The sequence below is a fragment of the Phycisphaeraceae bacterium genome (genome assembly GCA_019636735.1).
Taxonomy (GTDB): Bacteria; Planctomycetota; Phycisphaerae; order Phycisphaerales; family SM1A02; genus VGXK01.
Genome location: JAHBWY010000004.1, coordinates 57,672 through 288,357, shown reverse-complemented (window position 1 = coordinate 288,357; position 230,686 = coordinate 57,672). Strand labels below are relative to the sequence as shown.

Here is a 230,686-nt window from a genome sequence, read left to right as displayed (position 1 = left end):
CCACGGCCGCACGACCGACGCCGAGCCGATCGCGAAGTCCGCGATACAGCGCGCCTCGGAAGAAGATCTCTTCGACCACGGGCGCCATGACCGCGCCGACAAAGAAGAGGAGAAACAGCCCGCCCGCGCCGCCATGGGCCGCGAGTTCGGTGGCGGGGTGCGAAGGACTGCCCACACCCGAATCGCCGATCAGCCATGCGATGAGGCGAGCGACGGCAAATCCGCCAAGGAGCAGGATTGTTCCAAGGGCATACGACACCGCACCGCACCCCAGAAGGCGCCACACGCCCGAGTTCCAAGTCAGGCCAAGCGCGTCCCGAAGCGAGCGCCACGAACCGCCGCGCACGAACCACCATCCGCACGCGGCGACCGTCGAGATCACCTGTCCTCCCAGCGCCGCGGCAAAGGCGAACGCCAGAGCCGTCGAGTCACTCTCACCACTCTTCGTCAGGAACGCCGCGAGCACTCCGAGCAGAAGCGCGGCAAGCGTGACTCCCAGATAGACGGCGAAGACCTCGAGCAACACCGTGCTCTCCTGGCGCGGCGCGCCCAGACCGCTTCGAACCTTGCCAAGCACGGCGAGAATGCCCAGAGTGAGAAGCGCCGCAAAGCCACCCAGGATGACGACACATCCCCATCCCATGAACACGGCGATGCCGACCAGCGTGATCAGGCCGCGACGCTCGAGCGCCGGGCGCAGCGCTCCCTCGTGAAGCGCCTTCACACGCGCGAGGTCAAGCACCGGACCGAGGTGGCGTGCCGCCACAGTGAAGTCGTCGTCGCTGGGATCGGCCCAATCGGCGAGCACTGGCGCAGGAAGCCCTGCGTTCGCACGCTCGGCGCTCTCCGTTCCCTCCTCCGGGTGCGTGCCGATCTCGCGCGGACCACGGTTCTCTTCGTGGGCCCCGGCTCGGAGAACGGCGGCCGTGACACGGAAGAGAGGGGCCGCGTCACCAGGCGTCGTCAGTTTCGAACTCGCCTCAACTGCGCTCGCGAAGGCCGAGACCGCAAGATCCGGCCGGTCATCAAGGGACATCAGGATGGCGCGGGCGAGTCGCATGGCCACAGGGCCTTCAAGCCAGACCTCGGTCTGCTCGGGAAGCCCCCTGGCGATGCCATCCCAGATCTGGCGATTGTCGAGGCCTGCCGAGAGGAGCCGAGCCATCATGGCGGCCTGGGGATCGACGATGCCGATCGCAGGGCCCCCGTCGCCCTCGGAGGCAGCCCGATCGAGGTGGGCCAATACCGCCATGGCCACCGAAACAAGCAGAGTCAGCACGACCGCAAGGGCGGTCAGCCCGGGCCTTGCGGCGGGCCATCGGCCAGTGTCAGGGTCACTCGTCTCCATGCGGACCGCAGGGTAGCGACCGGATGAGGACTTCATCCCCTTGACAGAATCGGCCATTTCCCTATCCTGCCCGATTCCCCCATGCCCCGCCAGACTTTCCATGCCCAGCCCGGACAGGTCAAGACCTCGTGGCGTCATGTCGACGCTTCAGGTCAGGTCCTTGGCCGTCTCGCCACCGAAGTTGCGACCGTGCTCATGGGCAAGCATCGCCCCGAGTACACACCCAATGTCGACACCGGTGATGCGGTCATCATCACCAATGCCGCCAAGGTCGTCCTGACCGGTCGGAAGGCCGAGCAGAAGACGCTCCGTCGCTGGTCGGGCTACCCGGGTGGCCTCAAGGTGCACACTTACGGCGACCTTCTCGAGAAGAACCCCGAGCGCCTCGTGACGGCGGCCATCGTTCGCATGCTGCCGCGTGGGCGCCTCGGACGCAAGATCGCTCGCAAGCTCCGCGTCTACGCGGGCGAGCAGCATGAGCAGACGGCCCAGCAGCCGATTCCGCTTGAGACCTCCGCGTCGAAGCGCTGAGACCGCATTCACTCGTCGGCGAGGTGTGAAGCCCCGCCGCTCCAATTCATCCCGCGACTGAACGATCACCGACCATGACGACCTTCACCACCGCAAATGAAACCCCCGCCGTCGGCCCGGATCCGCGCGGCTGGTGGTGGGCCACGGGACGCCGCAAGACGGCGATCGCCCGACTTCGTCTGCGGGCCGGTGGCAGTGGTGACTTCACGATCAATGGTCGTCCCCTCGAAGAGTTCTTCGTCGAAGAGCGCGATCGCAAGGCCATCCTCGCGGTGCTCGACAAGACGGGGACCCGTTCGAAGGTCGAGATCAAGGCCACCACCACCGGTGGCGGCTTTACGGGACAGGCCGGTGCGGTGATCCTCGCCCTCGGTCGAGCGCTCACCAACTTCGACTCGAGTCTCGAGCCAACCCTGCGCGAGCATGGCTACTTGACCCGCGACGCCCGCAAGGTCGAGCGGAAGAAGTACGGCCAGGCTGGCGCTCGTCGTCGATTCCAGTTCAGCAAGCGCTGATCGGCGCCTTCGTCCTCGGCGCCCATCCGTGGTTCAGGCGAGATTCGCCCGGCGGTGTTGCGCCAACGCTTCGCTGAGTCGATGCTGAAGGAGCGAGGGTGCGAGGCGCTCCTGCCTCGCTTGCTCTGCGAGCGTGAGGGCAAGGTGTCCCGTCCAACCGAAGCGACACTCAATCAGAGGTGACGGGGCCGCCGAGCCTGCAGGCGGAAATCGATGAGGGAGGAGCAAGACCCACGGAGACGCGAGGAGGTCGATGTCGGGAAGCGGCGTGGCCATGCCCGTGTGCACGGCTGCGGCTCGGCGATCAAGCGCAGGCGGCGGCGAGGCGGCCATATCCCGATCGATGATGAGCGCGGCATGCCGCGCAACGCGCAGTCGTCCTTCCGCGGCTTCGACGCCATCGGCTGAATCGAGGGCCGAGGCGGTGAGACGCACACTTCGGCTGATGGCGCGAACAAGCTGGCGCGATGGAAGCTGCGGCAGTCTACCGCCCAGCGCCGCCTCGGCTCGGGCGAGAACGAGCGGCAGGGCAAAAGCCAACAGCGTGCGGCGGAGCAGCCAGGCGTTGCGAAGGTCGGTCTCGATCTCGTCGAGCTCACCACCGGTCGGCGAGCCCCGAAGCGACATCAGCGAGCGTCGAGCCCGCCACAGGAGAAAGCGCATCGCCACCAGACGCCGGCATGCCTGCGGATCGCCCGATTTCGGCGGCAGTGCGGCCGGCGCATGCGCCTCGAGAAACTCAAGCGCGGTCCTCGGCTCCGGCGTCGCATGCAGGCCCCCCTGCACTTCGCGCGGCGCAAGCAGCACCTCGGCCGCCTGCGGATGTGTAAAGAGCGGCAGTTCAGGTGCCGTCGGAATCGATGCCGATCGAAGGGCTGCCCGGCGCCCCGAGTTGATCGCCCGCCAGCACGCGGCGTGATCGCGCCCCAGCCGTCGTGCGATCTGTGCGGGATCGACGCCGCGCCGCCAGGCGCGATAGGCCAGTCGGGTCTCATCGAGCGAGCGCTTTCGCGCTTTGGCGAAGTCGAAGTCGCTCTCGGCGAGGACTCGGCGCACCGAGAGACGATCGCGACCGCACGCATCGGCCACGAGGCCCGTCGCACGATGAAGCGTGAGCGCTCGCCCTTCTCTCCGCTCGCGCTCCGTGAGGCGAGCGGCCTCCTTCAGGATCTCGCGCCGCATCTCGGCGTCGGGCGCGCCTCGGCGCGGCCGCGCCTTCGGGACGAGGTGAAGTCGTTTCTCACGAAAGCGATCGAGGAGCGAGACATAGCAGCCGACTCGGCGGTGCTCGCTCGCGGACTCTCCCGCACCGGCCGCACGGGCCGCGCCCGCGAATGATGGCGCTTCGGCGAAGTCGATCCAGTGGACCAGCAGTCCCACCTCACGGCAGCGAAGGAGCGATCGCTGCGAGACGCCGAGTCGCTCGGCGGCTTCGACGAGAGTGACCGCGCCACCCGGTCGATCGGACGCGCGAAGCCCGAGATCCTCGCTGAGCCGCTCGATGAGTGTCGTGAGATCGGCGAGCACCGCCTGACCCACCAGCGATGGCTCGTCGTCGCGCGCCTCGGGCCGGAATCCCGTGATGCGACGGACGATCTCGCCTCGCTCAAGAAGCGAGATCGGCTCGATGTCGAATGCCAGCGCCTCCGCCGCCTCCATCTGGCGACGCCGCGTCTCGTCGGGGGCATAGCGCAGACCCTCGAAGAGCTCCCGAAGCGCCGCCGTTCGGAAGCGCGGGCGCCGCGGCACTGTTCAGTGCACTCCCGCGGGATGCGCGCTCGTCGTCCCATTGGCCTTGTCGAGCAAACCCGAGGTGAAGGCGCGCGCCTCGGCACGCTCCGCCGCCACACGCACCTTCGGCGTCGAAGGAATCACCCCATGCTGCGCGGCGAGTGAGAGGAATCGTTCGAGCCCCTGCTGATGCCGTGCGGTGAACTCGAAGTCGAGAAGTTCACCGAGGTAGCGCCGGGCGAGCGCCTCGTCCCAGCCCCGCGCCGCGGCGTGACGCGAGGCAATCCAGTCGATGCGCGTTCGGTTGTGGCGCCGCTGATGATCAAGGATGGCGGCGACGGTCTGACGCCGCTGCGCCTGCTCAGCGCTTCGCTGATCCCGCGTCATCCAGATGGCGAAGACGAAGGGAAGCCCGGTGAGCGCAGCCCACGCTTCACCAAGATCCATGCGCACCGGAAAGTGCGACTCGGGCGGTGCCCGCAAGACAGCCTTGTCACCAATGAGCAGGAGCGCATCGCCCACGGTCGACCACTCTGGAGCGCCATCGCCATCTCGCCACGGCACGATCTCGGGCGAGATCCCGTGCAGTTCGCGAAGAAGGATCCGCGCGAGCGCAACCGAGGTGTGACTCTCCGCATCGGCGTGCAGGGTGCGCACTTCGTGGAGGGGCCGCCGCGCAAAGAGACGGACCGTCAGCGTCTCGCCATGGCACGCAAGACATCCCACGGGGACCACTTCGAAGCTTGGCGACGCCGCCGACAGGTCGATCGTCGAGCAGAGCGCCATCTCGACTTCGTCGGCGGCGAGCCGTTCAATCAGACGCGCGGGGACATCATGGACCAGCTCAAGTCCGTGGAGACGATCGAGCCCATGGATCAGCGGCAGCGTGTTCAGATATCGAACGACCCCGAGCCTGAACGGAGTGGTGGAAAGAGACGCCATGGATCGGGAACGATACATCCGGTTCCTATGGGTGCGTCAGACCATCGACCAGCATGACCGAATCGATGGTCAATCCGGGCCCGAAGGCGACCAGCGACGCCGGTGCCACTCCCCCCTGCCGCCGCCAGCGCTCGAGGACGAAGAGAATCGACGCCGAGCTCATGTTGCCCATCTCGCGCAGGATGGCGCGGCTGACTTCGGTCGCGCCGCGTTGCTCGGGACGCAGCGAGTCGGCCGCCGCATCGATGATCGAAGGCCCGCCCGGATGAATGAGCACCTCACGGGCCGACTCGACAAGGTCAGGGAGAACCTCCCGCAGTCGATCAGGGACCTCGCGCGCCAGCGTCATCGCAAATCCCATGTCGGTGATGGTCCATCCCATCGCATCGAGGGTGCCCGCCACGGTGTGCGAGCGCCCGGGAAGGAGCGACGCTGGCGCGGAGCGACCTTGGCGACGATCCGCCGTGCCACCGGTGCACACCTCGCCATCGACGATCACAGCGGCGGCGGCTCCATCGGAGAAGAGGGCGCTCGCGACGAGATTCTGCGGATCTCGATCGGCGCGAAGGTGGAGCGAGCAGAGCTCGACTGAGACCAGGAGCACCACCGCGCCTCGCTCCGCCGACGCATGCGCCGCCGCGGCGCGAAGACCGCAGATGCCGCCGAAACAGCCCATGAACCCCACCTGGCTGCTGCGCACCGAGGGCCTGAGCGCAAGGAGATCGATGAGCCGCCGCGGCACACCCGGCGCCGAGAATCCCGTGCAGGTCACGACGACCAGGTCGGTGACCTCGTGCGCTTCGACCCCGGCGTCGACCAGTGCCTGCCTCGCAGCGCCCGCCGCGAGTTCCGGCGCTGAGGCGTCAAAGAGCCTCATGCGCTCCGCGGTCGAGCTGCGAATGACCTGGGCGAGCGGCGCCACCGCGTGACGGAAGTCGACGCCGCTGCCACGGCAGATGCGCTGCCATCGCGCGAGTTCGGCGCCGCTGAGTTCGAGCAGCGAGCCGATCTCCTCGCAGAGTTCCGATTGACTGGCCCGTCTCGCCGGGAGAGTCGACCCGACGCCGAGCAGTCTCGGGGCAGCTCGCGGCAGTGCCGGCTCGGCGTGAGCGCGGCGGGTGACGGCTGGAGCGGTCAATTCACGAATCGTCACGCCGCCACCACCGATCGCACGAGTGAGCCTGTAAGCATCGGAACGCGCCCCGCCAGCCGAATGCTGCGACGCCAACCCTGCGACTCGGAGGCCCAAAGGCCGATCGCCGCGAGCGCGCGAAGTCGTCGCTTGCGCCATGCGAAGTGGCGGCGATGGTCGAGGTCGTAGCGTTGCAGCGCTCCATGCAGGTCACGCTCCAGATCGATCGCCCTCGCGAGCAATCGCGCCGAGTCGAGCGCCCAGGTCATGCCCTCGCCGGTGAACGGCTGTTCATATCCCGCGGCATCGCCGACGAGCGCCACCGGCACGCCCGCGATCGCACCCACCGTTGCTCGGGGTCGCCAGGGCAGCGGCCCGGTCGCGTGCATGTTCGTTGAGTGCGCTGAGGCCATCGCCTCTCTCTCTTCGCCGGATGAGAGCGGCGCGAGTCGCCCCGATCGGCGACCCCACTGACGGATCATCGACATTGGGCGCCCGGAGGGAGCGAGTGCCGCCGCGTGCAGGTGCCTCGCCCCCTGCACAAGCCCGAGATACCCGCCCTGCACGAGATGAATGTCGATCGTTTCCGGCGCGACCGCGATCGCCGCCGCCACCTGCTCTGGAAGACTCCAGGAAAACCCGAGCCTGCGCATCCGCTTCGCCGCGCCTGCGGTCTCGGCGCGGGGCGTCGGTCCGAGCCCCGCCGAGCGTGCCACGCCACTGCCCACGCCATCGGCGCCGATGATCCACGAGGCTCTGACGCGATCGACGACTTCGCCCGCACCACTCCGCAGGAGCACTTCGCCATCGCGGGCCACCACCGCACCGGAACCCTCGACCAACCGGGCCCCGGAGTTGCGCGCCAACTCGCGCAGCGCCTGGTCGAAGCGATCCCGCGCGACCACCATGCCCGGTTCCGCGCCGAGGCACTGCGAGAGAAGAACTTCGCCGTGGGGATCCCGCATGGTCCATCGGCGGGTCCACGCCCCATCGGCCCGTTGGAGCGCCGCCTCCATGCCCAAGCTGTGAAGCAGGCGGACACCTCGAGGCGCGAGGCAGCACCCGCAGCACTTCGTCTCACCGGTGCGGCGACGCTCGACCAGCATCGTCGGGTGGCCGCGTCGTGCCAGGAGCGCGGCCAGCACCGGCCCGGCCACTCCACCGCCGACAATCACGATCGACTCATGGCGCATCGACGCTCGATGGTAGGGCGACGCCGGCGCACGCGACGCTGCGATCGCTCAGCCGAGCGGCTTGGAGCATCGACGCTCGAATGCGGGGAAGCGCGAGCGCACGCGAGGTCGTGATCAGGCAGACAGGAAGTCGGGAGCATGGACGCCCGAGCTCCTTGCCGACGCGGCGTGCGAATCAGCACCAGCCGCTGGCCGTCGTGGCGCCGAGCGATCGTCGAGTGCAATGCACTCCGCGCACACGGCCATGCGCGTCACGGTGAGCGCTGGACGGCCGCTCGTGGCGCCGGCACGGCGCTCACCGCAGAGACGCTGGAGGCGGGCACCGTGTCGGCGATGTACTGGCGCCGAATGCGCGGCCCGAGTCGACAGAGGAACTCATATGGAATGAGCCCCGCGGCCGCGGCGACGCGCGGCAGGTGATTCGGCGCATCGCGATCGGGTGAAATGAGCTCAACCTCGGCGCCGACGCCGCCCTCGGGCAGCTCGGCGAGCCCGTCGATCTCCGTGAGATCGACAGCCACCTGGTCCATGTTCACGGCGCCCACGACCGGCGCCCAACCCTCGATCGCGCCGCGGAGGCCGAGGGCTCGCACACGCACGGCGCGCGGATCGCGAGCCTCGCGGCAGATTGGATAGCCGTCGGCATAGCCCACCGGAATCAGGCCGATGCGCGAGGTTCGATCGGCCCTCCACAGGCTGCCATAGCCCACTGGAGCACCGGCGGGAACGACCTTGATCTGGCTCACCTGGCTCCGCCAGGTGACGATCGGGCGGAGCTGCTCGCTCTCCCAGAGCACCTCGCCGCTTTCGATGCCGTCGAGCGCAAGGCCCGTCCACGCCAGGCCGAAGCGGACCATGCTCCGGTGATAGCGGCGGTGTCGAAGCGCCGCGTAGCTCGATGCGACATGCACGATGCACTCGGAAGGAATCGACGCGGAGTGAGCGGCGAGGAGCGCATCGAACGCATCCATCTGCGCCCGCGTGCGCAGTGGATCGCAGCGCGGATTGCTGAAGTGCGTGAAGACTCCCGCCAATCGCAGCCATCGGCACGCTGCGATGCGCTTCAGCACGAGCGCGGCCTCGTCCGGCGAGCACCCGCCGCGGCTCATGCCCGTGTCCACCTCGAGGTGGACGGGAACGACCGCCGCGAACTTCTCCGCGATGCGCCGCAGTTGATCCAAGTGATGGAGATCATGCACCGTCAGGTGCAGCGAGCCGGAGACGAGCATTCGGTACAATTCGTCCGAGCGAGAGCAATCTCGCACTGGCATCAGGACAAGCACCGGCTTGCCCACCGCCGTCGCCGAGAGCGCTGCCGCCTGCTCCGGACTGAAGACGGCGAACATGTCGGCACCGGCGGCAGCCATGCGCTTCGCCAGGCGCGCCGCGCCCAGGCCATACGCGTCGGCCTTCACCACGGGACAGAGGAGGCATCCCTCGCCCACCATGTCGCGCATCACCGCGAAGTTGTGCTCAACGCTCGAAAGGTTGACTTCAATGAGGCTCGTATCCGCCATGACCCAGTCCCATTCGACCGGAGCGTCCAGCCCAACCGCACCCGCGGCGGCGCCGCTGCGTTCCTTCGCTCGCCCGTGTACTATCGGCAGTCGCGGGAACCTACCATGACTCGGCAGGGTTGAGGCCCGTCACTGCTCATCCACATTTCCCGTGAGCTCGCACGAGACATTCGATACTTCGCGCACCTTCGCCGACCTTGGACTGCCCGAGGCGCAGCTCAAGGCCGTCACGGAGAAGGGCTTCGTCCATCCGACGCGGATCCAGGCTGCGCTGATTCCCCCCGCGCTCGCCGGCAAGGATTGCCTCGGCCAGGCGAGGACGGGCACGGGCAAGACAGCCGCATTCGCGCTGCCCATGCTCGCCCGGCTTGAGCCCAAGGGCCGGTTTCACGGGCTCGTGTTGGTGCCGACCCGAGAGTTGGCCATCCAGGTCGCCAAGGAGATGCACGACCTGGCTCGCTACGGCGGCCACACGGTCGCGGCGGTCTATGGCGGACACTCGGTCAAGGCGCAGGCCCACAAGCTGGAGAAGGGCGTCTGCATCGTCGTGGGCACCCCCGGCCGCATCATGGACATGCACGCCCGGGGGCTCCTGCCGTACGACCAGGTGCGCTTCGCCGTTCTCGACGAGGTCGACCGGATGCTCGACATCGGCTTCCGTGACGACATCCGCAGGATCCTCGGCTCGATGAAGCAGCGGCCGCAGACGGTCTTTGTCTCGGCCACCATCGCGGGCGAGATTGAGCGGCTGGCGCGTTCATACATGAACGCGCCGGAGAAGCTCGTCACCTTCGAGAAGAGCCTGACGGTCACGCAGGTGAAGCAGAGCTACCTGCCGGTCGAACCATGGGACAAGCGGCGCCTGCTCCTGCACCTGCTTCAGCATGAGAAGCCCGAGTTGACCGTCGTCTTCTGTCGGACCAAGCGCACGGTCGACCAGGTGGCCGAGTACCTCGCCAGGCACCGGATCGAGGCCCATCCGATGCACGGGGACATGTTCCAGAAGAAGCGGGACAAAGTGATGGAGCACCTTCGGGGGGGCACCCTGAGCGTGCTTGTCGCAAGCGACCTGGCAGCGCGCGGGCTCGATGTCGAGGACATCAGCCATGTGGTGAACTATGACCTTCCGGAAGACCCGGAGGTCTACATCCACCGCATTGGACGAACCGCGCGCGCCGGGCGCGAGGGCGTCGCCTGGAGCTTCGTCTGCCCCGATCAGGGCGACCTGCTGACGGCCATCGAAATGCTCGCGAACATCGAGATCCCCCGCAAGGAGTACGACGACTTCACCCCCGGGCCCGTCCCCGCCGATGTGCAGGCGCAGCGTGAACTCGCCGCCAAGCGCCGGCAGGAGAGCGACCTGTCGAAGAACCGCTTCGCGTTGACTCCGCCCGCGCCGAACTCGGAGGAGAGCGGTCCGAGCGCGCCGGTCGATCTCGCCAAGTTCCCCGGGGGAATCGTGCCGACGGCGCTTCCACCGCGCCGGCTCGGTGGCCGTGTCCCCGGCCGCAAGCGCTGAACTCCGGATTCGAGCGGCGCCGGCGAAGCCCTTGCGCCCGTGGCCGTTCATCGCACCTGACCATGTCGATCCACTGCTCCGAAGAAGTTCGAAGGGCCCTCGCGGAAGGCCATCCGGTGGTGGCCCTTGAGACTGCGGTGCTCACTCATGGGCTGCCGCGCGAAAACTGGGGGGCCCTCACGGTGCGCTGGCCAGGAGTGGGCGCGGCGCCCGAGGGAATCGACCCCGATGCGCCACTTCACCTCGCGGCGGCCAGGTGCATGGCCGCCGCAGTGCGGGCTTCCGGGGCAACTCCCGCCGTGACGGCGGTCCTCGACGGCCTTCCTTGCGTGGGTCTCGACGACGCCCAGCTTGACCAGTTGGCCTCGGATGGCTCGGCACGGAAACTCGCCGCGCGCGACCTCGCATCGGCCATCGCCGACAGGGCGTCCGGTGGAACCACCGTCTCGGCCGCTCTGCGACTCGCCCGCGCAGCCGGACTTCGCGTCTTTGCAACCGGAGGCATCGGGGGCGTCCATCGAGCATGGCAGACGCAGCTCGATGTTTCGGCAGATCTCCTTTCGCTGGCGCGCGAGCCGCTCGTCGTCGTCTCGAGCGGTGCCAAGTCCATCCTCGACCTCCCTGCCACCGTGGAGGCGCTCGAAGCGCTCTCGGTGCCGGTCGTGGGCTTCGGAACCGATGCCTTCCCGCGCTTCATCACGGCGTCCGATCCGGCGCTCCGGGTGACGATGCGCGTCGACAGCGCCGACGCGGCGGCCCGTCTTGCGAAGGAGCATTGGACGCTCGGCGGCGCCGGGGTGCTGCTGGCGAACCCCGTCGATCCAGCGGTTGCCCTCGATCCGTCGGTGGCCGATGCGCCCGCCCGCAACGCCAGCAAGGGCGCGGCCCCGCGAGGTGCGGCGGTGACTCCCGTCCTCCTCGGACATCTGGTGGAAGCGACCTCCGGGGCTTCACTCCGGGCCAACCTGGTGTTGCTTCGTGCGAACGCCGCCCTGGCTGCCCGGGTGGCACGCGCCATTCATGCCACATGAGAACCGGCCTCGCGAGCGTATGGTGTGCCGATGACTTGACATCGACCCCGCCCCCGGCTCCACTACTTCCGTCGCCTCGGAAGACGGCGACCTTTTGCATCAGGGTCGAGTCGCTCACCATCGTGACGACGCACTCCGTGCAGCAACGGCACCCGGGTTCATGAGCGGAGCATTGTGGCCCGTTCGCCCCTCGCCGACTGTTTCGGAGCCGATCCAACGGATTTGCGCATGAACACATGCAGTGGGATCCTCGAGATGCCGCAGGGCGCCGAGGGCCGGATCAGGCAGTTCGCCGACGGACTCATCGAAGGGCCGGACGATCCCATCGTTCCTCCGGAACTCACCGAGCGCTATCCCCTTCGGCCCGGCGCACAGGTGCTCGCCGAGATCGTCGATCGAAAGAGCCGACGGCGGCGCCCCGGCCAGGGGCGTCGCACTCGGCGCGTCGTCGATCGGCTGCTCGAGATCGAAGGTCTGCCTCCGGAGGCCTATGCCCAGCGGAAGCCCTTTCATGAGCTGACTCCGCTCGACCCGCAGCCGCGCATGGGTCTTGAGTATCGCGGCTGCCCGCCGTCGTGTCGGCTCATCGATCTCTTCTGCCCGATCGGCTACGGCACGCGAGGTCTGATCGTGGCGCCCCCGAAGGCCGGCAAGACGATTCTCCTCCAGAACATCGCCTTCGGCATCAAGCACAATCATCCGCAGGTCGAGCTCGTGGCGCTGCTGATCGACGAGCGACCGGAGGAAGTCACCGACTTCAAGCGAAATGTGCCTGCCCAAGTGCTGGCGTCCAGCAACGATCAGGATCTCGAGCGACACCTGACGCTCGGCATTCTCGCCATCGATCGCGCCAAGCGCATGGTGGAGGCGGGCAAGGATGTCGTGGTGCTCCTCGACTCGCTCACTCGCCTTGGTCGGGCGTTCAACAACAGCCGCCGCTACGGATCGAGCGGGCGCACCATGTCCGGAGGACTCGACAGCCGAGCGCTCGAAGTGCCCAAGCAGCTTTTCGGTGCAGCCCGAAAGGCCGAGGAGGGTGGCTCGCTGACGATCATCGCGAGCTGCCTGGTCGACACCGGCAGCCGCGCGGACCAGATCATCTTCGAGGAGTTCAAGGGCACCGGCAATATGGAGCTCGTCCTCGATCGCTCGGTCGCCGAGAAGCGCATCTTCCCCGCCATCAACCTTGCCGCGAGCGGAACGCGCAAGGAGCACCTGCTCATGGGCGAACGGGAACTGAAGACCGTCACCGCTCTGCGGCGGCGGCTCTTGTCGGTGCCGCCCCCGGTGCAGATGGAGCAACTGCTGGCGGCCCTGAAGCGCTATGACACCAATGAGCGCATGGTTCAAGGGGGCTAACGGTCCCCGGCCGCATCCCCTCGCGCCGCGCGAGGGAACCTGATACAACATCCGCGTCTTTCATCCATGGCGCGCGAGCAGTTCTCCAATTCCGTTCGTGCCGGCGTCTTCGTACTGACCTGTCTCTTTCTCACGGGTGCAGTCGCTTGGACGCTGCTCCGAGTTGATCCGTTCAAGCCCCGCACCCAGTTCATCGTCCGCTTCACGCTGGAAGATGGCGTCGCGGGCCTGGCGCGAGGCTCCGATGTCCAGGTCGGCGGTCTGAACCACGGGCGCGTCGTCGAGGTCTATCCCGACCTGAATCCGAGCACCGGTGATGTGAACAGCATCTTGGTGCGCATCGAACTCGACGAAGGCATCGCCCTCTTCTCCAATGTCCCGAATCCATCGGGCGTGGACGAAGGAGTCCGCGTCATCCGGGTGGCGAGCCCGCTCGGCAACACCGCCTCGCTGAACTTCGTGTCGGTGGGCATTCCGAAGCTCGACGCGCGAGGCCGCGCGACGAACCAGATTCCGCCCGGAACCATCATCGACGCAAGCTCGGGCTCCGGCCTGCTGGCGGCCATTGTCGGCGCGGAGAACGCCTCCGAAGTCGGCGGCATCCTCCGCAATGTGGCGTCGTTCACCCAGGCCCTCGACCAGGATGGTGTGCCGATCCTGGCGAACGCGCGGGAGGTGGTCGAACAGTTCGCCAAGGACTACGAGACCTGGCGAAAGACCGTCACCAGCGCGCTCGACAACGCCGACCAGTCGCTGGCTCGAGTCAATGCGTTCCTCGCGCCGAAGGCGCAGGTCGAGACCTTCCTCGACGAGGCGGTTGACGCCGCCGCCGCCGCGAGAGCGGTGATGGTCGAAGCGAAGGAGACGGCCATGCCGAAGGTCGAGATGATCCTCGACTACGCCATCGCCTCGGCCAGCTCGCTCGACACCATGCTCGCCCAGGCGCAAGCGGAACTCACGGCGCAGGTCCCGACCATTCGTGCATTCCTCGACAACGCGCGGGAGACGGCGACGCAGCTCAAGCTCGCCACCATCGAGGTGCGCCGCAATCCGTGGCGGCTGCTCAATCCTCCCGGTCCGTCGGAGATCGCCAACGAGAACCTCTATCAGGCCGCAGCGACCTTCGCGATGGCCACCAGCGATCTGAACGCCGCGACCGAGACGCTTCGGGCGGTCCTCGCCGACCCCGGCAATCGGTTCGCGAGCGATCCAGCCTTCCGCCGCTCGATTGAGACGCAGGTGCTGGAGGCCACGCAGAAGTTCGATCAAGCCCGCGTCCGCCTCGGCGAGGTCCTTCATGCATCGCCAGGCTCCGCCGGCGCGGCGCCATGATCTGACGGAGGCCGAGCATGGAGTTCACTCCCGACGCTGACCGGCGAGCCATGCGACTGGGCACCCTGATCATCGCGATCATCGTGGTGGGCATGACCGCGCTGATCGTGCTCGGCGCGCATCAGTGGAAGGCGATGCGAACCTGGAGCGTGGTGGGTGAAGTCGAGCGCGGCGCGGGGGGCCTTCGCCCCGGCAGTCCCGTGCGCGTCGGTGGTGTGATCATGGGCTCGGTCGTTTCGATCACCATGACGCCGCGCTCGCCCGGGGCCGGCTTTCTGACCCGCGAGGAGCGAGGCGATCACCCCTCCGGCACCGTCGAGATTGTCTTCACACTGGATGCCGAAGTTGAACTCCGCTCGAGCGCGATCATTGTCCACGATGTCAATCCGCTCAGCGGCCAAGGCGAGCTCGACATCCTGAATGTCGGCTCGATTCGAACTCCGGCGCTGCCGGGGCGGGTCGGCCACGGTGCCACCCTCACGCCGCTCCAGCCGAAGGGACGCCCCTTCTTCCTCGCTCGCCGCAAGGGAGCCTTTGAGTCGATCCTGGGGAGCGAGGGCGCCGACCACCTTCGCTCGACCATCACCAATCTCGAGGCCGTGCAGCGCGTCATTCTCGGCTCCGCTGCCGATGGGGTGGCGCCGGGCGATCCCGCGGCGCATCACGCCTCCGGTCTCTGGGCCGATCTTCTCGAGGCGATGAAGGAAGCCTCAAGCGCAGTCAGGGCCGACATGGAACCGTGGTCCGAACGGATGGAGTCAATGCGAGCGGCCTATCGGCAGATCCAGTCGCGCATCGAGGCCACCGAAGGTGACCCCTCAGGCCTCGTCCATCGAATCAGCCAGCTCGGAGATGAGTTCGGCGCAGACAGCGGGCTTCGTGCTCTCGGACGGGAACTCGCGCCGCTGTTCAGCAGTTTCGGCGAGGCGGGCGATGACATTGTCGCGTGCTTCACCTCCGCCTTTGCCCAGGCGCGACTCATCGGCTGGGTGGCGCGGGCGCTCTGGCCCGAGGTGAAGAACGATCTGCTGATCACGAAGACCGGCTTTGCAATCACGGGAAGCGAGCTCTGGCGCACCACCGGACCCGAGATGTTCACGACGCTCGTGCGCATCTTCCAGCCCCCATCGGCTCGCGATCGAGCGGGTCTCGACCTCATCCTCTCGGCGAACGCAGTGGCCCTGAGCGCCGCCGATCTGCAGGCCGCCGTGCAGAGTGCCGACGCCGCACTCATTCGTTCCGGCGGACAGATCACGCCAGCCATTCGGCGGCAACTCGAACGGGAGGTCGTTCCAGCGATGGCGCGCTATCGCCGTGACCTCGAGCGCATGCTCCGAGTTCTTGATCGAGCCGCCCTGCGATCATGAGCGGGGTGCAGTCGGCGATCGCCCATGAGGTCCGTGACCTCGACGACATACGCATCGCCCTCTATCGGGATTCGCGCGACGCCGACCTCCGTGGTCGGCATGGTCTCTTCCTGGTCGAGAGCGAGGCGTGCCTCGTGCGCTGGCTCACCTCGATGATCCGCCGACATGAAGGTGAGCTGCTGCCGCCGGCACTCACGATCGAATCGCTTCTCCTGACCCCGGAGATCCACGCACGACAGGCGCCGCTCATCGACCGCGCATTCCAAGGAGGTCCGGCATCGCTCTTCGTCGCGGAGCGTGCCCTCATTGAGCGCATCTCAGGCTTCGACCACCACCATGGTGCGCTCGGACTCGGCCGACGCTCGATGAGTGCACGCGCTGACCTCGCCATGCTGCTCCGAGCCGCGGAGCCGGAGCGAGACCCTCGGCCGCTGCTCGTCACCGATGGCGTAGTTCATGTCGACAACATGGGTTCGATCTTCAGGAACGCCGCGGCACTCGGGGCCGCCGGGGTGCTGCTCTCCCCGCGCAGCGCCGATCCGCTCACCCGAAAGGCAGTGCGCATCAGCATGGGGCATGTCTTCGGAGTGCCTTGGGCCGAAGCTCCGTCGCTGAGCGAAGCGCTCGATCACTTGCGGCAAGGAGATCGCTCGATCGTGGTGGCGGAGAACTCCGCCGACGCCATCGACCTCGATCGCGCGGCACTGCCCGCGGTGTCGGCGGTCATCTTCGGCGCCGAGGGCCACGGTGTCTCTGCCGAGATCATGGCGCGCGCCGACCTGGTCGTGCGAGTGCGCTCGATGCCGGACATTCCACTGAATGTCGCGGTGACCTCAGCGATCGTGCTGCATGAACTGCGCAGCGCCGAGCGGAAGAACGCCGCCGGCGGGTGATGCGCCCTCGGCCGCGGGATCGGCGGACGGCGCGTGGGCGGAGTCGCTCAATCGCTCAATGTCGGCGCCGAGGCCGCGGAGCACCACCTCCATCTGCGCATAGCCGCGATCGAGGTGATAGACGCGGTTGACGATCGTCTCCCCCCGGGCCGCCAGCCCGGCCAGCACCAGCGAAGCGCTTGCGCGCAGGTCGCTCGCCATCACGGGGGCTCCGACGAGCTCGCCGCCACCCGCGACCATGACGGTCGGCCCCTGCCTGAAGAGCCTCGCGCCCATGCGGGAGAGCTCGGCGACATGGAGGAACCGCTCGGGATAGATCTTCTCGGTCACGATGCTGTTGCCCTGCGCCAGACAGAGGAGCGCCATGAACTGCGCTTGCAGGTCCGTGGGGAAACCCGGGTGAGGTTGAGTGGTGATCATGGCCGGCCGCAGCGTGCGCTCGCTCGAGACCCGGACCGTGCAGCGGGTGCGATCTTCATTCTCCGACTTCGTTTCGACATGGACGCCGATCTCGCCCAGATAATGCACCGCGGCGATGAGGGCGTCCATCGGGAACTCATCGATGATGACATCGCCGTTAGTCATGGCAGCGGCCACGGCGTAGGTTCCCGCGACAATGCGATCGGACATCACGCGATAATCGGCGCCGCCGAGCTCATCGACACCATCGATGATGATGCGCGGCGAGCCTGCTCCCTGGATCTTCGCACCCATCCGCGTCAGGAGCCTCGCGAGATCGACAATCTCAGGTTCACAGGCGGCGCATTCGATGATCGTGCGCCCCTTCGCAATGGTGGCCGCGCTCATGACATTCGCCGTGCCCAGGACGGTGCTGCCGTTGGGACCACCGAGGAAGACGGTGCCGCCCTTGAGGCGTTCCGCCGACACGACGAGATTGCCGTTGCGCTGCTCGACCTTCGCGCCGAGCGCCAGCATGCCCTTCACATGGAGGTCGACGGGACGGTCACCGAAGGCGCAACCGCCCGGCATGCTCACCACCGCGCGGCGGCGCCGGGCGAGCATCGGCCCCAGCGTGCAGATGCTTGCACGCATCGTGCGGACGACATCGTATCGGGCGGTGATGCGATTCTCGTCCTGGCTGTGAAGCGTGACAGCCCCTTCGGAGAAGCGCACCGCGACACCGAGTTCATCGAGCAGGCGCGCCATGTTGGCGATGTCAGAGAGCTCCGCAACATTGCGCAGGACGACCGGCTGATCGGTCAACAGCGACGCCGCCATCATCGGCAGCGCGGCGTTCTTGCTTCCCTCAACCGAGATCCGGCCCGAGAGCCGGCGTCCACCCTGAATGCGGAAGAAGTCCATGCGATCCCTCGCGTCTGGAGTGAGTTCGAAACCTGTGGTCCCGGCCGGGGTCGCCGAACGGGAGCGTTGTTGTATCGGCGCGGCGGCCATTGTGGGACCCAAAATGCGACGCTGGACCTACGATGGCCCCGTGACAACGCTCCCCGGACCCCCGACCGACCTCGTGGAACCCTCCCTCCCCGCAGCCAAGATGCAACTCGTGATGCCGGGTTCCCCGGTCACGGGCCGCGTGGTTTCGAACGAACTCTGCATGCGAGGGAAGAGTTCAAGCTTTGTTCGGCATGTCGAGATCGATCTCGCGGGAACCCCGCTCGAGGGGAACTTCCTGGCTGGACAGAGTTTCGGCATCATTCCCCCGGGAGTTGATGCCCACGGACGGCCCCACAAGGTTCGCCTCTACTCCATCGCCAGCCCGACCTGGGGTGAAGATGGCCACGGGCGCATCATGGCGACCACGCCCAAGCGCCTGATCGCGGAGCGCGCCCCGCAGGGTCCGAAGGACGATCCCGGCGATCACGGCCTCTTCCTAGGCGTCTGCTCGAACTACCTCTGCGACCTCCGACCGGGTGAACCGATCCAACTCAGCGGCCCCGCGGGCAAGCGCTTCCTTCTCCCCACGGATGTCGAGCAGCACGACTACCTCTTCCTGGCGACGGGCACCGGCATCGCGCCGTTCCGCGGCTTCATCAAGGAGCTCTTCGAAGGTCCGCCCGAAGGATCACCCGCCGCCGGCTCATGGCGCCCCTGCACCCGCACGGTGCATCTGGTGATGGGAGCGCCGTACACCACGGATCTCCTCTACGACGGACTCTTCACCGACCTCGCGTCGCGTCACTCCAGCTTCCACTATCACCCGGTCATCAGCCGTGAGCGTCGCGCCGATGGCGGGCGTGGCGAATATGTGCACCAGTTCATCGAACGGCGTCTCGACCTCTTCGCGCCGCTGCTCGCGAAGCCGACCACGCTGATCTACATCTGCGGCCTTGCAGGCATGCAGACGGGGCTCTTCCACCTGCTCGCGAGGCAAGGCCTCGACTCGGGCTATCTCACGAGACAAGGGCCGATCGCCGAGGTCGCCCCTCTGGAGTGGAGCGAGGAGCAGATCCGGCGCTTCGTGCGCCCGACCCATCGCTGCATGCTCGAGGTCTACTGACCGGCGGGTTCAACCGCCGCCAGGTCCCTTGCCGCCGGGCTTCGTCATCGCCGTCGGGTCGAGCAGGCGGTCGAGCGTCTTCGCGTCGACGAGCTTCTGTTCAAGCGCCAGTTCGCGCACGGTCTGGCCGCTGGCGAAGGCATCCTTGGCGAGCTTGGCCGCACGGTCGTAGCCAATGACCGGCGCGAGCGAGGTGCACATCATCAAGCTGCGCTCCACCATGCCGGTGGCCGTCTTCTCGTTGACTTCGAGGCCGTCAATGCACCTGTCGACGAACATGCCGCACGCCTCCGACAGGAGGGAGATGCTCTCGATGAGGTTCTCTGAGATCATCGGCATGGCGACATTGAGTTCGAGCACGCTGCCGACGCCGCCGAGGCCGCCAACCGTGATCGCCGTGTCATTGCCGATGACCTGCGCCGAGACCATGATGACGCTCTCGCAGATCACGGGATTGACCTTGCCCGGCATGATCGAACTGCCCGGCTGTGTTGCAGGCAGGCTGAGTTCGCCAAGGCCGCAGCGAGGGCCGGAGCCGAGCAGACGGATGTCACCGGCAATCTTCGAAAGGCTGACCGCGATCGTCCTGAGTGCGCCGCTTGCCTCGACGACACAGTCGCGCGTCGCCTGCGCTTCAAAGTGATTCTTCGCCTCGCGGAAGGGAATCCGCAGCGACGCAGAGAGGCGCTTCGCGACCGTGGCGCCGAACTTCGGATGAGCGTTGATGCCCGTGCCCACCGCGGTCCCGCCGATCGGCAGGTTTTCAGCCATCGCTCGGAGGGCGCTCGACGCTCGTCGTACACCCTCGCGCACCGCCGCCGCATACCCCGAGAAGACCTGGCCCATGCGAATGGGGGTCGCATCCATGAGATGGGTCCGGCCCACCTTGACGATGCGATCCCATGCCTTCGCCTTCCTCTCCAGCGCCACCGCGAGTCGCTCGAGCGCCGGCAGCAGGCGCTCCTGAATGAGGGCGCAACCGGCGATCTGCGTTGCCGTCGGAAAGGTGTCATTCGAGCTCTGGCCGGCATTCACATCGTCGTTGGGGTGAACGGGGTCGCGCGATCCGATCTCACGACCTGCGCGGCGCGAGGCGACATTGGCGATCACCTCGTTGACATTCATGTTCGTCGAGGTGCCGGAGCCGGTCTGGAAGACATCGATGGGGAAGTGACGCATCACCGCGGCGATGCCGTCGGCAGCGTCCGCGGCGAAGGGCTCGAGCAGTTCGTTGCAGGCGCCGACGATCGCCCTGGTCCGCGCGGTGTCGAGCAGGCCCAAGTCCCGATTTGACTCAGCGCAGCACTTCTTGAGGAGCAGGTAGGCCTCGATGAGCTGCGGCGGAACTGGGCGACCGGAGACCGGGAAGTTCAAGACCGCCCGCTGCGTGGTCGCGCCGAAGAGCGCGTCGTGCGGAACGATCATCTCGCCCATCGAATCCTTCTCGATGCGCGTGGGCGACGAAGGGCGTGACACCTTCACCTTGCCCGAAGCGCGAGCCGAAGGCGCGGCCTTGGGATCGTTGCTCGAGCGGGTCGACTTGGGACGACGGGTCATGGCGGTGCTCATGGGGGCGAACAGCCTAGCCGACATCGAACGCTCGGCGCCGCGGTGTGATCAGCTCTCGCCAACGCGGGCCAGTGAGCGCTCCGCGGTCGCCAGTCGATCGCGCTCCGCATCCGAAAGCGATCGGCCAAAGCGAAGGTTGATCTCATCGGCGAGCGGACGAGCCTGCCGCGGCGCTCTCGGCACCAGCGACTCAAGCAGCGTGAGCCACGGCGCCGCCGTGGGCTCGATTCCTGCGGCCAGTTCATACTCCCCTTCCATGGCGGCAGCGCGGAAGAGTCGCGGGCGCAGTGACGGCGCCTCCTGCTGGCGCTCATCCGTCAGCAGTCGGAGCGCCGCTCGCGAATCTCCCTCGGCCATGAGCAGATCAGCCAGACGACCCATCAGCTCATGGCGGGTGGACGCTTCGATGGCACCCGAGGCATTCACCGCGGCGCGCAATCCACTCGTGCGGGCCCTTGCGGTGACGAACGGGAGCGGTGCGATGGTCTCATCGACTGCGAGAAGGTCGCTGGGAGAGAGCCCCTCGAGCACTCGCGCCAGCGCCGCGTTCCATGTCTCCACCTGGTCGGGCTTCGGCGGCATGTCGACCAGCATGGCCACCACCACCGACGAGGGTGGCTGATCGGCGACGGCGGCGACGGCGACGGGGTAGATGCCTGCATCAACCTCGGCTCGCTCCATGAGCGCGCGACGGCGACCGGCGCGGCGCATACCTTCGGCTGCGCCCACGCGAAGGATTTCATCGTCGGACGCGAGGAACTCCTCCACAAGGTCTCGATCCGCATCGCCGCCAGCCGCAGCCACGAGTCGAAGGATCTCCGGCGTCGGCTTCTGCTGCATGGCCCGTCGAGCCGGCTCGATCACGAGGAGTTCCCAGCCCGGAGGCGTCAGGCCTGCATCGGCCACTCGATTGACCGCGAACGCGGCGACTTCGGCGAGCATCGGATCGGCGAGCCTCGCCGTGGCGGGCCCGAACGCCGCCTCCGACGGCCTCACGCCGAGCTGTCGAAGCATCGCCTCGGCCGTTGCGGAGTCGCCTTCGGCGGGAAGAAGCTCGGCGATCCGTTCACTCGCACGCAGCGCGCCAAGGTCGCCAATCACGCGGACCGCTCGGGCTCGAATGGCCGGCACGCGATCGGTGACGCGCTCGAGGACCTTGGTCACGAGCGTTTCGGGAGGTCGCTCGCCGTTTCGCAGCATGCGCTCCACCTGCGAGAGACCGATGTTGCGGACCTCGGGCATCTCGTCATCGAGCAGCAGCACGATGCGCTCCGAGCGCTCGGGGACCGGCATCGTGACTAGGAAGTCGAGATAGGCCTGACGCAGTTTGCCGACGAGCTTCGTACCGCGCTCATTCTCAAGTTCGAGCTGCTTGTGAAGCTGCGCCAACTGATCCTGAAGTGAAACGACCATGAACTCCGGAGTCGGCGCCGCACGCCGCGCCGCCCACCACTGGCGCCACGACTCGGCATTGTTCCCCAGTCGCTGCCCGGTGATGCGATCGAGGGCTTCGCATGCTTCACGAATGACCTCGGCAGGCTCGCGACGCCGCTCATCGAGGAGCGCGATGAGATCGGGCAGCTGGTCGCGCCCGCGCAGTTGACCCATCGCGAAGATGTAGGCGAGGCGCTCCGAGGTCGGACGCGCCGGATCGAGCGCAAGCGCCGCCACGCGCTCTGACGCGGCGTCGCCTTCGCGCGCGAGCAGGCGAGTGACCTTGGGATGCAACTCCCGCGGCGCCGACCCGAGGGCGACGAGCAGCGCTTCGAGCATGGCGCTTGGTCGGCGCGCCTCATCGTCCATTGCGGTCGCAACAGCATCGATCTGCCCGGTGTCGCCGGAGCGCAGCGCTTCGTCGATGATGCGCCGCGCATCGGCGCTTCCACGCGTCACGATGCGAAGGGCGGCCCCCTGCCGGACCTCTGGTGAATTGGCGGGATTCTGGAGAATGCTCCGAAGGAACTGAAGATCAGGATCGACCTCGGCGCCAGGCCGCGGGGGTCCCATCAGCGCCGGTGCCGGCTCGTCGGGGTCCGCCTGCTGCAGCGCCGACGGCACAAGGCTCATCTCCTGCCGGGCGGGAGGGCTGAACAAGGGAAGCCCGGACGCGGGCGGCGCCCCCAGAAGGCACGCCGTCAGCGAAGCTGCGACCACCGCCGGCGCCACGGCCCCGGAAAGAGAGACACCCCCGAGAATGGAGAAAGACAAGGTCCGAGGTTCTTTCGGGAATTGGACCATGCGGCTCATCGATGGTAGCGGCTAGCATCCCCCGCGGCATGGCAAGCCAGGAGTGGAATCGTGAATGGCACGACGCGGAGGAGCACGCGGACCGCGCGCAGGATCTCTTCGAGCGTGGCCGCTTCCCCGAGGCCGAGGCGGAGCTTCGCAAGGCGCTCGCGGTCGATCCCGACCGGGGCGAGTGGCAGTTCACCCTGGGGCTGACCCTCGAGGCGGCGGGCCGGGATGGCGAGGCGCTCGAGTGCTTCCGCCGGGCCATCGAACTCGAACCTGGCGCGGTGGAGCCCTACCTTGCGGCTGGAGCCTGCGCGAATCGGCTGGGCCGACATGAGGACGCGCTCCCCCACCTCGAACAGGCGAACCGCATCGATCCCGCCAGCGAGTTCGGATACGCCCATCGCATTGACGCGCTGACCGAGCTTGGTCGGCACGACGAAGCGGAGACCGTCTACTACATCGCCCAGGAGCGGCTCGAAGAGATGCCTCGCTGCCTCGCGGCGATGGGTGAATCGCTCTTCGCCCGAGGCCTGCATCAGCGGGCCGCGTGGTGCTTCCGCGAAGCGCTCCGTCAGGAGCCCACGCTGCCCCGAGTTCGAGCGCGCCTCGCCGCCGTGGTGGCCGCGGGAGGTCAGCCGCAGCGCGCGGTCCAGCTCCTGCTTCAGGAGCTGCGCGACGACCCGGGCAATGTCGACACGATTCTTGAGTTCGGTGCGCTGCTGGTCGAGTTGAATCGGCTTCCCGAGGCCGCGGAGAAGTTCACCCGCGCGATCGAGCTTCAGCCGGCCAATCCGATGGCCCACTGGTCGCTTGGCGACCTCGCCCTGCGCACCGGTCGGCCGGATCAGGCCGTCGTCGAGTTTGAACTGGTGCAGCGCCTCGACCCCGAGTTTCCATCGATTCAGCTTGAACTTGCCGAGGCGCACCTGCGCGTCGGCGATCTCAACGCCGCCCGCGCGCGGCTTCGAGCCCATCTGGCCATCGACGATGAGCCCTCCGAGAGCGCCGACGGCGTGATCCGACTCGGCACGCTGCTTCTTGAGGCGGGACTCTATCCCGAGGCGGTGTCGATTCTCTCCGGCGCTGCCGAGCGCTTCCCGGGCATTCCGCTCATCTGGAGGCATCTCGCGTTCGCGCGCTTTCGCGTTGGCGATCGCCGAGGCGGCGTGGCGGCCTCGCTCAAGCTGCACGCGCTTGACCCCGACTGCACCGAGGCAGTTCACAACCTCGCGTTGGCCGCGATCGAAGCGGGTGACTTCGCCGAGGCGAGACGCTGGATCATGGTGGGGAGTTCCCGCTGGCCGCACGAAGCTGGTTTCAGGCACCTACGGACGCGCCTCGCGCTCGCTCGAACCGGAGAAGTCCTGAACCGAAGCGTGATGAGAGTTCGGGTGCTCCTGCACCGCGCCCGGGAGTGGTTTGCGCGACTGCTGCGCTGACCGACGCGTCTTTCAGTTTCGACTTTGGGACGCGACCAGCGCACGAACCACGCGCGGCGGCCATGTTCGACTGCCCCGTGGTTTCACCGGATGACTTCAGCGACCGCGTTGTGCGCGGAGACATCGCTCGCGCGCACGGAGCGCGCCGCAAGAGCCCTCCGATGGTCCAAGAGACCTCAGACGACCGCGTTCGTGTAGGGCAAAAGGGCCATGAAGCGCGCCCGCTTGATGGCGAGCGCCACGGCCTTCTGCTCGCTCGCTGAGAGCGCCAGGCGTCGACGGCTGTAGATCTTGCCGTTCGGCGTCATCATGCGCCGAAGGTCATCCACTGCGCGGTAATCGACCCAGATGCGGCCATCGGCGCCGACCTTGGCGTCAAGCTTCGGAGGAGGAGATTGAAACTGCGTCATGGAAGGTGAACCGGCTCAACTCTCTGGCGCCACGGCTGTGACGCTCCACTTCGGACTCCGGTGCGAAGGCGAGCAACCTGCCGCTCGGGAGGCTCCCGAACCTTCGGGAGCAGTGGATCGGAAAGGGTAGCAGAAGGCCTCGATGCCGCAAAGGGGGAGATCGCGTGGCCTACGACACGGTCGGGAGCCACGCGGCGAGCAACTCGATGCACGCCTCGGTGTCCCGCTTGTCGATCATCTCGGTCACAGTGTGGATGTAGCGGGTGCCCGGCCCGATGGCGATGCATCGGGCGCCGCGGCCGGCCCGTTGAATGGCGCCGGCGTCCTGACCGCCCCGGGGAAGAATCGCCCGCTGATGGGCAATGCGGTGGCGCCGCGCCACCGCGCAGACCTCTTCGATGAGACGATGATCGGAGATCATCGACGAATCCTGCACCATGATGGCGGCGCCGGCCCCCTGCTTCGTGACTCGCTGCGTCTCGGGCACGCCCGGCGTGTCGCAGGCGAGATTGACATCGATGCCGACGCCGATGTCAGCCCCGACGGTCTGCGCCGCCACCAGCGCGCCGCGCAAGCCGACTTCCTCCTGCGTCGTGAAGGCGACGATGAGATCGGCGCCGTGGCGCGAACCTCGCTTGGCGATGGCGCGCATGGTCTCGATGGCGATGAAGCAGGCCACGCGATTGTCAATCGCCTTGGAGACGACCTTGCGCTCCGTCTCGAAGAAGGGCTCATGCGGAACGACGAAGTCGCCGATCTGGACGGCCTTCCTGACCGTGGCCGCATCGAGCCCGAGGTCAACGAAGAACTCTTCGACTCCGGGGACCTTCGATCGCTCCGCCTCGGATGAGATGTGAATCGGCTTGCCGCCCGGGTTCATCACGCCAGTGAAGTCGCCGTCGCGCGTGATGAGCACGACTCGGCGACTGAAGAGGTTGCGGGGATCGAATCCTCCGGCGGGGTTCAGCCAGACCATGCCTTCGTCATCGACATGGCGGACATAGAAGCCGATTTCATCCATGTGCGCTGCGAGCAGCACGCGCGGTGCCGCAGCGGTGCGCGCGCTCTTGCGGGAGCCCTTGGTCGAAGAGCGCACCTTCGCACGCCGGGTGCAGATGAGTGAACCAAGGCGATCTTCCTCGACCTCGTCGAACAGACCCTTGATCTCGCCGCGAATGATGTCACGGATGCGTTCTTCGCGTCCGGCAACACCGGGCGCTTCACACAGCGTTCGAAGGAGGTCGTAGCGCATTCGGTCGATGGTACCGCACCGACGCCGCCTGTTGGGGCGTTCACTCGCCCTCTGACGGAGCCGTCGTTGGCGCCGGCCAGGCATCGTGACCGAGCGGCCCGCGGCGGTCATAGGCACCGGGGCCACCATGAAGGCCGTGAAGGCCGTGAACGGTATGAACGGTATGCCGCCGTGAAAGGCAGGTATGCAATGACCGCCACGGCGACCTCAGCCGCTCCGGCGACCAGGACCACCCCGGCTGCCGCGTGCATCATCGCCGCCAAGGCGGCGATCGAAGCGATCGTCGCCAGCGCTGCTGTCTCCGCCAGCGCAACCAGCGACGCCCGCGTCGCCATCACCGCCTGCACCGCGCCCCCCTACCATGGCGCCATGCCCCGGCACTCGCCGTTCCATGACGAACAGCTTGCCTTCGCGACGCGGGAGAATGAGCGCCGCGCCCGTCTCGTGGCTGAAGCGGGCCGGGGCGACGCGCAGGCGGCCGCGTTCGCCGCGAATCGCGCCGAAGTCTCCTGGCTTCCGTTCGGCCCCGATGATGCCGACCCCGAGCAGGTACGGCAGGTGGTCGCCGCCTACGGTCCATTCGAGCCTGAGTATGCGGCCATTCGCCGGAGCGTCGCGCTCGTAGATCCCTTCCACCGCGCTACCCTTCGCGTCACCGGAGCCGAGCGGCGCGACTTCCTGAACCGAATGCTCACTCAGGATGTCGCCACGCTGAAGGTCGGTCAGTCACGGCGGGGCTTCTGGTTGAATCGCAAGGGTCGGATCGACACCGATCTCCTCATCGTTGAGACGGGCGACGAGATCCTGCTCGATGTCGACGCTTGTGCCGCGAGCGAAGTGCGCGAATCGCTTGATCGATTCCTCTTCAGTGAGGATGTCCAGATCGAGGAGGCGAGCACCACTTGGGCTCGTCTCTCGCTGCATGGACCGAAGTCGGGAGCGCTTCTCGACGCATCGGGAGTGACCGGTGCTGACGCCCTCGCACCAGGCGGTGTTGCGGCCGGAGTGGTCTCTGGTTCGCGCGTCATCGCAGCGCGAGAGGACACCTGCGCCACGAAGGGCTTCGAGTTGTTCGTTCCGATCGACGGAGCCATCGCCCTCTGGCAACGCCTGGTCGAGCAGGCTCGCCCCGCAGGATGGGAGGCATGGAACAGTGCGCGCATCGAAGGCGGCACGCCGCTCTTCCGCGTCGACTTCGGCCAGGAGAGCCTCCCCCACGAGACCGGCGTCGTGCGCTCGCATGTGAGTTTTCGAAAGGGCTGCTACCCGGGTCAGGAGATCGTCGCTCGCATGGAGTCGCTCGGCGCGCCGAAGCAGCAGGTGGTCGCCTTCCGCGCCGCAGGCGAAGAGACGCCGGTCAGCGGCGCCCAGTTGCGCCGGCCATCGGAACCGATGGGCACGCCGATCGGTGTGGTGACAAGCAGCACCATCTCGCCACTCTTGCGATCGATCATCGGACTCGCGACCGTGCGAAGCGCCCTCGCGGAACCGGGGAGCAAGGTCGCCGCGCACGCCGATGGTCACGCCCTCGAGGTTGAAGTCCTCGGACCGCCGGCACCCTTGATTGACGCCACGAGCGGAGTCGGAGCCGCATGAGCGCAGCGCCTGTTGATGGCCCCGCGCCGGTTCCTGCGGAGCTCATCCTCTTCATCGGTGGTGGTGTCATCACCGTGCTCGTGACCGTCTTTGTGATCGTGCTCCTGATTCGAGCCAATCGCGACCACACTCGGCAACTTGAACTCGAAGCGCAGGAGCGCCGCGCCAGCCTCGCGGCGCAGCGCGGCGAAGCGCCGCTCGGCGCCAGCGATCGTTCCTCCAGTGGAACGAACGCATCCGGAGGTGCCTCGTGACGCGATGGCCCCATCCAGCCTCAGTTCGGCTGACCGAGGTCGGCCCGCGCGACGGACTCCAGAATGAGTCGAAGCCGATCTCGACGGCGGAGAAGATCCGCTTCATCGACGCCCTCTCGAATGCGGGGTTCACGGAGATCGAAGTCTCGAGCTTCGTGAGCCCGAAGTGGGTGGCTCAACTTGGTGATGCCGCCGAGGTCTTCGCGGGTATCGCGCGGCGACCGGGTTGCGCGTACTCGGCGCTCGTGCCGAACATGGCGGGCCTCGAACGGGCTGTCGCCGCCCGGGTGGACAAGGTCGCCGTCTTCCTCGCCGCGAGCGAGACCTTCTCGCAGAAGAACATCAATGCCACCATCGACCAGTCGCTTGAGCGCGTGGCTCCCGTCATCAGGGCGGCGCGCGACGCGCGCCTGCCGGTGCGCGGCTATGTGAGCTGCGTCATCCGCTGCCCCTACGAGGGAGCCATCGCCGGTGCGGCCGTGCGGCGCGTCGCGTCGGCGCTCCTTGACCTCGGTGCCGCGGAGATCGACCTCGGCGACACAATCGGCGCTGCGGCGCCCGATGACATCGATCGACTGTACGAGGCGGTTGATGGCGTGGTGGCCCCCGGCGACTCAGTGCTGCATCTCCACGACACGCGCGGCCTCGCGGCAGCTTGCGCACTCCGCGCACTTCAGCTTGGTGTCACGCGCTTCGACGCCAGCGCCGGCGGCCTCGGAGGCTGCCCCTATGCGCCCGGCGCTCGGGGCAATGTCGCCACCGAACTGCTCGTGGCGCTCCTCGATGGTTGCGGCATTGCGAGCGGCGTGGATGGCGCCGCCGTTGCCGCGGCCGGCCGCAGCATGAAGCTCGCCGTGGCCTCGGGCGCGAGCTCATAGAGACCGCGGCGGCGGCGGATGCGCTGCCACGCCACGCGCGCCGGCTCGCCCGCCCCCTCGTCGTCGATCAGCACCGCGTAGGGCCTGGCGGGAAACTCGAAGTGTCCCGTGTTGAGAATGATGCGACCGTCAATGCGCCATACTCCGGGACGATGGGAGTGGCCGCAAACGACCACCTGGGCGCCGGGAGCACACCGAGCGGCGAAGGCGCCGGCGAGGTGCGGATAGCGTCGCCAGTACTTGAGGATCAGCAGGATCGCGTGCGGTCGCAGGAGCAGCGCCCAGGCGCTCGCATGACGACGAGCTCGATCGGCGTCGGCCCACTCGCACGCGGCGGCTGCGCGGGCGGCCTCGAAGACTGCATCGGCCGAATCGCGTTCGCTCTCCGGATACTGTGCAAGCACGCTCGCCACTGCAGCGCGCGCATCGGCCGCCCATGGCGACCACGGGGCGACACAAGGATCGAAGGCGTCACCGTGGGTCACCAGCACCCGACCGTCGGCGAGGAGGGCGTGGCGCACGCCGGAGACGCCGAGATCATGGTTCCCCTCGATGCAGCGCAGCGAAGCTCCGGCGCGGCAGCAGGCGTCGCGGAGCCGCTCGAGTTCCTCACGAGCGCGATCGACTGCGCCGGGAAGATGCAGTTCGGCGACATCTCCGTTGACCACCACTTCGCGCGCCCCGTGCAGAAGCGGCTCGAGCGCTCGAACGGTGCACGGCCCCTTGCCAAGGTGAAGATCGGAGAGGACCAGGATGGTGCGATCGCAGGTCACGGGGACGAAGCGCTCCGGGGCGACCTTCGCTCAGGAAGGTCAAGGAGCATGGCCAATTCCTCGGCGCTCACCAGCCGACTCGGTGAAACTTCGCTTCCGGCGGCTCGAGGCGGCGGCCCGACACCTCCGGAAGCCTCAGCGCGGCAGACGATCTCGACCCACGGCAGGTACTCGCGCGTCGCCTCCTGAAGCGGAGCATGTTCGCGCGGGCCCACTTCGAGCTCGACCCTCGGCAACTGCTCACCGCCGCGCCGCCTGACCTCGAGCGAGAGCAGCAGCGCGAAGGCGACACGCGGATCGTCGAACTCTTTCGTTCCATGTGCTGCAGCGACCTCATCCACCCGACCGGGCGATGCCGCGGCGCCAACACGGATGACGATCGGCTCACGCACGCCCGCTCACCGTGCCCCGCAGAAGAAGTGGTTCGGCGGAGTCGAGGCGCACTCGAACAAAGGCACCGGGACGAAGATCCGCAACGCTCGATGCACTCTGACGGCATGAGACAATGAGGTCACCGCTGGTGCGCCCGATGATCTCGATCATCTCGTTCGCGCGAGGCGAACGATCTCCGTTCGCGCCGGGCCGTGATCCGGGCGCTCCCTCGGCGACGCGCAGGCTGGCATGCGAGTCCTTCCCGGCATGACCTGCTTGCCCGCCCTCCCCGCCGAATCCGCCATGCCCGGCATATCCCCCATGCCCGCCCCGCTCGCTCTCGCCACGGCCACGACTTCCCGCGCCGATCACCGCGAGCGCCACCCGGCGCGGCGCTTCACTCTCGCGTGGGTGCGCATCCTCAGCCGCCGACGGCGTGACCGCCCCCCTCTCCGAGTCACCCTCGGCCGCGCCCCGGCGACTTCCGATCCGCTCAACCAGGATCTCGACCTCGCGCCCCACCCATGCGGCATGCACGCGCCGACTCGTCTCGGCCTGCACTTCGAGCATCGTGTTGTTCCTGAGTTTCTTGATCTCGACGGGGACATCATCAGCGAAGCGATCGATGGCGACCGTGCCCGGGCGCGGCGAGTACTTGAAGATGAAGTTGTTCTTGAAGGGCAACTCCCTGATCAGCGCGAGCGACGCTTCGAAGTCCTCATCCGTCTCCGTCGGGAAGCCGACGATGAAGTCCCCCGCGAGCGTCGCCTGCGGCATGCGCTCGAAGATCGACTCGACGAACGCTCGATAGTCGGCGACCTGATAGCCGCGATTCATGAGCTTCAGGATGCGATCGGAACCCGACTGGGCCGGCGCGTGGATGTACGGCGCAATCCTCGGCCTCGCGGCGATGACATCGAGCACATCGGGGCCGAAGTCGCGCGGGTAGCTCGTGACGAAACGGAGGCGCCTCAGTTGCGGCACCTCGTCGTGGATGCGAGCGAGGAGCCTCGCGAAGGTGGTCACTCTCCGCCCACTCGCGTCGATCGCGTCCCGTTCCCCGCCGCCGCTCTGCGCCAGGCGCTCCGCCTCGGGACCTCGGAAGGCCGACAGCCCCGGTCCGACCTGTGGGGCCTCTCGGCCCGACGCGTCGGTCGAGACGCCGTGGGTGTAGCGGTAGTGATTGACCGTCTGACCAAGGAGCGTGATCTCCACGACGCCCGCCTCAGCCAGTTTGCGGCACTCCTCGACAATGTGGTCGGGCGGGCGATGAACCTCGGCACCGCGCGTATTGGGAACCACGCAGTAGGTGCAGAACTTGTTGCAGCCCCGAGTGATGCGTACATAGGCGCTCCAGGCGCGCCCTTCACGGGCATCGGGGTCGAAGGCCCTCGCCAGATCGAGCAGTTCCAGTGAATCCTCCGCCGCGGCCAGGGTCGCACTCCGGCGATGCCGATTGCCGGCAAGTGCAACCCTCTCCGAGGCGGGCGCCTGCCCCGAGCGGAAGGCGTTGTCAATCAGGAGCGGAAGCCGGTCGAGTTCACCCGGCCCGCAAAGGAGGTCCACCTGCGGGTAGCGACGCAGCATGTCCGGCCCATCCCGCTCCGCCATGCAGCCGAGGACGCCCAGGATCACCTGCTCCCCGCGCTTCTTCCGCTGGCCGATGATGCCCAACCGGCTGTAGGCCTTGTGTTCAGCGTGTTCGCGCACCGAGCAGGTGTTGAAGAGCACCACTTCGGCGGTCTGCCAATCATCCACGAAGGAGTGCCCCAGCGCCCGCAAGTGGGAGCGAACCAGCTCGCTGTCGAGCTCGTTCATCTGGCAGCCAAAGGTTTCGAGGAAGACAGTCGCCATGGGTCTGACCCGGAGGGCTCCGGAGCCGCTCGCCCTTCGTGGACGAAAGCGGGAGTGTAGGGTGCCCGCCTGCGATGGCACGCCGACCACCTGGCCGCGCTTCAGGCGCCCAAATCTGCGCCAGAGTCAACGCTCCGGCCGATGAGTCTGCCGTGCTTCGTCCCGGTCATCTGGTGATTCTCGTGGCCGCGTGCCTGCTGGCGATCGGCGTGGTCATGGTCCACTCCGCCGCCATGAAGCTCGGCGGTGAGACGACTCTCACCGGGCTCCTCACCGGCCGCGTTCCGGCGCTCGCGCTCGCCGCCTTCGTCTGCCTGCTGATTGGAACCCGCGTACCTGTTGAACGATGGGGTGAGGCAAGGCCTGCTTTCAATCCCGCGCCGTGGATCCTGATCGTCGCGCTCCTTCTGCTGCTTGCGGTGTATGTGCCAGGTCTCGGGCGTGAAGTCAACGGCGCAACGCGCTGGCTCCAGCTTGGACCGTTGAGCTTCCAGCCAAGCGAGGTGGTGAAGTGGGGCCTGCCCTTCGCCATTGCCGCCTATGCCTGCTGGACTGGTCCCCGCATGCGGGAGTTCCTGCGCGGCTTCGCGCTGCCGCTCATCGTCGTCTCGCTCTTCTGCGGCCTGATCGCGAAGAACGACCTCGGCACGGCCGTGCTCATCATGGTGGTGGCTGTGGCCATGCTCGTGGTTGCCGGTGCCCGCATCATCTACCCCATCCTGGTCGCCCCGGTCCTGGCGATCGCCGCCGCCGGCCTCGTCCTCACGAGCCGCTATCGCGTGAATCGCATCGAAGCGTTCCTCGATCCCTACAAGGATCGCGAGGGGATCGGCTACCACATCATCCAGTCGATGGCTGCCATCAACGGCGGATCGCTCAGTGGCCGCGGGCTCGGCAACAGCGTGCAGAAGTTCGGCTACCTGCCCGAGTCGACCACCGACTTCATCTACGCGATCATCTGTGAAGAACTTGGTGTGGTCGGCGCAGCCGCCGTGGTGCTGCTCTACATCGGCCTGCTGATTGCTGGCGTGGCGATCATTCGCGGCGCTGGTCGCACACCTGACTCCGCCGCGCCGCCTCGAGATTTCGCGCGGCTCTTCGCATTCGGCGTGCTGCTGACCGTTGCGGTGCAGGCGGCCATCAATCTCTCGGTGGTCACCGGGCTCGCCCCGACCAAGGGCATCGCGCTTCCGCTGGTTTCGCATGGAGGCACGGGCTGGCTGCTCACCGCGTTCTGCCTGGGATTGCTCGTTTCCATCGACCGCGTCACCGCAAGACTCTCCCCGGATGAAGAAGACTTCGAGGCGAGCGTTCCTTCGGAGCCCGATGATCGGCGGTTGGCTCGTGGCGCCTTCGGTCAAAGCACGGCCAACGCCTGAGCCATGACCGAGGTCAGCGCGTCCCGAAGCACGGTCGTCTTTGCGGGGGGCGGCTCGGGTGGGCATCTCTCTCCGGGGATCGCCGTCTCCGAAGCCATCGAGTCTCTTGCACCGGGTCAGCCGACGCTCTTCATCTGCTCGGAGCGCACGATTGATCGCGAGGTCCTCTCGGGCGCAGCGCGGAACTTCCAGTCGATTCCCGCGCGTCCGGCGCTGCGTCGCCCCGGCGCCTTCATTCGCTTCCTGCTTTCCATTCCCCGTGCGACCGCGGCGAGCGCCAGCCTTCTCAAGGCCCATCGAGTCGGCGTGGTGGTGCTGCTGGGTGGATTCGTCTCCTATCCCGTCGCACGCGCGGCGCGGCAACTTGGCATTCCGATGGTGCTCCTCAATCTCGACGCCGTTTCGGGTCGAGCCAATCGGCGCGTCGCGCGCTGGACCGATCGAGTGCTCTCGGCGGTGCCCACGGTCGGACTGGGAAATCGCGAAGTCGCCGTTGTCGGGATGCCGATTCGTCGCGCGGCCCGCGCCGGTGCCGACCCGGAGAAGTGCCGAGAGCGGCTGGCCCTTCGACCGGACCTGCAAACGCTGCTGATCACCGGCGCTTCACAGGGTTCGACCTCGCTCAATGAGGCTCTCCCGCGGCTCTTGAGCGAGCGCCGCGAGCTGCTTCGAGGTTGGCAGGTTCTCCACCTGACGGGATCGATGTCTGCAGAGCGGAGCGCGACGCTGAAGTCGGTGTACGCCGCCGCCGAGATCCCCGCCGTGACGATGCCCTTCCTCCACGACATGGGACTTGCCTGGGGAGCCGCCTCGCTCGCCATCTCCCGCGCTGGAGCAAGTTCGGTCGCCGAGGCCGCGTTCAATCGAGTCCCCGCGATCTTCGTCCCCTTCCCACACCACCGCGATCAGCATCAACGCCACAACGCGGAGCCGCTGGTCCGACAGGGCTCGGCATGCCTCGCCCGCGACCCTGTTCTCGGGCATGGGCCCGATCCCGATCTCGGACACATGCTCGATGAAGTGTTAGGAGACCAGAGCAGACTGCGGCGACTCGAGAGTGCGGCAAGAGGAGCGCCACAGGTCGATGCTGCCGCCAAGGTTGCGGCGCTCGTCCTTGGGCTGAATCGCGGACTCGCAGACTTGGACCGGTAGCCGCGCGGGCTGGTTGGCCTGCGAGAGCAGGTCGCAAAAATCACCCTTCTGGCCTCTGATCGCCTCTTTGGGGTTTCCTCTGGATGGATGGTGGGCTACCTTTCTCAAACATTCCCGGCTCCGGGGCCGGCCGTTGTCCGCCAGCAGTCCCGTTTCCAGGAGACTCGGATTGAAGACTCCCGCTGTTCTTTGCGGCATCTTTGCACTTGCGTTTGGAGTCTGGTTGGGGAGTCTCCCCGCCGATGCAACTCCTGCCCCCGACGACGGAGGCGTCTCCGCCATCGGCCCCGATGTCATTGTCGGCGCCATTCCGGGCGTGCAGAAGTGGGGCAGCGCCACCTCGGGCGGCGTGACGGTCGCGGCTTACTCCATCGCGACCACAAGTTGCAACATCGGCGACCAGCAGCTTCTCTGGCAGCCCAGCAACCCCAATCACCCGGTCATCCCCCAGAACGCCTATCGCGTGAGGGACGGACGGATTGAACAGATCGGCATGAGCTGGATCAAGCACGGCTTCTGCGCGTTACAGCAGAGCCTCTGCGGACCGTGCCAGCCGGCGGGTGGAGGTTGCCCGCCTGTGCTCGGCGTCGGCTGCTCCGATCCATACTCCGCATCGCTCAACGGAGACCAGACCGGCCTCGGGCCTCGCTCCCAGGTGAATGCCGCGACCGGCGCGTTTCCCTACCCCTTCTGGAGCCCGTCCATTCCGGCCACGATCGGCCGTCGCCTGCAGATCGCCGAGAACGATCTGAATCCAACCTTCAACGCCGGTGCCGAGTACTTCTTCGAAGCGCAGTATGTCCACCCGCAGGATGCCGCCAACGGGAACGGCAACAACAATGCCAGCTATCGAAAGTTCACCGTGGGCTCATTCAGCAGCGGTACCTACACGCTGAGCCTGACTGGCCCGACGGTCCAGCAGATTCCCGCCATCTTCGCGTGGAAGAGCGTCCACCCCGATGTCCTCATCGAGCCCGTCGATGTGCCGAGCGACGGCCGCTTCCATGTCGGGTTCCGAGCCATCGACATCGGTGACGGGCTCTGGCGCTACGAGTACGCGGTTCACAACCTGAACTCCGACCGCAGCGGCGCAAGCTTCTCAATTCCGATCCCCGCAGGCGTTTCCGTGACCGATGTCGGATTCAAGGACATCAACTACCACTCGAACGAGCCATACGACCCGACCGACTGGGTCTCGACGCTGGCTGGCGGCACATTGACCTGGGCCTCCACGCAGACCTTCGCCCAGAACCCCAACGCCAACGCGCTTCGGTGGGCGACGCTCTACAACTTCTGGTTCATTTCAGACTCGGCACCAGCGCCGGCCAACGCTCAGATCGGGCTTTTCAAGCCGGGCACACCGACGAGCGTGTCGGCGACGGTCCTTGGCCCGTCGCAGCCACCATTCACTCTTGGTGATCTCAACTTCGACGGTGTGGTGAATGGTGCCGACCTCGCGATCCTGCTCGGCGCGTGGCTGACCCCCGGCGCCGACCTGAATGGTGACGGCACCACCGATGGAGCAGATCTTTCGATCCTGCTTGGCAACTGGACCCCTTGAGGTCGTGGCTGTGACGCGCCAGGCCGACTTGTCCGGCCCGGTGGAGTGAGTCGCGACCGAGACACCTTTGGAGAACGCTGAACGATGATTGCACTGCCCCCCCTGGTTCTTTCAATCCTGATTGCACTTCCCTCCGGTCAGGGCGGCGACGCTCCTGAGATGCCCGAGATCATGACGGCGTGGACGCTGCATGACCTCGCCTTGCCTGCGGGCACTCCCGAGAACTTCGAAATCCAGGTGGACCTTGGTGGAACCCCCACGCTGGTCAGCTTCTCGCGCTACTCGGTGCGCTCGCACAATTTCCAACTGCTGGTCGACTATGGTCAGGGTGAACTGGTTGAGGTCGATGCGCCGCCATCGCTGACCTATCGCGGCACGGTGGCCGGCATTCCGAATGCGGTCGCCGCTGCGGCCCTCCATGATGATGGGCTCTCGGCGATGATTCGACTGCCTGAGGGAATCACATGGATGATCGAGCCGGTCGGACGCCTGATTGGTGAGACCACCGACACGCGTCACGCCTTCTACCGCGGCTCCGACCTTCTTCCCACCGGCCATGTCTGTGCCACGGATCTGCTCGGTTTCGAGCCAGCAGAGGTGATGGAGGGGGGCATCGCAACCGATACTCCGGCGTGGACCGAGATCGGTATCGACACCGACTTCGAGTTCTTCCAGAAGAACGGCTCCAATGTCACGCTCACGCTGAATGACATCGAGCTGGTGATGAACAATGTCGATGCGGTCTACACCAACGATCTCCAGATCTCCTATGAGATCACCACGGTCATCATCCGTGCCTCTTCCGACGACCCCTACGCGGCCACCACCATCGGCAACCGACTCTGCGAGTTCCGCAGCGTCTGGAACTCGACCCCGGAGAGTTCCATTGTCCGGGACATCGCCCACATGTTCTCGGGGTTCAACTACTCCGGCGGCACCATCGGCATCGCCTGGCTCGGAGTGGTCTGCAACAAGAATGGCAATGTCTGCGGCTCCGGAAATGGCAATGTGGGCTACAGCATCGTGGAGAGCAAGTACCTCTCCAACACGCCCCTCTTCCTGCGGATCAGCCTGAGCGCTCATGAGCTCGGGCACAACTGGAATGCCACCCACTGCGACAGTGAGGGCAACCCCAACTGCAACATCATGTGCTCCTCCAACAACGGTTGTGGAGGGGTGAATGGATCGAACCTGAAGTTCAACACGCTGTCGATCAACCAGATCACGGCCTACAGGAACTCGAACTCCTGCACGCCGGTGATCGCGGCACCGCTCTCGCTGCCGTTCATCGAGACTTTCCCGGCAGTGTCGGTCAACTCGACGCGCTGGATCTTCAACAAGGGCGGTTTGATCAGTTCAGCGGCGCAGAACAAGCCGAGTTCGCCGTACACACTGCGACTGAGCTCCTCCGGTTCGAATCCCTATCACCCGCATGAGATCCGGAGCAATCGCATCCTGATGGCCGGCACCGGCGAGGTTAGGCTCTCGTACTTCACTCAGCATGTCGGCGTGCCTGTCGACCAGCAGTTCTTTGTTGACTATGTGAACAGCGCCGGGAAGTGGGTCAACATCAACACCATCACCTCCACCGGCGTGAATCAGACGACCTTCAGCTACTGGGAACATGTGCTTCCTGCAAACGCGAAGCACAACAAGTTCCGTATTCGATTCAGGACCACCGGTACTGCGGGCTCCCACATCTGGTACATCGATGATGTCAAGGTCGATTTGCCGCCCGCGTGCCCGGCCGACCTGAACGGCAACAACTCCGTCGAGGGTAGTGATCTGGCGATTCTGCTTGGCGCGTGGGGAACCAACCTCCCCGCGGCTGACCTGAATGGCAACGGCGTTGTCGAAGGTGGCGATCTGGCGATCCTGCTCGGTGCATGGGGCGCCTGCCCCTGACCGAATGGGGGCGAACGGACGGCCAAGTCCGCTCCGCTTGCAGAAGCCTGATTCAACTCTCGGAGGCCGGCCCCCTGGGTCGGCCTCCTTTGCTGCGCCGATTGGCCGCGCCACGGCACCGCTCCTTCAGACTGCCGAGGGGCGCTCGGCCTCCTGTTCTGGGCCGATCTGATGCACGGTGACGCCTCGTCTCGACCGAAAGCCAGGTCGTCGTGGCCGACCTCCGTGGCTCCGATCCTTGGAACCTGACACTCCGCCCGATGCTGGTGTGCCCGTGTGCCCGTGTGCCCGTGATCATCAGCGGCCGTAGGATCGAGGTCCACCCATGGACACCCCGCCGCCATTGGCCCACCAACCGCTCGCCGCGGGTCGCGCTCTGCGACCACATGAACGCCCTCGGACCAGCCGCTTGGCCCTGTTGGCGCTGGGCATGAATGTGCCCTGCTTCCTTCCCCCGTTTCCACTGCTGGCGGTGCTCATGGGAGGGATTGCGTACTGGCGCGTTCGCAAGAACGCCGATCTTGGCGGTGCCGCACTGGCCATTGCGGCCATGCTCCTCGGGATCGTGTTGACGGTCATCTCCACCTCGACCTGGTGGAGCTTCGTCAGGATCACCTCGCAGGGACCCATTGACGCCATCCGCGCTGCGCAGGCGGGCGATGGTGAGGCCTTCCGTGCGCTCTTTGCAGGCGACCCGGCTGAGCTCTCCAACGACGAAGTGAGTCGCTTCGCCGCTGCGCTTCGCGAACGCTACGGGGCGATTATCGATGGCCGCATTCAACGGACCACCAAGGAGATTCCCCGCCAGGGCGATGTCTGGAGCGTGCCCTTCGAACTTCGCTTCGAGCGAGGCCAGGTGCCTGCCACCGCCGCGTTCACCATTCGAGATCCCCACACGGGTCGCTCCACGCTGGCGCTGTGGGCCATCGTCATCGAGGACCCCAAGGACGGAGACCTTCGGGTGCCTGAACAATCCCGTACGCTCTCGACGCCGTGACCGAGTCCGTCCACGCAAGCAAGCCGTCCGCCGCTTCTTCGGACGATCTCGGGGGCACCGCAGAGGCCCCTGCGATTGAGATCCGAGATCTCGTCCGCCGCTTCGGCTCACAGGTGGTGCTCGATGGCATCAACCTCCAGATCAACCATGGGGAGACGATGGTCGTCATGGGCGGCTCCGGCTGCGGCAAGAGCACCCTCCTGCGGCACATGATCGGCTCGCTCAAGCCGACCAGCGGCTCCATTGCCCTGCTCGGCGAACGGCTCGAGGATCTCGATGAGCGCGGCATCGACCGCCTGCGCCTGCGCTTCGGCATCCTCTTCCAGTCCGGGGCGCTCTTCAACTCCATGAGCGTCTTTGACAATGTGGCGCTCCCGCTCAGGGAGCACACCGATCTCGACGAGACGACGATCGAGATCATGACGAAGATCAAGCTGGAGCTCGTGGGCCTTCGCGAGCACGGAACGAAGTTCCCAGCCCAGCTCTCGGGCGGCATGAAGAAGCGGGCTGGCCTCGCTCGAGCGCTCGCGATGGACCCGAAGATCCTCTTCTACGACGAGCCCTCGGCAGGTCTTGATCCGGTCACGAGCGCCGAGATCGACCAGCTCATCCTGGGCCTGACGCGCAAGCTGGGCGTGACCAGCGTCGTCGTCACGCATGAAATGGACTCCGCCTTCACCATTGCCGACCGCATGGCGATGCTCGACAAGGGGCGCGTGCTGAAGGTCGGGTCGCGCGATGAGTTCGATCGACTGCGTCACCTCTCCGATTCGGAGACGAAGAAGCTGAGCGAGTCGGAGCAGCTCATTCGTCAGTTCCTCCGCGGAGATGCGCAGGGGCCGATCACGCAGCGACGCGCTTTGACGAACTACGCCGACGATCTCCTCGGCACCGTGCCTGAGCCTGAGCACGGCTCATCCATCACGCCGAGCCGCTGAACAACTTGGCTGCAGAATCGCCGGGAGCCGCGGTGCGATCTCGCGCCATCGCGGCGGCGAGGCGCCACGACACGCGGCGAGCGAGGCTGTCGAACATGGCAACGAAAAAGGGCCCCGGCCGAAGCCGGGGCCCTGTTCGTTCGTGACCGGTCGGCTCCGAAGAGCCGGCGGTCGATGTGTCTGATTTCAGCGGTAGAAGTTCGTGGTCTCGATCTTCTGGAGCACGCGGGTGATCTCGGCAGACTTGGCCTCCGCCGTGAACGACGCCTGCTTGACCTTGACCGCCTTCACCACCACCGTGTAGGTCACCACGCCGCCCGGGGCGAGCGTCGGGACATTCGGGAACGAGATTCGGCGACCGTTGAGCGTGCCGACACCGCCGACATCATTCGAACCGGAGACGAACTCCATGCTGTCCTCTTCATCGAGGAGGCACCAGAACTGCACCTGGGTCAGCGGAGCGCTACCCTGGTTGGTCACCTTCATGGTGTAGGTGGTGGTCTTGCCGAGCTCGATCGGATCGGGATCATCCCAACCGTTGAGGAGCATGCCCGGGATGCCCTGAACAATGGTCTTCGAGAGGTTCTTGACCGGGTCGGCACAGACGGCGACGACGCTGGTCGTGCCCTCGTGATCGTTCATGGAGGTGGTCGCGTAGGTGACCTTCACGGTCTTCTTCTGGGCGGGGGCGAGATTGCCCAGGTTCCACACCACGCGGTTGCCGGTGGCGATACCACCGTCGCTCGCGGAGACGAAGCGGCCGTGCGGCCCGATGATGTCCTCGATCACCGTGTTCTGAGCAACGCCGTCGCCGACATTCTCGACCGTGATTTCAACATCGATCTCGCGACCGAGGTAACGCATCTCGGGAGCGATACGGGTGATCTTGAGCTCGGGCTTCTTGACGATCGTGGTGATCGTCGTGGTCTCGTGGGCAAGGCCACCCTCGCCGGAGGCCGACGACTTGTGGATGTGCTGGCCGGTCTTCTGCGGCTTGGCGACAACCTGGAAGGCCTTCTTCTGGCCCGGGGCGAGGTCACCCGCCACGAACTCAGAGATCTCTGCGGCCATGCTCGCGGGGAGGTGATGCTTCACGCGGACATTGCGGGCGGCGCCGCTGCCGTTGTTGGTGACCTCGATGTTGTAGGTCGCCACATCACAGAAGCCGATCTCCTGAGGTCCGTTGAGCGTGACCAGCAGCGAGGGCTGCACGATCGGGACGCCCATGCAGAGGGTCGAGGAATAGGTCACGGACGAGCAGGTGGTCACCGTGCCCGTCTTGGTCGCCACGGCCTTGACCGTGATCGCCTTCGACTCGCAGGGACCAAGCGTGCCGACATCCCAGCGGACGGTGCGGCCGCTCTGCATGCCGGCGGGGCTGGCGGACTGATAGTTGAAGTCGGAGCCGAACTCCTCAGTGAGGACGACATTGTCGAGCGTGGTGCCCGTGATGTTCGTCACGACGATCCAGAAGTCGAAGGCCTGGTTCGCGCGAGCCTCGCGCGGCATGCCCTTCTCGATTCCGACGGCGCTCGTCCGAGCGTCACCGGTGGGATAGGCCATGTTGGTCCACGCCGTGGTCGCATCGCCGGAGCCCTTTGTCGGCCACTTGCAGGCGACGGGCTTTGGCGGCGGCGCAGGAGCGGCCGCTGGTGCGGGCGGGGGAACAGGCTCGGGCTCGGCGCAGCAAGCGACAAGCGCGAGACTCGACAGTGCGAGAGTCAGGCAGGTCTTCAGGGTGTTCACGATCACATTCCTTCAATCACGAGGTCTTGCCCGGAAGCCCGGATGGGCCTCCTCCACAGGCTTTTCCGCACCGAGTGCGGCTCACACACAAACGGGTTCGGATCTCACCGACGCCCTCGAGAAGGGTTAGAGGTCCTCGACGGCAGCGAGTCTACGATCGACGATTGAAGGCGGCAACTTTCGTTTATTGACGGATTGGAAGTTTGCAAGTCTCCAGTGCGCAATTTCTGCGGAAGGTCGATCGAAGTCTGGCCTCAACCGGAATGCCTTGACTCCGCGTGAGCTTGCAAGTCTCGCACCAAGAGAGATTTACAGTACTTCGGAGTGGTTCTCTGCAGAATGCGAGCCTCGAGCGTCGTCGACCATAGGCGCGAAAGACTGGGCTCCACGAACGCGTCCTTCCGCCTGCGCACACCACATCGAGGAGCGCTCAGGCGCGATTCCAATTGATCGCGGGACATCTGCCGAGACACACGACGGTCGACGCCCCATGCTGCCGGCTCGTCGAGTCGTTCGCGCGTTTCACGGTGGAGGTCGGCGCGGCGACAGAGTGCGTGGCGTACGGTGGTGCAGCGATGGATGACCTCTCCTCACTTCGCGTGACCGTCATGGGGCTCGGGCGCTTTGGTGGAGGCCTGGGCGCGGCGCGCTGGCTGCTCGATCGCGGCGCGACGGTCACGGTCACCGATCTTCAACCCGAGTCTGCGCTCACGGCGACACTCGACGAGCTTCGCGCTCGCGATCGATCGGGACGATTGCGCATCGCCGTCGGCGGGCACGACCTGCGTGACTTCGAGCAGTGCGAGATGGTGGTCGTGAACCCGGCGGTGCCGAAGCCGTGGGAGAACGCGTACCTGCAATCGGCCATGCGTTGCGGCGCCCGCGTGACCACCGAGATCGGTCTGCTGGTCGAGCATCTGCCGACCGATCGCATCATCGGTGTCACCGGCAGCGCCGGAAAGTCAACCACCTGCGCCATGCTGCACCGCCTTCTGGAAGCCGTCCATGGAAAGGCGTGGCTCGGCGGGAACATCGGCGGTTCGTTGCTCGGCGAGCTCGATCGAATTCACTGCGAGCATTGGGTGGTGCTCGAACTCTCGAGCTTCATGCTGCATTGGCTCGGTCCGGCGTCGGGGCAACCGTGGTCTCCGCGCGTCGCGGTTCTGACGAATCTCTCTCCGAATCACCTCGACTGGCACGGCAGCTTCGATCACTACGCCGAATCGAAGCGAGCCATTCGAGCATCGCAACGCCCGGGGGATCGGTTCATCACGCGCTTCGCTCGTGAGGCGTCCTCCCATGAGGCGGCGCGCCGACTCGGCGCATCACCATGGTGGACCCCGGACGACGGCTGCGGCTTCGCGGATCAGCTCGCGCCACACCTGCGCCTTCGAATCCCCGGTGCACATGCGGTCGCCAATGCCCTGCTCGCGTTGGACGCCGCGCACGCGGCCCTGACCCTGGCTGGCCGAGAGCCCGACGGGAGCGCGAAGTCGATGATGCTCGGCGCCATTGAGAGCTTCGAAGGGCTCCCGCACCGACTCTCACTCATCCTGGAGCGCGACGGCGTGCGCTGGTTTGACGACAGCAAGAGCACCACACCGGAATCGCTGTTCACCGCCGTTGCCGCGTTCGACGATCCGGCACGGATCCACCTGATCGCCGGCGGCTACGACAAGGGCGCCGACCTCGCGCCCGTCCGGGCGCTCGCGCCGCGCCTGGCCGGACTCTACGCCATCGGGACCACGGGCCCGGCCCTGTGCGGGCTGGCTGGCTCGATTCGCTGCGAGACAATCGAGCGTGCGGCTGCTGAAGCCGCATCACGGGCCCGTCCCGGCGATGTTGTCCTCCTCTCCCCGGGGTGCGCCAGTTGGGACCAGTTCCCCAACTACGAGGTCCGGGGCCAACGATTCGCCGAAGTCGTTCGAGCGCTCGCCCCCCTTCCGAGCCGATAGGATGCTCATCATGACTGCCTTCCGACTTGCGACCGCCGCGCTCGGACTGCTCGCCACGCTTGCACTGGGCGGCTGCTACCAACCCGACGGTGGCTGGATGAAGACCTCCGGCCGCGGCTTCACCTACATCTCGACGCCGATGCAGCCCATGACCGTGGCCGTGGTCGACACGCGAACCGAAGAGGCCTTCTTCGCGATGGACATTCCCCCTGGCAAGCAGCTCACCTTCAACTTCCTCGAAGGAGGCGGTGACGACCCGGTCTACACCCCCAACCGCATGGTCTGGGCCGTCTGGGATGCAGGGACCTCCATCGGTCACCTGGACAACCAGATCACCGCACCGCCGTACAGTTGCTGCCGGATCGATGTGTCGATTCGAAAGGCGCCAGAGTGGTCCGATGAGGATCCTGCGGTGCGCCTGAGAACGGATCAACTCGCCGATCGACCGCCCTACTTCACTCCCGCCGGTGGAAAGCTGCCCGATCCTGCGAGCCGCTTCGTCTACGACAAGTGACACGGCGCGTGCGAGACCCTCGGCATCTTGAAGAGACCACCGCGTCCGGCGATCGAGCGCCGGCCTGAGAGGGGCCATGTGGCGCATCGGACACGGCTATGACCTTCATCGGCTCGAGCCACACCCACCACAGGGTGCCGGGCGGCCGATGGTGCTTGGCTCGCTCCTGTTCGACCATGACCGCGGACCGGTGAGTCACTCCGACGGCGACGCTCTGCTGCACGCGATCACCGACGCGATTCTCGGCGCGCTCGGTGAACCCGACATCGGCCAGCTCTTTCGGGATGACGATCCTCAGTGGCGCGACGGTGACTCAACGCTCTTCCTCGAGGAAGCCCTCGTGCGGATGCGCCGCGCCGGCTTCGGCATCGGGAACCTGGATGCCACGATCATCTGCGAGCGTCCGAAGATCGGCGGTCGCAAGGAGGAGTTGAGGAACACTGTCGCGGCCCTGCTTCAGGTCGACCCCCTGCGCGTGAACCTGAAGGGCAAGACGCACGAGCGCGTCGACGCAGTCGGTGAGGGTCGCGCGATTGAGGTGCACGCGGTGGTGCTGCTTGAACGGCGGTAGCGTGGACCGGGCCGCCACGCGCGGCCCCACCGCAGGTCGGCGGGTCTCCGCGGCTGATCCCTGCCGCCAATGAAGGAGCGTCGTGCGGGTGTGGTGGTCCGCACGACGCTCTCGCGTGTCCTCGGCGCTCCGGGGGCGGAGCGGCGCGTCACTTGCGTGCCGTCAGTCGCACGCTCCCCAGTTGCCGAGCACCACGGCCAGGTCGGCGCCGTCAACCACGCCGTTGCCGTCAAGGTCGGCGTCGCAGTTCCTGCAACGCCCCCACTGTCCAAGCAGGATCGCCAGATCGGCGCCATTCACGAGCCGGTCGCCGTTGATGTCGCCCACGCACGGCAGCGGCTTCGGTTCCACGATCGCCAGGTGGTACGACGAGAAGTGCGAGACCTTCGCTGTCGCGCGAATCCCGGCGGGCGGCTCTTCGCTTCTCGGAGGCAGCGGCAAGCCCTCCGGGTCCAGCAGGTCGAGCGCAATGCACCCGTCGGGCTCAGGCTCCACATCGTCGCCGCACACGGCGCGGGCCGTGAGCACCGACGACGGCTCGTCTCCACGCACCGCCACGGTCAGCCGACCCTGGGAGAGCGCCGTCAGCACCGCCAGTCGTGTGGCCTCATCCAGCGCCGCCACATCGAGCGTGATCGTCAGCGTCGCCACCTCGTCGAGCGTCGGCGCCGCGAATGCGTAGGAGGCGCCTGCCACCGGATCGATGATCGCCGCGTCGCCGCCGGCGTCCACGCCCGACTCGGGAGGAAGCGAGGCTGGATCGAGGTAGGTCACCGCGAACGCACTCGGCGTCTCGTGCGTGCCGGGCGGAAGCAGCATTGACTGGCGTGACTCCGCGTGAAGGAGTTCGACCTTCGTGCTGCCGCCGGCCGAGCGCGCCAGCACCTCGGTGGCGCCCTCACCCGTGATGCAGATGTTGCCTTCAACCGTGGCCAGAGCGAAGTCGAGCACCGCCTGGCCGTGGGTCGAGACCGTCAGATCGCCGCCGACACTCTCCAGCGACGGGAAGTTGAGGGGATGCGTCGGTGTGCCGTCAAGCCTACGCTCGGGATCGTTGTTGTCGGTGACCGTGAAGTCGCCGCCGATGTCAACCAGGGCGCTGAGGTCGACCTGGGGATTGTCGTTGTTCGCGATGGTGAAGTCGCCGCCGATGTCGACCAGGGCGCTGAGGTCGAGTTGGGGGTTGTTGTTGTTCGCGATGGTGAAGTCGCCACCGATGTCAACCAGGGCGCCGAGGTCGACCACTGGATTGTTGTTCCCGGCGATCGAGATCGCACCCGTCGTACCGCCCAGCGAGCCGAAGTCGACCACTGGATTGTTGTTCCCGGCGATCGAGATCGCACCCGTCGTACCGCCCAGCGAGCCGAAGTCGACCACTGGATTGTTGTTCCCGGCGATCGAGATCGCACCCGTCGTACCGCCCAACGAGCCGAAGTCGACCACTTCCAGCATCGGGTTGTCGTCGATCTCGATGCCTCCCTGCACCTCCTTGAGCGCCGGAGCGCCGACGGTGATCAGCCCGCTGTTGCCGGTGATGATGATGCTGCCACCGACCTGCACCAGGTTTGGCAGCGACAGCCCAGGGACACCGTCCTGTTTGGCGAGGATCAGATCGCCGGTCACTTCAGTGAGCGAGTCAAGCTCTGTCTGCGTCGTGTCCGCCGTGACCACCACGCTCACCGGCGGCGGAGGCGGGAAGGAGTTGTTCACGAGGCCGATCTCCGGCGAGTTGGCCGTGAAGCCCTCCGGAAGGATGAAGACCGGGCCGGTCTTGGGCAGGGACGCCTTGGCGTTCCAGTTGAGCGTGAGCCACTGCCCGCCTAACCCGTCCCCACTTGCGACACCCGCAGAGAAACTGAGCTTGAGCTGCACCGGCACGCCGGTGGGCACACTGAACGCACCGCTCGTCAGAACGGCAACTCCAGACAGCGGAGCGCCGCCCGCGCAGTAGCCACCGGGGACCTCGTGCCACCCAACCAATCCGATCGACACGCAAACGACCCGCACTGCAGGGCCCATGCCTGCACTCCCCGTAAAGTTTGAGAAGTCCCACTCGTAGTGCGCCTGCAGTTGCACGGTGACCGAGGACGCAGGGCCTGAGAACACCACCGGGGCCTCAATGACGCCGCTGCCATTGGTGTTGAAGCCACCGCCACAACTGTTCATCCCTGGTGTGACCGTGTGCAGGTTCTGGACGATGATCTCGTTGGGACCGCACCATGTGGTCCCCGAGCCAAGCGCGGCCGCAGTTCCAGCGCATCCACCCTGGGTGTTGCAGGATGTCACAATCGGAGAGGTGCTCTGAACCGGGCTGCACGAGTAGAGCGTGGTCCAGTAGCTGCCATTTGATGTCGCTGTGAAGAGCTGGGCGGAAGCCGCCGAGACCAGAGAGAGGGCCGCGAGGGCCGAGATTGACACGGTGGCGCGATGCATGATGTTTCTCCAGCGGGGTCCTGGGCCGGGCGGCGACCGCGTCGCTCGCCCCCCACCCGGAAGAAGAGGCGTCCGTCTGCCGAAGCGCCGCGAATTCTCGAAAGTTCTCCACCCGCGCTCGGGGCGGGCCGCGTCGGCCAGCTCCTGCGGCGGACCGGTCGCATGCGCACACTTTCGTTCTCAACAGCCATCTTCAGGCGCCACTGGCCGCGCATCGCCGACTGGTGCCGCAATCGGGGCCCTGATTCCGCCCCCCTATACTCGCCGCCGATGCGAACGATCGTCACGGGCCAGATCGGCATGGACAAGAAGCCCTATCTGAAGGCGGTGGGCGAGCTTGGCGCTCAACGGGGCGACCCGATCGAACTCTTCCATGTCGGCGACATCATGTACCAGGACGCCCCTGATGTCAGACCAGGCCGGATCCTGGACCTTCCGATTTCTCGGCTCGCTTCGCTTCGGCGAGCGGCGTTCAAGGACATCATCGCCGCCAGCTCGCCGCCATCGGAACACCGCAACGCTGTCATTAACACGCATGCGACCTTCCGCTGGCGGCACGGCCTCTTCAGCGCGTTCGACTTCGACCTCGTCCGCAAGTTCGAGCCGCAGCTTTTCATCTGCCTCGTCGACAATGTCGAGGTCGTGCACCATCGGCTCCACGCCGAGCATGACATCGATGCGACGCTCAAGGACTGCATGGTCTGGCGAGAGGAGGAGATCCTGGCCACCGAGCTGCTCGCGCAGGCCGTCGGGTGCCACAATCGCTTCTACATTCTCAGCCGCGGCCGCCAGCAGGAGACGCTTGAAACCTGCCTTCGCCTGATCACGCGTCCCGAGGTTCGGAAGGTCTACCCGAGCTTCCCGATGAGCCATGTCGTCGACATGCCCGATGTCCTCGCGGAGATCGATCGCTTCCGGGCGGAGCTGGCGAAGCACTTCATCGCCTTTGATCCGGGCGATGTCGATGAGAAGCTCCTGCTTGATCGCGCCATTGCCGCCGCCCGCGAAGGCCGTGACTTCATCGAGGTGGCTCCACACAGCTTCGGAGGTCGTCGAGACTCAGCCCCGCTTCGGGTCAGCGTTCGTGAGGTCCTTGACATCGCAGGAGATGTGGATGGCCAGATCTACATGCGGGACTTCAAGCTCATCGACCAGAGCGACATGATCGTCTCGCTGGTGCCGGAACTGCCCGGCGGGGTTCCTGGGCTCTCCTCGGGGGTGGAGCGGGAGCTCCACCACGCCTTCGAGCACACCAAGGAGGTCTATGTGGTGTGGAAGCCTCGCAAGAACCCCAGCCCGTTCATCACGGAAACCGCCACGAAGATCTTCCCGTCGGTCGATGATGCCCTTGCCTATTTCGAGGCGAAAGGCATGTTTGCCTCGGTGAGCCTTTTCGGACACTGAATCCGACCATCTTTCCTCTGCGGATAGGCCCGCGCCCTCGAGGGCGTTACCATGCGGGGTATCCGGCGATTTCTTCCGCGACCCAGGGAGCGCGATGCCATGAACCAGACTTTGAATGCACACCACGGCTTCGAACCGCGCCTTCATGGAGCATCGCCGCGTCGGCCCGGTTTCACCGTCACGGAACTGCTCGTCGTGGTGGCGATCATCGCCATCGTGGTGGGGCTCGTCTTCGTCGCCTTCCCGAAGATCACCGGCGCAGCGAAGGCGAAGCGCTGCATGGCGAACCAGAGATCGATCGCATCTGCGTCGATGCTCTATGCATCGGACAACAAGACCCGGCTGGTCAGCCCAAGGACGGATCCCTACGGCAACGCCCCCGGATACAACCCCTTCCCGCAGGCGGGCTCCTACCGCCACTACTGGGTCGCCGCGTTCAACGCCGCGGCGCCGTTCAACCAGAACCTGACTCCGGACAACCCGCAGCGGGAAACCCAGGCGGCTCTGCGCAATGGAGCGTTGTGGAACTACCACGGCAACATCGACGGCTATAGGTCTCCGTTCGACCCCACCACGCGACTCCGCAGCTACTCGCTGAACGGCTTCGTGGGCGTCAAGTTCCACGATGATTCGACGCAGGGCGCGCTCTCGTCGATTCCCGCGCAATATCGCCACGATACGACGACCCTGTCGCGGATTCCGCAACCTTCGAGAACGATGTACTCCGTGAGCGAGTGGGATCGCTTCGACCTCTCCGCGAACCGCGATTTCAATTTCAACGGCTTCCTGGTCCACCCCGATCCGAGTACGAACTACTGGTTCGACCTGCCGGCCATGTGGCACGAGGATGTCACCATCTCCTTTGCCGATGGATCGACGGCTGCCATCCCCATCCGGAATCGCGCGCTGCTCGAAGCCGACAGCGATGGACACGACTTCACCGAACCGGCCCCGGCGCTCGACTTCCACGAGTTCCGCCGCATGCTCCTCCCGGGCCTCATCAACTGACGGACTCTCCATGATGCGACTCGTTGCCGTTGCGTTGCTGTTTCTGGTCTCCGCGGCGCACGCGGCGATCCTGCCGCCGTCGACCCGCCCCGGCATGGGGGCGGCGCTCTACAGCGACTCCGGCGGGAGCGGCTGCACCTTCCGCGTCTGGGCGCCGAACGCGTCCAGCGTCGCGGTCGCAGGGAACTTCAACTTCTGGAGTCCCACGCTTCACCAGCTCTCAAGCGAGGGCAATGGTCACTGGTCGGGTGACATTCCCGGCGTCTGGGCCGGTCACCAGTACAAGTTCGTCATCAAGAACGGACCGCAGACGCTGTGGCGGAACGATCCCTACGCCCGTCGGCTGACCAACTCCGTCGGCAACAGCATCGTGCATGACCCGGGCTCATACATTTGGCAGAACGAGGGCTTCCAGATCGCCAACTGGAATGAACTGGTCATTTATGAACTTCACATCGGGACCTTCAATGTGCCCCAGGGCTCGTCGCCACCCTCCACTTTCAATCTCGCCATTCAGAAGCTCGACCATGTCAAGGATCTCGGCGCGAACGCCGTGAAGGTGATGCCCTTCTACGAGTTCGCCGGAGGACTCTCCTGGGGCTACAACCCGGCGTATCCGTGGTCGGTCGAGAGCTCCTACGGCACGCCGAACGATCTCAAGAAGTTCGTCGATGAGGCGCACGCGCGCGGGATCGCCGTCATCGCCGATGTCGTCTACAACCACCTCGGTCCGAGCGATCTCGATCTCTGGCAGTTCGATGGCTGGAGCCAGAACAATCTGGGCGGCATCTACTTCTACAACGACTTCCGAGCCGTCACCCCATGGGGCGACACCCGCCCCGACTTTGGTCGACCGGAAGTGCGGCAGTACCTCCGCGACAACGCGCTGCTCTGGCTAGATGAGTTCCGGATGGATGGACTGCGCGTCGATGGAACGAAGTTCATCCGCAAGGTCGGGCTCTTCGGGCCCGACATTCCTGAAGGCTGGTCACTCATGCAGTGGATCAACGACTCGGTTGATGCCCAGTGGCCCGGCAAGATCGTGATCGCTGAGGATCACGACAACAATGCGTGGATCACCAGGCCGACCAGCCAGGGAGGCGCCGGCTTCGACAGCCAGTGGGATGTCTCGATGAACCACAACATCCGCGATGTGGTCATCCCCCCCGCCGACTCCGCCCGCGACATGAACAAGGTGGTCACCGCGATCACCAGCAACTTCAATGGCTGGCACACGCAGCGGGTGATCTACAGCGAGAGCCACGACGAGGTCGCGAATGGACATCAGCGACTGCCGGAGGAGATCTGGCCAGGGAACGCGGGGTCATACTTCTCCCGCAAGCGCTCGAAGCTCGCTGCGGCGGTGGCCTTCACCTCGCCCGGTGTTCCGATGCTCTTCATGGGCCAGGAGTTCCTCGAGAACGGCTTCTTCACCGACACGCAGCCGCTCGACTGGTCGAAGGCGACGACCTACGCGGGCGTGCTCAAGTTCTATAAGGACCTGATCGCGCTGCGACGAAACCTGGCGGGGGTCACTCGCGGCCTGACCGGGAACAGCGTCAATGTGCACCATGTGAACCACGGGTCGAAGGTGGTCGGCTATCACCGCTGGATGAATGGCGGCGCAGGTGACGATGTCGTCGTGCTTGCGAACTTCAGCAACACCTCCTTCCCCGCCTATCGCATCGGAGTTCCAAATCCCGGGCTCTGGCGGAACCGGCTCAACAGCGATCTGCCGGCCTACGGGAGTGATTACTGGGGACTTCCAGCGCCGAACAAGGCTTCCGAGCCCGTTCCGTGGGATGGCATGCCGCAAAGCGTGCTGATCTCGGTGGCCCCCTACTCCGTCGTCATCTACTCGCAGAGTCCCCCGGTCCCCGCCGACCTGAATGGCGACGGTGTCGTCAACGGCAGCGACCTCGCGATCATGCTCGGCCAGTGGGGATCGTCGGGAAGCGCTGATCTGAATGGCGACGGCGTCGTGAACGGCGGTGATCTTGCACTCCTTCTGGGCGCCTGGGGTCAGGTTCCCTGAGCCCATTGCCTGCCGAAGCCGACTGAGGACGGAGCAGTGCTTCGAGACTTGCGCCGGGCGGTCCGAGTGCCGTTCGGCGCAATGTGACGGAGCGTCTGCGCAGCATCTCCGTGCCGGATGTGACGGGCACTGTCGCCTGGGATGGTCCGGTTTTCGGACGCCTTTCTGCATTGAACTCGGAAAGCAACGGCCCTCCGCGAGCGGCGGCCTTGCAAAGATTTCGCTTGGTGGCACATTTCGCTGCCTGTAGCCTGCGTCGCGGAGGAGATGGAGTCTGAAACCTCGGCGCATTGGGCGGCGGGCTTCCTCGATGGTCGAGGAGCGCTGACTCGGCGGCACACTGACTCCGTGAGATTGACATGACCACGCGTGTTCACTTGATGGCCGCTCTTGTTGTTACGGCCGGTACGACGATGGCCCAGGCGGGGCTGGGGACGACCTACACCGATTCGAGCTTCGACCTGTTCGACAACGGCTTTGCCAACCTTGACATTCTCGAGGTGACGCTCTCGAATACAGACACGCATCTCACCATCACGGTTGAGACGCGCGGGTTCGCGGACTGGACCAAGTACCTCTTCTTCTTCAACACCGGCTCGGCCCAGCAGTCAACTGGGAACGGCTGGAACCGCCCCATCAACTACAACGGGCAGACGATCGATCGATACATCGGGTCGTGGGTCGATGCGCCGAACTCCAACAGCCAGTTCTGGTCCTACGACGGCAACTGGAACCTCGACTTCACCTTCGACAATGATCAGTCCGCGATCGGCTTGAATCGCGTGAGCTGGACCTTCTCGCTCGCGGCACTCGGTCTCGGCCTTGGTGACTCGCTGCTGTTCGATGTCGGCACCTCGGGTGGCGGCGACTTCGACACGACGGTCGACCTGCTTTCACGCGCCGACCAGGCCACCGACTGGTGGAGCAACCCTGCCGTGAGCGGCGAGTTCCTCAAGTATGTGATTGTCCCCGCGCCGGGCAGCGCGGCGTTGCTTGCATTGGCCTTCGGGCTTGTCGCCCGTCGGCGTCGTTGAACACAGTGGCCCATGCCGACGGCGCGATGCAGTGCGGCGCCGCAACGGCGAGATCAGTCTCGCACTCGTGAGAGGGAAGGAAGTTCGATGAAGAAGGAAATGATCGGAATCGTGCTTGCCGCAACAGCGGTCAGCGTCGTGTCGTCGGCAACGGCGAGCGTGATTGTCTTCGGCAATTCCACCGAAACCGGAAACCGATTCAATCCGGGGAATGTGAACACCATCATGTGGGCAAACGCCTTCGTCGACACGACGAACGGCAATGTGCTCGACTTGAAGGGCATCGACTGGGGCGTTCGCCGCGGCCCGGATGGAACGGGGAGCCTGGTCGCAGTCGATCTCGAGCTCTTCGTGGCCGAGATGACCTTCGATGGAACCAGTTTCGGCCTCGGGACCGTGACGAACCTGGGAACCGTCGGCCTCGCCGCGACGCCATCAGGCGGCTTCGTGACCGAGATCGTCAACCTCGGCGTCAACCAGTCGATTGCGCTCGAGACCATCTCCAATCCCGGCCTCGGGGGGCTCTGGGTCGGCATGCGTTTCGCGGGCGCCAATGCGACGAACAACCTGAATGGCTGGCGCGTCGTGAATGCGCCGTCGGTCGGTGCGTCGATCAACGCGTTCGGAATGTCGAACTGGAACGGTCCAAACTCGGGCTTCGATGGCCTCTTCGCCTTCGGCACCCCCCCGGGGTCCCAGCCCAGCCGCCTGCTGACGAATCTCTACGGCTCGGTCGTTCCAGCTCCAGGCGCCGTGGCCTTGCTGAGTGTGGCGGGCCTCGCGGGCCTTCGCCGTCGTCGTTGAGTTGTTCAAGCTCAATCCTGTTCGCACGCGCTCACGCCGGGCGCTCCCATCACGGGGGCGCCCGGCTGTCGTTCGGACCCTCACGCCTCGGCGCGGTCGCGCGGACCGTCAGGGGGCGCGCCCGCCGATCGGCCTGACCTCCATCTTCATGTCGATGAGTGGCGCGTCGTTGAGCTGAAGCAGGCCGGAGCGAGAGTCATCGAGTTCCAGCGTCACATTGATGGTGGCCGCCAGGAGCAGCGCAAGGGAGCCGGTCAGGAACCAGCGGCGCCTCCCAGCAAGACCGCAACTGAACCCGATCAGGCCGCACCCGATGAAGGAGCAGAGCAGCAGAATGCCCAGGACAAGCTTCGGCACCCGCTTTCGACCGGCTGACAGTCTGGTCGTCTGGAGGTCGATGAGTTCGTTCACCGGGTCGAGGACGACCACGGCATACTCGGGATTCGACCTGACACCTTGAATGGCCGCGTTCCAGATGCGCGAGTGCATTGCGTCCGACTCCGCGAGGGCCTCGACGATCCTTCCCTCGACGATCATCTTCGGCACCCGAAGTCGACTGTCCCGATAGTCCCGCAGCGCCACCTGGAGGTCGTATCGCATCGGCTCCTCGAGCAGCTCGGCTCGAAGAAAGGCCGTTCCGATGGCGTTCGCATCCATCGTGATCAGGTCCTGGCGATCGATGAAGCGCTGCGCGGCCGCCGCAAAGCTGAACGCGATCAGGAGGCCGAGCAGGCCGAGCAACGCGCCCTGGATGGCGCCGACCTGAGCAGGCGCGCTGGGATCGTTGTCGGCTCGGTGGCGCGCCCCGGATCGGTACCCGATCTCCACGCAGATCATGAGTACGGCGATCAGCGCCACGGGCAGAACAATGATCTCCATTGAATCGAGCATGACTGGCTCCTCTGACTGACCGGCAGTTGGCCCGGCTGACGGGTCGGGATCTTACGGCCCTACCCTCCGGTGCGTCGCAAGTGGAAACGCACGCTGCGTGGCACAGGGACGCCATCGTCCCCACGGGGACCGGCGGAGTTCGATCAGGTGGACTCCACCCCAAGACGCTGTCGCAGCGCCCGGGCGTCGATGGTGAGCTGAGCCTTGGTCTTTGTCGACATGGCATCGACACTCCGGAACATCATCCGCATGCGTGGGTTGGCTGACAGTTGATCGCGGTGCCGGATGAGGAAGTCCCAATAGAGGACCGTGAAGGGGCACGCCGTCGGCCCGGTGCGATGCGCCGGGTCGTAGCGGCAGTGGTCGCAGTAGTTGCTCATGCGCTCGATGTACTTCCCGCTGGCGGAGTATGGCTTCGTTCCGACGAGCCCCGTCACACCCGCGGCTGCATCCTGGCGTCGATCCGCATGCATGACCATGCCGAGGGTGTTCGGCAGTGTCACCCAATCGATACCGTCAGCGAACATGCCGAGGTACCAGTCACTGACCGCCTTGGGATGCACCCCGCTCAGGAGCGCGAAGTTGCCGGTCACCATGAGCCGCTGAATGTGGTGGCCGTAGGCGCCTTCGATCACCTGCGATAGGCACTCGCGCATGCACGCCATGTCGGTCTCACCGCTCCAGTAGAAATCGGGCAGGCGCCCATGCGCGCCGAGACCGTTGCGCTGTGCATACTCCGGCCCCTCCAGCCAGTAGATGCCCCGAACGAACTCGCGCCATCCGATGAGCTGGCGCACGAACGCCTCGACTGACTGGAGAGGCGCATCGCCCCGCTCGTACGCGCGGATGGCGGCCTCACAGCACTCGCGCGGGTTGAGGAGCTTCAGGTTGAGTGCAGGTGAGAGGACGGAGTGGTAGACGAACGGCGTCGCCGTCCACATCGCATCCTCGTAGGGGCCGAAGTTCGCCAGCCGATGCGCAATGAAGTCCTCGAGGGCTTCGAGCGCCTGGGCTCGCGTCACCGGCCAGCGGAAGGTGTCACCCTCATCAAGTCGACCGGGCAGATCGGGCAGCACCCGGCGCACGGTCGCGACGACTTCGCGCGTGATGCGGTCTCGCGCGAATGCAGGCGGGTGCGGCGGCGGCGGAGAAGGCCCACCCGCTCCAAACGACCTGCGATTCTCCGAGTCGAAGTTCCATGTGCCTCCCTCGGGCTGCGGCGGCTTGCCTCGCATGAGGTACCCCGTGCGCCGACGCTGATCGCGATAGAAGAACTCCATCATCAGGCTGCGACGCCCCTTCGCCCACGCGGAGAACGCCTCGATCGAGGTGATGAAGTGATCGTCCGGCAGGATGGTCACGGGTCGTCCAAGGCGCTCCGACCACGACTCCACTTCACGCACGATGCGCCACTCGCCGGGCCAGGTGCAGAGCACCTCGTTCGGGCTCACCTCGGAGATGACGCGCTCGACTTCGGTCGTGAAATGGTGCGAGTTGTCGGGGTCATCGAGGGTCACATAGCGCACTTGAAACCCACGAGCAGACAGGGTGTCGGCGAAGTGACGCATCGCCGAGAGGAAGAGCACCGTGCGCTGGATGTGACTGGCCACATGCCGCGACTCCTCGGCGACCTCCATCATCAGGATCAGATCACGATCGGGATCGAGGCGCTGAAGGAGCGGCGCATCGAGATCCAACTGGTCTCCGAAGATCACTGCGAGCCGCGCGCCGGGCGCGGCGGCTGGACGCTTCGACCTGGATGGCACTGGACGGCGTGGCACGGCGTGGTTCAGGCAAGCCAATGAACGGCGATCATGGAGACGATCGTGCCTGTCGTCCCAAACGCAGCATCGAAGCCGATTGCTCGTTCATATCCGCAGGCCTCCAGTTACCATCACTTCGGTCTCGCCGCACCATGGTTTCCACGATGCCGAATGTTGGCCGATTCGGTGCGCCACGCGAAGAGAGCGTGGTGAGCCGTCGGCCTCAAGTTCGGGGAGTGTCGCCCGCTTTTCGCCATCGTCCATGGCGTGCGTGGGCGAAGAGGCCCATGCAGCAGGCTCAGAAGCTTCTCCTCGCCCTGGTCGTGGTCATCTTCCCCGCCTCCATCAGCTTCGGCGATGGAGTGGGGTCGGTGCCGGGCCAAGCCGAAGCGGTGCCAACCCCCCAGCCTTTACGGGAATCAACGATTCGCCTTGATCCCGCGTGGACCGAGGCGCTCATGGCCTTCGATCCTGACACCGAGCGCTTCTGCGGCGGCGATGGTGCCGCGAGCTGTCCGCTCCCCGGTGGTCGCACGCTGTGGCTCTTTGGGGACTCCTGCATCGCCGCCGTCGTCGATGGCCGCTACCAGCCAGGGTGGTGGATGACGAACAATGTTGCCGCAGTGACCGTCGATCCCCCGCGCGGCGAAGCCCCAGCGCCGGGCTCCGCCGTGGCTCGCTTCGGCGATCGGCCTGAACCAGGTGAGCCCTCGGGATTTGTGGTGCCTCCTGCGGGCGGACGCGCTCGATGGAGCTGGCCCTGCGATGGAGCGATCGTGGTCGGCCCGGCGGGCGAGGAGCGTTTGCTCATCTTCTACGGCGACCTTGCGAGGCGGGTCGATGAGCCGGCCCCCGGCGAGGTGTGGAACTTCAAGTTCGTCGGCAATCGAGTGGCGATCATCGAGAATCCAAGCGAGGCCCCGAAGGCGTGGCGCGTCGTGCAGCACGCGCTCGAGCCGCGCGACAGCGGGCGCATGAAGGATGGCGCCCCCACGATCTCCTGGGGTGTTGTGGTGATGCGCGATCCGGAGTCGAGTGGCGATCGTCTGGTGATCTTCGGAGTCGATGGCTCGAATCCCTTCAACAAGCAGGCTGTGGTCGCGCGCGTCCAAGTGGCGAAGGCGCATGACTTCTCCGAATGGCGCTTCTGGACTGGATCGTCCTGGTCTCCTCGCGAGTCCGAGGCAGCCACCGTCATCAATCATGTGGTCGATGAGTTCACGATCCACCATGAGCCCGCGCGCGGCGATGCTGAGCGGGGGCGATGGCTGCTGATTCAGGGTGAGCCGGTGCTCGGACATCGAATCCTCGTGCGCCAAGCGCCCACTCCGCTGGGCCCATGGTCTGATGGCCACCCGATCTACACGGTTCCCGAACCCTCGAATGATGAGAAGCTCATCACCTATGGCGCGAAGGCGCATCCCCACCTTTCGGCGCCGGGTGAGTTACTCATTTCCTACTGCATCAATTCGCTCGACTTCGGCAGCCTGAGCCGCGATGTCGAGATCTACCGCCCCCGCTTCCTCCGTGTGCCTGCCGCGCTGCTGCACGGCCCCGATCGAGCAGCCGCCGGGCCACCGGATTCCGGCGACGGCAGAAGAGCGAAGTCTGCTCCGCCCCGCCCCTCCACTGACGAGGCCTCAACGCCATGACACCTCTCGTTGCTCAATCCGCGACCGTTCCCGATCGAGACGAGGTGCGAGCTCGATTTCCATCGCTCGCAGGTCGGATGGCGTTCCTCGAGAACGCCGGTGGCGCGCAGGCGCCCGCGAGTGTGATCGAAGCGATTCGCGCCTACATGCACGCCTGCTATGTCCAGCCCGGTGCCGGATATCGCGAGTCCAATCTCGCTTCGGGCATTGTCGATGACGCCCATCGTTTCATGGAGCTCTTCGTCAACGCGGGGACTGCGGGACGGGCCATCATGGGGCCCTCAAGCAGCGCTCTCTTGCGAATGCTCGGTGAGTGCTGGCGGCCGATGATCAGGCCGGGTGATGAGATCGTGGTTGCGGAAGCGGGACATGAAGCCAACATTGCGCCGTGGGTGGCCCTCGAATCCTCGGGTGCCATCATCCGCTGGTGGCGCTGCCAGGGTGCCGCCAACGGCGCACCGCTCGATGCGCTGGACACGCTCCTGTCGCGGCGCACGCGCCTCGTCTGCGTGCACCATGTCTCGAACCTGCTCGGCGGTGTGGTGGACATCGCCGAAGTCGCCCGCCGTGCGAAGGCCGTGGGCGCACGAACGATCGTCGACGGAGTGGCCTTCGCTCCACACCGCGCGATCGATGTCTCGGCGTGGGGGTGCGACTGGTATGTCTTCTCGAACTACAAGGTCTTCGGTCCACACATGGCGACCCTCTTCGGGCGCCACGAGGCGATCGATGAGTTGACCGGCCCCGGCCACTTCTTCATTCCAAAGAGCACGGTTCCTGCCAAGTTCGAACTGGGCGGTGTGCCCCACGAGAGCTGCGCCGGGGTCCTCGGATTGAGGCCCTATCTCGCCTTTCTGGCAGGTTCAACAGGCGCGCGTCCTGCGCCTCCGAAGGCCGCGGCACCATCGGACTGGGCCGACACGCTCTCGACGATGACCTCTCCCGTTCTTGATCGACCCACGATCGAGCGCGCGATGCAGGCGACGATGGACCTCGAAGCGCCTCTCACCGAGCGCCTGATGTCCGGACTCGAGTCGATGGCCGGCATCGAGATCGTCGGACCGAGCGGCGCAGGGCGCGAGCGCGTGCCGACGGTCAGCTTGCGTCACTCACAGCAGCGCAGCTCGGAGGTGGTCGCCAAGGTCCACGCTCTTGGAGTGGCTATTCGCAACGGTCACATGTACTCGCACAGGCTCTGCGAGGCGCTTGGCATCGATCCGTCAGAGGGCGTGATCCGGATCAGCGCCGTGCACTACAACACCGAGGCTGAGATCGATCGCACGCTCGAGGCGATTCAGCGCTCGATTTCCTGAGGCCTTCAGCGATCAGGACGAAAACTCACGCAGTCTGCTCTCGTTCGCGGTCAAGGTCTCTTGCAGCGCAGGCACTTCTCGGCCCTCGCTCGGGCGCGATTGAGCGCGAAGGGCTGCGAAAGTCGCATCGGTCCGAACAACAACGGCGAATAACGCACCTACACGGTTTTGCCTCTCCTGATCGGCAGTCAGGAGAGACCGTTGGTGCGTGGCCGCGGTCCGGACGATCCGGGGTCCATGTCCTTTCCTTTGTCGAAGTTCTCCGCAGGAGTATCGATGCATCCATCCAGAGCAGTCGTGGCGCTGTTGGGCAGCGCATTCGTCTCACTGAGCCTCACTTCACACGCCGACGATGGGCGGACCTTCAAGGAAGCCGATCCGCCTCTGACGCGTGTTCGCGAGGGCGGCACCCCATTCGATCCCAATCAGAGCTTGATCCCGTATGCGATCTCAACCGGTATCGCGGCTGCTCCTGACACCGGACTGATCGTCTCTCCGCCCGAGTACGACCCGGTGCGAGGAGTCATTTTCAGGTATAGCACCGGGGCGTGGCCGAGCGTGGTGCGGGCGTGCGTCAAGGCGCTCACCCAAGACCCGGCCCACGATGACATCGCGTATGTGGTTGTTGCGAGTCAGGCGGTGGCGAACTCCGCAGCGGCAGCGTTTGCCTCGGATGGAGCCGACCTCAGCAAGGTCGTCTTCATCATCCAGCCGACCGACTCGATCTGGATGCGCGACTATGGCCCGCACTTCATCTGGCAGGAGGGCACCAAGGCCATCGTCGACAGCCACTACTACCCGCAACGGAAGTTCGACAACTTCATTCCCACCCTGGTCGGCCGAGACAACTTCATCGTGCCGACCTATGACATCGGGCTCTATTACTCCGGCGGCAACTTCATGATGGGCCCGAACCGCGAGGCCTTCGTGACGGCCCTGATCAACCTCGACAATCCCGCGAGTCAGGGCTTCAATCTCGACTTGATCAAGGAGTTCTACGGCCGATTCCAAGGTGTCGACACGCTGCATGTTCTGCCGCAGCTCCCCACCACCGTTGACGGCACGGGGCACATCGACATGTGGATGTACATCGTCGATGAGCAGAATGTGATCATCTCGCAGTTCATCCCCGGCTCGAACGCGAGCGCGATCAACATCACGAACAACGCGGTCACCTACATGCAGAACCTCGGGTTCACCGTGCATCGACCTCAGGCGTGGAACGCGGGCGGCACGCACTTCACCTACGCGAATGCCTTCCGGGTGAACAACCGGATCTTCGTTCCCGTCTATGGAACGGCGATCGTTCCGGGCGGGAACTCTGCCTACAACACGCGCGATGCCGATGCGATGGCGAAGTGGCAGGCAGCGGCCGGTCCGGGCGTCGAGATCATCCCGATTCAGTGCAGCAGCATCATCGGTGCGTCGGGCGCCATCCACTGCATCGTGAAGCAGGTCCCGAGGTATGTCGACTCGATGCCGTCGGCGCATGTCATCGCTCCGGCGGGCGGCGAGGTGTGGCTCTCAGGAACCACCGAGACGATTCGCTGGAATGCGACGGACACGAACAATCGGGCGCTCGCCGATGTGGACCTCCTCTACTCCCTCGACAACGGTGTCACCTGGAGCACCATCGCCAGCGGTCTCCCTGACAGCGGGTCGTTCGAGTGGACTGTTCCGGCTGGCAACAGCCAGTTCGCCCGCGTGCAGGTCGTGGTCCGAAGCGTCGGTGGTGCGACCGTCGCCGCTGTGAGCAAGCCATATCGCCACGCCCCGGGCACGCTGAAGGTCTACAACTTCGGGAGCGGTGCAGGCTCGCAGCACTTTGCCACGGGTCACCAGACCAGTAACTGGAGCCCGACCATCAACGGCAACCTTCTGCCAGTCACGCTTGGCCTCACGACGGCGAACTACGCCGCGTTGGCGGCGTCCGATGCCAACGGCGGCAACACTGATCCCAATCGCTTCCAGTCTCCCACGATCAGCACCGGGAATCGGTCGACCCATGTCTTCCGCTTCGCCATCCAGGAGCACCCGCAGCAGATCGATGAACTGCGGATTCTCTGGGAGGGCTACGCCGATCGCTGCACCCAGGTTGAGCTCTATGTCTGGGATTACTCCAAGAACAACTGGGGTGATGGAGGCAATCTGGTCGGGCAGAATCGCTTTGCCGACAGCTTCGCCGGGAACAGTGACGGTGTGCTCAACGCCTACATCCGTGAGAACATCGGCAACTTCGTCGGGCCGGACGGCGTGGTGCGCTACCTCGTCCGCGCGCAGCGGACCACGGATCGCACCTTCCATGACTACACCGCAGTGCATGTCAAGATGATCTCCGGATGCATCACTGACCTTGATGGCAATGGTGTCACCGATGGCGCCGACCTCGCCATCCTGCTCGGCCAGTGGGGCGGCAGCGGAACCGCGGATCTGAATGGCGACGGCACGGTGAACGGTGCCGATCTGGCGATCCTCCTTGGGGCTTGGGGCATCTGCCTGAACTGAGGTCACAGGCCCATGAACCGACGCGCGGCCCGTCCGCCAAAGTGGGCGGGCCGCGTTGTCATGGGCTGGGTGAACGCCGACCTCTGGTGCATTCGATCCGCTGCATGAGCAATGGAGGTAAGGTTCGGAAGATTGCGCAGATTTGAAAAAGCAGCTCCCGCGCTGGAAGGTGTTGGTGTGTTGGAACAACCCCTTTCCAGAGGAGAGCTGCATGGACAGCGTAGCGAGCGGATCGACGGAAGTCGCGGAGTGCGCGACGGAGTCGTTGAAAGCGGCGGTGACGGTGGACGCGGAGAAGGTGCGAAGCCATCTGGACGAGATGGTGCGTTCGACGGTCGAGCAGACTCTGAACGCGATGCTGGAGGTGGAGGCGGACCAGGCGTGCGGGGCTGGTCGGTACGAGCGTTCGCCGGATCGTCTGGACACGCGAGCGGGGAGCTACGAGCGGACGCTGGAGACGAAGGCGGGCTCGGTGAAGCTCAAGGTTCCGCGGCTTCGAAAGCTGCCGCTCGAGTCGATGATCATCGAGCGGTATCGTCGTCGGGAGAGCTCGGTGGAGGAGGCGCTGGTGGAGATGTACCTGGCGGGCGTGAGCATGCGTCGGGTGGAGGACATCACGGAGGCGCTGTGGGGATCGCGGGTGAGCGCGGGCGTGTACCGTTTCGTCTGTAAATCGGCCGCGAGCGTGTGACGGAGCGAGGCCGGTTGAAGAATCGTGAAAGGGCGGGTTGGCCTGCCCCAAAATTCTGTACCAGGGCCTATGAGAGTTGGTGCTGTCCGATGATTCGCGGGGCTGGCCGGTCCTCCGGTCGGGGCTGCGCCCCTCCCTCCGGACCGGCCAGCCCCGCGGCGAACTTCGCCGGGGGTACGTACCCCAGCGACGAGTGCGGCCTTTGATGGTTGTACTCCTCGCGCCATGACGACGCCTGCGAACGCGCGTCCGCCACGTCGGTGAACACCTCCGCGTTGAGCAGTTCGTCGCGAAGACACGAATGGAAGCTCTCTGCGTAGCCGTTCTCCCACGGACTGCCGGGTGCAATGTACAGGGTCTCCGTCCCCGTCAGGTCCGCCAAGCGACGGATCGTCGCGGCAATGAACTCCGGACCGTTGTCGCTGCGGATGTGACCCGGCACGCCGCGCGTGGTGAACAGGTCAATCAGAACCTCGGCCACGCCCGCCGCCGTCATCGACCGGCGCACCTCCAGCGCAACGCACTCGCGCGTGAACTCGTCCACCACGCTCAGCCACTTCAATGCCCGACCACGGTCATCCCGATCGTGGATGAAATCCACGCACCAGATGTGGTTCACCCGTAACGACCGATGACGCACGATTCCATTGTCGCTCTGACCCAGACGCGTGCGCTTGTGCTGTTTCGCAGGCACTTTCAGGCCTTCCTGACGCCAGAGGCGCTCGATCCGCTTGCAGTTGACGCGCCAGCCCTCCAGTCGAAGCATGCCCCAGATCAGCCGGTATCCCCGCCGGGGATGATGTCGCACGAGCTCGTGGATGCGGCGCACGAGCGCCTCATCGCCATCCCGCGCAAGCGCACGGTAGCGCTGCGTCGAGCGCGCCTGACCCAACACCCGACAGACACGGCGCTCCGGCTGCTCCAGCCTCGCCCGCACGTGCGTCACGACGCACCTCCGCCGCGCGGGCGATGCGGTTTTCCCAGATAGTCGTTGGCCTCCTTCAGGATCGAGATGTCGATCGCCTGCTCGGCCACGAGCTTCTTCAACCGACCGTTGGGACACCTGAACAAATGAGCATGAACGGCAATGTATGCGGTTGATCGGCTCTCAAGTGAGTAATGACACGACGGCCTCGGGCTCCACCGGGCCGCTCGAAGCGACTCGGGAGGCCGTGCGGGGCCCTCGCCTACGCCCTTGCGAGGCTCAAACTCCGTCTCCAGTTGTAGGCCACCAGGTGCAACGCGAAGTCGAACGCGTTCCGTCGCAGGCCTCGATACCGCACTCGGCGGTAGCCCGTCCGTTTCATCCAGGCAAAGGGATGCTCGACCACGGCACGCAGCGAGGCCACGATCCGGTTGAAGACGCGAAGCTCCTTCGCGAGCTCCTTCTCTCCACGCTGCCGCTTGAACGCGATCACCGGCGTCACGCCGCGGGCGAGCAGCTTCCGCTCCCGCTCCTCGCTGCGGTACGCCGTGTCCGCAACCACCATGCTCGTCTCGTCCTCCGTCAGCTCGTCGATGAAGTTGCTGTCGTGCGGCGCCGCGTCGCTGAAGCGGAAGTCCGTCACCAGACTCGAACGGTCCGCGGCGATGTGACCCTTGAAGCCGAAGTGCGTCTGGCCCGACTTCTTCGTGAAGCTCGCCTCCGGGTCGCGCGTGCTCGTGCCGTCGTCCCGATGCGATCCGCGCGACTGCTCGATGATCGTTGCATCCACCAGCGTTCCTTCCTTTACCAGCAGCCCGCGCTTCTCGAGCTGCGCCAGCGTCGCGTCGAAGATCGTCCGATCGAGCCCCGCGTCGCGAAGCCTGCGCCGGAAGACCACGAAGGTCGTCTCGTCCGGCGTCGCGTCGGTCAGGCTCAGCCCGACGAAGCGACGGAACGAGAGGCGATCCTTCAGGCACTCCTCGAGCTGCGGATCGCTCAGGTTGAACCACTTCGCGAGAAGCAGGGCCCGAAGCATCGTCTCCGGCTGCCAAGCCGGACGGCCGACGCCGCGCTTCTCGCGGTACTCCGGCAACTTCGCGATCGGCGCAACGAGTTCCTTCCACGACACCGACTTGTCGAGACGGTCGAGCAGCCTCGCCGTCCTCGGTCCTCCGAGGTCCGCCGTCATGCCGTCGACCAGACCGAACTCCGCGTTGACTCGCTGTGCCATCGTGATCCTCGCTGGTCGGCATCATCGCCGAACACGGGAACACTTCGCGGCCGAGCGGCTCACGGTTATCTGAAAGGCCCGGCTTCATCGAGATTGTTCAGAGGTCCCCGTTCTCGATCTCCAGCTCCTTCAGCCGCCGCGCCTCGTCGACCTTCATCCCGCCGTACTGGTTCCGCCAGCGGTGGAATGTCTGCTCGCTCACGCCCAGCGACTGCACGACCTGCCCGATCGTCTTGCCGGCCGCCAGCATCGCGTCTGCCTCACGCAGCTTCACGATGATCTGCTCCGGCGTATGTCTCGTCCGTTTCATCCTTGAGAGTCTCCTGGACCCGACCGGGGTCCGACGGAACTCTCATAGCCGATGGATCAGATTTTGGGGGGCAGGCCAGGGTCATCTGGCTCTTGGTGTCTAGCAACACAAGGAGCTTGAAGATGACCCACCGATCGGATCGTAGCGAACTCGACGACGTCGTGACACTCATCGCCGAACACGGCACCGACAGCATGCAGCAGGCCTTCTCCACGCTGCTCAACATCGCCATGCGCACCGAGCGCGAGCAGGTGCTCGGCGCCCGTCCCCATGAACGCACCCCGGAACGCCGCGGGCACGCGAACGGCTTCAAGCCCAAGTCGCTCAAGACCCGCGTCGGCACGCTCACCGTGCAGGTGCCCAAGACGCGCGGCATCGACTTCTATCCCTCGGCGCTCGAGCGGGGCGTGCGGTCGGAACGCGCCCTGCTCTGCGCCCTCGCCGAGATGTACGTCCAGGGCGTCTCGACCCGACGCGTCACCGCCGTGCTCGAGGAACTCTGCGGGCTCGAGATCTCGAGCGCCCAGGTCAGCCGTGCCACCGCCGAGCTCGACGACGAACTCGAGGCCTGGCGCACGCGCCCGATCGGTGAGGTGCGCTATCTCATCCTCGATGCTCGCTACGAGAAGGTGCGACACGCCGGCACCGTGATCTCGACCGCCGTCCTCGTCGCGACCGGCGTCCTCGCCGATGGCCGACGCACGATTCTCGGGGTCAGTGTCGCCCGAAGCGAGGCCGAGGTCCACTGGCGCGCGTTTCTCCGCTCGCTGCTTGAACGCGGCATGCACGGCGTCCGCCTCGTCGTCAGCGACGATCACGAGGGACTCCGCGCCGCACGAGAGGCGGTGCTCACCGGAATCCCCTGGCAGCGCTGCCAGTTCCACCTGATGCGCAACGCCATGGCCTACGTGCCGAAGATCGGTCAGCGCAACGAGGTCGCGCAGGAGCTCAAGACCATCCTCAACGCCGCCGACCGCGACGAGGCCGACCGCCGCCTCCGCGCGATGGTCGAACGATGGAAGATCGAGGCGCCCCAGCTCGCCGCGTGGCTCGAGGCGAGTGCGCCAGAATCGATGACCGTCTTCACCCTCTCGCCCTATCTTCGCCGCCGACTCCGCACCACCAACGCCCAGGAACGTCTCAATCGTGAGATCAAGCGACGAACCCGCGTCGCCGGTCTCTTTCCCAACGACGCATCCCTGCTCCGACTCGTCACCGCGATCCTTGCCGAGATCGACGAGGAGTGGACCACCGGACGCGTCTATCTCAACCACCAAGCCGCTTGACCCGCCCTCTCCGGATCCCTTCATCCACCCAATTCCTCAATGCGTCGCCACCCCCACTCCGACCAATTTACAGACACGGTGTTGCATTACCCCAAATGGTGCGAAGCTGCCAAGCGCGGATAGCGCACCTCGCCGATCGGGCGCGTGCGCCAGGCCTCGAGTTCGTCGTCGAGCTCGACGGTGGCACGGCTGACCTGGGCGGGCGCATCGTGAATTTCTCATGCAGGACAGAGAGCATGAGAGAAAGTGCGCGAAAGTTTCTTGACAGCGCAGGACGGACCGCTGTATCAAGTGTCCAGTCGGAATGGGGGTTCCGGACGGCGCAGGGAAGTCGTCGCCACGGTGCCCGGGTGTTTGGTCAACGGCCCTGCATGGGGTCCTTGCGGCAGTGGAGCGCATTCATGAACCAGCAAGTTCCGGCTGAGCGGCCACAGAAATCCTTCCGGCTCACCTCGGTGCTCGTAGCTGCGGCAATCGCTCTTCCTGGCGTTGGCGATCCGCCTTGCGACCCGGAGCCGCCCACATCAGGTGGAGGAACCTGTGTCACGATTTTTTTGCCGTGCGAGGACGGCTGGTTCGAGATGGTCATCGGCGCCTGCACGGTTTGTGTACCGCCCTGCGACCTGCTCATCATCGATCCGATCACGTTTGAAGAGCGTGAGATCGAGACCTGCGCGGATCTCTACACCGCGATCGTCGACCGAACTGCGAACCCCAGCAACCCCAATTGCTGGACGCCATTCCTCGACTGTCTGAGCCACGATCTGTGTTGCGCATGGCGGCGCGCGTGCGTGCTCCAACAGTTGGACTGCTCCGAGCTCGAGACAATGACGACGTCTGAAGAGCGATGTGCCTTCATGACGCAGACGGTCGAGGAGATGCTTGAGGGCGACGAATGCTGCCCTGCGGACTTCGATTCGAAGCTCGTAGCCGTGTGCGAGTTTCTCAAGAAGTGTGGCGCGACTTGGAAGGCCACCGCATGTCCGAGCGGGCCATGTGCGTTCTGCGAGGAGGCCACCGAGTGCATCGCGCAGATTCTTGGATGTGTGCCGGAATCAGTGCTCGCTGACCTGTCTGAGTGCATTGGCACTGATCTCCTGGCTGGTTGTGATTGCTGCAAGACTCCTGAAGGTGGCTCCGCCCGCTGGCAATGCGGCGATGCACTTGAATGCGATCAGGATTGTGATGGCGAGGAAGGCACCTGCGACGACCTTCGGAAGCTACTGAGCGACTCGCAGATCTGTTACGACCCGGCGCAGATGACGCGCGCGGACGCGATCGCAATCACCAAGGACTTCCTCGCGGCCTGCGCCTCCGGCAATGCGGAAAAATGCGCGGAGCTCATCGATTGCCTGCAGGAGTACCTCTTCGAGACTTTTGGCGATCAAGGGGATGGCCACGGCCTGACGGACGAAGAGTTGGCCGAGCTTCAAGGCACTTCTGGCTGTGGCATCAACATGGATCCGCCGATTCCGCCTGTGCCGCCCGAGGATGAGGATCTCGACAAGGATGGAGACGACGACGATTGCGACGGCGCGGGCGGTGAGAACGATCCCATTCCTGGTGGCAGGCATCCGATTGATCTCGCGTTCGGCCACAAGAATGGCGCCGCTACGGACCTCAGTGTGAGTGCCGCGGGCGGTGGCTTTCGGCTCGCTCGGAAGTACCGAAGCGAGGACTGGACTGCAGCGAGTGTGAGTGGATCGAAGTGGGCACTCTCCACCGCGGAGTACATGTCGGTGTCAACCCAGAGCGGACACCTTCTCCTCAGGATCGGCCGCGGCACCGCCCGTCCCGAAGTGCCGATTCTTGATGAGAATGACTTGCTTGCGACGATCGGTGGCGCGCTTCCTCTTCCGGGCCCCAGTCATCGAGTAATCGTGCGCACACAGGCTTGCGTCGACGGTGTGGTCTATCCCGTGTGGAGAATCGAGAGCCCGGGCCGGACCTCAATCGACTACTTCCGCGCAAAGGCCTCAGGCGAGACGATCATGGGCGGACTCTCATGTGGCAGCGCTTCGAGTGTGACCGACCCTGACTCGGCGCTTTTGGGATTGCGGCTTCGAACCTTCGACATCTACGGCAACGGCACGATCTACAAGTACCTGCTCATCGCGACTGGGAGCGGCAATGTCGCCCGCCTCGAGCGCGTCTATGTGGACGGGTACCCGGGTTCCGTTCAGGAACCCGCTGCCCAGGTGACATTCACATGGAACTTCAACAGCACATCACCGAACTTCGGTCGTCTCCGGCGCGCTGAAGTCGCACGCGATATCGGCACGAGTACGCCGGTGCTCGTGCCCGTCGAGCGCGTCGAGTACACATACATGGGCGATGACCCGAGCTTCTCTGCAGATCTCGGCACGAGCGGCGATCTCGTGCAGGTCGTCAAGTCCGAGCGCATCGACCCTGCGCCAGGAAGCACGAGCGCAGATCCAATCTGGCGCGACACGGTCTCGCAATATCGATATCACCGAACAGCGTGCTCCTCGTGCGGTGTCGATAAGGACGGACGAATCTTCACATGGCACGGGCGCGACGGCCAGCTCAAGATGGAGATCCATCCACAACAGGTCGAGTTCGTCGCGGGATTGAGCGAAGAAGAACCGCTCTCGACGCGCCTCATGACGACCGCCGCGCAACTACTCACGCTCGCCGACGGCGCCGAGGCCGCGTCCGGCATTCTCGTGGTCGACCTGGCGTCGAAGATCATTGAGGAATACGAGGCCTCAAGCCCATATCGGGTCCTGACTCAATACCTCATTAGCGATTGCGGATGCAGCGGCGGCGCGGGTTCGCCGCAGGGCCGGAAGTTCACGTACGAGTATTACTCCTTCCCCGGTCACGCGACACTTCAGTGGTCCACCCACGAGATCGAGCACATCGCCACCGGAAACCCAAGCGACCCATGGGATCACTACCGGGCAACCTACTACGACCTCGGCAGGCGTGGGCCAACCGTCGCCGGCATGACGGCTCGGCCGCCGTTCCTTGTGAACAAAGCCATTGCGAACGCCGATGACTCGTTGATCTGGGCAATCCATTACGAGTACAACGGCGACGGCCTGGTGACCAAGGTGTTTACGCCGTCAAGCTGCCAGAGCTACGATCCGGATCCTGCGAGCGATCACAGCGCGCCGGGCGCGTTCGTCGCAAGGTCCACTGCCGGGCTCGTGCAATCGATTGAGTACGACTCGAGCAAGAGGCGGAAAGAAGAGTGGTTTGAGCGCGGCTCGACGCCAGCGGAGCGGGCGATCGTCACGAGGACGACATGGGGAACGGGAACGGGGAGCACTCGCACTTGGCTGCCGTCCACGCTCGAGCGATTCCGAGTGGCGACCGACACACCAGGATCGCTCGGCGCCGACGACATCGAGACGTCGGAGTTCGTCTACCAATTCTCAGCAGGTGACAAGATCTCGGCAACGCAGACGAAGACCGAGTGGGATGGTCCTGCGTTCAACGGCCCTGATTCGAGCGGTTCGGCGCTCTTCGTCTACACGCATGAGTTCTTCGATTCGCAGGGCAGGAACTACTGGAGCCGGGCTGCGGATGGCTCGCTCACGCGGCGCGAGTTCGATCCGCGAAGTGGGCGCGTCACGCTCGTTGAACGGAACGCTGACGATGGCAGCTCCTTCCCTTCGACGACCGGCCTCACTGGCACCTTTACGGGATTGAACGGTTCCGGCGGCTCGCTCGTCTCGACGACGAGCTATGACCTTCTCGGGCGAGTTCAGCGCCAGACCTCACCGGCGGGAGTCAACACCTACACGAGGCGCGAGCTTCGAGAGTGTGCGGACCATCCTGGACTTGAGTACTTGGCTGTCGTCACCCTGCCGCATGAACTCGGCGCTTCGAGCCATGCGGGTCCGGCCTCGATCCGATGGGTGGACGCCTCCGGCGCTGAGATTGCAGAGTGGAATTGCCCAATCACCGGCACTTACGATGTCAGTTCTGGTGGCGAACCGTGGCCTCAGGTGATCACGGACTACTCGATAAGCACATCGACATCGAGCCTGCTCGCGCGGGCGAGCACGGAGCGCAATGTCGCTGGCCAGACGATCAGCCGCACCGCGTGGCATGATCCCGCCGGCGCTGGCCCCGATGCAGGCAAGGTCATCACGAAGTACTTCCACGATCCTGTCGGGCGCCTGGACTACACGATCAACGCTGTTGGCACCGTCACGCAGCAGTTCTACGATGTGCTCGATCGAGTGGTCGAGACCAAGGTCGGCATCGCCGACGCGGATGAGCCGGACCAGATGTCGAGCGTGTCAAAGACCGTGTTCGACGGCAGCGGCGACACTCCTGGGGTTGGAAACGGCAACATCACGCGGCAGCGGGTGCTGGCCGAATCGAGCAACGCTTTCGATCGCATCACCAACAACAGCTTCGATTGGCGCGATCGACTCGTGATGGTTGAGAATCCGCTGGCGCCGCACGCCGCGCAGCTCTACGACAATCTCGGCAGGGTGACCGAGCGCGCGATGTTCGACACGCTGCCGGGATCGGTGCCGACGAGCTTCGCTTCCACGGACCCGACGCGCGTCGCGCTCGAGAAGTCCACCTATACGCAACGCGGTCTCGTCGCTTGGACCGAACTGGCGACGAACCCGGGTGCCGCGTCGGGCTCTCGTGTCAATCTGACAACGGCGAACTGGTTCGACGAGGTCGGTCGCACGGTCGGCACATGGGCGCCATCAAGTCCTGCGATGAAGGCAAACTTCGATGGCCTCGGTCGCGCGACCGCGACCTATCTCACGGACAGAGGCGGCGATGCGATCCCTGGAGCCGGGAGTCACATTGATGTCTGGTCGCCATCGACGCGCTTGGCGGTGCTGACAGGCGATCGAGTGATCGAGGTCACTGAGCAGACCTTCGTGGCCGGAACGGAATCATCGCTTGGGGGAATGCCGTTCCTGACGACCCGGCTCCAGCGCATTCATTCGCCCGCGACGGACATTGGTGCTCCGGCGAGCGCCGATTTCATCGCGACATTCCGAACTTCGCACTATGACGCGGCCGCACGCCAGGTCGCAATCGCCGAGTGGGGCACGAATCAGTCGACATTCGCTCCAAGCGGTTCTGCGCCATCGTCATCCGACGCTGCTCCCGACGCAGTTCCGACTTCTGGTGGCGCGCTCGTTACCCAGTTCCTCTATGACCCGCGTGGGCTGGCGAGCACGCGCATCAACCCCGGCCCAGGAGTGGGAAGCGGGAGTCGCGTCGATCGGACATTGGTCGATGCGCTCGGCCGCACGATCGCGACAGTCGAGAACGACGAAGACTCAAGTGTCACGGTTGCGTGGAACACCGGCGGCACCGCATTTGAGTTGAGCGGCATCGATGCAGGGAACGATATCGATCGCACGACCACCTTCGTCCGCAATGGCATCGGGCAGGTCACCAAGCTGACCGCGCATGCGAATGCCAACACTGGCGACGGCAACGATCAGATCACGCAGTATGTCTATGGTGTTACCACCTCCGCCGTGGGTCCGAGCGGCGGTCCAACGATCGCGTCGTCGATGGTGTCGAATGACCTGCTTCTCAAGACCATCTATCCGCTCGGGCAGGACAGCACATCGGAGGCGTCGCGCACCGTGTGGCACAGTTGGAACCGCGTTGGGGAGCGAACCGGCATCATCGACCAGAACAAGACGAAGCACGCCTACGGCTTGGACAAGCTCGGTCGAGTGACGCGTGATGAGGTGACCGCCAGCGCCGCGCACATTGACACCACGGTCAACAAGCTGGAGTTCACTTTCGACGGCGCTGGTCGCATCTCGAAGGTCACCGGTCTCGATGTCACTACTGTCAAGAACGAAGTGGAATTCGCCTACACCGGCCTTGGCCAGATCGCCAAGGTCTATCAGCATCAGAAAGGCGCGGTCAGCGTCGACGGCAGTGGACTTCCCACGATGGATACGCGGCTTGTCTCCTACACCTACGCAGACTCGGCGGTCGCCTCGGGCAGCGCTGGCAGCAACTTCAGCCGACTGGTCGGCCTCTCATATCCGCGCCGAGCCAACAGTTCCGGTGTCAATCCCGAGACGCTCGATTATGTCTATGGAGGTTCGACCTCCCTCTCGGATCGAATCAGTCGGATCTCGCAGGACAAGTTCAATCTGACGAGCAGCTCGAACATCGCGATGGCGAACTTCGAGTATGTCGGGATGGCGACGCCGGCGCTTGTGGACCTCGAGCAAGCGGATGTGCAGCTCGACTTCACGCTGTCACTCGACGGGAAGCGCTGGGCGGTTGGTTACACCACCCAGTCACCGCGCGGGTTCTACCCGGGCTACGACCGCTTCGGACGGCTGGCCCTCCAGACCTGGGCCGATGGGGCGCTGACGACACAGACGGTTAGCTCAGTGGCGGTGCCGACGAAGCCGCAGATCGTGGCGTTGCAGTATGGCTACAACGATGAGTCGAACCGCACGAGCGTCTACGACCGTCGACACGCGAACCAATGGCCGATGAGCCATGCCTACAGTTATGACGGAATGAACCGCCTTGCAGCCGCGAAGCGGAACACCTACGGCAACCTCTCAGGTGGCTCGCCTTCGAATGCCCAGGGAAGCCAGGCGTGGTCGCTCGATCTGTTGGGCAACTGGATCGACGTTTCAACTTGGGACGCGACGCCCAGTCAGCAGACGGAATCGCGCGACCACGACAATGTGAACCAGCTCAATGCAAGGGACTTCCCCGGGGCGACGCCCGATGAAACGCTCGAGTACGACGATGCGGGCAATCTTCTCTCGCGAACCGCCAACAGCGTCACGACCTCCTACAGGTACGACCCTTGGAATCGGCTCGCGCAGGTCAAGGTCGGCACCCGAGTGCAGCTCGAACAGGCATTCAACGGTCTCGGCTGGCGGACGCTCAAGCGCGAAGACACCGATCAGACCAGCGGACTCGATGAGGAGCGCGCGCTGACCTATTCGGCTGGATGGCAGATTCTCGAGGAGCGCGTCGATCGGAACTACACCGGCTCGCCGGGGCTCGACAAGCGGGTGCAGTATGTCTGGGGCCATCGCTATATCGACGAGTGCCTCATGCACCGCGCCGATGTCAACAACGACGGCGACTATGTCGATTCGGGCGAGGGCACCTACTACCACTGCGTGGATGGGATGTTCGCTACCGTCGCCGTCCTTAATCGCTCGGGCGGCCTGGTCGAGCGCGTCACCTATGACTCTTATGGAGCCGGGCGGCACCACCGGCCCGGCGATGTCGATGGAGACGGCTCGAGCGGCGGAACCGATTCGGGAATCGTGGCAAACATCATCTCGACGTACGGCATTGGAGGCAATGTTTCGATCGGCCAGACCGGTTACCAGGCAGAAGCCGACTTGGATCGCAGCGGCCGCATCAACTCAACTGATCAGACGCTCGCCAATGTCAGCGCATCGTCGCTCGCGGCCGGTCTGATCTCAGTGGACACCGTTGCGGACAACTCGATTGGATGGGACGGATATGTCTTCAATCCAGCGGTGGCCAATTATCTGGCCCGCAATCGGGTTTACGAACCGCCGCTGGGAAGGTGGCAGTCCAGAGACCCTGATAGTTATGTTGACGGCGCCTCTTTGTATGAATACGCGCGCGGCAGTCCGGTCATCGGCATTGATCCGACGGGTACAAAGCGCGTGATCGCCTTGTTCAACGGTCAGGACACCTTCTCGCGTCATGGCGAGTCTGAGACTAACGTTGGGTTCTTCATCCATGCCGTGGCGGTATGGGACCGACAGCCGTTCTTGGATGACCGGGACAATATTGTGAAGTTCTTCCAGGAGGACGCTGATTGGGGGCCGTTCCCCGTCAAGGCTAGCGACTGGATTCGCGAGACGCGAGGACCATGTGACACGGTCATCCTGAGTGGTCACAGCAATGGTGGTGACGCTGCGCGCAAGGTCGCGGCGCAGTTGGACCAGGACGCGATTGCTGTCAATTTGCTGTTCCTCTTCGATCCTGTCGGTAAGCCGTGGCATGTTGGACCGACCGGGGTCGAGCACGTATCTGGAAATGTCGCTCGGGCGATAGATCTGAGGCAAACCTCTGATCGCCGGATTGGCGCTGGATTTGGTTTCAAGATCGGACCGGTTCAGGTCGGACCGCTCATGCAGGGATATCGGATTGATACTGGCGAGGACATCGTGTGGGTACCTGGCTGGACTCCCGCTGATGGGCCAAACCCAGACCTAAACAGCCTGGGCGTCGGGCCGATCTATGCGCACACAGCGATCGTGTACGACTCGAAGAATCTAGCAAAGTTGAATTCGGAGGTGAACGCTGTTCCCGTCACGCCTGGTCCGTAAGCGAATGCCGTTTGTAATGGTCGCCCTGAATGCGGTAGTGTGCTTCGGAGCCGCTGCGTGTACTGCGCCGCAGTGTGAAGACCGCCCTCTGGGCCCGGGCGGCGCCGTGTGGGCAGGGGGTGCCCCAGTGTCCGCGACACGAAACTGCTACAAGCGCATCCCGTTCTCAGAGGGAAGGGAGACGTGGATTGAGTGGGAAACTCACGATGGGAGAACTATCCGCTCGGATCAACTCCTTCGTACTGTCGCATCATTCTTTGAGCAGCAAGGACTGCGGCGACTCACGTATCGAGGTCCCCGTCCTCCGGCTCCGTACGGCGCATATTTCACGCCAGAGCGAGATGGTCCCAGACCGCTGTTTACGGTTACTGACTACTGTTGGCGCATGGTGTCGGTCGAGCCTGTCATCCTCGTAGCCAACCTGCACCCCATTCAGTACATCGAAACAGACCAGCGCTGTGATGGCAGCAGCGACTTGGTCGGGGCGCCACCGTCAGCAATCCTGCTCGGCTACGGAATGCTTGCGACAGATCGTGTTCCTGCGAGCGCGAGCATGACTTGGTGTAGTCCCACCTATGGCTTAGGACCGCGCGCGGCAACCGCTCTGGATGACGGAGGGCTCCTGCTCGATTGCCCTCGCGGAGCGCTGCTGCTTAGGCGGGAGAACGGAATGTGGTATGTGGCTGCGCCCGGATCCGAGGTGCGTCCGCCGCCTGCCAAGTCGGCGAACGAGCCCTCGGCTGTCGAGCAATCACCTCGTCCCAGTCCTGCAATTAGAGGCGCAGGAGAATCTTCGGTAGCAGGTCAGTGGATAGGCACCCTCGGTTTCCTACGAATCGAGATAGAGCTAGAAGTTGGGGGGCGCGGACACTGTACCTACTCCTACTCGTTTCTTCCTGTCAAGTTCGAGAGGGATATCACTAGTTGGGATCAGCGAGTAGGCGGAGCGGTCTGTATGCGAAGTGCCGCAGTCGGCAACACCGATCCGCGAGCGGTTGACGATTGGCATGGCACGCACTCAGGTTCGACGTTGGACCTCGATCTGGTGGATCGGAGCAGGCCCGATCGACCATCGCCCCTTGTCGTTCGGCTGGTAAGAACCGCAGAATGAAGGGCGAATGGCTAGTTCCGTAGGAGGAGAGCAAGGGGGGAATTGCGACCGCACGGTCACGACCGATTGAGCGGTCCACTTGATGAAACTCTCGCGCGACATTTCGCATACTGTCAGGTTCGCTCTACTTCAACGAGTCGGTGAAACAAAGCCGACCCACCAGTAAACGATGAACGCCTCGGCTCAACGGTCGGGGCGTTTGTCTTTCATCCGCAGGGAAACCGCCGGTGTTTCGAATACTTGGGTAAGGTTCGGAAGATTGCGCAGATTTGAAAAAGCAGCTCCCGCGCTGGAAGGTGTTGGTGTGTTGGAACAACCCCTTTCCAGAGGAGAGCTGCATGGACAGCGTAGCGAGCGGATCGACGGAAGTCGCGGAGTGCGCGACGGAGTCGTTGAAAGCGGCGGTGACGGTGGACGCGGAGAAGGTGCGAAGCCATCTGGACGAGATGGTGCGTTCGACGGTCGAGCAGACTCTGAACGCGATGCTGGAGGTGGAGGCGGACCAGGCGTGCGGGGCTGGTCGTTACGAGCGTTCGCCGGATCGTCTGGACACTCGAGCGGGGAGCTACGAGCGGACGCTGGAGACGAAGGCGGGCTCGGTGAAGCTCAAGGTTCCGCGGCTTCGAAAGCTGCCGCTCGAGTCGATGATCATCGAGCGGTATCGTCGTCGGGAGAGCTCGGTGGAGGAGGCGCTGGTGGAGATGTACCTGGCGGGCGTGAGCATGCGTCGGGTGGAGGACATCACGGAGGCGCTGTGGGGATCGCGGGTGAGCGCGAGCACGGTGAGCGGTCTGGCGCAGAAGGTGTACGGCCAGATCGAGTCGTGGCGCAGCCGTCGGATCGAGGGCGAACACGCGTACGTGTACCTGGACGGGATCTGGCTGAAGCGGAGCTGGGGCGGGGAGGTGAAGAGCGTGGCGGTGCTGGTGGCGATCGGGGTGAATCAGGAGGGCTTCCGCGAGATCCTTGGAGTGGCGGAGGGGACGAAGGAGGACACGGAGAGCTGGCGCTCGTTCCTTCGGCATTTGAAGGAGCGCGGCCTGAGGGGTGTTCGGCTGGTGGTGAGCGACAAGTGCCTCGGGCTGGTCGAGGCGCTGGGGGAGTTCTTCCCCGAGGCGTCGTGGCAGCGATGCGTGGTGCACTTCTATCGCAATGTGATGACAGTGGTGCCAAAGGGTCGGGTGCAGGAGGCCGTGGCGATGCTGAAGACGATCCACGCCCAGGAGGATCGCGCGAGCGCGGAGGAGAAGTCGAAGGTGATCGCGCAGAAGCTCGAGCTGCTTCGGCTGACGAAGGCAGCGGAGCTCGTACGGGCCGGCGTGCTGGAGACGCTGTCGTACATGTCGTTCCCCCGGGAGCACTGGCGCAGTCTTCGGACGAACAACCCGCTCGAGCGTCTGAATCGCGAGATCCGTCGTCGGACTCGGGTGGTGGGAGCCTTCCCGGACGGCCAGTCGGCGCTGATGCTGGTGGCGGCCCGGCTTCGTCACATGTCGGCGACGAAGTGGGGCTTGAGGCGGTACATGGACATGAGTCGATTGCGGGAGCTCGATGCGTCCCGCGCGGAGTCATCGGCCGCAGCGGCGTAGCTGCGGCCCCACGCTGGCAAGGCTGCGCCCCTCTTGATGGGGGCTCCGCCTTGCCAGCGATCACCTTCCCACGGAGGCTGCTTGATCAATTGTGCGCAACTTGACGGACGCTACCGCAATGGAGCGGGCCTCAGGGGGCTCGATTCAGGCACAATGTTGCGAAGCTGCTCATCTGGACCGGAAGGATCGGAGCCATCGCCCCGACCCATTGACTTCGATCGGCATCATCCACCGCTCGGAGGCGACTTCGTTACCCTTCAGCCTCGGCGAGTTCCACAGGGCGACTGAAGACTCGCGGTGAGGAAGGTGTGTGCTCATGGTCGTGACATCGGTCTGCCTGTCTCTCGCGCTGGTGGCCGGAGCCGCGAACTCCAAGCCTGATCTCATCGATGGGGATCTGCGCCACATGATGGCGGCGGCTGCTCCGGGAGAGCCGATTCGGGCCCTCGTCTTCCTGCACACACAAGCTGACATCAATGCGGTGAAGAGTGCGTTGGCCGCGGAGCGTGCATCCCTTCGCGAGCGCAACCGCCGAGTCGTGATGGAACTGGCGTCAACGGCGCAGGCATCGCAGGTCGGTGTGCTGAATGCGCTGGCTCCGCTCCAGCAGAGCGGAGCCCTGACCGAAGTTCGGCCGCTGTGGCTGGTGAACGCCATCGCCGTCGCTGCCTCAGTGAACGCGATCGAGGCCATTGCGGCGCATCCTGATGTTCGGCGCATCACTGTTGATCCGCCCATCGAAGCCACCGCGCCCGTGCAGGCGGGCGGCCCTGATGCCGTGGCCCAGGCGATGGCGGTGCCTCACGATGAGGGCGGCGTCGCCACCACGATCACACCCGGGTTGACGGCGCTCCAAGTTCCCGCAGCATGGGCGCTCGGCTACACAGGCACCGGACGAATCATCGCGTCGCTCGACAGTGGCGTCGATGGAGCTCACCCGGCGCTCGCGTCGCGCTGGCTCGGATCAACTCCCGCCTACGCCGGACATCCCGAGTGGGCGTGGTTCGACCCCATCACCAACACTTCGTTCCCCACGGAGTTCGCCGCCAACAGCCATGGCTCGCACACGATGGGCAGTGCAATTGGTGGTGCCCCGGGTGAGCAGATCGGCGTCGCGCCAGGCGCGATGTGGATGCACGCGGCCGTGATCGACCGTGGAACCGTGGAACAGACGCTTTCCGGAGCGATCGCGGCGCTGCAGTGGATCGTCAATCCCGATGGCAACCCTGCGAGCGGCTTCGGCGTTCCCGATGTCTGCTTCAACTCCTGGGGGATCCCCAACGGCTTCGGCATTGCGCCATGCGACGACCTCTTCTGGTCCTTCCTCGACAACGCGGAAGCCGCGGGCGTGGTGATCATGTTCGCGGCGGGCAATGAGGGCGCCGCCGGATTGCGGCGCCCGGCCGATCGCGCGACGAGCCACCTGCGAACGGTCGCCGTCGGTGCCATAAACGCGGGCGTCGAGGGTTGGCCCATCGCCGACTTTTCCTCACGCGGTCCATCGGCATGCACGCCCTCGGGTCTGCCCGCCGTGAAGCCTGAGATTGCAGCGCCTGGTGTGGCGATCCGTTCCTCGGTTCAGGGCGGTGGGTACGCCTTGGCCAGCGGAACCTCGATGGCCACGCCGCATGTGGCGGGTGTTGCCGCGCTGATTCGGCAGGCGTGCCCCGATCTCGCCCCCGAGGTGGTCCATCAGATCATCTTCGATACCGCAGTTGATGTTGGTCCGCCCGGCAAGGACAACAGTTACGGCTTCGGAGTTCCCGATGCGCTGGCCGCGGTCCAGGCCGCAGAGGCATTCTGCGACTTCGGCTTGAGCGTGCCGGGGGGCGCACCGGACTTCGTGCCGCCGGGCCAGCCCATCAAGGTGCATGCGCGCATCGTGCAGAACGGCGAATCCCTGGTCCCGGGGAGCGCCAAGGTCCGCTATCGGCCGAGCCCGTCGCTGCCATTCTCCGGCTATCCGCTCGTGCATGTGGAGGGCGATCTCTATGTCGCGACGCTTCCGGCCCCCTACTGCGGGAGCACGCCGGAGTACTTCGCGATTGCCGAGGGAAGCGGCGGGACAATCCGCACGGTGCCCGCCGACGCACCGAACACCACCTTCAAGCCGAAGGTGGGCGAAGTGGTCTCCGAGGTGCTCTATGAGGCGAACTTCTCAGGCGGTCTTCCGCCGGGCTGGACCACCTCCGGGCTTTGGAAACTCGTCTCGCAGTGCGGCCCGCTCGTTTCGGGCTGCGGTGGCGCGATTCCCACCCAGTTCGCCTACTACGGCGAGACACTCTTCTGCAGTTACGACGGCATCCACTCCGGCACGCTGAGCTCACCACCCATCGCGCTGCCCGCCGTGCGATCTCTTGGCGTGATCACCGCCACCTTCTGCTATCACCAGCAGGCACTCTTCCCCGGCTTCATGAGCGGAGGCACCTTTGGCGCAGGGTCAGTTCAGTGTGCGCTCGCCAACACAAACTGGTGGCAGTCCAAGAGCATCGATCTCACCGCGCTCGAAGGGCAGACGGTTCCGATCACATGGAGCTTCTTCAGCAATCTCGACTTCGCCTTCTTCAACCTCGGTCTCATGGTGTCGAGTGTGAAGGTGACGGCCGTCTATGTGGCCTGCGACGGGGGCTCTCCCCCGATCCCCGGCGACCTGAATGGGGACGGCGTGGTGAATGGCGCCGATCTCGCGATCCTGCTCGGCGCCTGGGGCACTTCACTTGGCGACCTCAACGGAGATGGCACGACCAACGGCGCCGATATCGCCATCCTCCTTGGCAACTGGTCGTAGAAGACCATTTCAGAACCCGCGCGCCGCTGCTGGCGCTCAATGTCCTCGGCCGAAACCACAGGGATGGTGGCGCGGCGAGCCATCGAGGCGCGTCACGGCTGGCGAGTCACACTTTCGCGTGTGACAGGGACGCTCGTGGTCACGCCGCCCATCGGTGGCCACGACTTCTCGAAGCGCCGATTCCAGCCGACGCTCGAAGTCCGCACGCCCGGCGGATCGGTTGAACCCACAGAGGGCCGCCGCTACACTTGCATTGTGACGCAAGCACGCAAATCTATGCGCCCCCCCGCGCTCCTCCGGACTCGCTCGCTGGCGATCGGTCGGCGTTTCGCGGCCCGCCACTCCTCGACTCGCCGCCTCATGCCCGCGGCCCATCGACAGACTGATGGACTTCACGCTCTTCCGAGCGCTCTCTGATGCGACGCGCACCACCGCTGATCTCCGGTGACCTCCGACACCTGTGGATCGACCTCACCGCGCCACTGCTGGGCATGGCGCTCGCGGTGCCAGCCCATCGACTGTGCACACAAGAGAGTTCGCCGCTGCGGCCCGGTTGAGAGAGGCGCACGACTTCGGCGTGACGATCACTCGCCGCACGGTCGCGGATCGAGCGGAGTTGGACGGTCGCTCCGAAGCGCCGTGTGCTGCGTGCAGATCACGCCCGTCGCAGACGGACCTTACATGTAGAGGCCGCCGTTGACGCCGATCTCCTGTCCGGTGACGAACGACGCTGACGGAGAGGCGAGGAACGCCACGACTTCCGCGATCTCCTCCGCTTCGCCCATGCGACCCATCGGCGTGATGGTCTTGATGTGCTCGAGGGCCTTTTCGGGCACCGCGGCCGTCATGTCGGTGCGGATGAAGCCGGGGGCGACGCAGTTCACGGTGACCCCCTTGCGAGCCACTTCGCGGGCCACGCTCTTCGTGAAGGCATCGAGACCACCCTTGGCCGCGGCGTAGTTCGCCTGACCGAAGTTGCCCATCTGCCCGATCACGCTCGTGATGTTGATGACGCGCCCCCAGTTGTTCTGCACCATCTGCGGAAGGAAGAGGTGCGTCATCTGCACCGGCCCCTTCAGGTTCACATTCACGACCTCATCCCACTCGGTGTGGGTCATCTTCAGGAAGGTCTTGTCGCGTGTGATGCCTGCGTTGTTGACGAGGATGTCGACCTTGGAGAAGGTCTTGAGCACCTCATCGCCCATGGTGTGCACGGCCGAGTCGTCGGCAATGTTGCACTTGAAGAGTTCGGCGCGGCGCCCCATGGCGCGGATCTGGTCACGGACCTCCTCCGCGGCCTTGTCGTTGCTGGCGTAGTTGATCGCGATATCGGCGCCGTGACGGGCGAGCGCCAAGGCAATGGCCCTGCCGATTCCTCGGCCTGCACCGGTCACAAGCGCCACACGACCCTGAAGTGGAAGCATCCGACTCTCCTCGTGGCCGCCGAGTTCACCACGGCGCGGAGGCGACCAGTCCCACGCCGACAGAAGGGATGCAGTCTAGCCCGCGCAGGCCGATGAGGTTACGCCGCAGGGTGCCAACCGGCGTCGGCCCAGAGCGCCCCGCTGACGGCGGGGTTCCGGATCATGAAGCAGATGGCGTCCGCGACTTCTTCCGCCTTCAGCAGTCGACCGAGCTGCGTTCGCGGGAGCACATGCTCCTTGATGATGGCGGGGTTCATGGCCCGCACCATCGGCGTGTCGGTGAATCCCGGATGCACGATCGCCACGCGCACGCCGTAGAAGATGGCTTCCTTGGCGAGAGTGGATTGCACGCCCTCGAGCGCCGCCTTGGTGGAGGCGTAGGCAATCTGGCCCTTGTTGCCGGCACTGGAGATCGACCCGATGAAGACGACCTCGCCCTGCACTTCTTCCTGACCGCTCCAGGCGCCGAGCCCCTGAGCGGCTCGCTGCTCGGCCACGCTCGCCACGGTCTCCATCGCCCAGTAGGTGGCCGCCACCAGATTGACGGCGATGGTCTGCTGCATCAGCGCGGGGTCGTAGAGCTTCGCCTTCTTGGTCTCCTTGTCGACCTTGACGGCGAGGCCATCGCGGACGATGCCCGCCGCGGGGACGCAGATCTGCACACCGCCGTGCAGGCGCTTCATCTCGGAGAAGACCATCGTTCGGAACGCCGGATCGGTCACATCACCTTGGAAGGGAGTGACCACCGCACGCCCGATCTCCTGGTTGATGGCCTCCGCTGCGCCACGCACCGCCTCGGAGATGTCAACGAGGGCGATGGCCCTCGCACCTTCCACGGCCAGTTGACGGGCGACGGCGCGGGCAATGCCACTGGCGCCACCGGTAATGACGGCGACTCGCTTGGATAGATCGACCACGGGAGAGAACTCCGACGCGTTGCGGGCTGAGTGGATCACGACTTCCTTCGTCCCTTCGTTGACTTCGAGGTGACCCCGGTGCGACCACGGCGCGACGCGCGCGGTGGCTCGCTTTCAATCGGCATCGAACGCTCGGCCATCCATGCGGTGGCCTTCGGCCAGATTTCCTTGTGGGAGCGGGAACCGACACTCAGGCCGATGTGCCCCGCCTTCACGCTCATTTCGCTGAAGTCGCTCGAGCCGACGCACTCGCGCAGCGGCGTGCTCTGACAGGGAAGGACCAGATGATCGGCATCGGCGGTCAGGTTCAGCACCGGACAGTGGATGTTCTCAAGCGAAATCCGATGTCGCCCCAGCGGGAAGCGGCCCTTCACCAGCAGGTTCTGCTGGAAGCCGTACTTGACGAAGTCGCGATAGACCTCGCCGCTGATGGGAATGTTGTCATTGCTCCATACTTCCATTGCGAAGAAGTCCTCGAGGAACTTCTCATCATCCATCTTGTCGTAGAAGCCCTGCCACTTCTGGAAGGTGTTGGCGACGGGCTTCAGCATCGCGAAGGAGTTGCCGAGGAACGACGGCGGAATCAAGCCGAAGGTGTCGACGACGGCATCGACATCGAAGTACTTCGGATCGGTCCATTGAAGCAGCAGTGAGTCACGACTCGACCAGTCGATCGGTGCCGCCATGAGCGTGAGGGAGCGCACCAGTTCCTGGTGCAGCGAGGTGTACATGGCCGACATCGTGCCGCCCATGCAGTAGCCGACCAGATGCAGATCGGGCGCGCCGGTCAGGTCGAGGATGCGCGTCACTGCTCGATGCAGATGGCCCTCGATGTAGTCATGCAAGGTCTTCGAGGCATCAGCCGGCGAGGGCACGCCCCAGTCGATCATGTAGACATCGAAGCCCGCGTCGAGGTACTGCCTGATGACGCTCTTGTGCGGGAGAATGTCGAGGACATAGGGGCGATTGACGAGCGCGAAGACGAAGAGAACCGGAGTTCCATGCCGCTTTGGCGAAGTGCCCGTGTATCGGAGCAGGCGCACCGGACTCTCGGTGAAGACGACCTCGTGGGGCGTGCAGCCCTTTCGGGTCTTCAGAAGCGCCTCCATCACCTTGGGCATGGCAGCGCTCTTTCGCAGTACCGACTCCCACTCCCCCTGCCACGCGCGCATGGCGCCCATCGGATCGAACCACTGGGCGGACGAAGGACCGGCATTCGAGGTGGATGAGGTCGTCATGGACTGGTTCTCAAGGATGAGCCAAAGATGAGCGCAGAAGAAGATTCAACTCAGGGTCGGGTGCGACGCGAGGCCGTCGACGAGGCGCGCCGTGCGGCGCTTCCGCTGCTGCGTGAACGCGACGCGGAGCGACCTTCAGCGCCGCGGCCACTCTTCGCGGTGGACTTCGACGCCCGCGTCGGGGCACCGCCCGTACGGGCCTCGATCGCATCGAGGCGTTCATGGAGACGGCTCATCTGAGCCTCGATCTGCGACGCCGTCTGACGAATGGCTCCCATGACCTCGGAATTGGCGCCGCCAGTCGCCGCTTCGAATGCCGTCGCCATGTTCGACTGAAGGAAGTCATCCATCTGCCGGCGGAAGTCGAGCGCGCGGTCCATCGATCGCTTGAGCGACTCGAGGAACTGCGGACTCTTCATCCACTGCTCGGCGTGCTGCGCCATCGCCTCGAAGAAGGCGTTCTGCATGCGGCGCATCGCTTCGGGTGTGAAGCCGGTGAAGCCCTCCGCTCCAGGCGACATGCCGGGCATCGAACCGAGGGGATTCATCGGGGGAAAGCCCGCTCCGCCCTGGGTCGCAGCGCCCCCTGCCGCCGCGGCGGAGCGCGCCCAGAGGTCCCGCCAGAATCCCAGCAGCGGATCGGCGGCCGCGTTCGTGGAGTGGTGGTTCGCGTCAGCCATGGTGGAAGGCTCTCCTTGCCTCAGTCGTTCCATTGAAAAGCCGCCGCACCGGGAAGGGTCCCGATGCGGCGGTGAGAGTCAATCCTGATCTCAGGCCTTGCAGGTCAGGAAGTGATCCATGACCTGGGAGACCTGGCGAGCGTGATCAGCGGTCATCTTGGTGGTGCGCTCGCTCATCTGACGGGCGAAGGTCGTGCACTCGTCCATGATCTCGCGGGCCGCGTCCGGGGTCGGCTTCGCAGTCTTGCCCGTGAAGTGGTTCAGCATGAGGGCACCGGAGCGCTCGAGGGTGCGGGCGTGGGCACGCATCGCGTCGACGAAGAGCGCGTTGCACTCGCTCGCGAAGCGGGCGTTGGCGTCGACCATGGTGTTCATGGCCTGCGTCATGCGCTCGAAGGCGGCGGGCATGGTGTTCGCGCCGGTGGTCGTCGCCCACTGGCTCATGGGATTGAACGCCATCGGGTTCCAGGTGCGGCTGAAGGTCTCGGAGAAGCTGTTCGCCATGGAGGTGAAGAGCTTCTGGTTCGCCTCGACACCGGCCTTGAAGGCATCGGCAGCGGTGCGGCAGCAGGCCTGCGCGGCCTCGTTGGCTGCGTTGGTCACGGTTTCGTTGACGGGCTTGGTGGTGGTTGAAGTGCTCATGGTGCGAGAACTCTATCGAGCGTTTGGTGCACTGTCAATACAAATTGTGCGATTGCACAAACATCCCGCCAACGCCTTCAGAGTGCCATGGGATGTCTTTTATCGGCCTTTGACAGAGAGTCACCGTGCCCTGGGGCCTTGGAAGCCCCTCCGCAGCCCTAGACTTGACGCAACCGCGCCACGACCGATGACCAGCCCCCAGCTCATTCGAGTCAAGAAGTATCCGAATCGCCGCCTCTATGACGGCAGCCGGAGCCGCCATCTCACGCACGAGGAGCTTTACGACCTTGTTGTCGCAGGGCACACCGTGAGCGTGACGGACAGCCGCACGGGCGAGGACATCACCAATCTGGTGCTGATTCAGGCGATGCTCGAGCGCTCGCCGGAGAAGCTCGCGGCCTTTCCTCCTGAAGTGTCGCACCTGCTCATTCGCACGAGCGAACAGATGCTTCGCATCGCGGCGCAGGGCTGGCTCTCGCAACTGCTGCGCAGCATGGCGCCGATTCCCGGCGCGCCGTTTCCATTCGTCCCCCCCTTCTGGCCTGGTGGTCGTCCATCGTCCGAGGATCAGCCGACACCGAGTGCCGAATCAAGCACCGCCCCGCCACCCGATGGGCGCAGCTCTTCGCCTGACCTCATGCAGCAGGTCGAGGCGCTCCGTCGCGAAGTCGAGTCGCTCAAGCACAAGAGCAATGCGCGAGCGAAGCGCTCCTCGCGCGCGACACCGGGCTCGCGGCGTTGATCGCGCCTTCGGTCCGGCCACAGTTGGAGATCCCCTCGATTGATGCTTGCGCGCCCGAGGGCCCGTCATCGAACGGCCACCGCTTGCGCCTCCGCATGCCGGGAGCAGGCTCGACCAGCAGGTCCCCGGATCCCGTCCAACGACAACCGCGGCGGCATGCGACCCTCCTCTTCGCACACCGCCGCGGTTGATGTCATCGATCTGGCGCCACCGCCCCCGAATCGCCGGCTACCGGATTCGTCGCTGCATGTTCAAGGGCAGTTGGAGCCTGTCAGCCAGCTTCCGAGGATGACGGCGATGTCCGCGCCATTCACGAGACCGTCGCAGTTCACATCGCCGGGCGCACCAGGCTCGCCCGCCTCGACAGGGTTCCAGTTGCCAAGCACCACGGCAATGTCAGCGCCGTTCACACAGCCGTCGCCACTCTGATCCGGGTTCTCAACGCACACGGGAGGCCCCGATGTCGAAGTCCCGACGACGATGATGTCATCGATGCGGTTCGTTCCAGCGGCCGCGGTGGTGACCAGCGAACGAAGTCGAATGCGGAGGACCTCGAGGTCATTGGCTTCGGCGGGCAGCTTGATGGGACCGAAGACCGAACCGGCGTTGAAGTTGATGCTCGACCAGGTGATGACCGGGATGTCGTACTCGAGGAGCGCGAACCACACTTCCTCGTCGCCATTGCCGCCAGCGCTCCACTCGACGACGAAGTCAGCGGGGCCGGTGTTGCTGCGGGTCTGGCTCCAACCGAACTCGAGGTCGCCGTAGCCGAGCGACGAGGTCGTGAAGGTGTAGGTATCGCCAGCCGTCCAGTTGTTGGAGCTGAATGATCGGAGCGAGCCGTTGCCCACGGGGCTTGACCACACCGTGGCCGAACTCGCATGCTCACCGGTCGCGTCGCCACCGATCACGCCGCCCTCGGCGGGGTGCGGTCCCGCGGTGAACGGCGACTGGAGCGACTCAAAGGTCCAGACAGCCAGGAACTCAGGCGGGTTGACTCCCGCCATGGCGACACTACCCAGGAGGGCAGTGGCCGCCAGCATCGTTACGGTCGACTTCATGATTCTCTCTCCTTGCACGGGTCCGACTCTCGCGGGAACTCGCTCGGCTCCAACGCTGGAACCGCCCGCTCATCCCGACACTCCAAGGTAGTCGGGAGTCGTTCTCAGGGGGATCACAAAGTGCACTCTCACGGTTGATCCTTCGTGAGAATCTCGTGAATCACCATGGGCCACCGCGCCGCAGAGGGGCTAGGCTGTTCCTGACAGTCGTGGGTTCCCGGCATGGGCGTGCGGCAAAACCGCGAGCCCGTGGCGGCACGCGGTGGACCGGCCTTCGCGGAGGGCCCGCGGCTCGCTTCCTTAACGCCCGCCTGCCGGGCAATGGAGGTCGTGCATGCTGGGCGCCCTGACCATTTCCCGCCTGCTCGCCAAGATGCGTGAGGTGGAGGCTTCCGATCTGCACCTCAAGGTTGGATCTCCCCCCGTGCTCCGGGTCGGTGGCGAGTTGCGTCACATCGAGTGCCCGGCTCTCGATGACAAGGACATGGCGCAGCTCCTCGCCCCGATCATCCCGAAGCACCTGCAATCGCAGCTCGACAGCCGTGGTGGCATCGACTTCTCCCACCATGAGACGGCAGAGCATCGCTTCCGATGCAGCGTCTTCCATGCAGGACACGCGTTGCATGCGGCGATCCGCCGCATCAACCCGAAGATTCCCTCGTTCGAGGAACTTCACCTTCCACCGGTCTATGAGCGCCTCATATCGCAGACGAATGAAGGACTGATCGTGGTCTGCGGCGTCACCGGAAGCGGCAAGAGCTCGACCCTCGCGGCGATGCTTGACTACATCAACCGCACCTCCGCGTGCAACATCATCACCATCGAGGATCCTGTCGAGTATCTCTTCCGACCCGCGCAGAGCTATCTCTCGCAGCGCGAGATCGGCATCGATGTGCCGGACTTCGCGAGCGCGCTCCGCGCGGCAGTGCGACAGGACCCCGATGTCATCATGATCGGCGAGATGCGCGATCGCGAGACGATTCTCGCCGGCATCCAGGCGGCGGAGACGGGCCATCTCGTCTTCGCCACGCTCCACACCGCCGACACCATGCAGTCCTTCTCGCGCATTCTTGAGTTCTTCGATGTGAGGGATCACGCCTTCATCCGCTCGAGCCTTGCGGCCGGACTTCAGGCGGTGTTGGCGCAGCGGCTCCTCCCATCGACCAAGCCCGGAGTCTCGCGCGTGCCTGCGACTGAAGTCCTGCTGAGAAACTCAACGGTCGCTGAGAAGATCCGCGAGGGCGAGGATGCGGACCTTCCCGCCGTCATGGCGGGCTGTGTCTCCGAGGGCATGCATGACTTCACGACCAGTCTTTCGGGTCTGGTGGAGAAGGGATGGGTCGATCTCCGAGTCGCCGAGCGCTTCGCCCCCAATGTCGAGGCGCTCAAAGCGCGGGTCCGCGGCATCGCTCTCAAAGCGGACACGCTGGTGTCGCGTGCGCGCGGGTGAGATGAAGCTCGAGTTGACTCCTCGGTCCCCGCGGTTTGACAGCTCCACGCGTGCGTTCCAACGCGCTCAGATCAGTCCCATCAAGCGCATCATCTGGAAGCGGCGCCACCAGAGTTCGATCATCGTGTCGGAGAGGCGTCGTTCCCACTGAGGCCCGAACTTCCGCTCCATGAAGATCGAGAAGAGCTCCTCGTTCACCGTGTGGGTGACGAGCGGCGGTGAAACGGGCCGAACCGGCGGCGGAGGCGGCGGGGTGGGCGGCCGACGATCCGTCGGAGGTTGATCAGGCGGAGGTGGAGGTGGAGGTGGCGGCGGATCTGCCGGCGGACGCTCCAAAGGTCGAATCGTCACGCCGAGGCGATCGGTCATCGCACTGGCCTGTGGAACGAGCACCATCACGGCGACCAAGAGCGCTCCGCTCAAGGCGACGCAACGACCCGGATGGGAGACCAGCGCTCGGATGACACGCGGCATGGGAGTGCGGCGACTCATGTCGTCACCCCCATGAAGCGGCGAAGGATCTGCCAGCCCGTCGGTCGGAAGCGCGGGAAGCGCCCCATGGTGCCGACGAGCGATCGAAGATCCTCGGTGTCGAGCATGACCTCGGCGGGATCGACTGATCCACACGCCTGTGACGAAAGGTGACCCAGGCAGAATGCACGCTCACGGAGCGCCCAGCTTCCCGTGGCGTCAGCCAGTTCAAAGGCCTTGTTCGAGAAGACGGCAGCAGCCCGCTGCTGCTCGTCGCCATCGAGGCGGCGCAACGCGAGCATCAGGCCGCTGACACACCACCACCCCCAACTCTCAAGCAGATCGCCACGCACGCTCGAAGGATCGATGACTTCATCGAGCCCGAGCATGAGCGAGGCCAGTGCCACATCGAGGTCGAGAATGCCAGCTTCGACTTCCATTTCGAGGATGGCGGCGCGGCAGGTGTTCGCGATGCCCTGATAGGTGGGGTCGTCGAACTCCCGGTGCAACGCTTCGTGATCGGCTTGCGCCCGCCGAAGGGAGTCGATCGCTTTGATCGCGGCCGCAGGCGCCGCCTCGAGCGACATCGACTGCACCTTTCGCTGCAAGGCCGAGCCGATCACATAGTGGGCATGGGCCTCGGTCACGCGGATGCGCCGCGAGGCGCGATCGAGCGACGCTGTCCCGAGGAGGACAAGTCGCGCGAGCCCCTCCGCCTCGGAGAGGTTCCAGAGCGCAAGGTGCGCCGTGGCAAGATTGACGCGGACCATCTCAAGCACATGGCCCGGCGCCTCGTGTTCATCGGCCGCAGCCTGAAGCCACTCAAGCGCCCGTGTGAAGCGACCCTCGTCGAGCCATGCGTTGCCGACGCGCATTCTGGCACCGGCCCGCTCGAGCGGCGTGGCGGCGAGATCCAGCATGCGCTCGCCGAGTCGTCGCATCTCCGCGTAGTCGCCACGGCGATGCGCCTCGCGCACGAGTGCGTCAATCTGCCTGAAATCACCGTCGGGCACGGCCTTGCGTTCCCCGTCCCCCGTGCGCGAATCATGACGGCCCCACAGCGCCTCGGCGAGGTCGCCGACGGGCCACTCCACCAGATCCGCCAAGTTGAAGATGAGATCGAGTTTCGGGTTGCCACTGTCCGGCGCGATCTTCGCGGGGTCGCGGTCGAGGTAGTGGGCGAGTTGCGCCTTCGAACAGCCCCGATAGGCCTGCGCCACTTCGAGCATGCGGAGCAGGCGCTCCTTGCGTTCTCGTTCAATGCTCGGTTGATGCACGCAACAACTCCTCGACGGGGCCTCCGCCGGCCCGCAGCTCTTCGTTTGGCCTCTCGGCACAATACTCGCACCGAGGCTGCATGCAAGCGGGAGTGACCGATCGGCGCTCAATCAAGCCATGGCGGGATATGCAGCGCGAAGTGGCCCTTGGATATCAGACCCCTGCGGCTCCTCAACCTGCCTTCAGCGACGCCATGTCGATCACGAACCGGTAGCGAACATCGGACTTGAGCAGTCGCTCGTACGCCTCGTTGATCGACTGGATGGGAATCATCTCAATCTCCGAGACGATGCCGTTCGCGGCGCAGTAGTCGAGCATCTCCTGCGTCTCCGCGATTCCGCCGATCGCGCTCCCGGCGAAGTTGCGCCGCGGCAGGAGCACGCTGAATGCGGCGACCGGCAGCGGCTGCTCCGGGGCGCCGACCAGGCAGAGCGTGCCATCGAGCTTGAGGAGTGCCAGCAGCGCATTCAGGTCGTGCTGGGCGGAGACCGTATCGAGGATGAAGTCGAAGCTCTTGGCATGCTTCGCCATGTCGAGGGGCTTCTTCGAGATCACGACTTCGTGAGCACCGAGGCGGAGGCCATCGTCAACCTTCGAGGCCGAAGTAGTGATCAGGACGACATGGGCGCCAAAGGCGCGTGCGAATTTGACACCCATGTGGCCGAGGCCGCCGAGCCCCACGACGCCCACCTTCATGCCGGGGCCGACCTTCCAGTGGCGCAACGGCGACCATGTCGTGATACCGGCGCAGAGCAGCGGTGCCGTCGCCGCAAGGTTGACGCCTTGGCCGACTCGCAGCGTGAAGGCTTCATCGACCACGATGCGCTCGGAGTACCCGCCGAAGGTGATTCCGCCGGTGTGCCGATCGGGCCCGTTGTAAGTGAACACGGGGAACTTGTCGCAGTACTGTTCAAACCCCTTGCGACATTGCGGACACACGCGGCAAGAGTCCACCATGCAGCCCACTGCGGCGAGATCGCCCGCCTTGAACCGAGTGACGGCGCTTCCAACGCGTGTGACCCGGCCAACGATCTCATGGCCCGGCACGCATGGGTAGACGGTGTTGTGCCACTCATCGCGCGCCTGGTGAAGGTCGGAGTGACAGACGCCGCAGTAGAGGATTTCGATGTCGACATCGCTCGGCAGAAGATCGCGTCGCGTGAGTGAAAAGGGTGCGAGTGCGACATCGGCGGCCGCAGCGGCGAAGGCTCGGGTGGTCATGGGGTGAACTCAGGAGTGCGGTTGACGGGGAACAAGGGTACCGGTCGAAGCCTCGCGCGACATCACGGCCATGAGGCCCGGCCTCGTCTCGGGTGGTGTCGCCTCGGCACTCCCCTCCGGATCGCGAACACGACGGCCGAACCAGTTGGCGAGGCGCTCGACATAGAGGTAGAGAACCGGCGTGGCCAGCAGCGTGACCGTCTGGGAGAAGAGCAGTCCGCCAACGACGGCGATGCCGAGTGGTCGCCGCACCTCGGCTCCGGCACCGGTCCATAGCGCGAGCGGAAGCACGCCCAGCAGCGCCGAGAGTGTGGTCATCATGATCGGGCGATAGCGCACGGCGCACGCCTCGCGGATCGCTTCGACGGCGCTTGCTCCATGTCGTCGCCGCTCGATGGCGAAGTCGACCATCATGATGCCGTTCTTCTTGACCAGGCCCACGAGCAGAATGATTCCCACAAAGGAGTAGAGATTCAGCTCGGTTCCCGTCAGCAGCAATGCGGCGAGCGCACCGCATCCTGCAAAGGGCAGCGCCGTGAGAATCGTGAGGGGGTGGAAGAATGACTCATAGAGAATGCCCAGCACCACATAGGTCACGAGGATCGCCAGAAGCAGAAGCCATCCAAGGCCAGCGAATGACTCCTGGAAGGCCTGGGCCGTGCCCTGGAACTCGGTCGAGACCTCGGCTGGCACCACCTCGAGGGCCCTCGCCTCAATGAGTCGAACCGCCTCACCGAGCGACACACCCGGAGCGAGGTTGAACGAAATGGTCACGCTGGGAAGCTGCGCCGAGTGATTTACGCTCAACGGTCCAAGCGCCTCGGAGATGTCGACCACCGCATCGAGCGGAACAAGGTCGCCGGTGGCGCTTGACACATGGAGCAGGCTGAGCCAGGAGGCGTCGGTCTGGAAGTCCGGGGACACCTCGGCAATCACCTGATAGGTGTCGTTGGGCGCATAGATGGTGCTGATCTGCCGCGTGGAAAAGGCGGTGGCGAGTGCCAGCTCGATCTGTTCAGGCGTCACGCCGAGCGCCGCCGCACGATCTCGATCGATGTCCACTCGGATCTGCGGATTCGAGAGCTGAAGGTCCGTGACGACATCGCGCAGGTCGGGCTCCTTGACCAGCGCTTCGTACAGCCGCGTCGACGCCTCGAAGAGCGCCTCCGTATCCGTCGACTGGAGTGTGAACTGGTAAAGCGCTCGCGTGAACCGGCCGCCGATTCGGATGGTTGGCGGCACCTGCGCCGTGGCGCGCATGCCGGGCACATCGCCCAGTGGACCTCGGAGCTCCTGCAGCACCTCGTCGGCGGTCTTCGTCCGAGGCGGACGATCGCGCAATCGCACCATCATGAAGCCGACATTGCTCGTCGAGGTTCCTCCGCGCGCGCCGATCGATGCGGAGATCGCTTCGACCTCCGGGTGCTTCGCCACGGCGTCCATGACCTGGAGGTGGAGCGGCGCCATCGCCACATGGCTGATGCCCTCGGCGGCTTCAGTCTGCACAAGGATCCGTCCCTGATCCTCATTGGGCATGAAGCCCTTGGGGACGATCACCGCCATCCACGCGGTGACCGCGAGCACGCCAACACTGCCCAGGACCACCGCCGCTCGTGAGCGCAGGGCGAGGTCCAGCAGCCAGAGGTAGGCGCGATGACTGAAGCCGATCCCCCCCTCCAGCATCCTCGAGACGGCATGATTGGTGCCGTGAAGCACGGTGTCGCGCCGGAGCCACCGGCTGCACAGCATGGGTGTCAGCGTGAGCGACACCACGCCCGAGATCAGAATCGCCGTGGCGATCGTCACGCTGAACTCGCTCAGCAGCCGTCCCACCAGGCCACCCATGAAGAGCACGGGAATGAAGACCGCGACCAGCGAGATCGTCATGGACACCACGGTGAAGCCGATCTCCGCACTGCCGTCGAAGGCCGCCTGGAGCGGCGACTTGCCCATCTCCATATGGCGCACGATGTTCTCGAGCACCACGATCGCATCGTCGACCACGAATCCAACGCAGAGGACGAGCGCCATCAGCGACAGGTTGTCAAGGCTGAAGCCCAGCAGCCACATGACGCCGAAGGTCCCGATGATCGAGAGTGGCATCGCCAGCACGGGGATCAGGAGCGCACGAATCGCCCGCAGGAAGATGAAGATGGTGCCAGTGACCAGACCGAGCGTGAGCCAGAGGGTGAACTTGACCTCCTCGACACTGGCGAGAATGGGCAGCGATCGATCGGCCATGATGTTGACGCGAATGCTGCCCGGTGGCTCCAACTCGCTCAGGAGCCGCCGAATGGACTGCGCCACGGCGACCGTGTTCGCGCCTGGCTGCCGCTGGATCGCCAGCACGATCGAGCGCTGGCGATCGACACCTGGTCCCAGAAACCATGCCGCGGTGCGATCGTTCTCCACCCCGTCGACGACGGTGGCAATCTCCTTGAGTCGGACTGCATTGCCGTTCCGCCAGGCGACAACGGCCTCGCGATAGGCCTCGGCGTTCACGAGCTGCCCCGTCGACTCGACGGTCGGGGCCGTCTCCGGTCCGGAGATCACCCCCGTGGGAAGCTTCACATTCCTCTCGCGAATCGCGCGAGCCAGTTGATCGAGGCCGACGCCCTTGGCCGCGAGGGACAGTGGATCGAACTGAATGCGCACCGCGTACTTCTGCGGCCCGAAGATGACCACCTGCGCCACGCCATTCATGGTGCCGATCCGCGGCGCCAGCACCGTGTCGGCGTACTCATTCAACTGATAGAGCGGCAGCGTGGGGCTCGTCACCGCCAGGAACATGATCGGCTGATCCGCAGGATTCGCCTTCCGATAGGAGGGCGGCTGCGGCATGTCCGTCGGCAGCCGTCCCTGCGTTCGCGCGATGGCGGCGGCGACATCCTGCGCCGCGTCATCGATGTTGCGACTCAGCGCAAAGGTGATCGTGATGGTCGTCGAGCCCTGAATGCTCGCCGAGGTCATCGAATCGATTCCGGCGATCGTCGAGAACTCCCGCTCCAGTGGAACCGCGATGGCGGCCGCGACCGTCTCGGGGCTCGCCCCCGGGAGGTTTGCCGACACTGTGATCGTCGGGAAGTCGACATTGGGAAGGTCGCTCACCGGGAGCGCGCGATACGCCATCCAACCGGCGACAATGATCGACAGCATTAGGAGCGTCGTCGCCACCGGCCTGCGAATGAACGGAGCGGAGATGCTCATGACTCGCTCCGGACGGCGACGATGGCGCCGGGAACCACTCGCAACTGGCCATCGGTGATGACCGTCTCGCCACCCACCAGGCCTTCGGTGATGACGGCCACGCCGTCGGCGGTGCGCTCGATCGTGACGGGCTTCATGGTGGCGCGGGATTCGTCCTCGACCACGAAGACGAAGGTCCCCTGCTGCGAGCGCTGGACGGCGCGGGATGGCACTACCACGGCTCCCTGATCAATGCCGACCTGCAACTGCACATGGGCGAACTGGCCGGGCCAGAGACGACCTTCACTGTTGTCGAAGCGCGCCTTGAGCCGGACCTGCCCCGTCCGGTCATCGACCCGATTGTCGACGAACCAGAGCGTCCCTTCGAGCGGCTCGGCCGAGCCAGGAAGGACGGCGAAGACCGGGTGCTCGGCCACCTGGATCCCTCGTTTCACCTGGGAGAGATGCTGCTCCGGGATCGAGAATGCGACATCAATCGGGACGATCTGCACCAGGTCCATCAGGTCGGTCTCATTCGCGCGGACGATGGTGCCCTGCCGAACCCGAACAGCGCCGAGGCGGCCGGGGATCGGGGCTCTGATCTCGCTGTAGGAGAGGTTCAGCGTCGCGGTCTCAACCATCGCCTCCGCTGCCGCCGCTTCCGCGCGTGAAGCCTCGGCGCGCGCCGAGGCTGCATCGAGTTCCCGCTGCGTGGCGGCCCCCTTGCCCAGCGCGTCGCGGACCAGCGCCGCGTTTCGCTCAGCATCCTCGGCCATGACCCGAAGACGATTGAGATTCGCCTCGGCCTCGCGCAGCGCCGCTTGAAGAGGCCGAGGATCAATGGTGACGAGCAGGTCGCCCGACTCCACGGTCGTCCCCTCGCCCGCCACGATGGTCTGGATCTGTCCGGACACCTGCGGGCGGATCGTGACGGAAGCCACGCTCTCGACGGCGCCGATCGCCCGGATGCGATGGGGGACATCGAGCCGCTCCGCGAGCGCGGTCCTCACGGGGACCGGCGGGGGCTCGCGTCGGACGGGCGCAGAGTCCTTGCAGGCAGCCAGCGTGGCGAGCAGCAGCATGAGGGTGGTACCGGATCGGACGGTCATGTCGGTGTACGGTAGAGTTCCCCTGATCCCTTGAAGGGAGTTGGCCCCGCGCGGCTGCACTGTACGGCCGAATCGGGGCTCCTGTGGACGCAGAAAGCAAGGAGGCCGCGGAACCTCTCGGTCCCGCGGCCTCCATGATCTTCGACGGCGCCACGCGCCGCGATGCACTCAGTTACAGACGCGTCACGGGCACGCGCCCCAGGCCCCGAGCACAACGGCCACATCGGCGCCATTGACCACGCCGTTGCCATCAGCATCACCCGGGAATCCGGGGGGGCCCTTCTGTCCCCATGCGCCGAGGACGATGGCAATGTCGGCGCCATTCACGGTGCCATCGCCATTGAAGTCCGCGGGGCACGGTGTGCTGCAGAGGATCTTCTCGATCTGGAAGTTGTCAATGCCCGCTTCCGTGGTCGAGTTGTTGGGCACATCCTGCACCGAGAAACGCACTCGCATCGTGGCGGTCGGCGTCATCCAGTCACTGACGCGGAAGGTGTAGTTCTTCCACGCACTTCCGGTGGTGAGGATGGCGTTGACATTGACCCAGGTCGCGCCGTCATCATTGCTCAATCCGACTTCGAGGCGATCGGCGCCAGCGGATCCTGCATTGCTGCAGAAGAACCATGCGGAGTAGGAAATGAGGGCATCCTCGCCCGCGAGATTGATCAACGGCGAAGTCAGCACCGTGGGACCGCCATCGACATCGTGCGCACCGGCGGAGGCACCGGGGGGGCCATTCTCGGTGACCCATGCCATGACGCCATCACCCGCCGTTGCGTCCTCATCGGGAGCGGCAACCTGGCCGCCGGAGATGGTGCCGTTGGGATTCGCGAGTTCCCATGCGCCGCCCGTCAGCGACGGATGATTCCACACGGTCCAGCCCACATTGCCCTGCTCGAACTCGTCGCGATAGGTGATCTCCGTACCCACGGCCGAAATCGAGGTGTAGCCGATCGCCGGGGCACTGGACGGATCGAGGAAGGTGACATTGCCGGGCGAAAGCGTCGAACTCACCCACCACTTGATCGTCTGAGTGCACTCGACCGCGGGAAGCGTCGCCTCGTAATCGCCGTTCGGAAGAAGGACGAGCGAGGAAACCTGCACCGCGCCGCCACTCACCGAGTAGTTCAGCTTCGGCGAGTTGGCCACCAATGTGCCGCCTCCGGTCGCCGTGAATCGCACGGGGAAGACCGTCGCGGCGTTCGGCGTGATAAAGCCGGGCAGTCCGCTCGGATAGCTGGTGATGATGCCGGCCGGCGGCACATTCATCCAGACACTGATGCCCGAGCATCGACCGATGACGAGATCGATCCAACCATCGTTGTTGATGTCAAAAGTCGCGACATCGTGCGTTCCGGTCAGCGACGCGGCGGGAATGCCGCAGGTGCCCTGATCCTGAAGCGTCACGCTCGGGACATTGCCGAGATTGCGATAGAAGTGAAGCCGGCGCGAGCACCCTCCGATGTCGACATCGACATCGGCAATCAGCACATCGTTGAAGCCGTCGTTGTTCAGATCGACGATTCGCACATTGTTGCCGAAGCCATCGTCGCCACCTGAGAGGAATGAGAAGGTCTTGCTCTGGAAGGTCGCCGAGCCGCTCGCGTTGTTCCCAAGGTTGAGCAGGTAGCGGTCCGAGCCATCGTCGCCAATGACGATGTCGATCTTGCCGTCATTGTTCAGATCGCCCGCCGCCATGCCGTAGTGGGCACCTGAACTCGGGACTTCATGCTTGTTGAAGAAGCCCTGGTTGGCGGGATTGTTGTAGTTCACCTTGAACGGGCCGTTCTCCGACTTGACGACATCGTTCACGCCGTTGCCGTTGAGATCGACGATCGCGCCCTGCGTGCCGAAGCCCGAATTGATCATCTGGTTCGTCATGCGAACGAGCGTCTCGTCGGTGAAGAAGCCGTTGCCGTCGTTGATGAGCAGGCGATCGCCCTGAGCGCTCAGATAGTTGACGATGTAGATGTCCGGCCGGCCGTTACCCGTGACATCACCCACGGCCACGCCGCAGCCATTGGGTGCCTCGGGCATGGTGGGAATTCGGGCCTGCTCGTATCTGAATCCGAGCCAGTTGCCCTGCGCGTCATTACCGAGATTGCGGTAGATGCGCGGGTGCGAGATGGTCTTCGGGAGGTTCTGGTTGAGCGCTGGGCAGGTGACGATGTCGAGCCAGCCGTCGCCATCGAAGTCGGCGATCGCGACATCACGATCATTGGTGATATCGAGGAAGCCCTGGCCGCCATCATCAGCATTGGTTGCATACTCGACGGTGCGGTCGACCAGCACCCCACCCTCGTTCATGAAAAGGACATTCCGCTTGCCGTTGGGGTTGGTGAAGGGCTGCTTGCGCACCACCACCAGATCGATGAAGCCATTCTTGTTGAAGTCGGCGTAGGCGAAGTCCTTCTCCTCGGGATCACTGACCCCGAGCCCCGGCGCCGCGACCAGCCGCGTGGAGGTCTCGTTCACAAAGGTCGCCCAGTCCGCGGTGGCCAGCGCGGTGAAGGCCGTCGCCACGCTTGCCACTGCAATCCATCTCATCATCTGCATTCGAATCTCCTTGCCTGTCCGGCCATGGGCCGGTGTATGTGAAGTCGTCCACGCGGACGCTTGCCGTCGGACCCATCAGTTGGCCATCAGGGGCACGCGCCCCAGTGGCCCAGGACCACGGCAATATCCGCGCCGTTGGTCGTTCCGTCTCCATTGAGATCGGCCGCAGGGGTTCCCCATGCGCCGAGCACGATTGCGAGATCGGCGCCATTCACGGCGCCGTTGCCGTCGAGATCACCAACGCACACCCGGCCGCAACCATCGGGAATGCCGTCGCCGTCAAGATCGGGCGCTCCAAGAAGAATCGCCTCCAAGTCGCTGATCCCGTCGCCATTGCAATCGCCATTGGGGTCCTCGTAGACCGCCAGCAGCAGTGCGAAGTCGGCGAGTGTGATCGATCCATCCTGGTCGATGTCATGGATCGCGCAGGCATCGTCCGGTGTGACACCGCTCTGGCCGAAGCACGCTTGGAAACTCAGGAAGTCGGCGTAGCGGATCGAACCATCGCCATCGGCATCGAACTCGAGCCGGCCGAGCGAGTCGAGGAACGCCACCACCTTGGCGCGATCGACGACAGAAAGGGCGAAGAACGCCTGAGCGCTCGGACGGGCTTCGCTCGCAATGACATTGTGCCACCAGATGGCACCTTGCGGTCCGGCGATGCGCTCCTCGAAGGTGCCGCCCGCCGCGCGCCCGTCGTGGAGCATGGGATCGCGCGTTCGGAGATTCCACAGGGTCGGCGTTCGCATCTCGAGCTCCTGCGCTTCGCCGTCGATCATGCCGTCGCCGAGGAGCCCCATGTTGTGGAGCAGGAAGTCGGAGTAGGGTCGGATCGTCTTGCCACGCAGCGCCGCTTCAATCGCAGGATCGTTGGCGGTCGTCCATTCGGCGATGTGGCACTTCGCGCAGCCGATGGCGTGGAAGATTGCTTCCCCGGCCATGCCTGACTTCGGCGTCTGCGGCGGCGGACCGAGGAAGCGCTGGAAGTCAGTCACGCGGTCGATGAACTCGAAGCCTTCCGCATCAGCGATGTCCTCGATATCCGGGATCTGGTCGCAGTTGGCCAGACGATCGAGGTCGCCATTCGGCGCGTTCTCGTGGGGAAAGAAGCGGTTCGTGATGCCGATCTCATTCAGCGCCGCATCGGCGGAGAAGGTCAGGACCGTCGCCACCTGCGCCTTCCATCCGAAACGACCGGCTCGCAGTGTGCCCCGCGCCTCGACCGGCTCGACCCAGTGGACGCGCCCGGAAATGCCGTCGGCGTTGGAATCGAAGGGATCGGCATTGGCCAGAATGTCCGCATCTGGAATCGCTTCAATCAAGCCGAACGCAAGCGAGGAGTTGGTCACTCGCTTGGCGATCACATTGGCGATCGGGGGGATGATCTCCTCGCAGTCGGGATCGATCGATCCCACCTGATGAACGGGGCCGCCGAGCCAGGCCAGATCGTCAAAGGACTTCTTCTCCTCGAGCGCAAACCGGGTGACGGTGATCTGCCCCCAGCCGCCGATCGGATTCGTGTGGCACTCGGCGCAGCCGACCTTGTTGAAGATCGGGCCGAGCCCCTCGGCCACGGTGAAGTTGTGCTGGTATCGCTGACGGCCCTTGAAGAAGCGATCGAGTTCATCGGGGGTCAGTCCCGCAATTGGCGCTCCCGCCTTGGGCTGCGGCACGATGTCGCCTGCGGCGGCGGCCGAGAGAGCCCACGAACTGCCCAGCGGCAGAAGACATGCGATCAGCAGGCGCGAGCGCGCTGGGCGATGACGGCGGTGGTGCATCAGGATCCTCCGACTTCGAATGACGCGACGACCGCAATCGAAGATTGCCACCGAGCCGACCGCGCACCTCCCACGCCACTGGACAGACTAACTGCGCTTCCGGACCTCGCCAAGAACGAAGATCGGGCCAATTCGAAAGTTCTTGAGAAGTGACTCGTGACGCGGCGTCCGCACCCCTCGTTTGACCGGCGTCGCAATCGGCACCGGGTTCCGAAGCTGCGGGCCGCGACCAGCCCCATAAGGGACCGCAGCCCCCACTGGTTATGGACTCGGGACAAGCCGACCTGAGACGATGCTCCACCCCTTGGACGAGTCAACCTGATTCACCAGGTCATCGTCGGTGCAGTAGTTCACGCTCACGAGCTTGGCCAGATCCGCCGCAGCGACAGGTCCGTCCGAAAGGGGAATGGCACTGTCGGGATGGAACTGGTTGTAGCGCACCATCAGCGTGTAGAGCTGACTTCCCCGGGCCTTCGCTGCTTCCTCCTTCGACTCAGTCATGGCCGAGAGCACGCGAGGAATGACCAGCGCCGCCAGCACCGAGATGATGAAGACGACAATCAGGATCTCGATGATCGTGAACGCGCGACCGCGAGATCGAGCGGGCTGCAATGGCCGCCTCCGAGCATGCAAGCCTCGGGCGGAGACGATAATGGACGGGCGGAGAGCCATGGCGTGAGGGCGCACCTTGCCGTAGAGAAGTGTGCCTATTGATCTTCGATCCGATTGCCCCTCCGCTTTGCCCCGCTTCGAGAAGTTGTCGGCCAGTGAGGCCGCAGTGACCCTGACACCTGTGCGGGGCGTGCTACCGTTTCCGTAGATGATGACTGGACCACACCCACTGGCCTTGGGCGCGACCCTGCTCGCCGCCCTGATGACTGCAGCGGGAGGACTTTCCAAGCCGGCCCGCGCGGAACCTCCACCGGTGCAGGTGCTCATCGCCTCTGAAGTTCTCGATGGCGTGCCGGCACTCGCAACGGCTGGTGTCCCAGGCCCCCTCGCCGTGCTCGGAGCTGATGCCCGAGTGCTGGTGGCGGGTCGGCACGACGCCCGCAGTGTCCTGCCCGTGGCTGCCGCTGCCCGGTGGGACAAGGGCCGCGTGATTGCGTTGGGGCACGGGGGCATGATCGGTGGTGAGGCGCTCAGACACACCGGCACCTCGCGCTTCGTCATCAACGCCGTGACCTGGCTTGGCGGAGGCGAAGCCACTCGCATCGGTGTTCTTCGCAATGACGCCATGCTCACGCTCCTTCGCGGCGCGGGCTTCAAGGCCGAAGCGCTGCGCGGCCGATGGCCCGACGCTCTCCGCGACTTCGACGCCGTGGTCATCGACGCTCACTCCATCGGTGATGGCGAGCGCGAGGCCGTGGCGCGATTCATCCGAGATGGTGGAGGCCTTTTGACCGCAGGCCTCGGATGGGGCTGGCTCCAGCTCAATCCCGGTCGCACGATTCATGAACACCCGGGCAATCGGCTGCTGCTCGACGCAGGTCTCGCCTGGTGCGATGGAACGCTTGAACCCACCGAGCCCGGCGCCTTCACCGTGACGATGCTGCCAAACTCAACCCACGCGGAACAGGCGCTCGACGCACTCGAAGGCGCGATCTCCTCTCACCCAGGCGCGAGCGCACCACCCGCCTTGGATCCGCAGGTGGGAAGCACTCTCCTCGCCGCACTTCGCGTGCTGCCCAGGGACCATCCGCTCATGCGGCAAGCGATGGAGATTCTCGAATCACCCGCTGCGGTGGCGATCGCCGCGCAGGGACCATCTCAGGAGAAGCCGCTTCGCGCGCGGCAGGCCCTTGAGCGCACGCTGCTCGCGCTTCGACTTGAGAGGGACCGACACCGGACGCCGGAAGAAGTCACGGTCCATCCTGCCGCATCCGCGTTTCCCGGCGAGGTGCCGGAGAGCGCCCCGAGGGTCGAGCGCCGCGTCGAAATCGATCTCGCGAAAGGCGGCTGGCAGAGCACAGGGCTCTATGCGCCACCCGGCGAAGTCATCACGGTCGTGCCCGAGGAAGAGGATCACTCGGCTGAGGGGCTCCTTCTTCGCATCGGCTGTCACACCGATCAGCTCTGGCACCTTGAGCGCTGGCAGCGCGTTCCGGAGATCGTCACCATCGTTCCCGGTGCAGCCGACGGCATTCATGCCGCGAGCGCCTTCGGTGGTCTCATCTATCTCGAGGTCACTTCGCGTCGACCGGGTTCGCTCGCGCTCCTGGTGAGCGGCGCCATTGAGGCCCCCCGCTTCATCCTCGGTTCGACAACGCCCGATGAGTGGGCGAGCGCCAGACACGCGCCTGCGCCCTGGGGGGAACTCGAGTCATCGAAGGTGATCGTCTCGGTGCCAAGTGCGGTCCTTCGAGAGCTCGACGATCCCACCGGGGTCATGGAGTTCTGGAACAGGATCAGCGACGCCCACGCGACACTAGCCACGATTCCGCTCGATCCTCCCTTCCCCCACCGATTCGTTGCCGACCTCCAGATCAGCGCGGGCTACATGCACAGCGGCTATCCGATCATGACGCATCTCGACGCCGCCATCGACATGGTGTCGCTCGATCGCTTGCAGAGAGGCTCATGGGGCCTTCTTCATGAACTCGGACACAACCACCAGGAAGGTGCCTGGACCTTCGACGGCACCGTGGAGGTCACGGTCAATCTCTTCACGCTCTACGCGATCGACTCGATCTGCTCGCCCGAGCCTGGAAGCCGTGGACACCCCGCGGTCGATCGGCCGCCTTCGGTGAAGGAGCATCTTGCCAAGGGCGCCCCCTTCGAAGAATGGAAGAACGATCCCTTCCTCGCGCTCCAGATGTACCTGCAACTTCAGGAGGCCTTCGGGTGGGAGACCTTCAAGAGGGTCTTTGCCGAGTATCGAGCGCTACCGGCTTCGGAGCGTCCTCGGAGCGACGATGAGAAGCGTGACCAGTGGATGGTCCGCTTCAGCCGAGCGAGCAGTGTCAACCTCGGGCCGTTCTTCGAAGCGTGGGGAGTGCCGACTTCCGATGCGGCCCGTCGCTCGATCAGCGATCTGCCTCGGTGGATGCCTGACTCCTGGCCAGAAGGCTGAACGACGCGCTGGCGGTCTCTCGTCGCCAAGCGAGGGCGACTTCCACCGTGCGCTCGCCCACACGCGGGAGCACGCGGCGCGAGCGAGCGAGAACCCCGCGCATGTGGGGAATGAGAGAGGGCCGCCGCGCGAGATCGGCGAGCGCCCGCCAGGTCCGTGTGCGACCGTCGGGGGCGATCCACCGAAGGACTTCCTCGGGAAGTACCTCGTGGGGAGCGTCGCTCACCCCCCGCACCACCGCCCAGGGAAGCGCGTGGCGCCGACAGGTCGCGGCGAAGGCGTGTGACTCCATGTCCACCACGGCGGCACCGCTGGCACGAGCCAGATGCGCCTTGGCCTCCGGTGTGCTGATCACGCGATCGACCGCGATCAGCGTGACGCCCGACGGATCCATCCCCATGCCATCGTCCCAGCAGCCACCGTGCTCATCGATGACGCGGGCGATGGGAGGCACATCGTCCACTTCGCGGAGCGCACCGCAGGCGCCAGCAAGAATGATGAGCGGGTGATGAGTCGACAGTTGAAGCCGCGCGTCGATCGCCTCGTCAGCGCCTTCTCGTTGGTGCGCGTGTGCCGTGGTCGGGTGCTCGGCCCGGCTGGCGCGGGCCACCCGTTCGACGGCGCCGGTAATGGCCTCGCGACCGATGCCGCATCGAATCACCTCCACCCCCTCGACATGGACCCGTCGCAGGGACCGCGACACCGCGGAGCGCTCGATCTCCATGGGGCAGATCACGACGGCCACCGGCAGGGAGCGGTTCTCGCGCATACTCACGGCGCGATGAGCGTAGTCTGTCGACTCCATGAACATCGCGCTCTTCTCATGTCGTCGCTATGAGGAGCCATTCCTGCAGGCCGCCAACGAGCAGGCGAGGCATCGCCTGCATCTTCATCCCGAGCGCCTGGTGGCTCGCACCGCGGCGCTCGCCTCGGGCTGTGAAGCGGTCTCGATCTTCGTCGGCGACGACGCCTCCGCCCCGGTGCTGGAACGCCTGCATGCTGGCGGCACGAAACTCATTCTGCTGCGCTCCGCGGGCTTCAATCATGTTGACCTCACGGAGGCGGGGCGCCTCGGTCTTACCGTTCTTCGCGTGCCCGCCTATTCACCGCACTCGGTGGCGGAGCACACGGTCGGCCTGATGCTGACTCTGAATCGCAAGTTCCACCGCGCCTTCAACCGGGTCCGTGAGCAGAACTTCGAAATCGACGGCCTGATGGGCTACGACATGCATGGCCGGACCGTCGGTGTCATCGGCACGGGTCGCATCGGCGAAGTGGTCTGCCGGATCCTTCGCGGCTTCGGCTGCAAGGTGATCGCCTTCGATGTGCAAGTGAACGAGACCTGCCGCGCCATGGGGGTCGACTTCGTCCCGCTCGAAGTGCTCTACGCACAGAGTGACATCGTGACCATCCACTGCCCGCTCACGCCAGCGACGCACCATCTGGTCAATGAGCGCGCCCTCGCCGGGATGAGGCGCGGCGTCACGCTGATCAACACCAGTCGCGGGGCCATCATCGACACGCGAGCGCTCATCACCGCGCTCAAGGAGGGTCGCATCGGTTCCGTCGGTCTCGATGTCTACGAGGAAGAAGGCGATCTCTTCTTCAAGGACCTCTCGCAGGCGGTCATTCAGGACGATGTCTTTGTCCGGTTGATGACCTTCCCGAATGTGCTCATCACCGCCCACCAGGGGTTCTTCACGCGCGAGGCCTGTACCGCCATCGCCGAGATCACGCTCAGGAACGCCACGGACTTCGAGCGAGGCACGATCGCTCCGGATCACCGGGTCACGGCGGCGCTGATGGCGCCTGCACCGTCGATGACACCTTCGTGAGGCCATGCATGACCGAGGCGAGGCGCTCCACGGCCTGATCCGCCGCATCCTTGTAGGGCAGGAGGATCATCCCGGCGCCAAGAGCCGACAAGGTCTCGGCATCCGTACGAGAGTGCGCCGTCACCGCGATATCGCCGCGATATCCATGCTCGCGCAGGTGCTTCACGAACATCCGATTGGCCTGAAGATCGGGCATGGTGCCGATGACCCATTGCACACCTCGCAGGGGCAGGCGAAGGGGCAACTCCGGATCTTCCGCGTCGCCATAGTGGGCTTCGATCCCGCGCTTCCGCGCCGCGCAAATGACCTGCGGGTCGAAGTCAACCACGGCTACGCGAAATCCCAGCGCACGAAGCCCCGCGGAGATGTGAGTTCCGAATCGACCCATGCCGATCACGATCGCATCGAAGACACCCGCTTCCGGTTCATCGCCTTCACGATGCGGAACGGCTCTTTCGAAGAGGCCAAGCCACGGCGCGAGGCGGTCATGGAGCGGATGGGAGTAGAGAATGAGATAGGTCGACAGGCCGATGGTGATAAGACCGACGAGCGTGACCAATCCCATGGTCTCCGAAGAGATGCCCGAGCGACACCCCCAGCGCACAGAGGATCAGTGAGAAGTCGCTGATCTGGGCGACGGTGAGTCCGGCGAGATAGCCCGTTCGTCGCCGATAGCCCATCACGCCCATGATGACCATCACGATCAGGGGATTCCCGATGAGGACGAAGAGCGAGAGAATGAGCGCGGCGATCACCTGCGCCCCGAGTTGGCTCAGGTCCAACGACGCGCCGAGACCGAGGAAGAAGAAGAGCAGCAGGAAGTCGCGCAGACTCGTGAGACGCACGCCGATCGCGTCCCGATAGTGAGTCGACGCGAGCGAGATGCCGGCGAGGAACGCTCCCACTTCGCGGCGGAAACCGAGCCACTCGCCGACGGCGGCCATGCCGACGGCCCACGCGATCGCGAAGATGAGAAGCAATTCCTGCGAGCGTGCAACAAGGCGCACCAGCCGCGGCAGGACCCACTTCATCAGCACCGCCACGCCGAGCAGGAGATCGAGTCCCTTGCCGACGATGATCACGGCACTCCACCAGAGCGTGCTGGCCAGCGGTTCATCGCCAGCCTCGCGCACCGGACCGATCACCGAGAGCGCAATCATCGCGAGAATGACCACCAGGTCCTGCACGATCAGGTAGCCGACGGCGATCCGACCGTGGAGCGCATCAATCTCCCGCTTGTCGGAGAGGAGCTTCACGATGATGATCGTGCTGGAGAACGACAGCGCCACCGCGACATAGATGCTGGTGACGACACTCAGGCCGAGCGCGTCGCAGATCGCGGAACCGACGATGGAGGTGAAGGCGACCTGCCCGAGCCCGGTCGCGAGCGCCACCGGCCCCATGCTTCGAATCACCTCGACATCGAGCTTCAGCCCCACGAGAAAGAGGAGGACGGCAACGCCGATCGAGGCGAGCCACTCGACCTCGCCCTCGGAGTGCACGAGTTCGAGCCCCGACGGTCCGACCAAGATCCCCACCGCAATCAAGGCGACGATGAGCGGCTGCCGAAGCACCGTCGCCGCCATCCCCACGACGGCCGCCAGAAGCATGACCAGCGCCATCGTCTGAGAGATGCCCGCGCCGTCGTGCATCGACTGTGAGGATTGAACGAAGTCGCCGCGCCACGCGGCTTGTTGCCGGGTCATCAACGGCGGCGTGCGAATGCACCGAGTCGGCGCCGAGTGTCCGACCGAGTGCTGCGTCGATCGGAGCCAGCGTCTACATTGAGTGCATGCCCCGCACGACAACCCGTCGCTCCCCCGCCGCTCCGCGGCGCTCACGCCGCGCCGCTGCACCCGGGACACCTGTCGCGCCGCATCTTCCGCCCTCCTTCGATCCCGACGCTGCGGCCACGGGCGACGGCCTCTTCGGTCTGCCGTTCCACCATCAGGATGCTGCGGTTGTCGTGATTCCCGTGCCCTTCGACGCCACCACCAGCTACCGACCGGGCACTGCATCGGGTCCTCGCGCCGTGCTGGAAGCCAGTCGCCAGGTTGATCTCCAGGATGGCCAGTACGGCGCGATCTGGCGAGGTGGCCCGGCGTTGCTGCCCTTCCCGAGCGAGATTGCCGCGCTCTCCAAGGAGACGCGCCGACGAGCTGAGCCGATCATCCGTGCCGGCGGTGCCGACCCGCGGAATCGCCATCACGCGAAGGCGCTCGATGCGGTGAATCGTGCAAGCGCACGCGTCAACACCTTCGTGCGTTCACACGCGAAGCGCATTCTCGAACGAGGAGCCATCCCTGCGCTTCTCGGAGGTGATCACTCGACACCGTTCGGACTCATCGAGGAACTCGCGCATCGCCAGCCCGGTCTCGGCATCCTCCAGATCGATGCTCATGCCGATCTGCGCGAGTCCTTCGAAGGGTTCACATGGTCCCATGCGAGCATCTTCCACAATGTCATGAGCCGCCTGCCGCAGGTGGCCAAACTGGTGCAGGTGGGCATCCGCGATTTTGGAGTTCGCGAGATGGAGAGCGTGAACCGCTCGCGAGGGCGAATTTGCTGCTTTCGCGATCAGGAGCTGCGCGATCGGCAGTTCGCTGGCGGACCTCGCGGAACATGGCGCTCACTCTGTCGCGAGATGATCGACATGCTCCCGCAAGAGGTCTACATCTCCTTCGACATCGATGGCCTCACGCCCGACCTCTGTCCCGGGACCGGCACGCCCGTTCCCGGCGGACTTTCGTTCGCCGAGGTAAGCACCCTGCTCTTCATGCTCGCCACAAGCGGACGCCGCGTGCTGGGATTCGACCTCTGTGAGGTCGCGCCAGCACGCGGCGACGGCGAATGGAACGCGAATGTCGGCGCTCGTGTCCTCTACAAGCTGCTTGGATGCACGCTTGCGAGTCGAGGCCTCATCCGCATTGGATGAGTTGGTCCGCAGTCCGCGCGACTGAACTCAACCGCGACGACGACGGCGGAGCACGCCAGCGAGGCCGAGAAGAGCCATGGACGCCGGAGCGGGAATGACATTGGTGAACTTGACCTGGAAGGCCAGGGCCGAGTTGGTGGGGGGATTGCCCGTCCAGTCGAACTGCACCAATCCTCCGAGGGAGAAGGCGCCGAGAGGCGACCCACCGTTGGTGATCTGGAGGTAGTTCACATCACCGTTACCCGTTGAGAAGAGATTCCCGGGGTTCAGGTTGCCATCGACTCCGCTGAAGGCGAGTTCACTCAGCAGCAGCGAAGAGTCGTTGCCCGAACGGGTTCGGATGAAGATGTCGGTGAAGTCTCCGGCCACCTGGTTCCAGGAGATCGAGGTGTCGGCAAGATTGAAGGTCACCGTGTTGACGCCATCCCAGTTGAAGCTCCAGGCGTACGCAGACCCATTGCCCCAGACAAACTGACCTTCGGCCTTCGTTCCGCCCACACCACCCTGCTGCCAGATGGCGCGCTCCCATGTGCCCGACAGGGCGTTGTTGCCGATTCGACCTTCGGCGACGGCGCGCTCAAGCGAACCGTTGTTGGTCAGCGCATTGAACCCGGCATCACCCCCGCCGAAGTAGCTCCAGCTCACACTGGCCATGGCGGAGCTGCTCAACAGACCAGCCCCGAACACGGCGGCCACGATTCCAGAAACACGAACGCTCATTGCATCTTCTCCCGTTGAATCAAGGCCTTGTTTGCCTTGTCATGCGTGGCTCAGACGGCGGGACCGAACACAGGACCCGAACTGAAAGCACCGACAGGAGCCACCATCCCCGGAGGAATGACCAAGCAACCTACACGACTCACTCGCGAACGCGAACGCCATCGTCGGCGGAACACACGAATCTGAACACTCCAGTGGGTCCTCGCGGGCTCGGCAGGTCCGAGAGTTCATCGGACCGAACCGATAAGCGTTCATCGACTGGTTCGGTCGACCGAGCCGGGTCAACCAGCCTTGCCGTCACGACGACGGCGCTGCGAGGAACGCGGGCAGGTAGGCCTTCTCCAGATACTCCGCAACCATGCGGTGCGTGTTGAAGCGACCACAGATCGAGGCGGCCGAGTGGAGCGCACGGTCCATCCACTTCTCAGGGACTCCTCCCGCGGAGCGATCGAAGAACTCGGGGACCACTTGATGCTCGAGAAGCTCATAGAGCGATCGCGCGTCCGCCTCATCCTGGCGTTGCATTGACTCCGGATCGGCGGCCGCCTCCTGATCGTTGCCGATGGTCCATCCATTCCGGCCATCGGCGGCCTCGGGCCACCAACCATCGGCGATCGAGAGATTGATGCCGCCATGGGCTGCCACCTTCATGCCGCTGGTGCCGCTCGCCTCATGAGGGCGGCGCGGGGTGTTGAGCCAGACATCAGCGCCGCTCACGAGCACGCGGGCGAGGCCCATGTCGTACTCCTCGACCAGCGCGACCCGGCCGCGGAAGCGCGGGTCAACGCTCATCGCATGAATGCGCCGCGCGAAGAGCTGGCCATCGCGATCCTGCGGGTGCGCCTTGCCCGCGAAGATGATCTGCACGGGACGCGAGGCATCGCCGAGGATGCGTGCGAGCCGATCGGGATCGCTGAAGATGAGCGGCGCCCGCTTGTAGGTCGCGAAACGGCGGGCAAAGCAGATGGTCAAGGCGTCCTCGCGCAGGACTTCGCTCGCTTGAAGGATCTCGAGCGGCGAGGCCCCCTGGCGCACGGCACGGCGAGCGAGGCGGCTCCGCACTTCGCGCACCAGCCGCTGCCGGAGGTGATGTCGCAGCGCCCAGAGTCGAGCCGGATCAGCTCGATTGGCACTCGCCCATGGATCGCGGTCAAGGTTCGGGCGATCAAGCTCGATGCCCGCCTCCTCTCGCCAGAAGTCGCGCACCAGCGGATCGGTCCATGTCGCCAGATGCACGCCGTTCGTGATGTGACCAATGGGCACCTGGGCCGGATCGCTTCGCTCGTACAGGTGCTTCCACATAGCGCGCGACACGCGGCCATGCAGTGCGGCCACGCCATTGCAATGCTCAGCGAGCCGCAGCGCCAGCGCCGTCATGCAGAAGGGCTCATCGGCTCCGGGGCGCTCGCGACCCAGCGTGAGCAGCACCTTCGGCGACATGCCCGACGCTCGCAGCGTTCCTCGAAGGGCACGGATGACGGATCGAGCGTCATAGCGATCATGGCCCGCAGGCACCGGAGTGTGGGTGGTGAAGACGCTGGTGCGCCGCACCTGGAGGAGCGCTTCTTCGAGCTTCACTCCGGTGGCGACGAGCTGCGCCGCGCGCGCGATCGTCGCGAACGCCGCGTGACCTTCATTCAGATGCAGCACACTGACCGGCTCGCGCAGCGCGTCAAGCGCCAGCACGCCACCGACACCGAGAAGAACCTGCTGGCGCAGTCGAAGCTCAGGTTCGCCGCGATAGAGACCGCGCGTGAGGTGGCGATCCTCCTTCGCATTGCCGCGAAGATCGGTATCGAGCAGGTAGAGCTTCGTGCGTCCAAGGCGCAACCACCAGACACGGACCCTGACTTGGCGTCGCCCGACGGGGCACTCGATGGTGATGCCCGTCGAGCGCAACGGAAGAAGCGAGCAATCAACGCGAGGGTAGAGCACACGCGTCGAACCATCGTCGCGCAGCTCCTGCCGGTAGTAGCCCTCGGCGTAGAGTAGTCCGACGCCGATCACCGGCACGCCGAGATCCGCCGCACTGCGGAGGTGATCGCCCGCGAGAATGCCGAGACCGCCCGCGTACTGCGGCATCGACTCGTGCAATCCGAACTCTGAACAGAAGTACGCCACTCGCAGGCGGGACGACTCGGGGTGGCTGGCCCTGAACCAGGTCGACTCCTGTCGACCCTGGCGTCGATCGGAGCGCGCTTCGTCCAAGGCGCGGGCGAACTCGGGCTCGGCCAGGCGCTCCGCAAGCATGGTGGGATCAAGCGAGTCGAGAACGCCCAGCGGATTCTGGTGGTGACTCGACCAGGCGAAGGGGTCGAGCATCTGGAAGGGTCTCCGCATCGCGGGACTCCACGCCCAGCGGACATCGCGCGCCAGGCGCCGCAACTCCGCAGAAGCGCGGCGAATGCCTCGCGACGAAGCCGGTCGAGGTTCGGCCACGGCGGTCTCGGCGCTCTTGACCGGAGCATCGTTCGCCCCCGCAGGCTTCGCCCCCCCCGCCACTGGATGTTCCGCCGAACCCTCGCCCTTCATGACTTCTTCTCCTTCTTCACTCGCTCCATCACTTCATTCACGCGGCGCCATGCCGTCGTGTCGAAATTCGAGATCCACTCCGACGAGAGGCGCCAGCACCACTGTCCCTTCGCCCTGCCGGGAAGGTTCATTCTCGCGAACGAGCCGAGCCCAAGCAGGTCCTGCATCGGGATGACCGCCAGGCGCGCTGGTGAACCCAGCGCCAGCCGAACGAGCGCCGCCGCCGCATCGGACGGCGAGGCGTCAGGCGAGAAACCCGCGTAGGCAGCGCAGCGCTCCTTCGTGGATTGTGGCGCGCTCCGCCACCACCCCGCCGTCGTGTCATTGTCGTGAGTGCCCGGGTAGACGACGGAGTTCTCCGGATGACGGTGAGGTCGGTCGGGCGACGGCCCGTCACCAAACGCATGCTGAAGAATTCGCATGCCGGGAAGTGAGAATCCATCCCTCAAGGCGTGCACCGCCGGCGTCACCGAGCCGAGATCCTCGGCGATGAACGGGAGCGCGCCGAGGTCACGCTGGATCGCGGCGAGGAGCGCCGTCCCCGGCGCGGGGCGCCAGTGCCCATGCTCCGCAGTGCGATTCCGCGAGGGGACCTCATAGGCGCGGACGAAACCGATGAAGTGATCGATCCGCACCAGGTCGAAGCGCTCCATCGTGGCCCGGACCCTGGAGCGCCACCACGCAAAGTCATCGCGCGCGTGAGCGGACCAACGATAGTGCGGGTGACCCCAGCGTTGGCCCGTTGGTGCGAAGCCATCGGGCGGAACGCCGGTGACCACCGTTGGCGCACCGCGGGAGTCGAGGCGGAAGAGATCGGGTCGTGCCGCCACATCGGCGCTGTCGGGCGCGACGAAAATCGGCAGGTCACCGATCAATCGCACTCCGAGGGCACGCGCCTCGCGCTGCAACGAGCGCCACTGTCGCTCGAAGCAAAACTGGATGAATGCCGCCTCGCCCGGCGACTCAGCACCCGCCTCGATGAAGGCACACCACTCGACAAGCCATGGCGAGCGCTCCATGAAGCTCCGGTAGTCGCGGCTTCTCGCGCCGCCACCCGACAGGAAGCGCTCATACGCGATCGCGAACATGCTGCGCTTGAAGCGCCGCACCTTCGCCCATGCCACGCGAGCGGAGAGGTGCTCGACCGTCGATCGCTTCCGATCACGCGCCGAGCGCCGCGGCGCTGCATCAAGGTGCGCTGCGCCTCGGGCTCGAGCGAGCTCGGCGCGGGAGAGCCAGCCTTCCGAAACCAGCCCATCGAGATTGACCAGCAGCGGCTCACCGGCGAAGCTCGACCTCGCGCTGTAGGGCGATTCACCGGGACCCACCGGACCGATCGGCAGCATCTGCCACGCTCGAAACCCCGCGGCGTGAATCAGGCGAAGAGCCCGGTGCGCCGCATCGCCGAGATCACCGATTCCATCGGGTCCATCAAGGGACGACGGGTGCAGCAGCACTCCAGCGGAGCGCTCGGCGAGAAGCAGCGGCGACACCGGCGCGGTGTGAGGCCGTGTCGAACTCAACGCACGGCTGCGCCGTGGTGCGCTTGGACGCGCGGAACGCTGGAGCGTGCGTCGTCGAGCCATGCGCTCACTTGGGCCGCGCCCAGACACGACCGGCCACCGGGGGAATCTCGGTGCGTGGCCAATCGGGATCACCCTCCGGACCCTCGGCCTCACCGAAGACCGGCTTCCACCGCTCGCCGAACTCCGACGGCAGCGTGATCACCGCCGCGCGTTCGCCCGCATTGAACGCCACCAGCACCTGCTCGCGCTCATCCTCGCGGAGGAAGACCCAGACATCCTGCGCGTCGTCGGTCAGAATCGTGCGGAACGAGCCGCGTCGCAGCGCCGAGTGATCGTGGCGAAGCCGCGTGGCGGCGCGGTAGAAGGCGAGCATCTCCTTGTCGACGAAGTTCTCCTCGGGCTCCTCGTAGGGCTCGAGATCCTTCCAGAGCATCGGCTTGCGGTTCACCGGATCGCTTGCCCCCCACATGCCCACCTCGGCGCCGTAGTAGATCATCGGCGCTCCTTCGTGGGTCATCTGCATGAGGGCGAGCAGCCGCTGCCGACGGTAATGCTCGGGATCGGGGCGCCCCGAGTCGTAGGGATGCCCCTCCTGCTCCCGGTTTCGCTCGTTGTAGGGGCGGTCCGGGTTCTTGATCATGCTTGCAATGCGATCGGTGTCGTGGCTGTCGAGCAGGTTCTGCATGACCGGGATCGAAGCCGCCGGATAGACCAGTCGCAGCTCGGCGAAGCGCCTGTCAACTTCGCTCGCCGTCAGCTTCTGCTCGCGATTGGCGACCCATGCGATCGCGGGCTTCGCAAACTCGTAGTTCATGACGGCGTCGAAGGCCTGCGAACCGAGGTACTCCTCGGCACGAGTCCAGATCTCGCCGGAAACATAGGCATTGGGATTGATGCTCTTGACCAGTTCGCGCCACTGCGTCCAGAAGACGATCGGAACTTCATTGGGAACATCAAGCCGCCAGCCATCGATGCCGTCGGATGGATCACCATCACCGTTGGGGTCCATCCACCGACGCGTCACCGCGAAGATGTGCTCGCGCAGTGAATCGGAGGCAATGCCATTGGTCTCATCCTTGCGGAAGACGGGGAGTGACTTGAAGCCCCACCATCCCTCATAGTCGAAGGGCTCCCAACTGGTGATCTCGTACCAGTCGGCGAAGCGGCTCTCCTTTCCCTTCGCACGCACATCACGGAAGGCGGGATGCTCGGTGCCGGTGTGATTGAAGACCCCGTCGATGATGACCTTGAATCCCATTGACTTCGCCACACGGATGAAGTCGAGGAACTTCCGGTCGCTCTCCGTCCATGTCCAAGTCGAAGGATCAAGCAGATCCTCGGCCGCCTCGGCCGCCTTGTAATCCCCGCGCGTGCCGAAGTGCTCGTCGATGTGGAGGAAGTTCGTGGCGTTGTACTTGTGCGGGCCCGGCGCTTGGAACATCGGCATCAGGTAGAGGGCGTTGACGCCAAGGTCGCGCAGGTAGGGCAACTTCTCCTTCAAACCCGCGATGTCGCCTCCGTACAGCCGGTCGAAGACGAAGTACTGCCAGAAGGTCTGGCCATCTCGACCCTCCCAGGGGCTTGTCGAGTACCAGTCGCTGCGCCAGGGACGAACGGGATCGGGATCATTCGAGGGATCGCCATTACGAAAGCGATCGACCATGACCTGATACCAGATGGCGTCACGCGCCCAGTCGGGAGTGGTGAACATTGAGGAAGGTCGTGCGTCGGGCTCATGGATTCGAGGATGGCGCACACGCTGTCCGCCATCGGCAAAGACGAAGGTGTAGGGCTGGCTGGCGAGCGCGGCGGGAACATCGGCCTCCCACCATTCAAAGGCCCCGGTCCGCACGAATGGCGTCATTGAGATCGGCTCGGCGCCCTTGACCACCAGTTCCACGGACTCGACATCGCCGGCGAGCGTGCGCACTCGAAGCCGTGCCCCGCCATCGGCGCGAAGATCGCGGTCGCGGCGAACGCGCGGGTCGTGCCCGAGCGCCGCCGCCTCGATGCGGCCATCACCGCGCCGCGCCGTTGATGGATCGACATTCGCGGTGGCACCGAGCCGAAGCCGGGAGTTCCGCCCGCCATGGCCATCGTGATCGTGATCGGGATTGCGCGGATCGTGCATCCACCGCGAGCCGTTGGCAACGAACTTGTACCAGTGGTCACCGTCGGGAAGATCCAGCGTGACGCTCCAGACACTTGGACGAGCGCCCGCGTTCCACATGCGGCGCATCGGAGTCCTTCCGGCGTTCCAAGCGTTGAAACTCCCGGCGATCGTCATCGTCTCGACCGGCTCTCGCGATTCCACCGTGAAAGTGACGGCCCACTTCGAAGGATCATCCTTGGAACGCACCGCGGTCACCGAAGGCGGCAGGCGACCGGGACGCTCCGCGACATCGGCAGAGATCTCCGCGACCGGCAGATCGGGGGGGAAGTCGTTTCCTTGAGCATGAACGGCGGGTGCAAGGAAGGCCGTGATCACCAAGCCGAGGCAAGCCAGCGCGCCGCCGCGCAGGGCCGGAAGGTTCATCCAGTTCCGCATCGTCGACACCAAGGTTCACCTCCTCTCACAGGGACACGAGCACTACACTCTCCGCACTCATGCGCGAACACAGTCGCGGGCAGGCAGAGTGGCGAATGGTACCGGGCTGCGGAGTTCGTCGGGGCGTGGAGTCACCGCGTTGGTCATGAGCGCCCTTCGCATCGGCCGTGCCTTTCTCGTGGGCGTTGCGGCGCTGGCCGTGGTGGGCGCCTTTGCATGGAAGGGTTGGAGGCTGATCGAGTCGCGTTGGCTCGATGCATCCGGCGCCCGAGTGGAACTGGTCGTGCTTCACTGGTCGGGAGAGGGAGGCCCCGAGGAGAACGCCATCGTCGAGCGTTCGCTGCGCGACTTCGAAGCGGCGCACCCGGGGGTACGCGTGCGACGGATCAATCCGGGAGACGCCGGCAGCTTCGCGACCAAGCTTCAGACGATGCTCGCGTCGGGCGATCCGCCCGATGTCTTCTATGTGCCCTTCGAGAAGGTGCCGCACTGGAGTTCGATCGGACTGCTGAAACCTCTTGATGCGCTCGTGGCGGGTGATGAGGCTTCAGGAGTCGACGGCGCCGTCACGCTCGATGCCTTCTTTCCCGCGGTGGTTGATGCCTTCCGCTTCGACGGCGAACGAGCGGGGCGAGGTGCGCTCTACGGAGTCCCCAAGGACTTCACCACCGTCGGCTTCTACTACAACAAGGATCTCTTCCGACGCGCTGGCGTTCCCCTTCCACACGATGAGTGGACCTGGGAGGACTTCATCGACGCGGCGAGGCGCATCGGTCAGATCGAGGACGCCCGGGGCCGCCCCTGTATCGGAAGCGAGTTCGTCACATGGCCTGCCATGGTGCGCGCGTACCTTCGCAGCGAGGGCCTTGATGTCCGCGGCGAGAGCTTCGACGATCTCCGCACCAGCGACCCGCAGGTGCAGGCTGTCCTCGATCGACTGCGGAGTTGGCGTCACGATGAGGAGCGCACCCTCACGAGCGGAACGAGCCGCCTGACTGCTGGCGCCGCAGGGTTCGTCGATGGTCGTCTCGGCATGACGGGGCCCTTCGGTCGCTGGGTGGTGCCTGAGTACCGGCGCATCCGCGACTTTGAATGGGACTTTGCACCACTGCCCCGTGGAGTCGGCAAGCCTCCTTCGAACATCGTGCTCACCGTCGCGTGGGGCATCTCCTCGCAGACGCGTCACACTGAGAAGGCGTGGGCGCTGGTGCGCTGGCTCACCAGCCCGCGCATTCAAGCGGAGCAATCGAAGCTCGGCCTCGCCATTCCAGCCATCATGTCGGTCGCGGAGAGTGACGCCTTCATTGATCCGACGGCGGCGCCCGCCAATGATCGCGCGTTCGTGAGCGCGGCGCGTTTCGCCGAGCCGCTCGACTGGCCTGCGGATCCAAAGTTCGACTCGCTGCTTGGCAATCGCTTCGACGCGGCGCTCAAGGATGGAACCATGCCGGTGGCCGCCGCCGCGGCGGACTTCGAGCGCCTCTGGGCCATGGAGCTTGCCTCTCCGGTCTCCGCCCTGGCGACGCTCGAGGCGCCGAAGATGCCGTGGCGGGCGCTCATGGTGGTGGCGCTTCTCGGCGTGGCGCTGGTGGTGACGGCTGCGGTGTTCCTCCTGCGCGGTGGTTCGCTCACCGCAGGAGCTCGGCGCGAGGAGCGCGCGGGCTTCCTGCTTGCGGCACCATGGATTGTCGGATTCGTCGTCTTCATGCTCGGGCCGGTGGTGATGTCGCTGCTCCTTTCACTCACTCGATGGAGCGGGATTTCAACGATCGACGAGGCGCGCTGGGTGGCGCTGGGCAACTATGCGCAACTGCTCCAGGATGAGCGGCTGGCAACGAGCGTGCGCGTCACACTGATCTATGTGCTTCTGGCCGTGCCGGTCGGACAGGTGCTGGCGCTGGCGGCCGCCTTCCTGATGAGCCGTTCGCTGCGCGGTGTTCCCTTCTTTCGTGCCGCGTGGTACTTGCCGAGTGTGCTTGCGGGTGTCGGCGTGGCCGTCCTCTGGCGTTGGATCTTCGACACGGAGCATGGACTCCTCAATCGCGGTCTTGAACCGCTGCTCGGCCTGATTGGAGTTCGGGCGCCGGACTGGTTCGGACAGGATGCCGGCTGGCTGGGGGCGCCGGCATTTGCCCTCATGAGCTTCTGGATGCTCGGCGCGAGCATGATGATCTATGTCGCGGGCATTCAGAATGTCCCTGAAGAGCTGCACGAGGCTGCGGAGATTGACGGCGTTCCGCCGCTGCGCCGGACCCTGACGGTGACCTTGCCGATGCTGGGTCCAGTGATCCTCTTCAACACGCTGATGTCGCTCATCGGGTCCTTCCAGGTCTTCACACAGGCGTTCGTGATGACTGGCGGCGAGCCCCGCGATCTCACGCGCTTCTATGTGCTCTACCTCTACAACCAGGGGTTTGAGTACTTCGAGATGGGGTACGCCTCGGCGCTGGCGTGGGTGTTGCTCGTCGTGGTGCTGATCATCACCGCGGTTCTGCTGCGCACCAGTCGAAGCTTCGTTCACACCGAGGTGCGGACATGAGCGCACCTGCCGCCGAAGTCACTCGTCGCGCAGTAGCCGGACGAAGGTCCTCACCGGCATCGGTCTTGGTGCTCTATGCGCTGCTGGCGGCGGGCACCCTGCTCATGGCAGCGCCGCTGCTCTGGATGGTGCTCATCTCACTGCATGATGAAGCGGGTGCCATGCGCGCCACGGCCACCAGCGAGCTGTCGGCCCTCATCCCCGAGCGACCTCGCTTTGAGAACTATCCCGATGGGCTGCGACGACTCGGCATGGGCTCTTGGACGGGCTTTCTCGATCCACTCGCCAACACGGTCGTCGTGACGGCGCTCGTCACCGCGGGCACAGTCCTCAGTTCGAGCCTCGTCGCCTTTGCGATGGCCCGCGTGCGCTTCCGTGGTCGCGAAGGGCTCTTTCTGCTGATGCTGGCCACGCTGATGCTGCCGGCGCAGGTGACGATCATTCCGCTCTTTCTTCTCTTCCGATGGCTCGGCTGGGTGGACACGCTGCTGCCGCTCGTCGTTCCCGCCTTCTTCGGCAGCGCCTTCTTCATCTTCCTCTATCGCCAATTCATCGTGCAGATTCCCGAGGCGCTCTTTGAAGCGGCTCGTCTCGACGGCCTCGGCTGGATCGGGCTCTGGTGGAAGGTCGTGCTGCCGCTCTGCCGACCGGTGACGGCCATCTGCATCGTCTTCACCTTCATCTACACCTGGAACGACTTCCTCGGTCCGCTCGTGTACCTTCACCGCCCCGAGGAGATGACCCTGAGCGTGGCGCTGAACAGCTTCCGAAACCAGTATGGCGGAGTGAATCGCCTCAACCTGCTCATGGCGGCGAGCCTCGCGACCATGCTGCCCTGCATCCTTCTCTTCATCGCCGCGCAACGACAGTTCATCAAGGGTCTCGGCGCAGGAGCCGTCAAGGGATGAGCACGCTGTCACTCGAGCGCCTGACCAAGATCTACCCCGGCCCTGTTCGTGCCGTGGACGCAGCGTCCCTCGAGATCGCCGATGGCGAGTTCGTGGTTCTTGTCGGTCCGAGCGGCTGCGGCAAGAGCACGCTGCTGCGCATGGTTGCCGGTCTTGAGGAGATCAGTGACGGCGAGCTCTCGATCGACGGCCGTCGCGTCACCCAACTGCCGGCGCGCGACCGTGATGTCGCGATGGTCTTTCAGAGTTACGCGCTCTATCCCTTCATGGATGTGCGGCGTAACTTGGGGTTCGGACTGATGCATCGGCGTCGGCACCGGGGTGTGCGCCCGCTGCTCTCCGCCGAGGGTCGTCGGGCGCGACGCAGCGAACTCGATGAGATCGACCGCCGCGTCCTGCACTCCGCGGAAATGCTCGGCCTCGAGGCCCTCCTCGATCGCAAGCCCGGCCAGCTCTCCGGCGGCCAGCGTCAGCGCGTGGCCCTCGGCCGTGCGCTGGTCCGCGAGCCGAAGGTCTTCCTCTTCGACGAGCCGCTTTCCAACCTCGACGCGAAACTGCGCCACGAGATGCGCAGCGAGCTTCGACTGCTTCACCGGAGACTCCGCGCCACCATGCTCTATGTCACCCATGACCAGGAGGAAGCGATGAGCCTCGGCGATCGCATCGTGGTCATGCGTGATGGACGCATTCAACAGGTGGGTGCGCCGATTGAGGTCTATCGCCACCCGGTGAATCGATTCGTCGCATCGTTCGTCGGAGCGCCCTCGATGAACTTCACCGAGGGAACGCTGTCGCGCCGCGGCGACCAGCTCCACTTCGAGAAGGGCGGCCGCGATGTCGCGGTGCCACTGTCGCGCGTGAGACAAATCGACGGCGGAGCGGCGGTTCCCGCTCTACTCGGCGTGCGCCCGGAACACCTTCGCCTTGGCCCTCGAGCCGGGGGAGTCGCGGCGCGCGTCGATTCCGTTGAAGTGCTTGGTGATCGCGCCGAGGTCCGTGTCGAAGGCCCCTTCGGCCGATGGACGCTCCGCGTCGATGCGGACCGAGCGCCGCGCGAAGGCGCTGAGATGGACATCGCCCTCGACGCCGATGCGGTTCACTTCTTCCGCACCGACGCCGAGGGCGATCGAATCTAGATCAGGCTGTCGAAGACCGCGGAGCGCGGTCCCGCATCACTCGGGGCAGGGTCCCCACGCGCCGAGGATGATGGCGATGTCCGCGCCGTTCACGACGCCGTCATTGTTCAGGTCCGCAGCGCAGCCGTCACACGGCCCCCAGGAACCCAGCACGATGGCAATGTCAGCGCCGCTGACCGAGCCGTCGCCACTGAGATCGGCGGGGCAGGGATTGGGCTCCTCGCCGCCATTGATCACGAAGTACTGGTTGCCGGCGATCTGCGAGAGATCGATGTTCCGCGGATCGATGTAGTTGCAATCTTCTGGCCCGCAGGAGAGGTTCGGAAGACCGCCCACTCCGCCGAGGAACTGGTTCGACACATAGTCATGGCCCTGGCCGTTGATGAACGCGCAGACCTTGATGGGGCCATCGGTCCAACCGAGGAGGGCCAGCGGGATGCGAACCTCGAGCCCGGTCGTCACGCTGCCGCCGACACCAGCGCCGCCATTGCCGCCCTCGACGCCACGCGTGTTGGAGTTGTTGATTGAGACATCGATGCCAAGCGCCGAGAAGATCGTCTCACCGTCGCCGCAGGTGCCGAGGTACGCGCCCTGGCCGCCCCCCTCGGGAAGGACCTGCGCCGCATTGGCGAAGAGCGCGAATTGATCATCCACATTGCCGCAGGTGGCGCTGAACCAGAACGACGCCTCAAAGCCCTCGTCGAACTTCAGACCGGGCTGGTCGTCGTTGAGAAAGCCCATTCGGTTCAGGCCATCGAAGTCGACATCGGGATTGTCACCGCGGAGTTGATTCTGACCACCGACGCCTGCGTCGATGAAGACTTCAAGCTTGTTGAAGTTGCTCTCGAGGTTGCCCGCGAAAAGGAGGTAGAGGTATCCGCCATCCACATCAAGGAAGGCGTAGGCCGAATCGAGTTCTGAGCCGTTGCACCAGCCGGTCAAGCCGAGGTCGGCGTTGCCGAAGCCGGTGAGGGTGTTCTGAATCGCCACGGGGGGGCCGTACTTCGAATCTGCGGTCCCATCGATCACGATGAAGGAGTCGGCCATGGCCATGCCTGCGCTGGCCGCGACGAGGGCTGAACCTACGAACCACTTTCGCATCTGTCTCTCCTGGAGAAATGAAGGTCTGAAGACCGGACGCACCGGGGCGAGGCTTCGCCCTGTCGTGGGGACCGGTTTCGAAATCGTAACCCCACCCGAGTCCGGTACAAGAGGCGAATGGTGAGTTCTCGCGTCAAGATCGCCCACGAGCGACGATAATGAATGTGTGCCCCGCTTTCGTCTCCACATTGCCTATGAGGGCACGGACTTTCATGGTTGGCAGAGGCAGGATCCAGCGTCCGGGGAGGCTCCGCGGACGGTCCAGGCTGTGGTGGAAGCGGCCCTGGCCGAGGCCCTGGGGGTGATGGTCCCGCTCAAGGGCGCAAGCCGGACGGATGCGGGGGTGCATGCCTTGGACCAGATTGCTGCATTTACTGCCGAAACCCGCATCCCGGTCGAGCGACTGGCTCAGGCGATTACCTCTCGGCTGCCGGACGATGTCCAAGTCCGGACGGCCTTCCGCGTGCCGGAAGATTTCGATCCTTCGGTGCATTGTGCAAGCAAGGGATATCGCTATCGCATTCGGCACGGCCTCGACTCAGGCGAGCCTCCCCCGCTCTTCGATCGGCGCATGATCTGGCACACTTGGCATCGACTCGATGTCGACGCCATGCGTCATGCGGCGCCCCTCTTTGAAGGCGAGCATGACTTTCTTGCCATGACACGAGTCGATCACGGGCGTGCCCACACCGTGCGTCGAGTTCACCTCTGCCGAGTTCGGGTGCGCGGCGACCATGACCTCGAGATCGATGTCGCAGGTCCGGGGTTTCTTTACAACATGGTGCGAATCATCGCGGGCACGCTCGTCGAGGTCGGGCGCGGACGCCTCGCGCCATCCTCGATTCGCGAGATCCTCGAGTCGCGTGATCGATCACGCGCCGGACCCACGCTGCCGCCCCATGGTCTGCGCCTCGAGTGGATTCATCTCGCGCCTTGGTGGACCCTCGAATCATGAGAGGCGCACGCGAGCACCGAAGGGCTCCAGTCACTGCGCTCGCCGACCGTCGAACGCGGCTGTCGAGCTCCGTGCTCGGCGCCGCGCTCAGCGCCGTGCTCAGCGGCACGACCGTGGGAGGGGCGGCGCTTCAGGACCTCGATCTCTCAAGCGCGCCTTCCAGGCCACGGTGGCCCGTTCCCGGCGCCGCGTCACTGCTCGCCGATCAACTCGCGCGCGAAATCGAGTCGCTCCGGCGCACCTCGGCCACGAGCGACGGCCAGGCTCTTCTCGTCCTCGAGTGTGGCATCGCCCTGCGGATGGCGGCGAGCGAACTCCTCGTCCGTGGCGATGGCCACACTTCGCCCGATGATCGGGTGGTGGTGGCGGGCTTTCGACTCGCCGAGGCTCGAGGCGACTTCGACACCTTTCTCCGCTCGCTTCCCACCCTCGGTCCGGATGACGACACCCACCAGGCGCTCGAGCGCTTTCGCGACTCCGCGCTCGGGTCGCTTCGTGCAAGCGCGGTCAGCGAACTTCCATTGACGACGCAGGCCTTGCTCCTCGGACTGGCACCGGCGCTCAAGGCGGCGTCGCTTCCCCCGCTCCACGATCACTGGCCAATGCTCACCGAGGTCGGTGCGGGTGAGCGCGAAGCGCGCCCCGCGTCGGTCGATGATGCGGTGAGTTCATCCTGGTCATCGAAGCTCACCGACGCCTTGGCCGCCCATCCGCCTTCCGCCGAGATCGCCGAGGCGCTTGGGGAAGTGGCGACATCGCTCTCGCTCGTCGAGCAGTGGCCCGACCTTGCGTCGAGGATCGCGCCTCTCGGAGCCGCACTCGTCGCCGTCCCCGAGATCGCGCAGCGGATCGAAGGGGTCCCCTGGCTTCCTCCCACGCTGCGCCAGGCCTTCTCGCGCCGAATGGTCAGCGCCATCCGCGCGAGCGCCATCGCGGAGAGCCGCGAGTCGGCCCTTGCGGCGCTCGCCCATGCCAGGGCCTTCGAACGAGCGATCTCAACGGCCGACGCGCTCATCCGACCGCGCGGCTCGAATGCCGGGCGCGGGCCGGTCGATCCCACTCGACTGCTGAAGGCGCTTCAGGCGCTCGCCGATCCCAACTCCGAGAGGGTGGCCGACGCTTCGGAACGCCTTCGGATGGTCGGCGATCTGCTGGCCACCATGGTCGAGGCCCGAAGACTTGAAGAGCGTGAAGTGAGCCGCCAGGTGCGTGTGATGCGGCGGCAACTTGCGCGCGAAGCTCTCTTGGGTGAGGACCCGGTCATGCGGCAGGTGGAGTCCTTGGCGAATGCCGCGACTTCAACGACGGACCCCGCCATCATCACCCTGCTCGAGAGCCAGCGCCGGCGGCTCCGTTCGATCGCGCTACTTGATGACACCGACGCTGCGATCTCAGAGATTGAAGCGAGATCGATCTCCCACGGTCCCGGTCTCTCGACGCGTCTGCGCGGCTGGTTCGGCCAGCTCGGCGATCCCACGCGCTCCGAGTCAGCGCGACGACAACTCACGGTGTTTCTTGACCAGTGGCGCGGGGTGCGCGAGCACGAGGTGGAGCGACTGCTTCGGCGCGGCGATGCCTCCACCATGGCCCTCACCGCCGGGCGAATGAATGAACTGCTCGGTGAGATCGATCGGCGCAGGAAGGCGTGGGCCGCGGGATGGAGCGATGGCGCACCTGAACAAGCGTGGAGTCATGTCCAGGATTTGCTTCGACTGCTCGACTTGATGGACGATGTCGCGGCGCTCGCCCGAACCGAGGCGAACCCGAGACTCATCGGGCGCTGGGGGGGATGGGATGACATCGGCGGGATTCCCGGATCAACCGACGCCATGAGCGGGCGCATCGCCGTCGCAATCGAGGCCCTGGCCCGCAAGAATGATCGCGCTCTCGCCGATGCCCTTCGCGTGATCGATGCAGAGTCGCCCGCGTGGCGGCTCCGCGCGGCGCTTCTTCGACGATTGGCGCCGGCGCTCGTGGAACTTCCCGATGGACTCTCTGGGGCCCTCGGTCGCGTCGGTGGCGTGCCGGCTCCGGGCGCCTTCATGGGCGACCGCTCCATTGAGCTCGCATCGCTGGCGCGGGCGGCGAGGGAGCGCCTGACCGCCGAACGGCAGCGTGACACGGAGCAGGTGGATGCGCTCGATGCATTCATGCGCGAGATGACACTCCAGTTGCGGCGATCGCTCGATCCTTGAGCGAGCTGCGCCTGCGCTGGAGCGGCGCCGCACGGTGGCCGTGTGCGGCGGCGCAGCACGATCGCGGTGGCCTTTGCCGAGCTTGGGTCCTCAACACGATCACGGTGACCGTTTGCAACGCTCGGGAGCTCGACACGATCGCGCTGCACGATGTCTCGGTGCCGATGGTCAGACTCAGACTTGCGCGTGCATCGAGCCTCCGGCTCAAGCCCGCGACGGGCTCACCTCGGCCGCGCGGCAAGCGGCGCAGGCAGATCGAGCCCGATCACTTCGCGGCTGAAGAAGGGCTCCCCGCTCTCGGCACCGATCAGACCACCGAAGTAACTCGCCGAGGCATCCCTCTGATCGATGACGCGGCGATTGCCCCGATGCTCGATGAACTGGCTGCGATAGGCGAGGATCGCGCGTCGACGACGACCGTCGTAGCCGCTCGTATCGACGACAAAGCTCGGCTGCGGCACGATGCGCAGGTGCGTGGCGTAGTAGTAGAGGAGGCTCGGCGTCCAGTGGGGCTCACCGGGAATCGCTGAGCGCGTGAGCTTCGCATCGAAGCGCGCATCCTCCACAATCCGCGTCGAGGCGATGTGATCAGGGTGCGCATCCTCGGGATAGGGCGCCACCAGAAGATCAGGCCTTTCGCGCCGGATGACGGCCGCGACCGCATGTCGCGCTGCCACGGTGTGCGTGACCTCGCGGTTCACGAGTCCGAGGCATTCGCGCGAAATGCCGAGGATCCTCGCCGCATGCGCCGCTTCACGAGCGCGCTTCGCCGGCGTGCCGAACGGGGTCGGCTCGCCATCGGTCAGGTCAAGCACATGCACCCGGTGGCCGCGCGCCGCCAACTTCGCCATGGTGCCGCCCATGGCAAGCTCGGCATCATCGGGGTGCGGCGCAATCACCAGCACCCGCATGGGCCCGGGTGCCACGGGCCCCACGCGCTCCGCCTCGGAGCGCCGAGCGGCGCGGCCTCCCCGCGTTGCCTCGGGAGCGCGAAGACGCTTGCGTCGAAAGGGGCGTTCCGTGCTCACGAGCGCCGCTTCACGGAGTCAACGAGCGCATCGACGACGGCTCGACGCTGGACTTCGGTGAGCTCGCCGTAGATCGGCAGTGCCAGCACCTCGCCCGCCGCGCGCTCCGCGTGGGGATGGATGCCCGGGCGACCGCCGAGGGAGGCGAAGCAAGTCTGGAGATGGAGCGGAATCGGGTAGTAGACCTCGGTTCCGATGCGCCTCGCGGCGAGATCGTCGCGAACCGCATCGCGGATGGCCGCAGGCACGCGCACGACATACTGGTTGTAGATGTGCCTCGCTCCCTTCGGCGCCGGAAGCGGCGTGCGGATCGCGAGTCCGCCGGAATCGACCGGTTCGCGATTGTCACGAGCACCAGCTTGGGCCAGCGCGCGGTCATACCACGCGGCGTTGGCCTGCCGCGCCGCGCTCCACTGGTCGAGGTGCTTCAGCTTCACCGAGAGCACCGCCGCCTGGAGTGCATCGAGGCGGGAGTTCATGCCGACCTCATGATGCACATACTTCGGTTCCATGCCGTGATTGCGCAGGCGTCGCATCGACGCCGCAAGCGCATCGTCGTTCGTCGAGATGATGCCGCCATCGCCGAAGCCGCCGAGATTCTTGCTCGGGAAGAAGCTGAAGGTGCCGATCGCGCCGCGACTGCCGACGCGCACGCCGCGTGAGTCTTCGGTGCCGATCGCCTGAGCCGCATCCTCGACCACCGGCACGCCGCGATCCTTGCCGATCGCCAGGACCGCGTCGAGGTCGGCCGCCTGCCCGAAGAGGTGCACCGGCATGATCGCCTTCAACTTCCGGCAGCACGGCAGCGCCGCCTCGATGCTGCGGGGGCAGATGTTGTAGGTGACCGGATCGCAGTCGACGAAGACGGGCCGAGCGCCAAGCCGGACCACGCTGCCGGCGGTGGCGAAGAAAGTGAAGGTCGGCACGATGACCTCATCGCCCTGCCCCACACCCAGCGCCTGAAGCGCAAGAACGATGGCGTCGCTTCCATTCGCGCAGCCGATCGCATGCTTCGTGTGGACATAGGCGGCGATCTCCCGTTCCAAGCGCTCGATCGCGGGTCCACCAATGAAGTACTGGCTCTCGATCACCTCGCGGACGACCGGCTCGATTTCACTCCTCAGCGTGGCGTACTGCGCCTTGAGATCGAGCAGCGGAACAGCGACTCCGACGGGAGCATCGGTCGACGACGAGGCGGTGGTGGTGGCCATTGGGGCGAGTCTATGCGAAGCGCTCCCCCACTCGGTCGTCAACCGGCGACGGGCTCAGTGACCCGTGCTGCCGAAGCCCCCGGCACCCCGAGCCGTGGCGTCGAGGCTCTCCAAAGCGACAAACCGGGCCCGCTCAACCCGGGCAATGACCATTTGCGCGATTCGCATGCCCGGCTCCACCGTGAATGCGGCGCGGCCGAGATTGATGAGCGGAACCTTCACTTCACCGCGATAGTCCGCATCGATCGTTCCAGGCGCATTGGGCATGCCGATGCCATGCTTGACCGCCAACCCGCTGCGCGGTCGCACCTGCGCTTCGTAGCCCGGCGGAAGCGCCATCGCAAAGCCACATGGAATGAGTGCGATGTCGCCGGGCTCGAGCACGCGCGGCGCTTCAAGCGCGGCGCAGAGATCCATGCCCGCGGCGAGCTCGCTCATCGGCGCCGGCATGATGGCACCGGGGTGAAGGCGCTGCCATCCGATCGAGACCACGCTCTCGCTCACGCGCGTTTCGAGCGGGGTCGAGAGAGAGTCACCCGTCGTCGCCTCGCTCGCACCATGGAGACTGACGGCGGGGTTCATGACGGCCCCTTCGCTGGCGCGGAGCTCACCGCGCCCTCGACTGCACGACTTCCACGCTGATCATGTCGGCGATAGGTCAGGCGCGGGCGCGGCGATGAAATCGCTTCGACCTCCTCGGTGCGCCAGCAGGCCACCCAGCGCCCCGGCTCGATCTGGTGCAGTGCATAGGCATCGCGTCCGGGCACGGTACGAGGCCGCTCCGCTGCCGGCATGAAGGGCCACCATGCCACCACGCCCTTGTCGTTGCCGGGCAGACGGCGGAACTCGGCGGGATTGTTGACCACCTCGTCCACTGTTGTCAGCCGGTGTTTCGCATCGCGCAGACCCGGAATCGACGCAAAGAGCGCCCGCGTGTAGGGATGCAGCGGCCGATCGAAGAGCTCGAAGACCTGCGCGTACTCGACCACGCGCCCCGCGTACATCACGCAGACGACATCGGCATTCTCCGCCACCACTCCGAGGTTGTGCGTGATGAGCATGATGCCCATGTTCCGCGTGTTCTGAAGCTCAAGCAGCAACTCGAGGATCTGCGCCTGAATGGTGACATCGAGCGCCGTCGTCGGCTCATCGGCGAGGAGCAGCGTCGGCTGGCACGCGAGCGCCATGGCGATCATGACGCGCTGACGCATGCCGCCTGAGAACTGGTGCGGATATGCCTCCATGCGCTCCGCGGGGCGCGGAATGCCGACATCGGCGAGCGCCTTGGTGGAGATCTCCCATGCCTCATGCGGCGAGACCTTCTGATGCAGCAGGACCGCCTCCATGATCTGATCGCCGATCGTGTAGACGGGGTTCAGGCTGGTCATCGGCTCCTGGAAGATCATGGCGATCTTGCCGCCGCGGATCTGGAGCATGTCGCGCTCGGAGAGGCTCAGGATGTCGCGCCCCTCGAAGAGGATCGTGCCACGGTCGTAGCGCCCGGGCGGCGTGGGGATGAGCTGCATGGTGCTCATCGCGGTCACGCTCTTGCCGCACCCTGACTCGCCCACCACCGCCAGCGTCTGGCGCGGATAGACATTGAGGTTCACGCCCGCCACCGCCTGCACGCGCGGCGCATCGGGCGCACTCGAGTTGTCGAAGCTGACCGCGAGATCGGCCACATCGAGCAGCGGCTGTTCGGCATCCTGGCTCATGTCAATGCGCCGCCTTTCGAAGCTTGGGGTCGATCGCATCACGCAGGGCGCCGCCCATCACGTTGTAGCTCAGCACCGAGAGGAAGATCACGAGCCCGGGGAAGATCGCCAGCCACCAGAGGAAGGTCCCGGTCGAGCCGGTCGCACTCGCGAGCAGTTTCCCCCAGCTTGCCTGATCGTCGGGCCCGAGCCCCAGGAACGAAAGCGTCGCCTCCGCGAGAATCGCCGCAGCAATGGCGAAGCTCGCGTCGACCAGCACCGGCGTCACGCCGTTCGGGAGCATGTGCTTGAAGAGGATCGACGGCAACGGCAGACCGACGGCGCGGCAACTCTGCACGAAGTCCTGACCGCGCAGCTTCAGGAACTCCGCGCGCGTGAATCGAGCGGCTCCGGTCCAGCTCACGCAGCCGATGATCGCCATCATTACATAGGTGTTCCGCGGCAGGACGCCGGCGGCCACGATCAGCAGGAAGAGCACCGGCATGGCCATGAAGATCTCGACCACTCGGAAGAGGAGCAGATCGATCCAGCCGCCGAAGTAGCCCATGAGGGCACCGAGCGTGATGCCGATAAGAAGCGCAATGCCCGTCGAGACGAAGCCGACGCTCAGGCTGAGCCGACACGCCCAGATGAGCTGACAGAGGACATCGACGCCGTTGGAGTCGGTCCCGAGAATGAACCGGCGCTGCGCGAAACTGGTCTCGGCGATGCGCTCCCATTCGCGCTCCAGTTGCGAGCGCTGCCGCGCCAATTGCTTCTGATGATCCTCGGCTCGCATGAGGTCGAGGCGCCGGTTCGCGGCCTCGGCCCGTGCGGCGGCCTGCCGCGCTCGATCGATCGAGTCATCGAGTCGCTCGAGCCGCTCACGGAAGGCATCCGCCACCGTCCGTCCCGGTGCCACCGTGATGAGTTCGCTTCGAGTTCGATCGGGTGACCATGGAATCAGCGTGCTGATCGTGCGGATCTCGCCCCGCGCCTCGGCCATGACGAGCGCGTCGTAGTCCGTCGGAGCCGTTGTCGTCCTGAGCCCACAGGCGATGGCAACACCCGCCAGCGCGAGCACGATGCACGCGGCGCGGCTCCACCACCGCCGGGTGAAGGGCAGGAGCGATGCCACGGCCCCGAGCGGGAGCATGACGCCATACGCCAGCAGGATCGGTCGCCACCACGACTCGGGCGCGCGAAGCCAGCGGCGGAACTCGAGCACTTCATCGCTGCGACCCGGCGTATCGATCCAGCCGAGGACAAGCTGGAATGACGCGGCGGCGAGAATCGAAAGGACCGAGAGGACGATCAGCGAACCAAGTCGAATGGAGCGAGGCGTCTTGAGCGGCAGCCACATCACCAGGATGGCAATCGGCGAACCGAAGAGGAGCAGGAGATCGGTCGCGGTCAAGCTGCGCCAGAGCGGCGAATACGCCTGATCTCCGCGCGTGACCGGTTGAAGGTGCTCGAGCCAGAGCGGCTGCGCGTTGGCGATCAGCGGCGCAATCACCGCGAGCAGGGCCACGGCGCCGATCCAGACGAGCGCCGCCACGGCCGTGCGCGTTCGAAGCACGCGATCCCATGCGTCGGCCCAGAACCCCCGCGCTCGCTGGGCACCCACGCCCCGCATCGCCTCGATGCCGGAGATCGCCTGCGGCGCCTGCGCGGCCGAGGTTCCGCTCGATGCCGCGCGCTCAGCCATAGGTCACCCGTGGATCGGCGATCGCGTAGAGGATGTCCGCCAGCAGCAGCGCGAGCAGCATCACGCACCCGACCATCACGCTGTTGGCGAGCATGATCTCCGCATCGCGCAGCGAAATCGCGTCGAGCATGAGCGAGCCCATGCCGGGAATGGAGAAGATCTTCTCCACCACCACCGCTCCGGAGAGCATCGCGGGAAAGATCGTCACGAACATCGTGATGAGCGGCAGCAGGCTGTTGCGGAAGACATGGCGGAAGACCACATCGCGCCGCGGCACGCCCTTGGCCTTGGCCGTGCGGACATAGTCGGCGTTGAAGTTGTCGAGCATGGCCGCGCGAGTCTGCCGCGAGAGCACGGCGAATCCGGCGTAGACGAGACACGCGACCGGCATCGCGATATGCCAGAGTCCGTCGAGCAGGTACCCGCGCATGAAACCATCCACGCCCCAGGTGGGAAGGAAGGGCATGTCCGCGGCCGCGCGACTGTGCAGCCCCGATGGCGGGAACCAGCCGAGGTAGTCCTTGTTCGCCAGGAAGCCGATCATGAGCGTGCCCGCCCAGACCACGGGGATCGACCAGAGCGCCACGAAGAAACCGCCGGAGAGGCGATCGAACCATGAGCCGCGCCGCGCTGCCGCGAGCATGCCGGAAGGGATCGCGATGATGTAGATGATCGGCACCGCGATCAGGTTGAGCATGATCGTGATGGGCAGTGCCTCGGCGATCAGACGCGCGACCGGTCGGCTGCGGCTCCGGCTCCAGCCAAGATCCGGCGCCCCCACCGAGAGCGCACCGGGGATGATCGCGTACCCCGCTCGCGGGAATGGCGCGGAGCGAAAGCTCGCGATGAGCTGCGCTTCGGCGGCAATCGCCGCGTCCCACGCCACCTGCTGCGCCGCCGCCGCCTCGCGGGCCGCATCGAAGCGCCGATCGAAGGACTCATCGCCCTTGGTGGGCAGTCGCCACGCCGTGCCCTCGCGCAGGAAGCCGTCACGCCCCACGAATTCCGGCTGGCCTGCGGCCGAGGCCACTTCGCTCAGAGCGACTCGCACCTGCGCACGGGCGAGCACATAGGCGCGCCTCGCCTGGTCATATCGAGCACGGAGCCGTCGATACTGCTGTTGCTTCGCCTCTCCGTCGGCCTCGATGACCAGTTCAGACTCGGCCTTCTGAGCGATCTGTCGTGCGGCCGATCTCACTTCCGCGGAGGATTGCTCCGATCCCGGCCAGCCCGCGGCAAACGGCTCGGGGAGCGGACGCGGCATGTAGATCCGATCGCCGGTCGAGTCGATCTGGGCGCGCGAACCGAACTTGACCGGGCTCATGCGCCCAAGCCACGCGAAGTACTGCGCAAAGAAGGGGCGGTCGAGCCCGAAGCGATCCATGAACTCCGCTTCGGCAACGCGCGGATCGATGCCCGGAGGAGCGCCGCCTCCCGCCGCCGCGAGTGCGCTCGCCGTCAATCCGCCGGGCGAGAGCGCCACGAGCGCGAAGACGAGAAAGGTGACCCCGATGAGCGTCGGGATCATGAAGAGCAGTCGTCGGACGATGTAGCCCAGCATCGAGTCGGATCCGCCTGCGTCTCAGTTCGCCGGGGCCATCACGCTCTGCGCCTTGAAGAACTCATCCGGCACGAGCCCGGTGCGATACGCATTCACATTGCCGATGTCGCGACGGATGAAGCGGAGCCATGGGGGCAATCGCACGAAGGTGTAGGGCTGCTCATCGGCGATGACCGCTTCGAGTTCCCGCCAGATGAGCATGCGGGTTTCGTCATCGATCGTGGTACGACCCTTGTCGATGAGCCGATCGGCCTCGGGGCTGCGCCACTGGATCCAGTTGTCCATGCCCTTCTGCGTCGAGTCCGAATGGAACATCTGTCGAAGGTCGCTCTCCGGTGCGCTCGCCGACCACGCCATCGTGAAGGCATCGAAGTCACGGGCCTTCAAGATGGCCTGGTACGCGCTCCAGTCGACCGGACGCGTGTCGCAGATCATGCCCGCCTTCGTGTAGGTGTCCTTGATGAAGCGGGCGATGCGCTCCGAGATCTCGCCGCCGGTGGCATAGGTGAACTCGAAGCGGAAGCGCTCCCCGCGCGCATCCTCGAGAATGCCATCACCGTCGCGATCCTCCCAGCCCGCTTCCTTGAGCAGTTCCATCGCCCGCACCGGGTCAAAGGGCATCGGCTCAACCGCGGGATTCGACGCGGGGCTCTCCGGATTGAAGGGCCCCTTCGCCACCATGCCGATGCCATCCCAGATGTCACGAATCATCTTCTCGCGGTCGAGAAGCAGTGTCATCGCCTGGCGCACGCGCTTGTCGTGGAAGGGCGGCGTTCGACCCGTCTCGCCGCGCGGCCCCGCCTGCCATGCGATGAAGGAGTAGCCGCTCCGCATGTTCACCCACTTGAGGGCGTAGTTGCTTTCCTCGAAGGCCGGGTCGGTACGGAGCACCTCGTTGAACTGCGGCGCGGAGGGAAGGATCATCGACGAGAGGCCGTTGCGGAAGTCGACCAGCCGCGCCAGCTCGTTGGTGATGACCTTGAAGCGATACTGGGCGAGCGGTGCGCGGCCCTGCCACCAGCGGTCGTTGCGCACCAGCACGATGTCCGCGGGCGGCGCCCATTGATTGCCGAGATCCGCCGGACCCGAGGGCACGCGATCCAGCCTGAAAGGACCCGAGCCCATGATCAGGCCGGTCGCCTGATTGATCTGCCCCGGCTCGAACTGGCTGAAGTAGTGCTTGGGAAGAATCGGATTGCCCATCGCCATCTGGGCGTTCGTGAAGAGCGCTTGCTTGAAGGTGAACTCGACGGTGTGATCGTCGAGGACCTTCACATCATCGATCGCGTCCGTCATGGTCGACCGCGCCCGATCCGCATCGATGCTGGTGTTGAGAATGAAGTCCTGGAAGGTCCAGCGCACATCCTCGGCGGTCAGCGGGGTGCCATCACTGAACCGCGCCGTCGGGTGAAGTCGCACGCGAAGCCAGAGGCCGTCGGGATCCCTTTGCCAAGCCTGCGCGAGGACGCCGGTCAGCTTCATGGTGAACGGGTCATAGGTGGCCAGCGACTCGCAGACGCGGTCCAGCACCCGGAGTCCATAGACATCTGCATAGAGGTATGGAACGATCTTGCGCGGCTGCGCTTCGAAGACCTCGATGAACTCCCCGCCCTCGCGGAAGCCCGGCACACTGCGCGGATCGGTGGGAAATCCAGGTGTCGGCTGCCACTCGACGGGCACGCCCGGCCTCGCCCATGACTCATCCCGCGCGACTTCGAGAGGCGCGGTCACCGCCGCGGCTCGGTCGCCCCCGCTCGATCGCGGGATCGGCACGAAGCTGCCCTCGCCGGAGGCCGCAACCTTGGTCAGATCCTGGAGCCGCCCGTCCAACTCACTCACACGCTGGCTGAGTTCCTGCAGCTTCCTGAAGGTGCGATCGGATTGCCGAATGGCGCCGAGCACGAGCAGGACCGCCACGATGAGCAGCCCGATGACCACGAAGTCCTTGAAGGTGAATCGATTCTGCATGGGATGACAACCTTCCTCCCCCGAATCGGGCGATGGACCCGGCTCAGGGCTGGGCAGAGTAGCACGATCCGCGGGGCCGTCGCGCACCACGGGCGCATCAGTGTCGGGCCCGTCGAGGCGCGCGCCTCATGGGATCGAGCGATCGTCGCAGGCGGTCACCCGCGATGTTCAGCGCCACAAGCGTGAGGGCGATGAAGAGGCTCGGCCACAAGAGAAGCCACCAGCGGCTCCTGACAAGATTCAGCTCCGAGAGTCCATCGGCGGCGAGATTGCCCCAACTGGGTACCGGAGGCTGGACCCCGATGCCGAGGAAGCTCAGGAAGCTCTCCGAGAGAATCGCCGCCGGGACCGCCAGCGCCGCATAGACGACGATGGGTCCCATCAGGTTCGGCAGAAGATGCCGAACAAGCTGTCTCCACCATGGGATCGCCGCAGCTCGACACGCTTCCATGAAAGGACGCTCGCGAAGAGAGAGCACTTCGCCTCGGATCACGCGCGCGAGTGTCAGCCAGCTCACACCGCCGATCGCAATCATCAGGACCACAAGATTGGTCCGCTGCCTTGCGCCCGGAGAGAGATCGAGGTCGAGATGCTGCCAGAGTCCGTCGGCGCCGATCGCGAGCAGCACCACCAGAAGGATCGTCGGCAGGCCGTAGAGAATGTCCACCGTGCGCATCAGGAGCGCATCGGTGCGTCCACCGGTGACGCCGGCGACCACGCCCCACACGGTCCCGATCAGCACCGTCAGCGCCGCCGCGGCAAGGCCGATCAGGAGGCTGATCGCGCCGCCGGCCACGGTGCGGGCGAGCACATCGCGCCCCAGCCGATCCGTGCCGAAGAATGTGCCAGGAACAAAGCCAGACACGCTCGCAAGAGCCTCCACGCGTTGACGCTCTTCGGCCGTGTGACTCCACCACCATGGGGGCAGAAGGCTCGCCTCGAGCTTCGACGCTTCGTAGCGCCGGACGGTCAAGTTGCCTTCGAGCGGCACTCGCCAGAAGGCCCACGCCACCGCACCCACGAGCGTTGCGGTCAGAAGAGCACCGACGATCGACCAGGTCCACGCGCGGCGCCGGTTGAGCGCCGCGCGCGGCGAACCGCCAGAGTCACGCTCGCTCGCAACTGGAGATGGAAGCGCTGCCGCGGCCACGACGAGGCGAGCATAGAGACTGTGTCAGCACCCGCGCGCGATGGCGCCGGGCACAACGCCACGGAAGCGCAGGAAGTCAGTGAAGTGCGAGCCCGACCTGCCGAGGCGAGAGGGTCTTGAAGACCTGGCCATCAAGGCGACGACGGCGATGCGGGCGACGACGGCGGCGTCGAAGTCCGCTCAGCAGGGCCGGACGCTGGCCGCGGCGCCGTTGCGGGCGGCGTGCGCTCCTCCGCGGCGGGGCGATCCGTGCGATCGCCGCTCGACCACGGGCGCACCATCGGGCGAGGCTCGCCCCCCTGCTTGATCTCTTCGAGGACTTCTTCGATGCGCTGCGAGCGCTGCTGCGACTCGATCCGGAGTTGCTCCACCAGGCGCTTCAACTGCTCATCGAGGGCCTGCAACTCCTTGGCGCTCGCGAGCAGATCGAGATCGACCTGGCGCTCGACCTTCTCGCGGAGGGTCTTCGCGATCTCCTCGGCTCGCTTCGGATCGCGTGCGAGCGCCGAACGGTACTCCGCGGAGAGCCGCTTCAGGTCGCCCTGAATACGAAGGTCCTCGACGCGAATCGAGTAAAGCTCGGGATGCGTCAGCTTGAGCGATGCGAGGGCGAGAAGCCGAGGTCCCGATGCGGCGATGGCCGCTCGCAGACCCGCGGGATCACGCTCGAGGCGGGTGGCGAGCGCGTCGCCCCACTCCTTCGAGATGTCCCTCGCCACTGCGACAACGCGCTCGAGATCCTCCGGGGAGAGCTCATCGACCACTCTTCGCATCGAAGGTGACGAGCCAAGCTGTCGCCCCGGATCGCTGTCACGGCGCTGGGCGGCGGTGCCTCGGGTGGCGGGCGCGCCTCGCTCCCGAGTGGTGGGTGAATGCGTGGGTGTCGCTGGCGCTGAGCTCGGCGCGGTTCCGGGCGTCGATGGCGGCGTCGCTGGCACCGAGGTCGGCACGGTTCCCGGCGTCGATGGCTCGGCGACTGGTGTCGGCGGAGTGCCCACCTGCACCTCGGAAGCGTCGTGCACTTCAATCGCCAGGTCGGCGACAGCGCCTCGACCGGCACTCCACATCATGGTGCCGAGCGCGAGGCCTGCGAAGAGCAACGCTCGTCCGTGAGTCACCGGGAAGCCTCGCTGCTTCGGGGCGCTTCGGCGAGGAGCGCACGCATCTCGGCATCGAGGTCGCCAAGACGCATGGCGCCGGCGGGAAGAATCTCCTCGATGATTGAAGACGCCTCGACACCTCCGGGAGCAACTTTCGCGCCTGAGAGCGCGAGCAGCATCTGCTCGGCGCGCGAGCTTGAGGCCATCGCCATGGTCACCGAGAGACCATCGACCGTTCGATGACGCATCGATGCGGCGTGGCCTCCATGAAGGACAAGCGTCGCGAGCGTGCCACAGGCGAGCATCACACCCGCGGCGAACGCGAGCGAGCGGCGCCATCGTGGCGCACCAATGACCGCGAGCACCTGCGCACCGTCGGCGCTCTGCATCGCCATCACTTCGCGCTCGACTGCGGCCTGCACGCGATCGCAGAGTCCGGGCCGATGACGAAGTCCTTCCGTTCGGCGCGCGAGCAGCGCTTCGACTTCGAGAGTGGAAAGGTTGAATGGATCACGAGCGCTCATGGAGGGGTCCCGATCGAATGTCACAACGAATCAACGCCCCCGCCCATTGCAGCGCCACCCCGCATTGGACTCGGCAATTCGGGTCGCTCCGGATGGCTTGGGTGAACAGGGGCGTCCCAGAGACCCTCCGCCCCCCTTCACGAAGGGCCGCACGGGCCAAGTCCCCTTCCAGAACCCGCATCCCGCCAAGGCGCTCCGTCACTCGGGCCTTGCTATCGGACGATATGACCGGCCGCGGATCGGGTTCGGGAATGCTCATTCGCTGGCCCCCCGCCGCGAAGCCTCAATGGAGCCTCGAAGCTTGAGCAGTGCTCGATGGTGCCGGGCAAGCAGGGTGCCCAGGGGCTCACCGAGGTACTCCGCGATCTGCTTGAAGCTCATCCCGCCGACATGCCGGAGATCGATGATGAGCCGATCCGCCGGGGCCAGTTTCGCCAATGCTTCGTCGAGCGCGCGGAGCTCCGGCGGCTCGGGCCTCGATCGCTCCTCGTGGACATCAGAAGCGAGCGCGGAGAGCGCCGGCTCCTCGGTCGGTGCCGCCTGACGCTTGCGTCGCCGCATCTCATCGCGCAGTCGATTCACCGCGATTCGGAAGAGCCACGACTCGAAGCGCCCGCGCTCCGTGTACTCCGCCAGCTTCGACACCACCGTGCAGAAGGTGCTCTGCGTGATCTCCTCGGCGAGATCGTCGTCGTGGCACTGGGCGCGCAGGAGCGCGAAGAGGCGCGGCGCATACGCGTCGACCACCCGGCGCCACGCGATCTCGTCGCCGGCCGCGGCGCGGACGAGGATCTCGGCCATCGATCGATCGGAGCCGCCTTCGTCCATCCGCGGAGGGCGAGTCTAGGAAACGGGCCCTCAGGCTGCACCAGCACTTCACCCGCGCATGGCGCCTGTCACGGCCGAAACGCCTCCCAGTCGCCCGGATGCGACTCGAACGAACAACACGGGCGCGATCGACACGGCTCGCCGCCCACGGCCCGAGGCAATCACCCGCCGGGAATGCCGTAGTCGTCGAGGCTGCGATCGCCGCCGTCGTCGTAGCCACCCGGCGCCGAGGCATCGATGAAATCCCTGAAGCGCTGGAAGCGCGACTCCCAGACGAGTTGCACAGTGCCCGTAGGGCCATTGCGCTGCTTGGCGAGAATGAGCTCGGCAAGGTTCTTCTTGTCCTCGTTCTCGGCGAGCCACTTCTCGTCGCTGCCGTGGTAGTAGGCCTCACGGTGGAGCATCATCACCACATCGGCGTCCTGCTCGATCGATCCTGATTCGCGGAGATCGCTCATCAACGGGCGATGTCCGGTCCGCGTCTCGCTCGCGCGGTTGAGCTGGCTCAGGCAGATGACCGGCACATTGAGTTCACGCGCCATCGCCTTCACCCCTCGGCTGATTTCGCTGATCTCGAGCTGCCGGCTCTCGTTGCGCGTTCCGGAACTCATGAGCTGGAGATAGTCGATGGCAATCGCCTCGATCTTCGACTTTTCCTTCAGGCGCCGCGCCTTGGAGCGAAGCTGGAGCAGCGTGAGCGCCGGCGTGTCGTCAAGGTGAATCGGCAGCGTGCTCAACTGATCGCAGGCGATGTGAAGGGCATGACGATCATCGCCATTGAGCCGGCTGCGGCGCAACCGCTGGCTGTCAATGCCGCCCTTGGCGCAGAGCAGTCGCTGCACAAGTTGCTGGCGCCCCATTTCCAGGCTGAAGAGGACCACCGGCCGCCCCTGCGAAGCGATCGCCTCGATGAGGTTCAGGGCGAGCGCGGTCTTGCCCATCGAGGGCCGAGCCGCAAGGATGATCAATTCTCCCGGCTGAAAGCCGCTCGTCATCTCATCGAGCTGGGCGAAGCCGCTTCCCACTCCCGTGAGCGCAAGGCCCGCCGAGCGATCGATGACCTCGAGCGTCTCCTGGAGAAGCTCGTGAAGCGAGGCGGCGAGGCGCGTTTCGCGCCGCTGCGCAATCTGAAAGATGCGCGCCTCCGCCGACTGCAGGACCTCGTCGGCGGGAAGGTCCCCTTGATGCGCCGAGTGAAGCGTTTCCACCGAAGCGGAGATGAGCTCGCGGACAATGGCCTTGTCGCGCACCAACCGCGCGTGCTCCATCGCATGCGATGCGGTGGGCGAGCACTCGGCGAGCTCCTTGAGATAGTCGATGCCGCCGACATGGTCGAGCGTGCCCAGGGTCCGCAGCTTCTCGGCGAGAAGGACAATGTCCATGGTCGCCGTGCGCTCGTAGATCTCCACCATCGCGTCGAAGATGGCGGCATGGACCGGGCGCGAGAAGTCGGCGCCGCTTCGCAGCACCTGAAGAACATCGCCCATGACGGAGGGCGAGATGAAGATGGCCCCGAGAAGACTCGCCTCCGCTTCGCTCGCCTGTGGCGGAAGAGCCCCGTACAGGCGTCCAAGCGCCTGCTCATCAATCACCAGCCGTTGATCGCGCCCGCGGGAACGCCGGGTGGTCACCTGCTCCATGGCATCCATGCTCCTCGAAGATTTCGACGACCCAACCGCCCGGCGTCACCGCCGAGCCCTCCACGCATCCACGGCTCGCTCAGATCAGCGTCGCCCGACCGCCGCAGGCGGTGTCTCCACGCGATCCCGCATCAGCCGACCGGCCTTGAAACGCACCACCCGTCGCGAGGGCACCGCGACCTGTACCAGCGTCTTCGGATTCTGCGCGACGCGCGACGCGCGCGTGCGGACATCGAAGACTCCGAAGTCGCGGAACTCCAGACGATGGCCATGGGCCAACTCCTCGATGAGCTCATCAAGGAAGGCCTGAACGACCTTCCTCACCTCATCTCGGTGCACGCCCGTCTTTCGCGCGACCCGCTCGGTGACTTCGCGCTTCGTGGTGGTGGTGGTGGACATCGGCGATCCTCGAGAGGTCCTCAGGAATCGACTGCGGAAGAGGCACCGCGGCCCGGCTCGCCAGTATGAGAGCGCTCGTGGGGGCGCGTCAAGAGTGAAGATCACTTTCCGCGCCGAACCTCAACTTGCTCACAGAAGATCAGCATGCCCGCTTTCTTCAAGAGGGCTCTTGACATTCATCCGCCGGACTGTAGTGGGCGTGATGCGCGAATCGTCTCGTCACCGTCACCACGAGCCGCCGTGAGGACACTGAAGCCCAGCACGCGCTGCAAGCGTCAGCTTCCGCTTCGACGCCAGGTGCGACGCGTGTTCGTGTAGCTGTCGTAGACGCGACCATTCCATGTGAATTGCTGATCGAGGATCGTTGTGAAGGTGACATCGCTGTCGCCGAGCATCGGCGCGGGTGCGCCGAGCGTCCAGTCGAGTCGACCGTCATAGCGTGCCAGCGCGAGCTCCATCTCCTCCGCCTGCGCAGGATCGCTCGCGGCCGGAAGGACGAGTGGACCTGCTCCGGCCCCTACAAAGGCGCCCACGGGTTGCGAAGTCGGCGCGGAGCACCCTGCGACCACCGTCATCGCGATGGCGCCGACCACGCAGGCTCCAGGACGCTTGGCGCGCGACGGAGTGTCTTCGGAGACGCAGCGACCATGTGGACCATGCGGAAGTGCACCAGCTTCGAGACGGATCTTTGACTTCATGGCAACCTCATGGCCAGCGACGATGGAACACCGCTGGTCCACCAGAGTCATACCCCGGCCTGAAGCCCCGTCCACCACTTCTTCAAGTTTCGCTCGGCGCAATCCATCCACACCGAATGACCTGATGCGGCGACCAAGAATCGAGCGCGGGCATCAGCCCCGTGCCGCCTTCTCGGACGCCGCCACATGACCCTGGAGAATGCGATCGATGATCGTCGTCGTGCTGACTCCAGGTCGCGATGGCACGAGGCGCACCTCGATGCCCAGCTCGCGCAGCACCGGCCACTCGTTGAGCGTCTCCGGTCGATAGTCACCGCCCTTGGCGTAGGTGTCCGGACGCAGTCGGCGCAGGAGCACCTCCGCCGTCGGCTCCACGAAAGGCACCACGAGGTCGACACAACTCAGCGCTTCGAGCATCTCCATGCGCTCGGCGAGCGGCGCCACAGGGCGCCCTTCACCCTTCATGCGAAGGACCTGCGCATCGACATTCACACCGACCACGAGCACATCGCCCATCGCCTTCGCCCCGCGAAGCGAGGCGACATGCCCCGCATGAAGCAGATCGAAGCACCCGTTGGTCAGCACCACGCGGCGACCATCCGCGCGCCAGAGTTCGCACTCCGCCGCCGCGTCATCGAGGGTGCGCACCTTGCCTGAATAGCCGCGAGCCAGTTCAAAGACGCTGCGGCGCACGCGCGGCAGCGGAATCGGCTGGGCTCCGAAGACTTCCACCTCAAGCCCCGCCGCCGCGTTCGCGAAGGCCACCGCTTCGGGCCACGGCACCTGCTGGGCGACCGCGCAGGCGAGCGCCGCGAGCACCATGTCACCCGCGCCGGTCACATCGTAAATGGTCCGCGCCACAGTCGGCACATGAATCGGCGCACCACCACGCTCAAGCAGCAGCGCTCCGTGACGGTCGAGTGTCAGCACCACGGCATCGAAGTCATGGCGCTCAAGCAGCGTTCCGGCGAGGGCACCCGTGGTTGCGGCGTCGAAGTCTCGCGGCACGACAGAACCGGTCGCCAGCTCCGCCTCGGTGCGATTCGGCGTGATGGCAGTCGCGCCGCGATAGCGACCGTAGTCGCGGATCGCGGCGGGGTCGACCAGGATCGGCCGACCGGCGGCTCGGCAGAGCGCCACGAGTCGCCGGCAAAAGGGCTCCGTGCAGACACCCTTGTCGTAGTCCTCAAGACAGACGATGTCGACCTCGTGCAGCACCTTCTCAATGCCATGGAGCAGCGCCTCACTCAAGTCGGCCGAGAGCGGCGCCCGCGACTCGAAGTCGAGTCTGAACATCTTCTGCGGGTGACGATGCTGGGCAAGGCCGACGATGCTGCGCTTCACCGTCGTCGGTCGCGACGGATCGGGCAGGATCAACGAGGCGTCGCACCCCGCCGCACGAAGAAGATCGACGAGACGCTCGCCCGCTGCGTCGCGCCCGCGCACACCGGCGCAGCGCACTTCGCCGCCCATCGCCTTGAGACAGGCGGCGACGCCTGCGGCGCCACCGGGCTGAGAGCGCATCTCCTCTTCGCTCGCCGCAATCACGGGCACCGGCGCGTCGGGGCTCAGGCGCTCCGCGGCGCCGGCCAGCACCTGGTCGAGCATGAAGTCCCCCACCACCAGCGCGCGGAAGGTCGTGAAGCGCTCGAGGTGCTCAAGCAGCGAGGTGTGAAGATCGCTCACCAACGCAGTCTACTCGCCGCGGCCGGCGCTCCCGCGTCCTCGGAGGACCGCGTGGATCCGATCGATGACCGTTGACTCCCCGGAGATGAACTTCACCTCGGCGATGGGGACTGCAAGAGGACGCAGGCCGGCGCCCGCTTCCCCTGCGCGGCGCAGGAGAAGCGGTCCAAGCTTCACCCAATCCTTGAGCGTGGTGACGATCGCGTCGACCTTCGCCTCATCCGCGGCGCGGAGGATGACCTTCACGGAAGCCTCGTCGAACGCCGCATGATCGCGGCCGCGAAGAAGCCACTGCGCTTTCGCACCCGCCGAAGTCACTTGCCCCATGAACGCCTCAGGATTCCCGATGCCAGCCACAAGCCCCACGCGACGGCCTGCGAACCACTCCGAGCCTTCGCGGCTCTCCACGCCACGGTCGAACACGCGCACCACGCTCCAGGCGTGATGACACCACGCAAGCGGCTCCCGCCCGTGCCGCTTCAGGATCCGCAGGGCGAGTTCCTCATCGACGCGCTCCGCGCGGGTGACGATCACCCCGTCGGCACGGCGAAGGGCGGAGCGCCACTCGCGGCGGGAGCCAGCGGGAAGCATCGCTTCGTCGAGTCCCGGCCTCGTCGCATCAATGAGCACAAGGTCAAGGTCCCGCGCCAGGCGCCAATGTTGAAAGCCATCATCGAGGACCACGCAGTCAATCTCCCGATGCGCGCTGCGCACTTCGCCGATCGCGCGGATCCGATCGGCGCCGACCGACAGCGGCACACCCGGGAGAAGCTCGGCGTGTTCAAGCGCTTCGTCACTTCCCTGCGGCCCGGCGCGATAGCCGCGCAGCGCGATCGCGGGATGCGCCCCGCGCGCCATGAGGCGCTCAACCACCCAACGCACCACGGGCCCCTTGCCAGTCCCCCCGACGGTGAGATTGCCCACGCTCACCACGGGAATGTCCAATCGCGTGACACCGCCGATGGACTGCCGCCATCGCCGCGCGACTTCGACCGCTGCGCCATAGGCCCACCCGAGCGGCGCAAGCCACGGCCGAGCGGACGCTCCGTGAGTCACGCGCTCCGTCCCGCGTCGAAGTTCCGGCGAGGCGCCGCACTCAGCATCGGTTCAAGCAACCGAAGCGGCAGTCCCATGACCGTCGAAGGATCACCCTGGCAGGAGATCGGCCAGCCCCGATCACGCACCTCGGCGAAGTTGTAACCACCCGCTCGCCCGCGCCACCCATCCTGTTCAAGATGTTCACGAAGGTGCGCGTCACTGATCTCGCCGATGATGACCTCGGATCGATCGTGAAAGATGCGACGCGAGTGCCCGGGGAGCGCCACGAGCGCGACGCCGGTGATCACCTCGTGTCGGCGCCCGGCCATCGCCTTGATCATGGCGGCCGCTTCGTCGGCGGATGCAGGCTTCCCGAGGCGTCGACCATCCACCACGCAGATCGTGTCCGCGGCCACGAGCCACTGCGCCCCCTGCTCTGCTTCACCCATCGCGCCCTCGCCGAGCACCTGCGCTGCCTTGAACCAGGCCAACGCCTCAACCAGGCGCGAGACCGCTCGCTCTGAAATCGGCGCCATCGCATCGTCGATCGCGGGCGGCATGACGCGAACCTCCGCGCCGATCGATTCAAGAAGCAGCTTGCGCCTCGGGCTCGCGCTCGCGAGGATGACCTTCGGACGACTCACTCGACTCCCTCCGCCACGCGCAAGAACCACGCTCTCGATTCCATGGCCTGCGCAAGCCGCTCGAAGACCTCGGCCGCCTCGATCCGCCGCATGATCGAATCATCATCACCGAGCGCGCGGTAGCTGCGTCGGCGCTCATCCGCATCAAGCGACGCCCGCACCACCCATCGCTCGCCGCGGTAGGGTCCGACGCGCTCCGGGTCAGTGGGACCGAAGAGACCGACATAGGGCGTGCCTAGACCGACCGCCATGTGCAGCGGCGCGGAGTCATTCGCGACGAGCACCGCCGCATCCTGAATGACCGCCATGGTCTCGCCCACGCGCAGCCGACCGCAGAGATCGACGCACTGTTCCACATCGCGAGCCCAGCGCGTCTGCGCTTCCTCACCAGGAGCACCCACTACGACGACACGCTCCACGCCTCCGCGGGCCAACACCCGACTCGCCAACTCCGCCCACCGCTCCGCGGGCCACTGCTTGCAGCGCCATCGACTCGTCGGTGCAAGGACTGCGAATGGACCTTGAAGCGAAAGATCCCGACGCAGGGCGTGCCACGATTCCACCCGCTCCGGCGGCGGATGCAGGCGAAGGTCGGCGACCCGGCGCACACCCTGCGACTCGACGAGGTGCAGCATCTGGTCGACCGTGTGCCTTCGCTCGCCTCGCTCCACATGCACATTGACACCAAGCCATCCCAACTCCCGCGCGTCCCTGAACCCGACGCGCCACGGCGCCAGAGTGAAGAGCGCAAAGAGTCCGCTTCGCCCGAGCCCCTGGAGGTCGAAGACAAGGTCATACTTGCGCTTCCGCAGGTCGAAAAGCCAGCGCGTGAGGTTCCATGCCACCCGGGGCCGCCAAGGTCCGCGAAACCCCTGCCTGCGAAAGAGGACAACTTCATTCAGGGAAGGATGAGACCGCACCGCGTCGGCGAACGAATCCTGAACCAGCCAGTCAATATGCGCCCGAGGCCAGTGGGCTCGCAGCGAGGCGAGGACCGGCGCCGTTCGGCAGACATCGCCGAGAGCGCTCGGGCGGAGGAGAAGGATCCGTCGCGGCTCCGTTCGCATCTTGGCAGCGAAGGAAAGTATAGTTGAATCTCTCCGCAGTCCCCGTTGCCTGAAGAGTTGCCGTGAGTCCACCCAACACATCCGACGATCCGCAGCCGCGCACGCGCGCTCCGGGGGAGCGAAGCACTTCTTCGTCGGAACGGCGTCCCGACTCCGGTGCCGCCGGGAGCCGAGCAGAGTCCGGTGATGCGCCCGCGTCCACGCCACCTGCAGCGGGAAGCATGTCAGGCAGCATGGGAGGGACAGGTTCCGGTGAAGGCTCCCGCTCGAGCGGCTTCGAGACGCTCCTCGGCAAGATCGTGGTCGATCGCGGACTCGCCGCTTCCGAAGAAGTCGAAGCGTGCCGCGATCTTCAGAAGCAGAACCCCGGCAGCGCTCTCTCCGATCTCCTGATCGACCGCGCCTTCGTGACGCGCAGCCAGCTCGATCGACTTCGCGGCGAACTCGAAGCGGAGCGCAGCCAGCAGCGCTTGCCCGGCTACAAAGTCATTCGCAAGCTCGGCGCTGGTGCAATGGCCACCGTGTACCTCGCCAAGCAGTTGAGCCTCGATCGCCTGGTGGCGATCAAGCTCCTTCCCAAGAAGTTCTCGAATGATCCCAAGTTCATCGAGCGCTTCTACAAGGAGGGCCGGGCGGCGGCGAGGCTGAACGACCAGCATGTGGTGCAGGCGTACGATGTCGGCCAGGCGGGCGACAGCCACTTCTTCGTGATGGAGTATGTCGACGGCGAGACGGTCTACGACCGCCTCGTCCGGCACAAGCGCTTCAAGGAGTCCGACGCGATCGAAATCGTCCGGCAGGTCGCGATGGCTCTGAAGCACGCCCATGCGCAGGGCTTCATCCACCGCGACATCAAGCCGAAGAACATCATGCTGAGCCGTTCCGGCGTGGTGAAACTGGCCGACCTCGGCCTCGCGCGGGCGGTCAGCGACAAGGAAGCCGCTGAAGCCGAGGCGGGCAAGGCTTATGGCACGCCCTACTACATCTCACCGGAGCAGGTCCGGGGACAGGTGGACATCGGACCGCCCGCGGACATCTACGGCCTCGGCGCGACCTTCTATCACATGGTCACGGGTCGCCTTCCCTTTGAAGGAAAGAACCCCTCCGAGGTGATGCACAAGCACCTGAAGGCGGAACTCGTCCCGCCGGACCATGTGAACCCGCAGCTCACTGGCGGCACCGCGCAGATTATCGAAATGATGCTCGCGAAGAACCCGCGTGATCGCTACCACAGCGCCGCGGAGCTTCTCGAAGACCTCGATGCAGTCACGAAGGGGATGCCGCCACTGCATGCCAAGCCGGCGCTCGACCTCGGCGCCATTCCCGCGGCGGTACCTGCCGCTCTCGAACCGACGCGAGTGCGGCATAGCGGCGGGCCATCGTCCGCGCTGGTCATCACCCTCAGCACTCTGCTGGTGCTTGCAGTCGTGGTCATCGTGGCGCTTCTGCTGCGGCCGAGCGGCTGATCCGCGATCACTGCGGGACAGGCACCGGCTGATAGGGAATGATCTCAGCGACGCCGTCAGGCAGACCTGACTCGAGCCTGACCGACAGCGTCGGGCAATCCTCGCGGTCGGTGTGGATCTTGAGCTCCTGCTCCGTCCAACCGTCGCCAAGTTCCAGATCAACCCGACGCCAAACGAGTCGAAGCGTGTGCGCGCTGGCCACCTCAGAGGAGTCGATCTCGGCCAGCGGCGGCTCCAAAGAGAGAATCCTGAAGGGCCGATTGTCACGCGACTTGACCACCAGGGGCGAGACCTCATCGATGATGCGCGTGAGGAAGTTCGAATCGGTGTGAAGCGGGCTCTCGACGATGTACCGGATCTCAAAGCGCACCAGTCCGTCAGCGTGGCGCTCGCGGAAGTCGAGCGTGTAGCGCTTCTCACCCGGGGTGGCCCATGAGTCGCTCAGGAGTTCGAAGTCGAGCGACTCGCCGGGCGCGATGGTGGTGCCCCGAACCAGACCACGCGGTCCGGTGCATCCGCAGCTTGGAATCCAGTCATCGAGCAGCGTGGGCTGATCGGAGTCGTTGCGAATCGTCCCCTTGATACGAACGAGCCCGTCGCACTGGGAGATGCGCCCGAGATCGACCGATGCCGGCTCGAGGACGAGGCGGGGTGGATGGGTCGGGGGCGGCGGCGGGAGTTCAACATGCCTGCTCCGATGATCCCACCACTCGAGCGCCGTCCACGCGCCGAAGGCGAGCACCGGTGTCCCGACCACAATCGCGATCAGGACTCTCCAGCGAGGTCGCTTCAATCCACCTTGGCTCATGAGTCGGCCTCCACAAGCATTTCAACTTCGACCGATGCTCCCAGCGGCAGCGCGTTCACGCCGACCGCCGCACGCGCATGGGTTCCCGCATCTCCAAAGAGTGCTCGCAGCAACTCGCTGGCTCCGTTGGCAACCTTCGGCTGCTCGGCGAAGCCATCATCAGACTGAACAAAGACTCCGAGTCTCACCATGCGTCGCACTCGACCGAGGTCTCCACCGAGCGCATCGGCGACCACGGCAAGTCCATTCAGGACGCACTGCCGCGCTGCCGACTGGGCCGCCTCGATCGAGGCGGTCCCCGGAACCGGACCACGGCAGATCACCTGACCCTCCCGCAGGGGGATCTGGCCACTGACGAAAATGAGGGGGCCGACTCGCACAAAGGGGATGTACGCAGCGACTGGCTTCGGGGGCGCCGGAAGTTCGAGCCCCAGCTCGGATAGGCGGGCGAGGATATCGGAATGGGTCGGCATGGTCGGAAGTGGGCTTGGTGCCGATAGAAGTGACTGTCACTCCAAAGGCCGGGCGAAGGAAGTACGAAAAATCCACAGTTGCCGAGTTGCAAACGCAACCTTGATCCGTAGAGTACTCGTGGCGTGAGAACGCCAAGGGCTCGCTGCAGAGCAATATCCAACCGTCCGCTCGGGACATTGATCCCGCCCGGAAGGAATCTCGCTCTGATTCGTCGGCATTCCCGACCCTGATTCGTCTGCGGCAGCCGACAATCTGACCTGCGACCACGGCTCGAGGCACAGCCTCCTGCCCGGACGCGAAGTGGCTCGGTGCCACGCGTTGAAGCACTCCCAGAAGTTGCTTCCCATCGCCCCGATTACGGAGCGACCATGGTTCGCGTGGCCCTTCCGAGATCGGCTGGAAGCCAAGTTCGTTTCCCGCCCTTCGCCTCACGGTCGCCCATTCATTCCTTCGTCTCGACCCGCTCGAGCGCAGCCATGTGGTGGCATGGACTCCGTTCGACCGGAAGGACCCTCGGCGCCAGGCCAGCGCCGTGTGGACGCTTCGACCCGCGGCTTGGTCCAGCCGCCCGTGTGCGTGCGGTCCATCACGCAGGAGAAGAGTCTTATGAGGAACCACAACAGAGGCTTCACGCTCGTTGAGCTGCTGGTGGTCATTGCGATCATCGCTCTGCTGGTTGGGTTGCTCCTCCCGGCTCTCGCCAAGGCCCAGCAGGCTGCCCGCGAGACCAAGGACGCCACCCAGATCAAGCAGATCCACACCGGCATGCTTTCGTACGCAGCCAAGGACAAGGCCGGCCGCCTTCCGCTGCCCGGCTACATCCGCCGCTGCCTGGACAACACCGTCAATCCCCCGATCCCGACCACTGAAGATCCCACGGCCAACAACACGCAGAACCTGTACTCATGCATGATTGCCCAGGAATACTTCAAGCCTGAACTCTGCATCGGGCCGACCGAGGTCAACCCCGTGGTCGTTGAGAAGGGCAAGGGCGGAACCACGCCGTACAACTACAACCTGTTCAACCCCGGCAACAATGTCTTCTGGGACAACACCTTCACGGCGAATGTCAACAGCACCGTCGGACAGGGCACCTCGAACACCAGCTACGCCCACCTGGCCCTCTTCGGCCTCCGCAAGGATGCCCAGTGGCGCAACACCCAGGACGCGACCCGCCCCCTGCTGGGCACCCGCGCTCCCAAGCTGCTCGCCAACGGTGCATGGGATCCCGATCCCGTCAACGGCTCCATCAACAACTACGCCACCCAGCTCATCGGCCCGAAGCGTGAGTGGTGGGGCAACCTGGTCTTCGCCGACAACCATGTCGAGCTGACCAAGTCATTCTGGCCGGAAGGCGTGACCTTCGAGTGCGGAACGCTCGGCAGCACTCGAGACCACATCTTCACCAACCAGCCCTTCACGCAGGTCGGCTGCCTGAAGCGCGGGTGCGTGGCCAACTGCCAGTCGCAGAGCGCCAACACGAACCCCGTGGCCAACAGCGCCGGCGACACCTGGATGGGCATCTTCCCGGGCACGATCACCGGCTGCACCATTGGCGTTCCGGTGGTTGATCCGTCCTCCAACTGACCCCGGTCAGCACTTTCAAGAAAGGTCACATCACGATGACTCGTACCCATCGCAACCAAGGATTCACGCTCATCGAGCTGCTGGTGGTCATGGCCATCATCGCACTGCTCTTGGGCATCCTGCTCCCGGCGCTCGGCAAGGCCCGCGCGGCGGCCCGGCAGACCAAGTGCAGCACGCAGCTCAAGCAGATCCACACCGGCTTCCTGACGCACGCCGCGTCTGAAGGCGGTGGTGAGTTTCCGCTTCCCGGCGTGATCAACCGCCAGGGCATCATCCCCGGCCGTGGTCTGCCGAATGAGCTGAAGAACAGCCACGCTCACCTCTACTCGGCGTGCATTGCTCGCGAGCTCTTCACGCCGCAGATCCTGGTGAGCCCGTCCGAAGTCAGCGGCCGCGTCGCGGTCTGCTCGAACTACAACTACTCCTCCTACCAGCCGGCCAACGACACCTACTGGGACGGCGATGTGCCGGATCCGGCCAACGGCGGCGCAGGCTCGGGAAGCCTCGGCAACAACTTCCGCACGCAGTTGACCGATGGTGTCTGCCACACGAGCTACGCGACCATGCCGCTCATGGCTCGTGATGCTTCGGCTCGCAAGGAGAGCCGCCGTGATCGTCACTGGCGGAACACTTCGGACTCCGGATTCGCGGTGCTCGGAAACCGTGGCGTGGAGGATGGTCAGACGACCACCAACGCGTACACGAACTCGATCACCCTCCAGATCCACGGCCCGAAGACCTCTTGGGAAGGCAACATCTGCTACAACGACAACCATGTCGCCTTCGAGACGACCTTCTTCCCCACGGGCATCAGCTGCGCCGAGGGTTCGACGGTCTCTCCTCCCAACGACGCCAACTGCCCTCCGGGCACCGGTCTCGACAACATCTTCCTCTCGGAGACTGAGAACTCTCAGTTCCGGAATCGCGGAGATGTCTTCCTGACGGTGGTTCGCACCGTCACCGGCAGTCAGAGCAGCACCACGCATCAGCTGCAGTTCGACTGACTCCGGGAGCTCCCGGGTACGCCTGACCCTCTGGGCCAGGCATCAGGGGAAATTCAGCACCGCCGGTCGGCTCAGCCGACCGGCGGTGTTCTTTTCGTCAGTGGGGCGCCACCTATACTTGCCGCGTGTCCCTGATTCGACTCTGGGTCTTCATCGGCGCGGCGGCTCTCGCCGTGCTTTCTCATGCCATGCAGGAGATGACGGCCCCCGCTTCGGTGCCTGCGGCGCGCCGGGCCGAGCGCGTCGCCATCTTCACCATCAGCGGTCCAATCGACACGGTCACGCTTCGCAGTCTGGAACGGCGACTGGAGCGCGCCCGCAATGACGGCTTCGATGCCGCCGTCATCGAAATCGATACTCCGGGTGGCGAGGTCGGCGCGGCGCTCGACATCTGTCGGCTCATCAAGAAGGAGATGCCGCCGAACACGGTCGCGTGGATTCGTCCGACGGCGTACTCCGCGGGAACACTGATCGCGCTCGCGGCGCGCGAGATCGTCGTGACACCCGATGCAGTCTTCGGTGCGAGCGCTCCCATCGCCTTCATCCCGGGCATGGGCCTCATGGAGTTGCCGCAGGCGGAGCGAGCCAAGCTCGAGAGCCCGCTTCTCTCCGAGGTCATTGACAGCGCGCGACGCAATCACTGGGATGAGCGACTGGTCCAGGCATTCATCGCCGTCGGCGTCGAGCTCTGGATGCTCGAAGATGTCCGAACGGGTGAGCGCGTCTTCGTTGATCGAGCCGAGTACCGCGAAGTCTTCGGCAAGGAGCCCCCGGATCAACTGACGGCGGCCGGAAGCCCGGCGGTCTCGGGGCTCGACCGGCGCCCGGTGCGCCCCTTCTTCAGTGATCTCTTCGGCCCACCGCCGCCGCGCGGGCGTCCGCGCGCTGCGGAACTCTCCGCCGAGGAGATCGCGGCGCAGATCGAGTTTGAGCAGACACTCCCCAGCGCGCGACCTCGACTGGACTCAAGCGAACGCGATCGATGGCGCTTGGTCACGCAGGTCGACTCCGACGATCGTCTGCTCACGGTGCGCACGCCGGAGGCCGTGGCCTTCGGTCTGGCAACGGCCATCATTCCCGATGACAACGCCTTGGTCGCATTCTTCGGCGCCACCGAAGTGCGGCGCTATCAGGAGAGTTGGTCCGAGGGGCTCGTGCGCTTCCTCATCAGCACGCCGGTGCGATTGATTCTGGTGGCGGTGATGGTGATCTGCTTCCTGGTTGAACTTGCCGTGCCGGGTTTCGGTGTCTTCGGCATTGCGTCGTTCGCATGTCTGGTGGTGCTGCTCGGCGCACCGCTGCTCCTTGGATTGGCCCAGTGGTGGCAACTGGCCATTGTCGTTCTCGGTGTCGCGCTCGTGCTCGCCGAAGTCGCGCTCTTCCCGGGCACGCTCGTTCTCGGGCTTGGTGGCGCGATGCTCGTTCTGCTCGGCGTGGCCGGGGTCTTCGTCCAGAGCGAGCTCAACTCAGCCGCGGGCCAGCGCGAATTGCTTCTGGCCATTGCCGGCACGCTGGGCACGGCCGTGGTCGCGGGGGCGATCGGCGCCGCCATTCTGCGAAGGCTGGGAGGTCCTCGAGCGCTCGCGGGTGCCGTGCTCGATGCCGAGGTCGCCTCGGGTGGAGCGGTGTTTGCCGGGGCCGGCGCAAGCACGGCGCCTGACGGGTCCGCTGCGATCCCCTCTCGGCGTCCGCCGTTGCCGCCGGGAAGCCGCGGAGTCGCCTTCACCGACCTTCGACCGGCGGGCAAGGGCGACTTCGACGGCACGCTCTACGATGTGCGCTCGACCGAGGGCTACCTTGAGCGAGGCCAGCCGATCCGCGTGGTGCGGACGGGCCCCGCCGAACTCGATGTCGAGAGCGACACCGCATGAATCCACTGCTGCTTCTCGCCGTCGGCGCCGCAAGTGATGGTGCATCCGAGGAGCGATGGCTCATCCTTGGCTTCATCCTGCTGGCGGTCGGCATCGTGCTCTTCGCCGCCGAGCTGTTCATTCCCAGCGGCGGACTTCTGGCGACACTCTGCGGCCTGTCGCTCGTCGCCTCGGTCGCCTGCTTCTTCATGCACGACTGGCGCTGGGGCATCGCCGCCGCGTCAATCTACGCAGCCGGTGCGCCGGCGGTCATCGTCTTCGGGTTGAAGGTCTGGTCCGCGTCGCCGCTGGCGCGCAAGATGATTCTCGAAGACGCCGTCGACGCGGAAGCCGATCGGCCTCCGTCGTTGCGACCGAATGCCCTTCGACTGGAACAACTGCGCAAGTTGATCGGCGCCGAGGGCGATGTCGTGACGCCCTTGCGTCCCGTCGGCTTTGTGCGCATTGCCGGTCAGCGCGTCGATGCGCTGGCCGAGTCGGGGTTTATTGACGCGGGCCAACGAGTGGTCGTGGTTGATGTGCTCGATGACCAGATCAAGGTCCGGGCCGTCGGCTGACTCCGGGGGCGAACCCCCCGCTTCCTGCTTTGCTAGGCTGAAGCGGTCATGACGATTCATCCATTCCTGCTTGCTCAGGCTGCCGCCGGGAAGTCGGCCATGCCGACCTGGCTGCTGGTCACGCTCATCGTGGCCGGTGTTGTCGGCCTCATCTTCTTCATCATCATCGCCCAGTACATCCAGCTCTGGGTGCAGGCGTGGCTCTCCGGCGCCAAGGTCCGACTCATCGACCTCGTGATGATGCGACTTCGCAAGGTTCCCCCCGGGGTCATCGTCCTCAATCGAATCTCCGCGCGGAAGGCGGGGCTCGATGTGCCGACGAACCTCCTCGAAGCGCACTATCTGGCTGGCGGCCGGGTGGATCGTGTCATCCGGGCCATGATTGCGGCCGACAAGGCGAAGATCGACCTCGGATGGGATCGTGCCACGGCCATCGATCTCGCCGGTCGAGACATTCTCGAAGCGGTGCGCACGAGTGTCGACCCGAAGGTCATCGATTGCCCCAATCCCGCCAGCGGCAAGGCCACCCTCGACGGCGTGGCCCAAGACGGCATTCAGCTTCGCGTGCGAGCGCGAGTCACAGTGCGCACGGCGATCGCGCGGCTCGTCGGTGGTGCCACCGAGGAGACGATCGTGGCCCGCGTCGGTCAGGGCATTGTGGCGACCATCGGTGCGAGCGAGAGTCACAAGGCGGTGCTCGAGCACCCCGACCGCATCTCGAAGACCGTGCTTGCCCAGGGTCTCGACTCCGGCACGGCCTTCGAGATCCTCTCGATCGACATTGCTGAGATCGATGTCGGCGACAACATCGGCGCGAATCTCCAGACCGCACAGGCCGAGGCCGACAGCAAGCGCTTCCAGGCCCAAGCCGAACAGCGGCGTGCAGCCGCCGTGGCGCTCGAGGCGGAGTTCCAGGCCGAGGCGCAGAAGAACCGGGCCCTGGTGGTCCTGGCCGAGGCCGATGTGCCCAAGGCTCTGGCTGATGCCCTCCGAACAGGCAAGCTCGGTGTCATGGACTACTACCGCATGCAGAATGTGCAGGCGGACACCCAGATGAGGCAGTCGATCGGTCAGCCACCGCAGGCCGGCTGACGAAGTCCCCGGACCGCGCGCGTGCCGGTGCTCTTCTGCGTCATTCCCGTCTTCAACGAACCGGAGACGCTGGAGCAGTGCGTGCAGCGCGTGCTGGCGACCTCGCTTCCATCGGCATGGTCGCTGTCGATCGTGCTCGTCGATGATGCCAGCGCGGTGGCGACCCGCAGCGCGGCCGAGCGCCTCAGCGAGGCCCATCGCGGCTCGCCCGGACGCCTCGATGTGCTGACCCATCTCATCAATCGCGGCAAGGGTGCGGCGCTGCGAACGGGCTTTCGGCGCGTGCTCGAGCGCTCCGCCGATGATGCCGACGCCGTGATCATCCAGGACGCCGATCTCGAGTACGACCCCGGCGACTTTGCCTCGCTGCTTGAGGCGCTTCCGCCCGGCGGCCACGGCGCGGTCTACGGCAATCGCTGGCTGTCGATGGATGGAGGCACGCTGGTCCGGCGGCTCCATCGAGGCGCGAACCGCGCCCTCACTCGCATCAGCAACTTCGCGACCGGCTATCGCATCGGCGACATGGAGTGCTGCTACAAGCTTCTTCCGGTTCCCCTTCTTCGGCGCGTACTGCCGCAGCTCACCGAGGATCGCTTCGGCATCGAACCACAACTCACCGCGGTCCTCGCCCGCGAAGGCGCGGAGATCGCCGAGGTGCCCGTGCACTACAACCCGCGCGGCTTCGCGGCCGGGAAGAAGATCGGATGGCGCGATGGTGTCCGTGCCTGCTGGGTGATGATGCGCGAGCGCTTCAAGGGTCGTCCTCGCCATGGCGGCCGGGTGACGAAGGGCGATCGATGAGCAACCACGACGGCGAAGCCCGCTCCGATCCCGAGGAACTTCCGGAGGCGGCTCCCGAGGAGATCGAAGCGGAATTGGAGGAGACGAAGCGCCAAGTCTTCGCGTGGCGCCGGCTGCTCCTGCAATCGATCGGCTTCGCCCTTGGTGCGGCGCTCATCATCTGGCTCGTCGTTCGCGCGATGCAGGATCCCGCCGCGTGGCAGCGCCTCCGCGCCGCCGATCCGGCGCTGGTCGCCGTGCTTCTGGCGTGCAGCGCGATCAGCCTCGCGCTCAATGGTGCCATCTTCTGGATTGCCGTGCAGCCCCTTCGCCGACTGGGGTTCATGGAGTTGCAGTGGGTCAACGCAGTCGCGGCGCTCTTCAACTATGCCCCCGTCAGGCTGGGCGTCTTTGTGCGCCTCGCATGGCACCTGCGGGTCGATCACATGCGCTTGCGCGAGGTCGCCGCGTGGTTTGCAAGCATCGCGTACACGGTCGTGGTGCCGCTGGGGGCGGCCATTGCGGCAGCGCTCCTCTTCGGCGCCCTGGGCCTGGGCATGCTCGGGGTCACGCTCGGGCTGATTCTCGTCGGAGGCATCGCCGCGCCGGCGCTCCTCGGGCGACGCTTCGTGCAACAGCGATCGGGCGGGCTCGAACGGGTGGTCACCGATCCCGTCGCCCTCTGGGGATCGCTGGTGGTTCGCTCGATCGACCTCGGCCTCTGGGCCCTTCGCATGATGATCGTGGTGCGCATCCTCGGCATGGAGCTCTCCGCCAGCCAGAGCTTCATGCTCGCGATGGCCGCGATGGCGGTCACGCTGAATCCCCTTGGTCGACTTGGCTTCCGTGAGGCGACCGTGGCCTTCGTCGCTGCGCGAATGCTCGGCGGCGACGGAGAAGACCTCGTCGCTCGAACGAGTCAGCTCGCGGTCATCGAGAGCGCAGCGGAACTCGCCGTGGCGCTGCCGGCCGGCGCCGTGGCGCTCATCATGTTGGCGGGGCGCTGGAAGCGGGCGAAGCAAACCAGAGCTCGCGCGTAAGACGCCGCAGGCCATCGTGACGAGCGAAGTACTCGAGCCGCAATCGCTCGGCGCTTCCTCCCAGCCACCGCGCGCGCCCGGCGCTTCGATCGATGCGCCCGAGTGCCGCCGAGACATCCGCGAGTCGCACGGCGGGTGCGCCCTCGGCCACCGCATGGGCCCGCGCAAGCCACCCGAGCGAGGCGAGATTCACGATCAACGCGCCGAGTCCCTCGGTCATCGGCCAGCCGTAGAAGCCCGAGCCCCACGCGCGACCGCCGAGAATGGTGGCGCGAAGCCAGCGCGTCATGAGTTCTTCAATGGCCTCCGCGTCGGGTCCGCGGGCCGCACCGGGAAGCGCCGCAACGCGCTCCAGCCGGCCGCCGCGCGGCCACGCGAGACCGATCGGCGGAATGACGCCCTTGCCCCGCGAGAAGCGCCGACTGCGCCAGAGCTGTGAGAGCACTGTGCGCAGGCGGCCGCGCCGCGAGATCTCGGGGATCTTCGGATCCTCCGTACGCGCGAAGACCGCCTGCCGCAGCAGGGACATCTGTCGTCGTGACGGCGCTTCGATCGGAAGATGCAGAAGCTCATCCGGCAGCGCCCCCACGAGCAGGTCGAGCAGTTCCTCGAAGCGCCGGCCCCGCACGGTGTCGAGTTTCGCCGCCATGAGCTGCTGCGCGATCCACGCGAGGCCGTCAAGACGGACTTCGAAGGGCTCTTCGAGTCGGGTAAGCCAGCCATCAATGGCCGCGATGAGCGCATCAACTTCGCCCTCATCGGCCACGAGCTTGCCGGAGAGGCGAATGACCGAGGCGCGCCGCGCTTCCGGCAGCGCCCCCTGGAAGTCGCGAAGGGACTCCATGTGGCTTGGAAGCGCCGCGCCGCGACTCTGCCGCACCGACTGGCACGCGAAGTTGATACCGGCCATCGCCGCGCGCGGCCCCGGCGCCAGCGAGAAGGGAAAGACGCGACAGGCGAGCGGCTTCTCGTCGAAGCCGAACTCCGAGTGCACGCGGCAGAGGCCGTTGTCCATCAGAAAGATGCACGCACCATCGTCACGCTGTCGCAGAAAGGCCTGCCCCTGGAACTCGACGGTCACCGGCTCACCCAGTCGCTCCCGCCACCCCTGCCTCTCAAGTCGGGCGAGATCCTCCGGTGAAAGCTGCACGGTGAAGTCCCGGCAGCAGTCGCCGCACCCGTGACAGGAGTAGCGCTGAACGGGCAGCGGCAGGACCTGGAGAGGCAATCCCATGACGATGAAGTGTATGGAGGGAGCTGCGCCCCCATGGGCGGCGCGAGACGCTCAGCCCGGAAGCGACACTCGCTCCGACCATCGCTGCGCAAAGTCGCGCAGGGCGCGGCCTCGATGGCTGATCTCGTTCTTCTCCCCGGCTGAAAGTTCCGCACTCGTCCGGCCGAGCCCGCGCACGACGAAGAGCGGGTCATAGCCGAAGCCATGCGCTCCGCGCGGCGCATCCGCAATGACGCCCTCGACCGCCCCCATCGCTTCGAGCAGGATCACCCCGTTCGCATCGGCCATGCACAGCGCACAGATGAACCGGGCCGTGCGCCGCTCCGATGGAACACCGACGAGCGCGCGAAGCAGGCGCTCGTTGTTCCGTGCATCGCGATCGGCGCGCGACCCTTCGCGCCCGGCCCAGTGCGCCGAGTGGACACCGGGCTCGCCGTCGAGCGCATCAACTTCGAGCCCCGAGTCATCGGCCAGCACCACGCGCCCGAGCCGCGCGGCGTAATCCCGCGCCTTGATCGCCGCGTTCTCGCGGAAGGTCGCTCCCGTCTCATCGGGTTCCCCCCCGGCATCGCCCGCTTCGGCGAGGGAGAGCACCCTGACGCCGAGGGGCTCGAGGACGGCGCGGATCTCCTCGAGCTTGTGCGGGTTCCCTGTCGCCGCGACGATCTCCCGCTCGGCGCGGGGCGCTGCCGGGACTGCGGACACCCCCGGCCGAGATGCGTCGGCGTCGCGCGGCCTCGTCATGTCTGGAGCACGCCGGTGCGATAGGGCCGATCGCTCGGCGCCATCAGCGCAAGCCGCATCGCGAAGATGAGTTCGTCTCGCGTTCGAGCGGGGTCGATGATGCGATCCACCCACCCTCGGCTCTCGCCGTAGCGGATGTCCTGCTGCTCGTTGTAGCTGGCGGTGATCGCCGCGAGCAGGCTCGCGCGCATGGCATCATCGATCTTCTCTCCCTTGCGCTCCCGCGCGGCGAGGTCAATCTGGAGGAGCGTGTTGGCAGCCTGACCAGCGCCCATCACGCTGCACTTGGCACCGGGCCACGCGAGCGTCAGGAAGGGATCGAACGCACGGCCGCACATGGCATAGTTGCCCGCCCCGAAACTTCCGCCCACAATGAGCGAGATCTTCGGAACCACGGAGTTCGCCATCGCATTCACCATCTTCGCGCCGGATCGGATGATGCCCGTCTGTTCACTGTCGCGCCCCACCATGAATCCGGTGGTGTCATGCACGAAGAGGAGCGGCAGCCGCTGCTGATTGCAATCCATGATGAAGCGTGCCGCCTTGTCGGCGCTGTCGTCATAGATGACCGCGGGCATGTTCACGGCCGAGGTCGGCCCCGCCTTGCCGCCGGGCATGGAGCGCCGCGTGAGCTGCTTCTGGTTGGCCACAATGCCGCAGGGCACGCCGCCGATCCGAGCGAAGGCGCAGACGAGTGATTGCCCGTACTCCGCGCGATACTCGTCGAAGCCCTCGCCATCGACGATCGAGGCAAGCAGTTCGACCATGTCGTACTGCTGGCCCGGCTCACTCTTGAAGATGTCGAAGACCTCGGTGGCGGCGCGACGCGGGGCCACCACTTTCAATGGCGGCTCCACAAGGCGCCGGGCCGCGAGGTTGTCCTCCATCAGGCGCCGCAGCCTCGCGAGGCACGCGGGATCATCCTTCTCGCGGAAGTCGATGGTGCCCGAAATCTGCGCGTGCATGGCCGCGCCTCCGAGTTCTTCGCTCGAGACTTCCTGGCCGATCGCCGCCTTGACGAGCGCCGGACCCGCGAGATAGAGCCCGCTTCCCTCGGTCATCAGCAGCGTGTCGCAGAGCACGGGGAGATATCCGCCACCCGCGACGCAGTTCCCCATGATCGCCGCGATCTGCGGAATGCCCATGCCGCTGTAGACGGCGTTGTTGCGGAAGATCCTGCCGAAGTCATCCGCATCGGGGAAGACATCCTCTTGAAGCGGCAGAAAGACACCGGCGCTGTCGACGAGATAGATGAGCGGAAGATGCGCGCGCTCCGCGATCATCTGGGCACGGATGATCTTCTTGCAGGTCATCGGGAAGAAGGCGCCGGCCTTCACCGTCGCATCATTCGCGATGATCATCGCGGGCTTGCCCGCAACCACCGAAAGCAGAGTGACCACGCCCGCGGCTGGCGCTCCGCCGTAGTCGCGATACATGCCCCAGGCGGAGAGAAGCCCGCACTCAAGGCGCGGAGCACCGGGATCGACCAGCCGATCAATGCGCTCGCGCGCGGTGAGGCGCCCGTGTCGGTGCTGCCGTTCAATGCCGGAGGGACCTCCGCCCTGCTCCGCACGGGCGGCGTCGGCCATCCAGGTGGCCGTGGCCCCCCGAAGGCCGGTCCCTGAGGCTGGTGCGGAGGCCGGCGGCGAGGTCTTGCTCGTCATTTCCGCAGGATAGCGGGGCGTCGCCGCGCCTCTAGAGCCCCCACCGATCAAGCCCTTGCAGCCCCCCGCCCCTTCCCGCTATCCTTCTCGACTCAACATTGAAGAAGGAAGGACGGGCCTCGCGGAGGCCCACGCAAGGACCATGACCATTTCGGCCACACGCAAGCAGCAGGTCATCACCGGCACTCGCCGGCACGACACCGACAGCGGATCCCCCGAGGTGCAAGTTGCGATTCTCACGGAGCGCATCAGCGAACTCCAGGAGCACTTTCGCACCCACCCCAAGGACTTCTCGTCGCGTCGCGGTCTGCTGCTCATGGTGGGACGGCGCAATCGGCTTCTGAAGTATCTCGCCGAGACCGACCGCTCCTCCTACACCAACCTCATCAGGAAGCTCGGCCTGCGCAAGTAGGCCTCAGGAACCGCGCCGCTTCAAGGCGGCAGTCGGCCCCGTGCAGCAGCACCTCCGTCGCGACGAGCGACCGCGCGTTCACTGCATCCGGCCCTCTGCCTCCGATCTCGGCGCGGTGATCAAGTCACTCACCCCCATCGGAATCAGATCTCATGCCATCACTCAAGCACGCCATCGTCGAAAAGCAGATCGGCGGACGCACCCTTCGTATGGAAACCGGCCGCATCGCGAAGCTCGCCTCGGGCGCCGTGGTCATCAGCTACGGCGACACGGTGGTGCTCTGCACCGCGGTGCGCGCCCAGCCTCGCGCCGGAATCGACTTCTTCCCGCTCACCTGCGACTACCGCGAGCGAACCCCCGCAGCCGGCAAGTTCCCGGGCGGCTTCCGAAAGCGTGAAGGCGCTCCGAGCGAGAAGGAGATCCTCACCATGCGGATGATGGACCGCCCGATCCGCCCGCTCTTCCCCGATGGCTTCATCGACGAGATCCAGCTCCAGGCGCTTGTGCTGAGCCACGACGGCCAGACCGACGCCGATGTCGTCGCCTGCACCGGTGCGGCCGCGGCCCTGGCGCTGACGGATGCTCCCTTCCAGGGCCCGAGCGCGACGGTGCGCATCGGTCGCATCGTCACCGACAGCGGACCCCAGTTCATCATCAACCCGACGCAGGCGCAGATTGAGTTCAGCGATCTCGATCTCGTCCTCTCCGGCCATCGCGACGGCATCAACATGATCGAAGTCGGCGCCGCGGAGATTTCCGAGGCGGACATGGTGGAAGCGATTCGCTTCGGCTATGAGCAGGGCATCAAGCCCATCCTCGACCTGGTCGACGAGCTCCGCCGCGCCGCGGGCGCCCCCGGGCCGAACATGGGAACGCCGGCGCTTCCCGAGGCCTCGATCGTGGCTCTGGTCAAGGAGAAGGCCTACGAGGAGATGAAGAAGGCCCGCCAGATCAAGGGCAAGAAGGAGCGCAACGACACGGTCGATGCGCTCAAGAAGTTCATCATCGACACCCACTTCGCCGTGCCGGCGGGTCTCACCTTCACGGAGCATCAGGCCGCCGAGCGGCGCCAGCGCGATGCGAAGGAAGCGCTGCGCCTCCTTGAGAAGAAGATCACTCACGAGCTCGTCGCCGAGCACGGCATTCGCGCCGATGGACGCGGGCTGCGCCAGATCCGGTCGCTCGACATGGAAGTCAGCCTGCTGCCCCGCACGCACGGGTCCGCACTCTTCCAGCGAGGCGAAACCCAGAGCGTCGTCACCTGCACGCTCGGCACCATCAAGGATGAGCAGATCGTCGACGGGCTCATGCCCGAGTACGCGAAGAAGTTCTACCTGCACTACTACTTCCCCCCCTTCTGCACCGGCGAGGCTGGTCGCATCACGGGACCGGGCCGACGCGAGATCGGACATGGCGCGCTCGCCGAGCGATCGCTGCTGGGCATCCTTCCCTCACCGGAGGAGTTCCCCTACACCGTCCGACTCACGAGCGAGATCACCGAGAGCAACGGCTCCTCCAGCATGGCCTCGGTTTGCGGCGGCTGCCTGGCCCTCATGGACGCCGGCGTTCCCATCAAGGGCACCTGCGCCGGCATCAGCGTCGGTCGCTTCACGAGCGCCGGCGGCAAGGTCACCCATGTGACCGACATCATCGGTGAAGAGGACTTCTTCGGCGAGATGGACTTCAAGGTCTCCGGCACGCGTCAGGGCATCACGGGCATTCAGCTCGACCTGAAGGCGCGCGGCCTCTCGATCAACGAGATCGCGCAGATCTTCGAACAGGCCCGCGAGGGTCGCCTTCAGCTCATCGAGCAGATGGAAGGCGTGCTCGCCGCGCCGCGTCCGGACATCAGCCGCTACGCGCCGCGCATCATCATCGTGAAGATCGATCCCGAGAAGATCGGCAAGCTCATCGGACCGGGCGGCAAGACAATCCGCGCCCTCCAGGAGCGCACCGGCGCCCAGATCGATGTCGAGGAGGATGGCACCGTCTTCATCGCCACGCCCGACGCCGCCAAGGGCGCTCAGGCGAAGGCCGAGGTCGAGGCGCTCGGCGCCGAGATCAAGGTGGGCTCCATCTTCGAGGGCAAGGTCGTCGCCGTGAAGGAGTTCGGTGCGTTCATCGAACTCGTCCCCGGCACCGACGGCATGTGCCACATCAGCGAGCTCTCGCAGGGCTATGTGAAGAGCGTGACTGATGAGGTCAAGGTCGGCGACCTGGTCAAGGTGAAGGTCATCAATGTCGACGAGAATGGCCGCATCAAGCTCTCCCGCAAGGCGCTCTTGGTGGACGCGGTGGTCAAGGGCGGCTGATCTCGACGGCCGACGAATGACGGCGTTTCTCAGGGCAACATACGCCCCGCTCGGTCACTGCCGAGCCGGGGCGTTGCTCCATTCCGGGGATCCGCGCTTGCGTTCTCGCCTCTGCTCCCGCACAATGCCACCATCGTCTTCAGCGGTCCCAGAGCAGTGTTGGGCCGTGCGGATTCATCATCGCGGGCTGGAGCACTGCCATGTCGAACGCCGAGTTGCACCAGGTTGAGGGCACCGTCAAGTGGTTCGACCCGCGAAAGGGATACGGCTTCATCGTCGGTCCGGAGGGGCAGGACATCTTCGTGCACTTCTCGGTGATCGAGCAGGTGGAGGGATTCCGAACCCTTCGGGATGGCGAGAAGGTGGTCTACTCAGCGGCCGTCGGCCCGAAAGGTTGGTCGGCGACCCGCGCGAAGGCGACGACGCGAGTGCCGCAGAGCAGCGGCCACTGACGCCCGAGCGGTTTCCCGAAGGAGGCCGCCATCACTCTTCCTGAGATGCAGGCCCTCGCGCAGGTGCGGAGCGAGGCGGTCCTTTGGGCAGGGCTCTGGATCTGCGTCGGTGCGGCGGTCACCGCGAGTTTCGCCTATTGGCGCTGGCGGCGCCATCGGCTCAAGGTCCGCCTGGATGAGCGACGCCGAGGTGCGGAGCGCATCTCGGAACTGCGCTCGATGACCGGCGGACTGGCCCACGAGATCAAGAATCCCCTCTCCACGCTGGTCCTGAATGCCCAGCTCCTCCGCGAGGATGTGCTCGACCTCGATCTGCCGGAAGAGTCGCGGAGCCGCATCGGGCGCCGTGTTGATGCCCTCGCGCGCGAGGCGGCGCGGCTGAGGCAGATCCTCGAGGATTTCCTCCGATACGCGGGTCGCATCCAACTCGACCGACAGGCGCGCGATCTTCGCGAAGTGGTCGATGAGCTGGTCGATTTCTTCCGTCCTCAAGCGGTGCAGTCGGGAGTCGTCCTCCGACTCGCGACGCCCGACGACCCGGTGCAGGTCATGGTCGACGCGGGGCTCTTCAAGCAGGCGCTCCTCAACCTGATGATCAACGCGGTGCAGGCGATGGCGCACTCGGAGCGGCGCGAACTGCTCATTCGAGTCGAGCGCGATCGCCTGGGTCCGGCGCCGGAGGCGCGGGTGCATGTGATCGACACGGGCCCGGGCATTCCCGAAGAGCAGCGCGCGACGCTCTTTCTTCCATACTCGAGTTCACGGCCCGGCGGCACGGGGCTCGGCCTCGCCACCACGCGCCGCATCATGGAAGAGCATGGTGGTCGGGTCACGCTCTTCACCGATCCGGGTGTCGGCAGCGACTTCGTACTGCACCTCCCCCTGAGCGCCTGAAGGGCCCTTCACGATGGAGCGAAGTCCGATCCCCGCGGCCCTCGGCCGAGGCCTGCGAAGACCCTCGATTTTGGGCCTCTCCAGAGGGGTCCGATCGCATTCGGAAGGCCGCAGCGTCGCGTAGAATCATCGATTCATGGCAGACGCCCCGGACCAGGAGTCAACGGCACCCATCGATCGGGTGCTCGAGCAGGAGATCGACCAGGAGCTGCACGACAGCTACCTGACCTATGCGATGAGCACGATCATGGATCGGGCCCTGCCCGATGTCCGTGATGGGCTCAAGCCGAGCCAGCGCCGCGTGCTGGTGGCCATGCACGATCTCAACCTGACGCCCGGTCGCAAGCACATCAAGTGCGCCAAGATCTGCGGCGACACGAGCGGCAACTACCACCCGCACGGCGAGAGCGTCATCTACCCGACGCTCGTGAACCTCGGCCAGGCGTGGAAGACGCGCTACCTGCTCGTCGACAAGCAGGGCAACTTCGGTTCGATCGAGGGCGATCCGCCCGCGGCCATGCGATACACGGAAGCGCGCATGACCGCTGCCTCGGTGGCCATGCTCGAGGATCTCGACAAGGAGACCGTCGACTTCAGGCCCAACTACGACGAGCGCCTGGAAGAGCCGACCGTGCTGCCGGGGCGCTTCCCCAATCTGCTGGTCAACGGTTCGACGGGCATCGCCGTCGGAATGGCGAGCGCGATGCCGCCGCACAATCTCTCGGAGATCTGCGATGCGATCGTGGCCGTCATCGATCAGCCGGAGATCGGACTCGAAGAACTCATGAAGCTGGTGCCCGGGCCCGATTTCCCCACCGGAGGCAGCATCATCGGCCGCCGCGGCATCATCGAGGCGTACGCCACGGGCCGGGGCAGGATCACGCTGCGCGGCAAGGTGCACCACACGAAGGATGGCACGCGCGACGCCATCGTCATCGACGAGATCCCCTACCAGGTCAACCAGAGTTCGCTCATCGAGAAGATCGTCGAGTCGAGCCGCGAGGGGCGCATCAGTGATGTCGCCGATGTGAAGAACCACTCCGGGCGTGATGCCCAGACGCGCATCGTCGTGGTGCTGCGCAAGGGCGCCGATCCCGAGGTCGTCGAGAAGCAGCTCTACGAGTACACGCCCCTCCAGAGCAACTTCAGCGTGGCGAACATTGCGCTGGTCAACAGCCAGCCGCGCACGCTCGGCTTGAAGGCGCTGCTCCAGGGCTACATCGACCATCGGCGCCAGGTCGTCCGGCGTCGCACCGCCTACCTGCTCCGCCAGGCGAAGCAGCAGGCGCATCGCCTTGAAGGTCTCATCTACGCCGTCTGCGACATCGACGAGGTGATTCGCATCATCCGGCAGAGCCGCGAGCGTGAAGAGGCGATCACGGCGCTGATGGACCGCGGCTTCCGGATCGCCGCCGACCATCGCTACGCGCCGCTCATTCCGCGGCAGGTCATCGAGCGCACGCACCTTGTGCCCGAGGGGGCCCGCCTGACCCGAGTGCAGGCCGAGGCGATCGGCGCCATGCGGCTGATCCAGCTCGTCGGCCTTGAAGTGGAGAAGCTTGCCGCCGAGTTCACGAAGCTCCTCGAGGAGATCGAGGGCTACGAGGCGATTCTCGCGGATGAGAAGCTCGTGCTGGACATCATCCGCGAGGACACCATCGAGCTGAAGGACAAGTTCGGCGATGCCCGTCGCACTCGCATCGAGCAGGGCGAGGCCGAGGACTTCGACATCGAAGCGCTCATCACGGAGCACGATGTCGTCGTCACGATCAGCCACGAGGGCTATGTGAAGCGCTTGCCGGTCGACACCTATCGCACCCAGGGGCGCGGCGGCGTTGGCATTCGCGGCAGCGATGCCAAGGAAGGCGACTTCATCGAGCAGATCTTCACCGGGTCGAGCCACGATGATCTCCTCTGCTTCACCACCACCGGGCGCGTCTTCCGCACGAAGGTCTGGCAGATTCCGGAGATGTCCCGGACCAGCAAGGGCCGCCACATCCGCCAGGTGCTCGAGATGCGCGACGATGAGTCGATCCGCACCTTCCTTCCGGTGGCCGGATTCGAGTCACGCGAGGACTACCTCTTCTTCGTGACGGCGCAGGGGCGTGTGAAGCGCACGGCGCTCGGCGACTACCGGAATGTCAACCGATCGGGCATCATCGCGGTGAACCTCAACGACGGCGATCGCCTGGTCGAGGTCCTGCTTACGAGCGGCCGCGATCATGTGCTTCTGGCGACCGCGAGCGGCATGGCCATCCGCTTCGACGAGAATGATGCCCGTGTGATGGGCCGTGCGGCCGCGGGCGTGAAGGGCGTCGAGCTTGAGGAGGGCGACGAGGTCGTCGGCGCCGTGCGCTGCGACGATGCGAGCGATCTGCTTACCGTGACCCAGCACGGCTACGGCAAGCGCACGCCGCTTCTTGAGTACCTGGTGCACAGCGAAGATGGCTCGACGCGTGCCCAGAGTCGCGGCGGCAAGGGTCGCATCGACATCAAGACCACCGAGCGCAACGGGCGCGTCGTCGCGATTCACAGCGTGCGCCCGAGCGATGATCTCATGTTCATCAGCCGCGGCGGCATGATCGTTCGAGTGAGCGCCGGCGAGATCAGCCAGATCGGCCGGAACACGCAGGGCGTTCGCGTCATCAAGCTGCGCGACGATGATGCGCTCATCGCCGCCGCGAAGGTCGTCGCCGAGAGCGACGCATAGCGTTTGGAGCACACGCTTCGAAGTGGAGAGCGGCGCGTCGAGGCTCGAGTCCTCAAGTCGAGAGCGACGCGTAGCACCGGGAGCACTCGCTTCGAGTGAGAGAGCGCCGGACCGAGGCCCGAGTCTTGAAGTCGAGTGCGACGCCAAGCAACGGGAGTAATCGCCTCGAAATGGCGCATGCCCCGATGTGTCGAGTCACGCATCGGCACTGGGAGCAACGCCTCGCGTCGCGTGACGCGATTCGAGGTCGAGGCCCTCGCGTCGGCATGTCACCCGGGCGCAACGCGGCACGAGACTCCGTTATGCTTCCGCCATGCCGCTGACTGAGTGGTCCGACGAGATCCTGCTGGTCGAACTCGCCGAAGAGCCCATCTTCTCCGAGGAGATGGGCAACCTCGCCTCGCGCCTCGAGCATGGCGAAGCGCGGCATGTCGTGCTCGACCTTCGCAATGTCATCACGCTCAACTCGTCCAATCTCGCCCAACTGCTGCGCCTTCGCAAGAAGGTGCTCTCCCTGGGCAAGCGGCTGCGCCTCTGCGGCGTGCGGGACACGGTCTGGAGCGTCCTGCTCGTGACCGGTCTCGACAAGGTCTTCGACTTCAACGAGGATGTGACGGCGGCGCTGGCGTCGATGCAGATGAGCCTCTGATCTCGGTCGAGGCTCCGCGCCGACCGCGCGACACACCAAGGGTGCCATGAGACGCCTTCGACGATCGCGATGGGAGCCTCGAATCGAGCTCACGCCGCTCATCGACATCATGGTCTTCCTGATGACCTTCTTCATCTACTCGCTGGTGCTGGTCGTGCAGGTCGACATCCTGCCCATGGAACTCCGCACGCTCGTGGCGAGCCGGGAGGCGACACCCGCACCGGCCGTGACGGTGAGCATCGATCTCGACGGCAATCTCTACTTCAATCGCGAGGCGATCGAGTTGGAGGAGATCGCACCGCGCCTCCAGCGCGAGCGCGATCGCGAACCTCGAACGGTCTTCTATCTCGCGATCGCCGAGGGCGCCACCGAGGTCGACCGGGCGCCGCTGCTTCAGGATGTCCTGAGCCGCGTCCACGCCTCGGGCGTGCCGATCTCGCTGGTTGGAAGGCCGCGCCCCCGCTGATCTGCCCTTCACGAGTCCCTCCGCCTACGATGAGAACCGTCGTGGCATCTCGCGACTCAATTCCCCTCTCGGTCTGCATCGCCGCGTCGCTGCTCATTCATGCAGCGGTGCTCATTCCGGCGCTCGCTCGGGCGCTCGACGGGGAGGGCGCCATGCTCGCGGACCTCGACCTCACGGCGGCGGATCGCGAGGAACCGGAGCGTGACGAGGACACACCTGAAGAGGAATCCGAGGATCCGAGTGAACCGCCGAAGCGCCCGATCGAGATGCAGCGCCTCAGGCTCGGCATCGACCAGGGCTCCGACGAGCCGCTGACCACATGGATCGGGTACGACCAGTACCAGGAGCATCTCGCGCGACTCTCCGAGGTTGAGCAGGCGGCGATGCGCATGGAGGAGTCGGGCGGCGCACCGCCCCCCCCGGCGCCACCCGGCGCCCTGAGCCAAGCGTCGCCGCTCACGCCTCCGGCGCCGAACGACGCGCCGCCAAGTCCCATCACCGAGAGCGAGCGTGCACATGAGCGCGGACAACTCGCCCGAAGTCGTCCTGCGGCTCCACCGCTTGAGCCCGATCGCTCACCGAATGCGGCGCCCTCGCCGGATCGAGCCGTCGACGCCACGGCGCAAACCCGTGAGCCGGTGACGGCGCCACTGCCTTCGCCGCCCGTGCCGGAGAAGCCGCCGAGCGAGACACCACCACCTTCGGCACCGCGCGAAAGCGAACCGCCATCGCCCACCGCGCCCGCTCCGGCGCCACCCGCGCAGGCGTCACCCACGCCCGACAACATCGTGCGGCCGGTCGATGACCGCAGCGAACCGACGCCTCTGCCAAGCGAAGTTCCACCCTCGCCGGAAGCCGAACCGACGCAAGAGCCACCAGTGGCCCCGGAACCGCCCGCACCGCAACCGGTCCCGGCAACGCCCGCCATCGTCGCTCCAGTGCGGCCGGAGCCGACACCGCCCGCCTCCGAGCCCTCGCCGCAGGTTCCGCCGGTTCCTGAGGATCTTGAGACCGCTCCCGAGCATCACGAGCCCGCGCCGAACGCGCCGCCGTCGCCTCCACCGAGACCAGAGGGCGCTCCGCCGATGCCGCCAGCTCCCGACGCTTCAGACGCTCCGACACGGCCCGCTGCCACGCCCGGCCCGCCCGCGGATGGTGAACTCAGTGATCGTGAGGCTGATGCAACTTCGACGATCGATGTCCCTGCCGAACGGTGGCGCAATGGACGGCCGCTTGCCGCGCGCGGTCTCCAGATCCTGACGCGCCGGCCGGCGCTCCTTCCCGAGTATCTCGCCGTTCAGGTTTCGCCCGGCCGCAATCCCATCTTCGAACTTCAGTTCGATCGCCAGGGAGTGGTGCGGAAGGTCACCATGATCGAAAGTTCGGGCCTGCCGCAGCTCGACGATCGACTCGTGGACTCCCTCTACCGCTGGCGCGCACGCGGCGAGCAGCTCTCGACGCTCGGTGCCGACGAGCGCCTGAAGCTCTCGATGCGCATGCTGGTGCGCTAGCTCAATGCGAACGGCGCCTTGCAACGCGGACGAGACAAGGCGGTTTCGCCAAGCGAAAGGCGTTCGCGGCGAACCGCGCTGGCTCATGACCGGGCGCGTGATTCAAGCTCCCAGCGATCGAACGACTCGGACGGTGCCGCCGTGGTTGGTCTGCCGCTCCTGAGCATGAATTCGTGAGATGTCAGATCGACCCGCTCCCATCCTCGGGCTTCATCATGTCACCGCCATCGCCTCCGATGCGCAGGCCAATCTCGACTTCCATGTCGGCGTGCTCGGGCTGCGCCTCATCAAGCGGACGGTGAACTTCGACGACCCGAGCGCCGCTCACTTCTACTTTGCCGACTCGACCGGATCTCCCGGAACAGTGCTCACCTTCTTTCCATGGCGTCATGTCAAGCGCGGTCAGCGTGGCTCGGGTGAGACTCAAGCGACGGCGTTCGCCATTGCGCCTGACTCGATCGGCTGGTGGAGCGAGCGCCTGTCGAGGCTCGGAGTTGACTTGATCGAAACGGGCGAGCGATTTGCTGATCCGTTCATCGCCTTCGAGGACCCCGACGGAATGCGGCTCGAACTGGTGGCGTCTGTTTCGCACTCGGACCTGCCGCAGGATGACGGCAGTGCACTGCCTCCCCTGCATGCGATTCGAGGCTTTCACTCAGTCACGCTGGCCGTGGCCGCCGTTGACGCCACAGCAGCCCTGCTGCGCGACACGATGGGTTTCGTCGAACGCGAATCAGAGGGATCACGCCTCCGACTCACCGCCACCAGCGGGCCGACCACACCGGCCCGAGCCATCGACCTCCTCTCGACTCCCGATGCTCCGCCATCGAAGCTCGGTGCCGGCAGCGTGCACCACATTGCCTTCCGGATGGCGGATGAAGCGGATCAGGTGCGCTGGCATGCCGCCCTCTCGGAACATGGAGTGAAGTCCACCCGAATCGTCGATCGACACTACTTCCGCTCCCTCTACTTCAGGGAGCCGGGCGGTGTCATCTTCGAGTTCGCCACGGACCTGCCCGGCTTCGCCATCGACGAGCCCGTCGATCAGCTCGGCCATGACCTCATGCTTCCAGCATGGCTTGAGAGTCGTCGTGACTCGATCGTTGCCGCGCTGCCGAAGGTGACACTCCCCGCGGTGAAGCCGTGACCGCGCCGGCTCACCTCGCGGCGGCGGCATCGGCGAGCCTCCCGCGCCACGACTCGAGGCGCGAGTGGTCGGTCAGGTCGAAGTGCAGCGGAGTGATCGTCACGGCCCGCTGCGCGAGGGCTTCGACATCGCTCTCTTCGGCGGTGTGAATGAACTCCATGCCATTGCCCGTGGGCCAGTAGTAGTCGTGACCCTCGGGGCTGGTGCGGCGCTCATAGCCGTCGGCAGCCGGCGCGGTGTTCATCGACACGACGCGCATCGGCGGCATCGGCGCATCGGCTCGCTCGGTGATGGGGACATTGATGTTCACGACGCGATGAGCATCAAGAGGGTGCAGAAGCACGCGATCGATGGCGGTGCGCGCGATCTCCGCCGCTCGCGGCAGGTGCGTCTCAAGGCGACGGCCGATGTAGAGGCTGACCGCGATCGCCGGCACGCCGAGGAAGGCCGCCTCGATGGCCGCCGCGACCGTGCCCGAATAGATGACATTGATGCCCGCGTTCGCCCCGAAGTTCATGCCGCTGATCACGAGATCAGGACGAGAGCCCGCTCCATGCCACGAGGGCCAGAGGCTCTTGAGCGTCAGCTTCACACAGTCGGCGGGAGTGCCCTCGACGGCGATCCCCTCGATGCGCGGGAGCTTCATGCGCCGCGTCATGAGCGGGCGATGGAAGGTAATGCCGTGACTCTCCGCGCTCTGCACCGTGGCCGGAGCGACCACCGTCACTTCGCCGAGGTCTCGAATGGAGTCATGTAACGCCTCGATGCCAGGCGCGAAGATGCCGTCGTCGTTGGTCAGGAGAATGCGCATAGTTCAGGTAGCTCTACCGTGGCTCAAGGACATACTCGCGGCCGCCCCACCGCACCGGGCGCCGCCGCAGAAGGTCGCGGGCGCCGCCCCAGAGCGAGCGCAGCACATGCCAGGAACCGAGGGGATAGAAGGGTACGCCGACGAGCGGCGCCGAGGAGTGGCGATAGCAGGTCGCGAGCGCCGCCGTGCGCAGCAGATTGGCCGCAAAGGCGATGAGGAGTGAAGCCACCGCGACTCCGGCGATCGACGAGTCGGCGTGACCCGCTTCGGGAAGCGCTGCCCCCGTCCCGCTGCTTCCTTCTGTCACCATCAGGGCCACGAGCGCCATGATGACAACCAGCACCTCGACGAATGGCTGCGCGACGCCGAGAAGGAACACTTCGATCGCCTTCCGCCGAAGTCTCGTGGGTGAGCGAAGGCACGCCTCGATGAAGATGCGCTTCCAGCCTTCCACAAACGAGGTGAGCGATTCGTACATGCGCACCACCAGCAGCGGTCCAGCAACGAAGAGTCCGCAGCGACCGCCTGCGCGATCCCGCACGGCGCGGGCGAAGGCGATGTCCTCGAGCAGATCGTCGCGCACGGCGGCGTGGCCTCCGAGGCGCTCATAGGTCGAGCGCTCGAAGAGCATGAACTGCCCATTGGCAAAGACACGCGGGTTCGTCGGTCGATTGGCGCTGGAGACCGGATACATCCGCAGCAGGGTCAACGCGGCGACGGGCTGCGAGACGCGCTCGAAGAAGCGCTCCGAGGTGAGCGTAGGAAGCAGTGACAGAAGGGAGAGCCCTCGATGCCTCAGGAGCGCCACCGAGGCCCGAACGAGGCGCGGGTCGAAGGCCGTGTCGGCATCAGTGAAGAGGAGCGCCTCGCCACGAGCCGACTCGGCGCCGACTCGCGCGGCATTGCACTTCCCCGCCCACTCCGGTGGACAGGAGTGATTCTCGATGATCACCAGCCGGGAGTCCGCCTGCGCCAACGGGCGCAGCCGCTCAAGGGTCGAGTCGGTGCAGCGATCGAGCACGAAGATCACCTCGATCGAGGGATAGTCCGAGGCGAGAAGGGCCTTCGCACAGGCCGGGGCGAGTTGCTCCTCGTTGTGGGCGGGCACGACCACGCTGACCGTCGGCCAGCCGCCTTCGGGCTCACCGAGCGCCAGTCCCTCTTCCACCCGTGCCAGCCGGATGAGCTCGCGCGCAATGCGGAAGATCGCCACCGCCCAGTAGACACCACCCGCGGCGCAAACCCCGGCGCCGACAAGCAGGGCGATGCGAAGAGTCTCCATCGGCGGCAAGCGTAGCACTCGAGCGCCATGCGGTGAGGCGGGTCGGTACCGTGTGGCCATGCGACTGCTCACCCGTGCCCAGGCGAGAGCGTTCGACCAACATGCGATCGAGACACTCGGGGTTCCCGGCATGGTGCTCATGGAGAACGCCGCCATCGGTTGCGTGGCTCTGCTGCGCGAACTCGTCGCTCCTGAATGGCGCGGCGCCCGGCTCGAGATCGTCTGTGGCCCCGGCAACAACGGCGGTGATGGCTTCGCGATCGCACGCCTCGCTCTCGTGCAAGGGGCAGCGCCGCGAGTGCGCCAGGTGGCACCGCCGCGCGCCGGCAGCGATGCCGAGATGCAGGCGAAGATCGCCGCGAGGCTTGGCATTCCCATCATCGGCTTCGGCGCGCCGGGCGATCCTCCACTCGAAGGCACGGTGATTGTCGATGCGCTCTACGGCACCGGTCTTGATCGAGCGCTGAGCGCCACTGATCAGCGCGCGATCGAAGCGATGAATGCGGCCGGTCTTCCCATTCTCGCCGTCGATGTCCCGTCGGGACTTGACGCCGATCGCGGCGTCCCTCTCGGCGCTGCGGTTCGAGCGACGCTGACCGCCACCATGGTCGCGCCCAAGGTCGGCTTCTCACTCCCCGGAGCCCGCGAGTGGACCGGCCGGGTCGAGGTCCTACCAATCGGCGTTCCGGCTCCCGAGTGAAGTGTGGGCCGTACGAGCCCGGAGAGCGTCAGGGCGTGTCCCGGTCCGGGCGCCCGCCCGGTGCCGTTCCCTGATCTCCACCTGGCGCCGATCCGCGCGGCCGCTCGGGCTCCTGCACGCCCGGAGGCGTCTCACCCGGTCGCCTCGCGCGAGAGAAGGTCCCGACGAATGAAGCCTCGGCGAGGATCATGTCCTTCATGCGCTGGCGCAGCGCATCGGCCGTCAGTCCACCCCGTGTCTCGGGAACGCCCTTGAGCGCATAGATGGTGAATCGATAGCGATGCGGCTGATTCCCCGGTGGAGTCGCGGGACCTCGATAGCCATCACGGTCCTTCGAAAAGCCGTTGGTGCCCTGCCTCGCACCGGCTGGTTCATCGAGTTCGCGGTCGCGCGGCAACCCTTCCGGCAGCGAGGTCGTCTCCGCGGGAATCGCGTAGATCACCCAGTGGACGAAGGGACGACCGCGAATATCGATGTCCTCGCAGATGATCGCGAAAGACTGCGTGCCTGCCGGGGCATTTCCCCACTCCAAGGGGGGCGACCGATCGTCACCGACGACCGTGTGCACATCGGGAATACGCGCGCCATCTCCGAACGCACTCGAGCGAAGGAAGAAGCTGTCGGGGGTGCGCGGTGTCGACGCGCCTCCGGGGCCCACGCCCGGGGAGCCACGGCCGGGAGCCGGATCCTGGGCCATCGCACTTCCAGCCGCGAGCAGCAGCAGCGCGGCGCCAAGAGCGAAGCGAAACGGCGGCAACGCTCGACGCGAGAGGAGTTCCATGCGTGCATCGTATGCGCCCGGAGCCGCAGCCGCCGCGTGGATACCATGCCGTCCGCGTGTATCCCCTCCTTCTGGTCAGGCGATATCTCACCTCGCGCGTGATCCCATTCATTGCGGTCGCTGCGGTCGCCCTCTGCGTGGCGCTCGTCATCACCGTGGTCAGCGTGATGTCGGGGTTCCTCGAGATGGTCCGCACCAGCGGCCGCTCGCTCTGGGGCGATGTCATCATCTCCCGGCCGCTCCAGGGGATTCCCGACTACGAGAGCCTGATCGCCGCAATCCTCGAGCAACCTGAGGCCGCCGCCGCCGCGCCGATCGTTGAGACCTATGGCGTGCTCCGGATGCCCTATCCGGCGCACGAGGAGAAGAGCGTCAATCCAGTGCAGGTGTGGGCCATCGACCCGGAGAGCTTCGGGCAGGTGACGGGCTTTGACAGGACCATCTACTGGAAGCCCCCCGCCACCGCCGCCGAGGTTGATGCGATGCTGCCGGACGATCCGCGCCGCATTCTCCCGCCGGACATTCTCGATCGCACCCGGCGCATGGAGGGTGTCAACGGTCGCCCGGGTGCGATCCTGGGTATCCATGTCAGCATCGGCAACACGCGCGAGTCCGATGGCTCCTATCGCTTCATTGGCGGCTGGTGGATGCCGAACCACGAGGTCACGCTGACGGTGGCTCCGATCTCGGGGCGCGGTCGAGTCGGCGAGATGCGCGATCTCGTGATGCCGGTGGTGAATGAGTTCGCGAGCGGCGTCTTCCAGGTCGACAAGCAGCGCGTCATGATCCCGCTCGTCGAGGGACAGCGGCTTCTTCGAATGAACGAGCAGCCGATCTATGACCGCACGGCGCCTCCTGCCGAGGATGGAAGCCTGCCGCTCATCGGCACGGCGCCAGCGCGCGCCACGCACATCTTCGTGCGGGGAGAGAGCGGCACCGACTCAAAGCGCCTTCGCGATGCGGTGGAACGGGCGTACATCTCGGTGTGGGAGTCGCAGCGCGACCGCCCACCGCTTGAGCGTCACCTGCCTGCCCGGAGCGAGATCACCATCAACACCTGGGAGCAGCAGCTCGCTGACATCATCGGACCGGTCGAAAAGGAGCGCGAAATGATGCGCATCCTCTTTTCGATCATCTATCTCGTCTGCGCGGGACTGGTCCTGAGCATCTTCTGGGCCATCGTGGCGGAGAAGACGCGCGACATCGGCATTCTGCGTGCGGTCGGCGCCGGCCGCAGCGGCATCCTGGCCATCTTTCTCCAGTATGGCGTGGCGATCGGGGTCGTCGGAAGTGCGGCCGGGGTCGGCCTCGCGTACCTCTTCGTGACGAACATCAATCGAGTGCATGCGGCGATCGGCGAGCCCGCGCCATGGTGGCTCGTGGTCCTGGTGGCGCTCGCGGCGGCCACCTGCGTCGCCGCAGCCATCTGGTCCCTATCCCGGGACACCATCCTGTGGGTCCTGCTCTGGACGGTGGGCGCGCTGGCGCTGACCGCTCTGGCTCTGGCGCTGCACTATCACAAGGGCTGGGTGATGTGGGATCCGCGCGTGTACTACTTCTCGCGCATTCCGAGCCAGGTCGACTGGGTGACGGCCGGCATCACGGTGGTGGGCGCCGTCGTCTTCAGCGTGCTCGGCGCGAGCGTGCCTGCGGCACGAGCCGCTGACATCGATCCCGTGAGGGCGCTGCGCTATGAGTAACCCAGTTGCGCCGGACCGAGGTGGATCGACCGCCGCACGATCATCCGGCGCTGGCAAGCCGCTTCCCGCTGGTGTGATGCTCGACGCCACCGACCTTCGGCGCACCTATCGCCTCGGTCGAGTGGCGGTGCCCGTGCTGAAGGGCGCGTCGATTCGAGTGCGCGAGGGCGAGTGGGTGGCGGTCCTCGGCAGCTCCGGCAGCGGCAAGAGCACGCTTCTGCACCTGCTGGGCGCGCTCGATCAGCCCGATCCAGATTCGGGGTCGATCCGTGTCCGAGACGGCGATCTCGCCCGGTTCTCGGGGCGTGCGCGCGACCGGTATCGGCGCCGCGAGGTCGGCTTCGTCTTTCAGTTCTACCACCTGCTGCCGGAGCTGTCGGTGTTGGAGAACACGCTTCTTCCCGCGCGGGTGGGGCGAGGCCCCCTTGCCTGGCCGGTCGCGGCGCGGGGTGCCCGTCGCCGCGCGAGCGACCTGCTCGAGTCCATGGGTCTTGGTCATCGGTTGAAGCACCGACCGCGCGAGCTCTCCGGTGGCGAGTGCCAGCGCGTCGCCATTGCTCGATCGCTGATGAACGAGCCGCCCCTGCTTCTCGCCGACGAGCCGACGGGCAATCTCGATGCGCACACTGGGCGGGAGATCCTTGATCTGCTCGCGGCGCGACACCGCGCTGGCCTCACGATGGTGATGGTGACCCATGATCCCAAGGTGGCCGAGCGCGCCGATCGAGTGGTGCGACTGGTCGATGGGCGGGTGGCGCACGACTGAGGTTGAACACCCGTGCTCGATCATCATCAGATCACGGTCCTCTTCTTCTCCATGGCGGTGCTGCTCGGGGTGGCCCGTGTCATGGGGGAAATCGCCCGTCGTTTCAGACAACCTGCGGTCCTGGGGGAGATCATGGCGGGCATCCTGTTGGGGCCCACCGTCCTTGGTGCGGTCTTTCCTCAGGGGCAGATGTGGCTCTTCCCATCGAGCGGAGATGGGGCCATCGCGCTTCAGGGCATCACCACGCTCTGCGTGACCCTCTTCATGCTCGTCGCGGGCATGGAGATCGACTTCTCCTCCATTCTGCGCCTTCGCAAGTCAGCGATCGTCATCGCGGCGTGCGGCATCTCGCTTCCCTTCACCATCGGCTTCACGCTGGGCCAGCTCACGCCGCGCGCGGTCGGCATCGAGCCCGGCGCCGACCCGCTGATCTTCTCGATCTTTCTCGGCATCGCGCTGTCGATCGCCGCCATGCCCGTCGCCGCCAAGATCCTGATGGATCTCAACCTCTTCCGCAGCGATCTCGGCATGGTGGTGATGGCCTCCGCAGTCATTCACGATCTCATCGGGTGGATGGGTTTTGCGCTGGTGCTGGCCATGATCGGCGCCGCAGCGCCAGTCGAGAGCGCCTTCACATCACTCGGGAGCGGGGTGGGGCTCACGATCGGGCTCACCATCGGTTTCGTCGTCTTCACGCTGACCGTCGGGCGCTGGATCATCGATCGGATGCTGCCATGGGTCCAGGCCCACACCCAGTGGCCGGGCGGCGTGCTCAGTGCGGCCATCACGCTCGGTCTTGCGGGCGCCGCGATCACTGAGTGGATCGGCGTGCACGCGATCTTCGGCGCCTTCATGGTGGGCATTGCCATTGGAGACTCGAAGCACCTCCAGCAGCGCACGCGGGCCACGGTCGAACAGTTCATCGCCAGCGTCTTCGCCCCGCTCTTCTTCGCGTCGATCGGCCTGCGGGTCGACTTTGTGGCGAACTTCGACCTGATGCTGGTGATCCTCATCCTGGTGATCGCCTGTGCGGGGGAGTCGATCGGCAGCGCCATGGGGGCGCTTCTGGCCGGTTTCCCCAAGCGGCAGGCGTGGGCCATCGGCTTCGCGCTCAATGCGCGCGGCGCCATGGAGATTGTGCTGGCCATGCTGGCACTCCAGGCCGGCGTCATCGGCGAGCGTCTCTTCGTGGCGCTCGTGATCATGGCGCTGGTCACGAGCATCATTGCCGGACCGGTCATGCAGGCCGTGCTCAAACGGCCGCGGCCGGTGCGAATGCGCGATCATCTCTCGGCGCGCTCATTCCTCCCGTACATCACCGCTGAGTCGAATGAAGTCGCGATCCGGCGCATGGCCGTCGCCGCCGCACCCCTCGCCGGAGTTCCGGCTAATGAGATTCACCAGGCCGTCTGGGAGCGCGAGCAGTCGATGCCAACCTCGCTTCCCAATGGTCTGGCGGTTCCGCACGGTCGCCTGGCGAGTCTGGAGAAGCCGATCGTGGTGGTGGCGCTCGCGCCATCGGGCGTGCCCTTTGATGCGCGCGACGGCCAGCTTTCGCGACTGCTCGTCATGGTGCTTACGCCGACCACGGGGCAGCAATCGCAGCTCGAGCTGCTCGCCGACATCGCGCGGACCTTCGCCCGCAAGGAGACGATCGACCGTGCCGTTGCCTCGGGCAGCTTCACTCGCTTCCTCGCCATGCTCAATGCGGCGGGCGACGACGGTGCCTCCCGGAGCGAGTAGTTCGCAGCGCGGCCTCAAGTTCCCGCCTCCACGCCGCGACCTCGGCCGGCCTCACTTCGGGAAGGACCGGCCGCGTTGCCTAGGCGCATCGGCGCGTGGCAGGGCCGATCCAACGGACCACCCGATCGCGCCGCCTCTCACCGGCCATCAGTCATTCGTGCGGTGCCACTTCACAAGCTCGTCGGCCAAGGTCTCGATCGGGAAGCCGAAATCCTCACGCAGCGCCTGCTCCCAGGGCTTGCCGCTCTTGACCGCGACGACCCAGTCCTTGAAGCGATCCTTCCCCCGGGCCGGAGCGAGTTTCGGCACGGTGTCGAGCATGAAGTTCGTCATGACATAGCCCACCGCATAACCGATCGCCTCTTCACCGGGCCATGAGCCGTCGTCATAGCGCATGCGGACAATGCGCGCCACATCGCCGCGCTGCCGCAGATAGCGCACCCCCTGCTCTCGTCGCAGGGCATCCATGGGGTTACGGAGATTGGCGCGAGACATCGCCATGTGTGCGATTCGATCGGCAAAGCCCTCGTTGGCCCATGTCGGCAATCGCATCGGCGTCAGGTAGCGATGCATGATGCCGTGCGTGGTCTCATGCAGCAGCACCGAAGCGAACATCAGCTCGTCATTCCCAAGGAAGCTGTTGATGAAGACCTTCGGTCCCTTCATATGACAGAGACCCAGCACGCCATCGGGAACCATCGTGCCGAAGGCGCTCGCCTCGACCACGCGGAAGCGCTCGCGCGTGGGGAAGATGAAGACGACCGCCTTGCCCCAGAAGAGGTTGATTCCAAGCTCCACATGCAGAAGCCGCATGCACATCTCGTACATGCCGTCGAGCTGCGACGCCCAGAATGCAGTCTGCCGGGGCTGAAGTTCCGAATAGAGGAGGAAGTACTTCGTCTCGACGAGCGGCATCGAGGCGCCGGCGTCGCGCATGATGCGCTCGGCGTCCTTCTTCATTTCCTCGGTGGCGGCCGACTGCTCCGAGGCGCTCAAGATCGGCCAGGGCTTCGCGTCGAACTCCCCTCCCTCGGGCAGGATGCTGCGAAGCCGCTGCTCGGCCGCCACGCGGCGGCGCTCCGTGCCGCGCTCGCGGGCGGCATCAATGGCCGGCCCGGCGTCACGATCAAGGCGCCGCGCCCGCACGAACGCCGCGTCGCTCAGCTTCTCGCCATCGGCCGCCTCGAGGAGCAGCTCTCCGAGCGCAATCCACTCCGCCGCGCTCCGCTCATCCATGACCATGCGTCGGATTCTGTTGATCTCCGCCGCGGGCAGCTCGCTCCAGCGCCGCGTGCCGAAGCTGCCGGTGATGCCCTGCTCATCCCATCGCTCCAGCATTCCTCGGACGATCGTCCCCGAGACGGTCCGGGTTCTGATTTCGATCGGTCGGGGGAGCACCTTCTCCTCGGCCGCCGCAACCAGCAGCAGGGCGAGGGCCATCAGCACGACCACAACCGTCGACACCGGTCGTGCCGAGTGCGCCGTTTTGGCAGTCGAATCTCCAGCCATGACACGAAAGACTACGCAGAAGATGCGCCATTCGATGGGAGGAACCCCTGAAGAGGCCCTCATGGCCGGTCGATGCTGTCGATGCGGCGCGGCACGACGGCGGCGAACAGGCCTCCGGATTGCGGTGATCGCCTGACGATCGGACCACGGGAACCTACGATTCCATGGTCCGTCCCGTCGGCAACGGCGTAGAGGAAGAGGATCCCGTTCGATCCAGCAGTCAGGAGGTCGCATGTTTGAAAGGCTCACCGATCGCGCCCGCAAGGTCATGGCCCTGGCCAACCAGGAGGCCCAGCGCTTCAACCACGAATACATCGGGACTGAGCACATCCTGCTCGGTCTCGTCAAGGAAGGCTCCGGCGTCGGAGCGAATGTCCTGAAGAACCTGGACATCGATCTGCGCAAGGTTCGCCTCGAGGTGGAGAAGCTCGTCAAGAGCGGCCCCGAAATGGTGACCATGGGCAAGCTGCCCCAGACGCCGCGGGCGAAGAAGGTCATCGAGTACGCGATCGAGGAGGCCCGGAACCTGAACCACAACTATGTGGGTACCGAGCACCTTCTGCTCGGCCTTCTGCGCGAGCAGGATGGCGTGGCCGCGCAGGTGCTCATGAACCTCGGACTCAAGCTCGAGGAAGTCCGCGACGAGGTGCTGAATCTCCTTGGCGCCGGCGCCGAGAGCGAGCAGGAAGGCGGCTCACCGCAGCCCGAGGCGGCGGAGCAGCCCGGTCCCCCGGAGGCCGCCCCCGGCACCGCCACCCGCCGCGGCAAGAGCAAGACCCCGGCGCTCGACAGCTTCGGGCGCGATCTCACCGAACTCGCCAAGAGCGGCGAGCTTGACCCAGTCATCGGCCGTCAGCGTGAAATCGAGCGTCTCATTCAGGTGCTCTGCCGCCGGACCAAGAACAACCCCGTTCTCCTCGGCGAAGCGGGCGTCGGCAAGACGGCCATCGTCGAAGGCTTGGCGCAGTCCATCGTCTCGCAGGAGGTCCCCGACCTTCTCCATGACAAGCGCCTGGTGGTGCTCGACCTCGCCATGATGGTCGCCGGAACCAAGTATCGCGGCCAGTTCGAGGAGCGCATCAAGGCGGTCATGAGCGAAGTGCGCCGCGCGAAGAATGTCATCCTCTTCATCGACGAGCTGCACACGCTGGTTGGCGCTGGCGGCGCCGAGGGTGCGATCGACGCGAGCAATGTCCTGAAGCCTTCGCTCGCCCGCGGCGAGATCCAGTGCATTGGTGCGACCACCTTCGATGAGTACCGCAAGTACATCGAGAAGGATGCCGCGCTCGAGCGCCGCTTCCAGCCGATTCCCGTCGATCCGCCTTCGCCCGATCAGACGGTCGAGATCCTGAAGGGGCTCCGCGACAAGTACGCCACGCATCACCGCGTGCGCTATACCGACGAGGCGCTCCGCTCGGCGGTCGAGCTCTCGGGACGCTACATCCCCGGCCGCGTGCAGCCGGACAAGTCGATCGATGTCATCGACGAGGCTGGCGCCCGGCTTCGCCTGAAGAGCATGACGAAGCCGCCCGACCTCGCCGATCTCGAGGAGCGCATCGAGCGCCTCTCGATTGAGAAGGACGAGGCGGTCAAGAGCGCCGACTACGAGAAGGCCGCGGAGCTCCGCGACCAGGCGGAGAAGCTCCGCAAGGAGAAGGAGCGCGTGCAGCAGGCGTGGCGCGAGCGCATGAACGAGGTTGACGGCGTCGTCGACGAGGTCGTCATTGCCGAAGTCGTGAGCAAGATGACCGGCGTGCCGCTGACACGCCTCGAGAAGGAGGAGTCCCAGCGGCTGCTCCAGCTCGAGCAGGAGCTGCACAAGCGCGTCGTCGGGCAGGAGGAGGCCGTCCGCGCCGTCTCCCGCGCCATTCGCAAGGCGCGCTCCGGCCTCAAGGATCCGAAGCGACCGATGGGATCGTTCATGTTCCTCGGCCCGACCGGTGTCGGAAAGACGCTTCTCGCGAAGGCCCTCGCCGAGTTCATGTTCGGAGACCAGGACGCTCTCATGACGCTCGACATGAGCGAGTACATGGAGAAGCACAATGTCTCCCGGCTGATCGGCGCCCCACCCGGCTATGTCGGGTACGAGGAGGGCGGTCAGCTCACCGAGCGCATCCGCCGCCGTCCGTACGCGGTCGTGCTCCTCGACGAGGTCGAGAAGGCTCACCCCGATGTCTTCAACATGCTTCTCCAGGTGATGGAGGAAGGTCGTCTCACCGACAGCTTCGGACGCCATGTCGATTTCAGGAACACCATCCTGATCATGACCTCGAATATCGGCGCCGATGTCATCAAGGGCGGCAGTGCGTTCGGCTTCACCAAGCGAAGCGAAGTGCAGGACTACGAGAAGATGCGCAAGGCCCTGATGGGCGAGGTCGAGAAGCACTTCCGACCGGAGTTCATCAATCGCCTTGACGACACGATCGTCTTCCGTCCGCTCGTCAAGGATGATCTCAACCACATCATCGAGTTCGAGCTGGCCAAGGTGCGCGATCGCCTTCAGGCGAAGAACATGCAGATGGAACTCGACCAGCCCGCCAAGGACTTCCTGATCGAGAAGGGCTACAACCCCGACTTCGGCGCTCGACCGCTGCGCCGGGCCCTCGCCCAGTTCGTGGAGGATCCGCTTTCGGAGAACCTCCTCTCAGGCGAGTTCAACCCCGGCGACAAGATCTGGGTCACGCGGGAAGAAGGGAAGGAGCACCTCACCTTCAGGGCCGAGCACGCTCCGAGCCAGCCTCCGCCGCCCCAGCCCGCCAACGCCGGCTGAGGGTCCGTCGCAGGGTCATCGACCACCCCGTCGAGGCGGCGGCCGCTGCCGCCGGAGCGATGCCGCGCTATTCGCGGATGCCGGTGAGCTTCATGCCGTCGGCGGTGTAGGCCATCTCGATGGCGCGGAAGCGGAACTGGCGCTCGAGTCTCGGCGAGAAGCGGGTGCGCAACTGGTTCGTGCCGTAGCGCTCAAGCACGACATCGCCTCCCAGCAGAGAGAAGCTCATGCGATTCACCATCGCCATGATGTCGCGCCGATGGGTGCGGCAGAAGTCGCGCCATGCCTGCACGCCGCCGCCTGAGGCCTCCCACTGCGCCCGCACGCCCGGCTCGAGCATGTGGACATAGAGCGCGTCGTACTCCTCGTTGCGCAGGCAGGTCATGATGTGCCCGAGCACCTGATCGGGAGTCCATGCCCGGAGGATCAGCGTGCCGTCGGGGAGTTCCTCACGCGGGAGAAGTTCCTTGATCCCCTCCTCCTTTTCGCGCTTCTCCCGCTCCTTGCGCTGCTCATCGGTCTCATCGAGAATCTCGATCTTCATCACCTGAAGGATCTTCGGTGCGCCATCGTCGTCGCGGCGACGGCTGCTGACGACGACTCGAGTGCCATCAGGCTTCACCCAGGTCTCATCAAGAGGTCGCCCCGATGCTTCGGCATAGAAGGAAGGCCGATGGATGTACTCCGTCCGCACGCAGCCCGACAGCGGCAGAACCGCGGTCGAAAGAAGAAGCAGGCTGCACGCGGCGCGAATCACCGGGGAGAGGATACCGCAGCCGTCAAGCGGCCCACCGGCGCCGAGAGCGGCTCCGCCCTGTCGATCGACCAGAGGCGATGGACGGCTCCGGAGGGCTCGCCCTCGGGAAAATCGAGGCGAGCGTGGGTGCCGCGGCTCTCCTCGCGAGCGAGCGCCGCCCTGGTCATCACCGAACCGATCATGAGCAGGTTCTGCGTCTCCCACCCCGATGGATCGTTGAAGACCGCCCGCAGGCCATATCGGGTCCAGAAGCGGAACATGTCCTTCACATCGCGGAGATGCGCTCCATCGCGCCGCACGCCGACATGACGCCACATGGCGCTGCGCAAGCTCTGGCGAATGTCGCCGAGGTCGAGATCGGCGCGATCCGTCGAAGGGACCACGCACTCGAAGTCGCGCGGAACAGGTCGCTCCGTCGAGAGGCCGAGCATCGCCTCAGCGGCACGGCGTCCGAAGACGAGACCCTCGAGAAGGCTGTTGCTCGCGAGGCGGTTGGCGCCGTGAACACCCGTGCAGGCCACCTCACCTGCGGCGAAGAGACCGAGCCGCGAGGTGAGACCGTGCTCATCGGTCACCACGCCACCAATGAGATAGTGCGCCGCGGGCGACACCGGAATGAGATCACGGCCGCCATCGAGTGAGAACTCTTCGAGCATCCGCGCCAGCCCCGGAAAACGGCGACGGAAGCCGTCGGTGCCCATGTGCCGCGCGTCGAGGAAGACATGCGAGTCGTGGCGAGCGGAGAGGTGTTCGACGATCGCACGCGAGACTATGTCGCGCGGCGCAAGCTCCGCCATCGGGTGACGCCCCTCCATGAACCGCACGCCCTCTCGATCGACCAAGCGCGCACCCTCGCCGCGCACCGCCTCGGTGATCAATGCCCGGTGGGCGCCCGCGACATAGAGCGTCGTCGGATGAAACTGCATGAACTCGAGGTCAGCAAGCTCGGCGCCGGCGCGCCACGCCATGGCAAGTCCATCGCCCGTCGCCACTCTCGGATTGGTCGTCTCGCGATAGACCTGACCCGCCCCGCCGGAGGCGAGCAGTGTCGCCCCCGCGCGGATGAGCTGAAGCCCATGCTTCGGGTGCCAGGTCAGCGCGCCCGTGACGCCACGCGCTTCATCGACCACGAGGTCGACGGCAAAGCAGCGCTCGAAGATGCGAAGCTGCGGGGTCCTTCGCGCCACAGCAAGCAGCGTGCGGGCGAGCTCGTGCCCGGTCGCATCGCCATCACTGTGCACGATCCGCTTGCGGCGATGCCCGCCCTCAAGCCCGAGCTCGAGCGCTCCCGACGCGGTGCGATCGAGCTGCATGCCCCATTCGAGGAGTCGCTCGACCTCCGCCGGCCCCTCGGTCACGAGGATGCGCACCGGCCCCGGCTCGCAGAGCCCCGCCCCCGCTTCAAGCGTGTCACCCTCGTGACTCTCCAGCGAATCATCCGAGTCGAGCACCGCCGCGATGCCCCCCTGCGCCCACGCCGTGTTCGAGAGCTCGAGCGACTCCTTCGCCAGCACGATGACCTCGCGCTGCCGCGCCACTTCAATGGCCGCGCGCAGGCCTGCAACGCCCGATCCGATCACCAGGACATCGGTGAAGATCGACGGCAGCCGTGCGCTGCGGTAGGGAATGAGATGGCGACGCTCGCGAACGGACGACATGGTCGCCTAGCGCGCGGCCCCGCCGTTGGCCGGCGCGGCTTCACCCCCGACGCGCCCTACGCCCGGATCGGAAGTTCGCGGTTCAAGCGGCATCACGAAGTCGGCGATCCACACCTGGCTTGAGCGATCGTCGTGGCGCTGACTCGTCCACATCATGATCGCTCCGGTGGAATCGAAGACGGGCAACACATCGGCGCCGTCGGCAAAGGTGATTCGTCGAGGATTGGTGCCGTAGCGACGCTGCGGCGGCACCGCGCCATCGTCACTTCTGGCATCGACGACGAAGATCTCGTAGTTTCGGTGCCCCACGGTGCTCGAGGCGTAGACCAGGTGTTCGCCTGCCGGGTGCCAGTAGGGGCACCAGTTCACATCGCTGTTGGCCGTGACGGCGTACTCGGTCGTCGCGCCGATCACGCGACCTTCCGCATCGCGCTCGAGGTCGGCCACATACAACTGAAGTTGGTTGTTCCCGCGGCGATCGCTGCGGTAGCAGATCCGGTCTCCGGTCGGCGAGAAGAAGGGCCCGCCGTCATAGCCCGGGGCCATCACGAGCGGAGTGATCGAGCCGCTCTCGAGGTCCTTCACGAAGAGGTCACCTTCGTTGGTCTCAAGCGAGCAGAAGAGAAGCGTGCGACCGTCGTTGGAGATGGAGCCTTCGGCTACATAGGCGCGCCCGTCGCCGGCCAGCAGGCGCAGAAGGTTCGTGGGAATGTCGCTCGGGTCACCGGGCTTGGCTTCGGCGGCGAGCGGCACGAGAGGCAACTCGGAGAGTTTCGCCTCCACGATCCGCATCTCGGGCGGGAAGCTCCAGCGATAGCGGCTGGTTCCGCGCTGAAAGCCGGGAGGATCAGAAGCGGTCGGCGGCCCGATGGTCGTGGCAAAGAGAATGCGATCGGGGTCGATCGGGTGGAACCAGCCGCAGGTGTTCGCGCTGCCCGTCGGGCTCACGCGCCGGATGTTCTCGAGTTGCCAGCGCGGTGCCCCGTCCGACTCCGCAGCAGTGATGAGATCGGCGACGAACATCGCGTAGAACTCATCGGGTTCACGCTCGTCGGTCGGCTGTTCCACCGCCTGGAAGATGATCCTGCGGCCATCGGGCGAGAAGTAACTCTCACCCGCCTTCACGAAGCGGTCGCGGAAGGTGAGCTGGGTCTGGTTCGTCAGGATGCCCGCCTCGGCACTGCGCCAGTCGATGGGCGGCGAGGCGCTCTCCGAAGATGGGCGCGCCCCTTGCGCCATCACACTGGTGGTCGCGACGAGCGCGAGGAGGATCGGCACGGGTCGCCCGAGAACGCGGAGAGCAGGGCTTTGCATGGAGCGAACAGTCTAGGCTCACGGCCCTGTGACGGCACCCTCGACCGCTGGCGATGGCTACACGCTCCTCCATGCCGATCAGGCACTCATCGTGCTCGACAAGGCAGCGGGGCTCTTGAGCGTGCCCGGCATCGGTCCCGAGAAGGCCGATTGCCTCGTCGCGCGCGCCGCTCAGCGCTATCCCGGCGCTCGCATCGTGCATCGACTCGATCGGGACACCTCAGGGGTCATCGTTCTCGCGCTCGACGCGGAGACGCATCGAGCGCTGAGCATGCAGTTCCAGGAGCGACGAACTTCCAAGCGCTACGAGGCGATTGTCGCGGGCTCTCCCGAGGGTGACTCGGGCGAAGTCGACCTTCCCATTCGCAAGAATCTCGATGACCCACCGCGGCAGATGGTCTGTCACACGCATGGCCGTCCGAGCCTCACGCGCTGGCGTGTGCTCGAGCGTTTGACCAGTTTGCCGGCGCTCGCGACTCCCGGCGCGTCAGAGCTTCCCGCGTCACGATCCGGCGCTCGGCTCGAACTCGAACCGATCACCGGACGGGGCCATCAGCTTCGCCTGCACCTGCTCTGGATCGGCTTGCCGATCGTCGGCGACGATCTCTATGCGCCGGCGGAACTCCGACCACCCGGCCTTCGCATGCTGCTTCATGCGCGCGAGCTGGCGTTCAATCACCCCGTCACGGGTGAGCGCGTCTCGTTCACGGCGTCGACCCCCTTCTGACTGCGTCCGCGCACTCCGCGCGCGAGCGCCATCAGCGGGAAGTAGAGGCGATAGAGGTGGTAGCGCAGATAGAAGACCCGCGGGAAGCCGGTGCCGGTGAACTCGAGTTCGCACCAGCTTCCGGGCGGGTCGCCATCGGGATTCGCGCCGCGATCCGCCGCCTGCTCGGGCGTCAGTTGAGTGCGAGCGAGCCACTCGAGCGCTCGACGAAGATCGGGGTCATCGGGTCCGTAGATCTCCTGAAGCACCATCGCGGCCCATGCCGTCTGGCTCGCCGTGCTCGGGCCCTGCCCCTTGAGCGAGGCATCCTCGTAGGAGTTGGCGCTCTCACCGAAACTGCCATCGGGCTTCTGCACACTCTTGATCCAGCGGCCGGCGCGAGCGATCCACTCTTCATGGCGAGAGACGCCGCAGCGGATCGGACCGATCACCGACTGCCAGGTGCCGTAGATGTAGTTCACTCCCCAGCGACCGAACCAGCACCCATCGCGCTCCTGATGCGAGCGGATGTAGTTGATCGCGCGCGCCACCGCCGGATGATCGAGGCGATAGCCATGCCAGGAGAGACACTCGAGCACGCGGCCGGTGATGTCCGGGCAGCTCGGATCCTGAATCGCGTTGTGATCGGCGAAGGGGACATACTCATAGATGCGCCGATCGCGCGTCTTGTCGAAGGCTGCCCAGCCGCCATCATCATTCTGCATGGCGAGGATCCAGCGAACTCCCCGCTCCGCCGCGGCCTTGCCTTCCGGATGCTCGCTGCGACGCAGCGCCATCGCCACCATGGCCGTGTCATCGACATCGGGGTACCAGGCGTTTCGGTACTCGAACCACCACCCCGACGGCTCGACTCCCGCCGGAAGGTTCGCCGCCCAGTCACCTCGATGTCTGCACTCGCGGCCCACGAGCCACTCCGCGGCGCGTCGGACCGATGCATCGCCCACACTCAGCCCGGCGTCGGCGAGCGCATAGAGCGCAATGCCCGTGTCCCACACAGGGCTGAAGCAGGGCTGAAGGCGAATCCGATCGCCCTCCTCGATCATGAAGGCGTCGAGTTCGAGTTCGGCGCGGCGCCAGATGGGGTTGGAACGATCCCAGCCGAGCGCCTTGAAGACGATCTGCGCATAGACCATCGGCGGGAAGATGGCCCCGAGGCCTTCCGTCGGCGCCGGCGCATCCTGCCCCATGCGGGCGAGAATCCACTTGAGAGATCGAGCGATCGCGCGGCCTCGCAGAGGTGATCCGCCGAGACCATGCAGAGCCTTGAGTGTTGCATCGATGACGCCGAAGAAGCGGCGCCAGCGAAGCGGCACATCGCTTCGCATCAGGAGGCGATGACGATCGCGAAGATTCAGGTAGAGCTCGTCGATCGAGAGCTCCGTAGGCAGACGACGCGTCGGCCGCAGCGTGACCACGAGCGCGAGCGGCAGGATCATGGTCCTGCTCCAAGCGCTCATCTTGTCCATGTGGAAGTAGAACCACTTTGGCAGATAGACGAGTTCGGGCGGAATCGCCGGCACCGCGTTCCACGAGATCTGCCCCAGGCAAGCCAGATAGAACTTGGAGAAGGAGTTACATCGTTCCGCGCCGCCCATCCGGAGGACGATCTCCCGAGCGCTCCGCATGTGCGGCGCCTCGGGGTCATCGCCATAGAGCTTCAGCACGAAGTACGCCTTGACGGTCGCGGAGAGGTCAACGCCCGATCCCGGATACTGGCCCCACCCGCCGTCGGGGCGCTGCTGTGCCCGGAGTTGGTTGACGATGCGAAGCAGTGTTGAGGCGGGGCGACCATCGGCCAGAGGCTGGCGCTCCTGCCCCAGAATCCACTTCATCAGGATGTACTCGCTCTGGAGAATCGAGTCACCCTGGAGTTCAGCGCACCAGTGGCCATCCTCGCGCTGAAGCGAGCGAAGCGCGCCGATGGCCCGTTCAAGAGCCGCTGCGATCGCATCGCCGGGCCCCGCAGAGGCGGTTCCGGTTGCTGGTTCGCCCCTGTGGAATGTGCCGCTCGGCCCGGTGCGGTCGGTCGACGACTCGGCCGCCGATGGCGTCCCGGTCACGGGTGGCACCGCGGCCGATGCGCCGTGTCGCTCGGCCGCAGTGCCGGGAGTTCGATCAGTGAGACTGGTGTCGCTCGGAGACAAGGCCCCGAAGTGTACGGGAGACATGCTCACCGCGGATGGTGGTGGCATGGGCCTTGACCTTGAAGATGTGAGCCTCGCGCCGTTGCGAGAAGGGCTCTCCATAGCGGAAGCGTCCGAACCATCCCTTGCGATAGGGGCAATAGACATCCATCGCTTCACCGGACTCATGCTCCACCGAGATGCAGATGGCGTGGGTCTTGCGAGCCCGATCGCGCGACGGTGTAGTCACGCTCATGCAGATGGCGACCGCGCGAACCTGACCGAGCGCCGCCTTGCTGCGGAACTCCTCCTCGAAGGCCTTGACCGCTCCCTTGGGGTCTCGCGTGCGTTCGCCGTGACCATGGGTGCATCGCGTGATGACCTCGCCATCGGGGAGCATCTCCGCGCCCATCGGAGGCATGGCTCGTTCGCGCGCGAGCACGCACTTCGCCGCCGGCATGAGCGCATGGACCAGGTGATCGATGTCACGGTGCGACATGACCACCTCCGTTCCACTTCGGGTTTGAACGACAGGACCCACGATCGGGCATGACGCCCTCCTTCCTGTTCGACCTCCAGAGACTATCGGCGCAGATCCCCGCCTGTCCATGAAATCTCCCGTTCCAGCCGCGAAGTTCCAAAGTTGAGAGAGCCCCGCCTTGTGGGCGACATGGCTGAGCTGTTCGAGGAACGCACGCTGTTGTGATCGCGCCATCGGGCTGCCGCGCCGGCTCGTGACTTGTTGCACGAACTTACTCGAGCGATGTCGTGCCGACTGCTGCGCGACATGGCGCTGATCCATCGAGGTGCGGCGTTGACCGCGGCGAGGTCTGGCGTCGAGCCCAACTCGGCGCCGTCCCGCGCGGCGAAGCGCGCCCGACGGTGGACACCTCGATCCGCATAGTCACGATGGCTCAACGAATCGCCGAGAGCTTCACCGAGCGTCCGCTTCGAGCGGAGCGAATGGCCGCCTCGAGAACGCACTGGGTCATCCAGCCATCCTCGAAATCGGGCAGTGGAACCACCGGCTCACCGCCCCCGAGCACCCGAACGATGTCCGCCGCCATGCTCACGAAGCCGTGCTCATAGCCGATGAGGTGCGCCGCAGGCCAATAGGCCGAGGCATAGGGATGGTCCCCCGCATTCGTGCACATGATGCGGCTCCAACCCCGCAGCTTCGAGGGAAGCGTGTCATTCCACCAGAGCAATTCGTTCATCCGCTCGAAATCGAATCGCAGGGCGCCCCTCTCGCCGTTCACCTCGATCTCGTTGCGGTTCTGGTTCCCGGTCGCGAAGCGCGTCGCCTCGAAGGAGGCGACTGCTCCACCACGCAGACGGGCAAGGAAGAGCACCGCGTCGTCCACTTGGTGCCTTCTGTCGAAGGTGTGTTCAATCGCGCCGGTCACCTCGACCACCTCGAGCCCAGTGATGAAGCGGGCCATATCGACAATGTGCGCGTTCAGATCGCCGTGCGCACCGGATCCGGCTTCATCGCGTCGGAAGCGCCAGAGACCGGCTGGCGCCCCGCGTCCCCAATCCTGGAGATAGTGCGCCCGGACATGGCGAATCTCACCGAGGCGCCCTTCACGAACCAGTTGGTGCGCCAGCGCCACTGCCGGGCATCGACGATAGTTGAACCAGACGAAGGTGCGGACGCCCCGCTTCGCCGCCTTGCGCGCCTCGTCGCGCATGCGACGCGCGTCGTCGAGCGTTCCCGCGAGCGGCTTCTCGCATGCGACATGACGCCCCGAGCGAAGAGCCGCGATGGCCATTTCCGCATGGAGGTGATTGGGCGTCGCGACATCGACGAGGGACACCTCGGAATCGTTGAGTGCATCGCGCCACTCACCGCTTCCCTCCGCCCACCCCCACCGCGCCGCGAATCGTTTCGCGTGGGCTCGATCGCGCCCCGCCACAAGCTGCATCGACACAGCTCGTGGAAGGTCGAAGAACCGAGCACACTGTGACCAGGCGTTGGAGTGCGCCCGCCCCATGAATCGACTTCCGATCAGCGCCACACCAAGGGTCGGACCTCGGTTCATTCGGGCTCGCTCTCGCACGGTGCCCAGTGGCGTTTCGGGAACGGCCAACTTCGCGGCGGACTTCGAGCGTCGGGATGGCGAGGAAGTTCGAGGGGCGCGGCGTCCGTTCGTTCGTGGCATGATGGGGCCGTATGCTATCGACCCCGAATCTCATGGAGCCTCGCATGCCCAGTGTTGAAGAGCGACTTGATCGACTGGAAGCGTCCCTTCGTCTCTCGGAGCGCCGTGCCGCGCGGTGGCGCGCGGCGGCCCTTGGCGTCATCGGCGCAGGCACCGTCGCGGCGCTCGGCGCGATGACGATGCCGAGCGCATTCATCATGGATGTCGTCCGAACGACCCGCCTTGAGATCATCGGCGCCGAGGGCAAGCCCGTCCTCGTGGCGACCGCAGCGCCGAGCGGCGGACAGATCGACCTCTGGAGTCGTTCCGGCGCGAACACGATGCGCCTCGGCGCCAGTGACTTCGGCGGTGACCTCGTCCTCTGGAACGAGAAGGGCGAGCAGGCCGTGAGCGCCTATGCGACGGCCGATGGCGGACGCTTCGAGTCATTCTGGGCCGATGGCAAGCCGGGCTTCCTCGCCGGCGTGTCACGCGAACATGGCGCGGCCGTGAGCATCGTCAATGCGGCGGGCCGCGAGGTGCTTTATGCCGGCAGCAACAAGGTCAGCGCGGGGCTCCTTCGAGTGGCCGATCGCGACGGCGCGCCCTCGGCGGCGATCGTCGCGGCGCCCGGTGGCGGCGTCTTTGAGGCCTTCGCGTCCGGTGGTCCGCCCGTCGCATTGATCGGCGCCGGAGACCGCGGTCAGGCTGGCATGATCCAGATCAGCGTCGCCGATTCGCAGCGGAGTAGCGTTTCGCAACTTCAGGCCCCGCCAAGCGTGGGCGGAAGCGCGGCGCCGACCGGCGCTGCGCCGGCTCAATCACCATCGGCACCCGTGTCGCGGCCCATCTTCGAAGTGGACGCCCGAGTCGATGGCAGCGGCCGCGCGATGATCGGTGCCGGCGGTGACGCGACCATCATTCTCGAAGCGGGCCCGCAGCACACCGGGCTTCTCTCCTTCTTCTCCGCGGGCACACGCGTGGCGGCGCTCGGATCGGGCAGCGCTGGCGGCCAGGTGAATCTCTTCTCCCTCGATGGCCGCCCCGCCCTCGTGATGGGTGCCGCCGCTGATGGTCAGGGTGGTGCGATCACGGTGCGCGGCGGTGACGGCAACTCGGTGGTCCGAGCGAGCGTCGATCCGCGCGGCGATGGCGAGGTGGCGATCTACTCAGCCAACGGCCAGCGGAAGCGCGTTCTCACCAGCGAATGAGGCGCGCCGAGCGCCTCCACGGTCCCCGGACCTCATCAACTTCTCATCATCTGACAGTTCCACGACACCCGACATGAACGCGCCGATCAACTCCTCGTCATCCGTCACGAATGCTCCCCGCGACAGCGCTATCGATGACCTCGCCCGGGTCAGGGTCGACTCTGCCTCCGATGAATTGGTTGTCCTCTCCGTTCCGGGCAGCGAATATCGATTGCATTTGAAGCCGGGGGCGCCGCTGGCTGCCTTTCCCGGTGAACCCGGTCGTCGTGTCGAGGGTGTCATCAATGGGCGCGCCCTTCGCATGCACCGGGCCAGCGCAGGCGGCGCGTTCATCGAGCCCATCGAGGGACACCCCCGAATCGTCCAAGGTCGCGTGCTCGCCGGTGACCTCGAGCGCAACCGTCTGCTCGTCCGCGCCGCGGTGCCGATCTGGTTCGATCTCTGCGAGGGCCAGTTGGCCAGCGACTTTCAGACCGGCGATCTCGTCAATTTTTACGCCGAAAGTGGCACGACCTTCACGCCTCGGCAGGCTTGAACTCGAGGTCGGGCCGGTAGCATGGGAGAATCCGGGGAGGGCCGCCGGGGTCGGAGGGAGGTTCTGGCGGTGTCCCGCAAGTGCGCAGCGCAAGACGAGTCGATCGACGATCTCCTCACCAAGTTGGGGAGTGAGATCCGAGCGCTCTCAGAGTCGTTCTTCAAGGGCGAGCCGAGAGACCACACCCTTCAGCCCACCGCGCTGATCCACGAGGTCTGGATCAGGCTGGTGCAGTCGGAGCAGTTCCGTTTTCAGTCCAAGGGTGCCTTTCTGGCCTATGTCGCGACGGCCATGAGGAACATTTTGGTTGACCATGCACGCCATCGCCGGGCGGAGCGACGGGGGCGCGACTGGGTTCGATGCGAGCTCAATCTCGACGGCCTGGTGGTTTTCGACGCCTCCTCGGACGCCGTTTCCCGTGGCTACTCCCTGGTCGAGCTGGACGAGGAACTGAAGATTCTGGAATCGACCGATCCCGTTTCCGCCCAGGCCTTCGTTTTGCGCTTTCTCGGGGGGATGACCCATGACCAGATCGGCGATCGACTGGGCCTGAGCGGGCGTCGGATTCAGGACTATGTCGAGGCGGCCCGGCTCTGGCTCAGGACCCGCTTGAATGGACGCGCACGCGTGCAACTCCGTTGACTACATCCGCGTTCGGGACGCCTTTCTCCGCGCCCGTGCCGGCGATCGCTCTCAGCGCGAAACTCTCCTGAGCGAACTGGAGTCTGCCGAACCGGAGGTGGCCAGCGCGGTGCGTTCCATGCTTGCGCTCGCTGATGAAGAGAGCGAGCACCACCCATCGCCCGATGGTGCTCCGGGAGAGGCGTCACTCGCCGGACTGGTGACCGAGGCCTTGGGGAGTGAACGCAGCGGCGTCGCCAGTCACCATGGCGACGCATCCGTCGGGGCATGGCCCGAAGTTGACGATCGCTATCGGATCATCCGGCGGATCTCTCGCGGCAGTTCCACAGAGGTCTTCCTCGCCGAGCAGCTTCAACCCGTGCGCAGGGTGGTGGCCATCAAGTGTTTCGCCGACGCATGGCTGGAAGCGGAGAGTGATCGCTCATCCGGCTCACCCCATGATCCATCCCGCGCGTCCGTGGCGCTTCGCCTGCATCAGCGTCGCTTCGAACAGGAAGCGAGGGTTCTGGCCATGCTCGATCACCCGGGCATTGCGAGGATCACCGACGCAGGTGTCACGCGAGATGGTCGCCGCTTCCTGGCCATGGAGTTCATCGAGGGAATGCCCATCGATCGCGCATGCGAAGTGCTCCACCTCGATGCCCGCGCCCGCATTGAGAAGATCCTCGATGTGTGCGGAGCGGTTGAACACGCGCACGGACGGGGAGTCATCCACCGAGATCTGAAGCCAAGCAATGTGCTTCTCTCGATGCCCGACGGGAAGGTGAAGGTCATCGACTTCGGCATCGCGCGCCTGTTGGAGCGCGAGCCTGGCTCGGAGACTCGGCTGACCCTGGAGGGACAGGTCTTCGGCACGCTGGCGTACATGAGCCCGGAGCAGCTTGCCGGGCAATCGGCCGGAGTTCGAAGTGATGTCTACGCCCTCGGAGTGATCCTTCACGAGGTGCTCACCGGGCGCAGACTCGCCATTGGTCGCCAGTTGATGCAGGGCCGCCGATCGGACCATGTTGACCTCTCAAGCGGCGTCGCGGCGCACCTTCGTCGGCAGCGCGACCTCGAAGCGATCATCGACTGTGCGGCGGCGCCGCTTGAAGCCGATCGCTACCCCTCCGCCGCGGCGCTCGCCGACGATCTCCGGCGACTGCTCGACGATCGGCCGATCGTGGCGCGCCCCGCTCGTCTTCCGGAACGACTGCTACTCTCGGCGCGGCGAGCGCCGGTGACGGCGGTTCTTATCCTCATTGCGGTGCTCGCCTCGATGTCGGCCGTGGCCGCGGTGGTGATCTCACGAGATAGTCTCTCGCGCCAGATTGAGAGCCAGCGCGACGAGATTGCGCTGATCCTTGATGGGGTCATCGATGCACTCCACCCCGTCATTGGGACCAGCGCCGCGCGGAGGTCCCTGGCCGAGTCGCTTCTTGTGCGGACGGAAGCGCTGCTTCGAATCGATCCCGAGGACCTGCAACTCCGCATGGCGCGGGCTCGTCTCATCGAAGAACTGGGCAATGTGGCGATGGAGTCCGCGGACCTCGACCGTGCCCGGACCCTGAGAGCGCAGGCGCTCCATGAGTTCACCATCATGGCTCGGGAGCGCCCCGGCCATCCAGCGCTTCGGCGACGCGAGGCGCAGGCGATCGTACTTATGGGCGATGTGGTCCACGAGGAGGGACGCATTGACGAGGCGTTTGTTCAGTACGAGGCGGCGCTCAATCTCCTTCGAGTGCTCCATAAGGCACACCCTGAAGATGTGGGCATCCTTGACGACCTGACCTGGGCCCTCGATCGAGTCTGGCCAACTCCGAAGGTCCGGGCCGACCCAGAGGTGGCTCTCACCAGCATGCATGAGAGACTGAGAATCGCCGAAGAGCTCGTCGAACGAACTCCGGATCGATCGCTCTCCCACTACACGCTCCTCGAAGGACATCGCCGAATCGCCATGACCATGAGCGACCTCGGCAGGCACGCCGACGCGACACGGCACTTCGATCAAGCGATCGCGGTGGGTACCGCTCTCGTCGCCCGCGAGCCGAGGCGATTCCACTATCGAGCGCAGCTTGGACACACGCTGTACCTCGCGGCAAGAGGCTCCATCGCCACGAACGATCTCGACGCGGCGTGGCAACACCTGCTGGCTGCCGATCGTGTCAGCGCCTCACTACTGGCCATGGAGCCCGATCGGATCGAAGCGATCGTCCTTCGCTTGTCCGAACGCAAGGATCGGGCGATTTGGCACCGGAACCGCGGCGAGACCGAGGCCTATCGAGCGTGTCGCATGGAGATCGGCGAACTTAGCCGCCAACTCGAGCAACTTCAGGGCGGTCCCACCGAGGCCACACGCGACTTGAGGCGGACCGGCTGGCTCGATGGCGAGGACGCTCCTTGACTCACCACCATCGCCGATCGGCGCGGCACCGGGGGTCAGACCGCGGAGCTCGCGTCGCGCCGCTTCGAGTGAGACTCATCGCGCTGCACCGCCGACTTGAGGAAGTTCTCGAGCAGCCTCGGACCATCGTGGGTGAGGTAGCTCTCAGGGTGAAACTGCACACCGTCGAGGGGCGCGCTCGGATTCTTCGATCCGCGCCATCGCAGGCCCATCACCTCGTCCTCCTCCGTCCACGCGGAGACCTCGAAGTCCGGTGTCACCGTCGCCCGATCGACGATCAGCGAGTGATATCTCGTCGCCTGAAAGGGATTGGGCACTCCTTCAAAGATCCCGCGCCCGTCGTGCCGGATCATGGAGGTCTTGCCATGCACCGCGCGGCTGTTCCGGCGGACCGTCATGCCGTGGCATGCGCCGATCGCCTGATGGCCGAGGCACACCCCGAGGATCGGAATCACCCCTCGAAAGGCCTCGATCAACTCGGGAGAGATGCCCGACTCGCGCGGCGTGCACGGTCCCGGTGAGATCACGAGGTGCGACGGAGCCAATGCTCTCGCCTCGGCCAGCGTGATCGCGTCGTTGCGAACGACCTTCACCTCAATCTCGGGTCGAAGCACCAGAAAGGCATGCGCCAGGTTGAAGGTGAAGGAGTCGTAGTTGTCGATCAGGAGCAGCACGGCGGAGAGCCTACGCTGCTTCGGCCGCGGTCCCCGCCACGCCGTCGCGCGTCACCAGGAAGAGGTTGCTCGTGATCGGATATGGAAGCCGACGATAGTCCCGTTCCACCCGCTCCTGGAGCCGATTCACGAACTCCGCGGGGTCGCAGGTGAGCGCAAGGAACATGTCCCGCGCCGGCGTGGCGACATAGAAGTCGCCCTTGAGCTCTGGTGCCAGTCGCGAGTGCAGGCGGCTGAGCAGCAGCCGCGCGGCGTCGTACCCATCCTGCATGGAGACGAGCGCGGCCCGACCACCCTCGGTCGAATCGACCATCTGCACGCGCAGCTCCGGCGAGTAGCGAGCAAGGTTCTCCCGCGCCACTTCCTCAAGTTCTTCGGGCTGGACGCCCCAGCGGATCATCTGTTCCGTCGTGACGCTCACGGTCACATGAGGCAGGTCGATGACGAAGACGATCACCGTTCCATTCACGAACGGCACATGGGCGACGAGCTGGCGGTCCATCTGGGAGAAGATCGACTCCGGCTGAATGCGCGGCATGATGCGATGCCTCGCCACGGCGAACGGCATCGGAATCGACCCGAGCGCATCACCTTCCAGCAGGCGATCGAAGTAGTGCTCCACGATGTCAACCGCTCGATCAGGGTCCTGTCGGCACATGCGGAAGAGATTCTCGAGGCCGAGACTCCGCCCATCGACATGAAGCGAAAGCGGGCCGCTCAGCTCCGACTTGCGGTCGGGCCAATTGCGGCGAAAGAGCTTGTGGACGAACTCTCCGAACGCTTCCGGTCCCATGAACGGAACGCTCATGCGCGCCTCCTTCCGGCGCCGGTAGGGCGCCGCCCGACTCCATTGTCGGATACAAAACGGGTCAAGTCCTGTCCTCTCGACCGATCTCAGCCTGACACGATCGCGCCAGACGCCATGTCCGAAACCTCCTACGCAGCTCCACTGCTCGCGTTTTTCGAACGCCCGGCTTCATCGATGCTTGTCATCGCCGGCCCCTGCGCTCTGGAGGATGACGCCATCAACCGCCGGATTGGTGTCACGATCCGAGACACCTGTCGGGAACTCGGACTTCCCTATTGCTTCAAGGCGAGCTTCGACAAGGCCAACCGGAGCAGTCTTTCGAGCCCACGAGGTCCGGGAGCCTCAAAGGGCCTTGATCGTCTGCGCCGACTGCGCGACGAACTCGGCGTTCCGGTGACGACGGACATCCACGAACCGCAACAGGCCGCGGCCGCGGCGTCGGCCGTCGACATGCTCCAGATTCCCGCGTTCCTCTGCCGGCAGACGGATCTGCTGCTCGCCGCCGCCGACACCGGCAAACCCGTGAATGTCAAGAAGGGGCAGTTCATGGCACCCCTCGAGATGCGAGGCGTGCTCGGCAAACTGCGCGAAGGGGGCTGCCGCCATGTGATGCTTACTGAGCGCGGGACCTTCTTCGGCTATCACCGGCTGGTGAACGATTTCATCGGCCTGGGAGATCTGCGCGATCTGGGCGCTCCAGTCTGTTTCGATGTCTCCCACTCGACCCAGCTCCCCGGAGCGAGCGGCGCCGTCACCGGGGGCCGCCCCGATCGGGCGCCACTGCTGGCCCGCGCCGCGGTGGCCGCCGGGGTCGACGCGATCTTCCTCGAGTGCCATCCGGACCCATCCACCGCCTTGAGCGACGGCCCCACCGCCCTGCCGCTCGATGCCGTTCCCGGCCTGCTTCGGACGCTCGTGGCCATCCGCAAGGCCTCCGCCTCCTGACCGCTCCACTCCCGCGGTCCCATGCGTCACCACGCTGCGAGGCGAATAGAATCGGCTCTCCGATGAAGAAGTGTGACCACTGCGACAAACCTGCGGTCGTCCACGAAGTGGTCATCAGAAACGGCAAGACCAGCGAGGTCCACCTCTGCGCCGAGCATGCGCAGGCCCATGGCTTTGAGATTCCCCCGCTGCCGGTGACGACGCTGCTCTCGAAGATCGTCGAACAGCATGGAGAGGTTCGGCGCGGCAAGGGAACGGGAACCTGCCCGGGGTGCGGGCTGACCGTGCTTGAGTTCCGCCAGAGCGGCATCCTCGGCTGCCCCTCCTGTTACGACGCATTTCAACCTGACCTCGGCACGCTCATCGCCCGCGCGCAGGCGGGCGCGACCCACCATGTCGGCCGCGCACCGAGCGGTTCTCCCGGTCGGGTCGAGCGCGGACTTCAGCGAGCCCGGTTGCTCCAGGAGTTGCAGGCAGCGGTTGCCGCCGAGCAGTACGAGCGCGCTGCGCGACTGCGTGATCGCCTGCATGCGCTCGATGAAGGCGGCTCGAAAGAGGGCGATGACTGCGCGGAGGCGAAGGCATGAGGCTCCGCGCCGACGGCCCCTCCGGCAGCCCCGGCGCTGCTGGACCTGATGCCGATGTCGTCGTCTCAAGTCGCATCCGGCTGGCGCGGAACTTGGCGGGAGTTCCATTCGTCACCCGGGCGAGCGATCCTCAGCGGAGCGAGGTCGTTGAGTCGGTGCGCCGCGCCTCCAAGTCTGCGTTGCCGGATGGCGCGATGGAGTGGCTGCCCATGGAGAAGGCATCCACCCATCGACGGCAGTTGCTCGTGGAGCAGCACCTCATCAGCAAGAACTTCGCGGAGGTCGACTTTCCGCGGGCCGTCGCGCTCGGTTGCGAGGGCGAACTCTCGGTGATGGTCAACGAGGAAGATCACCTTCGCATTCAGGCGCTGCGGCCAGGCCTCGACCTTGAGCGGGCGATGACCGAGGCCCATCGCTTCGACGAAGCGCTCGGTCAGACACTGGACTACGCGTTCAGCCCGCGTTGGGGCTACCTGACGGCGTGCCCCACCAATGTGGGTTGCGGCATTCGCGTCTCCGTGATGGTCCACCTGCCCTCCCTCAAACTCACCGGCGAGTTGGAGCGGGTCAAGCGCGCGGCGAAGGACCTGAACCTCGCCGTCCGCGGCTTCTACGGCGAAGGCACCGACGCGATTGGCAGCTTCTTCCAGATTTCCAACCAGGTGACGCTCGGAGTTCGGGAGGAAGATCTCCTCGAGGAGTTCGCCCAGCGAATCGTTCCGCAGATCGTTGCCTATGAGCGCGAAGCGAGGGCAATGCTGCTTGAGCGTTCGCGTCTGGTCGCCGAGGACAAGGTCCACCGTGCAGCGGCGACGCTTCAGGCGGCCCGCCTGCTTACGGCGGATGAGTCGCTCAAGCTGCTCTCAAGCCTCAGGCTCGGTGTCGCGGCGGGGCTGGTCGGCGGCCTGCCGCTTGATCGGCTCAGCATGCTGCTCGTGCAGACGCAGCCGGCCCACCTCGTCGCGTCGGAGCCCGCGGCTCATGATGAGCAGGCGGCAAAGGCGATTCGCGCGTCGCTCCTTCGACAGGCCCTGCGGGACATCACCCTGCATTGAGGCGTGGTGCAGCGCGGCACGACGCGCGTCGGCCTCGCGCGGGCGCGACCCGTGTTCCCGACGCACGGGTCGGACTTGATCACTTCGACTTGTGAGACGCGCCGAGCTTGTCCGCGACCCCGGCGAAGTCCATGTCCTTCTCGGTGATGCCACCGGCGTCGTGGGTCGAGAGGGTCAGCGTGACCTTGTTCCAACGGACCAGGATGTCCGGGTGGTGCTGGAGACGCTCCGCCTCCTGGGCCACGGCGTTCACGAACTGCATGGCCGCCGCGAAGTCTTTCAGCAGGTAGGTCCGCTGGATCGAGTCACCCGACTGGGTCCATTTGGCAAGCTGGTCGAGGGCGGTGTCCACCTGCTCCTGGCTGAGGCGTGTCATTGGCGGGCATGATATCCGCGTGAGGACTTCGGCTACCCCCCCATGCTCCAGGCTGGCACCAAGCCCGACCGGCGCCCTTCACCTCGGAAACGCCTCGACTTTCATGGTCAATTGGGCCTTGGCTCGGGCCTCGGGGTGGCGTTTGCTGCTTCGCATCGAGGACCTCGACGCCCCCCGCGTGAAGCTTGGAGCCGAGGAGGAGATCCGACGCTCCCTCGGATGGCTCGGGATCGAGTGGGACTCGGAGTCCGAACGGCAGTCCACTCGAGGGGCCCGATACGAAGACGCGATGCGAAACCTCTCGGCACGCGGCTTGGTCTTTGAAAGCCCGCACTCCCGTGCCGAGGTCCGCGCACATGTCAGCGCAGAGGCTCGCGAAGCGGTGCGCGAAGAGGTGAGCGCAAAGGTCCGCGCCGAGAGCGCGGCAACGGCACCTGCCTCCCCCGCGAGCGCCCCGCACGGCGACGGTGCCACACTCTGCTTCCCCCGTGCGCTCCGACCTGCCCTCGGTCCGAAGTGGCGCTTCGAGGCGCGGACCATCAACCATCGCTTCCGAATGGACGATGCGCTCGTCGAGGTGCATGACGAGGTCATGGGGCGCCATGCCTTCCCGCTTGCCGATGACCCGGGCGATCCGATCGTCTGGAGCAAGGCGGGCGTTGCGGCCTATCAACTCGCCGTCGTCGTTGACGATGCCGCTGGCGGCGTGACCGATGTCGTTCGCGGTGAAGATCTCCTCCAGTCGGCGGCCATTCAGAGCGTGCTCGCCAAAGCGCTTGGATTCTTGCCGCCGAGATGGTGGCATCTCCCGCTGGTGCTCGATGACGAGGGCCGGCGCCTGAGCAAGCGCGACGGCGATCTCTCTCTCGCCGCCCTGCGGGAACTGGGGTGTCCGCCCGAGCGCATCGTCGGTCTCATCGCCTTCTGGGTCGGCGTGATCGATGCACTCGAGCCAATGTCCGCGAAGGAGCTGCCAACGCGCCTGAACCCCGAGCATCTCAAGGCGTGGTCGCGCCGCGACCGCCCGCGAGTCGATGCATCCGTGCGGCGCTGGCTCGAAGGGGCACGCTGACGATGGGGTCAGCCTGACGCTCGGCGACCGAGGCGGTGTCGCACCGCGGCGTCGACCATCTTGGCGATCGAGTCCGCTTCGAGATTGCAGAGGGAGCCTTCGCGCAGCACGCCGAGCGTGGTGCGTGCGAGGGTTTCGGGGATCAGGCAGACCTCGAAGTCGCTTCCATTCACCGCGGCGATTGTCAGGGAGACGCCGTCGACGGCGATGCTCCCGCGCGGCATGAGGAAGGGCGCCACTTCGGCCGGGGCGACAATGGTGAGACGCCACTCGCCGCTTCGACTGAGCGCGCGCACGCGCCCCGTCGCATCGACATGCCCGTGGACCAAGTGCCCGCCGAGCAGCGTCGATGGCGTCGCCGAGCGCTCGAGGTTCACGCGACGCCCCACCTGCCAGCCGCCCAGCGTGGTGCGAGAGAGAGTCTGAGGAATGACATCGAACTCAAGGGTTCCCGCTCCCGACGAGGCCAGGGTGAGACAGCAGCCGTTCACGGCGATCGACTCGCCTGCCTTCGGATCCGGGGGCCACGCACCGCCCTCGATGGAGAGCCGCCGTGACTCTGGACCATCGACGAGCGCTGTCACCGTCCCCATCTGCTCAATGATGCCCGTGAACATGGCCTCCCTGACTCCTTCGTGCGGCTCAATGAGTGACGCGTGAGGCCGCGACCGATCACCAGCAGCGGCTCGGCACCGCTTCCGGATAGTAGAGAAGCAGGATGTCGCGCCAGGAGCGCCCCGCTCGTGCCATCGCCTCGGCACCGAACTGGCACATGCCGACACCATGACCGTGACCGCGACCTGCGACGAGCACCATCTCTCCTTCCAGCGCGACTTCGACATTGCTCGACTTCAGCGTTCGCCGCGGCGCGGCATCGCCCGAGGTGGAGCGGGATGGATCGGCTGGCGCGCCGTTGATGGCGAACCTGAAGGTCTCGGCTGGAATCTCGACGCGCGTGCCGCGGCTGTCGATGACCGTGATCGCCTGGGTTCGCCCCGCAGCATTCACGCCAGAAACGAAGATCTGCGAGAGGCCCCGGATCGAGCCGAGATCCGCGCGACCCGCCTCGGCGCCCCATGCCGAGAGGCGGCGCGCCACCTCCGCTGCGGGCAGGCGCTCAGTCCAGGTCCAAGTGGGCGACTGACGGCAGCAGTTCGGCCGTCGACCCGCCGGCTGCCGCCCCAGGGCCAGCGGAGGAATGTCATGATTCGGATTTCGTGTGATGGTTTCGAAGGCGTCGGCCGCGTGACCGCCGCAGCAACTCGAGTAGTAGGCAGGAACGACTCGACCGTCATAGACGAGCAGCATGCCGCGCGTGTCCGAGACGGCGCGCGTCGCCGTCGGATTGTCAGTTTCACCAATCCACGCCTGACTCGCCTCGCCAGCGACCATGTCGAAGTGGCGGCGCCGCGCCCAATGCGCCGCCTCGACGACGGCGTAACTTCGCGCCGCAATGGCCTGAGCGCGATAGGTCTCGAGGCCCCAGTTTCGATAGAGCTCCTTCGCGATGACGCCGGGCAGATAGCGCTCCATCTCGACCAGCACCACCAGATCCAAGCCCTGGCCATCACTGCGGGGGTGAAGGCGCATCACGCCGGGCCAGCGCTGACCTGCATACGAGATCGGCACGGTGGTCTGGATCGAGCCCCCTCGCGCCGTGGTCACGCCGCGCACCTGGAGCGGCCGCTGATGATCAATGCGCCGCTCGCGGTGGAGCGCCCCCGAGCCCTCGCGCAGAATCCAGCCGCGACCATCGTGGCGAACAACGAGGGGCGCCGAGACCTGCTCCATCGATGCGGGGGAGGCGTCGATCTCTCCGACCAGGAAGTCACCGCCGGGCACACTCAACTCCGCGGCCTGCCCGCGCAGCGCTGCCACGCGAATGCGCACCATGGGCTCGCTCGATGGTGGTAGAGGCCGCTCCTCCGGAAGCTCTGGGATCGCCGACATCATTACCTCGGCTTCGCCCGGGCGCCTGCGAAGATCGACCGCTTCATCAAGCGGCGATGCCGGCCGGTCGGGCCGTCGCACCGACGAAGAGTCATTGCCGGACTGACAACCCGCCGGTCCGATCCACGCGGTGATGACCACCAGCAGCGCGAGCGCACCGACACCCGCCACAAAGAGGCGATGTCCGCGTGCAGCTTGAATGGCGCCCTTCATGAGAGCACTATCGGCTCAGGACTACTCGAGGCTCCGCAACTGGAGACCGCTCTCCTGGAGTCGCGCCTTGATCTCCTCCAGGCTCGTCTGCCCGAAGTTCTTGATGCCCATGAGTTCCGCCTCGGTGCGGCTGGCGAGGTCCCCGAGGGTCTGGACATTCAGGAGTTGCAGCGCCTTGCGGGCCCGGACGCTCAGCTCAAGGCTGCCGACAGGCCGATTGAGCACAGTGTCCGGCACGGTTCCCTTGAGCGTCTCGGCCACCTCGCGACGGATGCGGGCGTAGTGGCCCGAATCGAGAGCCTGACCCAGTCGGAGTCCCTTGGACGCAAGCATGCTGCGAATCTCGACCAGCGAGGTCTCGCCGAAGTTCTTGTAGGAGAGCAGCTCCGCCTCGGTGATGCGAAGGAGGTCGCCGATCGTCCGGATCTGCATCTTCTTGAGGCAATTGCGGCTGCGCACGGAAAGCTCGAAGTCGCCGATCGCCGTATCGAGGATGGCGTTCTGCTTCGCCGCGTCGCGCGCCAGATCCTCGTCGTAGTACATCGTCTTGCTGGCCTGCACATCGCGGATGAAGAGGCGGGCACGCGGATGATTGGGGTCGGTGTCGAGCACCTTGCGCAGCAGGCGCTCGGCTCGTGCGAAGTCGCCCCGGTCTTCAAGGAGGATGGCGAGATTGACGAGCGCGTTGATCGGCGGCTCGGGAAGCGTGGCGATCTCCTCGTAGGTGCGCAGCGCCTCGTCGTCGAAGCCCAGGAGGTCCGCGACGAAGGCGAGGCGGAAGAGATGCGCGGGCGAACGGTTCTTCTCAACCGCAAGCCGGAACTCCTCGATCGCATCCCAGCGCTGGCCATCGCCCTCGAGCGTGAGACCACGCTCAAAGTGCTCGGCCGCCGCTCGCGGGTCCGCTGCAACCGCCTTCGTTCCGATGACCGTGTCAAGACCGTGCTGACTCATGCGTGCTCCTGGGTTCGCCATGGCGGCGGTCATCGTGGGTCGAGGCGCCCGCGCGGGACCTGCCGAACTCGAATCGGGAGAGGATAGCGACTGCCCCCGGAGTGGCTCAACCGAGCGGCCTTACGCGGAAGCCACGGGCTTGACCAACCGGCGGCTCATCCAGCGGCCCCGTTCAAACCGTACCCCCATCCAGATCCCGAGCGCGATGATGTACGCGGCGGCGGCGATCCACGGTCCAAGGCTCTCGAGCCCTGGTGCAAAGTGGACGAACGCCCACCCCAACCCGACGATGAGAACCCAGCTCAGCACGAGTGTGGCGATGCCCGGAATCAGGGTGTCGCCCGCGCCGCGCAGACCTCCGCTGTAGACGATGCCGACGGCGTCGAAGACCTGGAAGACCGCCGCGCAGATCATGAGCTTGCTGCCGATCGAGATGATGCGCTCGCTCTCATCGGGCGAGGTGCCGGGCCCTGACGCGAAGATGGCGAGAAGCGGCTCGCGCAGCACGACCATCAGCAGCGCGCAGATCCCCATGTAGATCGTGGCCATGATGGTGGCCGTTCGCGCACGCTTGAGCGCAAGATCAGGGCGCCCTTCGCCGATTGATCGACCGACGAGACTTGTCGCGGCGACGCTGAATCCGACCGCGGGCATGAACGAGAGGTGCATGTAGCGCAGGACGGCCCATCCCGCGGTCTGGTGAATGGAGCCGAAACTCCCCACAAGGATGGTCATGAACGCCGCCCAGCAGAGAATCTCGTTGCCGAACTGGATCGAGGCGGGCGATCCGACGCGCAGGAGGTCGATGAACTCGCGGCGTGGGAATCGCCACGCGCGGCGCGTGCCGTAGCGCTCATTCATCGAGCGACCGAGGAAGAGGCACAGCGGAATCATCACCTCGACCAGTACGCCCAGCAGCGTTCCGAGCGCGGCGCCGGCAACCCCGAGCGCTGGCACTCCGGGCACACCGGGCAGTCCCCACTCGGGAAGCCCGCGCTCGCCGAAGATGAGCACATAGTTCGCGAGACCGTTCGCGATGTTGCCGACGATCGCCGCAACCGTGATGACTCGGGGCCGCTGGAGTCCGAAGAAGGTGTTGCTCAGCGACTTCGAGGTCAGCGTAATGAGCGCACCGAAGGCGAGAATCTGGCCGTAGATCGTCTCGAGCCTGACCAGTTCCGGCTCATGGGGCAGCGCTCCGAAGATGAACGGCAGCGCCACGCCCCATGGCACCATCACGAGCGCCCAGGTGATGGCCGCCATCCAAAGTCCCGCCCACGCGTAGCGGGCGACAGCGTCGCGCCGCCCCGCGCCCAAGCTCTGGGCAATGAAGGCGTTGACCAGCGAGAGCGTGCCGAAGAGGAACGCAAGCGGCGCGAAGCTCCACACGCCGCCGCTGCCCTGCGCCGCGAGCGCCAGGGGACTCACCTGCGCCACCATCAGCGCATCAACGAACTGCATCAGCGTGTAGCTGAGCATCGTGATGACAGTGGGCCACGCCTGGGCCCACACCTCGCGCACGAACCGCGGCTGCTTCATGAGGCTCCAGCTTCGGCGGTGCTGGTGAGCTTCAGGCCCACGATCGCAGCGATCAGCGCGCTCAGGCAGAGGATGCGAACGAAGGTGACCGGCTCCTTGAAGAGCACGATGCCCATGAGCGCCGCACCGAAGGCGCCAATTCCAACCCAGACGCCATAGGCCGTCCCCAGCGGCAGCGAGCGCTGCGCCATGGCAAGCAGCACCATGCTGATCGCCAAGAGGATGACGGTGACCAGCGTCACGAACGGACGCGTGAACCCCTCGGAGTACTTCATCGAAACCGCCCAGCCCACTTCAAAGAGACCTGCCACCACCAGCAGGCCCCACGCCATGGGCACACTTGGCGGAGCGCCGAAGATCACGGCTGCACCTCACCCTCGGCCGGTGTCTCTCGCAGGGTGAAACGCTCGGGGAGCTTGATCGACCAGACCTTCACGCGCGGCTGGACCTCGGGGGTGGGCTGCTCAGTTTCCGCATCATCGGAGTCGGCCTCGCGTGCGGCGGCGCGCGACCAAGCGGCAATCGCCGCCTCGGCGGGCGGGTCGAAGCAGGCATCGAACCACTCGATCGATGCCTTCTGGACCCGACCTCCGATGTCGACGAATGTCCCGAAGTGTCCAGTCGCCGGGATCGTGACGACGCGCGAGCGGTCCGGCGCCGCAGCGTGCAGGCGTTCGGCGTTCTCAGGCGGAACGATCGCATCCCAGTCCCCGTGAATGAGCAGCACCGGAGCGCGAATGCGGCGCATGCTCTCCTCGGCGCTGGCCTGCTCCGCGTGGTAGCCACCAGCGTGCGCCGCAACCCAGGCGAATCCGCGCAACTCCGCATCGGAGTAGAACCACGGCAGCACCGGCACCGTGGCGCGAATGGCCGTGGGCACCGCATCGAGCATCTCGGCGAAGGCCCCGACCGTGACGACCGCGCGGACCCTCGGATCGATCGCCGCGTATTGGATGGCCGTGGCCCCGCCGTAAGAGACACCCCACACTCCGAGCGGCGGAACGAGAAGCCCCAGTCGCTCAAGCGCATTGGCGACCGACACGAGATCACTGCGCTCGAGCACGCCGAAGCCGCGCACGGCACCGGTCGACTCGGCGTAGCCCCGCAGCCCGATGAGCACCGCGCGGTAGCCGTGCCGGGCAAAGGCACGCGCACGCTCACGCACCCAGAATGGGCCGTCGGTCACCCCGTGAAGAATGAAGATCGTCCCCCGCGGGCTCGCTCCCCCCGCGGCATCGAACGCAGAGTCCCGCGAGGCGCCGGGCCACACGGGGTCGTGGCCCTCCGGCGCCGGGTCGATGATCCACACGCCGATCGACGCCTCGGGCTCATCGACATTCACGCGCAGGAAGTGATCGGCCCGCATCGACCGACGGCACTGTTCGTCACGCTCGTGCGAGACCTCGATCGTCTCTCCGGCGTTCGGCGGAAAGGCGATCAGCGAAATGAAGAAGCTCTCACAGCCCGTCATGACGAGCAGTGGCCAAGTCAGCATGAAGAGCGCTGCAATTCGCCCGGGGCGTCGCATGGCGGGAGAGGATACGGGGGCGCGTCGATCTCCCTCAGACGATGGGGATTCCCGCGGCATTCAGAGCAGTTCGAGCCCGCTCGACTTCCGATTCGCGCAGAAGGAGGTAGTCCGTGTCGAAGGTGGCGACGGCGAGCACGCTGATGCCCGCCGTCGCGAGCGGCCCCACCAGTCGCGCCAGCACGCCGCACTCGCTGAACGAGATCACGCCAGGCACGCCGAGCAGCGCGAAGCCTCGCTCCACCTTCACTTCAAGAGGAATGAGCCCTTCGGGCGCGATGAGCGATCGCTCTGTTGCCGCTGTCGTGAGGCTCACGAAGCGATCTCCCGCGATCGCCCGATGCACCCAGTCGGGGAGTGGGTCATGGATGGGAAGCTTCGCGACCGCCCATCGACCTTCGAACCGAACGAGCGAAAGGCCCTGCATGCAACGAGCCTAGCGGGCCCTCGAACACCGTCGGAACGGGGCGACGGCTCGATCGTCGATGGATCAGCCGAGGGGCGAGGTCCGCAAAGCTGGACCAGGGCACGCGAGCCGAACGAGTGACACAAGTGTGCGCTCAAACGGTTGGCACCCCGTCACTCCGGCTCTACACTCGATCGCATGCACCGGCAGCCAACCACCGTGTTGGTGGCACTTCTCATCATGGCGACGGCCATGCTGCGCGTGCATCATTGCTGCCGGGTCGCTGTGCTTCCCGTGTGCGGAGAGAGCGCCTGTTCGACGGTCGTGGCCGTGTTGGATGGACCGCGAGTTCACACGCTCATCCGGGCCATCGCGCCTCGCGCCGAGCACTCTTGCGGCGGGCACTGCTCGGCTGAGCCCAAGGCCGACATCGATAGGAAGTCCTCGCCGGCCGCACCATGCTGCCCGACCAACGACTCATGCCGTGACTACGGCACACTGGTGCAGGGCGCTCCGACCGCGTCATCGACGGCGTGTGTCGTGGCCCTGCTTCCAACGCCACTTCTCGTTACGGCGATGCAGCCGGTGACGGGCACGCACGCGCCGGCCGCACCGCTTCGGGGCGGTGCGCCGCCGCCGGGATTGCGCACAACTCGATTGCTCGTCTAGAAGGTCTACGCGCGCCTGCCGAAGGTCGACTTGGTTCGATCGTCGGTGAGGTGTCTGCGTGGCCGCGCGCGTCCTCCTCGCACGGCTGATCGACTTTCGCTCGGGTTCACCCGGGCATGGCGCTTCGAGTTCCATTCCGTGCCACCGACCTTTCCCGTCAACACAACTGCGGCTCATCGGCTCCTGATCGCCACGCTCCTCCTGCTACCGGCGGCGTGCGCCTCCTATGAGCCTGCGCCACTTGATCCGGAAGCCGCGCGCCAGGCGTGGCTGGTCCGTTCACCGGACGACGAGGGAGTGCGCGAGTTCGCGCGGCGCCTCGCCGCGGCGCATCACCCATCGCAGGAGTTCAACGCCGCCGACGGCATCACGCTCGCCGAGGCGGAGGCGATCGGCCTCGTCTTCAATCGAGAACTTCGCGTGGTTCGCCGCGGTGCGGGCGTCGCGCAGGCGACGGCGGACTTTGCAGGGCTCTGGGATGACCCCGTCCTCGGCATCGAGATCGAGCGGATCGTGCAGAGCGTGCCGAATCCATGGATTGTCGGGGCTGCGATCGGCATCACCATTCCCATCTCGGGGCGCGTCGAGGCCTTGCAGCGCCGCGCCGATGAGGCGCTCCGCGCGGAGCTCGACGCGATCGCGTCGCGCGAGTGGAGTCATCGGGCAACGATTCGCAGGCGTTGGATGGAGTGGTCCGCTCAGCGACTGCGCGAAGAGCTGCTGCGCGAACTGGTGCGTGAGGTCGACGCTGTGGCGATCTCGGCGCAGCGACTCGAAGCCGCCGGCGTTCTCGCTCGCGTCGACGCGCGCCTCTTTCAGGTTGAACTCGCGGGCCGCCGTGCGGAGCTTCTTCTGGTTGAGGCGGAGGGGCGCGAGCTCGAACTGCTCCTCCGTGATGCCCTGGGGCTCGCCCCGGAAGCGCCCGTCGAGTTCGTGCCGCAAGTCGTGCTCGAACCAGCGACCGATCCGACCTCCGCGCGCGAGGCGTGGCTCAAGCGGAATCCCGCTCTTCGCGCGATGCGGAGCCATTACGCCGTCGCCGAAGCGGCGCTCGAACTTGAAGTGCGTCGTCAGTACCCCGACATCACCATCGGCCCCGGCTACAAGGAGGACCAGGGCGATGGTCGCGTGCTGCTCGGCATCTCCCTGCCGCTTCCGCTGTGGAACAGGAATCAGCAGGGTGTGGCCGAGGCGTTCGCCGAGCGCGACCGCGTGCGCGAGGAGTTCTACGGTCTTCTCGAGTCGATCGAGTCGCAGCTCGAGGTCGCGCTGGTGCGGGTCGAGATGTCCCGCGCGGCGCGGCTCTCGCTCGACCGAGATCTGCTCCCGCTGGTTGATCTCCAGGACGCCGAGGTTCGGCGGAGCGCCGAACTCGGTCGAGTCGATCCCCTGCTCCTTCTCGAAACCCTCCGGAGCCGCTACGACGCGAGGCTCCGAGTGATCGACACGCGACTCGCCGAATCGATCTCATCAGCCACACAGGATGAACTCGTGGGTCCCCCACGCTCCGCTCTCGAGGATGCCCCCTCATGATTCGCTCCAATTCCATGCTCCGGCCTTGTGCTTCGCTGCTCGCGCTGACGGTGAGCATCGTCTCCGGATGTGACCGCTCCAAACCCCCGCCAGCCGCGACGCCGACCGAGGAGGTGCCGGCCATCACCAATCGGGTCGAGATCGGTGCCACCGTGCGGCGCAATCTCGGCATCACCTTTGCTCGCGTGGAGCTCAGACCGGTGGCCCAGACTCTGCGACTTCCGGCGCGGGTGGAACTTCCGCCATCAGCCCATCGCGAAGAGCGCTCACCCGCGAGCGGCGTGGTGGAGCTTCTCGTCAGCGAGTTCGAGCCGATCCGCGCGGGCGAGGCGCTCTTTCGCATCGACTCGCCACAGTGGCGCGAGCTTCAGCAGCAGCTCTCAGAGACATTCACGGCGATTCGCCTCTCGGAAACCGAGGTGGCCAGCATCGCGCCGTTGATGCTGGCCCACCGCCATCACGAGGAGGGTCTTCACGAGACCATCGCGCTGCGCGCGGCGCGGGTCGAGCAACTCGAACACCTCGTGGCTGCGGGTGGCGCGCCTGGAGGCGAGCTCTCGGAGGCACGGGCGCAGCTTGCCCGAGCCAAGGTCGAACTCGCCGAGACGGGTGAGAAGGAGGCGGCGCTCGAGGCGCGGAATCGCGACGCCGAAGCGAAGCTCGACGCCGCGCGAACCCGAGCCGTCCTGCTTCTCTCCGCAGCGGCGGCGATCACCGCCGTTCCTGTGAGTGATCTGGAGCGACTCGACGACGGCCAGCCGCGATGGCAGCGGATCGATCGCCTTGAGCGGCGCTCCGCCATCGACGGCATTGTCGCGAAGATCCACGCCATCTCCGGGGGGCAGGTCGAAGCGCTTGCGCCCGTTCTCGAAGTGGTCGATCCGTCGCAAGTGCAGGTCCGTGCGGCGCTCCTTCAGGGCGACCTCGCCCGCCTTCCAGCGCACCCGACCGCGGTAGCCATTCCCGCCGGATCGGTGCGCGACTCGGGGCGAAGCGCCTCCGCCGTAACCACGGGAGCGGCGACGGCATCGTCCGTTGCGGCGACCTCAATCGGCTCGGGTGCGCTGGCCTCGGAGACCACCGGCGCCGCACCGATGCACGGCACCCTCTTCATCGCGCCCGTCGCCGACTCCGATCGCCGCACCATCGATCTCGTGCTGCGGCCCATCGAGGGAACCCGCCCCCCGGCGTGGGCGCGGCCGGGGGTCTCGGCACTTCTTGAGGTGACCGTCGATGGCGATGCACGACCCGAGCTCGCGATTCCGCTCCGCGCCGTGGTGCGCGACGGAGCGAAGGCGCTTCTCTTCCGTCGCGATCCGCGCAACCCCGATCGGGCCATTCGACTCGACGCCGACCTCGGCATCGATGATGGCCGCTGGATCGTCATTCGCAGCGGTGTGCGCGAAGGCGATGAGGTCGTCCTCGATGGCGCCTATCAGCTCATGGTCGATTCGAGCGGCGCCATTCCGAAGGGCGGGCACTTCCACGCCGACGGCACCTGGCACGCGGATCACTGAGGAGAGGCATGCTTCGACACCTGATTGCATTCTCGATTCACCACGCGTCGGTGGTGCTGCTCCTCGCCGGGGCGCTTCTGGCATGGGCCGTCGTGCGCCTGCCGGAGATGCCCGTCGATGTCTTTCCCGAGCTGAACGCACCCACGGTGGTGCTCCTCACCGAGGCCCCGGGACTGGCCGCCGACGAGGTGGAACAGGCGGTCACCGTGCCGATCGAGGCCTCCATGCTGGGGCTGCCCGGAGTTCGGCGCGTCCGAAGTGCGAGCGCACCATCGCTTGGCCTCATCTGGGTTGAGTTCGGGTGGGGTGAGGACATTCTGCGCGCCCGGCAGTTCGTGACGGAGCGGCTTACGGCCATCCGCGATGCGCTTCCACCCGGCGCGCATGCGGAAATGACGCCGATCACTTCGATCACCGGCGAGATCATGCTGCTTGCCGTCTCCTCGCCGGACGGCACCGTCTCCGACCTCGAGCTCCGAGCGTGGTCGGAGTTCGACCTCAGGCGCCTGCTGCTCGCCGTTCCCGGTGTCGCTCAGGTGTCCGTGATCGGAGGAGAGCTGCCTGAGTATCAGGTCAATCTCGACCCCGAGCGCCTTGGGCTCATGGGCCTCTCCGTCGATGACATCGTGAGCGCGGCAGCGGCGGCGCACGACACCTCCAGTGCCGGCTTCCTTCGAGATGTTGACCGACGAGAGCTTCCGATTCGCCAAAGTGCGCGTGTCACGAGCGCCCGCGACCTCGCGGACACTCTGGTCGAGCGGCGCGGAGGCACACCGGTGCGCCTGGGTGAAGTGGCCGAGGTGCGCCTCGGTCCCGCACCGCAGCGCGGCACCGCGGCGAGCCAGGGCCGCCCGGCGGTGGTGCTCTCGGTACAGAAGTCGCCCGGCACGAACACGCTGGCGCTGACCCGTTCCGTGGACCGGGCTCTCGACCGCCTGATGGCCGCGGCGCCGAAGGGCGTTGTTCTCGAGCGACGCGTCTTCAGGCAGTCGGACTTCATCGAACGCTCCGTCTCCAACCTGATGAAGGTGCTTCGCGATGCCGTGATCATCGTCTCCGTGGTGCTGGTGCTCTTCCTGTTGAATGTGCGCACCACGCTCATCACGCTGGCGGCGCTGCCGCTGTCACTGGCTGCGGCGCTCCTCGTCATGGACGGCATGGGCCTGACGCTCAATGTGATGACCCTCGGCGGCCTCGCGGTCGCCGTCGGCGTGCTGGTCGATGACGCGATCATCGATGTTGAGAATGTCTATCGGCGCCTTCGCGAGAATGCCGGGCGCGCCGAGGCGGATCGCCTCTCGACCGCCCAGGTGGTGCTTCAGGCGAGCAACGAGATCCGGCCCGCGATGGTGATGGCCACGGTCATCATCGTCGTCGTGTTCGCGCCGCTCTTTGCTCTCGAGGGAGTCGAAGGTCGCTTCTTCCGACCGCTGGGGATCACCTATGTGGTGTCGATTGTCGCCTCGCTGCTGGTGGCGCTGACGGTGACTCCCGCGGCGTGCAGCCTCTTCCTCGGAGGCCTCGTCAAGCGCGGTGCAAGGATGGGCTCGGCCAGTCGAAGCCACGGTGATGGCTGGGTCGTGGCTCGACTCAAGCGCCTCTACGAACCATCGCTTCGATGGTCGCTGCGGCATCGCTTCTGGGTGGTGGCGGGCGCGATCGTCATGACGCTCATGTCGCTCATGACCGCCGCGCGCTTCGGCACCTCCTTTCTTCCATCGTTCAATGAAGGATCACTGACGGTCTTCGTCTCGGCCCCACCGGGAACCTCGCTCGACGAGACCGATCGCGCCGCCCGAATGGTTGAGCAGCGCCTCCTCGGGATTGATGGTGTCGCGACGGTGACGCGGCGCACCGGCCGCGCCGAGCGCGATGAACACGCCGAGCCTGTCTTCAACAGCGAGATCGATATCGCGCTGCTGCCTGATGCCAATGTGAATGTCGTCCGCCGCGCAGTCGCCGAGGTCATCACCGATGTGCCGGGACTATCAGTGCAGATCGGCCAGCCGATCGAGCATCGACTCTCGCACATTCTCTCGGGCACGCCGGCGGCGATCGCCATCAATGTCTATGGCGAGGATCTGCCAACACTGCGCGAACTGGCCCGCAGCATCGAGGGCGCGCTCAAGCCCATGCCCGGCGCGCGCGATGTCACCGCCAATCGAGAGATGCTGATTCCCTCGCTCTCCATCCGCTTCCGTCGCGCGGATCTCGCCGCGGCCGGTCTGACTCCAGCCTCGGCTGCACGGCAGGTGCAGTCGGCGCTGCACGGCGCGAGGGTGGCCGAGGTCACCGACGGCCATCGCCGTCTCGCGATTACGGTGCGCCTCGCCGAAGGTGAGCGACAGACGATCCAGCAGGTGCGTGATCTCCTTCTGCGCAACGACCGCGGTGCGATGGTGCGCCTGAACGAGATCGCCGACATCGATCCCGAAATGACCAGCGGCGCCATCACGCGCGAGGGGGGGCGACGCAAGGCGGTGGTCTCTTTGAATGTCTCCGACGGTCACAATCTCGGCGATCTGGTCGAAGAGGTGCGACAAGTGGTCGACCCCATCGTGCACGCTCGGGGCGCCACCGTCGAGTACGGCGGTCAATTCGAAGCAAGAGAGAGCGCTGCCAAGAGGCTGCTTCTCGGCGGCCTCGCCGTCCTGCTCGTGATGGTGGTGCTGCTTCGCATTGCGACTGGTTCGACCGCGGTGGCTCTTCTCGTCATGGTGAACTTGCCGCTCGGCCTCATCGGGGGTATCGCAGCCATCATCGTCGCCGAGTCGATCCTTGGCACGAGCGGCGCCGGTCCACTGGCGACGAGCGCTGCCCTGCTCGGCCTCTCGTCAGCGCCGGTGCCGGTGATTTCCATCGCCAGCATGGTCGGTTTCATCACGCTCTTCGGCATCGCCCTTCGCAACGGTCTTCTACTGGTCAATCACTATCGCCATCTGGCCGTGGTGGAGCACTGTCCACCCGCCGAGGTCATTCTTCGAGGTTCGCTGGAGCGCCTCTCGCCGATCCTGATGACGGCGCTGAGCGCTGCGCTGGGCTTGCTGCCTTTGGCGCTCGCCGCGGGCCGCCCCGGCAGCGAACTGCTCGCGCCGATGGCGATCGTTGTTCTTGGAGGGCTGATGTCTTCCACGCTTCTCAATCTTGTCGTCGTGCCGGTGGGATATGCCCTCGTGCGTCGCGTGCCGCGCGAGGCGTTCGTTCGTCGATGAATCCGGGGCGTATGCTGCCCCTCAAAGGAGAGATCCATGCGAGAACACCATTCGAGTCGCGTTCGCCTGACCTTCGCCCTGACCCTCGGAGTTGTGCTGACGGCCGCTGCGTGCTCCCGGGAGCCCGACACCAAGGCGAACGACGCTCAGAAGTCGACCCCCACCAAGTCGAACGATCACGGGCACGATCATGACCACGGCGACGGTCATGGTCATGGCGACGGCCACGATCACGGACATGGCGAGGGCATGTCGGGCGGACATCACCATGGGCCATCGATCGAGCTCGGACAGGTCTCGGTGTCGCCGTGGACGATCATCGCCACGCGCGACGAAGGGCCCGTGACCCCCGGCGGTGACATTGCCGTCGACATCATCCTCATGCGGATGGCCGACGAGGACATCGACCCGAGTCAAGCCGATGCGCCGCCCCCCACCACCGTGCGACTCTGGATCGGAAGCGAGGATGGCCGAGGCGCCCTGAAGGTGCTCGCCGACCTTGAGAAGGATGGCGCCACCAAGGAGTGGCACGCCCATGTCGAAGTGCCCGATCCGCTTCCCCCCGATGCCAAGATCTGGGCTGAACTCGAAGGAGCGGGCCGCACGACCCTTCTCTCGTTCTCACTCTCACACTGAGCGTGCTGCGGCGTTCGCTCGTCGGCGTGGTCCTTGCGACCCGTCGACGAGCGTGCGCCTTCACCACCCCCAGTTCGCAAGCAGCAGAAGAAGATCCGCGCCGTTCACCGCACCATCGGCATTGAGGTCGATGGGGTCGGTGTCGTCGATCTCTCCCCAGTGCCCCAGCAGGATGGCCAGATCCGCGCCGTTGACACGATCGTCTCGGTCGAGATCGCAGCGACGCTTGATCGCAATGGTCAGGCGCTGGTCCGCGGCGACATCTCGCAGCAGCGTCGTCGTCCCGTCGCTCCAGAGCAATCGAAGCTCGTCGACCACCTCAGCGGAGCCGAGACCGAAGTGCGCGGCGAGCTCATCCTGTGACTGGAAGTTCGTTCCGCCGTCGATGAAGCGAAACTGGCGGCGCCCGCTGGCCAGAAGTTCAATGCGCGTCCCGATGCCAAAGGGCGCCACGCGCGGTGATCCGCGGGAGTCGATCTCGACGCGCAGCCAGTGTCGCCCCGCCATGGAGCCGCCCGGTGCAATGAGGTCATTTCGATAGAGCTTCAGGAAGTCCTTGCTCGCAGCGATCAGGACATCGCGATCACCATCGTTGTCGAAGTCGAATGACAGCACTCCTCGTCCCGAGAGCGTGTGCCAGAGGCCCGTCGCGGCCGCCTGTTCAGTGAATCCGCCAGTGCCGTCATTGATCCACACTCGAGTCGGCTGATTCTGAAACTGTGGCGAGGTGATCCAGCCGTTGGCCTGCACCAGATCAAGCGAGCCGTTGTGATTCAGGTCAACCGCCGTCGCGCCCCAGGCCCAGTTGCCATTCAGCACGCCGCTCGCCACGGTCACATCGAGATAGGCGTGGTTGCCCATGTTCCGATAGAGGCGGTTGCCCGTCCCCGGCGTCTCCGGGCTGCCCACGGCCCAGATGCTCGTGACAAACCAGTCGAAACGGCCATCGCCGTCAAGATCGGCAACGACGGACCCCATGCCGTTGTCATCGGTCCCCGTGCCGCTCGACAGCGTCGCGTTCGTAAAGGTGCCATTCATGTTGTTCACGAAGTACTTCGAGGTGTGGAAGTCCGCGGCAATCAGGAGCTCGGGGTAGCGATCGCCGTCCATGTCGACGAACCGGGGTGAGAAGCCATGAATCGGCAGCGGTTGAAAGCCCGCGGGCGCGGAGACATCGGTGAAGGTGCCGTTGCCGTTGTTGCGGAAGAGTCGATTGCCCTTGCCGACGATGAAGTAGCCGGCCACGAAGAGATCGAGGTCGCCATCGAGATCGAAGTCGCCGAAGGCGCAGCCGAGGCCATCGGCGATGAAGGGCGATGCGGTCGCAACACCCGCGGCCTGCGCCACTTCCTCAAAGCCGCTCCCGTTCAGATTGCGATAGAGACGATGCTTGCCCTTGGCGAGGGGCGAACCGTCAAGCCCTCCGCTCGTCACGAAAATGTCGAGCCAGCCATCGCCGTCATAGTCACCCACGCAGGCGGAGAGCCCCATGTGCTTGACCGCCACCCCCCACTCCGCCGCGCGGTCGGTGAAGGTGCCATCGCCATTGTTGATGAAGAGGCGATCGGGCTGCTTCCCGCTCGAGACGAAGAAGATGTCCTGCCAGCCGTCGTTGTTGAAGTCACCGACGACCACCGGACCAATGAGATCCGCGATGATGCTCGGCGCAAAGAGCAGCGCGCCCGAGGGGTCATGCCTCGCGATGACGCCGCTTGCAGCGGTCACATCGGTGAAGGTCAGGCCACCCCCTGCATGGGTCACCGAGGTGATGAGCGCCCATGTCGACAACGCTCCACCCCAGCGCCAGACCGAGCGGAACGGAACCACGACGCGCGCGCGATTCGTCATGATGGACCTCCCACGCGCCCAAGCCCTGCCACGAGAAGGGCCTGAGCAACAGGAAAAGCCTATCCTGCCAATCGTCCGTTGCAAGACCTTCGTGGCCTGTCAACGGCCGAACCCACTCGATGCCCACCGACGCCTCACTCCCCCGTCGCCCCCCGCACTCTTCGGATGCCTCGGCCCGACCACGATCGGCCTGCGGTGCACCGCACCTCATGACGCGAGAGGAGCGCGACGCCATGACGCCGCGCGAGATCATCAACATGATGCGGGCGGGTAATGATCGCTTTCGTCGGGGGACCCCGCTCAACCGAGACTTCCTGCATGAACAGGCCGCGAGCGTCGGTGCCCAGTATCCGGCGGCCATCCTCCTCACCTGCATCGACTCCCGCGCGCCTGCGGAGATCATCATGGATCTCGGCATCGGGCAGGTTCTAAATGCACGACTCGCCGGCAATGTCGTCGTGCCCGAGGTGCTTGGCAGCGTGGAGTTCGCATGCAGCATCGCCGGGGCCAAGGTCATCTTGGTGATGGGCCACACCGGGTGCAGCGCGGTCACCAGCGCGGTCGCCGGTGTGACGATGGGGCACTTCAGCTCGTTGCTTGGTCGCATCAGCCCGGCCATCCAGGCGACGCCGTTTGACGGCCATCGAAGCGCCGACAACCCCGACTTCGTGAACGCGGTTGCCCGGACAAATGTCGCGATCACCATGGAGTCAATCCGCCGCGAGAGCCCCCTGCTGCGGGCGCTCATCGATCGAGGGCGCGTTGAACTCGCCGGGGCGATGTACGACCTCGCCTCGGCGAAGATCGACTTCTTCGATCCCTCGTGACAAAGAGGGCCCTTCTTGCGCAGATTGCCTCGTGGCTCTGGCGCGCTCAGCGCACGGGTCCGGCCTTGCCCCATCCATCGCCGAAGACGATCTGGGAAAGCGACTGCCGTGGTCGCCGGGATGAATCGCGCGACGCGAGATCACCTTGGCCTTCTGACGGATGGAGCGGAACGCCGAGCGCGAGCGCCGTGAGAACCTCGGCATCGGCGGGCACCGCGAAGAGTTCACGCGCTCGGTCGGGGAGAATGCCGATCATCTGGTGGACCGCGACTCCGCGCGACACTGCCTCGATCGAGAGAAGCGCAGCCGCCTGCCCAAGATCATGCGCCGCCGCCTTGTTCTCCTGGCCATTCTTCGCGAACTTCCGCATGTAGCAGCCGAGCGCCAGCACTGGCGCGTGCTTCGCCCACGCCTGGTTTGCATCGACCAGACAGGAGAGGATGCGGCCGAACGCCTCGGAGTCACTCTTCGTCGCCACAATGAAGCGCCATGGCTGCTCGTTGAATGACGACGGCGCCCATCGCGCCGCTTCAAAGATCGCATGGAGATCGGCGGCGGGTATGGGCCGCTCGTCGAACACATAGGGACTCCACCGACCGGCGATGAGTTCGTGAACAGGGTGCGCCGTCGGCGCGGGGTGAAGGGCGCTCATAGCTCGAGATAGACCATGTCCGGTTCCGCGGTGGCCTGCGCGGGAACCTCGTGAATCGTGCGGAATCCAGCAAGCCCGGCGCTGGCCATCGCGCGCCGCGTGTCAGAGGCGCGGAATGCCGTGGGAATTGAGCCGTCGAGGTGCGCCAGGAGATCAAGCGCGATCTGCGCCTCGGCCCGCGCAAAGTCGACCGGAGCGATCGCGCGATCGAAGGCCTGCATGCGACCGCCTCGATTCTCGAAGCAGCCCTCCTTCTCGACCCACGCCGCGCCGGGGAGGACGACTTCGGCCATCGCGAGCAGTTCAGTCGGCAGCGTGTCGATCAGCACGAATGGCGTCTTCGCGAGCGCCTGCGACCACGCGGGCGTCACCCACTCGCTCGGATAGTTCCCCGTGACGACCACGGCGCCGAGAGAGCCGCTGCGTGCCTGGTCGAGGAAGGCGTCCGAGTCCAGGATCTTCCCGTCCATCGCATTCAGGACCCGCCGAACACCGCGGGCATTTGGCGCCTTCTCCGCACAGACGGTGAAGCCCGAGGGGAAGGTGCGATCGCTGCCATGCCGCGGCACCGGTCCGACGGCGAGCACCGCCTCGGGATCAATCGCGCGAACCCAGCGAGCAAGAAGGAATGCATCCTCGCAACTGAGCATCGGCGAGATCACCGCACCAAGGCGCTTCGGCCGGCCTGCGGCGCGCCCGTCCATCGCGCTTTCAAGCACTCCATTCGCCCGATCGATCGCGGTGGCCCACGCCTCTGGTGCCTCTTCGAGAACCCAGGGCTGCCGACCCTTCACCCCGGGCAGTCGAAGCCGATCCTCGCGATGCACGAACTTCCAGCCATAGCGCACCTCGTCGGTGATCCACCACTGGTTCACTTCAGCGTTGGCCCTCGGTTTGAAGCGGTAGATGCGACCCTCATTGTGCTCAACGGAGATGTTGTCGCCGCTCGCGGTGAGGCCATCGATCGACGGGGTCTTCTTCAGGAACCAGACACGCTGCTGGAAGAGGAAGTCCTTGTCGAGGAGTGCTCCCACCGGGCAGATGTCCACGACATTGCCGGAGAGCTCGTTGTTGATCGCGAGACCGGGGAAGACATCGATCTGCTCGGTCGAGCCACGGCCGTCGACCATGAGTTCGCCCGTGCCCGTCACCTCGCGCGTGAAGCGCACGCAACGGGTGCACATGATGCAGCGATCGCTGTACAGAAGCACATGCGGGCCGAGGTCCTTCTTCGGCTTCTTGTTCTTGTCTTCGAGATAGCGGCTCTGGCCCCGGCCATACTGGTAGCTGTAATCCTGAAGGTGGCACTCACCCGCCTGGTCGCAGACGGCGCAATCAACCGGGTGGTTGATGAGCAGGTACTCCATGACCGCCTTCTGGTTGGCGATCGCCTTCGGGCTCTCCGTGTAGACGACCTGCCCCTCGGCGGCGGGGTGTTGGCAGGTCGGAAAGAGCTTCGGTCCTGGCTCGAGTTTGCCGGTCTTCGGGTTCGGCGCCCACACCTCCGCCAGGCAGATGCGGCAGTTGGCCACGATCGAGAGGCCGGGGTGGTAGCAGTAGTGAGGAATCTCGACCTCGTTGCGAAGCGCGACCTGGAGGATCGTCTCGCCTTTCTCGAAGTCGTAAGTCTTGCCGTTGATGGTGAGTTGCGGCATGAAGGTGGCGAAGGTTGACGAAGTCGGCGGCATTCAGCCGGGGCCCGCGAAGCGTGGCGCCACGCCGGGAGCCGGATTCTACGGGAGCCGGGCCATCCGGGAGCGAGTGGTCCAGCCCTCCCCTGACACAGGTCCGCTCGGAGTCTTGTCTGCTGGCGGATGGGCTTGTCGAAGCATCGGTTGAGCATCGCTCCCGACCGCGCATGAGCATCGTCCACGCATCTCCAAGAGCCACTTTGAGACGATCAAGGGCCGTGCGAAGTCGCCGAGCGAGGCGGTGGGTTCTCATCGGTGGAACGCTTGGTGCCCCGCGCTCATGGACTGGTCCAACCCTCGCCACTTCTGCTCGGCACGGAGCACACTGCGCGGAGCTCAGCTCGAGCTTGAAAGTCCTTGACTCAAGAGGGGGGGGGGGGTACGCTCCAAAGCCGGTCGCGATGATCGTCGAACAGAGCACCTCGCTGAGATTTCCCAATGCGCACATCAATCAGGGTCGCCATTGCAATCTTCGGCCTCGTCGTCGCTCCATTGAGCCTTGCTCAAGTCAAGCCCGCTGGATGTGTCAAACCGCAGACGACGCCGGCTTGCGCGATGAACGGAATCGGGGGCGGCGCGGACTGCGGAACCTATTCCTGCCCGCATCAGTTCATTGACGATGAGCCATTGAAGCGCTGTGTGGCCGTGGGAAGTGGCGGTCAGACTCACTGTGAGGATCTCGACGAGCCAGCCTCCTTCTGCACGGTTCGCCTTCGAGTCTGCCATCCACCGGACGGTTGTGCGTGGGGGCCCGTCCACTCGGTCGGTCACATCAACAGGCGCCCGACGGGCCCGGGTTGCTGAGCCGATGCTGTCGACGATCATCGGCTGTCTGGCGGTGGTGATCGGGGCGAACGGACCATCGCGCCCCATGCCGCTCGAGTCGCCCCTCTCCTGGCGCTCCTTTGCGACAACGGGTCAGGGTTACCTCCATCCGTTCGGCCCGCCTGTTGCCCACCCGATCTCCCGAGCTGAGTGCGCCTCGTGGGTGGAGCTGCATGGGATCGATCCTGCTCTTCGACCGGTCCTGGAGACGCTCTTCGAGACCTTCGTTGAGGAGCACAATCAGCTCATGCGGCGGCACCTGCCGCCCTATCTGGCGGCTGCGGCCGAGGCGTCCGATGCGATGCTCGTCTTTGGAGTCACATCGCCCGAGTGCCTTCGAGCGGTAGCGGACGCCGATCGGCTCTTCGTTGCAGCCGTTGAGGCGTCGACCAAGGCTGAGTTGGCGCTCATTGACTCCGTCGTTCCACTGCTTCCGGACGACGGTGTCGATCGGGTGCCGATGTTGATGGCGCGCGCGGAACGCCGGAAGCACCGATCATTCACCACGACGAGTCGCTGGGTTCATCTCGAGTTGAGGCCGCTCGTCGTTGCGGTCGCAGCGCGAGCTTCGTTCGACGACAGTCGCGCACCATTGCTTCGAACAACCCTCGACGCATATGCAGTCGAACTCACGAAGCAACTGGGACTGTGGGCCACTTCCATGCGAGAAGCGACCAGGGAACAGCGGAGACGCTGGCTCAATCACGATGGTGCCGGTGCAGAGGCGCGCTCCGCGTTCGAGCGGCCCGCCCGGGTAGCGGCAAGGATTCGCGAACTGCACCTCCAAACCATCGATGCGCTTGGGAGTGCCTTCGGCGACGAGCTGAGACCTGAGTGGAGGCGTGTGGCGCTCGAGCATCTCTATCCAGAGCTGTATCCGGATCAGCACGCGCTCCATTCGTTCTTCACGGCACTCTCGACCGAGCCGTCCCTTGATGACGCCGCGCGGACCGCCATTGATGCCCTCCATCGCGACTATGTCGCGGCGTACGAGCGAACGAGCGCCACACTGGAGCGCTTCTGTGCCCAGTGGGACGACGCGGTTGAAGAGGGAACCGGATCGGAGGTCGCCGAGGGCCTTCGACGCGCACTCGAGCCGCAGCTCCGCGCTCGGGAACAACTGTCGCAGGATGCGATGCGTCGTTGCGAAGTGCTGCTCGGCATCACACTCATCGATCGCGTTCGTGCGCGCCTGGGGCCCATGCCCCCCGCTGCCACGACTCCCGCGGCGAGTCCTCGATAGACAGCGGAGCTTGACGGAGTCCGGCGCAAACACCGCGCCGTCAACGCCCGGAGTGAGTCGATCTCAGCGCCACAGCGTCTCGAACTGGAGACGGATCTCCCCGCGGTCGACTTCGAAGTCGAGCAGGCGGACTCGGCGATCGTCCGGCAACGGGAGGATCGCTTCGACCGGGCGAGCAAGTTCCGGCACGAACTTGGCGAGACTTGATGTCCCCTCTCCCGTGGTGGCCGCCCACGGGATCCAGAGGCGCCCCACTCCCCCGCCCACAGTGTCGAGGGCGAGCACGCCCGCCTCGATCCGCGGCCGAAACACCACCGACCAGATTCGCCCACCGTGATCGGCCGCGACCACCACGCGATCAGGCCGCTCGAAGTGAATCTGGACAACCTCGATTCCTTGCGGCCACGGCAACTCTCGATCGTGCTTGAGCCACAAGGGAAGTCGAAGGGCGAGCCACGCGTTCGCATCCGCCTCGAAGATGCGGATCGCCCAAGTCTCGCCCTCGGGCCGGACACGCGTGAATTCGGCGGCGAGTCCCTGCTCAATCGCGCGGGCCCGAGCGTCGGAGCGGTCGTCACCAACAGGTGGCCGCCACCACGATGGCGCGGCACGCGCGAGCATGAATCCGAGCAGCACGAGCAGCGCGCCGACCACCGCGACGAGCAAGACCAACGCACGCCGCCGGGAGCGCCGCTCGGAAGAGTCCGCGGCGCGGGCGCTCGCCGCTTCGAGCGGCCGCGAGTTGGGCATCAAGGGTCCGCGACCGGCACCTTCGGTGATGGCCTCATCGGCGCCGCGGGCCGCATGCGTCTCGTCGCCCCCGCGCTCGGCTGCCGTCTCACCCATGCCCCCTCCCTACTCTGCGAATCGCGTCACGATGACGGTGTCGTTCTGCCCGCCGAAGCCGAAGGAGTTCGAGAGGCAAGTGTCAACCTGCGCCGGCCGCGCCTGGTTGGGGACATAGTCGAGATCGAGCGTCGGATCGGGATCGTGGTGGTTGATCGTGGGCGGCAGCATGCCGTGCCGAATGGCCATCACGCAGGTGATGAACTCGACGGCGCCGGCGGCGGCGATCAGGTGTCCCATCATGCTCTTGATGGAACTCATGGGAATGCGCTGCGCCTGTCCGCCGAAGACGACCTTGACGGCGCGACTCTCGATCGAGTCGTTCTCCTTCGTGCCCGTGCCATGGGCGGAGATGTAATCGATGACCGGCCGTCCATCGGGGCGCGTCGATTGCGGGTCGAGCCCCGCCTGCCGAAGAGCTTGCGACATGGCGGCCGCGGCGCCTCGGCCTTCAGGCTGGATATCGGTGATGCGGAAGGCGTCCGCGCTCGAGCCATAGCCGATCACTTCAGCGATCGGCTTCGCCCCGCGCGAGCGCGCGTGCGACAGCGTTTCAAGCACCACCATGCCGCTGCCTTCACCCATGACGAACCCGTCACGGCTCGCGCAGAAGGGACGGCTGGCCTTGGTCGGATCGCCCTTGAAGGTCGAGAGGGCCGTAAGCCGGTTGAAGCCGGTCACGCCGAAGGGATGGATCATCGTGTGCGTGCCGCCGGAGATCATCACATCGGCGTCTCCGCGCCGGAGAATGCTGAAGGCCTCGCCGATCGCCTGGGTGCTCGCTGCGCACGCCGTCAGGCAGTTGTAGGTCGGCCCGCGCAGATTGAACTCGCGCGCGAGATGAGCGAGCGGCATGTTCGGCTCCTGCTCGATCTCGCGCATGCGATCCATGCGAGTGAGTGCCGTCTCGATCCAGCGCCGACCATCAACCTTCGACGCAACGGCGTCCCAGCCCCCGATGTTGGTCGCCACATAGTTGTCGAAGTCAAGCACTCCTTCGCCGGCGCCGAGATAGCAGCCGACTCGCCGCGGCTTCTTCGGCGGCGCGTCGCGGAAGCCAGCTTGGGCCCACGCCTGCGCGGCGGCGCCGAGCGCGAATCGCGTGTTGGGACCGGCGGTCGCATGCGCCTCCCTCAACACTCGCCCGAGGTCCAGCGGACCGACCTGCGCCGCGAAGGTCGTTGGAAAGGTCGTGGCATCGAAGTGCGTGATCGGCGCCATGCCGCTCTCGCCCTTCATGAGGCGCGACCACACCAACTCGAGATCCTGACCAAGCGGAGTCACCCAGCCCATCCCCGTGACGACGATTCGTTCCGGCGCGCTCATCGAGTGACTCCTTCATGCGACACGGCGCAGCAGCACCACGGCCGCCCTCCGCGGGCTGATTCATGCGATGAGCGGCGCCGCATCACGCGACTCTCCCGAGCACGATGGCTCCGTTCTGGCCGCCGAAACTCGGCAGGACGACCAGCACGCGATTGAGCGAGGCCGAACGGGTCGGCGCCGCATTGGCATCGAGGTCGGTCACGCCCCTGGTGTTGAGCCGTGCGGGCAGCGCCTGTCGCCTGAGACACTCGACGGCGACGCACGCGGCAATCGCACCCGCCCCGGCGCCGCAGTTGCCAATGCTCGGCGTCACGGTGACGATGGGAATCGACTTCGCGCGTGGGCCGAACACGGTGGCAATGGCCTGGCGCTCGGCCGAATCGATCACGGGCACGCCGCTTCCGAAGGGCACGATCGCATCGATCGAGTCGATGTCCGCGTTGGCATCGTCGAGCGCCGCTGCGATTGCGTCGGAGACACCCTCGGCGTCGGGCTGAATTCCCGCGTCATCCATGCAGAGACTCTGGCTCGCGCCGAAGCCCTCGAGCGAGGCGATGGCACGACCGCCTCGGCGCTCGAGCGCCTCCTCGGCTTCGAGAATCAGCAGACCGCCGCCCTCGCCGGGTGGACATCCAACGGCATCGGCCGCGAAGGGCCGCACGAGTGACGCGGGCTCCATCGTCGAGTCGCAGCGCGGTGTTCGACCGGCAAAGTGCTGTCGAAGCAGCGCCATCAGGTTCACCTTGCTCTCGGCGCCGCCGGAGAGGCAGGCATCGGCGTCGCCGCGCTCGATGACGCGCATCGACTCGCCCATGCTGAGCAGACCGCTCACCTCAGCGCAGGTGATGGTGTTCGACGGCCCCTGGCAGTCGTGGATGATCGTGACATGACAGGCGAGCATGTTCGGCAGGTACTTGAGCATCCAGAGCGGCGTGAGGTTCTCCATGCCTCGCGAGCCCCAGAGCGCCAAGGTGAAACGCCCCTGCTCATCGACCGCCGTCGCGAGCGCCGCCGTCAGTTCGTTCTCCTCGGCGGCGATGAGACCGGCGCCAATGTGGCAGCCGAATCGATCGGGCGGAATCGTGACCCGGCCGTCCGCAGGTTCAGAGGCCTTGGTGACGACGCCGGCGCTCGCCATCGCCGCATGCGCGGCACCGACGGCGAGTTCGATGTCCCGTGCCATCACCTTGGTTCCCTTGCGATAGGACTTCGGGACGACGCTCTTGACATCAAAGCGATCGGCGGGAATGGCGCCGACGAAGGGACAGGGAAACGCCGTCGAGTCGAAGGTGAGCGCCGGTCCCAGCAGAGAGCGACCTTCGCAGAGTCCGCTCCAGAGCGGATCGATGCCCAGGCCGAAGGGCGTGATGGGGCCGATCCCGGAGATGGCCACGCGTCTTGACTGTCTGGGCATGGGGGGCGGATTCTACCCGTGCACGCGGCCGTCGGATGCGATGGCGGTTCCCTTCACGCGTGGCGCGTTTCAATCGGCCCTGAGCACCCGGCGCGGCGGCGCCGAGCCAGCCCGATCAATCGCGCATGCGGCGGGCGATCAGCATCGCCATCTCAAGCGCCTGCTCGTAGTTCAGGCGGGGATCCACTCGACTCCGATAGGCGCGCGCCAGTTGCTCATCGGAGAGCCCTCGCGCACCGCCCGTGCACTCGGTGACATCCTCGCCGGTGAGCTCAATGTGCACACCGCCGAGGGGCACGCCCTTGGCGCGATGGATTTCGAAGCTCTGCTCAAGCTCGGCGAGAATGTGCGCGAACTTGCGAGTCTTGATCGGCACGCCAGCACCCGCGCCACTCGAGGGAATGACCGTTTCGGTGTTGCCATGCATGGGGTCGCAGACCCATGTTGGGGTCCATCCGCTGCTCTTGACGGCGTCGATGATGCGGGGCAGCTCATGCGCCACCTGATGCGCTCCGAAGCGTGCAATCAATGCGATCTTGCCCGGCTGGCGATTCGGATCGAGACGCTGGAGAAGCGCGACCACCGCCTGCGGCTCAAGACCCGGTCCGATCTTGAGTCCGACGGGGTTGGCGATGCCGCGGAAGAACTCGACATGCGCGCCATCGAGGTCGAGCGTGCGATAGCCGATCCACGGAAAGTGCGTCGAAAGGTCGTAGAAGCCCTCGCGATGCGGAACGGTCCGGGTCAATGCCGCTTCGTAGTCGAGAATCAACCCCTCGTGACTCGAGAAGAAGTCGACTCGATTGGTTCCAAGCACCTGCGCTCCCACGAGCGTCTCCATGAAACGCAGGCTCTCACCGAGCTGCTCCACCATGCGCTGGTAGTCCGCGCCGAGCGGCGAGTGCTTCACGAAGTCGAGATCCCAGTTCTCAGGGTGATGCAAGTCGGCAAACCCGCCGTCGACGAGAGCGCGGATGAAGTTGAGCGTCATCGCGCTGCGGGCGTGACCTTCGATGAGACGCCACGGGTCGGGGCGGCGCTCCTCCGGAGTGAATCCCGATCGATTGACATTGTCCCCTCGGTAGCTCGGAAGCGTCACGCCGTGCCGCGTCTCCGTTTCGCTCGAGCGCGGCTTGGCGTACTGACCGGCGAAGCGACCGACTCGAATGACCGGCCTTCGCCCACCGTGCACGAGGACAAGGCTCATCTGGAGAAGGATCTTGAGCTTCGCCGCAATCGCCGACGAGGTGCACTCATCGAATTGCTCGCAGCAGTCGCCGCCATGCAGGAGGAAACGGCGACCGGCGGCGGCGTCGGCGAGTTGCTGGCGGAGGGCTTCGATCTCCCAACTGGTGACCAGCGGCGGCAGCGTTCGCAGCTCCGCGAGCGCGCGTTCAAGGGCTTCCGCATCGGGCCAAGGCGGTTGCTGACGGCAGGGCCGGCCCCGCCAGGAATCGGGCGTCCACGGCGCGGCGGAATCGACGGCGGCGAGAGGTGACACGACTGGTTTCATCGGCTCAAAACTGGCCGGAGGTGAGGGCTCCCCTGGCCTGGGGGCGAAGTGCGGGCGACAGGAGTTGAACCTGCACGGGTGATGAGCCCACCGGGTTCTAAGCCCGGCGCGTCTGCCGTTCCGCCACGCCCGCGCGGCAATCCTTAGGATAGCCGTGAACGCACGGAGGCACTCATGCACGCAAGTCAATCTGCCGCGGTCCACATCGTTCCACTGCTCGCTCGAGTGGTGCTCGCCGCGGCCTTCATTCCGGTGGGCTACTCGAAGCTCTTCACTGAAACGAAAGTCACCCCGCAGGAGATGGCCCAACTGGAGGCGATGGGCTGGCGCTGGCGCCCCGCCCCCGTCGGTGAAGGCGCGGTCAAGGAGCCTGACACGGGCGCGGCCAACGGCGCGGCACCCGTGATTGATCGGCCACCGAGCGAGCCGGCACCGACTCCAGCACCATCGGCCCCGAGGCCAGCGGAAGCGCCTGCGGCACCCGCGGCACCGCCACCCGCGGCGCCCGCGGCACCGGCACCAGCCCCGGCCTCTCCCGCTCCGGCAGCGCCCTCATCCGCGGCGCCCGCACCATCCGCCGCGCTCTTCATCACACCCGACCGAGGTCTCGACCACGGCGCCGAGCCGGTCCGGGTCTCCATGCGCGCGCCCCTGCGTGAAGAGACCGCGCCACCCAAGAGCGACCCTCTCTCAGTTCGAAGCTGCGAGCGCATCGCGCTCATGGCGCACAACGCGGGACTGCCCGCGCCGCGCATCTCCGGCTATCTCGTCGGCATCGGTGAGCTGCTCGGCGGCGCGGCGCTGCTCATCGGGATCTTCTCGCGGCTGGCGGCCCTCGGAATCGTCTTCATCATGGCTGGTGCGATCTATCTCACCTCGCTCGCGGCGATCCTGGCGCATCCATTCATCTTCGGCATGCCGCTTGACGCCTATAAGACATTCTTCCTCCAAGTGGGCCTTCTGACCTTGTCGCTTGGCATCGTGTTGACCGGGCCAGGTGGCTTGAGCGTCGATCACCTCGTCTTCAGTCGATCATCCGGCGCCTCGAAGCGCCCCGCCCCGCGTGGATCTGGAGGCGCCGGAGCGTGAGCCGACGCGCCGGCAGCGTGCTCGCCGACGGCGCGCCGCCGGGCGCGCTTGAGGCGCGGCGCATTCGTGATTTCGGGGGTCACCCCCGCGGTGTCAATGATCCACGCCCCGGTGCCGGCGCATGGCTGGTGTCTGGGGCGCTGCATCTCGGGCTCGCGATACTCGCGTTTCTTGTCACTTGGACGGTGGTGCAGCGCGCGTGGGAAGAGGAAGCGCCGCTGGTCACGCTCATGGACTTCCACGCGCCGCGCTTCGATCCACTTGAGATCACCGCGCCGCCAACCGTCGAGGCGTCCACCGCTCCGCTCGAACTGTCGGCCCCGACCGCCGTGCCCGCCGCCGACCTTGCCGGGCTGCTCGAGCGCGTGGTGGAAATCACCCCCGACGATCCCTTGGCTCGCACCATCGATCCGCTCGTCCTTGAGCCGGAGGGGCGAACCGCGACGCTCGCGGGACTTCGCGCGACCAACGCGCAGCGCATCGTCTATGTCGTCGACGCCTCGGGTTCACTGGTCGGCACATTCCCGGCGATTGCCGCGGAGCTCGCGAAGAGTCTTCGTCGCCTCGATCCGCGCCAGAGCTTCGCGGTCATCCTCGCGCAGCGAGGTCGCGCCCTTATGGTGCCACCGGGGCGCCTCATGCCCGCCTCCGACGAACAGGTGCGGCGCACGGTCGAGTGGATCGAGACACGCGTCTTCCCCACCGGAGGAAGCAATCCCCTGCCGGCGCTCGACGCAGCCATGAAGCTCGAGCCCGATCTCATCTTCTTCCTCTCCGCGGGTATGACCGGCGCGGGCGAGTATGAGATGGGTCCCGATGAGTTCGTCGCCGCGCTGGAGCGGCTCAACCCGGTCGTGTCGCGCAGCGGTCGCCGCAAGGCTCGAATCCAGTGCGTGGCGTTCCTCAATCGCGATGCGGCGCGGCTGCTGGAACGGGTGTCCGCTGCGCATGGCGGGCCCGACTCGTTCCGCTACCTGTCACGCGAAGATCTCGGTCTTGAGCCGGGGCGTCGCGGCCCTGATGGCGCACCAGTGCTCGAGTGAGCGCCGCGTGCCACACCGTTCCTCGAGGAGTTCCTGCCGATGCAGAGTCTTGGAAGCATCTTCTTCATCAGCGCTTCGACCGATGCCGAGGGTGTGCGCCACATCGAGTGGGTCGGCAGCTCGCTCATCTGGTTTCTCATCTTGCTGAGCGTGGTGAATGTCGGACTGATCGTGACGCTCGCGCGGCGGAGTCGTCGGTCGGGCATCCTTCCAGAGTCATTTGCGGATCGACTGCGCGACCTCGCGGCCTCGGGGCGCGGAAGTGAAGCCGTGGCGCTCGCGTCCGCCGAGGCGAGCGACTTCAGTCGCATGCTGACTGCCGGCGCCCAGCACCGAGGACAGGGCCTGCCTGCGATGGTCCGCACCGTGGAGCAGGCGTCCGAGGAGCTGACTGTCGCCCGCTTCCGATCGATCGAGGCGCTCAACATCCTCGGTCAAGTGGCGCCGATGATCGGCCTCTTCGGAACGGTCTACGGCATGATCATCGCGTTTCAGGCGATCTCAGCCACGCAGGGCGGCGCCGATCCCGCCGTCCTTGCCGGTGGAATCGGGACCGCGCTCGTGACGACCTTCTGGGGATTGCTGGTGGCCATCCCCGCGCTCGCCGCATATGCCGGGCTGCGGAACAAGGTCGATGCACTGGCGACCGAGGCGACGCGTCGCGTGGAGGAGATGCTCGGAGATCTCGCCTCCAATGCTGACCAGGTGAACGGTGGGTCATCGCACGGCGCGGCAATGGCTACGGCGGGCGCGGCCTCCGCCCGGTCGACGCCATGAGTCGCGTGCATCGACGAGGCTTTGCGCGCGTCGAAGCGGTGCTGACGCCGCTCATGGACATGGGCTTTCTGCTCATCGTCTTCTTTGCGCTCGTTTCGCACATCACGCACGCCGACGCCGTGCGCATGGACCTGCCCCAACCGTCCCCGTCGGCCGCAGGACGCGCAGGAGACCAGCCCCGCGCCGTCATCAACGCTCTCGCCGATGACGAGGGCCGTTTGCGGCTCTACCGACTCGGTGGGCGTGACTTCGAGGCGACCGTGGAAGGGCGCGGGGCACTCGCCGAGGCGATCACCTCGATTCTCCGTGAGCAACCGACGACGGAGTTCGCCCTCCGCGCCGATCGACGACTGCCGTGGCGCTCCGTCGCGCCCATTCTTGAGTCGGCCTCGCGTGCCGCTTCGGTCGCCACACCCGGAAGACCGGCGCGCGTGAGGCTGGTCGTGGCGGAGGAGCGCTGAGATGCGCGATGGCGGCTGGAAGGAGATGCTGCTCGGAGCGCCGCCACCGGCCCTCGATGCGGTGCGCGATGCGGCAGACCCCGCCGCACGGCACGATGCGCGGCGACGACCGAGTCGCCTTCGCGATCAGGGTGGGCGAGTGCGCCTGAACCTGACCCCGATGATCGATGTCACCTTCCTGCTGCTCATCTTCTTCGTCTGCACGGCGCGAACGCTCGATGTGGAGCGCGTCTTCCGAGTCGAGGTGCCGCCGATGGAAGCACCCGGCGCCGATCCAGTTGAGGACTCGGCGCTGCGATTGGTCCTCCGTGAGCCTCCGCTTCGGATTCGCGTCGCCAGCGCTCCTCAGGGCGCGGTGGTGCTCATCGAGCCGGCTTTCGCCGAGGCGAACTCGATCGATGCGCTCGAGCGCGTCATGCGCGAGGCGCTCCAACGCGAAGGTCATGCCGGCCTCTTCACGGCGGATCATCCGATCGTGCTCGAGCCCGACGCGGAGTGCACATGGGAAGACACCGTGCGCGCCTTCAACGCGCTCGTTCGTGCGGGCTATCGCGGCGTGGGCTTCGCGGGGAGCACCTCTCCATGAGCCGCACCACGCGGTGTGACAGGGCGCCGCGCGGTCCTCGAATCTGCGGCGGAGTGTGGTTGCGGCGACAGCAACCGAGTTGCCGGACTTTGATGGCGGTGGGACTCCTCATCACGCTCGCCTCGGTTACCTCACTCACCTCGGTCACCTTCGGCGCACCGAGGTCGGCACTTGGCGCCCCATTGATCGCTGAGCCCAGCGCACGCGCCGTCCCCGATCCCCCGGCGAGCCCTGCCTCGAACGACATCGACGCGGCGCTCCTGCGCCTCGACCAGTTCCGGCGCGATGCCCGCGACCGCTCGCTGACGATCGACGCACGACGCCAGGCCGCCGAGGCGCTCCTCGATGGCACGGAAGATCTCGCTCGTGCGCACCCTGATGATCCACGCGTCGGCCTCTGGATCGCCGGCGCCGCCGAGGAGTGCTTCACCATCCTGCTACCGCTCGGCGGTGATCTTGACGCGGTGCTCTTCGGGCTGCCGTCGCACCAGGAGTGGCGGCGCACCAGCGCCGGTGTGGCCCGCATGCTCGATCTCTCGCGCCGAGCCGACGCCGCTGTGGCCCGCTCCGTGTCGCAACTCGGAGAGGCGACTCGTTCACTCGACCCGGATGATGTCGAGCTTCTCGATCGCTACGAGACGGTCGAAGCCCCGCGGCGCGTGCCGCTTCTCTTGGGGATGGCCGAGGCGCTCGCTGCGGCGCTCCTCGAGCGCGATGAGCAGGGACGCCGATTGCTCGGAGAGTCGTCGCTCGATCGCCTGGGACCGCTTCTCTCCTCCCTCGATGCCGATGCCCTCGACCATGCCGCCTTCGCGATGGCGCTCGCGGCGGCCACCTCCGGTGATCGCGCTCGAGCCGACGCTGCGGTCGAACTGGCTCGTCGCCCCACCGCATCGCCTGAAGCTCGCATGCGGGCCGAGTTTCTCGCTGCCGCATGCCTTGCTCGACTGGGCGCCTTCGACGCGGCGTCTGATCGACTCGCTCAACTCCGAGAACGAGAGCGATCGGCGCGGCGCACGGATCTCCTCGACATCCTTCGGCGAACGGCACTCCTTGAAGCTCGCATCCTCCGCGATGCGTCCACGCAAGCTGCATCGAGTCACGCAGGCGAAGCCACAGCGACCGCGCCGCGGCCGTCATGGACAGAGCCCCTCCGCTCGCTGCCCGCGTCCGCCGCGCTCGCCGAGCGCGCGGCCCTTCGAGACGCGCTCCTCGCGCGACTGGTCGATGTCGCCGAGGGCTCGATCGACACGATGGACGATGCCCCGCTGAGTCAGCTTGCCGTCGCCGAGGTGCTTGCGCGTCAGGGTGCCGATCAGGATGCGCAGTCGCGTGTGCTCCGCGCGCTCGAGGCCCTTCGCCCCGATGAGCCGTGGCGGGCGATGGCACTCGAGCTTGCCGCTCGACAAGCGGCTCG

182 protein-coding genes and 1 tRNA gene (2 of these 183 only partly in view) are annotated in these 230,686 nt (G+C 65.8%); 89 read left to right on the top strand and 94 right to left on the bottom strand.

From position 1 onward, the window contains the following. Positions 1–1,405, bottom strand: the 5' portion of a protein-coding gene (locus KF724_07255; protein ID MBX3355481.1) for a CPBP family intramembrane metalloprotease. It extends 209 nt beyond the left edge of the window; the window shows 1,405 of its 1,614 coding nt (coding positions 1–1,405); the start codon lies at positions 1,403–1,405; its stop codon lies off the left edge, out of view. A 24-nt stretch (positions 1,406–1,429) separates the two neighbouring features. Here KF724_07255 and rplM point away from each other — a divergent pair, with 24 nt between their 5' ends. Both rplM and rpsI read left to right on the top strand, forming a co-directional pair. After that, the gene (rplM, locus tag KF724_07250) at positions 1,430–1,879 is read left to right on the top strand and encodes a 50S ribosomal protein L13 (GenBank protein MBX3355480.1); all 450 of its coding nucleotides are present in this window, start codon (positions 1,430–1,432) and stop codon (positions 1,877–1,879) included. A gap of 74 nt (positions 1,880–1,953) precedes the next feature. Next, a complete protein-coding gene (gene rpsI / locus KF724_07245) occupies positions 1,954–2,394 on the top strand; it encodes a 30S ribosomal protein S9 (protein MBX3355479.1) in 441 nt (146 codons plus the stop codon). Between the two features lie 33 nt (positions 2,395–2,427). Here rpsI and KF724_07240 read toward each other — a convergent pair whose 3' ends face one another. The 5 genes from KF724_07240 to alr all read right to left on the bottom strand — a co-directional run bounded on the left by KF724_07240 (position 2,428) and on the right by alr (position 8,909). Continuing rightward, complete coding sequence (locus KF724_07240; GenBank protein ID MBX3355478.1) at positions 2,428–4,143, bottom strand: hypothetical protein; 1,716 nt, start codon at positions 4,141–4,143, stop codon at positions 2,428–2,430. A 3-nt stretch (positions 4,144–4,146) separates the two neighbouring features. Beyond that, a complete protein-coding gene (locus KF724_07235) occupies positions 4,147–5,067 on the bottom strand; it encodes a menaquinone biosynthesis protein (GenBank protein MBX3355477.1) in 921 nt (306 codons plus the stop codon). 25 nt (positions 5,068–5,092) lie between these two features. Beyond that, on the bottom strand, positions 5,093–6,205 hold the full coding sequence (locus KF724_07230) for a type III polyketide synthase (GenBank protein MBX3355476.1): 1,113 nt from the start codon (positions 6,203–6,205) through the stop codon (positions 5,093–5,095). An 11-nt stretch (positions 6,206–6,216) separates the two neighbouring features. Continuing rightward, positions 6,217–7,392: an NAD(P)/FAD-dependent oxidoreductase gene (locus tag KF724_07225; GenBank protein MBX3355475.1), complete on the bottom strand. Its 1,176-nt coding sequence runs from the start codon at positions 7,390–7,392 to the stop codon at positions 6,217–6,219. Between the two features lie 251 nt (positions 7,393–7,643). Further along, positions 7,644–8,909, bottom strand: a complete 1,266-nt coding sequence (gene alr, locus KF724_07220; protein ID MBX3355474.1) for an alanine racemase — start codon at positions 8,907–8,909, stop codon at positions 7,644–7,646. Between the two features lie 151 nt (positions 8,910–9,060). On the opposite strand from alr, the gene KF724_07215 reads away from it, so the two are divergent. The 6 genes from KF724_07215 (at position 9,061) to KF724_07190 (ending at position 16,410) form a co-directional block, all read left to right on the top strand. Next, positions 9,061–10,428 carry a DEAD/DEAH box helicase gene (locus KF724_07215; GenBank protein MBX3355473.1) on the top strand — a complete coding sequence of 456 codons (1,368 nt, stop codon included), beginning with the start codon at positions 9,061–9,063 and terminating at the stop codon, positions 10,426–10,428. Positions 10,429–10,490: 62 nt separating this feature from the next. Further along, on the top strand, positions 10,491–11,459 hold the full coding sequence (locus tag KF724_07210) for a pseudouridine-5'-phosphate glycosidase (GenBank protein ID MBX3355472.1): 969 nt from the start codon (positions 10,491–10,493) through the stop codon (positions 11,457–11,459). A gap of 228 nt (positions 11,460–11,687) precedes the next feature. Beyond that, entirely contained in the window at positions 11,688–12,818 is a 1,131-nt protein-coding gene (gene rho / locus KF724_07205; protein ID MBX3355471.1) for a transcription termination factor Rho, read from the top strand. A gap of 66 nt (positions 12,819–12,884) precedes the next feature. Further along, complete coding sequence (locus KF724_07200) at positions 12,885–14,150, top strand: hypothetical protein (GenBank protein MBX3355470.1); 1,266 nt, start codon at positions 12,885–12,887, stop codon at positions 14,148–14,150. 17 nt (positions 14,151–14,167) lie between these two features. Beyond that, positions 14,168–15,517 (top strand): hypothetical protein, encoded by a 1,350-nt coding sequence (locus KF724_07195; protein MBX3355469.1) that lies wholly within the window; start codon positions 14,168–14,170, stop codon positions 15,515–15,517. After that, positions 15,514–16,410 (top strand): hypothetical protein, encoded by an 897-nt coding sequence (locus KF724_07190; protein MBX3355468.1) that lies wholly within the window; start codon positions 15,514–15,516, stop codon positions 16,408–16,410. The genes KF724_07195 and KF724_07190 overlap by 4 nt, the downstream gene beginning before the upstream one ends. Here the strand turns inward: KF724_07190 and murA are convergent. Continuing rightward, on the bottom strand, positions 16,351–17,733 hold the full coding sequence (gene murA, locus KF724_07185; protein ID MBX3355467.1) for a UDP-N-acetylglucosamine 1-carboxyvinyltransferase: 1,383 nt from the start codon (positions 17,731–17,733) through the stop codon (positions 16,351–16,353). The genes KF724_07190 and murA overlap by 60 nt on opposite strands. A 130-nt stretch (positions 17,734–17,863) precedes the next feature. Between murA and KF724_07180 the strand changes: the two genes are divergently transcribed. Further along, entirely contained in the window at positions 17,864–18,886 is a 1,023-nt protein-coding gene (locus tag KF724_07180) for a hypothetical protein (protein MBX3355466.1), read from the top strand. A gap of 9 nt (positions 18,887–18,895) precedes the next feature. On the opposite strand, the gene KF724_07175 is transcribed toward KF724_07180, so the two are convergent. Continuing rightward, complete coding sequence (locus KF724_07175; protein MBX3355465.1) at positions 18,896–20,443, bottom strand: class II fumarate hydratase; 1,548 nt, start codon at positions 20,441–20,443, stop codon at positions 18,896–18,898. Between the two features lie 60 nt (positions 20,444–20,503). After that, entirely contained in the window at positions 20,504–22,663 is a 2,160-nt protein-coding gene (locus KF724_07170; GenBank protein ID MBX3355464.1) for a hypothetical protein, read from the bottom strand. Positions 22,664–22,731: 68 nt separating this feature from the next. On the opposite strand from KF724_07170, the gene KF724_07165 reads away from it, so the two are divergent. After that, entirely contained in the window at positions 22,732–24,129 is a 1,398-nt protein-coding gene (locus tag KF724_07165) for a tetratricopeptide repeat protein (protein MBX3355463.1), read from the top strand. 176 nt (positions 24,130–24,305) lie between these two features. Here the strand turns inward: KF724_07165 and rpsR are convergent, their stop codons facing one another. Then, positions 24,306–24,539: a 30S ribosomal protein S18 gene (gene rpsR, locus KF724_07160; GenBank protein ID MBX3355462.1), complete on the bottom strand. Its 234-nt coding sequence runs from the start codon at positions 24,537–24,539 to the stop codon at positions 24,306–24,308. Positions 24,540–24,708: 169 nt separating this feature from the next. Further along, on the bottom strand, positions 24,709–25,791 hold the full coding sequence (locus KF724_07155) for a M20/M25/M40 family metallo-hydrolase (protein MBX3355461.1): 1,083 nt from the start codon (positions 25,789–25,791) through the stop codon (positions 24,709–24,711). A gap of 189 nt (positions 25,792–25,980) precedes the next feature. On the opposite strand from KF724_07155, the gene KF724_07150 reads away from it, so the two are divergent. After that, positions 25,981–27,387 carry an aminomethyltransferase family protein gene (locus KF724_07150; GenBank protein ID MBX3355460.1) on the top strand — a complete coding sequence of 469 codons (1,407 nt, stop codon included), beginning with the start codon at positions 25,981–25,983 and terminating at the stop codon, positions 27,385–27,387. Beyond that, positions 27,384–27,641, top strand: coding sequence for a hypothetical protein (locus KF724_07145; protein ID MBX3355459.1), 258 nt, complete (start codon positions 27,384–27,386; stop codon positions 27,639–27,641). Before KF724_07150 ends, KF724_07145 begins: the two co-directional genes overlap by 4 nt. Positions 27,642–28,368: 727 nt before the next feature. Here the strand turns inward: KF724_07145 and KF724_07140 are convergent. The 3 genes from KF724_07140 to KF724_07130 are packed head-to-tail and all read right to left on the bottom strand — an operon-like array spanning position 28,369 to position 31,518. Next, positions 28,369–29,292 (bottom strand): metallophosphoesterase family protein, encoded by a 924-nt coding sequence (locus KF724_07140; GenBank protein ID MBX3355458.1) that lies wholly within the window; start codon positions 29,290–29,292, stop codon positions 28,369–28,371. Beyond that, complete coding sequence (locus KF724_07135) at positions 29,289–29,684, bottom strand: hypothetical protein (GenBank protein MBX3355457.1); 396 nt, start codon at positions 29,682–29,684, stop codon at positions 29,289–29,291. The genes KF724_07140 and KF724_07135 overlap by 4 nt, the downstream gene beginning before the upstream one ends. After that, positions 29,677–31,518: a MiaB/RimO family radical SAM methylthiotransferase gene (locus tag KF724_07130; protein ID MBX3355456.1), complete on the bottom strand. Its 1,842-nt coding sequence runs from the start codon at positions 31,516–31,518 to the stop codon at positions 29,677–29,679. The genes KF724_07135 and KF724_07130 overlap by 8 nt, the downstream gene beginning before the upstream one ends. A gap of 152 nt (positions 31,519–31,670) precedes the next feature. On the opposite strand from KF724_07130, the gene KF724_07125 reads away from it, so the two are divergent. From KF724_07125 to KF724_07100, 6 genes are all read left to right on the top strand, one after another. Further along, complete coding sequence (locus tag KF724_07125) at positions 31,671–32,897, top strand: FtsW/RodA/SpoVE family cell cycle protein (protein MBX3355455.1); 1,227 nt, start codon at positions 31,671–31,673, stop codon at positions 32,895–32,897. Positions 32,898–32,900: 3 nt separating this feature from the next. After that, on the top strand, positions 32,901–34,049 hold the full coding sequence (locus KF724_07120) for a UDP-N-acetylglucosamine--N-acetylmuramyl-(pentapeptide) pyrophosphoryl-undecaprenol N-acetylglucosamine transferase (GenBank protein ID MBX3355454.1): 1,149 nt from the start codon (positions 32,901–32,903) through the stop codon (positions 34,047–34,049). A 169-nt stretch (positions 34,050–34,218) separates the two neighbouring features. After that, positions 34,219–35,610 carry a hypothetical protein gene (locus KF724_07115; protein MBX3355453.1) on the top strand — a complete coding sequence of 464 codons (1,392 nt, stop codon included), beginning with the start codon at positions 34,219–34,221 and terminating at the stop codon, positions 35,608–35,610. An 84-nt stretch (positions 35,611–35,694) separates the two neighbouring features. Then, positions 35,695–37,515 carry a hypothetical protein gene (locus KF724_07110; GenBank protein ID MBX3355452.1) on the top strand — a complete coding sequence of 607 codons (1,821 nt, stop codon included), beginning with the start codon at positions 35,695–35,697 and terminating at the stop codon, positions 37,513–37,515. Positions 37,516–37,840: 325 nt separating this feature from the next. Then, complete coding sequence (locus tag KF724_07105) at positions 37,841–38,512, top strand: hypothetical protein (protein ID MBX3355451.1); 672 nt, start codon at positions 37,841–37,843, stop codon at positions 38,510–38,512. Between the two features lie 158 nt (positions 38,513–38,670). Next, the gene (locus tag KF724_07100) at positions 38,671–39,450 is read left to right on the top strand and encodes an ATP-binding cassette domain-containing protein (protein ID MBX3355450.1); all 780 of its coding nucleotides are present in this window, start codon (positions 38,671–38,673) and stop codon (positions 39,448–39,450) included. Between the two features lie 186 nt (positions 39,451–39,636). On the opposite strand, the gene KF724_07095 is transcribed toward KF724_07100, so the two are convergent. Then, the gene (locus tag KF724_07095; GenBank protein ID MBX3355449.1) at positions 39,637–41,196 is read right to left on the bottom strand and encodes a DUF11 domain-containing protein; all 1,560 of its coding nucleotides are present in this window, start codon (positions 41,194–41,196) and stop codon (positions 39,637–39,639) included. Between the two features lie 575 nt (positions 41,197–41,771). On the opposite strand from KF724_07095, the gene murD reads away from it, so the two are divergent. The 3 genes from murD to ispF all read left to right on the top strand — a co-directional run bounded on the left by murD (position 41,772) and on the right by ispF (position 44,236). Further along, positions 41,772–43,151 (top strand): UDP-N-acetylmuramoyl-L-alanine--D-glutamate ligase, encoded by a 1,380-nt coding sequence (gene murD / locus KF724_07090; protein ID MBX3355448.1) that lies wholly within the window; start codon positions 41,772–41,774, stop codon positions 43,149–43,151. Between the two features lie 10 nt (positions 43,152–43,161). Beyond that, the gene (locus KF724_07085; protein MBX3355447.1) at positions 43,162–43,665 is read left to right on the top strand and encodes a hypothetical protein; all 504 of its coding nucleotides are present in this window, start codon (positions 43,162–43,164) and stop codon (positions 43,663–43,665) included. Between the two features lie 76 nt (positions 43,666–43,741). Then, positions 43,742–44,236, top strand: a complete 495-nt coding sequence (gene ispF, locus KF724_07080; GenBank protein ID MBX3355446.1) for a 2-C-methyl-D-erythritol 2,4-cyclodiphosphate synthase — start codon at positions 43,742–43,744, stop codon at positions 44,234–44,236. 162 nt (positions 44,237–44,398) lie between these two features. Here ispF and KF724_07075 read toward each other — a convergent pair whose 3' ends face one another. Then, positions 44,399–46,669, bottom strand: coding sequence for a hypothetical protein (locus tag KF724_07075; GenBank protein MBX3355445.1), 2,271 nt, complete (start codon positions 46,667–46,669; stop codon positions 44,399–44,401). A 270-nt stretch (positions 46,670–46,939) separates the two neighbouring features. Here KF724_07075 and KF724_07070 point away from each other — a divergent pair, with 270 nt between their 5' ends. The 5 genes from KF724_07070 (at position 46,940) to KF724_07050 (ending at position 52,954) form a co-directional block, all read left to right on the top strand. Beyond that, positions 46,940–48,073: an AAA family ATPase gene (locus tag KF724_07070; GenBank protein MBX3355444.1), complete on the top strand. Its 1,134-nt coding sequence runs from the start codon at positions 46,940–46,942 to the stop codon at positions 48,071–48,073. A 99-nt stretch (positions 48,074–48,172) separates the two neighbouring features. Beyond that, entirely contained in the window at positions 48,173–49,081 is a 909-nt protein-coding gene (locus KF724_07065; protein MBX3355443.1) for a prepilin-type N-terminal cleavage/methylation domain-containing protein, read from the top strand. Positions 49,082–49,091: 10 nt separating this feature from the next. Then, positions 49,092–51,116: an alpha amylase C-terminal domain-containing protein gene (locus KF724_07060; GenBank protein MBX3355442.1), complete on the top strand. Its 2,025-nt coding sequence runs from the start codon at positions 49,092–49,094 to the stop codon at positions 51,114–51,116. 359 nt (positions 51,117–51,475) lie between these two features. Further along, the gene (locus tag KF724_07055; protein ID MBX3355441.1) at positions 51,476–52,150 is read left to right on the top strand and encodes a hypothetical protein; all 675 of its coding nucleotides are present in this window, start codon (positions 51,476–51,478) and stop codon (positions 52,148–52,150) included. Positions 52,151–52,237: 87 nt separating this feature from the next. Next, a complete protein-coding gene (locus tag KF724_07050; protein MBX3355440.1) occupies positions 52,238–52,954 on the top strand; it encodes a hypothetical protein in 717 nt (238 codons plus the stop codon). 108 nt (positions 52,955–53,062) lie between these two features. Here the strand turns inward: KF724_07050 and KF724_07045 are convergent, their stop codons facing one another. Then, positions 53,063–53,845, bottom strand: a complete 783-nt coding sequence (locus tag KF724_07045) for a hypothetical protein (protein MBX3355439.1) — start codon at positions 53,843–53,845, stop codon at positions 53,063–53,065. A gap of 143 nt (positions 53,846–53,988) precedes the next feature. Next, on the bottom strand, positions 53,989–55,626 hold the full coding sequence (locus KF724_07040; protein ID MBX3355438.1) for a cryptochrome/photolyase family protein: 1,638 nt from the start codon (positions 55,624–55,626) through the stop codon (positions 53,989–53,991). Between the two features lie 269 nt (positions 55,627–55,895). Between KF724_07040 and KF724_07035 the strand changes: the two genes are divergently transcribed. From KF724_07035 to KF724_07020, 4 genes are all read left to right on the top strand, one after another. Continuing rightward, positions 55,896–57,260 (top strand): DUF4185 domain-containing protein, encoded by a 1,365-nt coding sequence (locus KF724_07035; GenBank protein MBX3355437.1) that lies wholly within the window; start codon positions 55,896–55,898, stop codon positions 57,258–57,260. Further along, positions 57,257–58,573 (top strand): aminotransferase class V-fold PLP-dependent enzyme, encoded by a 1,317-nt coding sequence (locus KF724_07030; GenBank protein MBX3355436.1) that lies wholly within the window; start codon positions 57,257–57,259, stop codon positions 58,571–58,573. The genes KF724_07035 and KF724_07030 overlap by 4 nt, the downstream gene beginning before the upstream one ends. A gap of 276 nt (positions 58,574–58,849) precedes the next feature. After that, positions 58,850–61,078: an agmatine deiminase family protein gene (locus KF724_07025; protein ID MBX3355435.1), complete on the top strand. Its 2,229-nt coding sequence runs from the start codon at positions 58,850–58,852 to the stop codon at positions 61,076–61,078. A gap of 211 nt (positions 61,079–61,289) precedes the next feature. Then, positions 61,290–61,769 (top strand): transposase, encoded by a 480-nt coding sequence (locus tag KF724_07020; GenBank protein ID MBX3355434.1) that lies wholly within the window; start codon positions 61,290–61,292, stop codon positions 61,767–61,769. A gap of 67 nt (positions 61,770–61,836) precedes the next feature. Here the strand turns inward: KF724_07020 and KF724_07015 are convergent, their stop codons facing one another. The 3 genes from KF724_07015 to KF724_07005 all read right to left on the bottom strand — a co-directional run bounded on the left by KF724_07015 (position 61,837) and on the right by KF724_07005 (position 64,199). Next, positions 61,837–62,715: an IS3 family transposase gene (locus KF724_07015; GenBank protein ID MBX3355433.1), complete on the bottom strand. Its 879-nt coding sequence runs from the start codon at positions 62,713–62,715 to the stop codon at positions 61,837–61,839. Positions 62,716–62,956: 241 nt separating this feature from the next. Then, complete coding sequence (locus KF724_07010) at positions 62,957–63,925, bottom strand: IS5 family transposase (GenBank protein ID MBX3355432.1); 969 nt, start codon at positions 63,923–63,925, stop codon at positions 62,957–62,959. A 97-nt stretch (positions 63,926–64,022) separates the two neighbouring features. After that, positions 64,023–64,199 (bottom strand): transposase, encoded by a 177-nt coding sequence (locus KF724_07005; GenBank protein ID MBX3355431.1) that lies wholly within the window; start codon positions 64,197–64,199, stop codon positions 64,023–64,025. 158 nt (positions 64,200–64,357) lie between these two features. Here KF724_07005 and KF724_07000 point away from each other — a divergent pair, with 158 nt between their 5' ends. The 5 genes from KF724_07000 to KF724_06980 all read left to right on the top strand — a co-directional run bounded on the left by KF724_07000 (position 64,358) and on the right by KF724_06980 (position 79,884). Further along, positions 64,358–65,521, top strand: coding sequence for an IS256 family transposase (locus KF724_07000; protein ID MBX3355430.1), 1,164 nt, complete (start codon positions 64,358–64,360; stop codon positions 65,519–65,521). An 857-nt stretch (positions 65,522–66,378) separates the two neighbouring features. Further along, positions 66,379–73,839, top strand: coding sequence for a hypothetical protein (locus KF724_06995; GenBank protein MBX3355429.1), 7,461 nt, complete (start codon positions 66,379–66,381; stop codon positions 73,837–73,839). 1,503 nt (positions 73,840–75,342) lie between these two features. Continuing rightward, complete coding sequence (locus tag KF724_06990; GenBank protein MBX3355428.1) at positions 75,343–76,539, top strand: IS256 family transposase; 1,197 nt, start codon at positions 75,343–75,345, stop codon at positions 76,537–76,539. A 316-nt stretch (positions 76,540–76,855) separates the two neighbouring features. After that, positions 76,856–79,327, top strand: a complete 2,472-nt coding sequence (locus KF724_06985) for a S8 family serine peptidase (protein MBX3355427.1) — start codon at positions 76,856–76,858, stop codon at positions 79,325–79,327. A gap of 416 nt (positions 79,328–79,743) precedes the next feature. After that, positions 79,744–79,884, top strand: a complete 141-nt coding sequence (locus KF724_06980) for a hypothetical protein (protein MBX3355426.1) — start codon at positions 79,744–79,746, stop codon at positions 79,882–79,884. Between the two features lie 120 nt (positions 79,885–80,004). On the opposite strand, the gene fabG is transcribed toward KF724_06980, so the two are convergent. From fabG to KF724_06955, 5 genes are all read right to left on the bottom strand, one after another. After that, entirely contained in the window at positions 80,005–80,751 is a 747-nt protein-coding gene (fabG, locus tag KF724_06975) for a 3-oxoacyl-[acyl-carrier-protein] reductase (GenBank protein ID MBX3355425.1), read from the bottom strand. A gap of 98 nt (positions 80,752–80,849) precedes the next feature. Then, positions 80,850–81,707 carry an SDR family oxidoreductase gene (locus KF724_06970; GenBank protein MBX3355424.1) on the bottom strand — a complete coding sequence of 286 codons (858 nt, stop codon included), beginning with the start codon at positions 81,705–81,707 and terminating at the stop codon, positions 80,850–80,852. After that, positions 81,704–82,906, bottom strand: coding sequence for an alpha/beta fold hydrolase (locus tag KF724_06965; GenBank protein MBX3355423.1), 1,203 nt, complete (start codon positions 82,904–82,906; stop codon positions 81,704–81,706). Before KF724_06965 ends, KF724_06970 begins: the two co-directional genes overlap by 4 nt. A gap of 50 nt (positions 82,907–82,956) precedes the next feature. Next, the gene (locus KF724_06960; protein MBX3355422.1) at positions 82,957–83,586 is read right to left on the bottom strand and encodes a hypothetical protein; all 630 of its coding nucleotides are present in this window, start codon (positions 83,584–83,586) and stop codon (positions 82,957–82,959) included. A gap of 90 nt (positions 83,587–83,676) precedes the next feature. After that, the gene (locus KF724_06955) at positions 83,677–84,228 is read right to left on the bottom strand and encodes a hypothetical protein (protein MBX3355421.1); all 552 of its coding nucleotides are present in this window, start codon (positions 84,226–84,228) and stop codon (positions 83,677–83,679) included. Between the two features lie 187 nt (positions 84,229–84,415). On the opposite strand from KF724_06955, the gene KF724_06950 reads away from it, so the two are divergent. Further along, positions 84,416–84,970 (top strand): polyhydroxyalkanoate synthesis regulator DNA-binding domain-containing protein, encoded by a 555-nt coding sequence (locus KF724_06950; GenBank protein MBX3355420.1) that lies wholly within the window; start codon positions 84,416–84,418, stop codon positions 84,968–84,970. A gap of 251 nt (positions 84,971–85,221) precedes the next feature. On the opposite strand, the gene KF724_06945 is transcribed toward KF724_06950, so the two are convergent. Next, positions 85,222–86,031, bottom strand: a complete 810-nt coding sequence (locus KF724_06945; protein ID MBX3355419.1) for a hypothetical protein — start codon at positions 86,029–86,031, stop codon at positions 85,222–85,224. Positions 86,032–86,365: 334 nt separating this feature from the next. Between KF724_06945 and KF724_06940 the strand changes: the two genes are divergently transcribed. Beyond that, entirely contained in the window at positions 86,366–87,481 is a 1,116-nt protein-coding gene (locus KF724_06940) for a PilT/PilU family type 4a pilus ATPase (protein ID MBX3355418.1), read from the top strand. Positions 87,482–87,547: 66 nt separating this feature from the next. On the opposite strand, the gene KF724_06935 is transcribed toward KF724_06940, so the two are convergent. The 8 genes from KF724_06935 to KF724_06900 form a co-directional block, all read right to left on the bottom strand. After that, positions 87,548–87,955, bottom strand: a complete 408-nt coding sequence (locus KF724_06935) for a hypothetical protein (GenBank protein MBX3355417.1) — start codon at positions 87,953–87,955, stop codon at positions 87,548–87,550. A gap of 14 nt (positions 87,956–87,969) precedes the next feature. Beyond that, positions 87,970–89,229, bottom strand: a complete 1,260-nt coding sequence (locus tag KF724_06930) for a tetratricopeptide repeat protein (GenBank protein MBX3355416.1) — start codon at positions 89,227–89,229, stop codon at positions 87,970–87,972. Positions 89,230–89,401: 172 nt separating this feature from the next. Continuing rightward, positions 89,402–90,451 (bottom strand): NAD(P)-dependent alcohol dehydrogenase, encoded by a 1,050-nt coding sequence (locus KF724_06925; GenBank protein ID MBX3355415.1) that lies wholly within the window; start codon positions 90,449–90,451, stop codon positions 89,402–89,404. 9 nt (positions 90,452–90,460) lie between these two features. After that, complete coding sequence (locus KF724_06920) at positions 90,461–93,658, bottom strand: efflux RND transporter permease subunit (protein ID MBX3355414.1); 3,198 nt, start codon at positions 93,656–93,658, stop codon at positions 90,461–90,463. Next, positions 93,655–94,746 (bottom strand): efflux RND transporter periplasmic adaptor subunit, encoded by a 1,092-nt coding sequence (locus tag KF724_06915; protein ID MBX3355413.1) that lies wholly within the window; start codon positions 94,744–94,746, stop codon positions 93,655–93,657. The genes KF724_06920 and KF724_06915 overlap by 4 nt, the downstream gene beginning before the upstream one ends. Before the next feature lie 183 nt (positions 94,747–94,929). Then, positions 94,930–97,302 (bottom strand): VCBS repeat-containing protein, encoded by a 2,373-nt coding sequence (locus KF724_06910; protein ID MBX3355412.1) that lies wholly within the window; start codon positions 97,300–97,302, stop codon positions 94,930–94,932. Between the two features lie 86 nt (positions 97,303–97,388). After that, complete coding sequence (locus KF724_06905; protein ID MBX3355411.1) at positions 97,389–99,080, bottom strand: hypothetical protein; 1,692 nt, start codon at positions 99,078–99,080, stop codon at positions 97,389–97,391. Positions 99,081–99,341: 261 nt separating this feature from the next. Next, complete coding sequence (locus KF724_06900; GenBank protein MBX3355410.1) at positions 99,342–99,692, bottom strand: prepilin-type N-terminal cleavage/methylation domain-containing protein; 351 nt, start codon at positions 99,690–99,692, stop codon at positions 99,342–99,344. Positions 99,693–99,927: 235 nt separating this feature from the next. Here KF724_06900 and KF724_06895 point away from each other — a divergent pair, with 235 nt between their 5' ends. Beyond that, positions 99,928–102,153: a M60 family metallopeptidase gene (locus KF724_06895; GenBank protein ID MBX3355409.1), complete on the top strand. Its 2,226-nt coding sequence runs from the start codon at positions 99,928–99,930 to the stop codon at positions 102,151–102,153. Here the strand turns inward: KF724_06895 and KF724_06890 are convergent. Further along, positions 102,107–102,928 carry a hypothetical protein gene (locus KF724_06890; GenBank protein MBX3355408.1) on the bottom strand — a complete coding sequence of 274 codons (822 nt, stop codon included), beginning with the start codon at positions 102,926–102,928 and terminating at the stop codon, positions 102,107–102,109. The genes KF724_06895 and KF724_06890 overlap by 47 nt on opposite strands. A gap of 28 nt (positions 102,929–102,956) precedes the next feature. On the opposite strand from KF724_06890, the gene KF724_06885 reads away from it, so the two are divergent. Then, positions 102,957–103,988 carry a 2-hydroxyacid dehydrogenase gene (locus KF724_06885; GenBank protein ID MBX3355407.1) on the top strand — a complete coding sequence of 344 codons (1,032 nt, stop codon included), beginning with the start codon at positions 102,957–102,959 and terminating at the stop codon, positions 103,986–103,988. Here the strand turns inward: KF724_06885 and KF724_06880 are convergent. Next, the gene (locus tag KF724_06880) at positions 103,942–104,553 is read right to left on the bottom strand and encodes an NAD-binding protein (protein ID MBX3355406.1); all 612 of its coding nucleotides are present in this window, start codon (positions 104,551–104,553) and stop codon (positions 103,942–103,944) included. The two genes, KF724_06885 and KF724_06880, sit on opposite strands and share 47 nt — an antisense overlap. After that, positions 104,474–105,694 (bottom strand): cation:proton antiporter, encoded by a 1,221-nt coding sequence (locus KF724_06875; GenBank protein MBX3355405.1) that lies wholly within the window; start codon positions 105,692–105,694, stop codon positions 104,474–104,476. The genes KF724_06880 and KF724_06875 overlap by 80 nt, the downstream gene beginning before the upstream one ends. An 86-nt stretch (positions 105,695–105,780) precedes the next feature. On the opposite strand from KF724_06875, the gene KF724_06870 reads away from it, so the two are divergent. Beyond that, the gene (locus KF724_06870) at positions 105,781–106,923 is read left to right on the top strand and encodes an agmatinase family protein (protein ID MBX3355404.1); all 1,143 of its coding nucleotides are present in this window, start codon (positions 105,781–105,783) and stop codon (positions 106,921–106,923) included. Between the two features lie 27 nt (positions 106,924–106,950). Here the strand turns inward: KF724_06870 and KF724_06865 are convergent, their stop codons facing one another. The 4 genes from KF724_06865 to KF724_06850 all read right to left on the bottom strand — a co-directional run bounded on the left by KF724_06865 (position 106,951) and on the right by KF724_06850 (position 114,261). Further along, positions 106,951–107,577 carry a hypothetical protein gene (locus KF724_06865; protein MBX3355403.1) on the bottom strand — a complete coding sequence of 209 codons (627 nt, stop codon included), beginning with the start codon at positions 107,575–107,577 and terminating at the stop codon, positions 106,951–106,953. 363 nt (positions 107,578–107,940) lie between these two features. Then, positions 107,941–110,175: an alpha-glucan family phosphorylase gene (glgP, locus tag KF724_06860; GenBank protein ID MBX3355402.1), complete on the bottom strand. Its 2,235-nt coding sequence runs from the start codon at positions 110,173–110,175 to the stop codon at positions 107,941–107,943. Further along, positions 110,172–111,761 carry a 4-alpha-glucanotransferase gene (locus KF724_06855; protein ID MBX3355401.1) on the bottom strand — a complete coding sequence of 530 codons (1,590 nt, stop codon included), beginning with the start codon at positions 111,759–111,761 and terminating at the stop codon, positions 110,172–110,174. Before KF724_06855 ends, glgP begins: the two co-directional genes overlap by 4 nt. Positions 111,762–111,765: 4 nt before the next feature. After that, entirely contained in the window at positions 111,766–114,261 is a 2,496-nt protein-coding gene (locus KF724_06850) for an alpha-glucosidase C-terminal domain-containing protein (GenBank protein MBX3355400.1), read from the bottom strand. 133 nt (positions 114,262–114,394) lie between these two features. Here KF724_06850 and KF724_06845 point away from each other — a divergent pair, with 133 nt between their 5' ends. The 3 genes from KF724_06845 to ugpC are packed head-to-tail and all read left to right on the top strand — an operon-like array spanning position 114,395 to position 118,832. Next, positions 114,395–116,788: an extracellular solute-binding protein gene (locus KF724_06845; GenBank protein ID MBX3355399.1), complete on the top strand. Its 2,394-nt coding sequence runs from the start codon at positions 114,395–114,397 to the stop codon at positions 116,786–116,788. Continuing rightward, positions 116,785–117,696, top strand: a complete 912-nt coding sequence (locus KF724_06840) for a carbohydrate ABC transporter permease (GenBank protein ID MBX3355398.1) — start codon at positions 116,785–116,787, stop codon at positions 117,694–117,696. Before KF724_06845 ends, KF724_06840 begins: the two co-directional genes overlap by 4 nt. Continuing rightward, positions 117,693–118,832, top strand: coding sequence for a sn-glycerol-3-phosphate ABC transporter ATP-binding protein UgpC (gene ugpC, locus KF724_06835; protein MBX3355397.1), 1,140 nt, complete (start codon positions 117,693–117,695; stop codon positions 118,830–118,832). The genes KF724_06840 and ugpC overlap by 4 nt, the downstream gene beginning before the upstream one ends. A 36-nt stretch (positions 118,833–118,868) precedes the next feature. Here ugpC and KF724_06830 read toward each other — a convergent pair whose 3' ends face one another. After that, positions 118,869–119,933 (bottom strand): hypothetical protein, encoded by a 1,065-nt coding sequence (locus tag KF724_06830; protein ID MBX3355396.1) that lies wholly within the window; start codon positions 119,931–119,933, stop codon positions 118,869–118,871. 166 nt (positions 119,934–120,099) lie between these two features. Here KF724_06830 and truA point away from each other — a divergent pair, with 166 nt between their 5' ends. Together truA and KF724_06820 are read left to right on the top strand one after the other, a co-directional pair. Continuing rightward, the gene (gene truA / locus KF724_06825) at positions 120,100–120,888 is read left to right on the top strand and encodes a tRNA pseudouridine(38-40) synthase TruA (protein MBX3355395.1); all 789 of its coding nucleotides are present in this window, start codon (positions 120,100–120,102) and stop codon (positions 120,886–120,888) included. After that, complete coding sequence (locus tag KF724_06820) at positions 120,885–123,083, top strand: hypothetical protein (GenBank protein ID MBX3355394.1); 2,199 nt, start codon at positions 120,885–120,887, stop codon at positions 123,081–123,083. The genes truA and KF724_06820 overlap by 4 nt, the downstream gene beginning before the upstream one ends. 221 nt (positions 123,084–123,304) lie before the next feature. Here the strand turns inward: KF724_06820 and KF724_06815 are convergent, their stop codons facing one another. From KF724_06815 to KF724_06730, 18 genes are all read right to left on the bottom strand, one after another. Continuing rightward, the gene (locus KF724_06815; protein ID MBX3355393.1) at positions 123,305–124,111 is read right to left on the bottom strand and encodes a PIG-L family deacetylase; all 807 of its coding nucleotides are present in this window, start codon (positions 124,109–124,111) and stop codon (positions 123,305–123,307) included. Then, positions 124,108–125,322, bottom strand: a complete 1,215-nt coding sequence (locus KF724_06810; GenBank protein MBX3355392.1) for a DegT/DnrJ/EryC1/StrS family aminotransferase — start codon at positions 125,320–125,322, stop codon at positions 124,108–124,110. Before KF724_06810 ends, KF724_06815 begins: the two co-directional genes overlap by 4 nt. Before the next feature lie 54 nt (positions 125,323–125,376). Beyond that, positions 125,377–125,904 carry a dUTP diphosphatase gene (gene dut / locus KF724_06805; protein MBX3355391.1) on the bottom strand — a complete coding sequence of 176 codons (528 nt, stop codon included), beginning with the start codon at positions 125,902–125,904 and terminating at the stop codon, positions 125,377–125,379. After that, the gene (locus tag KF724_06800) at positions 125,901–127,037 is read right to left on the bottom strand and encodes an ABC transporter ATP-binding protein (GenBank protein MBX3355390.1); all 1,137 of its coding nucleotides are present in this window, start codon (positions 127,035–127,037) and stop codon (positions 125,901–125,903) included. The genes dut and KF724_06800 overlap by 4 nt, the downstream gene beginning before the upstream one ends. 1 nt (position 127,038) lies before the next feature. After that, positions 127,039–128,724: an ABC transporter permease gene (locus tag KF724_06795; protein ID MBX3355389.1), complete on the bottom strand. Its 1,686-nt coding sequence runs from the start codon at positions 128,722–128,724 to the stop codon at positions 127,039–127,041. Then, positions 128,717–130,285: an ABC transporter permease subunit gene (locus tag KF724_06790; GenBank protein ID MBX3355388.1), complete on the bottom strand. Its 1,569-nt coding sequence runs from the start codon at positions 130,283–130,285 to the stop codon at positions 128,717–128,719. Before KF724_06790 ends, KF724_06795 begins: the two co-directional genes overlap by 8 nt. A gap of 21 nt (positions 130,286–130,306) precedes the next feature. After that, positions 130,307–132,253 (bottom strand): hypothetical protein, encoded by a 1,947-nt coding sequence (locus KF724_06785; protein ID MBX3355387.1) that lies wholly within the window; start codon positions 132,251–132,253, stop codon positions 130,307–130,309. Between the two features lie 97 nt (positions 132,254–132,350). Next, complete coding sequence (locus KF724_06780; protein MBX3355386.1) at positions 132,351–133,403, bottom strand: ABC transporter permease; 1,053 nt, start codon at positions 133,401–133,403, stop codon at positions 132,351–132,353. 131 nt (positions 133,404–133,534) lie between these two features. Beyond that, the gene (locus KF724_06775; GenBank protein MBX3355385.1) at positions 133,535–134,521 is read right to left on the bottom strand and encodes a hypothetical protein; all 987 of its coding nucleotides are present in this window, start codon (positions 134,519–134,521) and stop codon (positions 133,535–133,537) included. Beyond that, on the bottom strand, positions 134,518–135,027 hold the full coding sequence (locus KF724_06770) for a hypothetical protein (GenBank protein ID MBX3355384.1): 510 nt from the start codon (positions 135,025–135,027) through the stop codon (positions 134,518–134,520). The genes KF724_06775 and KF724_06770 overlap by 4 nt, the downstream gene beginning before the upstream one ends. Positions 135,028–135,282: 255 nt before the next feature. Next, positions 135,283–135,828: an RNA polymerase sigma factor gene (locus tag KF724_06765; GenBank protein ID MBX3355383.1), complete on the bottom strand. Its 546-nt coding sequence runs from the start codon at positions 135,826–135,828 to the stop codon at positions 135,283–135,285. A gap of 188 nt (positions 135,829–136,016) precedes the next feature. Further along, the gene (dnaB, locus tag KF724_06760; protein MBX3355382.1) at positions 136,017–137,495 is read right to left on the bottom strand and encodes a replicative DNA helicase; all 1,479 of its coding nucleotides are present in this window, start codon (positions 137,493–137,495) and stop codon (positions 136,017–136,019) included. Between the two features lie 84 nt (positions 137,496–137,579). After that, entirely contained in the window at positions 137,580–137,894 is a 315-nt protein-coding gene (locus KF724_06755; protein ID MBX3355381.1) for an integration host factor subunit beta, read from the bottom strand. Positions 137,895–138,169: 275 nt separating this feature from the next. After that, complete coding sequence (locus KF724_06750) at positions 138,170–138,592, bottom strand: hypothetical protein (protein MBX3355380.1); 423 nt, start codon at positions 138,590–138,592, stop codon at positions 138,170–138,172. 153 nt (positions 138,593–138,745) lie between these two features. Then, positions 138,746–140,278, bottom strand: coding sequence for a bifunctional heptose 7-phosphate kinase/heptose 1-phosphate adenyltransferase (locus KF724_06745; protein MBX3355379.1), 1,533 nt, complete (start codon positions 140,276–140,278; stop codon positions 138,746–138,748). Between the two features lie 9 nt (positions 140,279–140,287). Further along, on the bottom strand, positions 140,288–141,334 hold the full coding sequence (gene lpxK, locus KF724_06740; protein MBX3355378.1) for a tetraacyldisaccharide 4'-kinase: 1,047 nt from the start codon (positions 141,332–141,334) through the stop codon (positions 140,288–140,290). Next, positions 141,331–141,960 (bottom strand): Maf-like protein, encoded by a 630-nt coding sequence (locus KF724_06735; GenBank protein MBX3355377.1) that lies wholly within the window; start codon positions 141,958–141,960, stop codon positions 141,331–141,333. The genes lpxK and KF724_06735 overlap by 4 nt, the downstream gene beginning before the upstream one ends. Further along, positions 141,957–142,805: a glycosyltransferase family 9 protein gene (locus KF724_06730; GenBank protein MBX3355376.1), complete on the bottom strand. Its 849-nt coding sequence runs from the start codon at positions 142,803–142,805 to the stop codon at positions 141,957–141,959. The genes KF724_06735 and KF724_06730 overlap by 4 nt, the downstream gene beginning before the upstream one ends. 455 nt (positions 142,806–143,260) lie before the next feature. Here KF724_06730 and KF724_06725 point away from each other — a divergent pair, with 455 nt between their 5' ends. Next, positions 143,261–144,493, top strand: coding sequence for a serine/threonine protein kinase (locus KF724_06725; protein MBX3355375.1), 1,233 nt, complete (start codon positions 143,261–143,263; stop codon positions 144,491–144,493). Positions 144,494–144,500: 7 nt separating this feature from the next. Here the strand turns inward: KF724_06725 and KF724_06720 are convergent, their stop codons facing one another. Beyond that, on the bottom strand, positions 144,501–145,301 hold the full coding sequence (locus KF724_06720; GenBank protein ID MBX3355374.1) for a DUF1573 domain-containing protein: 801 nt from the start codon (positions 145,299–145,301) through the stop codon (positions 144,501–144,503). Next, positions 145,298–145,774 (bottom strand): RidA family protein, encoded by a 477-nt coding sequence (locus tag KF724_06715; GenBank protein ID MBX3355373.1) that lies wholly within the window; start codon positions 145,772–145,774, stop codon positions 145,298–145,300. The genes KF724_06720 and KF724_06715 overlap by 4 nt, the downstream gene beginning before the upstream one ends. A gap of 607 nt (positions 145,775–146,381) precedes the next feature. Here KF724_06715 and KF724_06710 point away from each other — a divergent pair. From KF724_06710 to KF724_06680, 7 genes are all read left to right on the top strand, one after another. Next, entirely contained in the window at positions 146,382–147,362 is a 981-nt protein-coding gene (locus tag KF724_06710; GenBank protein MBX3355372.1) for a prepilin-type N-terminal cleavage/methylation domain-containing protein, read from the top strand. 35 nt (positions 147,363–147,397) lie between these two features. Next, entirely contained in the window at positions 147,398–148,366 is a 969-nt protein-coding gene (locus KF724_06705; protein ID MBX3355371.1) for a type II secretion system protein, read from the top strand. A gap of 125 nt (positions 148,367–148,491) precedes the next feature. Continuing rightward, positions 148,492–150,237, top strand: coding sequence for a hypothetical protein (locus KF724_06700; GenBank protein ID MBX3355370.1), 1,746 nt, complete (start codon positions 148,492–148,494; stop codon positions 150,235–150,237). Continuing rightward, positions 150,234–150,794: a hypothetical protein gene (locus tag KF724_06695; protein ID MBX3355369.1), complete on the top strand. Its 561-nt coding sequence runs from the start codon at positions 150,234–150,236 to the stop codon at positions 150,792–150,794. Before KF724_06700 ends, KF724_06695 begins: the two co-directional genes overlap by 4 nt. Before the next feature lie 99 nt (positions 150,795–150,893). Next, positions 150,894–151,886: a flotillin-like protein FloA gene (floA, locus tag KF724_06690; protein ID MBX3355368.1), complete on the top strand. Its 993-nt coding sequence runs from the start codon at positions 150,894–150,896 to the stop codon at positions 151,884–151,886. 21 nt (positions 151,887–151,907) lie between these two features. After that, on the top strand, positions 151,908–152,687 hold the full coding sequence (locus KF724_06685; GenBank protein MBX3355367.1) for a glycosyltransferase family 2 protein: 780 nt from the start codon (positions 151,908–151,910) through the stop codon (positions 152,685–152,687). Next, positions 152,684–153,706, top strand: coding sequence for a flippase-like domain-containing protein (locus tag KF724_06680; protein ID MBX3355366.1), 1,023 nt, complete (start codon positions 152,684–152,686; stop codon positions 153,704–153,706). Before KF724_06685 ends, KF724_06680 begins: the two co-directional genes overlap by 4 nt. Here the strand turns inward: KF724_06680 and KF724_06675 are convergent. The 3 genes from KF724_06675 to KF724_06665 are packed head-to-tail and all read right to left on the bottom strand — an operon-like array spanning position 153,654 to position 157,348. Then, positions 153,654–154,940, bottom strand: a complete 1,287-nt coding sequence (locus tag KF724_06675) for a YkgJ family cysteine cluster protein (protein ID MBX3355365.1) — start codon at positions 154,938–154,940, stop codon at positions 153,654–153,656. The genes KF724_06680 and KF724_06675 overlap by 53 nt on opposite strands. A 51-nt stretch (positions 154,941–154,991) precedes the next feature. Continuing rightward, complete coding sequence (rdgB, locus tag KF724_06670) at positions 154,992–155,684, bottom strand: RdgB/HAM1 family non-canonical purine NTP pyrophosphatase (protein MBX3355364.1); 693 nt, start codon at positions 155,682–155,684, stop codon at positions 154,992–154,994. Then, positions 155,681–157,348 carry an acyl-CoA carboxylase subunit beta gene (locus KF724_06665; GenBank protein MBX3355363.1) on the bottom strand — a complete coding sequence of 556 codons (1,668 nt, stop codon included), beginning with the start codon at positions 157,346–157,348 and terminating at the stop codon, positions 155,681–155,683. The genes rdgB and KF724_06665 overlap by 4 nt, the downstream gene beginning before the upstream one ends. A gap of 142 nt (positions 157,349–157,490) precedes the next feature. Here KF724_06665 and rpsO point away from each other — a divergent pair, with 142 nt between their 5' ends. The 9 genes from rpsO (at position 157,491) to KF724_06620 (ending at position 167,901) form a co-directional block, all read left to right on the top strand. Continuing rightward, on the top strand, positions 157,491–157,760 hold the full coding sequence (gene rpsO / locus KF724_06660) for a 30S ribosomal protein S15 (GenBank protein MBX3355362.1): 270 nt from the start codon (positions 157,491–157,493) through the stop codon (positions 157,758–157,760). Between the two features lie 152 nt (positions 157,761–157,912). After that, complete coding sequence (gene pnp / locus KF724_06655) at positions 157,913–160,072, top strand: polyribonucleotide nucleotidyltransferase (protein ID MBX3355361.1); 2,160 nt, start codon at positions 157,913–157,915, stop codon at positions 160,070–160,072. Between the two features lie 200 nt (positions 160,073–160,272). Beyond that, positions 160,273–160,524: a cold shock domain-containing protein gene (locus KF724_06650; protein ID MBX3355360.1), complete on the top strand. Its 252-nt coding sequence runs from the start codon at positions 160,273–160,275 to the stop codon at positions 160,522–160,524. A 45-nt stretch (positions 160,525–160,569) separates the two neighbouring features. After that, entirely contained in the window at positions 160,570–161,418 is an 849-nt protein-coding gene (locus KF724_06645; GenBank protein ID MBX3355359.1) for a hypothetical protein, read from the top strand. Positions 161,419–161,554: 136 nt separating this feature from the next. Then, positions 161,555–164,128: a DNA gyrase subunit A gene (gene gyrA, locus KF724_06640; GenBank protein MBX3355358.1), complete on the top strand. Its 2,574-nt coding sequence runs from the start codon at positions 161,555–161,557 to the stop codon at positions 164,126–164,128. A 313-nt stretch (positions 164,129–164,441) separates the two neighbouring features. Continuing rightward, positions 164,442–164,777 (top strand): STAS domain-containing protein, encoded by a 336-nt coding sequence (locus KF724_06635; GenBank protein MBX3355357.1) that lies wholly within the window; start codon positions 164,442–164,444, stop codon positions 164,775–164,777. Between the two features lie 46 nt (positions 164,778–164,823). Further along, entirely contained in the window at positions 164,824–165,243 is a 420-nt protein-coding gene (locus KF724_06630; protein ID MBX3355356.1) for a biopolymer transporter ExbD, read from the top strand. Between the two features lie 41 nt (positions 165,244–165,284). Then, a complete protein-coding gene (locus KF724_06625; protein ID MBX3355355.1) occupies positions 165,285–166,754 on the top strand; it encodes a hypothetical protein in 1,470 nt (489 codons plus the stop codon). A 178-nt stretch (positions 166,755–166,932) separates the two neighbouring features. After that, complete coding sequence (locus tag KF724_06620; GenBank protein ID MBX3355354.1) at positions 166,933–167,901, top strand: VOC family protein; 969 nt, start codon at positions 166,933–166,935, stop codon at positions 167,899–167,901. 10 nt (positions 167,902–167,911) lie between these two features. Here KF724_06620 and surE read toward each other — a convergent pair whose 3' ends face one another. Both surE and KF724_06610 read right to left on the bottom strand, forming a co-directional pair. After that, positions 167,912–168,712, bottom strand: coding sequence for a 5'/3'-nucleotidase SurE (surE, locus tag KF724_06615; GenBank protein ID MBX3355353.1), 801 nt, complete (start codon positions 168,710–168,712; stop codon positions 167,912–167,914). 13 nt (positions 168,713–168,725) lie between these two features. Beyond that, entirely contained in the window at positions 168,726–169,994 is a 1,269-nt protein-coding gene (locus KF724_06610; GenBank protein ID MBX3355352.1) for a glycosyltransferase, read from the bottom strand. A gap of 58 nt (positions 169,995–170,052) precedes the next feature. Here KF724_06610 and KF724_06605 point away from each other — a divergent pair, with 58 nt between their 5' ends. Beyond that, positions 170,053–170,694: an NAD(P)H-hydrate epimerase gene (locus KF724_06605; GenBank protein MBX3355351.1), complete on the top strand. Its 642-nt coding sequence runs from the start codon at positions 170,053–170,055 to the stop codon at positions 170,692–170,694. A 28-nt stretch (positions 170,695–170,722) separates the two neighbouring features. Here the strand turns inward: KF724_06605 and KF724_06600 are convergent, their stop codons facing one another. Continuing rightward, complete coding sequence (locus KF724_06600) at positions 170,723–171,475, bottom strand: YbhB/YbcL family Raf kinase inhibitor-like protein (protein MBX3355350.1); 753 nt, start codon at positions 171,473–171,475, stop codon at positions 170,723–170,725. Positions 171,476–171,531: 56 nt separating this feature from the next. On the opposite strand from KF724_06600, the gene KF724_06595 reads away from it, so the two are divergent. From KF724_06595 to KF724_06585, 3 genes are read left to right on the top strand one after another with little or no spacing between them, the layout of a single operon-like run. Then, positions 171,532–173,175, top strand: coding sequence for an ABC transporter permease (locus KF724_06595; protein ID MBX3355349.1), 1,644 nt, complete (start codon positions 171,532–171,534; stop codon positions 173,173–173,175). Further along, positions 173,168–173,941, top strand: coding sequence for an ABC transporter ATP-binding protein (locus tag KF724_06590; protein MBX3355348.1), 774 nt, complete (start codon positions 173,168–173,170; stop codon positions 173,939–173,941). Before KF724_06595 ends, KF724_06590 begins: the two co-directional genes overlap by 8 nt. Before the next feature lie 12 nt (positions 173,942–173,953). After that, positions 173,954–175,684, top strand: a complete 1,731-nt coding sequence (locus KF724_06585) for a cation:proton antiporter (GenBank protein MBX3355347.1) — start codon at positions 173,954–173,956, stop codon at positions 175,682–175,684. Between the two features lie 147 nt (positions 175,685–175,831). On the opposite strand, the gene KF724_06580 is transcribed toward KF724_06585, so the two are convergent. Further along, a complete protein-coding gene (locus tag KF724_06580) occupies positions 175,832–177,148 on the bottom strand; it encodes a hypothetical protein (GenBank protein MBX3355346.1) in 1,317 nt (438 codons plus the stop codon). A gap of 277 nt (positions 177,149–177,425) precedes the next feature. On the opposite strand from KF724_06580, the gene KF724_06575 reads away from it, so the two are divergent. Continuing rightward, on the top strand, positions 177,426–179,963 hold the full coding sequence (locus KF724_06575; protein MBX3355345.1) for an ATP-dependent Clp protease ATP-binding subunit: 2,538 nt from the start codon (positions 177,426–177,428) through the stop codon (positions 179,961–179,963). 67 nt (positions 179,964–180,030) lie between these two features. Here the strand turns inward: KF724_06575 and KF724_06570 are convergent, their stop codons facing one another. From KF724_06570 to KF724_06560, 3 genes are read right to left on the bottom strand one after another with little or no spacing between them, the layout of a single operon-like run. After that, positions 180,031–180,720, bottom strand: coding sequence for a hypothetical protein (locus KF724_06570; GenBank protein MBX3355344.1), 690 nt, complete (start codon positions 180,718–180,720; stop codon positions 180,031–180,033). After that, a complete protein-coding gene (gene nadB / locus KF724_06565; protein ID MBX3355343.1) occupies positions 180,717–182,378 on the bottom strand; it encodes an L-aspartate oxidase in 1,662 nt (553 codons plus the stop codon). The genes KF724_06570 and nadB overlap by 4 nt, the downstream gene beginning before the upstream one ends. A 6-nt stretch (positions 182,379–182,384) precedes the next feature. Next, the gene (locus tag KF724_06560; protein ID MBX3355342.1) at positions 182,385–183,692 is read right to left on the bottom strand and encodes a PD40 domain-containing protein; all 1,308 of its coding nucleotides are present in this window, start codon (positions 183,690–183,692) and stop codon (positions 182,385–182,387) included. A gap of 28 nt (positions 183,693–183,720) precedes the next feature. Here KF724_06560 and KF724_06555 point away from each other — a divergent pair, with 28 nt between their 5' ends. After that, the gene (locus tag KF724_06555; protein ID MBX3355341.1) at positions 183,721–184,419 is read left to right on the top strand and encodes an RluA family pseudouridine synthase; all 699 of its coding nucleotides are present in this window, start codon (positions 183,721–183,723) and stop codon (positions 184,417–184,419) included. On the opposite strand, the gene shc is transcribed toward KF724_06555, so the two are convergent. From shc to KF724_06540, 3 genes are all read right to left on the bottom strand, one after another. After that, positions 184,368–186,479 (bottom strand): squalene--hopene cyclase, encoded by a 2,112-nt coding sequence (gene shc, locus KF724_06550; protein MBX3355340.1) that lies wholly within the window; start codon positions 186,477–186,479, stop codon positions 184,368–184,370. The two genes, KF724_06555 and shc, sit on opposite strands and share 52 nt — an antisense overlap. 55 nt (positions 186,480–186,534) lie before the next feature. Then, positions 186,535–187,041, bottom strand: coding sequence for a hypothetical protein (locus KF724_06545; GenBank protein ID MBX3355339.1), 507 nt, complete (start codon positions 187,039–187,041; stop codon positions 186,535–186,537). A gap of 415 nt (positions 187,042–187,456) precedes the next feature. After that, the gene (locus KF724_06540; GenBank protein ID MBX3355338.1) at positions 187,457–188,704 is read right to left on the bottom strand and encodes a Gfo/Idh/MocA family oxidoreductase; all 1,248 of its coding nucleotides are present in this window, start codon (positions 188,702–188,704) and stop codon (positions 187,457–187,459) included. A gap of 44 nt (positions 188,705–188,748) precedes the next feature. Here KF724_06540 and KF724_06535 point away from each other — a divergent pair, with 44 nt between their 5' ends. From KF724_06535 to KF724_06520, 4 genes are all read left to right on the top strand, one after another. Further along, complete coding sequence (locus KF724_06535; protein ID MBX3355337.1) at positions 188,749–189,894, top strand: hypothetical protein; 1,146 nt, start codon at positions 188,749–188,751, stop codon at positions 189,892–189,894. A gap of 73 nt (positions 189,895–189,967) precedes the next feature. Then, complete coding sequence (locus tag KF724_06530; GenBank protein ID MBX3355336.1) at positions 189,968–190,429, top strand: hypothetical protein; 462 nt, start codon at positions 189,968–189,970, stop codon at positions 190,427–190,429. A gap of 69 nt (positions 190,430–190,498) precedes the next feature. Continuing rightward, positions 190,499–191,071 (top strand): sigma-70 family RNA polymerase sigma factor, encoded by a 573-nt coding sequence (locus tag KF724_06525; GenBank protein MBX3355335.1) that lies wholly within the window; start codon positions 190,499–190,501, stop codon positions 191,069–191,071. Beyond that, positions 191,043–193,454 carry a protein kinase gene (locus KF724_06520; protein ID MBX3355334.1) on the top strand — a complete coding sequence of 804 codons (2,412 nt, stop codon included), beginning with the start codon at positions 191,043–191,045 and terminating at the stop codon, positions 193,452–193,454. The genes KF724_06525 and KF724_06520 overlap by 29 nt, the downstream gene beginning before the upstream one ends. A gap of 35 nt (positions 193,455–193,489) precedes the next feature. Here the strand turns inward: KF724_06520 and KF724_06515 are convergent, their stop codons facing one another. Then, positions 193,490–194,128, bottom strand: a complete 639-nt coding sequence (locus KF724_06515) for an aminodeoxychorismate/anthranilate synthase component II (protein ID MBX3355333.1) — start codon at positions 194,126–194,128, stop codon at positions 193,490–193,492. A 10-nt stretch (positions 194,129–194,138) separates the two neighbouring features. Beyond that, positions 194,139–194,936 (bottom strand): DUF1444 family protein, encoded by a 798-nt coding sequence (locus KF724_06510; GenBank protein MBX3355332.1) that lies wholly within the window; start codon positions 194,934–194,936, stop codon positions 194,139–194,141. A 174-nt stretch (positions 194,937–195,110) separates the two neighbouring features. On the opposite strand from KF724_06510, the gene kdsA reads away from it, so the two are divergent. From kdsA to KF724_06495, 3 genes are all read left to right on the top strand, one after another. Beyond that, the gene (gene kdsA / locus KF724_06505) at positions 195,111–195,881 is read left to right on the top strand and encodes a 3-deoxy-8-phosphooctulonate synthase (GenBank protein MBX3355331.1); all 771 of its coding nucleotides are present in this window, start codon (positions 195,111–195,113) and stop codon (positions 195,879–195,881) included. Positions 195,882–195,943: 62 nt separating this feature from the next. Next, a complete protein-coding gene (locus KF724_06500; GenBank protein ID MBX3355330.1) occupies positions 195,944–196,468 on the top strand; it encodes a UvrB/UvrC motif-containing protein in 525 nt (174 codons plus the stop codon). Continuing rightward, positions 196,465–197,523, top strand: a complete 1,059-nt coding sequence (locus tag KF724_06495; GenBank protein MBX3355329.1) for an ATP--guanido phosphotransferase — start codon at positions 196,465–196,467, stop codon at positions 197,521–197,523. Before KF724_06500 ends, KF724_06495 begins: the two co-directional genes overlap by 4 nt. 79 nt (positions 197,524–197,602) lie before the next feature. On the opposite strand, the gene KF724_06490 is transcribed toward KF724_06495, so the two are convergent. Then, the gene (locus tag KF724_06490; protein ID MBX3355328.1) at positions 197,603–197,899 is read right to left on the bottom strand and encodes a 4a-hydroxytetrahydrobiopterin dehydratase; all 297 of its coding nucleotides are present in this window, start codon (positions 197,897–197,899) and stop codon (positions 197,603–197,605) included. A 19-nt stretch (positions 197,900–197,918) separates the two neighbouring features. Here KF724_06490 and KF724_06485 point away from each other — a divergent pair, with 19 nt between their 5' ends. Further along, a complete protein-coding gene (locus tag KF724_06485; protein MBX3355327.1) occupies positions 197,919–198,971 on the top strand; it encodes a hypothetical protein in 1,053 nt (350 codons plus the stop codon). 8 nt (positions 198,972–198,979) lie between these two features. Here KF724_06485 and KF724_06480 read toward each other — a convergent pair whose 3' ends face one another. From KF724_06480 to KF724_06450, 7 genes are all read right to left on the bottom strand, one after another. Next, positions 198,980–199,588: a riboflavin synthase gene (locus KF724_06480; GenBank protein MBX3355326.1), complete on the bottom strand. Its 609-nt coding sequence runs from the start codon at positions 199,586–199,588 to the stop codon at positions 198,980–198,982. A gap of 55 nt (positions 199,589–199,643) precedes the next feature. Next, positions 199,644–201,134 (bottom strand): SpoIID/LytB domain-containing protein, encoded by a 1,491-nt coding sequence (locus tag KF724_06475; protein MBX3355325.1) that lies wholly within the window; start codon positions 201,132–201,134, stop codon positions 199,644–199,646. A gap of 21 nt (positions 201,135–201,155) precedes the next feature. Then, positions 201,156–202,088: a tetratricopeptide repeat protein gene (locus KF724_06470; protein MBX3355324.1), complete on the bottom strand. Its 933-nt coding sequence runs from the start codon at positions 202,086–202,088 to the stop codon at positions 201,156–201,158. 120 nt (positions 202,089–202,208) lie between these two features. Further along, positions 202,209–203,627, bottom strand: coding sequence for an MATE family efflux transporter (locus tag KF724_06465; protein MBX3355323.1), 1,419 nt, complete (start codon positions 203,625–203,627; stop codon positions 202,209–202,211). Then, the gene (locus tag KF724_06460; protein ID MBX3355322.1) at positions 203,624–203,959 is read right to left on the bottom strand and encodes a multidrug efflux SMR transporter; all 336 of its coding nucleotides are present in this window, start codon (positions 203,957–203,959) and stop codon (positions 203,624–203,626) included. Before KF724_06460 ends, KF724_06465 begins: the two co-directional genes overlap by 4 nt. A gap of 26 nt (positions 203,960–203,985) precedes the next feature. Continuing rightward, positions 203,986–205,155, bottom strand: coding sequence for an alpha/beta fold hydrolase (locus KF724_06455; protein ID MBX3355321.1), 1,170 nt, complete (start codon positions 205,153–205,155; stop codon positions 203,986–203,988). A 34-nt stretch (positions 205,156–205,189) separates the two neighbouring features. After that, positions 205,190–205,582, bottom strand: a complete 393-nt coding sequence (locus tag KF724_06450) for an ACT domain-containing protein (GenBank protein ID MBX3355320.1) — start codon at positions 205,580–205,582, stop codon at positions 205,190–205,192. Between the two features lie 177 nt (positions 205,583–205,759). On the opposite strand from KF724_06450, the gene KF724_06445 reads away from it, so the two are divergent. The 5 genes from KF724_06445 to KF724_06425 all read left to right on the top strand — a co-directional run bounded on the left by KF724_06445 (position 205,760) and on the right by KF724_06425 (position 213,128). Continuing rightward, positions 205,760–206,230 (top strand): hypothetical protein, encoded by a 471-nt coding sequence (locus KF724_06445; protein ID MBX3355319.1) that lies wholly within the window; start codon positions 205,760–205,762, stop codon positions 206,228–206,230. Positions 206,231–206,368: 138 nt separating this feature from the next. Continuing rightward, positions 206,369–207,763, top strand: coding sequence for a TolC family protein (locus KF724_06440; GenBank protein MBX3355318.1), 1,395 nt, complete (start codon positions 206,369–206,371; stop codon positions 207,761–207,763). Next, positions 207,760–209,280, top strand: a complete 1,521-nt coding sequence (locus KF724_06435) for an efflux RND transporter periplasmic adaptor subunit (protein MBX3355317.1) — start codon at positions 207,760–207,762, stop codon at positions 209,278–209,280. Before KF724_06440 ends, KF724_06435 begins: the two co-directional genes overlap by 4 nt. Positions 209,281–209,288: 8 nt before the next feature. Beyond that, positions 209,289–212,492, top strand: coding sequence for an efflux RND transporter permease subunit (locus KF724_06430; GenBank protein ID MBX3355316.1), 3,204 nt, complete (start codon positions 209,289–209,291; stop codon positions 212,490–212,492). A gap of 36 nt (positions 212,493–212,528) precedes the next feature. Continuing rightward, entirely contained in the window at positions 212,529–213,128 is a 600-nt protein-coding gene (locus KF724_06425; protein MBX3355315.1) for a hypothetical protein, read from the top strand. 60 nt (positions 213,129–213,188) lie between these two features. Here KF724_06425 and KF724_06420 read toward each other — a convergent pair whose 3' ends face one another. Continuing rightward, positions 213,189–214,976: a VCBS repeat-containing protein gene (locus KF724_06420; protein ID MBX3355314.1), complete on the bottom strand. Its 1,788-nt coding sequence runs from the start codon at positions 214,974–214,976 to the stop codon at positions 213,189–213,191. A 233-nt stretch (positions 214,977–215,209) separates the two neighbouring features. Here KF724_06420 and KF724_06415 point away from each other — a divergent pair, with 233 nt between their 5' ends. Then, entirely contained in the window at positions 215,210–215,803 is a 594-nt protein-coding gene (locus KF724_06415) for a hypothetical protein (GenBank protein MBX3355313.1), read from the top strand. A 46-nt stretch (positions 215,804–215,849) separates the two neighbouring features. Here the strand turns inward: KF724_06415 and KF724_06410 are convergent, their stop codons facing one another. Together KF724_06410 and KF724_06405 are read right to left on the bottom strand one after the other, a co-directional pair. After that, complete coding sequence (locus tag KF724_06410; GenBank protein ID MBX3355312.1) at positions 215,850–216,455, bottom strand: nitroreductase family protein; 606 nt, start codon at positions 216,453–216,455, stop codon at positions 215,850–215,852. After that, positions 216,452–218,110, bottom strand: a complete 1,659-nt coding sequence (locus KF724_06405; protein MBX3355311.1) for a (2Fe-2S)-binding protein — start codon at positions 218,108–218,110, stop codon at positions 216,452–216,454. The genes KF724_06410 and KF724_06405 overlap by 4 nt, the downstream gene beginning before the upstream one ends. An 844-nt stretch (positions 218,111–218,954) precedes the next feature. On the opposite strand from KF724_06405, the gene KF724_06400 reads away from it, so the two are divergent. Beyond that, on the top strand, positions 218,955–220,214 hold the full coding sequence (locus tag KF724_06400) for a hypothetical protein (GenBank protein ID MBX3355310.1): 1,260 nt from the start codon (positions 218,955–218,957) through the stop codon (positions 220,212–220,214). Positions 220,215–220,277: 63 nt separating this feature from the next. Here the strand turns inward: KF724_06400 and KF724_06395 are convergent, their stop codons facing one another. From KF724_06395 to KF724_06375, 5 genes are all read right to left on the bottom strand, one after another. Continuing rightward, positions 220,278–221,060 carry a hypothetical protein gene (locus tag KF724_06395; GenBank protein MBX3355309.1) on the bottom strand — a complete coding sequence of 261 codons (783 nt, stop codon included), beginning with the start codon at positions 221,058–221,060 and terminating at the stop codon, positions 220,278–220,280. Positions 221,061–221,069: 9 nt separating this feature from the next. After that, a complete protein-coding gene (locus KF724_06390) occupies positions 221,070–222,386 on the bottom strand; it encodes a beta-ketoacyl-[acyl-carrier-protein] synthase family protein (protein ID MBX3355308.1) in 1,317 nt (438 codons plus the stop codon). Between the two features lie 82 nt (positions 222,387–222,468). Then, entirely contained in the window at positions 222,469–223,800 is a 1,332-nt protein-coding gene (locus KF724_06385; protein ID MBX3355307.1) for a hypothetical protein, read from the bottom strand. 115 nt (positions 223,801–223,915) lie between these two features. Then, positions 223,916–225,301: a 3-deoxy-7-phosphoheptulonate synthase class II gene (locus KF724_06380; GenBank protein MBX3355306.1), complete on the bottom strand. Its 1,386-nt coding sequence runs from the start codon at positions 225,299–225,301 to the stop codon at positions 223,916–223,918. A gap of 61 nt (positions 225,302–225,362) precedes the next feature. Next, positions 225,363–225,446 (bottom strand) — tRNA-Leu (locus tag KF724_06375). A gap of 41 nt (positions 225,447–225,487) precedes the next feature. On the opposite strand from KF724_06375, the gene KF724_06370 reads away from it, so the two are divergent. From KF724_06370 to KF724_06345, 6 genes are all read left to right on the top strand, one after another. Further along, positions 225,488–226,402: a DoxX family protein gene (locus KF724_06370; protein ID MBX3355305.1), complete on the top strand. Its 915-nt coding sequence runs from the start codon at positions 225,488–225,490 to the stop codon at positions 226,400–226,402. Continuing rightward, positions 226,399–227,445 (top strand): hypothetical protein, encoded by a 1,047-nt coding sequence (locus KF724_06365; protein MBX3355304.1) that lies wholly within the window; start codon positions 226,399–226,401, stop codon positions 227,443–227,445. Before KF724_06370 ends, KF724_06365 begins: the two co-directional genes overlap by 4 nt. A gap of 39 nt (positions 227,446–227,484) precedes the next feature. Continuing rightward, on the top strand, positions 227,485–228,222 hold the full coding sequence (locus KF724_06360; GenBank protein ID MBX3355303.1) for a MotA/TolQ/ExbB proton channel family protein: 738 nt from the start codon (positions 227,485–227,487) through the stop codon (positions 228,220–228,222). Further along, entirely contained in the window at positions 228,219–228,683 is a 465-nt protein-coding gene (locus tag KF724_06355) for a biopolymer transporter ExbD (protein ID MBX3355302.1), read from the top strand. The genes KF724_06360 and KF724_06355 overlap by 4 nt, the downstream gene beginning before the upstream one ends. Position 228,684: 1 nt before the next feature. Then, positions 228,685–229,269 (top strand): biopolymer transporter ExbD, encoded by a 585-nt coding sequence (locus KF724_06350; GenBank protein ID MBX3355301.1) that lies wholly within the window; start codon positions 228,685–228,687, stop codon positions 229,267–229,269. A gap of 98 nt (positions 229,270–229,367) precedes the next feature. Continuing rightward, positions 229,368–230,686: the 5' portion of a hypothetical protein gene (locus KF724_06345; protein ID MBX3355300.1), read on the top strand. The gene runs 1,147 nt beyond the window's last position; 1,319 of the gene's 2,466 nt are visible here — the first part of the coding sequence; it begins with the start codon at positions 229,368–229,370; its stop codon lies beyond the right edge, outside the window.

Excerpts from the sequence above, each read along its gene's own strand:
- KF724_06845 (MBX3355399.1), top strand. The coding sequence starts at position 114,395 with ATGAGCGCCCTTCGCATCGGCCGTGCCTTTCTCGTGGGCGTTGCGGCG.
- KF724_06610 (MBX3355352.1), bottom strand. The coding sequence starts at position 169,994 with ATGGAGACTCTTCGCATCGCCCTGCTTGTCGGCGCCGGGGTTTGCGCC.
- KF724_06725 (MBX3355375.1), top strand. The coding sequence starts at position 143,261 with ATGGGAGGGACAGGTTCCGGTGAAGGCTCCCGCTCGAGCGGCTTCGAG.
- floA (MBX3355368.1), top strand. The coding sequence starts at position 150,894 with ATGCCGACCTGGCTGCTGGTCACGCTCATCGTGGCCGGTGTTGTCGGC.
- KF724_06950 (MBX3355420.1), top strand. The coding sequence starts at position 84,416 with ATGACCAGCCCCCAGCTCATTCGAGTCAAGAAGTATCCGAATCGCCGC.
- KF724_06940 (MBX3355418.1), top strand. The coding sequence starts at position 86,366 with ATGCTGGGCGCCCTGACCATTTCCCGCCTGCTCGCCAAGATGCGTGAG.
- KF724_06885 (MBX3355407.1), top strand. The coding sequence starts at position 102,957 with ATGAACATCGCGCTCTTCTCATGTCGTCGCTATGAGGAGCCATTCCTG.
- murA (MBX3355467.1), bottom strand. The coding sequence starts at position 17,733 with ATGGACTTCTTCCGCATTCAGGGTGGACGCCGGCTCTCGGGCCGGATC.
- KF724_06795 (MBX3355389.1), bottom strand. The coding sequence starts at position 128,724 with ATGGCTGAGCGCGCGGCATCGAGCGGAACCTCGGCCGCGCAGGCGCCG.
- KF724_07120 (MBX3355454.1), top strand. The coding sequence starts at position 32,901 with ATGACCGAGGTCAGCGCGTCCCGAAGCACGGTCGTCTTTGCGGGGGGC.
- KF724_06400 (MBX3355310.1), top strand. The coding sequence starts at position 218,955 with ATGCTGTCGACGATCATCGGCTGTCTGGCGGTGGTGATCGGGGCGAAC.
- KF724_06765 (MBX3355383.1), bottom strand. The coding sequence starts at position 135,828 with ATGGCCGAGATCCTCGTCCGCGCCGCGGCCGGCGACGAGATCGCGTGG.
- KF724_06470 (MBX3355324.1), bottom strand. The coding sequence starts at position 202,088 with ATGAGTCAGCACGGTCTTGACACGGTCATCGGAACGAAGGCGGTTGCA.
- KF724_06965 (MBX3355423.1), bottom strand. The coding sequence starts at position 82,906 with ATGACGACCTCATCCACCTCGAATGCCGGTCCTTCGTCCGCCCAGTGG.
- KF724_07155 (MBX3355461.1), bottom strand. The coding sequence starts at position 25,791 with ATGCGCTACGACCTCCTTCGAACGCTGTGTGAAGCGCCCGGTGTTGCC.
- nadB (MBX3355343.1), bottom strand. The coding sequence starts at position 182,378 with ATGTCGTCCGTTCGCGAGCGTCGCCATCTCATTCCCTACCGCAGCGCA.
- KF724_06535 (MBX3355337.1), top strand. The coding sequence starts at position 188,749 with ATGCCCAGTGTTGAAGAGCGACTTGATCGACTGGAAGCGTCCCTTCGT.
- KF724_06355 (MBX3355302.1), top strand. The coding sequence starts at position 228,219 with ATGAGTCGCGTGCATCGACGAGGCTTTGCGCGCGTCGAAGCGGTGCTG.
- murD (MBX3355448.1), top strand. The coding sequence starts at position 41,772 with ATGGATGACCTCTCCTCACTTCGCGTGACCGTCATGGGGCTCGGGCGC.
- KF724_06495 (MBX3355329.1), top strand. The coding sequence starts at position 196,465 with ATGAGGCTCCGCGCCGACGGCCCCTCCGGCAGCCCCGGCGCTGCTGGA.
- KF724_06980 (MBX3355426.1), top strand. The coding sequence starts at position 79,744 with ATGCGACGCGCACCACCGCTGATCTCCGGTGACCTCCGACACCTGTGG.
- KF724_06445 (MBX3355319.1), top strand. The coding sequence starts at position 205,760 with ATGCACCGGCAGCCAACCACCGTGTTGGTGGCACTTCTCATCATGGCG.
- KF724_06370 (MBX3355305.1), top strand. The coding sequence starts at position 225,488 with ATGCACGCAAGTCAATCTGCCGCGGTCCACATCGTTCCACTGCTCGCT.
- KF724_07085 (MBX3355447.1), top strand. The coding sequence starts at position 43,162 with ATGACTGCCTTCCGACTTGCGACCGCCGCGCTCGGACTGCTCGCCACG.
- KF724_06865 (MBX3355403.1), bottom strand. The coding sequence starts at position 107,577 with ATGGCCAGTGTGAGCTGGAGCTACTTCGGCGGGGGTGATGCCGGGTTC.
- KF724_07060 (MBX3355442.1), top strand. The coding sequence starts at position 49,092 with ATGATGCGACTCGTTGCCGTTGCGTTGCTGTTTCTGGTCTCCGCGGCG.
- KF724_06925 (MBX3355415.1), bottom strand. The coding sequence starts at position 90,451 with ATGACCACCCGAGCCTTCGCCGCTGCGGCCGCCGATGTCGCACTCGCA.
- KF724_07020 (MBX3355434.1), top strand. The coding sequence starts at position 61,290 with ATGGACAGCGTAGCGAGCGGATCGACGGAAGTCGCGGAGTGCGCGACG.
- KF724_07110 (MBX3355452.1), top strand. The coding sequence starts at position 35,695 with ATGATTGCACTGCCCCCCCTGGTTCTTTCAATCCTGATTGCACTTCCC.
- kdsA (MBX3355331.1), top strand. The coding sequence starts at position 195,111 with ATGCTTGTCATCGCCGGCCCCTGCGCTCTGGAGGATGACGCCATCAAC.
- KF724_06510 (MBX3355332.1), bottom strand. The coding sequence starts at position 194,936 with ATGAGCGTTCCGTTCATGGGACCGGAAGCGTTCGGAGAGTTCGTCCAC.
- KF724_06605 (MBX3355351.1), top strand. The coding sequence starts at position 170,053 with ATGCGACTGCTCACCCGTGCCCAGGCGAGAGCGTTCGACCAACATGCG.
- KF724_06475 (MBX3355325.1), bottom strand. The coding sequence starts at position 201,134 with ATGAAGGGCGCCATTCAAGCTGCACGCGGACATCGCCTCTTTGTGGCG.
- KF724_07030 (MBX3355436.1), top strand. The coding sequence starts at position 57,257 with ATGACACCTCTCGTTGCTCAATCCGCGACCGTTCCCGATCGAGACGAG.
- KF724_06770 (MBX3355384.1), bottom strand. The coding sequence starts at position 135,027 with ATGAGCGCTCGTGATCCATTCAACCTTTCCACTCTCGAAGTCGAAGCG.
- KF724_06995 (MBX3355429.1), top strand. The coding sequence starts at position 66,379 with ATGACGCAGACGGTCGAGGAGATGCTTGAGGGCGACGAATGCTGCCCT.
- KF724_07235 (MBX3355477.1), bottom strand. The coding sequence starts at position 5,067 with ATGGCGTCTCTTTCCACCACTCCGTTCAGGCTCGGGGTCGTTCGATAT.
- KF724_06880 (MBX3355406.1), bottom strand. The coding sequence starts at position 104,553 with ATGGGATTGGTCACGCTCGTCGGTCTTATCACCATCGGCCTGTCGACC.
- dut (MBX3355391.1), bottom strand. The coding sequence starts at position 125,904 with ATGAACCCCGCCGTCAGTCTCCATGGTGCGAGCGAGGCGACGACGGGT.
- KF724_06360 (MBX3355303.1), top strand. The coding sequence starts at position 227,485 with ATGCAGAGTCTTGGAAGCATCTTCTTCATCAGCGCTTCGACCGATGCC.
- surE (MBX3355353.1), bottom strand. The coding sequence starts at position 168,712 with ATGCGCATTCTCCTGACCAACGACGACGGCATCTTCGCGCCTGGCATC.
- gyrA (MBX3355358.1), top strand. The coding sequence starts at position 161,555 with ATGGCAGACGCCCCGGACCAGGAGTCAACGGCACCCATCGATCGGGTG.
- KF724_06675 (MBX3355365.1), bottom strand. The coding sequence starts at position 154,940 with ATGGGATTGCCTCTCCAGGTCCTGCCGCTGCCCGTTCAGCGCTACTCC.
- KF724_07075 (MBX3355445.1), bottom strand. The coding sequence starts at position 46,669 with ATGCATCGCGCCACCGTGTCAATCTCGGCCCTCGCGGCCCTCTCTCTG.
- KF724_06680 (MBX3355366.1), top strand. The coding sequence starts at position 152,684 with ATGAGCAACCACGACGGCGAAGCCCGCTCCGATCCCGAGGAACTTCCG.
- KF724_06455 (MBX3355321.1), bottom strand. The coding sequence starts at position 205,155 with ATGCGACGCCCCGGGCGAATTGCAGCGCTCTTCATGCTGACTTGGCCA.
- KF724_06630 (MBX3355356.1), top strand. The coding sequence starts at position 164,824 with ATGAGACGCCTTCGACGATCGCGATGGGAGCCTCGAATCGAGCTCACG.
- KF724_06920 (MBX3355414.1), bottom strand. The coding sequence starts at position 93,658 with ATGAGCATCTCCGCTCCGTTCATTCGCAGGCCGGTGGCGACGACGCTC.
- KF724_06955 (MBX3355421.1), bottom strand. The coding sequence starts at position 84,228 with ATGAGCACTTCAACCACCACCAAGCCCGTCAACGAAACCGTGACCAAC.
- rpsI (MBX3355479.1), top strand. The coding sequence starts at position 1,954 with ATGACGACCTTCACCACCGCAAATGAAACCCCCGCCGTCGGCCCGGAT.
- KF724_06530 (MBX3355336.1), top strand. The coding sequence starts at position 189,968 with ATGAACGCGCCGATCAACTCCTCGTCATCCGTCACGAATGCTCCCCGC.
- KF724_06710 (MBX3355372.1), top strand. The coding sequence starts at position 146,382 with ATGAGGAACCACAACAGAGGCTTCACGCTCGTTGAGCTGCTGGTGGTC.
- rplM (MBX3355480.1), top strand. The coding sequence starts at position 1,430 with ATGCCCCGCCAGACTTTCCATGCCCAGCCCGGACAGGTCAAGACCTCG.
- KF724_07025 (MBX3355435.1), top strand. The coding sequence starts at position 58,850 with ATGCATCCATCCAGAGCAGTCGTGGCGCTGTTGGGCAGCGCATTCGTC.
- alr (MBX3355474.1), bottom strand. The coding sequence starts at position 8,909 with ATGGCGGATACGAGCCTCATTGAAGTCAACCTTTCGAGCGTTGAGCAC.
- KF724_06460 (MBX3355322.1), bottom strand. The coding sequence starts at position 203,959 with ATGGCGTGGGGCCTGCTGGTGGTGGCAGGTCTCTTTGAAGTGGGCTGG.
- KF724_06985 (MBX3355427.1), top strand. The coding sequence starts at position 76,856 with ATGGTCGTGACATCGGTCTGCCTGTCTCTCGCGCTGGTGGCCGGAGCC.
- KF724_06465 (MBX3355323.1), bottom strand. The coding sequence starts at position 203,627 with ATGAAGCAGCCGCGGTTCGTGCGCGAGGTGTGGGCCCAGGCGTGGCCC.
- KF724_07055 (MBX3355441.1), top strand. The coding sequence starts at position 51,476 with ATGACCACGCGTGTTCACTTGATGGCCGCTCTTGTTGTTACGGCCGGT.
- rho (MBX3355471.1), top strand. The coding sequence starts at position 11,688 with ATGAACACATGCAGTGGGATCCTCGAGATGCCGCAGGGCGCCGAGGGC.
- KF724_06945 (MBX3355419.1), bottom strand. The coding sequence starts at position 86,031 with ATGAAGTCGACCGTAACGATGCTGGCGGCCACTGCCCTCCTGGGTAGT.
- KF724_07010 (MBX3355432.1), bottom strand. The coding sequence starts at position 63,925 with ATGGCACAGCGAGTCAACGCGGAGTTCGGTCTGGTCGACGGCATGACG.
- pnp (MBX3355361.1), top strand. The coding sequence starts at position 157,913 with ATGCCATCACTCAAGCACGCCATCGTCGAAAAGCAGATCGGCGGACGC.
- KF724_06575 (MBX3355345.1), top strand. The coding sequence starts at position 177,426 with ATGTTTGAAAGGCTCACCGATCGCGCCCGCAAGGTCATGGCCCTGGCC.
- KF724_06490 (MBX3355328.1), bottom strand. The coding sequence starts at position 197,899 with ATGACACGCCTCAGCCAGGAGCAGGTGGACACCGCCCTCGACCAGCTT.
- KF724_06390 (MBX3355308.1), bottom strand. The coding sequence starts at position 222,386 with ATGAGCGCGCCGGAACGAATCGTCGTCACGGGGATGGGCTGGGTGACT.
- KF724_06840 (MBX3355398.1), top strand. The coding sequence starts at position 116,785 with ATGAGCGCACCTGCCGCCGAAGTCACTCGTCGCGCAGTAGCCGGACGA.
- KF724_07200 (MBX3355470.1), top strand. The coding sequence starts at position 12,885 with ATGGCGCGCGAGCAGTTCTCCAATTCCGTTCGTGCCGGCGTCTTCGTA.
- KF724_06830 (MBX3355396.1), bottom strand. The coding sequence starts at position 119,933 with ATGCGAAAGTGGTTCGTAGGTTCAGCCCTCGTCGCGGCCAGCGCAGGC.
- KF724_07145 (MBX3355459.1), top strand. The coding sequence starts at position 27,384 with ATGAGCGCAGCGCCTGTTGATGGCCCCGCGCCGGTTCCTGCGGAGCTC.
- KF724_06720 (MBX3355374.1), bottom strand. The coding sequence starts at position 145,301 with ATGAGCCAAGGTGGATTGAAGCGACCTCGCTGGAGAGTCCTGATCGCG.
- ugpC (MBX3355397.1), top strand. The coding sequence starts at position 117,693 with ATGAGCACGCTGTCACTCGAGCGCCTGACCAAGATCTACCCCGGCCCT.
- KF724_06875 (MBX3355405.1), bottom strand. The coding sequence starts at position 105,694 with ATGACCCGGCAACAAGCCGCGTGGCGCGGCGACTTCGTTCAATCCTCA.
- KF724_06480 (MBX3355326.1), bottom strand. The coding sequence starts at position 199,588 with ATGTTCACGGGCATCATTGAGCAGATGGGGACGGTGACAGCGCTCGTC.
- KF724_06545 (MBX3355339.1), bottom strand. The coding sequence starts at position 187,041 with ATGTCGCACCGTGACATCGATCACCTGGTCCATGCGCTCATGCCGGCG.
- KF724_07065 (MBX3355443.1), top strand. The coding sequence starts at position 48,173 with ATGAACCAGACTTTGAATGCACACCACGGCTTCGAACCGCGCCTTCAT.
- KF724_06410 (MBX3355312.1), bottom strand. The coding sequence starts at position 216,455 with ATGAGCGCCCTTCACCCCGCGCCGACGGCGCACCCTGTTCACGAACTC.
- fabG (MBX3355425.1), bottom strand. The coding sequence starts at position 80,751 with ATGCTTCCACTTCAGGGTCGTGTGGCGCTTGTGACCGGTGCAGGCCGA.
- KF724_06915 (MBX3355413.1), bottom strand. The coding sequence starts at position 94,746 with ATGACCGTCCGATCCGGTACCACCCTCATGCTGCTGCTCGCCACGCTG.
- KF724_06600 (MBX3355350.1), bottom strand. The coding sequence starts at position 171,475 with ATGGAACTCCTCTCGCGTCGAGCGTTGCCGCCGTTTCGCTTCGCTCTT.
- KF724_06450 (MBX3355320.1), bottom strand. The coding sequence starts at position 205,582 with ATGCAGGGCCTTTCGCTCGTTCGGTTCGAAGGTCGATGGGCGGTCGCG.
- KF724_06435 (MBX3355317.1), top strand. The coding sequence starts at position 207,760 with ATGATTCGCTCCAATTCCATGCTCCGGCCTTGTGCTTCGCTGCTCGCG.
- KF724_06665 (MBX3355363.1), bottom strand. The coding sequence starts at position 157,348 with ATGACGAGCAAGACCTCGCCGCCGGCCTCCGCACCAGCCTCAGGGACC.
- KF724_07045 (MBX3355439.1), bottom strand. The coding sequence starts at position 53,845 with ATGCTCGATTCAATGGAGATCATTGTTCTGCCCGTGGCGCTGATCGCC.
- KF724_06385 (MBX3355307.1), bottom strand. The coding sequence starts at position 223,800 with ATGCCCAGACAGTCAAGACGCGTGGCCATCTCCGGGATCGGCCCCATC.
- ispF (MBX3355446.1), top strand. The coding sequence starts at position 43,742 with ATGTGGCGCATCGGACACGGCTATGACCTTCATCGGCTCGAGCCACAC.
- KF724_06350 (MBX3355301.1), top strand. The coding sequence starts at position 228,685 with ATGCGCGATGGCGGCTGGAAGGAGATGCTGCTCGGAGCGCCGCCACCG.
- KF724_06750 (MBX3355380.1), bottom strand. The coding sequence starts at position 138,592 with ATGAAGTCAAAGATCCGTCTCGAAGCTGGTGCACTTCCGCATGGTCCA.
- KF724_06960 (MBX3355422.1), bottom strand. The coding sequence starts at position 83,586 with ATGGCTGACGCGAACCACCACTCCACGAACGCGGCCGCCGATCCGCTG.
- KF724_07210 (MBX3355472.1), top strand. The coding sequence starts at position 10,491 with ATGTCGATCCACTGCTCCGAAGAAGTTCGAAGGGCCCTCGCGGAAGGC.
- KF724_06620 (MBX3355354.1), top strand. The coding sequence starts at position 166,933 with ATGTCAGATCGACCCGCTCCCATCCTCGGGCTTCATCATGTCACCGCC.
- KF724_06645 (MBX3355359.1), top strand. The coding sequence starts at position 160,570 with ATGCAGGCCCTCGCGCAGGTGCGGAGCGAGGCGGTCCTTTGGGCAGGG.
- KF724_06755 (MBX3355381.1), bottom strand. The coding sequence starts at position 137,894 with ATGTCCACCACCACCACCACGAAGCGCGAAGTCACCGAGCGGGTCGCG.
- KF724_06590 (MBX3355348.1), top strand. The coding sequence starts at position 173,168 with ATGAGTAACCCAGTTGCGCCGGACCGAGGTGGATCGACCGCCGCACGA.
- KF724_06415 (MBX3355313.1), top strand. The coding sequence starts at position 215,210 with ATGACGCCGCGCGAGATCATCAACATGATGCGGGCGGGTAATGATCGC.
- KF724_06420 (MBX3355314.1), bottom strand. The coding sequence starts at position 214,976 with ATGACGAATCGCGCGCGCGTCGTGGTTCCGTTCCGCTCGGTCTGGCGC.
- KF724_07050 (MBX3355440.1), top strand. The coding sequence starts at position 52,238 with ATGAAGAAGGAAATGATCGGAATCGTGCTTGCCGCAACAGCGGTCAGC.
- KF724_07000 (MBX3355430.1), top strand. The coding sequence starts at position 64,358 with ATGACCCACCGATCGGATCGTAGCGAACTCGACGACGTCGTGACACTC.
- rdgB (MBX3355364.1), bottom strand. The coding sequence starts at position 155,684 with ATGACGAGGCCGCGCGACGCCGACGCATCTCGGCCGGGGGTGTCCGCA.
- KF724_06810 (MBX3355392.1), bottom strand. The coding sequence starts at position 125,322 with ATGGCCACCACCACCGCCTCGTCGTCGACCGATGCTCCCGTCGGAGTC.
- KF724_06820 (MBX3355394.1), top strand. The coding sequence starts at position 120,885 with ATGAGAGGCGCACGCGAGCACCGAAGGGCTCCAGTCACTGCGCTCGCC.
- KF724_07175 (MBX3355465.1), bottom strand. The coding sequence starts at position 20,443 with ATGACCCGTCGTCCCAAGTCGACCCGCTCGAGCAACGATCCCAAGGCC.
- KF724_06395 (MBX3355309.1), bottom strand. The coding sequence starts at position 221,060 with ATGGGTGAGACGGCAGCCGAGCGCGGGGGCGACGAGACGCATGCGGCC.
- KF724_06855 (MBX3355401.1), bottom strand. The coding sequence starts at position 111,761 with ATGGCTCGACGACGCACGCTCCAGCGTTCCGCGCGTCCAAGCGCACCA.
- KF724_06715 (MBX3355373.1), bottom strand. The coding sequence starts at position 145,774 with ATGCCGACCCATTCCGATATCCTCGCCCGCCTATCCGAGCTGGGGCTC.
- KF724_06935 (MBX3355417.1), bottom strand. The coding sequence starts at position 87,955 with ATGCCGCGTGTCATCCGAGCGCTGGTCTCCCATCCGGGTCGTTGCGTC.
- KF724_07195 (MBX3355469.1), top strand. The coding sequence starts at position 14,168 with ATGGAGTTCACTCCCGACGCTGACCGGCGAGCCATGCGACTGGGCACC.
- glgP (MBX3355402.1), bottom strand. The coding sequence starts at position 110,175 with ATGAAGGGCGAGGGTTCGGCGGAACATCCAGTGGCGGGGGGGGCGAAG.
- KF724_06560 (MBX3355342.1), bottom strand. The coding sequence starts at position 183,692 with ATGCAAAGCCCTGCTCTCCGCGTTCTCGGGCGACCCGTGCCGATCCTC.
- KF724_06785 (MBX3355387.1), bottom strand. The coding sequence starts at position 132,253 with ATGCAGAATCGATTCACCTTCAAGGACTTCGTGGTCATCGGGCTGCTC.
- KF724_07105 (MBX3355451.1), top strand. The coding sequence starts at position 37,841 with ATGGACACCCCGCCGCCATTGGCCCACCAACCGCTCGCCGCGGGTCGC.
- KF724_06500 (MBX3355330.1), top strand. The coding sequence starts at position 195,944 with ATGAAGAAGTGTGACCACTGCGACAAACCTGCGGTCGTCCACGAAGTG.
- KF724_06635 (MBX3355357.1), top strand. The coding sequence starts at position 164,442 with ATGCCGCTGACTGAGTGGTCCGACGAGATCCTGCTGGTCGAACTCGCC.
- KF724_06540 (MBX3355338.1), bottom strand. The coding sequence starts at position 188,704 with ATGCCACGAACGAACGGACGCCGCGCCCCTCGAACTTCCTCGCCATCC.
- KF724_06430 (MBX3355316.1), top strand. The coding sequence starts at position 209,289 with ATGCTTCGACACCTGATTGCATTCTCGATTCACCACGCGTCGGTGGTG.
- KF724_07225 (MBX3355475.1), bottom strand. The coding sequence starts at position 7,392 with ATGCGCCATGAGTCGATCGTGATTGTCGGCGGTGGAGTGGCCGGGCCG.
- KF724_06800 (MBX3355390.1), bottom strand. The coding sequence starts at position 127,037 with ATGAGCCAGGATGCCGAACAGCCGCTGCTCGATGTGGCCGATCTCGCG.
- KF724_07165 (MBX3355463.1), top strand. The coding sequence starts at position 22,732 with ATGGCAAGCCAGGAGTGGAATCGTGAATGGCACGACGCGGAGGAGCAC.
- rpsR (MBX3355462.1), bottom strand. The coding sequence starts at position 24,539 with ATGACGCAGTTTCAATCTCCTCCTCCGAAGCTTGACGCCAAGGTCGGC.
- KF724_06910 (MBX3355412.1), bottom strand. The coding sequence starts at position 97,302 with ATGCAGATGATGAGATGGATTGCAGTGGCAAGCGTGGCGACGGCCTTC.
- KF724_06790 (MBX3355388.1), bottom strand. The coding sequence starts at position 130,285 with ATGCTGGGCTACATCGTCCGACGACTGCTCTTCATGATCCCGACGCTC.
- KF724_07150 (MBX3355460.1), top strand. The coding sequence starts at position 25,981 with ATGACCGCCACGGCGACCTCAGCCGCTCCGGCGACCAGGACCACCCCG.
- KF724_07070 (MBX3355444.1), top strand. The coding sequence starts at position 46,940 with ATGCGAACGATCGTCACGGGCCAGATCGGCATGGACAAGAAGCCCTAT.
- KF724_07190 (MBX3355468.1), top strand. The coding sequence starts at position 15,514 with ATGAGCGGGGTGCAGTCGGCGATCGCCCATGAGGTCCGTGACCTCGAC.
- KF724_06405 (MBX3355311.1), bottom strand. The coding sequence starts at position 218,110 with ATGCCGCAACTCACCATCAACGGCAAGACTTACGACTTCGAGAAAGGC.
- KF724_06695 (MBX3355369.1), top strand. The coding sequence starts at position 150,234 with ATGAATCCACTGCTGCTTCTCGCCGTCGGCGCCGCAAGTGATGGTGCA.
- KF724_06650 (MBX3355360.1), top strand. The coding sequence starts at position 160,273 with ATGTCGAACGCCGAGTTGCACCAGGTTGAGGGCACCGTCAAGTGGTTC.
- KF724_06705 (MBX3355371.1), top strand. The coding sequence starts at position 147,398 with ATGACTCGTACCCATCGCAACCAAGGATTCACGCTCATCGAGCTGCTG.
- KF724_07035 (MBX3355437.1), top strand. The coding sequence starts at position 55,896 with ATGCAGCAGGCTCAGAAGCTTCTCCTCGCCCTGGTCGTGGTCATCTTC.
- dnaB (MBX3355382.1), bottom strand. The coding sequence starts at position 137,495 with ATGGAGCAGGTGACCACCCGGCGTTCCCGCGGGCGCGATCAACGGCTG.
- KF724_06905 (MBX3355411.1), bottom strand. The coding sequence starts at position 99,080 with ATGCACCACCGCCGTCATCGCCCAGCGCGCTCGCGCCTGCTGATCGCA.
- KF724_06520 (MBX3355334.1), top strand. The coding sequence starts at position 191,043 with ATGGACGCGCACGCGTGCAACTCCGTTGACTACATCCGCGTTCGGGAC.
- rpsO (MBX3355362.1), top strand. The coding sequence starts at position 157,491 with ATGACCATTTCGGCCACACGCAAGCAGCAGGTCATCACCGGCACTCGC.
- KF724_06870 (MBX3355404.1), top strand. The coding sequence starts at position 105,781 with ATGCCCCGCACGACAACCCGTCGCTCCCCCGCCGCTCCGCGGCGCTCA.
- KF724_06425 (MBX3355315.1), top strand. The coding sequence starts at position 212,529 with ATGCGAGAACACCATTCGAGTCGCGTTCGCCTGACCTTCGCCCTGACC.
- KF724_07130 (MBX3355456.1), bottom strand. The coding sequence starts at position 31,518 with ATGGCGACTGTCTTCCTCGAAACCTTTGGCTGCCAGATGAACGAGCTC.
- KF724_07100 (MBX3355450.1), top strand. The coding sequence starts at position 38,671 with ATGGTCGTCATGGGCGGCTCCGGCTGCGGCAAGAGCACCCTCCTGCGG.